Source organism: Vibrio sp. A37, assembly GCF_059777565.1.
Window position 1 is genome coordinate 461,372 of record NZ_JBLNLI010000001.1, and the last position, 230,686, is coordinate 692,057.

Annotated in this window: 191 protein-coding genes (1 of these 191 only partly in view); 93 read left to right on the forward strand and 98 right to left on the reverse strand. The window is 41.0% G+C overall.

Annotated features, from left to right (window positions below; translation table 11 throughout):
- Positions 1-101 precede the first annotated feature (101 nt).
- Together ACM2FC_RS01955 and ACM2FC_RS01960 are read right to left on the reverse strand one after the other, a co-directional pair.
- A complete protein-coding gene (locus ACM2FC_RS01955; protein ID WP_498479139.1) occupies positions 102-506 on the reverse strand; it encodes a GNAT family N-acetyltransferase in 405 nt (134 codons plus the stop codon).
- A gap of 173 nt (positions 507-679) precedes the next feature.
- Positions 680-1,066, reverse strand: coding sequence for a hypothetical protein (locus tag ACM2FC_RS01960; RefSeq protein ID WP_498479140.1), 387 nt, complete (start codon positions 1,064-1,066; stop codon positions 680-682).
- Positions 1,067-1,223: 157 nt separating this feature from the next.
- Here ACM2FC_RS01960 and ACM2FC_RS01965 point away from each other — a divergent pair, with 157 nt between their 5' ends.
- Positions 1,224-1,670, forward strand: coding sequence for a GNAT family N-acetyltransferase (locus ACM2FC_RS01965; protein WP_498479141.1), 447 nt, complete (start codon positions 1,224-1,226; stop codon positions 1,668-1,670).
- 82 nt (positions 1,671-1,752) lie between these two features.
- Here ACM2FC_RS01965 and ACM2FC_RS01970 read toward each other — a convergent pair whose 3' ends face one another.
- The 9 genes from ACM2FC_RS01970 to ACM2FC_RS02010 all read right to left on the reverse strand — a co-directional run bounded on the left by ACM2FC_RS01970 (position 1,753) and on the right by ACM2FC_RS02010 (position 9,445).
- Complete coding sequence (locus tag ACM2FC_RS01970; protein WP_498479142.1) at positions 1,753-2,265, reverse strand: MerR family transcriptional regulator; 513 nt, start codon at positions 2,263-2,265, stop codon at positions 1,753-1,755.
- Between the two features lie 79 nt (positions 2,266-2,344).
- Positions 2,345-2,731 (reverse strand): ribosome recycling factor family protein, encoded by a 387-nt coding sequence (locus tag ACM2FC_RS01975; protein WP_498479143.1) that lies wholly within the window; start codon positions 2,729-2,731, stop codon positions 2,345-2,347.
- Positions 2,732-2,827: 96 nt separating this feature from the next.
- On the reverse strand, positions 2,828-3,130 hold the full coding sequence (locus tag ACM2FC_RS01980) for a hypothetical protein (RefSeq protein ID WP_498479144.1): 303 nt from the start codon (positions 3,128-3,130) through the stop codon (positions 2,828-2,830).
- Positions 3,131-3,520: 390 nt separating this feature from the next.
- Positions 3,521-4,387, reverse strand: a complete 867-nt coding sequence (gene cyoE, locus ACM2FC_RS01985) for a heme o synthase (protein ID WP_498479145.1) — start codon at positions 4,385-4,387, stop codon at positions 3,521-3,523.
- Between the two features lie 13 nt (positions 4,388-4,400).
- Positions 4,401-4,715, reverse strand: a complete 315-nt coding sequence (gene cyoD / locus ACM2FC_RS01990) for a cytochrome o ubiquinol oxidase subunit IV (protein ID WP_498479146.1) — start codon at positions 4,713-4,715, stop codon at positions 4,401-4,403.
- Entirely contained in the window at positions 4,715-5,329 is a 615-nt protein-coding gene (gene cyoC / locus ACM2FC_RS01995; RefSeq protein ID WP_498479147.1) for a cytochrome o ubiquinol oxidase subunit III, read from the reverse strand. The genes cyoD and cyoC overlap by 1 nt, the downstream gene beginning before the upstream one ends.
- Entirely contained in the window at positions 5,319-7,343 is a 2,025-nt protein-coding gene (cyoB, locus tag ACM2FC_RS02000; protein WP_498479148.1) for a cytochrome o ubiquinol oxidase subunit I, read from the reverse strand. The genes cyoC and cyoB overlap by 11 nt, the downstream gene beginning before the upstream one ends.
- A gap of 4 nt (positions 7,344-7,347) precedes the next feature.
- The gene (gene cyoA / locus ACM2FC_RS02005; RefSeq protein WP_498479149.1) at positions 7,348-8,253 is read right to left on the reverse strand and encodes a ubiquinol oxidase subunit II; all 906 of its coding nucleotides are present in this window, start codon (positions 8,251-8,253) and stop codon (positions 7,348-7,350) included.
- 535 nt (positions 8,254-8,788) lie between these two features.
- On the reverse strand, positions 8,789-9,445 hold the full coding sequence (locus ACM2FC_RS02010; RefSeq protein WP_498479150.1) for an HAD family hydrolase: 657 nt from the start codon (positions 9,443-9,445) through the stop codon (positions 8,789-8,791).
- A 453-nt stretch (positions 9,446-9,898) separates the two neighbouring features.
- On the opposite strand from ACM2FC_RS02010, the gene ACM2FC_RS02015 reads away from it, so the two are divergent.
- Positions 9,899-10,612 (forward strand): phytochelatin synthase family protein, encoded by a 714-nt coding sequence (locus ACM2FC_RS02015; protein ID WP_498479151.1) that lies wholly within the window; start codon positions 9,899-9,901, stop codon positions 10,610-10,612.
- A gap of 227 nt (positions 10,613-10,839) precedes the next feature.
- Here ACM2FC_RS02015 and ACM2FC_RS02020 read toward each other — a convergent pair whose 3' ends face one another.
- A complete protein-coding gene (locus ACM2FC_RS02020; protein ID WP_498479152.1) occupies positions 10,840-12,252 on the reverse strand; it encodes a DASS family sodium-coupled anion symporter in 1,413 nt (470 codons plus the stop codon).
- Positions 12,253-13,061: 809 nt separating this feature from the next.
- On the opposite strand from ACM2FC_RS02020, the gene ACM2FC_RS02025 reads away from it, so the two are divergent.
- Positions 13,062-17,636: a hypothetical protein gene (locus tag ACM2FC_RS02025; RefSeq protein ID WP_498479153.1), complete on the forward strand. Its 4,575-nt coding sequence runs from the start codon at positions 13,062-13,064 to the stop codon at positions 17,634-17,636.
- A 1,069-nt stretch (positions 17,637-18,705) separates the two neighbouring features.
- Positions 18,706-23,274 (forward strand): hypothetical protein, encoded by a 4,569-nt coding sequence (locus ACM2FC_RS02030; protein ID WP_498479154.1) that lies wholly within the window; start codon positions 18,706-18,708, stop codon positions 23,272-23,274.
- Positions 23,275-23,656: 382 nt separating this feature from the next.
- On the opposite strand, the gene ACM2FC_RS02035 is transcribed toward ACM2FC_RS02030, so the two are convergent.
- From ACM2FC_RS02035 to pdxR, 4 genes are all read right to left on the reverse strand, one after another.
- A complete protein-coding gene (locus ACM2FC_RS02035) occupies positions 23,657-24,652 on the reverse strand; it encodes an exonuclease/endonuclease/phosphatase family protein (protein ID WP_498479155.1) in 996 nt (331 codons plus the stop codon).
- A 370-nt stretch (positions 24,653-25,022) separates the two neighbouring features.
- Positions 25,023-25,961, reverse strand: a complete 939-nt coding sequence (locus ACM2FC_RS02040) for a polysaccharide lyase family 7 protein (RefSeq protein WP_498479156.1) — start codon at positions 25,959-25,961, stop codon at positions 25,023-25,025.
- 211 nt (positions 25,962-26,172) lie between these two features.
- Positions 26,173-26,997 (reverse strand): nitrite transporter NirC, encoded by an 825-nt coding sequence (gene nirC / locus ACM2FC_RS02045; protein WP_498479157.1) that lies wholly within the window; start codon positions 26,995-26,997, stop codon positions 26,173-26,175.
- Positions 26,998-27,244: 247 nt separating this feature from the next.
- Positions 27,245-28,666: a MocR-like pyridoxine biosynthesis transcription factor PdxR gene (gene pdxR, locus ACM2FC_RS02050; RefSeq protein ID WP_498479158.1), complete on the reverse strand. Its 1,422-nt coding sequence runs from the start codon at positions 28,664-28,666 to the stop codon at positions 27,245-27,247.
- Positions 28,667-28,758: 92 nt separating this feature from the next.
- On the opposite strand from pdxR, the gene ACM2FC_RS02055 reads away from it, so the two are divergent.
- The 3 genes from ACM2FC_RS02055 to ACM2FC_RS02065 all read left to right on the forward strand — a co-directional run bounded on the left by ACM2FC_RS02055 (position 28,759) and on the right by ACM2FC_RS02065 (position 31,367).
- On the forward strand, positions 28,759-29,415 hold the full coding sequence (locus tag ACM2FC_RS02055) for a pyridoxamine 5'-phosphate oxidase family protein (protein ID WP_498479159.1): 657 nt from the start codon (positions 28,759-28,761) through the stop codon (positions 29,413-29,415).
- A gap of 141 nt (positions 29,416-29,556) precedes the next feature.
- Positions 29,557-30,522 carry an aldo/keto reductase gene (locus ACM2FC_RS02060; RefSeq protein WP_498479160.1) on the forward strand — a complete coding sequence of 322 codons (966 nt, stop codon included), beginning with the start codon at positions 29,557-29,559 and terminating at the stop codon, positions 30,520-30,522.
- 359 nt (positions 30,523-30,881) lie between these two features.
- Positions 30,882-31,367 carry a GNAT family N-acetyltransferase gene (locus ACM2FC_RS02065; RefSeq protein ID WP_498479161.1) on the forward strand — a complete coding sequence of 162 codons (486 nt, stop codon included), beginning with the start codon at positions 30,882-30,884 and terminating at the stop codon, positions 31,365-31,367.
- 35 nt (positions 31,368-31,402) lie between these two features.
- On the opposite strand, the gene ACM2FC_RS02070 is transcribed toward ACM2FC_RS02065, so the two are convergent.
- On the reverse strand, positions 31,403-31,999 hold the full coding sequence (locus ACM2FC_RS02070; protein ID WP_498479162.1) for a DUF2238 domain-containing protein: 597 nt from the start codon (positions 31,997-31,999) through the stop codon (positions 31,403-31,405).
- 426 nt (positions 32,000-32,425) lie between these two features.
- Here ACM2FC_RS02070 and ACM2FC_RS02075 point away from each other — a divergent pair, with 426 nt between their 5' ends.
- From ACM2FC_RS02075 to ACM2FC_RS02100, 6 genes are all read left to right on the forward strand, one after another.
- The gene (locus ACM2FC_RS02075; RefSeq protein ID WP_498479163.1) at positions 32,426-32,608 is read left to right on the forward strand and encodes a hypothetical protein; all 183 of its coding nucleotides are present in this window, start codon (positions 32,426-32,428) and stop codon (positions 32,606-32,608) included.
- Positions 32,609-32,659: 51 nt separating this feature from the next.
- Positions 32,660-33,505 carry an alpha/beta fold hydrolase gene (locus ACM2FC_RS02080; protein WP_498479164.1) on the forward strand — a complete coding sequence of 282 codons (846 nt, stop codon included), beginning with the start codon at positions 32,660-32,662 and terminating at the stop codon, positions 33,503-33,505.
- Positions 33,506-33,922: 417 nt separating this feature from the next.
- On the forward strand, positions 33,923-34,939 hold the full coding sequence (locus ACM2FC_RS02085; RefSeq protein ID WP_498479165.1) for a patatin-like phospholipase family protein: 1,017 nt from the start codon (positions 33,923-33,925) through the stop codon (positions 34,937-34,939).
- 178 nt (positions 34,940-35,117) lie between these two features.
- Positions 35,118-36,806: a hypothetical protein gene (locus ACM2FC_RS02090; protein WP_498479166.1), complete on the forward strand. Its 1,689-nt coding sequence runs from the start codon at positions 35,118-35,120 to the stop codon at positions 36,804-36,806.
- A gap of 35 nt (positions 36,807-36,841) precedes the next feature.
- Positions 36,842-40,321 carry a hypothetical protein gene (locus tag ACM2FC_RS02095; protein WP_498479167.1) on the forward strand — a complete coding sequence of 1,160 codons (3,480 nt, stop codon included), beginning with the start codon at positions 36,842-36,844 and terminating at the stop codon, positions 40,319-40,321.
- A 211-nt stretch (positions 40,322-40,532) separates the two neighbouring features.
- Positions 40,533-41,036, forward strand: coding sequence for an NlpC/P60 family protein (locus tag ACM2FC_RS02100; protein ID WP_498479168.1), 504 nt, complete (start codon positions 40,533-40,535; stop codon positions 41,034-41,036).
- 245 nt (positions 41,037-41,281) lie between these two features.
- Here ACM2FC_RS02100 and ACM2FC_RS02105 read toward each other — a convergent pair whose 3' ends face one another.
- A complete protein-coding gene (locus ACM2FC_RS02105) occupies positions 41,282-42,286 on the reverse strand; it encodes an LD-carboxypeptidase (RefSeq protein ID WP_498479169.1) in 1,005 nt (334 codons plus the stop codon).
- 220 nt (positions 42,287-42,506) lie between these two features.
- On the opposite strand from ACM2FC_RS02105, the gene ACM2FC_RS02110 reads away from it, so the two are divergent.
- From ACM2FC_RS02110 to ACM2FC_RS02120, 3 genes are read left to right on the forward strand one after another with little or no spacing between them, the layout of a single operon-like run.
- Entirely contained in the window at positions 42,507-43,250 is a 744-nt protein-coding gene (locus tag ACM2FC_RS02110; RefSeq protein WP_498479170.1) for a DeoR/GlpR family DNA-binding transcription regulator, read from the forward strand.
- Positions 43,247-44,290, forward strand: coding sequence for an oxidoreductase (locus tag ACM2FC_RS02115; RefSeq protein WP_498479171.1), 1,044 nt, complete (start codon positions 43,247-43,249; stop codon positions 44,288-44,290). The genes ACM2FC_RS02110 and ACM2FC_RS02115 overlap by 4 nt, the downstream gene beginning before the upstream one ends.
- An 8-nt stretch (positions 44,291-44,298) precedes the next feature.
- Entirely contained in the window at positions 44,299-44,754 is a 456-nt protein-coding gene (locus ACM2FC_RS02120; protein WP_498479172.1) for a heme-degrading domain-containing protein, read from the forward strand.
- A 112-nt stretch (positions 44,755-44,866) separates the two neighbouring features.
- Here the strand turns inward: ACM2FC_RS02120 and ACM2FC_RS02125 are convergent, their stop codons facing one another.
- The 4 genes from ACM2FC_RS02125 to ACM2FC_RS02140 form a co-directional block, all read right to left on the reverse strand.
- Complete coding sequence (locus tag ACM2FC_RS02125) at positions 44,867-45,613, reverse strand: acetoacetate decarboxylase (protein ID WP_498479173.1); 747 nt, start codon at positions 45,611-45,613, stop codon at positions 44,867-44,869.
- Positions 45,614-45,671: 58 nt separating this feature from the next.
- Entirely contained in the window at positions 45,672-46,742 is a 1,071-nt protein-coding gene (gene buk / locus ACM2FC_RS02130) for a butyrate kinase (protein WP_498479174.1), read from the reverse strand.
- Positions 46,743-46,753: 11 nt separating this feature from the next.
- A complete protein-coding gene (locus ACM2FC_RS02135) occupies positions 46,754-47,656 on the reverse strand; it encodes a phosphate acyltransferase (protein WP_498479175.1) in 903 nt (300 codons plus the stop codon).
- A gap of 115 nt (positions 47,657-47,771) precedes the next feature.
- Entirely contained in the window at positions 47,772-48,959 is a 1,188-nt protein-coding gene (locus tag ACM2FC_RS02140) for an acetyl-CoA C-acetyltransferase (protein ID WP_498479176.1), read from the reverse strand.
- 1,102 nt (positions 48,960-50,061) lie between these two features.
- Between ACM2FC_RS02140 and ACM2FC_RS02145 the strand changes: the two genes are divergently transcribed.
- Positions 50,062-51,963, forward strand: a complete 1,902-nt coding sequence (locus tag ACM2FC_RS02145; RefSeq protein ID WP_498479177.1) for a methyl-accepting chemotaxis protein — start codon at positions 50,062-50,064, stop codon at positions 51,961-51,963.
- A 101-nt stretch (positions 51,964-52,064) separates the two neighbouring features.
- Here ACM2FC_RS02145 and ACM2FC_RS02150 read toward each other — a convergent pair whose 3' ends face one another.
- Positions 52,065-53,387, reverse strand: a complete 1,323-nt coding sequence (locus ACM2FC_RS02150) for a type II toxin-antitoxin system HipA family toxin (protein WP_498479178.1) — start codon at positions 53,385-53,387, stop codon at positions 52,065-52,067.
- Complete coding sequence (locus tag ACM2FC_RS02155; RefSeq protein WP_498479179.1) at positions 53,381-53,749, reverse strand: helix-turn-helix domain-containing protein; 369 nt, start codon at positions 53,747-53,749, stop codon at positions 53,381-53,383. The genes ACM2FC_RS02150 and ACM2FC_RS02155 overlap by 7 nt, the downstream gene beginning before the upstream one ends.
- A gap of 471 nt (positions 53,750-54,220) precedes the next feature.
- Between ACM2FC_RS02155 and ACM2FC_RS02160 the strand changes: the two genes are divergently transcribed.
- Complete coding sequence (locus ACM2FC_RS02160; protein ID WP_498479180.1) at positions 54,221-55,789, forward strand: ATP-binding cassette domain-containing protein; 1,569 nt, start codon at positions 54,221-54,223, stop codon at positions 55,787-55,789.
- Positions 55,790-55,911: 122 nt separating this feature from the next.
- Here ACM2FC_RS02160 and ACM2FC_RS02165 read toward each other — a convergent pair whose 3' ends face one another.
- On the reverse strand, positions 55,912-57,534 hold the full coding sequence (locus ACM2FC_RS02165) for a methyl-accepting chemotaxis protein (protein WP_498479181.1): 1,623 nt from the start codon (positions 57,532-57,534) through the stop codon (positions 55,912-55,914).
- 383 nt (positions 57,535-57,917) lie between these two features.
- Between ACM2FC_RS02165 and rbsD the strand changes: the two genes are divergently transcribed.
- From rbsD to ACM2FC_RS02200, 7 genes are all read left to right on the forward strand, one after another.
- Entirely contained in the window at positions 57,918-58,337 is a 420-nt protein-coding gene (gene rbsD / locus ACM2FC_RS02170) for a D-ribose pyranase (RefSeq protein ID WP_498479182.1), read from the forward strand.
- 19 nt (positions 58,338-58,356) lie between these two features.
- A complete protein-coding gene (gene rbsA / locus ACM2FC_RS02175; RefSeq protein WP_498479183.1) occupies positions 58,357-59,862 on the forward strand; it encodes a ribose ABC transporter ATP-binding protein RbsA in 1,506 nt (501 codons plus the stop codon).
- Positions 59,859-60,842 carry a ribose ABC transporter permease gene (gene rbsC, locus ACM2FC_RS02180; RefSeq protein WP_498479184.1) on the forward strand — a complete coding sequence of 328 codons (984 nt, stop codon included), beginning with the start codon at positions 59,859-59,861 and terminating at the stop codon, positions 60,840-60,842. Before rbsA ends, rbsC begins: the two co-directional genes overlap by 4 nt.
- 58 nt (positions 60,843-60,900) lie before the next feature.
- Complete coding sequence (rbsB, locus tag ACM2FC_RS02185; protein ID WP_498479185.1) at positions 60,901-61,779, forward strand: ribose ABC transporter substrate-binding protein RbsB; 879 nt, start codon at positions 60,901-60,903, stop codon at positions 61,777-61,779.
- A 113-nt stretch (positions 61,780-61,892) separates the two neighbouring features.
- Entirely contained in the window at positions 61,893-62,810 is a 918-nt protein-coding gene (gene rbsK, locus ACM2FC_RS02190; RefSeq protein ID WP_498479186.1) for a ribokinase, read from the forward strand.
- 11 nt (positions 62,811-62,821) lie between these two features.
- Positions 62,822-63,826 carry a substrate-binding domain-containing protein gene (locus ACM2FC_RS02195; protein WP_498479187.1) on the forward strand — a complete coding sequence of 335 codons (1,005 nt, stop codon included), beginning with the start codon at positions 62,822-62,824 and terminating at the stop codon, positions 63,824-63,826.
- A gap of 358 nt (positions 63,827-64,184) precedes the next feature.
- Complete coding sequence (locus ACM2FC_RS02200; RefSeq protein WP_498479188.1) at positions 64,185-64,415, forward strand: hypothetical protein; 231 nt, start codon at positions 64,185-64,187, stop codon at positions 64,413-64,415.
- 273 nt (positions 64,416-64,688) lie between these two features.
- On the opposite strand, the gene ACM2FC_RS02205 is transcribed toward ACM2FC_RS02200, so the two are convergent.
- A complete protein-coding gene (locus tag ACM2FC_RS02205) occupies positions 64,689-66,104 on the reverse strand; it encodes an MFS transporter (RefSeq protein ID WP_498479189.1) in 1,416 nt (471 codons plus the stop codon).
- Between the two features lie 108 nt (positions 66,105-66,212).
- On the opposite strand from ACM2FC_RS02205, the gene ACM2FC_RS02210 reads away from it, so the two are divergent.
- From ACM2FC_RS02210 to ACM2FC_RS02230, 5 genes are all read left to right on the forward strand, one after another.
- Positions 66,213-67,052 (forward strand): helix-turn-helix domain-containing protein, encoded by an 840-nt coding sequence (locus ACM2FC_RS02210; protein WP_498479190.1) that lies wholly within the window; start codon positions 66,213-66,215, stop codon positions 67,050-67,052.
- 34 nt (positions 67,053-67,086) lie between these two features.
- Positions 67,087-67,548, forward strand: coding sequence for a GNAT family N-acetyltransferase (locus tag ACM2FC_RS02215; protein ID WP_498479191.1), 462 nt, complete (start codon positions 67,087-67,089; stop codon positions 67,546-67,548).
- Positions 67,549-67,738: 190 nt separating this feature from the next.
- Positions 67,739-68,743 (forward strand): hypothetical protein, encoded by a 1,005-nt coding sequence (locus tag ACM2FC_RS02220; protein ID WP_498479192.1) that lies wholly within the window; start codon positions 67,739-67,741, stop codon positions 68,741-68,743.
- A gap of 221 nt (positions 68,744-68,964) precedes the next feature.
- Positions 68,965-69,678, forward strand: coding sequence for a riboflavin synthase subunit alpha (locus ACM2FC_RS02225; protein ID WP_498479193.1), 714 nt, complete (start codon positions 68,965-68,967; stop codon positions 69,676-69,678).
- 20 nt (positions 69,679-69,698) lie between these two features.
- Positions 69,699-70,343: a helix-turn-helix transcriptional regulator gene (locus ACM2FC_RS02230; protein ID WP_498479194.1), complete on the forward strand. Its 645-nt coding sequence runs from the start codon at positions 69,699-69,701 to the stop codon at positions 70,341-70,343.
- On the opposite strand, the gene ACM2FC_RS02235 is transcribed toward ACM2FC_RS02230, so the two are convergent.
- Positions 70,340-71,341 carry a LacI family DNA-binding transcriptional regulator gene (locus ACM2FC_RS02235; RefSeq protein ID WP_498479195.1) on the reverse strand — a complete coding sequence of 334 codons (1,002 nt, stop codon included), beginning with the start codon at positions 71,339-71,341 and terminating at the stop codon, positions 70,340-70,342. The genes ACM2FC_RS02230 and ACM2FC_RS02235 overlap by 4 nt on opposite strands.
- Before the next feature lie 394 nt (positions 71,342-71,735).
- Here ACM2FC_RS02235 and ACM2FC_RS02240 point away from each other — a divergent pair, with 394 nt between their 5' ends.
- Complete coding sequence (locus ACM2FC_RS02240; RefSeq protein WP_498479196.1) at positions 71,736-74,456, forward strand: glycoside hydrolase family 3 protein; 2,721 nt, start codon at positions 71,736-71,738, stop codon at positions 74,454-74,456.
- A gap of 152 nt (positions 74,457-74,608) precedes the next feature.
- Here ACM2FC_RS02240 and ACM2FC_RS02245 read toward each other — a convergent pair whose 3' ends face one another.
- From ACM2FC_RS02245 to ACM2FC_RS02270, 6 genes are all read right to left on the reverse strand, one after another.
- Complete coding sequence (locus ACM2FC_RS02245; protein WP_498479197.1) at positions 74,609-75,793, reverse strand: multidrug effflux MFS transporter; 1,185 nt, start codon at positions 75,791-75,793, stop codon at positions 74,609-74,611.
- A gap of 226 nt (positions 75,794-76,019) precedes the next feature.
- On the reverse strand, positions 76,020-76,796 hold the full coding sequence (locus ACM2FC_RS02250; RefSeq protein WP_498479198.1) for a CmcJ/NvfI family oxidoreductase: 777 nt from the start codon (positions 76,794-76,796) through the stop codon (positions 76,020-76,022).
- A 48-nt stretch (positions 76,797-76,844) separates the two neighbouring features.
- Positions 76,845-77,672 carry an SDR family NAD(P)-dependent oxidoreductase gene (locus tag ACM2FC_RS02255; RefSeq protein ID WP_498479199.1) on the reverse strand — a complete coding sequence of 276 codons (828 nt, stop codon included), beginning with the start codon at positions 77,670-77,672 and terminating at the stop codon, positions 76,845-76,847.
- 221 nt (positions 77,673-77,893) lie between these two features.
- Positions 77,894-79,480 (reverse strand): APC family permease, encoded by a 1,587-nt coding sequence (locus ACM2FC_RS02260; RefSeq protein WP_498479200.1) that lies wholly within the window; start codon positions 79,478-79,480, stop codon positions 77,894-77,896.
- Positions 79,481-80,021: 541 nt separating this feature from the next.
- The gene (locus tag ACM2FC_RS02265) at positions 80,022-81,140 is read right to left on the reverse strand and encodes an aminotransferase (protein ID WP_498479201.1); all 1,119 of its coding nucleotides are present in this window, start codon (positions 81,138-81,140) and stop codon (positions 80,022-80,024) included.
- Positions 81,137-82,120 (reverse strand): ornithine cyclodeaminase family protein, encoded by a 984-nt coding sequence (locus tag ACM2FC_RS02270; RefSeq protein ID WP_498479202.1) that lies wholly within the window; start codon positions 82,118-82,120, stop codon positions 81,137-81,139. Before ACM2FC_RS02270 ends, ACM2FC_RS02265 begins: the two co-directional genes overlap by 4 nt.
- A 644-nt stretch (positions 82,121-82,764) precedes the next feature.
- On the opposite strand from ACM2FC_RS02270, the gene ACM2FC_RS02275 reads away from it, so the two are divergent.
- Positions 82,765-82,926 carry a hypothetical protein gene (locus ACM2FC_RS02275; protein ID WP_498479203.1) on the forward strand — a complete coding sequence of 54 codons (162 nt, stop codon included), beginning with the start codon at positions 82,765-82,767 and terminating at the stop codon, positions 82,924-82,926.
- An 89-nt stretch (positions 82,927-83,015) separates the two neighbouring features.
- Here the strand turns inward: ACM2FC_RS02275 and ACM2FC_RS02280 are convergent, their stop codons facing one another.
- On the reverse strand, positions 83,016-83,654 hold the full coding sequence (locus tag ACM2FC_RS02280) for a TetR/AcrR family transcriptional regulator (protein ID WP_498479204.1): 639 nt from the start codon (positions 83,652-83,654) through the stop codon (positions 83,016-83,018).
- Between the two features lie 245 nt (positions 83,655-83,899).
- Entirely contained in the window at positions 83,900-84,679 is a 780-nt protein-coding gene (locus ACM2FC_RS02285) for a class I SAM-dependent methyltransferase (RefSeq protein WP_498479205.1), read from the reverse strand.
- Between the two features lie 196 nt (positions 84,680-84,875).
- Here ACM2FC_RS02285 and ACM2FC_RS02290 point away from each other — a divergent pair, with 196 nt between their 5' ends.
- Positions 84,876-85,760: an NAD(P)-dependent oxidoreductase gene (locus ACM2FC_RS02290; RefSeq protein ID WP_498479206.1), complete on the forward strand. Its 885-nt coding sequence runs from the start codon at positions 84,876-84,878 to the stop codon at positions 85,758-85,760.
- Positions 85,761-85,938: 178 nt separating this feature from the next.
- Here ACM2FC_RS02290 and ACM2FC_RS02295 read toward each other — a convergent pair whose 3' ends face one another.
- The 4 genes from ACM2FC_RS02295 to ACM2FC_RS02310 all read right to left on the reverse strand — a co-directional run bounded on the left by ACM2FC_RS02295 (position 85,939) and on the right by ACM2FC_RS02310 (position 89,880).
- Positions 85,939-87,036, reverse strand: coding sequence for an ABC transporter permease (locus tag ACM2FC_RS02295; protein WP_498479207.1), 1,098 nt, complete (start codon positions 87,034-87,036; stop codon positions 85,939-85,941).
- Entirely contained in the window at positions 87,033-87,959 is a 927-nt protein-coding gene (locus ACM2FC_RS02300; protein ID WP_498479208.1) for an ABC transporter ATP-binding protein, read from the reverse strand. Before ACM2FC_RS02300 ends, ACM2FC_RS02295 begins: the two co-directional genes overlap by 4 nt.
- Positions 87,956-88,912, reverse strand: coding sequence for an HlyD family secretion protein (locus ACM2FC_RS02305; RefSeq protein WP_498479209.1), 957 nt, complete (start codon positions 88,910-88,912; stop codon positions 87,956-87,958). The genes ACM2FC_RS02300 and ACM2FC_RS02305 overlap by 4 nt, the downstream gene beginning before the upstream one ends.
- 212 nt (positions 88,913-89,124) lie before the next feature.
- Positions 89,125-89,880 carry a substrate-binding periplasmic protein gene (locus ACM2FC_RS02310; protein WP_498479210.1) on the reverse strand — a complete coding sequence of 252 codons (756 nt, stop codon included), beginning with the start codon at positions 89,878-89,880 and terminating at the stop codon, positions 89,125-89,127.
- 343 nt (positions 89,881-90,223) lie between these two features.
- Between ACM2FC_RS02310 and ACM2FC_RS02315 the strand changes: the two genes are divergently transcribed.
- Together ACM2FC_RS02315 and ACM2FC_RS02320 are read left to right on the forward strand one after the other, a co-directional pair.
- Positions 90,224-90,856 (forward strand): MSMEG_1061 family FMN-dependent PPOX-type flavoprotein, encoded by a 633-nt coding sequence (locus ACM2FC_RS02315; RefSeq protein WP_498479211.1) that lies wholly within the window; start codon positions 90,224-90,226, stop codon positions 90,854-90,856.
- 575 nt (positions 90,857-91,431) lie between these two features.
- The gene (locus ACM2FC_RS02320) at positions 91,432-92,280 is read left to right on the forward strand and encodes a hypothetical protein (RefSeq protein ID WP_498479212.1); all 849 of its coding nucleotides are present in this window, start codon (positions 91,432-91,434) and stop codon (positions 92,278-92,280) included.
- Positions 92,281-92,328: 48 nt separating this feature from the next.
- On the opposite strand, the gene ACM2FC_RS02325 is transcribed toward ACM2FC_RS02320, so the two are convergent.
- A complete protein-coding gene (locus ACM2FC_RS02325) occupies positions 92,329-92,874 on the reverse strand; it encodes a hypothetical protein (RefSeq protein ID WP_498479213.1) in 546 nt (181 codons plus the stop codon).
- Between the two features lie 487 nt (positions 92,875-93,361).
- Between ACM2FC_RS02325 and ACM2FC_RS02330 the strand changes: the two genes are divergently transcribed.
- Both ACM2FC_RS02330 and map read left to right on the forward strand, forming a co-directional pair.
- Entirely contained in the window at positions 93,362-93,586 is a 225-nt protein-coding gene (locus tag ACM2FC_RS02330; protein ID WP_498479214.1) for a ParD-like family protein, read from the forward strand.
- Positions 93,579-94,367 carry a type I methionyl aminopeptidase gene (map, locus tag ACM2FC_RS02335; RefSeq protein ID WP_498479215.1) on the forward strand — a complete coding sequence of 263 codons (789 nt, stop codon included), beginning with the start codon at positions 93,579-93,581 and terminating at the stop codon, positions 94,365-94,367. The genes ACM2FC_RS02330 and map overlap by 8 nt, the downstream gene beginning before the upstream one ends.
- Before the next feature lie 17 nt (positions 94,368-94,384).
- Here map and ACM2FC_RS02340 read toward each other — a convergent pair whose 3' ends face one another.
- The 3 genes from ACM2FC_RS02340 to ACM2FC_RS02350 form a co-directional block, all read right to left on the reverse strand.
- Positions 94,385-94,822, reverse strand: coding sequence for a DUF4156 domain-containing protein (locus tag ACM2FC_RS02340; protein ID WP_498479216.1), 438 nt, complete (start codon positions 94,820-94,822; stop codon positions 94,385-94,387).
- 112 nt (positions 94,823-94,934) lie between these two features.
- A complete protein-coding gene (locus ACM2FC_RS02345; protein ID WP_498479217.1) occupies positions 94,935-95,357 on the reverse strand; it encodes a nuclear transport factor 2 family protein in 423 nt (140 codons plus the stop codon).
- A gap of 112 nt (positions 95,358-95,469) precedes the next feature.
- On the reverse strand, positions 95,470-96,261 hold the full coding sequence (locus ACM2FC_RS02350; RefSeq protein ID WP_498479218.1) for a 5'-methylthioadenosine/adenosylhomocysteine nucleosidase: 792 nt from the start codon (positions 96,259-96,261) through the stop codon (positions 95,470-95,472).
- 241 nt (positions 96,262-96,502) lie between these two features.
- Between ACM2FC_RS02350 and ACM2FC_RS02355 the strand changes: the two genes are divergently transcribed.
- Positions 96,503-97,252, forward strand: a complete 750-nt coding sequence (locus ACM2FC_RS02355) for a methyltransferase domain-containing protein (RefSeq protein ID WP_498479219.1) — start codon at positions 96,503-96,505, stop codon at positions 97,250-97,252.
- Positions 97,253-97,336: 84 nt separating this feature from the next.
- Here ACM2FC_RS02355 and ACM2FC_RS02360 read toward each other — a convergent pair whose 3' ends face one another.
- Complete coding sequence (locus tag ACM2FC_RS02360; RefSeq protein ID WP_498479220.1) at positions 97,337-98,221, reverse strand: LysR family transcriptional regulator; 885 nt, start codon at positions 98,219-98,221, stop codon at positions 97,337-97,339.
- 1,095 nt (positions 98,222-99,316) lie between these two features.
- Between ACM2FC_RS02360 and tssA the strand changes: the two genes are divergently transcribed.
- From tssA to pstS, 18 genes are all read left to right on the forward strand, one after another.
- Positions 99,317-101,008 carry a type VI secretion system protein TssA gene (tssA, locus tag ACM2FC_RS02365; protein ID WP_498479221.1) on the forward strand — a complete coding sequence of 564 codons (1,692 nt, stop codon included), beginning with the start codon at positions 99,317-99,319 and terminating at the stop codon, positions 101,006-101,008.
- Positions 101,009-101,031: 23 nt separating this feature from the next.
- Positions 101,032-101,538 carry a type VI secretion system contractile sheath small subunit gene (gene tssB / locus ACM2FC_RS02370; RefSeq protein WP_498479222.1) on the forward strand — a complete coding sequence of 169 codons (507 nt, stop codon included), beginning with the start codon at positions 101,032-101,034 and terminating at the stop codon, positions 101,536-101,538.
- A gap of 4 nt (positions 101,539-101,542) precedes the next feature.
- Positions 101,543-103,021 (forward strand): type VI secretion system contractile sheath large subunit, encoded by a 1,479-nt coding sequence (gene tssC, locus ACM2FC_RS02375; RefSeq protein WP_498479223.1) that lies wholly within the window; start codon positions 101,543-101,545, stop codon positions 103,019-103,021.
- Between the two features lie 84 nt (positions 103,022-103,105).
- Complete coding sequence (locus tag ACM2FC_RS02380) at positions 103,106-103,591, forward strand: type VI secretion system tube protein Hcp (RefSeq protein WP_498479224.1); 486 nt, start codon at positions 103,106-103,108, stop codon at positions 103,589-103,591.
- A 62-nt stretch (positions 103,592-103,653) separates the two neighbouring features.
- A complete protein-coding gene (gene tssE, locus ACM2FC_RS02385; RefSeq protein ID WP_498479225.1) occupies positions 103,654-104,073 on the forward strand; it encodes a type VI secretion system baseplate subunit TssE in 420 nt (139 codons plus the stop codon).
- Positions 104,074-104,079: 6 nt separating this feature from the next.
- On the forward strand, positions 104,080-105,795 hold the full coding sequence (gene tssF / locus ACM2FC_RS02390) for a type VI secretion system baseplate subunit TssF (protein WP_498479226.1): 1,716 nt from the start codon (positions 104,080-104,082) through the stop codon (positions 105,793-105,795).
- Entirely contained in the window at positions 105,759-106,748 is a 990-nt protein-coding gene (gene tssG / locus ACM2FC_RS02395) for a type VI secretion system baseplate subunit TssG (protein ID WP_498479227.1), read from the forward strand. The genes tssF and tssG overlap by 37 nt, the downstream gene beginning before the upstream one ends.
- A gap of 14 nt (positions 106,749-106,762) precedes the next feature.
- Positions 106,763-108,241, forward strand: a complete 1,479-nt coding sequence (locus ACM2FC_RS02400) for a type VI secretion system Vgr family protein (RefSeq protein WP_498479228.1) — start codon at positions 106,763-106,765, stop codon at positions 108,239-108,241.
- A gap of 144 nt (positions 108,242-108,385) precedes the next feature.
- Complete coding sequence (locus ACM2FC_RS02405) at positions 108,386-112,051, forward strand: DUF2169 domain-containing protein (RefSeq protein ID WP_498479229.1); 3,666 nt, start codon at positions 108,386-108,388, stop codon at positions 112,049-112,051.
- Positions 112,038-113,150, forward strand: coding sequence for a pentapeptide repeat-containing protein (locus ACM2FC_RS02410; RefSeq protein WP_498479230.1), 1,113 nt, complete (start codon positions 112,038-112,040; stop codon positions 113,148-113,150). Before ACM2FC_RS02405 ends, ACM2FC_RS02410 begins: the two co-directional genes overlap by 14 nt.
- Positions 113,147-113,803, forward strand: a complete 657-nt coding sequence (locus ACM2FC_RS02415) for a DUF3540 domain-containing protein (protein ID WP_498479231.1) — start codon at positions 113,147-113,149, stop codon at positions 113,801-113,803. The genes ACM2FC_RS02410 and ACM2FC_RS02415 overlap by 4 nt, the downstream gene beginning before the upstream one ends.
- A gap of 36 nt (positions 113,804-113,839) precedes the next feature.
- A complete protein-coding gene (locus ACM2FC_RS02420) occupies positions 113,840-114,256 on the forward strand; it encodes a PAAR-like domain-containing protein (RefSeq protein ID WP_498479232.1) in 417 nt (138 codons plus the stop codon).
- A 13-nt stretch (positions 114,257-114,269) separates the two neighbouring features.
- Positions 114,270-114,911 carry a type VI secretion system lipoprotein TssJ gene (tssJ, locus tag ACM2FC_RS02425; RefSeq protein WP_498479233.1) on the forward strand — a complete coding sequence of 214 codons (642 nt, stop codon included), beginning with the start codon at positions 114,270-114,272 and terminating at the stop codon, positions 114,909-114,911.
- Positions 114,908-116,275, forward strand: coding sequence for a type VI secretion system baseplate subunit TssK (gene tssK / locus ACM2FC_RS02430; protein WP_498479234.1), 1,368 nt, complete (start codon positions 114,908-114,910; stop codon positions 116,273-116,275). Before tssJ ends, tssK begins: the two co-directional genes overlap by 4 nt.
- Positions 116,276-116,277: 2 nt before the next feature.
- On the forward strand, positions 116,278-117,018 hold the full coding sequence (locus ACM2FC_RS02435) for a DotU family type IV/VI secretion system protein (RefSeq protein WP_498479235.1): 741 nt from the start codon (positions 116,278-116,280) through the stop codon (positions 117,016-117,018).
- A gap of 14 nt (positions 117,019-117,032) precedes the next feature.
- Positions 117,033-120,575: a type VI secretion protein IcmF/TssM N-terminal domain-containing protein gene (locus ACM2FC_RS02440; protein WP_498479236.1), complete on the forward strand. Its 3,543-nt coding sequence runs from the start codon at positions 117,033-117,035 to the stop codon at positions 120,573-120,575.
- An 11-nt stretch (positions 120,576-120,586) separates the two neighbouring features.
- On the forward strand, positions 120,587-120,820 hold the full coding sequence (locus tag ACM2FC_RS02445; protein WP_498479237.1) for a hypothetical protein: 234 nt from the start codon (positions 120,587-120,589) through the stop codon (positions 120,818-120,820).
- Between the two features lie 266 nt (positions 120,821-121,086).
- Positions 121,087-122,148: a phosphate ABC transporter substrate-binding protein PstS gene (pstS, locus tag ACM2FC_RS02450; protein ID WP_498479238.1), complete on the forward strand. Its 1,062-nt coding sequence runs from the start codon at positions 121,087-121,089 to the stop codon at positions 122,146-122,148.
- Positions 122,149-122,206: 58 nt separating this feature from the next.
- Here pstS and fghA read toward each other — a convergent pair whose 3' ends face one another.
- From fghA to ACM2FC_RS02465, 3 genes are all read right to left on the reverse strand, one after another.
- Complete coding sequence (gene fghA / locus ACM2FC_RS02455) at positions 122,207-123,046, reverse strand: S-formylglutathione hydrolase (RefSeq protein WP_498479239.1); 840 nt, start codon at positions 123,044-123,046, stop codon at positions 122,207-122,209.
- Positions 123,047-123,096: 50 nt separating this feature from the next.
- Positions 123,097-124,245: an S-(hydroxymethyl)glutathione dehydrogenase/class III alcohol dehydrogenase gene (locus ACM2FC_RS02460; protein ID WP_498479240.1), complete on the reverse strand. Its 1,149-nt coding sequence runs from the start codon at positions 124,243-124,245 to the stop codon at positions 123,097-123,099.
- A gap of 127 nt (positions 124,246-124,372) precedes the next feature.
- On the reverse strand, positions 124,373-124,957 hold the full coding sequence (locus ACM2FC_RS02465; protein ID WP_498479506.1) for a LysE family translocator: 585 nt from the start codon (positions 124,955-124,957) through the stop codon (positions 124,373-124,375).
- A gap of 110 nt (positions 124,958-125,067) precedes the next feature.
- On the opposite strand from ACM2FC_RS02465, the gene ACM2FC_RS02470 reads away from it, so the two are divergent.
- From ACM2FC_RS02470 to ACM2FC_RS02485, 4 genes are all read left to right on the forward strand, one after another.
- Positions 125,068-125,508, forward strand: coding sequence for an Lrp/AsnC family transcriptional regulator (locus ACM2FC_RS02470; RefSeq protein WP_498479241.1), 441 nt, complete (start codon positions 125,068-125,070; stop codon positions 125,506-125,508).
- Between the two features lie 251 nt (positions 125,509-125,759).
- Positions 125,760-129,101 carry a hypothetical protein gene (locus tag ACM2FC_RS02475; protein WP_498479242.1) on the forward strand — a complete coding sequence of 1,114 codons (3,342 nt, stop codon included), beginning with the start codon at positions 125,760-125,762 and terminating at the stop codon, positions 129,099-129,101.
- Positions 129,102-129,158: 57 nt separating this feature from the next.
- Positions 129,159-130,610 (forward strand): hypothetical protein, encoded by a 1,452-nt coding sequence (locus ACM2FC_RS02480; protein ID WP_498479243.1) that lies wholly within the window; start codon positions 129,159-129,161, stop codon positions 130,608-130,610.
- Positions 130,611-130,745: 135 nt separating this feature from the next.
- Complete coding sequence (locus ACM2FC_RS02485; RefSeq protein WP_498479244.1) at positions 130,746-135,857, forward strand: hypothetical protein; 5,112 nt, start codon at positions 130,746-130,748, stop codon at positions 135,855-135,857.
- A 29-nt stretch (positions 135,858-135,886) separates the two neighbouring features.
- Here ACM2FC_RS02485 and ACM2FC_RS02490 read toward each other — a convergent pair whose 3' ends face one another.
- On the reverse strand, positions 135,887-136,813 hold the full coding sequence (locus ACM2FC_RS02490) for a hypothetical protein (RefSeq protein ID WP_498479245.1): 927 nt from the start codon (positions 136,811-136,813) through the stop codon (positions 135,887-135,889).
- 314 nt (positions 136,814-137,127) lie between these two features.
- Between ACM2FC_RS02490 and ACM2FC_RS02495 the strand changes: the two genes are divergently transcribed.
- The 3 genes from ACM2FC_RS02495 (at position 137,128) to ACM2FC_RS02505 (ending at position 140,566) form a co-directional block, all read left to right on the forward strand.
- A complete protein-coding gene (locus ACM2FC_RS02495) occupies positions 137,128-138,174 on the forward strand; it encodes a DUF3187 family protein (protein WP_498479246.1) in 1,047 nt (348 codons plus the stop codon).
- Between the two features lie 135 nt (positions 138,175-138,309).
- Complete coding sequence (locus ACM2FC_RS02500) at positions 138,310-138,849, forward strand: heme NO-binding domain-containing protein (RefSeq protein WP_498479247.1); 540 nt, start codon at positions 138,310-138,312, stop codon at positions 138,847-138,849.
- 7 nt (positions 138,850-138,856) lie between these two features.
- On the forward strand, positions 138,857-140,566 hold the full coding sequence (locus ACM2FC_RS02505; protein WP_498479248.1) for a response regulator: 1,710 nt from the start codon (positions 138,857-138,859) through the stop codon (positions 140,564-140,566).
- Positions 140,567-140,644: 78 nt separating this feature from the next.
- Here ACM2FC_RS02505 and ACM2FC_RS02510 read toward each other — a convergent pair whose 3' ends face one another.
- A complete protein-coding gene (locus ACM2FC_RS02510; protein WP_498479249.1) occupies positions 140,645-141,313 on the reverse strand; it encodes a deiodinase-like protein in 669 nt (222 codons plus the stop codon).
- A 145-nt stretch (positions 141,314-141,458) separates the two neighbouring features.
- On the opposite strand from ACM2FC_RS02510, the gene ACM2FC_RS02515 reads away from it, so the two are divergent.
- Entirely contained in the window at positions 141,459-141,923 is a 465-nt protein-coding gene (locus ACM2FC_RS02515) for a MarR family winged helix-turn-helix transcriptional regulator (protein ID WP_498479250.1), read from the forward strand.
- Between the two features lie 92 nt (positions 141,924-142,015).
- Here the strand turns inward: ACM2FC_RS02515 and ACM2FC_RS02520 are convergent, their stop codons facing one another.
- The 18 genes from ACM2FC_RS02520 to ACM2FC_RS02605 all read right to left on the reverse strand — a co-directional run bounded on the left by ACM2FC_RS02520 (position 142,016) and on the right by ACM2FC_RS02605 (position 163,724).
- Positions 142,016-142,651 (reverse strand): sugar transferase, encoded by a 636-nt coding sequence (locus tag ACM2FC_RS02520; RefSeq protein WP_498479251.1) that lies wholly within the window; start codon positions 142,649-142,651, stop codon positions 142,016-142,018.
- 11 nt (positions 142,652-142,662) lie between these two features.
- Positions 142,663-143,850, reverse strand: coding sequence for a glycosyltransferase family 2 protein (locus ACM2FC_RS02525; protein ID WP_498479252.1), 1,188 nt, complete (start codon positions 143,848-143,850; stop codon positions 142,663-142,665).
- Positions 143,844-144,950: a glycosyltransferase gene (locus tag ACM2FC_RS02530; RefSeq protein ID WP_498479253.1), complete on the reverse strand. Its 1,107-nt coding sequence runs from the start codon at positions 144,948-144,950 to the stop codon at positions 143,844-143,846. The genes ACM2FC_RS02525 and ACM2FC_RS02530 overlap by 7 nt, the downstream gene beginning before the upstream one ends.
- Before the next feature lie 217 nt (positions 144,951-145,167).
- Positions 145,168-145,956 (reverse strand): substrate-binding periplasmic protein, encoded by a 789-nt coding sequence (locus tag ACM2FC_RS02535; protein ID WP_498479254.1) that lies wholly within the window; start codon positions 145,954-145,956, stop codon positions 145,168-145,170.
- Positions 145,957-146,062: 106 nt separating this feature from the next.
- On the reverse strand, positions 146,063-147,490 hold the full coding sequence (locus tag ACM2FC_RS02540) for a GumC family protein (protein WP_498479255.1): 1,428 nt from the start codon (positions 147,488-147,490) through the stop codon (positions 146,063-146,065).
- Positions 147,487-148,596 (reverse strand): glycosyltransferase, encoded by a 1,110-nt coding sequence (locus ACM2FC_RS02545; protein WP_498479256.1) that lies wholly within the window; start codon positions 148,594-148,596, stop codon positions 147,487-147,489. The genes ACM2FC_RS02540 and ACM2FC_RS02545 overlap by 4 nt, the downstream gene beginning before the upstream one ends.
- A complete protein-coding gene (locus ACM2FC_RS02550) occupies positions 148,589-149,329 on the reverse strand; it encodes an acyltransferase (protein ID WP_498479257.1) in 741 nt (246 codons plus the stop codon). Before ACM2FC_RS02550 ends, ACM2FC_RS02545 begins: the two co-directional genes overlap by 8 nt.
- 107 nt (positions 149,330-149,436) lie before the next feature.
- Positions 149,437-150,795 carry an O-antigen ligase family protein gene (locus ACM2FC_RS02555; protein WP_498479258.1) on the reverse strand — a complete coding sequence of 453 codons (1,359 nt, stop codon included), beginning with the start codon at positions 150,793-150,795 and terminating at the stop codon, positions 149,437-149,439.
- Positions 150,796-150,804: 9 nt separating this feature from the next.
- The gene (locus ACM2FC_RS02560) at positions 150,805-152,223 is read right to left on the reverse strand and encodes a lipopolysaccharide biosynthesis protein (RefSeq protein WP_498479259.1); all 1,419 of its coding nucleotides are present in this window, start codon (positions 152,221-152,223) and stop codon (positions 150,805-150,807) included.
- 9 nt (positions 152,224-152,232) lie between these two features.
- A complete protein-coding gene (locus ACM2FC_RS02565; RefSeq protein WP_498479260.1) occupies positions 152,233-153,426 on the reverse strand; it encodes a glycosyltransferase in 1,194 nt (397 codons plus the stop codon).
- Positions 153,427-153,428: 2 nt separating this feature from the next.
- On the reverse strand, positions 153,429-154,631 hold the full coding sequence (locus ACM2FC_RS02570) for a glycosyltransferase (RefSeq protein ID WP_498479261.1): 1,203 nt from the start codon (positions 154,629-154,631) through the stop codon (positions 153,429-153,431).
- 138 nt (positions 154,632-154,769) lie between these two features.
- Positions 154,770-155,855 (reverse strand): glycosyltransferase family 4 protein, encoded by a 1,086-nt coding sequence (locus tag ACM2FC_RS02575; protein WP_498479262.1) that lies wholly within the window; start codon positions 155,853-155,855, stop codon positions 154,770-154,772.
- Positions 155,836-157,311, reverse strand: a complete 1,476-nt coding sequence (locus ACM2FC_RS02580) for a sigma-54-dependent transcriptional regulator (protein WP_498479263.1) — start codon at positions 157,309-157,311, stop codon at positions 155,836-155,838. The genes ACM2FC_RS02575 and ACM2FC_RS02580 overlap by 20 nt, the downstream gene beginning before the upstream one ends.
- A gap of 70 nt (positions 157,312-157,381) precedes the next feature.
- Positions 157,382-159,691, reverse strand: coding sequence for an ATP-binding protein (locus ACM2FC_RS02585; RefSeq protein WP_498479264.1), 2,310 nt, complete (start codon positions 159,689-159,691; stop codon positions 157,382-157,384).
- A 64-nt stretch (positions 159,692-159,755) separates the two neighbouring features.
- Positions 159,756-160,457, reverse strand: coding sequence for a P-loop NTPase family protein (locus ACM2FC_RS02590; RefSeq protein ID WP_498479507.1), 702 nt, complete (start codon positions 160,455-160,457; stop codon positions 159,756-159,758).
- Positions 160,457-162,550, reverse strand: a complete 2,094-nt coding sequence (locus ACM2FC_RS02595) for an SLBB domain-containing protein (RefSeq protein ID WP_498479265.1) — start codon at positions 162,548-162,550, stop codon at positions 160,457-160,459. The genes ACM2FC_RS02590 and ACM2FC_RS02595 overlap by 1 nt, the downstream gene beginning before the upstream one ends.
- Positions 162,537-163,373: an OmpA family protein gene (locus ACM2FC_RS02600; RefSeq protein WP_498479266.1), complete on the reverse strand. Its 837-nt coding sequence runs from the start codon at positions 163,371-163,373 to the stop codon at positions 162,537-162,539. The genes ACM2FC_RS02595 and ACM2FC_RS02600 overlap by 14 nt, the downstream gene beginning before the upstream one ends.
- 30 nt (positions 163,374-163,403) lie before the next feature.
- A complete protein-coding gene (locus tag ACM2FC_RS02605) occupies positions 163,404-163,724 on the reverse strand; it encodes an STAS domain-containing protein (RefSeq protein ID WP_498479267.1) in 321 nt (106 codons plus the stop codon).
- A 473-nt stretch (positions 163,725-164,197) separates the two neighbouring features.
- Here ACM2FC_RS02605 and ACM2FC_RS02610 point away from each other — a divergent pair, with 473 nt between their 5' ends.
- A complete protein-coding gene (locus ACM2FC_RS02610) occupies positions 164,198-165,016 on the forward strand; it encodes a substrate-binding periplasmic protein (protein ID WP_498479268.1) in 819 nt (272 codons plus the stop codon).
- Positions 165,017-165,182: 166 nt separating this feature from the next.
- Here ACM2FC_RS02610 and ACM2FC_RS02615 read toward each other — a convergent pair whose 3' ends face one another.
- Positions 165,183-165,686, reverse strand: a complete 504-nt coding sequence (locus ACM2FC_RS02615) for a hypothetical protein (protein ID WP_498479269.1) — start codon at positions 165,684-165,686, stop codon at positions 165,183-165,185.
- 3 nt (positions 165,687-165,689) lie between these two features.
- Positions 165,690-167,813 (reverse strand): LruC domain-containing protein, encoded by a 2,124-nt coding sequence (locus ACM2FC_RS02620; protein WP_498479270.1) that lies wholly within the window; start codon positions 167,811-167,813, stop codon positions 165,690-165,692.
- Positions 167,814-168,127: 314 nt separating this feature from the next.
- Between ACM2FC_RS02620 and ACM2FC_RS02625 the strand changes: the two genes are divergently transcribed.
- The 5 genes from ACM2FC_RS02625 to ACM2FC_RS02645 all read left to right on the forward strand — a co-directional run bounded on the left by ACM2FC_RS02625 (position 168,128) and on the right by ACM2FC_RS02645 (position 173,544).
- Positions 168,128-168,955: a phosphate/phosphite/phosphonate ABC transporter substrate-binding protein gene (locus ACM2FC_RS02625; RefSeq protein ID WP_498479271.1), complete on the forward strand. Its 828-nt coding sequence runs from the start codon at positions 168,128-168,130 to the stop codon at positions 168,953-168,955.
- 2 nt (positions 168,956-168,957) lie between these two features.
- Positions 168,958-170,583 carry an ATP-binding protein gene (locus ACM2FC_RS02630; RefSeq protein ID WP_498479272.1) on the forward strand — a complete coding sequence of 542 codons (1,626 nt, stop codon included), beginning with the start codon at positions 168,958-168,960 and terminating at the stop codon, positions 170,581-170,583.
- 65 nt (positions 170,584-170,648) lie between these two features.
- The gene (locus ACM2FC_RS02635; protein WP_498479273.1) at positions 170,649-171,743 is read left to right on the forward strand and encodes a diguanylate cyclase domain-containing protein; all 1,095 of its coding nucleotides are present in this window, start codon (positions 170,649-170,651) and stop codon (positions 171,741-171,743) included.
- Positions 171,744-172,036: 293 nt separating this feature from the next.
- Positions 172,037-172,414 (forward strand): DUF3302 domain-containing protein, encoded by a 378-nt coding sequence (locus ACM2FC_RS02640; protein ID WP_498479274.1) that lies wholly within the window; start codon positions 172,037-172,039, stop codon positions 172,412-172,414.
- Positions 172,414-173,544, forward strand: coding sequence for an HlyD family secretion protein (locus tag ACM2FC_RS02645; RefSeq protein ID WP_498479275.1), 1,131 nt, complete (start codon positions 172,414-172,416; stop codon positions 173,542-173,544). Before ACM2FC_RS02640 ends, ACM2FC_RS02645 begins: the two co-directional genes overlap by 1 nt.
- Before the next feature lie 94 nt (positions 173,545-173,638).
- Here ACM2FC_RS02645 and ACM2FC_RS02650 read toward each other — a convergent pair whose 3' ends face one another.
- Genes ACM2FC_RS02650 through ACM2FC_RS02660 form a run of 3 tightly spaced genes read right to left on the reverse strand, consistent with a single transcriptional unit; the run spans position 173,639 to position 176,904 of the window.
- Positions 173,639-174,052 carry a type 2 periplasmic-binding domain-containing protein gene (locus tag ACM2FC_RS02650; RefSeq protein ID WP_498479276.1) on the reverse strand — a complete coding sequence of 138 codons (414 nt, stop codon included), beginning with the start codon at positions 174,050-174,052 and terminating at the stop codon, positions 173,639-173,641.
- A gap of 10 nt (positions 174,053-174,062) precedes the next feature.
- The gene (locus tag ACM2FC_RS02655; RefSeq protein ID WP_498479277.1) at positions 174,063-175,280 is read right to left on the reverse strand and encodes a hypothetical protein; all 1,218 of its coding nucleotides are present in this window, start codon (positions 175,278-175,280) and stop codon (positions 174,063-174,065) included.
- Positions 175,281-175,302: 22 nt separating this feature from the next.
- The gene (locus ACM2FC_RS02660) at positions 175,303-176,904 is read right to left on the reverse strand and encodes a methyl-accepting chemotaxis protein (protein WP_498479278.1); all 1,602 of its coding nucleotides are present in this window, start codon (positions 176,902-176,904) and stop codon (positions 175,303-175,305) included.
- A 225-nt stretch (positions 176,905-177,129) separates the two neighbouring features.
- Between ACM2FC_RS02660 and ACM2FC_RS02665 the strand changes: the two genes are divergently transcribed.
- Positions 177,130-177,594: a hypothetical protein gene (locus ACM2FC_RS02665; protein WP_498479279.1), complete on the forward strand. Its 465-nt coding sequence runs from the start codon at positions 177,130-177,132 to the stop codon at positions 177,592-177,594.
- 48 nt (positions 177,595-177,642) lie between these two features.
- On the opposite strand, the gene ACM2FC_RS02670 is transcribed toward ACM2FC_RS02665, so the two are convergent.
- The 5 genes from ACM2FC_RS02670 to ACM2FC_RS02690 form a co-directional block, all read right to left on the reverse strand.
- A complete protein-coding gene (locus tag ACM2FC_RS02670; RefSeq protein WP_498479280.1) occupies positions 177,643-178,410 on the reverse strand; it encodes a substrate-binding periplasmic protein in 768 nt (255 codons plus the stop codon).
- A 51-nt stretch (positions 178,411-178,461) separates the two neighbouring features.
- Positions 178,462-178,674 carry a hypothetical protein gene (locus tag ACM2FC_RS02675; protein WP_498479281.1) on the reverse strand — a complete coding sequence of 71 codons (213 nt, stop codon included), beginning with the start codon at positions 178,672-178,674 and terminating at the stop codon, positions 178,462-178,464.
- A gap of 20 nt (positions 178,675-178,694) precedes the next feature.
- Positions 178,695-179,096 (reverse strand): hypothetical protein, encoded by a 402-nt coding sequence (locus ACM2FC_RS02680; protein ID WP_498479282.1) that lies wholly within the window; start codon positions 179,094-179,096, stop codon positions 178,695-178,697.
- A 309-nt stretch (positions 179,097-179,405) separates the two neighbouring features.
- Positions 179,406-180,698 carry a response regulator c-di-GMP phosphodiesterase, NosR family gene (gene nosR / locus ACM2FC_RS02685; RefSeq protein ID WP_498479283.1) on the reverse strand — a complete coding sequence of 431 codons (1,293 nt, stop codon included), beginning with the start codon at positions 180,696-180,698 and terminating at the stop codon, positions 179,406-179,408.
- A complete protein-coding gene (locus tag ACM2FC_RS02690; protein WP_498479284.1) occupies positions 180,695-181,936 on the reverse strand; it encodes a sensor histidine kinase in 1,242 nt (413 codons plus the stop codon). The genes nosR and ACM2FC_RS02690 overlap by 4 nt, the downstream gene beginning before the upstream one ends.
- 303 nt (positions 181,937-182,239) lie before the next feature.
- On the opposite strand from ACM2FC_RS02690, the gene ACM2FC_RS02695 reads away from it, so the two are divergent.
- The 3 genes from ACM2FC_RS02695 (at position 182,240) to ACM2FC_RS02705 (ending at position 184,262) form a co-directional block, all read left to right on the forward strand.
- Positions 182,240-183,007: a PilZ domain-containing protein gene (locus tag ACM2FC_RS02695; protein ID WP_498479285.1), complete on the forward strand. Its 768-nt coding sequence runs from the start codon at positions 182,240-182,242 to the stop codon at positions 183,005-183,007.
- Positions 183,008-183,183: 176 nt separating this feature from the next.
- Positions 183,184-183,486 carry a PTS fructose transporter subunit IIB gene (locus ACM2FC_RS02700; protein WP_498479286.1) on the forward strand — a complete coding sequence of 101 codons (303 nt, stop codon included), beginning with the start codon at positions 183,184-183,186 and terminating at the stop codon, positions 183,484-183,486.
- Positions 183,483-184,262, forward strand: coding sequence for a PTS sugar transporter subunit IIA (locus ACM2FC_RS02705; RefSeq protein ID WP_498479287.1), 780 nt, complete (start codon positions 183,483-183,485; stop codon positions 184,260-184,262). The genes ACM2FC_RS02700 and ACM2FC_RS02705 overlap by 4 nt, the downstream gene beginning before the upstream one ends.
- On the opposite strand, the gene ACM2FC_RS02710 is transcribed toward ACM2FC_RS02705, so the two are convergent.
- Positions 184,250-185,101, reverse strand: coding sequence for a helix-turn-helix transcriptional regulator (locus ACM2FC_RS02710; RefSeq protein ID WP_498479288.1), 852 nt, complete (start codon positions 185,099-185,101; stop codon positions 184,250-184,252). The genes ACM2FC_RS02705 and ACM2FC_RS02710 overlap by 13 nt on opposite strands.
- A gap of 317 nt (positions 185,102-185,418) precedes the next feature.
- On the opposite strand from ACM2FC_RS02710, the gene ACM2FC_RS02715 reads away from it, so the two are divergent.
- The 7 genes from ACM2FC_RS02715 to ACM2FC_RS02745 all read left to right on the forward strand — a co-directional run bounded on the left by ACM2FC_RS02715 (position 185,419) and on the right by ACM2FC_RS02745 (position 192,716).
- On the forward strand, positions 185,419-187,323 hold the full coding sequence (locus tag ACM2FC_RS02715; RefSeq protein WP_498479289.1) for a PTS fructose transporter subunit IIABC: 1,905 nt from the start codon (positions 185,419-185,421) through the stop codon (positions 187,321-187,323).
- 159 nt (positions 187,324-187,482) lie between these two features.
- Positions 187,483-188,682, forward strand: coding sequence for a mannose-6-phosphate isomerase, class I (gene manA / locus ACM2FC_RS02720; RefSeq protein WP_498479290.1), 1,200 nt, complete (start codon positions 187,483-187,485; stop codon positions 188,680-188,682).
- A gap of 57 nt (positions 188,683-188,739) precedes the next feature.
- Positions 188,740-189,645 carry an ROK family protein gene (locus tag ACM2FC_RS02725; protein ID WP_498479291.1) on the forward strand — a complete coding sequence of 302 codons (906 nt, stop codon included), beginning with the start codon at positions 188,740-188,742 and terminating at the stop codon, positions 189,643-189,645.
- Between the two features lie 194 nt (positions 189,646-189,839).
- A complete protein-coding gene (locus tag ACM2FC_RS02730) occupies positions 189,840-190,487 on the forward strand; it encodes a TetR/AcrR family transcriptional regulator (RefSeq protein WP_498479292.1) in 648 nt (215 codons plus the stop codon).
- A gap of 68 nt (positions 190,488-190,555) precedes the next feature.
- Positions 190,556-191,218, forward strand: a complete 663-nt coding sequence (locus ACM2FC_RS02735) for a TetR/AcrR family transcriptional regulator (protein WP_498479293.1) — start codon at positions 190,556-190,558, stop codon at positions 191,216-191,218.
- Between the two features lie 168 nt (positions 191,219-191,386).
- The gene (locus ACM2FC_RS02740; protein ID WP_498479508.1) at positions 191,387-192,088 is read left to right on the forward strand and encodes a sulfite exporter TauE/SafE family protein; all 702 of its coding nucleotides are present in this window, start codon (positions 191,387-191,389) and stop codon (positions 192,086-192,088) included.
- A gap of 202 nt (positions 192,089-192,290) precedes the next feature.
- The gene (locus ACM2FC_RS02745) at positions 192,291-192,716 is read left to right on the forward strand and encodes a YccF domain-containing protein (protein WP_498479294.1); all 426 of its coding nucleotides are present in this window, start codon (positions 192,291-192,293) and stop codon (positions 192,714-192,716) included.
- 47 nt (positions 192,717-192,763) lie between these two features.
- On the opposite strand, the gene ACM2FC_RS02750 is transcribed toward ACM2FC_RS02745, so the two are convergent.
- The 3 genes from ACM2FC_RS02750 to ACM2FC_RS02760 all read right to left on the reverse strand — a co-directional run bounded on the left by ACM2FC_RS02750 (position 192,764) and on the right by ACM2FC_RS02760 (position 196,311).
- The gene (locus ACM2FC_RS02750) at positions 192,764-193,633 is read right to left on the reverse strand and encodes a glycerol kinase (RefSeq protein ID WP_498479295.1); all 870 of its coding nucleotides are present in this window, start codon (positions 193,631-193,633) and stop codon (positions 192,764-192,766) included.
- Positions 193,634-193,778: 145 nt separating this feature from the next.
- Complete coding sequence (gene glgX, locus ACM2FC_RS02755) at positions 193,779-195,743, reverse strand: glycogen debranching protein GlgX (RefSeq protein WP_498479509.1); 1,965 nt, start codon at positions 195,741-195,743, stop codon at positions 193,779-193,781.
- A gap of 304 nt (positions 195,744-196,047) precedes the next feature.
- Positions 196,048-196,311 carry a DUF3012 domain-containing protein gene (locus tag ACM2FC_RS02760; protein WP_498479296.1) on the reverse strand — a complete coding sequence of 88 codons (264 nt, stop codon included), beginning with the start codon at positions 196,309-196,311 and terminating at the stop codon, positions 196,048-196,050.
- A 236-nt stretch (positions 196,312-196,547) separates the two neighbouring features.
- Here ACM2FC_RS02760 and ACM2FC_RS02765 point away from each other — a divergent pair, with 236 nt between their 5' ends.
- Together ACM2FC_RS02765 and ACM2FC_RS02770 are read left to right on the forward strand one after the other, a co-directional pair.
- The gene (locus ACM2FC_RS02765; protein WP_498479297.1) at positions 196,548-197,387 is read left to right on the forward strand and encodes a MalM family protein; all 840 of its coding nucleotides are present in this window, start codon (positions 196,548-196,550) and stop codon (positions 197,385-197,387) included.
- A gap of 423 nt (positions 197,388-197,810) precedes the next feature.
- Positions 197,811-198,287: a restriction endonuclease gene (locus ACM2FC_RS02770; protein ID WP_498479298.1), complete on the forward strand. Its 477-nt coding sequence runs from the start codon at positions 197,811-197,813 to the stop codon at positions 198,285-198,287.
- Between the two features lie 106 nt (positions 198,288-198,393).
- Here ACM2FC_RS02770 and nagB read toward each other — a convergent pair whose 3' ends face one another.
- Both nagB and ACM2FC_RS02780 read right to left on the reverse strand, forming a co-directional pair.
- Positions 198,394-199,194 (reverse strand): glucosamine-6-phosphate deaminase, encoded by an 801-nt coding sequence (gene nagB / locus ACM2FC_RS02775; protein WP_498479299.1) that lies wholly within the window; start codon positions 199,192-199,194, stop codon positions 198,394-198,396.
- Positions 199,195-199,397: 203 nt separating this feature from the next.
- The gene (locus ACM2FC_RS02780; RefSeq protein WP_498479300.1) at positions 199,398-199,745 is read right to left on the reverse strand and encodes a MaoP family protein; all 348 of its coding nucleotides are present in this window, start codon (positions 199,743-199,745) and stop codon (positions 199,398-199,400) included.
- Positions 199,746-200,425: 680 nt separating this feature from the next.
- On the opposite strand from ACM2FC_RS02780, the gene ACM2FC_RS02785 reads away from it, so the two are divergent.
- Genes ACM2FC_RS02785 through ACM2FC_RS02795 form a run of 3 tightly spaced genes read left to right on the forward strand, consistent with a single transcriptional unit; the run spans position 200,426 to position 202,658 of the window.
- Positions 200,426-201,799 carry a DNA-3-methyladenine glycosylase 2 family protein gene (locus ACM2FC_RS02785; protein ID WP_498479301.1) on the forward strand — a complete coding sequence of 458 codons (1,374 nt, stop codon included), beginning with the start codon at positions 200,426-200,428 and terminating at the stop codon, positions 201,797-201,799.
- Positions 201,796-202,272 (forward strand): methylated-DNA--[protein]-cysteine S-methyltransferase, encoded by a 477-nt coding sequence (locus tag ACM2FC_RS02790; RefSeq protein ID WP_498479302.1) that lies wholly within the window; start codon positions 201,796-201,798, stop codon positions 202,270-202,272. Before ACM2FC_RS02785 ends, ACM2FC_RS02790 begins: the two co-directional genes overlap by 4 nt.
- Positions 202,273-202,277: 5 nt before the next feature.
- Positions 202,278-202,658, forward strand: a complete 381-nt coding sequence (locus tag ACM2FC_RS02795; protein ID WP_498479303.1) for a hypothetical protein — start codon at positions 202,278-202,280, stop codon at positions 202,656-202,658.
- 24 nt (positions 202,659-202,682) lie between these two features.
- Here the strand turns inward: ACM2FC_RS02795 and nhaD are convergent, their stop codons facing one another.
- Complete coding sequence (gene nhaD / locus ACM2FC_RS02800) at positions 202,683-204,122, reverse strand: sodium:proton antiporter NhaD (protein ID WP_498479304.1); 1,440 nt, start codon at positions 204,120-204,122, stop codon at positions 202,683-202,685.
- Between the two features lie 246 nt (positions 204,123-204,368).
- On the reverse strand, positions 204,369-205,667 hold the full coding sequence (locus tag ACM2FC_RS02805; RefSeq protein ID WP_498479305.1) for a dicarboxylate/amino acid:cation symporter: 1,299 nt from the start codon (positions 205,665-205,667) through the stop codon (positions 204,369-204,371).
- Between the two features lie 517 nt (positions 205,668-206,184).
- Here ACM2FC_RS02805 and ACM2FC_RS02810 point away from each other — a divergent pair.
- A complete protein-coding gene (locus ACM2FC_RS02810; RefSeq protein ID WP_498479306.1) occupies positions 206,185-207,603 on the forward strand; it encodes a DASS family sodium-coupled anion symporter in 1,419 nt (472 codons plus the stop codon).
- A 134-nt stretch (positions 207,604-207,737) separates the two neighbouring features.
- Here the strand turns inward: ACM2FC_RS02810 and ACM2FC_RS02815 are convergent, their stop codons facing one another.
- The 3 genes from ACM2FC_RS02815 to ACM2FC_RS02825 form a co-directional block, all read right to left on the reverse strand.
- Positions 207,738-208,970: a DUF819 family protein gene (locus ACM2FC_RS02815; RefSeq protein WP_498479307.1), complete on the reverse strand. Its 1,233-nt coding sequence runs from the start codon at positions 208,968-208,970 to the stop codon at positions 207,738-207,740.
- A 474-nt stretch (positions 208,971-209,444) separates the two neighbouring features.
- The gene (locus ACM2FC_RS02820; RefSeq protein WP_498479308.1) at positions 209,445-210,251 is read right to left on the reverse strand and encodes an ABC transporter ATP-binding protein; all 807 of its coding nucleotides are present in this window, start codon (positions 210,249-210,251) and stop codon (positions 209,445-209,447) included.
- A 53-nt stretch (positions 210,252-210,304) separates the two neighbouring features.
- Positions 210,305-212,041, reverse strand: a complete 1,737-nt coding sequence (locus ACM2FC_RS02825; RefSeq protein ID WP_498479309.1) for an ABC transporter permease — start codon at positions 212,039-212,041, stop codon at positions 210,305-210,307.
- Positions 212,042-213,099: 1,058 nt separating this feature from the next.
- On the opposite strand from ACM2FC_RS02825, the gene ACM2FC_RS02830 reads away from it, so the two are divergent.
- Positions 213,100-213,879, forward strand: coding sequence for a sulfite exporter TauE/SafE family protein (locus ACM2FC_RS02830; protein WP_498479310.1), 780 nt, complete (start codon positions 213,100-213,102; stop codon positions 213,877-213,879).
- A 63-nt stretch (positions 213,880-213,942) separates the two neighbouring features.
- On the opposite strand, the gene ACM2FC_RS02835 is transcribed toward ACM2FC_RS02830, so the two are convergent.
- Positions 213,943-214,410 (reverse strand): hypothetical protein, encoded by a 468-nt coding sequence (locus ACM2FC_RS02835; protein ID WP_498479311.1) that lies wholly within the window; start codon positions 214,408-214,410, stop codon positions 213,943-213,945.
- A 374-nt stretch (positions 214,411-214,784) separates the two neighbouring features.
- Here ACM2FC_RS02835 and ACM2FC_RS02840 point away from each other — a divergent pair, with 374 nt between their 5' ends.
- Positions 214,785-215,903, forward strand: coding sequence for a threonine synthase (locus ACM2FC_RS02840; RefSeq protein ID WP_498479312.1), 1,119 nt, complete (start codon positions 214,785-214,787; stop codon positions 215,901-215,903).
- 13 nt (positions 215,904-215,916) lie between these two features.
- Here ACM2FC_RS02840 and ACM2FC_RS02845 read toward each other — a convergent pair whose 3' ends face one another.
- Positions 215,917-216,864 carry a LysR family transcriptional regulator gene (locus ACM2FC_RS02845; protein WP_498479313.1) on the reverse strand — a complete coding sequence of 316 codons (948 nt, stop codon included), beginning with the start codon at positions 216,862-216,864 and terminating at the stop codon, positions 215,917-215,919.
- A gap of 152 nt (positions 216,865-217,016) precedes the next feature.
- Between ACM2FC_RS02845 and ACM2FC_RS02850 the strand changes: the two genes are divergently transcribed.
- The 3 genes from ACM2FC_RS02850 (at position 217,017) to ACM2FC_RS02860 (ending at position 220,372) form a co-directional block, all read left to right on the forward strand.
- Entirely contained in the window at positions 217,017-218,366 is a 1,350-nt protein-coding gene (locus ACM2FC_RS02850; RefSeq protein WP_498479314.1) for an MATE family efflux transporter, read from the forward strand.
- A gap of 117 nt (positions 218,367-218,483) precedes the next feature.
- A complete protein-coding gene (locus tag ACM2FC_RS02855) occupies positions 218,484-219,359 on the forward strand; it encodes a hypothetical protein (protein WP_498479315.1) in 876 nt (291 codons plus the stop codon).
- Between the two features lie 149 nt (positions 219,360-219,508).
- Positions 219,509-220,372 (forward strand): transporter substrate-binding domain-containing protein, encoded by an 864-nt coding sequence (locus tag ACM2FC_RS02860; RefSeq protein WP_498479316.1) that lies wholly within the window; start codon positions 219,509-219,511, stop codon positions 220,370-220,372.
- A 60-nt stretch (positions 220,373-220,432) separates the two neighbouring features.
- Here the strand turns inward: ACM2FC_RS02860 and ACM2FC_RS02865 are convergent, their stop codons facing one another.
- From ACM2FC_RS02865 to ACM2FC_RS02900, 8 genes are all read right to left on the reverse strand, one after another.
- Complete coding sequence (locus tag ACM2FC_RS02865; RefSeq protein ID WP_498479317.1) at positions 220,433-223,387, reverse strand: fimbria/pilus outer membrane usher protein; 2,955 nt, start codon at positions 223,385-223,387, stop codon at positions 220,433-220,435.
- Positions 223,388-223,416: 29 nt separating this feature from the next.
- Positions 223,417-223,971, reverse strand: a complete 555-nt coding sequence (locus ACM2FC_RS02870; RefSeq protein ID WP_498479318.1) for a spore coat protein U domain-containing protein — start codon at positions 223,969-223,971, stop codon at positions 223,417-223,419.
- The gene (locus tag ACM2FC_RS02875) at positions 223,968-224,669 is read right to left on the reverse strand and encodes a fimbrial biogenesis chaperone (protein ID WP_498479319.1); all 702 of its coding nucleotides are present in this window, start codon (positions 224,667-224,669) and stop codon (positions 223,968-223,970) included. Before ACM2FC_RS02875 ends, ACM2FC_RS02870 begins: the two co-directional genes overlap by 4 nt.
- 53 nt (positions 224,670-224,722) lie before the next feature.
- Complete coding sequence (locus ACM2FC_RS02880; RefSeq protein WP_498479320.1) at positions 224,723-225,256, reverse strand: spore coat protein U domain-containing protein; 534 nt, start codon at positions 225,254-225,256, stop codon at positions 224,723-224,725.
- Positions 225,257-225,826: 570 nt separating this feature from the next.
- Positions 225,827-226,795 (reverse strand): dipeptide epimerase, encoded by a 969-nt coding sequence (locus ACM2FC_RS02885; RefSeq protein WP_498479321.1) that lies wholly within the window; start codon positions 226,793-226,795, stop codon positions 225,827-225,829.
- Between the two features lie 11 nt (positions 226,796-226,806).
- Positions 226,807-227,811: an N-acetyltransferase DgcN gene (dgcN, locus tag ACM2FC_RS02890; RefSeq protein ID WP_498479322.1), complete on the reverse strand. Its 1,005-nt coding sequence runs from the start codon at positions 227,809-227,811 to the stop codon at positions 226,807-226,809.
- A 93-nt stretch (positions 227,812-227,904) separates the two neighbouring features.
- On the reverse strand, positions 227,905-228,786 hold the full coding sequence (locus tag ACM2FC_RS02895; RefSeq protein ID WP_498479323.1) for a LysR family transcriptional regulator: 882 nt from the start codon (positions 228,784-228,786) through the stop codon (positions 227,905-227,907).
- A 185-nt stretch (positions 228,787-228,971) separates the two neighbouring features.
- A complete protein-coding gene (locus ACM2FC_RS02900) occupies positions 228,972-229,166 on the reverse strand; it encodes a hypothetical protein (protein WP_498479324.1) in 195 nt (64 codons plus the stop codon).
- Between the two features lie 308 nt (positions 229,167-229,474).
- On the opposite strand from ACM2FC_RS02900, the gene ACM2FC_RS02905 reads away from it, so the two are divergent.
- Positions 229,475-230,686, forward strand: the 5' portion of a protein-coding gene (locus ACM2FC_RS02905; RefSeq protein WP_498479325.1) for a methyl-accepting chemotaxis protein. 690 nt of this gene lie beyond the right edge of the window; 1,212 of the gene's 1,902 nt are visible here — the first part of the coding sequence; it begins with the start codon at positions 229,475-229,477; its stop codon lies off the right edge, out of view.

Consider the following 230,686-nt stretch of genomic DNA (forward strand, 5'->3'; position numbering starts at 1 on the left):
GGTTGTTATCCTTCTTCTAAACAACAAAAAAAGCCTAGCAGAAGCTAGGCTTTTTGAATGACTGCAACGATGTGATAAGTCTATGTTTAGGTTGATTTATATTATATTGATTTCGTCATAATTGCAGCGTGGTCAAGGTAGGTGAATTTGCATCGTTGATAAAAACTAAAAGCATCAATATGTTTGCCTGTCTGCAATACAATTTTAGTTATTTCGTGTTCGTTGCCGTAAGTTTCTAGCTCTGTTATCAGCATTTTTCCAATACCTAAGCCACTGTAATTTTTTAGAACAAAGAGATCGCGAATTTCATAAGTATAAGACTGCTGATCGGGATATGCGTATCCTAGTAATCCGCCAACGACTTGGTCATCTGCTGTAACAACCAGCCCAAATCCACCTTCCATAGTCGTTAGCTGTCTGATGCGAGCTAGGGCACTCGATCTACTCCAACTTTCGTTCCAAGGTGGTAATGAAAAAACTTCTGCGTAAACATCGCTTAAATCCATTAATCTGTTTGGATTGTATTGAAAGACCTTGAACTTAGTGTTCAAGCTACTTTTTTGATTGAAAGTCATCATTTCCCAATTTTTCTATATATTTTGGCGATGACTATACCAACTTGCCTCAATGGTTAAGTCAACTTACGGCTTTAAATCGATTAATTTCATTATCTCCGGTGTCATATCTGACGAAACATTTTCTCAAGGGAGATCATTTTTTCGACTAACTTAAGGATTTTTTTGCTTTTTTCGTTGGTAATATCACAAGCATTTTTTATTTCACCTAGGTACTTTAACTCGACCTTCTCGATACCATCAATGGCCATGATTTTGCACAATTCGGCATAAATGATTTTCTTTGTCTCTTGATCTTTGCCCCTCAATTCTGAGAGTGATTTTTTAATTTCCCTTCGTTCTTTTAATTTCGAGGTAATATCGAAGGAGGTATTGTATTTGTGCAGGATACCGATTTCTTTGTCACTTACCTTGCCATCAATAAGAACCATTTCAACGATCAGTTCAATGAGTAATTCCTTATCGGGTTCGCTTAACAATTCTACAAACATATCTGTCCTTGTTATCCAATTTTTTAAAGCTTAGGAACATAGTTGCTTCGCTGCAACTGGGCTGGACAGAATATTGCTCATCATTGATTTGTGTCTATCCACTGCTGGCTTTGGTGGGCTACATTGAACGGTTTGAATACCTCGTCCGGAGAAAATGATGTTGAGTGTTTATAAGGCGACAATGGATGATTTAGATAAAGTTTCGAGCTTGTTTAAGGAATATTTAGATTTTTATAAAGTTGATTATCAAAAGAAAAATCCAGATAAATACTTGATGGATAGGTTGCTAAAACAAGAGTCGGAGATTTATTGCGTAAAAACTGAACAAGGTAAGTTCGTAGGTTTTATGCAGTTGTACCCACTTTTTTGCTCTTTGGAAATGAGAAAAACATGGCTACTTTATGACTTATTCGTTACGCAGTCTGTTCGCAGAAAAGGTGTGGCTCAATTGCTATTGGATCAAGCGGAGAGACTTGCAAAAGAGACGGATGCATCCTTTATTATGTTGAGTACAGCAGTGGATAACTTAAAAGCTCAGCAACTATACGAGAAAAATGACTATAAGAAAGACAGTGAGTTTTTTACATATCTAAAGCATTTGTAAACCGCACTGTGGCATAGAATATTTTATTAATGCAATATTTATAAGCTCAGGCTCGCCTAAATTTGCTTACCTGAGCACTTAACTACATTGCTCGAATCTTTTTGATCTCTTCCTGCTCAATACCCAAGGATTCAAGAAAAGCTTGATGTTCTTCTGGCTCCATCTCTTCGAACTTTTGGTGCCATTTGATCATATCGGCCTGTGTAAAGCCCGCGGCTTGCATGATTTCTACCCAACGTTGTTTTGTTACCATAGTGTCCTCCAATTGTTCACTGTCTTGCAGCATCGCGATAATCGCTTTTTGCTGATATCTAAGTTTGGTTATCTCACTTTCTAGCTTGTTGAAATGCCGCTTCAAAAGCTTTACTTGCGAGAGCCGGTTGTCTCCAGAAAGTAGGGCAGCGATATCGTTGACTGACATACCATACGAGCGATAGGATACGATCGTTTCTAGCGTGTTTATCTCAGCTTTTCCATACCAACGATAACCATTTTCTGAGCGGTGACTAGGGCGCAGTAATCCTTCTCGTTCATAGTACAAAATGGTGGTTCTAGATAAGCCAAATTGTTTGGATAGCTGGGATATCGTCAACATTGCTCACTACCTCTTTTGTAGACAGGGTGATTATCAAGCCGACACTTATAGACGGGTCAAGAACTCATTTTCAGGTTAATTATAGAGAGTCCATTTCAAAGCGCGCGGTTCTTGCTTGAGCGAGAGTGCAGCCAGTTTGCTCAACTAGTTCTGCCAATGTAATGCTTGGGTTTTGTCTGATTAAGAACTCAAGCTTACTTTGCATAGTTTGTCTTTGGCTGAGAGTAACATCTTTGTTGCTTTTGATTTTTTTGATGAGGTAGTCGTAGCATTCTCCATCTTCCATCACCAGTTTAGTGGCAAATTCTAATATGTTTGCGCTGTCGCCAGTTAATTGCCAATTGCGTGAACGTCGAACTCTTTTTAGCTGACAATGGTAGCTTTGAGCAATGTTCTTGGCTGTTTTAGTATTTTCCCCACCGATACGATGTATTAACGAAGGTAGAGAAATAGTGATTAGTGACATTTTTGGGCGGGCTAGTTGGGCAGAAACGAAAATATAGCAAATAAAACAAAAGAGCGAAAATTCGCTCTTTTCTCAATATCGTAATTGATCGGTAAATTACGCTTCTTCTTCGGCTGGCTCTTCTTCAGCGGCTTCTTCCGATGCTTCAGCGACTGGCTCTTCAGCTGGTGGATTAAGCTTCGCTTCTAAAGCTGGCACAATATCTTGATCGACAAAAGTCTCGATAGATTTCATTAGGACTTCTTTTACAGCAGCGAGATCAACGTCACCACCTTCAACATTACCTGCTTGAACTATCGTACCTAGTTCTTCACTGATGCTTAACATTTGATCTTTCACAGTGCTTCTAAGCTTAGGTAGAATCAACCCTAATTGTATTTGAAATGCAATATCTGACATAAAACTTCCTATTTGTTTATAAATGTTAGCGTTCTAGGGATGTCAACAAATGAGGGCCTCGTTTGTTGCTATAAGCCAGTCTATCTTGCCCCCAAATTGGGGTAAAGGACGCAACCGACCATATTTGATATTAAGCATAAGTTTACAATTCGTCCAATATTGAGCTTGCGCCAGTACGGTTTATGGACTTAGTACTTTAATGCTTAAAATACAGTTAGATATACTAGACTGCTTAAACCTTACGACAAGTTGTGGTTGAGCTTTATGTGATGGAAAGCAGAGAATGTACCTTAATCACAGCAACTTACATTTCTGCTGTGGTTGAAAAAAATAAATGAGAAAAAATAAAAAACAGCGCAGCGAAAAGTGTAGGTGCTGCACTGTGTGGATTTATATGGCTAGAGTGACGAGTTCTAATCCAAGAATACCGCTGATGCCCATGACGACAAGCAGTGAGATTTTAAATACGTTTTTAGCCCAAGGAATGTAATTTTCTTCGGTAACGGGTTTGAAAGTGGCTCGCATCCAGTACAAACAGACGAGAGATGCAACGGCCAAATATTCATAGCCACCACTGCCAAAAGCAAACAGTGCCATTGCGACCAAACTAAAAGCAGTCACGTACGCTTTCATATGTTGATGTGCTTTTTTGATGCCTTGTTCTACCGGAAGAACCGGGATGCCAGCGTCTTTGTAATCTTGCATGCGGAACATAGCAATGGCGTAGGAGTGAGGCATTTGCCATAAGCAGAATAGAGCAAATAACAATACTGCTTCCAAACTTATGTAGTTGGTAACTGCAAGGTAGCCAACCAAAGGAGGAACTGCACCAGAAACACTGCCTACCAAAGTGCCGTATACCGAAGTTCTCTTGTACCACATGGTATAGAAGAACACGTAGAACACGTAGCCTAGCAATACGATCACTGTCGAAAGCGGGTTGGCTTTCTGGTAAAGCACAGCAGTGCCGATCACCAGTAGAACCAATGCATAAATAAAGGCGTGGTCAATATTGACCGCACCTTGTACCAATGCACGCTTGCGAGTTCTTTCCATCTTGTAATCGATATCTCTATCGAAGATGTTGTTCACAACACAGCCAGAGGCAACCACACATGCGACACCAAGCATGGTGAAGAGCAGGAGTGATGTGTTTGCCGACTCTGATTTTGCTGCGAGAAAAAATCCCGCAGCAACTGAGATCAAGTTACCAACAATAATGCCTGGCTTGGTGATGGAGAGATAGCTTTTCAGCATAGCGAACCTTCTACTACATCATCATATTGTCGTTGAGGTTCACCATGATCCAGATTGAACCACCAATCAGGATCAGAACCACAAGCGCGGTAAACACTAGCGATATAATACTCCAGCGTCCATCTTGTGACTTCGCTTCTAAGTGCAAGAAGTAGTAGAAATGAACGAGAACCTGAATAATTGCGCAGCCAAACATCAGTATGTACGTGATGTGAGTTGGCAGCGATTTTGTCGCTACAAAATAAAACGGAATGATGGTTAAAATCAGTGATGCGATAAAACCTTTTACGTATCCCTGAACGCTTAACTCGGTGGTTTCGTTGCTCATTACATTACTCCCAACAAGTAAACTATGGTGAAGACACATACCCAAACGATATCAAGGAAGTGCCAGAACAAACTTAGGCAGCTAAAGCGTGTTTCCATCATGTCATTCAAGCCTTTGCTGTTTAGCTGGAAGTAACATGTTGCTAGCCAGATCAAACCGAAAGTAACATGAAGACCGTGGGTGCCAACTAGGGTAAAGAACGCCGAAAGAAACGCGCTACGCTCAGGGCCATAGCCATCAAGAATCAAATGATGGAATTCGTACAGTTCCATGCCGATGAACCCAGCGCCTAGTAGGAAGGTCACGATCAACCACAGTTTCAGGCCAGCAATGTGCTTACGACGCATCGAAATCATCGCAAAACCAAAAGTAATACTACTAAACAGCAGCAACATCGTTTCTACGAATACAAAAGGTATTTCGAAGATATCTTTGCCGGTGGGACCACCGGCAGTTGCATCCATAAGTACTGCAAACGTTGCGAATAGGCTCGCAAACAATATGCAGTCGCTCATCAAGTAGATCCAGAAACCAAACAGTTTGTTCTTTTTGATCTCTTGAGCGTGATGATCATGATCGTGGTCATGAGCGTGAGTCATAGCGTTAGTTTGCATAGCTCACCTCCATATCGTCTTTGTCTTTTTTCAGAGCTTCAGCTTGTTTCAGCTGTTCTCTGCGTTCGGCTTCTATCTGTTTAATTTCTTCAACAGGTACGTAGTAATCTATGTCTTCGTTGAAGCTGTGCTTGATACACATAAAGATGATGCCAACAAAACTTAGGCCAGCTAACCACCAGATATACCAAATCATTGCGAAACCAAATACCAAAGCAAGTGCTGAGATAAAGAAGGCAGAGCTTGAGTTTTTCGGCATATGAATTGGTTCATATTCCTGCTCTTCCATTGGGTTGAACTCACCGCGTTGTTTTTGATACCAGAATGCGTCGATTTCGCCGCCTTCAGGGATCTTGGCAAAGTTATAGAACGGTGGTGGAGATGATGTCGACCATTCAAGAGTTCGAGCATCCCACGGGTCACCGGTAAGGTCGCGGCGGCTCTCGCGAGTGCGAACACTGACGATGATCTGGATTGCTTGGCAAAGAATACCTGCCAGAATAACTGCCGTACCAAATGCTGCAACAGCAAGTAGTGGGAAGTATTCAGGGTTGATGTTTTGGCTCAAGCGACGCGTCATGCCCATAAAGCCAAGTGCGTATAGTGGTAAGAAAGCCAAACAGAAACCGATCACCCAGCAGTAGAACGCACGAGCGCCCCATTTTTCACAAAGCGTAAAGCCTGTTGCTTTCGGGAACCAGTAAGTGATACCAGCAAAACATCCGAATACAACACCGCCGATAATTACGTTGTGGAAGTGAGCGATAAGGAATAACGAGTTGTGAAGAACGAAGTCTGCACCCGGTACCGCCATTAGTACGCCTGTCATACCACCGATAGTGAAGGTGATTAGGAAGCCAACTGTCCACATCATTGGAGTCGTGAAGTAGATACGACCCTTATACATGGTGAATAGCCAGTTAAAGATCTTAACCCCGGTCGGTATGGCAATGACCATGGTGGCGATGCCGAAGAAGGCGTTCACGTTTGCGCCTGCACCCATTGTGAAGAAGTGGTGTAGCCATACAACGAATGCCAAGATGGTGATAACGACTGTTGCCCAAACAAGAGATGCGTAACCAAACAGCTTTTTACGTGAGAAGGTCGCAACCACTTCCGAGAACACACCAAATACTGGAAGTATCAGGATATATACTTCTGGGTGGCCCCATGCCCAAATTAAGTTGATGTACATCATCATGTTGCCGCCCATATCGTTAGTAAAGAAATGGAAGCCTAGATAACGATCAAGCGTCAATAGGGCAATGGTTACCGCCAAAATTGGGAATGAAATAATGATCAGGATGTTTGCACATAGTGATGCCCAAGTGAATACTGGCATCTTCATCAGCGGCATACTTGGTGTGCGCATGCGTAGGATGGTCACGAAGAAGTTAACACCTGTCAGAGTGGTACCAATACCAGATAGCTGCAGTGCCCATATCCAATAATCGACCCCGACTCCAGGGCTTGCTTTGATGCCCGATAGAGGAGGGTAAGCCAACCATCCTGTTTGACCAAACTCACCAACAAACAGTGACATGTTGGTCAAGATAACACCAACAATGAACAGCCAAAAACTGAGGTTATTCAGGTATGGAAATGCCACGTCTCGTGCACCGATCTGTAAAGGAACAACGATGTTCATTAGACCGATTACAAGAGGCATTGCTACGAAGAAAATCATGATAACGCCGTGAGCGGTAAAGATTTGATCGTAGTGGTGTGGTGGCAAGTAACCCGCTTCACCAGCCGATGACAACAGCTGTTGGCTGCGCATCATGATGGCATCGGAGAAACCACGTATAAGCATGACCATAGCGACGGCTATGTACATGAAACCAATTTTCTTGTGGTCGACGGTAGTGAACCATTCTTTCCACAAATAAGTCCACTTACGCTGAATAGTTACGTAAGAGAGTAAAGCAATACCAAGAATGGCAACAACAATAAATGTTCCCACCAAAATTGGCACGTCGTATGGGATTGCGTGTAGACTCAATCTTCCAAACATCAGATTATCCTTCGGTAGTGTTCGTGCAAGCTTTATCAGATGCGCTCATATTCATTGCGCCAGGGAACTGGGTCACAATGTCAGAGAATAAGTACGGCGGTACATTTGAGAAGTACGTAATCGGCGCATTGATAGTCGGTTTCGCTAGTTCTTGATAGGCATTAAAGTCACTAAGCGTTTTAGGGCTTGCTTGTACTTTCTTCACCCAGTTATCGAAAGTTGCACGATCAGCTAGTGCATGTGCTGTAAACTTCATATCTGAGAAACCTTTGCCGCTGAAGCTTGCTGCGATACCTTTGTAGTCGCCTGCTTCGTTTGCGATTAGGTGCAATCGTGTCACCATGCCCGGCATCGCGTAGATCTGGCTACCTAAGCGAGGGATGAAGAACGAGTTCATTATGTTGTCAGATGTGATCTTAAACTCGATAGGTGTGCCTTTCGGGAAGGCTAGGTAGTTCGTAGTCGCAATGTGCTGTTTAGGGTATATAAACAACCACTGCCAGTCCAAAGAAACGACTTCGATCGTCATCGGCTTAACGTCACTAACAAGGGGCTTTGAAGGTGATAGTGCGTGAGTTGACCGCCATGTGATCGTACCCAATATCAAAATGATGATGAGTGGAACTGTCCAAACCACCACTTCAACTTTGGTTGAGTGTGACCACTCAGGAGCGTATTCAGCATCAGAATCTTTACGAGCTCTATACTTATAAGAGAACCAAATTGTCATTAAAATTACAGGTATAACGACAATTAACATAAGTAACAGAGCAGTAATGATAAGGTCTTTTTCCTGAACGCCGACCGCACCTTTTGGGTTTAGCAGCGCAGAATTACATCCGGAAAGCAAGAGAACCATACCCAGTCCCACTACTTTTAAAAGGATGCTTTTTATTTTTGAAGCTTCCATTAACTTTCTCAATTAGTTTAGATAACAAGACATACGGTCTTGATAGCCAGTTTTAGTTATTAGAATGTTTATCAATTGGGTGTGTGTATTGATGTGATGTTGATTGAATGGTCAATAAGTAAGTATTCACACGGCAAAAAGAAGAATGTTGTTACATATTAAACATTCGTCGAAACACATCGTTACAACCGCCGCATTATCCTTACATTATTTGGCAAGCTCACCACTCACAAATGAGATCTAAGATTTTAATTGTCGATAAATTGCCTTGATTTTACTCAATAAAACCATGGTTAGTTTGCAGGTATTACGGATAAAGCTAGGCAGAGAAAGGGCAGAGTGCTATGCAAGTAGAGTAGGCATGTGTGCGGTATAATGTGATGTAGATCGTTATGTTAATCGCATGTTTCAAGTGTTAAGGTTTTATATTTGGGATGTTCATCACAAAAGTAATTCAAGGTAGATATGACCGCATCAGTGATCTGCGGTCAGAAAATGTGGTTGAAATCAGATTATAGAGTCAGTGTTTGCAAAATTAATCGTGTCGATTCTTTAGCTCAGTTAGCACATCGGTTAAAGATGGTCTGATTTTATGCCCTAGCTCAATAACATCTGGGGTAGGTTCAACAAGGTCTGGGATCTGATACGCGATAGTGTTAGCCGCAACAGCAGCTCTAATGCCGTTATTTGAGTCTTCGAAAGCTAAACACTCTTGCACCGAGACGCCTAATCTATCAGCGGATAAGAAATAAATTTCTGGATGCGGCTTTCCGTGAGTGACTTCGCACCCTGTACTTAAACTGACAAAATATTTCTCTAACCCAGCCAGTTTTAGCTTGGTTTCCGCAATCTGACGCTGAGTTGAAGTTGCGACTGCGATGGGAATTTGGTGTGAACTTAGCCAGTCAAGAAGCTCAAAAACCCCCTGTTTTACTGGAATAGCTTGATGTAGCACGATGGCGTTATAGCGTTTTTCCCATTCAAGATGTACCGCGAGATAATCCTTGGGGCCATAATATTTGGTAAGGATTTCTTCACAACGCTTAGAGTTGCATCCAATAATACTCAAGTAAACGGATTCAGAAAAAGGAAGGTTGAGAGCTTGGCAGGCTTGCTCAAATACTGTTTTGCAGACTTGCTCGGTGTCAAGCAATAGACCGTCCATATCGAAGATAGCTGCTTTAAATTTCATTGCGTATTCGCTGACTATTGAACTCAAAGCGCTATTGTTACATAGAAGGTATGTACTAGTAAGCAGGCTAATCAATTTGAAATAAATGGGCAATGAGTACTCCACCCTTGGCAGAGTACATTGAAGTTTGCGCTTTGTGTTTGCATCGAATTAAAGAGGCTGGGCAGTCATAGCAGTGCCTGTCCCGATACCTTCTCTACCTCTGTTACACAAGGTCTCCTGATTTTCGGGTAAGTTTCATACACAGGCTCCAGTGCGTCAACTTTTCAACAGGGCCATATTCAGCTGTAAGTTTCTTATTTTTGTGATTTTTTCGTTAAATCATTAGTTTTTATTTAACTTGTCTAATTTTACACATATAAAACAGACTTTAATAATCTCACGAGAAAATCAACGCAAGTTCACCTAATGTGTTGAATCGTGAATTGGCTAGTTAATAATAGTGAGGAACTGATGACAAGGCGTTTTACAACTGTATGTATATTATTTTTATGGGCAATTTCTATCTCCGCATTTGCAAAGCCGCTCCCGTTGCCTGACAACTTAGTCGCAATTAACACCCTAAAAGGGGAGCAGCTTTTTGAACAGAGTGAACACAAGACTGCTTTTTGGTATTTAATGCCATATTTTGTTACCCAGAAAAATCTAACATATTGTGCTGTTGCCAGTTCTGCCATGGTGTTGAATGCACTGCAAGTCAAAGAGCCTATTTCAGCCATTTATCAGCCGTATGATTTAGTCACGCAGAATAACTTTTTTACGCCCGCAGTGATGAAGTACATAACTCCAACCAAAGTGAATATGCATGGAACCACTTTAGACCAAATGGCCAATGCACTTTCAACTTATGATGTGAATGTCACGAAAGAGTATGGTAATAAAGTCAGTGAATCTGAGTTTAGAAAAATTGCTGAGAAAAACGTTTCGAGCAAAAATAGCTTTATCTTGGTGAATTTTTGTCGTTCCTATCTAGGAGAAAAAGGGTGTGGTCACGTCTCTCCATTGGCGGCGTATAACAAGAAAAATGACAGCTTCTTGTTGATGGATGTTTCAAGATACAAATATCCACCAACTTGGATAAAAACGAAAGACTTATACAAGGCGATGTCGACAGGACTGGATAGTGAGAGCAAACTGCATCGCGGCTTTGTGATAGTGTCAAAGTGATAAAGTGACGGAAGGCATTGCCTTCTATTTCCCTTGAACCATCTTGCCTATTAATATTGCTGAGAAAGGTATCTGACCAATTATGTATTGGTCAGATACTCTTTGTATGGCAACTTAGGTAGTTTTCTGTGCATCACGACAGTTATAAATGATTTGTGTTGGGTTGGACCATATCAACGATTTGGAGTCATGATCCAATTTTGGGTAAGAATTTATGAACGTAGATATTACCAAAGATTTAATACTTTCCACCACATAACACCTACACTGAACCATATTATGATATTCACAATCACAGCAACAAGCCCTACGCTCCACCAAGATTTAACTGATACATATCCTGAGCCATATAATATAGGTGCTGGTCCAGCTGCATAATGGGTAAGTCCTCCCATTAAGCTGCTTGCTATACCAAAAGAAAATGCGGCTAATGCTGGTGGCGTTCCCATATGTATAGCTATTGCAAGAAACGGGATATAAAAAGCGGTTATATGAGCCGTAATACTAGCGAATAAATAGTGGGAAAATATGTATACCAAAACCAACAAGCCAAATGCCTCTGGCCAAGAGAGTAAATCTATTGGGCTATACTCTACAAGTCGAGCTATCCATTCAAATAAACCTTCTGAGTAAAGAAAATCAGCCATCGTTATGATCGTTGAGATCCACACAATAGTTTCCCAAGCGGCTTTTTCTTTTAACACATCTTCCCAAGTCAACACTTGTGTTAACAATAAAATCGCTAATCCAATAAATCCCGTTGTGGTTATTCCAACACCTAAATATGCATGGCCAGCTGTCCATAGCAAAATAAGGATTGCAAACGTAGTCGTCACAATCCATTCATTTTTCGATAACTTGCCCATTTCATGCAATTTCTCTATGGCGAGATCTTTAGCCTTACTCGTATCTTTAACCTCTGGTGGAGAAATTTTATATATTACCCATGGAATAATGACTAAGGACAATATACCTGGTACTGACGCGGCTAAAGCCCAATCTCCCCAACTAAGTTCCACTTGATTGTTTGATGCTAATTTAACAATGAGAGGGTTTACAGCCATCGCTGTAATAAACATTGCACTTGTTATTGAAGTCACCTGATAAGCACACTTAATTAAGTACGAACCGAGTAACTTCTCCGTTTTTTGCTCTGGAGAACTTCCGAAATTTCTCGATACTGAAGACAACAGTGGGTAGACAATTCCACCACACCTTACGGTACTAGAGGGAATAACAAAGGCAAGAATAAGGTCGGTCAACGCAAAACCATAGCTTAACCCGAGAGAGCTTCTATTAAACTTAGACATAAAGTAGTAGCCAATCCTTGTACCCAACTGAGTTTTGACAACACTTCTTGATATAAAAAATGCCGAAGCAACCAACCACACTACTGGATGAGATAATCCGCTAAATGCTTGGCTTTCGTTAAGTGTCTTAGTAGCAAGCATAACGGTCAGCGCTAAAATAGCCGATACACCGATTGGAATAGGTTGTAATATAAGCAACAATATTGTTGTAATAAATATCGAAAACAGATGCCATGTGGTTGAGTTGATTGCTTCAGGGTGAGGAATAACCCATATAACAACTCCAATGACAAGGATTAATGTAAGTTTATTGTAATTTATAGTCTTCATTAGTACACCACTTTATTAAAAGAACCTTTAGAAACGGATTTCTCTGTATTCGTTTAAGTATTCAATGAGTACACTTCTTTCTTGGCCTTTAAATTCCTGCGCTACCGCACCTTCTAGATCAATAATCAGATTTGGACATCTTCATCAGGCACCTTGAGTAAAGGAATTTGTCTTCGCTGCATGCTTTCATGACTCATCACTGTTACTATCTAAAAACAATATAAGTGGTAAGAAAGCTATAATTTTATTCAATGGTTCACAATCCGATATTTAAAAAGTAGCTTTTGAAAATTGAAAACAATGAAAATATTTATTTATTTACAATAAGTTAAAAAGATCTAAATTTGTCCGATAATCATGCCATCCTAAATTGCATTAGATGAGATAGTGCCACGACCTAATTCTTCTTTCCTTACCACGATTATGTTTATGTTACTTTTTGCTGTTTTAAGTGTTACAGCAAAGAAGAAAGTGCTGCCCTAGTAGCCCCCCACATAAGTGAACTCATGAATAAAGATTTGATTGATATATTTTTATTATTTGTTAATTGATTTTCTATTTTATTTATTAATAGGTTCTTTTTTGTAGCTAAACGATAATCGTTATAAATATTATTTGTTTGATGGTAAATAATACCTGTAACTTTTATTTACAATTTATAGGTAATGTTCCCATTGGTTTGGTTGTTGCTTTGAAGTTTTAATTTTTGATAATGAGATCTTCGTTGATTTATTGATTTTATTTTATATATATATTTTTTTTGTTTTTTTGGGACCGATCCCTTTTGGTTTTTTTAAGGATAAATGACAATGGCTTGTAATGATAGAAACGGACACTTTTTACTGAGTTTACGCAATAAGCTCTGTAAAACCATGGATAAAGCACTTAAGAGTAAATCGTTAAAGAAAAAAGAGCTGTCATGTTTTGACGCTTTAATTTCTCGTCGAACGTTTTTAGTCAAAAGTGGCCAGTTTGCCGCTTTGGGTGCGTTGGTCAATAGCGGAATGATGCCCAGTGCTTGGGGCATGCTGAATAACGACTTCGCAAGTAACCCAAGTGACTTTGGTATCACCTCAGCGGATATTCAAGGGGAAGTGACCGCCTATCGATTGGCCTATGGCACCGAGCTCTACACTAAAATAGTCTCTGATAGTAACTATGAACCTTATGTTCCCAGCTCCTCAGACAATACTTATACCCAAATTGCAGCATTTGAAGGCTTTAATTACGGACAGTTACGAGTCCAAAGTAATTTAGAGTCTACAAGCCCCACTGAAGAGACTTTTATCGATACCGATTGCAATTATGGAGGGATGGAGTTTGCCAAACTCACCTATGAGGATGACAGCAAATCCTCAACTTGGGGACTAGAAATTCTTACCCAGAACAATGAGGTCAATTCTGACGAAGATGACGATAATTATGGTGGGGCTTACTCTCGTTCTTTTATACCGTATTCCGAATTTAAATACGGGTTGTCAAAAAAAGAAGAGGGAGCAGAGCTGCATATAAAAAGCTTACATCACCCTTTGCACAACCGAATTGATGCCAGCACTGGAAAAATGTTGGGTGTGCAAGCTTTTTATGTCGGTGGGGGGCTTTCAACGAAAATTAACGAAAACTATTTGTGTATTCGTTGGATGTCTGCAACCCCAAGTTTAAAAGGGGACGACTACTCAATCTCCGACTGGACAATTATACCGCTCGCTGATGTAAGCAGTACGAGTGGTAGAATGATAAAAGTGGATACTTACACTGATATTAACGGCCAAACATTTTTGGCTTTATGCCCTGAGAAGGGAGACTTCACCTATATTATTACCATCAGTGGTTGGCATCAGCTCTCCACGTACCGTTGCTACACAGGTGTAATAAATTATAAAGATGAAAAGGCGTCTCTAACACATGTCGGTGTCGATGACAATGGTGAATATACGTTCAATATTGTAATACCTTATGATGAACCGCGATCATCTTACTTATTTACTGCGCAAGATAATGGAATGGAGGATTCAGCGTCATTCAACGAAACGAACGTCAGTTTTATTTCTAGGAGTTTCAATAAGTCCCATTTAATTGAGCCGAAGGGCATAGATCTTAACTACATTGGTAAAAATTTAAAACAGATACACAATTGCTATGAAATTGCGACCACACCCGTTTGGCTTTACGCCGATACAGAAAATGAAGTTGAAACGGAAGCCATTATCAAGATAGCAATATGCCGAACAACAGAAGACAGAACCTATGTGGCCTTATTGGCGTTTGATAAAAACGATGGGGCGTTGATTGGCCATCGCCGCGTTTATACCCCAGATATACTGAACAATATTTCATACCCACAAGAACTGACGGGTGGGTTCAGTAAATATGGCCATTTTACCTTTTTTGCTCGAGATGCTGATGGGAATCTGCAGATGTTTAGGCAAAAAGCGGAAGAAAGCCTCTCCACTCCTTACACTGCGTCCGTATTCAGTGCGTATTTTTGCTCTGCAAGCAACGAACCCTATAACTTCAATAAGTACGGCAAAGTTCCGCAGTTAGAGTGTTCCATGACTTTTAATGGTGGAAGCGCTGATGGAAGCTCTGAATATTGTGGCTTTTTTATGGGAAATAATTTCTCCAGCATTCAGTGTACACCTCGATTCAATGAATCAGCCGAATACATGGCAATGAAGAAGGATACCTACACGAAGAAATTCAAAGTCGTATCCGTTCATAACAAAATGGTTGAAAAAACGTGGGTCACTTCACCCATTACTTTAGCCATGGGATTAACAGCATCTCAAAAAGAAAAAGAGTGCTATAGCGCCAAGATCATGCCGACCAGTGGCTATGGTTCCAATGTGGCACTGACTGATGACCAATACCTAGAAATTCGTGGTTTTGCTCCCATGAGAGTGATTGTGAATGATGGTCGAGCCTATAACATCAGTCGAACCAAATCCGCTCTGATCAAGGACACGCAATGTGATGGCTCGTTCTGTATCAGTATATTGGCTGAAGAGCAAGGTTTGGCTTGTCGGATTTCGGCTCGAATCATTGATGTGAGCACCTTAGAAACTGGCAGCGATGCGGCTTTACTTCAAGACCCAAGTGGTGCGGGTATCACCTCACCTTGGTTTGACATTAATCTTGCTGAAGAATCAACCGCTCGTTTAAACGATAAGGAGTACAACAATGTTACGACGATAAAAACGGAAGCGACCAAACAAAATCTTGAGTTTACGCCAGAGGCGAAAGCTTCTGGCGCAGATTGCTACACTTCAATTCAAAACATCAATGCCGCTCTTGCCTCAGCTCTTATTAACTTAACAAGCCCAACTGAAGACGCTGACTCGGTTCAATCAGGGTTGTATTCTGCGAATGAGGGGTTGATTGATCCGTTAATGACCTTGCATATTGTTGACTCAGCGAAATTGGCGGCAATTCCATCTAGTAATAGTGCTACTAGTTTTACGTTTGATGAGAACGGTGCCCTTGTGATTTCCTCGGGCAGTGTATCTGAGCAAAAACTCACTGGTTTTTGGGACAAAGCACTAAAATGGACTTGTGATATTATTCATGTTATCAAGAATGTGGCGACTATTTTTATTCCTGGAGCAGGGCAGATAAAGTTGGCTATAGATGCAACGAAAGCGTCGTTTGAAATCACTGAAGAGTTTTTGCACTCTTTAGGGATCGATGAATTGGATGATGCGCTTGATGTCATCGATGGGGTGATAACGTCTGCAGAGCAACTCGTTGATTTAATGTCGATGGTGTACGTAAGGATCTGTCCACTTGATCAATTGCTTAGCGTCATTCTCACCATTATTGACTTACTTGTTCACCTGCCACAAGTTAAACGTTGTATCAACTCCGCGCAAACGATGATGAAAGATTTAGGCGATTACGCCTATCAGCTTTCAAGCGAGTCGGTCAATAATGTCAAAAAGCTGCAGAATTTGGTCACAACGCATTTACCGAAAAATGTGCAATTCACGGACTATCAAGGTCCTTGTGATGGGGTTGGCGCGGATATTATTCATTTCCTTGATGAAACCATGCAAAGGATCATGAACTCGATCATGAATTGCCCGTTCGTGCAAGAGTTTTTGAAAATATTCACTTGGATAGTCAAAGCGGTCGAATGGCTCGTAGATAAGACACTCGAAATAACCAGTCCGATACTGTTTGAAGACTTAGACTATGACCCAACAGCTGTTACAGAGAAAGTGTTGACGTCCTCCTATTCAATGTTGCTGTCGAGCGACGACGTGTTGGCAAAAATTATTGATACTATTTTAAACTTTGGTGCCGATATCGAGCATTTTCCTGATATTGCTTTATCTATACTGGATGATATCAAAGATAGCATTTATGAAGGAATTGATTGGACGTTCGAGTTGTTGATCGACGTCATGACCATGTTGTATGAAGCGGCGCATTCCGCTTGGAGTCAATCATTCATTAAAATCCAAATTCCCATTGTGACCGCTTACGTCAAGTTATTTGGTATCGATCTCTCCATACATACCAGTTTGTCTGACTTCAGTGGGATGGTTTTCGGTGTGTTTTACTGGTCTTTCCAACGCAAGTTGACTGGAGAAACGGATACTACAGTTCCAAGCATTCCGATGCCCGAGCAACGTGATTCGGTTGCAGTAGAGCGTCCAGTACTTACCAGTGACGGCATTGATTATGATGCATTTGCGTTAGCGATGGGGTGGTATGGCAATACCATCAGTCATATATTTAACGGCCTCTGGTACGCCGATCAACACCGGAAACTTTTGGCTGCGGGGGATTTACTTGAGAGCGTAGTAAAAAGTGAGTGGAAGTCTAATATTTCCCAGATTACCGATGTTAGTATGTGTATACTTGCGAACATTCATGCGACGATAAACTTAGCTCGATGTTTATGGTTTACCATACACAATGAATTAGAAGGAGGGCTAGACACCATAGCTCAGTTAGGGGTCGGTTTAGATTGTGCTGGCTCTTTTTTCTTTAGTCTTTTTATGATTCCCCTTAAGAAAAAGCTTAAAAATCCAGATTTTCACATCGGTAATAAGGACAAATTCTGGAGACGCTGGTGGACTGTAAATCTCACTCGACACTGCGTAGTGGAACTGCTGGGCTCAATCTTATATTTTGCTAGTGGACCAGACGATCCTGCCGAGATTTGTTTTCATCTTGCTGAAAAAGCGCAAGGGTTAACAGTACCGATTAAAGATTTGACCGATTATTTTAACGACCCTAACATGACCATGCTAACTATGGAACAAGTCGACAAACTTGAATCACAGATTATAAAAACGAGACTACCCGTGTTTTTGACCTGTGAAGCGCTTGTCGGTATCAATACTATAGCTCTGATGGCTAAGTCGGCAATGATGTAAGTTCCCCGAAAAAGAACTGCTGTCCTCAAAATTTGAGTACTTGTAAAAACTAGTCGGCCATCAAATGCCTACACCCATCATTTGGTGACCGATTAGTTAATAAAGCTAACCCCACAGTCGCTCTACTGACTCATTTCCTCAATGGTCAATTCGATAAAATTGAAACGATCAAAGTGCTTAGAAAGTACTATCAAGGAAAAATACTATTTGCTTCCGATATCAAGCAATGTTTGTTGTAATTTATAGTCTTCATAAGTACACCACTGTATTAAAAGAACCTTTAGAAACGGACTTCTTGATATTCTTTTAAGTATTCAATGAATACACTTCTTGCTTGGCCTTTACATTTCAGCGTTACCAGACCTTCCAGAACAATAATTACATTTGGGTGTCTTCATCAGGCCCCTTAAGTAAAAAATTTGTCTTCGCTGTATATTTTCAAGCCTTATCACTGCCTCTAACTAAAAATAATATAAGCCGAAGGAAAAGTCTAACTGTATTTAATCGTTCACAATTCGATATTTAAAAAGTTCCTTTCGAAAATTGAAAACAAAAGAAACATGCATTTTCATCGAGTCCTTTGAGTAAAAATATTGTCTCAGATGTATATTTTCAAGCCTTATCACTGTCTGTATCTAAAAGTAAACATAAGTCGCAAGAAATTTATAACTGTATTTAATGGTTAACAACTCTATATTTAAAAAGTAGATTTTGAAAATTGAAAAAAGAAACATGCATTTTTATTAGGCCTTTTGAGTAAAAAATTGTCTCAGATGCATATTTTAAAGCCTTATCATTACCTATGTATAAAAATAAACATAAGTCGCAATAAATCTATAATTGTATTTAATTATTAAAAATTCGATATTTAAAAAATGGATTTTGAAAATTGAAAACAAAAGAAACATGAATCTATTTTAGATTTATAGGTAATGTTCTTATTGGTTAGTTGTTTAAAAATTTAATTATTATTATGAGATCTTGGTTGGTTTATTAATTTAATTTTCTTTGTATATTCTGTTTGCCTTTTTTTGGGATCGGTCCCCTTTAATTTTAAGGATAAATGACAATGGCTTGTAATGATAGAAACGGACACTTTTTACTGAGTTTACGCAATAAGCTCTGTATAACTATGGATAAAGTACTTAAGAGTAAATCGTTAAAGAAAAAAGAGCTGTCATGTTTTGACGCTTTAATTTCTCGTCGAACATTTTTAGTCAAAAGTGGCCAGTTTGCCGCTTTGGGGGCGTTGGTCAATAGCGGAATGATGCCCAGTGCTTGGGGCATGCTCAATAACGACTTCGCAAGTAACCCAAGTGACTTCGGTATCACCTCGGCGGATATTCAAGGGGAAGTGACCGCCTATCGATTGGCCTATGGCACTGAGTTCTACACTAAAATAGTCTCTGACACTAACTATGAACCTTATGTTCCCAGCTCCTCAGACAATACTTATACCCAAATTGCAGCATTTGAAGGCTTTAATTACGGACAGTTACGAGTCCAAAGTAATTTAGAGTCTACAAACCCCACTGAAGAGACTTTTATCGATACTGATTGCAATTACGGAGGGATGGAGTTTGCCAAACTCACCTATGAGAACGACAGTAAATCCTCAAGCTTTGGTCTAGAAATTCTTACCCACAACAATGAGGTCAATTCTGACGAAGATAATGACAATTATGGCGGGAATTACTCTCGCTCTTTTATACCATATTCCAAATTCAAAGCTGGATTGACACAAGAAGATGGAGCGGAGTTGCATATAAAAAGCTTACATCACCCGCTGCATAACCGTATTGATGCCAGCACTGGAAAAATGTTGGGCGTTCAAGCATTTTTTGTTGGAGGATCTTCAAATAAACAGAACGAAAATTATTTGTGTGTTCGTTGGATGTCTGCGACCCCGAGTTTAAAAGGGGACGACTACTCTATCTCTGACTGGACGATCATACCTCTCGCTGAAGCAAACCAAATATACGGTCGAATGGTAAAAGTGGATACTTACACCGATATTAACGGCCAAACATTTCTGGTTTTATGCCCAGATGGGGTATCTTTTACCTATATTATTACCATCAGCGGTTGGCATCAGATTTCAACATACCGTTGTTATACGTCTACTGTTAATCGTAATGATTATAAACCATCGTTGACTCATGTTGGTGTTGATGATGTTGGAGAATATACGTTCAATATTGCAGGACCTTATGATGAACCGCGATCTTCTTATTTATACACTGTAAAAGCTAATGGACCAGAAGGTTCCACGACATTTAATGAAACGAGCGTCAGTTTTGTAGCTAGGTCGTTAGATAAAGCTTATTTAGTTGAGCCGAAGGGCATAGACCTTAACTACATTGGTGTACGTTTAAGACAGATATGCAATTGCTATGACATTGCAACCACACCCGCTTGGCTCTACGCTGATACAGAAAATGAAGTTGAAACGGAAGCCATCATCAAGATAGCAATATGCCGAACAATAGAAGACAAAACCTATGTGGCCTTATTGGCGTTTGATAAAAACGATGGCGCGTTGATTGGCCATCGCCGTATTTATACCCCAGATATACTGAAGAATGTTTCAAATCCACAAGAACTGACGGGTGGGTTCAGTAAATATGGCCATTTTACCTTTTTTGCTCGAGATGTTGATGGGAATCTGCAGATGTTTAGGCAAAAAGTGGAAGAAAGCCTCTCTACTCCTTACACTGCGTCCGTATTCAGTGCGTATTTTAGCTCTACAAGCAACGAACCCTATAACTTCAATAAGTACGGCAAAGTTCCGCAGTTAGAGTGTTCCATGATTTTTAGTGGTGGAAACGCTGATGGAAGCTCTGAATACTGTGGCTTTTTTATGGGAAATAATTTCTCCAATATTCAGTGTACACCTCGATTCAATGAATCAGCCGAATACCTGGCAATGAAGAAGGATATCTACACGAAGAAATTCAAAGTCGTATCCGTTCATAACAAAATGGTTGAAAAATCGTGGGTCACTTCACCCATTACTTTAGCCATGGGGTTAGAAGCATCACAGAAAGAAAAACAGTGTTATAGCGCCAAGATCACGCCGACTAATAGTTATGGTTCTAATGTGGTACTGACTGAAGACCAATACCTAGAAATTCGTGGTTTTGCTCCTATGAGAGTGATTGTGAATGATGGTCGAGCTTATAACATCAGTCGAACCAAATCTGCGCTGATCAAGGACACGCAATGTGACGGCTCGTTCTGTATCAGTATATTGGCTGAAGAGCAAGGTTTGGCTTGCCGGATTTCGGCTCGAATCATTGATGTGAGCACCTTAGAAGCTGGCAGCGATGCGGCTTTACTTCAAGACCCAAGTGGTGCAGGTATCACCTCGCCTTGGTTTGACATTAATCTTGCTGAAGAATCAACCGCTCGTTTAAATGATACAGCCTACAACAATGTTACGACGATAAAAACGGAAGCGACAAAACAAAATCTTGAGTTTACGCCAGAAGCTAAAGCTTCTGGCGCAGATTGCTACACTTCCATTCAAAACATCAATGCCGCTCTTGCCTCGGCTATTATTAACTTAACAAGCCCAACTGAAGACGCTGACTCGGTTCAATCAGGGTTGTATTCTGCGGATGAGGGGGGAATTGATCCGTTAATGACCTTGCATATTGTTGATTCAGCGAAATTGGCGGCGACTTCGTCTAGTAATAGTGCCACCAGTTTTACGTTTGATGAGAACGGTGCCCTTGTGATTGCCTCGGGCAGTGTATCTGAGCAAAAATTCACGGGTTTTTGGAACAAGGCATTAAAATGGATTTGTGATATTACTCATGTTATTTCGAATGTGCAGGATCTTTTAACTGGAGCTGCAGCGATAAAGTTGACTATAGATGCAACGAAAGCGTCGTTTGAAATCACTGAAGATTTTTTGCACTCTTTAGGGATCTATGAGTTGGATGAAGCGCTTGATGCCATCGATGGGGTGATAACTTCGGCAGAGCAAATCGTTGATTTAATGTCAATAGTGTACGTGAAAATTTGTCCACTTGATCAAGTTTTTAACGTCATTTTCACCATTGTTGACTTACTCGTTCATCTGCCACAAGTTAAACGTTGTATCAGCTCAGCGCAAACGATGATGACAGATTTAGGCGATTACGCCTATCAGCTTTCCGGCGAGGCTGTCAATGATGTCAAAAAGCTGCAGAATTTGGTCACAACACGTATGTCGAATAGCACACGATTCACGGACTACCAAGGTCCATGTGATGGTGTTGGAGAGAAAGTAGTTAATATCATGAACCAAGGCATATCATGGATTATGAATGGCATCATGAACGACCCATTTGTGCAGGATTTTTTGAAAATATTCACTTGGATAGTCAAAGCGGTCGAATCGTTTGTGGATAAGGCAATTGAAGTAAGCAGCCCGATATTGTTTGAAGACTTAGACTATGATCCAACAGCTGTCGTAGAGAAAGTGTTGACTGGTGCCTATAAAGAGTTACTTTCAGCTGATGATGTTATTGCAAATATTATTGACAGCATTTTAAATCTTGGAGATGGATTCGAACATTGGCCTGATATTGCCCTATCCATACTGGATGATATCAAAGACAGCGTTTATGAAGGAATAGAATGGACGTTTGATCTATTGATAGACGTCATAACCATGGTACATGAAGCGGCCCATTCGGCTTGGAGTCAATCATTCATTAAAATCCAAATTCCTTACGTGACAGCTTTCGTTGGGTTATTTGATATCGATCTCTCTATACATACCAGTTTGTCTGAACTCAGTGGGATGATTTTCGGTGTGTTTTACTGGGTTTTCCAACGCAAGACGACTGGAGAAACGGATACCACAGTTCCAAGCATTCCGATGCCCGAGCAACGTGATTCGGTCTCGGTAGAGCGCCCAGTACTCACCAGTGACGGCATTGATTATGATGCGTTTGGTCTAGCGATGGGATGGTATGGCAATGCCATCACTCATATATTTAATTGCCTTTGGTACGCCGATCAACACCGGAAAATAGCAGAAGCGGAACTGCTAGTCGCTTATTTAGATTCAGAGTGGGAGTCGAATATTGCCCAGATTACCGAAATTAGTATGTGTGTACTTGCCAACATTCATGCGACGATAAACCTTGCTCGATGTCTATGGTTTACCACGCACAATTTATTAGAAGGGGGGTTAGACACCGTGGCTAGATTAGGGATTACTTTAGATGTGGTGGGTTCTTTTGCTTTTAGTACCATGATGATCCCCTTGGCCATTAAGCTCAAGAATCCGGACTTTCATATCGGTAACAAGGGCAAGTTCTGGCCGCGTTGGTGGCTAATAAACCTCATTCGGCACTGCGTTGGTGAGCTTTTGAGTACTATCATATTTATTTCTAGTGAGCCAGATGATCCTATTGAGATTTTTTATCACTTAGCTGAAAGAGCGCAAGGATTGACAGTACCGATTAAAGATATCGTTGATTTCCGTAACGACCCTCAGGTTCACGTGCCTTACGGAGATGTATGTACTGTTGAACAGTATATTGCAAGAATTGAAAAATGGGGTCTAGGTACGTTCATAACCTGTGAAGTGCTTGCAAGCTTTAATACTGCAGCCATTATATTTAAGACGGCTAGGTTGTAAGATCACCTCATTACCAACACGAAACAATTGCTACAAACTAATCGGCCATCTAATGCCTGCGCCCATCATTTGGTGACCGATTAGTTAATAAAGCTAACCCCACAGTCGCTATACTGACTCATTTCTTCGATGGTCAACTCGACAAAATTGAAACGATCAAAGCGCTTAGAAAGTCCTATCAAGGAAAAATACTATTTGCTTCCGATTTCAAGCAATATACGCTTTACCAGAACATGTTTGGCTGAATTGACTCCGCCAATGCGTATTGCTCATGGGAAAAAGATCTCGAGCTAATATAGCTTTTCAAGAGATCTTATAATATTTAGACGGGATTCAGTTTACTGGTGCCCATCCGATTGAACCCGAGTTGAGTAACGTGTAGTCACAGGGTATCGAAATGAAAATTGAAGACTCTAGAAACAGCGTTGTGATCGCTGATTTGTTTGCCACTACTATCTTCGAACTGATGAACTTTTAGTTCAAGTGACTGAATACGCCTCTCAGGATCACGGATACCGATGTTGTCGAGAGCGCCAGCATCTGGGCTACCCCCTCGTTTGGCTTTATACTTGACTTGTCCAGTTTTACCTCTGTTTTCTCGGTAAGTAAATTGGTTTAAAGGTTCAAATTTGATACCTCTCTCCTCGAAGTGAGCCACTTTGCCAGTTGACAGAGGATCCCTATCTTGAATAAAAGCATCTTCGTAACGTTTTGCTCTTCTATCATTTAATTGGCTTTCTAATACTTTATCCCCAGGAAAAGCACTTAAGCGTTCGTTGAGGTCACCTAAAAAGAGCAGTGTTGGTTTCTCGGTGAGTCCTTGGCAACCTGCGTCACACAATGCTCTAACTTCTTCTGCTCGATTGCTCTGTAAGTTCGAGTCTAAGTGGGCACCAATAGCGACTAATGGTGTAGTTCCGACGCGTAGCTGGGCATATTGTCCTCCTTTGTTTCGCGTATCTTTTGTGATACCTAAAAAAGATCCATGCCGTACGCAACCTTTTCTGAGTACTTCAATTAGGCTACGTCTATTCCCAGTTGCTCTTCTCATCAGCTTGTAATCGTCACGGATTAAAACTGCAAAGTGTGTGTACCTAGGTATTAGGAACGCATTAGGTTTAGTACATACTGAAAACTGTTCCGAAACGATGGTTGAATAACCAAATCTTCTGCGCTTTGGTGATAGATATTTTAACCTTTTACGAATGCGTTCAGAGTAAAACTCATGAGACCAAGAACGTTCATGCTCTTGCAAGCTAATGAAAATAAGGTGAGGTTTGTGTGAATTGATATGTTTTGCTAGCTCTTCCGCTGGCTCTTTAGGTGGGTTTATATTCGCGGTATTCCAAGTTAATGCATAGCACTTCAAGTCTGGCATGTGGTTCTCTAGTCCTTGAAAAAAACATAATATACAATTAATCGGGTTATCAATGGGTTAGTGTTAAAGTTCGTATATAAATTCGCTTCCGCTTGGTATTTTAGGGCAGAGACTTGAAGATAGGACCTAGATAAACAATAAAAAAACGTAATATCCATCCTACTGAATTAAAAAAACAAGCGCAGGGGCAGGCTAAAGCGTGAACGTTACTGGAGCGGATCATTTCCTTTTTGGGCGGCTCCCTTAAATACCTTCTAAGTATGTAAAAAATGATCTTATGTCGGAGTTCAATTATCTGTATTTTCCACCGACAACTAGGGCACTTCGATGAGTATTTGTCAACGTGTGCGCCCTAGTCAGTTCAAGTTATTTACGAGCTGTGTTCTACGGATAGGGAGTAGATATTGACAACAAACGTCCCGTCTACATCTGTACCGGGTTGTACTTGCGCATAATCTCCGGCTTTAAAGTAGTAAACTTGGTTTTCCCAGTCAGCGCTCATGTTGTCTTTGCCAAATGTCACCGATTGGGTTTCTGAAGTCGTTCCGTAGTCGACAGTAATCGAAACGGTATCGTTGACCAAAGCGATCTTGTAGCTGAATTTGTTAGTGCCTACAGGACCAACATTGTTGAACTCTAGGCTGAAAGGATTGCCATCAGTAGGGCTTTCATTGATGATGGCCTTAAGTGGCTTGTCAGGCCCTTGCCATTCTAGTTTGACCAACGCTTTGGTTGAATCTTTGGCATGAATTTGTCCAATAACGACTTTTGGCGTCTGTGGGTAATATTCACTGACTTTTACGGTCGCAGTTAAGATATTGCTTCCAGTAGGTGTCCAGTTAGCCGTTGATGTGTCGTCGCCAGGTTGCCAGTTATACAGCTCCCTAAGCTCAGAACGTGCGTATTTCGTGTTGGTGGTTTCAGCTACGTTTGGATCGTTCAGCTGAACTCTAAAGGCCATACTGCCATCGGTAGCGGTGTAAAAATAATTGCTATCCTCAAAGCCTTCGTTGAGAGGGGTAATGCTTGGATAGTCCTTCATGTATTCAGGTAAAATTTCCGCCGAACTAGGGTCATTGTCGACATTAAAATAATAGTTGCCAGAAACAGGTAAGTTTAACTTCCACTGGTCAAGGTCAAAGTTGCTTGATGGTGGTTTACTGGGATTTAAGTAGACGCTTTGCGCTGTGTTTTTTACATTCACGGCTGCTTGGTTTGCAGGAGTAGTCGTGTTTGCGTATGCCAATGAGGTTGCCGATAGTGCCAGTACTGAAACAATTGCCGAGAGTTTTGTAGTTCGAGCCAACATTTTTTCTCCTTGGTTTACAGGGGTATAAGAGTTTTTGTTATTTTGGTGGTATTGTATTACAAATATACCAAGAAGATGTGACTTGAATCTCATGGCAGATTGCGCGTTATATCCATACTTCATAACGGAGAAGAGCCATATATCAGAAGAGGATGGCTATTGAGTGAAAGTAGTCATCCTCTTTTTAAATATACAAAATATTGATTAGTTTCTATGAGCTGGTGCGCGTTGTTAACGTTAGCTTGCTGCTTTCATCAGCATGAACTTTGGGGCGTTCTTCTTTTGGCGTCGCGTACCAATATCCAAGACCGACAAATACTGAACCCGACACAAAGTTGCCCAGAGTTACCCAAAGTAAATTGTGTGCTGCGCCTGATAGAGTAAATGCTTGAGTGGATTCCCCAAACCAAGACAGGGCGAAAATGGTCATATTCGCTATGGAGTGCTCATATCCACTGGCGATAAAAGCAAGTAAGCACCACCAAATAGCAATAAACTTGCTGGCACCTGTTTCGCGCTGACACATCCATATAGCCAGACAAACCAACCAGTTACATAGCATTCCTTTGAAAAATAACGCCATCGCTGGGGTAGTGGATTTAGCCAAGGCTGTTTGATGAAGCAGGCTGGTGGCATCTGGTAACAGTTTTCCCCCGCCAGTACTCATAAACAAAATTGCGATAATGACGGAACCTAGCAGGTTGCCAATCCAAGTAGAAGGCAGGACTCTAGCTGCATCACTCCAACTTACCTGTCCAGTTTTCGCGCCTAGAGTGAAGTAAAGTGCATGACCGGTAAACAACTCAGAGCCAGCAATGATCACTAATGTTAATGCAACCCCAAAGGTAGTTCCCATGACTAGATAGCGCATTGAAGGGTCAACAAGGTTCCCTAGAGTAAAGATCAAAATGACGCCTAATCCAACGTAAGCTCCAGCCATTGCTGAGCTAATTAAAAAACTTAACGGGTTGTTGTCTAAAAGGTTTTTAATGCGTAAAGATGTGTTGCTGCATTTTCTAATTGGATCTGCAAACATTCTCTATCTCCCTATTACTAGTCCGTCATCGGCATGTAGTAATTTTTTGAATGTGTAACATAATTACCTACTTTGGCGTTATTCTAACCATAGTTTAGATAATTTTTATTTATGCCAAGTTAAGTTTGGCAGAGATTTTGATTATGCTTTTAACATAATTTTCTGTAATTGATTTACATTAATTTTCGAATAAAAATTACAAAAATGTTGTTGGCTTGTCGTTGGAAGAATAAATAGCTGGCAACATTTACTGGCGGAACAACTTCGCAAGTGCTGCGATTTTTTCAGGGATGTCATCAAGTGCCACGTTACCAAAACCCAATATCACACCATTCCAGTTTCGACGTTTATTCGTTTGATGCTCGTAGTAGCTCATTGGGCGTATATTGATTCCAACTTGATACGCTCGATTGACCCAGAGTTGCTCATCGATACCGTGTCGCCATTTAATAGTAACGTGCATGCCCGCAGCTTGGCTGATCACCTCGACTTGATTGGAAAAGTTAACTTCTATTGCATCTAACATAGCTTGGTATTTGAGCTTGTAGAGGCGACGCATTTTTCGAATGTGTCTTATCAAATCCCCTTCCTGAATGAAATCCGCCAAAGCCGACTGAACGTGGGCGGGTGAATCACCTGTCATGGCGTCCTTGATGGTTAAGCACTTATCCACTAACGCATTGGGTACGACAAGATAGCCGAGTCTGAGACTATTGAACATGACCTTGCTAAACGAGCCAACGTAAATGATATTCTCATCTCTACCCATTTGACCTGCTAAACCCTGCAAACTGGTATAGGGGCGGTGAGCATATTGAAACTCGCTGTCGTAATCATCTTCTATGATCCACCTATTTCCACTTACAGCCCATTCAATCAAACTCAAACGTTGCTTGGTATCTAACGTCGTTCCTAATGGGTATTGATTGCTTGGCGTAATGTACAGAGCTTTGGCGCTTCTTTGCTTTACAAAGTTGATATCGAGTCCGGTAAATGGTTCAACGGGAACAGAAATAAGGTTGAGCCCGAGAAGGTCTACGATCTTGCTCATTTGTGTATACCCGGGTTGTTCCATTAAGATGGAGTCCGAATGATTGAGTGTGGCCATCAAAACAATAGAAAGAGCCTGTTGAGCACCGCTAGTAATTATAATTCGGTTTGCATTGCACTTAACACTCCGGCTGGTGGCTAAGTAATCTGATAACGCGCGGCGAAGCTCGATACTGCCTTGGATATCTTGAGAGCCCATCAACTGTAATCTTGCCGAATAGCGCTGCAATATTCGTTGCCACTTTTTCATCGGGAACTGAGTGAAGTCGGGAATACCTGAAGCAAACGGTTCATCCCGTGATTTTGTTTCTATCAACGGTGCGCTTGAATCTGGATTGTGCGAAGAAGGCAAATAGGCTTCAGGGAGTTCAACACATACATAAAATCCAGAACCTTGGCGGCTTTCAATGTATCCCTCGGCCATCAATTGCTCGTAGGCACTTGTCACTGTGTTTCGACTTAGTGCCATTTCATGAGCAAGCTTCCTTGTCGAAGGCAGTTTGCCACCTTTAGGCCAGAGTTGGTCAACAATTTTTGCTCGAATAGCCTGAAAAAGAAGTGTGTGTTTTGCTGCTTTTTGATTAGGTAACTGCAAATCACCGATGTCGATTAAACTCATAACTGGATCTTTATATTTGTCAAAAGTGGTTCTAACAAAAGTACCAATTGATTGCTAGATTGCAATTTAGACACACAAAATAAGGACTCACGATGCTATCAAGTACTAATAGAAGCAAAATAAAAAAAGCGCAGCACAAAGCGGTTGATGATATTGAAAAGCTTTACTCAATCATTGATGAAAGCTTGATAGCCCACATAGCGATTCAAGAAGAGTCAGGTCCTATTGTAATTCCTATGTTGGCTTGGAGAATCGACAATGATGTGTATATCCATGGCGCGAACAACAGCCGATTGATGCGTAAGCTGAAAAAGGGAGGGCAGACTTGTCTGACGTTTACTTTATTTGATGGTTGGGTGCTAGCACGTTCAGCGTTTCATCATAGTGCACATTATCGTTCTGCGGTGGTGTTTGGTAGTTTCGAAGAGGTCGCGAACAAAAATGATAAAGATCGTCTGCTCAATCATTTTATAGAACACATCGCACCAGGTAGAACTAATCAGGTTAGGCTAAGCAGTGACAAAGAACTGGCCGCAACGACTTTACTGACAATCCCAATTAGCGAAGCTTCAGTGAAAATTAGCAATAACGAAGTCAGTGATGATAAAGAAGATCTGGACCTGCCAGTTTGGGCAGGCTATATGCCGTACAAGACGGTTGTTGGCCCACTAGTTCCCACTACCGACTTAGCAGAAATTATAGCGACGCCAGACTATAGCAGTGCCTATGGAGAAAGATGGTTTGATTAAATTGAACTAACGATATTTCGATATTTCGATATTTCGATATTTGGTCGAATTGCAATCCGGTCATTTCATGCTTGAATGTAAGTTTAAGGATTTACTTACAGACCCTACTTTTACTAATTAGTATGAATTGTTGGAGAGCCTATGTTTTCGACCGAAAAAGATAAAATCAAGCAAATTGGCTATGGTGCAATGGTATTAGAAGGTTACTACGGACCGAGTGAAGATGCTGCTGCAGTCGATACCTTAGTTCATGCCATTAATAGCAATATGATGATTGATACTGCTGATGCCTATGGGGCTGGCCACAATGAAGAGTTGGTCAATCAGGCTATTTTGAAAGCCGACAAAAAACCTTATGTGGCGACTAAATTTGGAATTGTGTTTGAAGAGGGGATAAAAGGAAGTCAGCTCGACACAGGTTGGGGCTTTCCACTGACTATAAATGGTTCAAAGGAGTACGTGAAAAGAGCAATCGACAATAGTCTTATACGGTTAGGGGTAGAGCAAATCGATCTCCTCTATGCTCATTATCTCGATCCAAACATCCCATTAGAAGAGACTGTTTCGGTAATGTCTGAAGCCGTTTCTGATGGCAAGGTAAGACAGCTAGGGCTTTCTAATGTTACGGCAGATGACGTTCTTCGCGCGAACCAAGTGCATTCGATTGCGGCAGTTCAATATGAATATTCATTATTCCGGAGGGAAGCAGAAACGGAGATTCTACCTGCAGTAAAGAGTATTGGAGCGGCACTTGTTGCTTGGTCTCCACTTGGAGCGGGTTTTTTAACTGGCCAAGTCAAAGAGCTAGCGGAAGGTGATTTTCGTAATAACAACCCCAAAATGCAAGGGGAGAACTTTATTAGTAACTTACAGCGTTTAGAAAAAATTAAAGACATAGCTGAGGAATTGAATGTTTCACCGGCGCAGCTAGCGTTAGCGTGGTTGGTTGCACAAGGTGAAAACATTGTTCCAATCCCAGGTAGTAGGAAAACTTCACGAATTGATGAGAATCTCGAAGCGCTAGAAATTAGGCTAAGCCAAGAGACCTTAAATCAGCTGGACAGCATTGCTCCGATTGGCTCATTTAAAGGAGCGACGCTGGTTTAGATTTCTGTATTTAATATGGTTGTGCCGTGGCTATAAAAGTAAGGCGGTATAATAGGAACCGCTCTTCCATCCCTAAGGGAGTTTAGGAGAAGGTTAAGATGAGCGTAGCGAATAGGCACTCAAGCATACAAGTAATAAGGAGATTATGTTAGGGCGTGTAGATGACCACACGAAATTAACACGTCCTTGTAGAAATAAGCGACAATACAGCTACAAAAAATCACCTCAAAAGATCTTTAATTTCTAATACAGCAGCTGTTGAGCGAAAGTTGCACTTTTAGCTGAGCTTATATAGTTTGTATATAACTACATATCAAGGAGTTATGATAGCTATGTTTATAAAAAGCAGCCGTTTATTTATGAGACAAATTGATCGTGGGGATTGGGAGCTGTTTAAGCGATTAAAAACAGACCCGCAAGTGATTAAATGGTGTTGGGATGAGCCATCTGAAGCTGAGATTAAGGAGCAATTTGAATCACGTCTGCCAATTTGGCACAGATATCATCAGGGGTGGTTAAGCTTGGTTGTAGAAGAAATTGAAACAGGTCACGTAGTTGGAATTACTGGGTTTAAGTTGAGCAATGATCACGCGGAAGTTGGGTATCTTTTTCTACCGAATTTTATGGGGCGAGGATACGCATCAGAAAGCTTAAAGTCGGTTATCGATTGGGCACAGAAAGAATTAAATGTTGGATCATTTTCTGCGTTGGTGACAAAGGGCAATGTTACTTCAGAGAAAGTGCTGACAAAATGCGGCTTTAATTTGTCTAAGGTAGTGCCTGAATGTTATGAAATCGGTGGCCACAAACTGACAGATCATGTTTATACGCTCACCTGTGAATAGTTCGTTGCGTTTTAAATAGCTCCATATTTGTGGAGCTATTTGCTTAAAAGTCCACGCTGAAATACCAATAAAACTAGCCCAGTTAACGCTCCCAACGTATCCATTAACATGTCTTTTTGCGCATCCCAAATGTCTCCTTGTGAACCCAAAAATGCAATTCCTTCGTCTCCACCGGCAAGTGCGGCATACCACCATTCGATAATTTCATACGCTGCGGCTAACGACATAATTGCGAATAGAGCAAATAACAGAGACAGTTTTACGCTAGCTAGATTTCTGCGAATTAAATACTCGGCAATTGGATAGGCATACAGGCCAATGGAATAGTGAGCGACTCGGTCAAAGTTATTTCTTTCTGAGCCAATCATGTTGTTAAACCAATCAAATGGGACTTCCGCAAAGGTATACTTTGAACCTATAGTGTGCAGTGCCAACCAGATAAACATGAGCACGTAAGCAGTATTTGAGAATTGGAATCGGCGAGAAATGATTCCAATGAGTACCAATATTCCCAATGCAGGCAGTATTTCGGCTAACCATACAGCACGAGATATCGGAGCGATGGCAGAGAAAATAAAAATAAAAATGTATGTTAGCATCAACCATTTCAATACTGGTTTTTTTGTAGTCATAGAGATCATCTACTCAATCCTTTACTTATGATCCAATGTTAATTTTACCTACACTTCCATATGTACTTAGTGTAATTCGGAAATGTTCTAACAACAAAATTATAAATCACAAGTTTTATAATTTTATAAAACCGTAGACGGTAATTGAGAGTGCTATATTCAGTATGGTGATCTTTAAAATAAGCATATAGCAAAATTTTTAAACAACTTTATTTATATTGACACGGAATTGTCTGTTAATGAACAGACAAATCTTTATGTTACCGCAGTATTCAATCCTTCGATTAATTAATGCTTAATAAAATATAGATGAAAAAATAAAGGTAGACTTGAGAACAAGGTATCTACTGTTTTAGCAAGAATCAATCTAGACAATTTTATTTAAGAGTTTCGATAAGGTATTAGCGAGAATCTATGAGAAAACTTGTGTTAATAGTAATACTTGGCGTGTTTCTTGGTGGATGCACAATCTATCCAGCTCCATTTGCTATAGGCGTCTCTGATGGCCACGATGATGGATATCACCATCATAACCATCATCATAATAAGCATCACCACCATCATTCAGAGTTTTGCCCTCCAGGCCAAGCAATGAAAGGCTATTGTTAGAGTAATGATAGCGATATTTTTAAGCGTATGCTCGATAAGAGGAAAGATATAGTGTCAGAAGTGCAATCAAAATATTTTTATACCAATGATCAAGTTAAACTGCATTACCTGCAAGCAGGTAGAGGACCTCTTTTAATTCTGTTACCGGGAGGAGGGTTTAGCGCAGAACTATTTCGCTTTCAGATAAAAGAATTCAGCAAGTACTTTACAGTTGTGAGCTTGGATAAGCGTGGTCACGGGAAGTCCCAAAAGCCAGATCACGGTTATCGGGTAAGCCGCTTCGCAAAAGACTTAGAGGATTTACTGGCCCATTTAAATGCTGACTCAGCCCATTTTATCGCTCACTCACTAGGAGCTGCCATCGTTTACAATTATATCGACCTTTTTGGGGCTGAAAGAGTGTCTAAGCTAGTGGTCATTGATGAACCACCAGTTTTATTAGTTAACCCAGAATGGGATGAAAATGAAAAGATGAATTTGGGTGCTATCTATTCAGCAGAAGGAGTACATCAACTTACCAACCAATTTATCACTTCAGAGCCTGAAGAAATAGGAATGAATATCATTAATGCAATGACGACAAAATATGCCTCTGAAAGTCAGAAACAGTTTTTACTTGAGTGTATGGATATTCCAGGTTTTGCGGCAAGCCGATTATATTTAAATAACATTTGTCAGGACTTCAGAGATGTCATGGGTAAACTGAAACCTGACACATTGTTTATTACAGGTAGAGCCAGTCTACATCCATGGCAATCTCATCAATGGATGCAACAACAAGTCTCTGGTTCGAAATTGGTTGTATTCGAAGAGCAGGATGGGGGTAACCATTTTATGTTTGTAGAAAAGCCAGACACCTTTAATACTTCAGTGATACCTTTCTTACTAGATAATTAATTCATTTGTGACAGTTCAATATTTATACACCTGGGCTGTCGCTCATTTAGTTATCTATTGTCAATAGCATTAAGGTTGGAGTATTAATTAAAAATTATTCTGGATAAATAAATCATAATAGAAATATTCGATACTTATATTTCAATATGAGGTACTGTATTTTTATGCTTAATTTTCAGTTCGTTGTTCTGCAAATATTTCATAAATATAATATGCAAGTTTAATTTATCTTCTGTTTTTTGAGTTTATTTCCCATTTTGCATTTTTATGACGTTCAATTTACAAATGAAATTATTTAAGTTTGTATTGTTTTATGGAATTAACTTTTGCCTGGTTAATTATTGATCATTAATAAATAAGTCTGAGCTTATTTATTATCCATTGATTTATTTTTAATATAATCGAATAGGGCTTTATATGTCTAAACTAATACTTTCCCTCGATGGTGGGGGTATTCGTGGAGCTGCTACTACGCAATTTCTGTCTCACGTAGAGGAAGCTTTAAAAAGTGATTTCAATTTATCGATTCGAGATTGTATTGACTTATATGCTGGAACAAGTACTGGAAGTATTATTGCGCTTGCCTTGGCAACCACTGATATGCCAATAAGTGCGATTAATGAGCTTTACGGTAGCCAAAATGCTAAGGAAATATTTGCAAAAAATAATTGGCTATTTGAATTTGACGGTTTAAACGGTCCGAAGTACACCGCTCCAGGTAAGACGTCGTTGTTGAAGCAAAAGCTCGGTGGCGCGCAGATAGGTCATGTTCAGTCGGGTAAGCATGTGCTTGCGGTGACTTACGATCTGGCGAATAGAAGGCCAGAAGTGATTAAATCAAGTGATTCAACCCACTCTTCTATTCCCAGTTTTGAAATCGCTGATGCTTCTAGTGCTGCACCTACCTATTTTCCAACCAAACAAATGGAAATCAATCAAGACAGAAGATGGTTAGTGGATGGTGGAGTAACTGCAAACAACCCAACCATGTGTGCAGTCGCTGAGGCTAAAGCTATCTGGACAGAAACTCCACTGGAAGACATCAAGGTGTTGTCCATTGGAACAGGATATCGAACTCAACAAATAGACGGTGCAGCTTCACAGAAGTGGGGGATCTTAGGCTGGATGACCAAAGGACATATTATGGATCTATTGTCCGACGAGATGGTGGTGTCCTACCAAGCGAAAACCATACTAAAAAACGGCAACTATATTCGAGTGAACTCAGACATGCGAGCTCAAAATGACTTACCAAACCCACCAAGTGATGAAATGGATAATATTTCGCAGCAGAACATTTCCAAATTAAAGAAAATGGGTGATTGGTGGTTTGAAGTGTATGGGGCAAGCGTTATCGACATGTTGAGAAATCAATATAGTGGTCCTTCTCTAGATCGAATCGATACGACTACGGGTAGACCTATATCTATTTAAAGCCTTGAAGGAACATGAGGGGGTTACATAATTCCAGTAAACCTCACAAGTAGCTAGCTTTTAAGTTCAGATTTTAATTTATCAGCTAATTTAGCTTCATTAAAAAATGAAGTGACGGACAAATGCTGTCTATTGGCAGCTCGACAACATAATTATATTAAACATAAAGGTACATACCATGGCTCAAAAAGATTCAAACCTTTCAATTACACCTTTAGATTTTGTCGTAGCAGTAACGGAAGAGTCTATTAACTCAAAGATGTTCCAATACTTGGCTGAAACTGAGTTTCCTACTATGTCTTTGTGTTGGACCGCAGAAGATAATAGTGACAAATTTGATCCGATATCACTTGAAGACCTAATGAGTAAATCCAGTGAAGAAGGTGGAACAAATGGTACTAACCCTTTTTTAGTGAATAGCTGGAAGGAAGGGCAGGCAGAAAACCAAGATATCACCAATATCATCAATTCGCAGTTTGACCATGGTATTCAAATGAAAATTGGTCTTCCTTCGGAAATGAATATCCCGGGATCTCCACAACAGCCATATAAAAACACTTTGCCCTATATCGTTTTGCAAGACACCAACAATACCAACACCGCTATTTTCAATTTGTTGTTTGCAGAATTTACGGTTGTTTATACAGAGTACGGCCGAAGAGGTTTGACAGGCTTTACCAATTCTACCCAGCCATCACAATCGTCTTTCGGTCTGCAAGTCAGGGTACCACTCAGCAAGCTAGCAGTCGCAAGCAGTAACGCACCGAAAAACGTGCAAGATGCATTAAATAATTTGAGCGGTGGCGCCTTTAGTATCCAGCAATTGTTTTTCGACTTTACCAATGCGGTGCTCACTCACTTGCCGACCAACAATTGGCCGCCATATATCCAAAATCACTTTACGGCGGGTATGATTCAAAACGTCATCAAGCAAGATGAAAAGTCTCAAGGCTTATCTGTTGTGGGCTATTCCATACACAACAATATGGCAAGTGAAAGTACTCTATCAATCGGAAATATGGAGATGGTTTTTGACTATTTCACTGCAGGCGGTGAACAGACGCCAGATCCTAAGTTAAGTACATTGAACTACCTATGTACAGTACCGGGTGGAAAGCCGATACCAGCCAATTATTCAGGTATTAATTGGGACTGGCTATCTTTAGATGCGTCCAAGCAATCTGATGGTGTTGTGGCGATCAACAGAAATACTTTGGTGAAATGGATTGAAACGAGACTTCTTGCACAAGCAATGCCTTGTTGCCTTAAATCTGACGTCAGTGTTACTGGCGGGCCTACCTACAAGTTCTCTCTCACGCCCGACCAGCAGCCAGCGATTACCTATCCAAAAACAGGTGAGACAGTATTGCAGCTTTCTTATTCACACAATGCGTATGATTGGGCATTTGCACAAGGCTCTATGACTCTGAATACATCGTATTCCGCAGACGTGAAGTTTGTTGGTAACACTATCGTGATCGATCAGCATTTAACGATTTACACCAAGGTGAAACTGCTGACCAACAACGCGGAAGGGAACGTAGTCGATATCGCCCTGACTGACACATACACACTTTCTGTTGACGAGCATGGCAAATTGGCAGTCGCGCTTACTCCGAAGCGTTCAGACAACTCTAACTTCGATAGAAGCTCTTTCAGTTTCTGGAAAGGTGGCGTGAATGATATGACCACTGACGTACAAAATTGGGCTAAGAATATTGCGAGCACTCGATTTGGCGATCTGCCAATTAGTGATATCGATGCTTTTGTTTTCCCTGGTGGTCGAACGTTTACTTATAACAATGTCCAGTTCTCAGACAATCAAGATTTAGTTTCCTCACTGACTTATCTCGATCCGCAGCAGTAAGCGCTTAAAAACAACCAAAAATTAAGAGAATGATTATGAACGAAACAATTTCTTATTCATCAGAGCTAATGCGCAACTATGTAAGCGCATCCATTATGGAAGCAGATAAGAATTTTGAAGTACTGCAAGATGGTAATGGCCATTCCCTACTGTTTTCTATTGGTACGGACGGTGTATTTTGGCTGACTCAGGAGCTATCAGGTAAAACTGCGCAAGGTTGGGAAAAGCACGATGTTAGTACTGAGCAGCTTAAACTCGATTTTCCGGGAGGTGTTATCCCAAAAGTTAAGACAATGTCCGTTGCGCAAAACCAACAGACTGGAAAGATTTGTCTTGCTATGGTGGTGACATCGAACGGTTCTGACACGCTTTATATTAGTCTGGGGAACTCATCAACAGATACTTCTTGGGTTTCGGCACCTAAGTGGGAGGCATGCCCCTACGATTACCAAACTGATGCGCCATCGCCATTAGATGTATCGAAGCTTTACGTGACTGAAACGTTGGATGGCCAGTATATAGTCGTTGATATTAGCAACAACAATGCAGCGAATCCTCTGGTTGAAAGATACTATATCTTGCCGTTTAGCAACACTAAGTGGAATCTTCATGCTCTGCCGACAGATTTAAATACTTTGTCCGTTCATACGCCTTACCAGAGTTGTATTGGCAGGAAAGCAGGAGGTAGAACAGACGGAATCTATACGTTTGGGCAGATAAACGGAGACACACAGTTTTTATATGTGCCGCTATGGAACTCGTTTGGTAGCGGAACGCCTGCTCCTGATTTACTTGCTCTACCTGACAATATCCAACCAGAGTCGATGGCCGCATTTCGAAATGGTCATTCTGATAACTCGACAGATCTGCTAGTGGTAGCAAAGGGCAGTTTTTATTACTTTGATTCAAGGTTAACTTCAAACAATCAGGCTAGCCTACTCCTATCCGATGTGATGTTTAGCGGGGTGTCAAACCTGCACGCGACATTGCAGGATAATGTTTTGACTGTGTGGGGGATAAATAGTGCAAATCAGATTTTCTATACGTCTAGTTCATACGACAGTAGCTTACCTGAAGGTGCTAGCCGAACTTGGAATTGGTCAAAGCCTGTGCCGTTAAAAGAGGGGGTGGACATGGTTTCGCCCTATGTAAATTTAACAGATGGCAGCAATACCATTTTCTGCTCAGGGGCCAGTGGGTTCTCAAAGCTAGAAAAGTGTGGAAAATCGGGGAAGTGGAAAGAATACAAAATAACGCTTCCCTCTGCACCAAAAGAAAAAGCGATTGCGTTTGATTCCTATACGACTCGTGTTCAAGTGACCGATTCGAGCCAACAACCGATAGCAAACTTTTCGGTTAAAGTGAGTGCAAGCGCTAGAACCGCATTCTTTGTCAATAATCTATACACCGTCTTGGGTTGCACGCCAACGGAACTAAAAACAGACGCCCAAGGGGTGATTACATTTATTGAAACCGTAGATAATATTCATGGTACTAGCCTAACAATTGAAAACTCTTCGGCGACTAATATCGTCATCAACCCAATGGATAAGCCATTCAAAAAAATGGCTCAATTAAACACGACTGATTCTTTAAAGAGTGCACAAATTCAGTATCAAAACGGTGACTCGAAACCTTTATTAGCATCCAACACAGATTCGAGTCTAATAGAAACCGCTGCAAAAGGCATGGGACAGCTTTCTCAAGCGTACTTGTCTCAGAATAAAGGAGTCAATCTAGCTTTTACTGCGACGAACTTAAATAGTGTTTCTACCGGCAGAAAGAGTGCCTTGAATGATGTTGGTGACTTATTCCGCTGGCTGGAAACAGGTGTTTCATACACGGTGAATGTGGCTAAGCAAGAGGCAAGCAACGTTTGGAACTTTGTCGTCAATATCGCCGGTAGTGTATACAGTTTTGCTCTGAACTCTGCAGAAAGTATTGTGAGTGCTGGTCAGTGGCTGCTTAAACAAGTAGTGTCTGATGTTAAAGAGTTAATTCACTATTTGCAGTTTTTGTTTGACCTCAATGATATAAAAAGAACCAAGGATGTTTTCTACAATTTGACGTCATTGTTTATGCAGCATCAGGTTAATCAGTTGGGTCAATTTGAATCTGCGGTAGAGTCGGAGTTTCAGACACTACAAGATAAAATCCAGTCTTGGTCAGGAGAGAACTTTCCAAGTTTTGACGCTATTGCTACCAGCCCTCTCTCAGACCAATCTGAGCCACATAAATACTCAACTTCAGCCAACTCTTTTCTATCTCACCACTTGCAACACAATATGGGTGGTGCATCTTTGTCGATTGAAAAGCCGACTGACTCGATCCCTTCCGCCTTGTCAGACTTGCTGGCTTTGGTAAAAACAGAAGCACATATTGCCGAATCGTTAGGAGCAGGTATTAAAACACTAGTTGGCGATATTGGCAGCTCTACACCGGAGTCCATACTGAAGCAGCTAAGTGGCTTAGTTCTCGATAGTGGCTTGCAGAGCGCGGAAAATGTCATTACGTCAGTTCTCAAAGTAATGATGTCGTTGGAAAGTGACCTAATCAGTGTGTTAACGACGCCGCTCTATATTCCGGTGGTATCAGACATTCTCAAAGACTTTGGCGTATCGCTACCTTCAGTACTGGAGATATTTAGTTGGGTAGTCGCGGTTCCGGTTACTATGATTTACAAAGTCATACAGGGGAAGACTTTGTTTCCTGACACCAGTGATACCAAGGCTCTGATTGACGCAACCAGTTTTGAACAGGTTGTCAGTTTATACCAACCTTCCAGTCAGGCCACGGTCTCCACTCCATCCTACGTTTTTAAAAACTTAATGGGTGATCAATCTTCGTCTTCGATGGCTGCATTCAATAGTGACGGTTTCAGCGCGTCAAATCAGTCTGTGGAAGCGGCCAATGAACTTGGTGCAGGTGCTGGGGCAAGCGTAGAACCGGTTTTGGTTTTGGCCTATTGGGGAGCGGCTATCGCTACTGGTATAAACTCAGTTGTTGGTACTTTAGAAGCATTGGAAGACTCTGGAGATAACCCATTCGGTAATCCGTCTCTGCTGCTTTCGGTTATCGGAGGCGGTGCGTCAGCCATGGCAGGAGCGATACATTCGTATGATCCGCTTGATTCGAGCCTTTCGAAAGGCAGCAGTATTATCACCGCTATTAGACTGATGCTTAAGGGGTTATTTAGCAGTAAAGTTCAAGGATATATCCAAGGTGAAGGCGCCGATGAAAGGGAGGTGTCAGCAATAATTGATGCGATTCTTACCATGCCACAAGTCGTATTTACCATTGCACATTTTGTTGAACTGGCTTCAAAGGGGGTGGATAAACCTCGTAGTGTTGCGATCATTGGCGAGACGAGTAGTGTTGTCTCTTATCTCTCTAGAATCTTCTATGCTTCTTTAGTCGTTTCAAAAGATGAGGAAATAGCGGGAGGCTATGCCGCAGCATGCTTGATAGATTCAGGGTTACTAATAGCCAAAGCGGGAGTCATACAATCGATATAGGTTAGCATCCACACCTTAAAGCCTCGTTAAATTTATTTTGACGAGGCTTTTTTGCAAGATAGGAAGCATCAACACGCCCTAAATTCTGCTATTTTGAATACTGAAAGTGGCTTGAATTAATTCAGCCATTGCCAATTTACCATGAGCTTTTCCACTCGCCGTATGATGTGAACGAATATAGCTCTACTGACAACCACACACTGGAGCCATAGTGAGTACCGCATTTAAAAGAGAAATCATCCTAGTGGTATTCACAAGCCTATTATGCTCTTGTGCTACGGTTCAATCGCCTCCTGCTCATCATCACTCTACAACCCATCACGCTAAACACTATAGCCAGTCACAAGTGTTGCACAGGTTATATGCGCAATATGACGCTTGGCGAGGCGTTAAGTACAAATACGGTGGCTACTCACGTCATGGGATTGATTGTTCGGGGTTTGCAAAATTAACGTTTAAGACGCAGTTTGGTATTCATCTTGAGAGAACAACGAAAGCTCAGTCTCACCAAGGTATACCAGTTTCAAGGCATCACCTCATTGCTGGAGATCTGGTGTTCTTCAAGACGGGTTGGTCTAGTCACCACGTTGGTATTTATCTAAAAGATGATAAATTCTTAAATGCTTCGACCAGCAAAGGGGTGATTATCTCTAGCTTGAACAATGTATATTGGAGAAAGCATTACTGGAAATCTCGCCGTATTATTGATGAATGAATTTATCCATATTCGCATCTGAATCTACGTTATACCATTCTAAGTCAGCATATGAGCTAAATGAATAAGCTTCCACAAACCGCTCAAGACATCCTGTGCGCTTAAACATGGGCATCCTTGCCCATGTATGTTTGCTCCAGCGTATTTCACTTCGCAGACCAATGATTTTTCCAGATTGGTATTCGTTGCTGAAGGCCTCGTCAAAATGATGCGGACGAGGCCTTTTTAGTGGTAAGTTATGAACGCTAAGAAAAGTTATCGATGGAACAATAGTAGCTTTGTTTGCTACATGTGATTTTGGCTTCTCCACCGAGTATAAATGGCTTGTTGACGATTCCATGGCCAAAATACGGATAGTAATAAACGGGTTTATTAAATGCTCGGGCAAAGTTAAGCAAGACTTTTTTGTAGATCAACCTGTCCGCAAAGTTTGCGCCAATTGGATGAAATTGGCCAAATACGATGGCGTTAACCTCATGAATTGCAGGCATCATAAGCAGGTGATGCATCTCTCTATCTAATTGGTGATAGCTTTCTCCAGTATTTTCGATCATTAGGACCTTACCGCGAAAGTTAGGTTGGTATGGTGTTTCAATTGTTGCATCTAAAATGGCAAGATTCCCACCAATTAACGTGCCCGATACGTTCGCCTTTGTATTTAGCGCTATAACGCCTTTGTAGTGAACGCCATCGGTCATTATCTTTTTAACCGAGGGTATCTCTTGGTTTTCGTTGACGTGGTCATATAGGGTTCGGCCATTCTTCTCTTCTATCGAAAATATCGTTTTGTTGAACTCTGCTACGACACCATGAATAGACTTCCAGTGGAGTTTACTGTTGACGAAATCATGTATTGCTGTCACATCGCTAAACCCAACAATAACTTTAGGTTTTGCTTTTCTTAGTTCTTCAATATGCTGGCTTAAAATGGGTAAAATATTCACGCCTCCAGCGCCACCTCGAACGAACCAAATAATATCTACACTGTTGTCTTTCATAGCATTGAGTAAGTTTTGAGCTCTAACACTAGCGACATTTACATAGCCGAGATCGGATGGTTCTTGGTTCAAATACTTGTCAGTCACTTGGTAGCCTTTTGATTCAAGTGATTGGTTTATATATTTGATGTCACCTGGGTCATACATACTTGAGACCGAGACTAGTGCTACTTTTTTAAAGTCATCGGCGTAACTATTGAATGAAAGTATGAATGCTATTGTAAGCAGCATACATTTAAATGATTTGTTCATTCTCTTTCCTATTTTTACACTAATTCGGGTACTGAGTGAGTTCGACGCTACAGCATTCTAGCGTGATAAACAGCCCTAGTTTCGAATTTAAAAATCAGTAAGTTATATGCAATGGGTAAAAAGTTGGTGAAATAGTATTTAAAATTGCTTAAAATCACTTTTGTGTTTAAGTGGATGTAAGCTATTTGAGTGTATGACACAGGAAGAAAGATTACTCTCGATGCAGCAGTGGCTGCTTGAAGTAAAGAAAATTACCTTAGCCGATGTGTGTGAGCGATATGAGATCTCGCGTGATTCCGCACGTCGAGATTTGGTTAAACTGACTCAACTACAAGGAATTGAAAGGATTAGAGGTGGGGCGATTTCTGTACCAGTAACTAGCCACGTTACCGCCTATAAAGACAAACCTATTAGCCCTGAGAAACAAGACATTGGCCGGGTGGCTGCGAGTTTAATCGAGCCTGATGATTTCATTATTATGGATACAGGCACCACACTGTCTGCGATGGCTTGTTACATGAAAATGCCTGCGACTGTCGTCACTAACTCAATTGATATCTTGTCCCATTTAGAGGACGAGAAAGACATCCTTCTTCATTTTATTGGCGGCAAGTTTAATGCTTTTCATCGTGCGATGCTGGGCTCGACAGCGATTGCTCAGCTGGCACAGTACAACGTCAACAAGACATTCATTGGTGTTTGTGCGATTTCTGAACTTGGCATTTCTACCGCCAGTGAAGAAGAGGCTGCAATTAAGAAGGCGATGATCACTCAAGCGGAAAAGGTCATTCTAGTATGTGAAAGCAGCAAGTTTGGCCAACAACACTTTTTCAAAGTGTGTGAATTGGAAGAAGTCGACGTAATAGTAACGAATCAAGCGCCGCCCCAAGACATCACTCACATTATAAAATCCTACGATATCGATCTTATCGTAACGGACCAATTAACGAGAACTAAAGTATGACAACTGCAATTAAAACCGCGATTATAGGTTATGGATTTTCAGCCAAGACCTTCCACATTCCATTTATTACCTCTTTGCCGGCATTTGAGCTTACAGCAATCAGCACGAGCAAGTTAGATGAAGTAAAAAATGACTGGCCACAAACACAGTGCTTTGCCGACTCTAATGATCTGCTGGTGGATTCAGATGCGGAATTGGTGATTATTACTGCACCCAACGATGTGCACTTTGATTTGGCTAAAAAGGCGTTAGAAAACAACAAACATGTCATTCTTGAAAAGCCTTTTGTTACAGAGGTAGCACAAGGTGAGCAACTGATTGAATTAGCAAAAAATAAAAATTTGCTGCTGAGCGTCTATCATAACCGCCGATGGGATGGTGATTTCCTAACGATTAAAAAGATGATTGAAGACGGACAATTTGGTGACGTGAAACACTATGAATCCCACTTCGACAGGTTCCGTCCAGCTGTACGTCAGCGCTGGCGTGAACAAGCTGCCGTTGGGGGAGGGATTCTATTCGATTTAGGCTCTCACCTGATTGATCAAGCAGTGACACTATTCGGTGTGCCCGAAGCGGTCACCGCTCAATGTGAAGTGATGCGTGAAGGCTCGAACAATGTTGATTATTTCCATGTTGTTTTGCATTACCCCAATCATTTAGCCATTTTACATGGCGACCTGTTTAGTGCGGGCCCCAATAAGCGTTTTACTGTCAAAGGTTCCAAAGGCAGCTTTGAGAAATGCGGACTTGATCCTCAAGAAGAGCGTTTGATTGCCGGGGTACAGCCTGATAACTCAACTTGGTCCGAAGAAGCCGCCGAACAATTTGGCATTTTTTATACTCTAGAAGAATCAAAAACAGTGCCTACAGAGCTGGGTGGTTATCAAAATTACTTCTCTCAAATGGCCCAAGCCATTCGAGAAGGTCAACAACCGCCCGTGAACGCTCAAGATGCGCTTTGGAGTATTCGTCTGATTGAGATGGCAATGGAAAGTAGCCGCTTGGGTCAAACCGTCAAAGTGAACAAAACAGCGTAGTAATGGCCATGAATGAAAAATTAACAGAGTTACTTGAACAAGAGAAGCAGCTCGTTTTCTCTGAGTTTAATCATGAAACCGCGTGGCAGATAGGCTGCGCGCTTAAGAAAGCCGCAGAGAGTCAATCGGCTGCTGTGGCAATAGAAGTGTATGCTTTTGAGCAAGTGTTGTTTAGCCACGCGATGCTAGGGACTTCAATCGACAATCAGGACTGGGTAAAACGAAAGCGCCAATCGGTGATGCGCTTTGGCCATAGTTCCTACTATTCAGGGCAATACAATGCATCAAAAAATCGAGATTTTGAAAGTATGCCTCATATCGACGCACGTGAGTACTGTGCTCATGGCGGTGCATTTCCGATTCGACTTAAATCTGGTGGGTTGATAGGGGTGGTGACGGTTTCTGGATTGCCGCAAGAAGATGATCACAATATGGTTGTCTCTGCTTTGCGAGAACTCATTTAACCGACGTCGATAATAAAAGGGTTGTAGTTTAGGGCAGAATGAAGAGACGACTTTGTTCCTATAGGGGGGAAGAGTTGTACTTCAAGCTATTTTCCCTAAACTACAAATTTGCTTATCGTTCGTTCTTTAGGTAGTCGATTGCAACTTCACCGTAAGGTAGGGTGAGATCAGCAATAAAGTGGCTAGCTGAAACAACTCGCTTAACTGGCAATTCATTAACTGGCGCCATTGCGTGAGCATGAAGCTCAAGTGCAGCAGGACCGGTGAACGCCCATTTCACATTGATATCTGTCATTTGGTAACGCACAAGCTGACAGATAGCGGGTGTGCCATCTACGTCAGGGATAGATTTCACTAGGAAGTTTTGTCCGCCTAGTGCTTCTTGAACAGCCATTTTATCTAGCTCTTCAAATTTGAAACCCATCGTACCTGTTGCAACACGAGTTTTGCCGTAATCTAAAGTACCTAGCAGTGTGTCGCCGTCGATTTCTAAACTAGGCGCGCCTAGCTTTTTAGGGAAGCCCCAAATCTCACGACCACCTGCAATCGGTGGGTGGCAATCAAGGAACATAGAGTGTACGTAAGAGCCAGGTTGACCTTCGAAAGTCACAGGGATAACTTGGCCAGACTCATGAAAAGAACCAAAACCGCTAGAGTCAGGCATACGCATGAATTCGTATTTTACGAGCGGTTCTGGCGCTTCTAAGCCTGGTGGTAAGATGCGCTCTAGTGCTTCAGGATCGGTTTCGTAAGTGATGATGAAGTATTCGCGGTCAACGAAACGGTTTGGAGCGACGGTATAAGCTGGATTACCTTGCTGAACTGGCATTCCAAATGGAAGAGACGTTTTTTCTGTCATGATTATTTCCAAAGATAAAACAAACGCTGAACCTTGAGAGTTCAGCGTTTTTGGCTAATTAGTAGTCTAAGATTTCACGCTCGCCGTGAAGCGCATCTTTTACGCCCTGAGCAAGTGCTTGCATCTCATCTTCACCTGGATAAACCACTAATTTGGCGTCGATAAAGTCAGTGTGTTGGCCAATCCAATCAACCATTGGCCCGCAATAAGCGATGCTGCCAGTTAGGATGATTGCATCCGCACTACCTGCTAGTGCTGCTGCACATGCGCCAATTTCTTTCGAAACTTGGTAAGCCATAGCTTTAAGAACTTGTGTCGCTTTCTCATCACCCTCTTTATGACGGTTTTCTACTTCCATCATGTCTTTTGTGCCAAGGTAGCTGTAGACACCGCCTTCACCGATAAGCTTTTTGTAGACTTCTTTATACGTATATTTACCAGAGAAGCACATATCGATAAGCGCTAGAGGTGGGATACCTCCTGCGCGCTCTGGGCTCATTGGTCCATCGCCACCTAGTGCAGAGTTAACATCAACGATGCGACCCGCTTTGTGAGCGCCAACACTTACGCCACTACCTAAGTGAGCAACAATAAGGTTAATCTTGTCGTAAGACTTTTTGTGCTCTTTTGCGTAACGGCGTGCCACTGCTTTTTGGTTTAATGCATGGAAGCTACGTACACGTGAGATGTCTGACATACCCGATAAACGTGCGATGTCGTCATACTCATCGACCATTACAGGATCGACAGTGTATGCTTCTTTGCTCGCATTGACTTCTTTCGCTAGCTCGTGTGCTAGGATACCGCCCAAGTTAGAGGCATGCTGACCATTTAGGCCGATTGTTGCGTCGTGTAGATACTCTTCATTGATACGGTAAACACCGCTCTGTAGGTTGCGTACCATACCGCCACGACCAACAAATTGGTCGATTTCGTGTAGCGTAATACCATTCTCTTTGAGCGTTTCTAAAATCAAATTCTTACGGTATTCTTTTTGCTCTGCAATCGTTTCAAAAGGTTCTAATTCAGCCATTGAATGGCCGATAGATTTACCAAGAATTAAAAACTCATCATCATAGACAGCAATCTTAGTCGACATGCCGCCAGGGTTAATAGCTAGAATTTTCATAGGGCTACCTGTTATTCAGCACACTGAGCAATCGCGCAAGCCATTGCGTAGTATTTAGTTTCAACAGAGTCAGAGCGAGATGGGAAATCAACCGGTGCGATAGTACCGATGATAAAGCTAGCTGCTTTCGCTCCACCTAGGAATGTGCTTGTTTTGTAGAAAGTGTTCGCAGCGTTGATGTCTGGAAGTAGGATAAGGTCAACGTCACCGCCCACTTCGGTATCCAAACCTTTATGCTCAACAGATTCTTTGCTGAATGCTAGGTCGATAGATAGAGGGCCATCAACAGTACAACCTTTGATACCGCCACGACGGTTCATTTGAGTCAAGATTGCTGCGTCAATGGTTGAAGGCATTGCTGTTTTCACGCCTTCAGTAGCCGCGATAACAGCAACTTTCGGGTTTTCAACACCAACATTGTGAAATACGTTGACGCACTGTTGAATCATTTGCGCTTTTTCGTTTACGTCTGGTGCGATGTTGATACCAGAGTCAGTGAATGCAAATACTTTGTGGTAAGTTGGGATATGAACAAAGCCCGCTTGAGAAACCAATTTCGTTTTCTTAAGGCCAGTTTCACGGTGAAGGATTGGACGAAGATATTCAGGTGTACCTAGTGCGCCGCGAGTAAGAACGTCAGCTTTACCTTCTTTTACAAGTGCCACTGCTTTTTGACATGCTTTGCTCTTGTTCTTTTCATCGATGACTTCAAATCCGTGAACATCAAAACCTACTTCTTCAGAGATTTGGAAGATCTTATCTTTGTCACCAACTAGGATTGGCTCTGCAATCTTTTGCTCAGTGATAAGCTTAAGGGCTTTTAGAGTAGTACGATCTTCCGCAGCAGCAACAGCAATTTTCTTAACGGTTTTGCTTTTCGCGATTTCTACGAAGGTTTCAAGTGATTTCAACATAATAGTTACCTCAATTGGGACGCTTTTCGCCCCATTGCAAAAATTGTTTGAGTGATATTCAAACGACATCAAATGTGAGTTTCAGAAAGAATCTGTAGGTGGTTTGGGGCTCTGGTTAAAGCATTTCGACAGTGGCAGCGATTCCCATACCACCTCCGATACACAATGTTGCCAATCCCTTGCTTAGTTCCTGACGCTTAAGCTCGTTAACCAAAGTGACGAAAATGCGCGCGCCAGATGCGCCAATTGGGTGTCCGAATGCAATAGAGCCGCCGTTAACGTTGACTTTGTTGGTATCCCATTGCATTTCTTTGTTGACTGAAATAGCTTGAGCTGCGAACGCTTCGTTAGATTCGATAAGGTCCAGCTCGTCCAGGTTCCAGTTAGATTTGTCTAGAACTTTTCGTGAAGCTTCAATTGGGCCGGTCCCCATGATGGTTGGATCAACGCCAACAGTTGCGAAGTTGACCAAACGAGCCATTGCTTGAAGACCTAGTTCTTTTACTTTTTCTTCAGAAGCTAAAATGACCATTGCAGCGCCATCGTTTACACCAGAAGCGTTACCCGCAGTTACACTGCCAGCTTTATCAAACGCTGGGCGCAGCTTAGCTAAGCCTTCTACCGTTGTTTGGGGGCGTGGAAACTCGTCTTGAGCGAACATTAGAGGTTCTTGACGCTTACGAGGTACAGCTACAGGAATAATCTCGTCGGCTAGACGGTTTGTTTCCAAGGCTTTTGCTGCTTTCATTTGTGACTGATAAGCAAATTCGTCTTGTTCTTCGCGAGAGATATCGTATTTTTTAGCGATGTTTTCGGCAGTTGTGCCCATATGGTAGTTATTGAATGCATCCCATAGACCGTCTTTGATCATGGTGTCTTCTGCCGTCCAGTTACCCATTTTTACGCCATTGCGTGAGTTAGGAAGAATATGAGGCGCTTGGCTCATATTTTCTTGGCCGCCAGCAATCACAAGATCTGCGTCGCCGTTTTTGATGGCTTGGTAAGCAAGCTGAAGTGCTTTGAGGCCAGAGCCGCAGACTTTGTTGATAGTTAAAGCAGAAGAATGCTCAGGAATACCTGCGGCAATGGCTGTTTGACGTGCAGGGTTTTGTCCACAACCTGCGGTAAGTACTTGGCCAACGATCACTTCGTCGACGTGGCTAGGATCGATTTGCTGCTGTTCCAGAAGGGATTTGATAACAGTAGCGCCTAGCTCAGTTGCAGGAATACCAGAAAGAGTACCACCGAAAGAGCCTAATGCAGTTCTTGAAGCTCCTAATACGAAAACGTTTTTATTTTCCACAATATAATACCTCTTAGCGAAGAAAAGATTCCTAGGCTTCTCCTTTTATTTAGAACTGCCTTGTACAAAAAGGAGGGAGTCAAGCCCAGGAATATAATTCTTAAGCCAAATAACAAATTGTTTTAGTAGTATGTAAATATGCACCAATCATTTAGATATAAAATGTTAAAGTTTTACTTTACTCGTAATAAAATACTCGTTCGGAACTTTAACTTATAATGAATACCTTAATTCATTGGATTGCAGTTAATTGATGTTCTATTTTCTACCCTAATCTATGATGGGGTCTCTATATCCTATCCCTAGGGCCTTGCATGCCTGCTCTCTACTCATATTGAGGTGAAGCATATATATGACAATAGCCACTTCCCAATTTTCATTATCCATATACCGAACATAGCCTATTAGTTACTTTTATACTTAAAAGCATAAATATGTTTAAATATCGAACTGACCAAATAACCTATTGATTTTTATTGAAACTAACACTAAGTGCATCAAGTTGAATGCTTTACCTCTGGATTATCCATTAAACATATTAGTTCAATGTTTATTTTGTTTTAATTATTACAATATGACTAAATATTACCTCCAGTCATTCTATTATCATATGCTTAGTGACGTAAACAATGATCTTTTTTAAATTGCTCGGTGGAGAGTGTTTTGTACAAATTAAATAAATATAATATTTAAATATGGTAGATTTAATTGTTCAAATATTATCTTAATGACATAAGGGAAATATACTTAATTATGAGAGTTATAATCTTTTAATTGTTAGATTTAAACAATAAAAACAATTACATCTTGCTACGTTGAGTATAAGTATAGAATTATTTTTAAAAACATATATGTAGTTCATTTTAACACTAGGGATCTATAAGAAATCATATACAATTCATATGAGATAAGTGGGTATAAAACTAAGTGCTTTTGCTTGGCCAAGTAAAAGTAATGTTCACACATCTAGTAAAGGTTTTTTGACTACAGTTCAATTATTTTCTCCTGTGAATATCCTCGATTAACGGCTGTCCAGTGACTTCTGCCGCTATATGCTACTTTTATTTGAGTAGAGTTAAGGATTATTTTTGAGGAATTCAGGATGAAAAACCTATCGATGCAAGCTCGTATTATGTTAGCGGTACTCGTTGCTGTCATTGTTTCGACGAGCATAGTGAGTTACACGGCTTACTTGAATGGCAAAAACATCATGATCGATAGAGTGGATAATAGTGAAATGCCCACTTTGGTAAAAAGTATTCGCAACTCGGTTAATGCTGAAATACAAGAGATGAAAATCGTAGCAAGGACAATTGCTGAAAACCCGGTTTTTATTGAATGGTCGAAAAACGGTGCTGATCCAGCGACTGAAAAGCTAATTATCGAGCATTTAGGCAATATCGTAAAAGCGAACGGGTTTAGTAACGCTTCGTTTGTAGATCGAGAAACCGCGAAGTATTGGAACCAAGATGGCTTTCTGAGAGTCTTGACTCCAGAAAGAGACAGTTGGTTTTTTAGGTTTAAAGCGAGTGGAGATAGTGAACTATCGAGTGTGTACAGAAGTAAAACGACAAAAGATGTCGATATATTCGTCAACTATCAACAAGTCAATGGCCGTGGATTGTCTGGTGTTTCCAAGTCGTTTGATGCGATGGTCAATTATCTCAATAGCTTTAAACTTGAGCAATCTGGATTCGTATTTCTTGTTGATGGCAAAGGCAATGTCAAAGTCCATCACGATGAATCCCTGAATGATAAATCAAGTCTTAGTGATTTATTTCCAAACCTTAATATTAGTTCTCTACTGAATAAGCAAGATTATGCATCGACGACGTCTGGTGATCTGGTGATATCGACAAGTTATATCGACAGCCTAGGCTGGTATGTTGTCGCTGAAGTGCCAAAACATGAGCTATTAAGTGGCGTTGAGCGCAGTGCCTATCTGTTGGTCATTATTCTTATTGTCACGACGATCTTCTTTGCTATTGTCAGCTACTTCTTGGCCGGTAAGTTGGTTAAGCCAATCAGTAATATGGCAGAGACGTTCACTGAGTTTGGTAAAGGTGGTGGCGATCTGACCAGTCGAGTTTCGGAGCAGCAGGCTCCTGAGATAGCCGCTTTGGCATCTGGGTTCAACTCTTTTGTATCCAATATTCAAGGTATCGTTAAAGATGTAATTAAAACTTCTATATCAGTAAAAGAGTCTTCAGAAACCGTAAACGAAGAGGCAGAAGCGTCCAAGCTTGCTTCTGATAAACAGCGGGATGAGGCGCATCAAGTGTCAGTGGCGATCACTGAAATGGGCACCACTATTGAAGAAATTGCAAGCAATGCCAATGTGGCGGCTCAAACCACGAACGATGCAGTAACTCGGGCCACAGGAGCCAAAGAGGTAGTCAACAGCTCTACTTTAGCGATCAACAACATGGCTAGCGAGATGGAAACGGTGGCTGCAAATATAGAAACTCTTGCTGAGAATACCAACAACATTAGCGGTGTGCTTGACGTGATTCGAGGTATCTCAGAACAAACTAACTTATTAGCATTGAACGCTGCGATAGAGGCCGCTCGAGCCGGTGAACATGGACGTGGATTTGCAGTCGTGGCAGATGAAGTGAGAGGGTTGGCTCAACGCACAAGTGAATCAACGGAAGAAATCAATAATATGATCAATGAGTTGCAAGAAGGGGCATCCACTGCGGTAAACTCGGTGCAAAATAGCAAAGAACAAGCAATGGTGGGCGTGGAAACGGCGCAAAAGACCAACGAGGCGCTAGAAGAAATTGTTGGCAATATACTCCACATCTCTGATCTCAATACCCAAATAGCGACAGCGACAGAGGAGCAGTCGGTGGTGATCAAAGAGATCAATGTTCATGTCGTGTCAATCAGCGATAGCTCCGAGCAGAGTACCAACGCGATTGGTAGCATAAAATCTTCAAGCGATAATGTGAGAGAGTCTTCTGTATATCTGAACAATCTAGTATCCCAGTTTAAGGTGTAACTTAAATTGGGGCAGGAGAGCGCCACAATAAGTGGATCTTTTAGCACGCCTCACTCAAATGGGTGAGGCCACCACAATAAGATAATCGATACAAGTTAGTTTTAGAGGTGCATACGTAGATTGTTTTCAACTTCATTGATAAGAGATTTAGGTACATCTTGCTCTGTGGCTAACTTTCTCCATTGAGAAACATGCTCGATAGTTTCATCAATAGTGGCGTCAATCATCTGTTTAGTGAACCTTGGACTGAGTTTGCGAAAAGCGTAGAAATCTTCTCGTGTGAAGTTGTCGCGTTTTCCATTTAACGTCATCCAATGCTGTGCTACCCAGCGACTGTCTGGTCTATATGAGTAGGCGATATCATAGGCGGGTGCCAGAGCCCACTTACCTTCATCATTCATCACAAAACCAAAGTTCTTCGAGTGATCGTCATGATTGCGCGCGACAACATTAAACAACATTCTCTTGAATAGCTGCTCAGCTTCGGTTGCTTTGAGCTTTAGGCTTCTTGCGACGCCAAAAAGTTCTTCGTAAGAGTATTCGCCACCTCTTTTGTAACTGATATGTGCCATCGCGTTTAGGGTTTGAGTATGAATTCGCTGATTGCCATTTCTATCAAAACGCTTGGTTAAGAAGTGGCGACGATTGCCTTCATTAAGCAATTGCGTTGGCATCATATCGATGCCACAAAGCTCATGCGCCATCAGATAGTAGCAATATTCCATTGCTCCGTAACCAAGGGGATCACCAAAGGTTTCTTTATTCTCGTTGTGTTCACTTACGCCATCAAACTTCATTAGGTAGTGGGAGAAGCCGTCGGGAGCTTCGACTTGGCCAGAGCGAACTTGTGTGAAGTCCTCGTTGAACGCTAGAACTGCTTTTGGTCTGGCACCACCTGCACTCATACCGACAGACATAAGAGCAAGCATTGCTTCTTGATCTGCGTTTCCTTGGGGATCTAACGCAACATCGAACCCTTCTCTCTGGCTCAAAATATCCTGTGCAACAGAAACCAATGAGCTGATCGTAATTTCTTTGGATTTCTCAAAATCAGCGCCATGGCTTGGTGGAGAGTAAGTGAGTGCTCCCATTCCTCGTTTACCTGTGTACTGCAATCGCTCTAATGGAGTGATGCTACTCGGTGAACGACCTTTACGAGCGACCCAGGCATTCAAAACGCTGTTACCAAAATCATCTGGCAATGAGTCGGCAAGCAAACCAGATAATCCCTTGAAGGTAGCAAAGTCTATGTTTGGAAAGGTATAAATTTTCTTTGCCAAAGGCATCATGAGTGGTGATAGTTCTAATCCAGAATCGACAAACTTGTTATCGTACTCAAAAGCGCTTTGCTGAGTTTCAGTATCGTAGCTGGCTGCGCCAACCATTGTTTCATTGTAGTGAACTTCAATGAATTGTTTCACCATCCTAAATCTTCCTCGTTTGGAGTATGTTTATCTTTATCTTTATCTTTATCTTTATCTTCTTTCTTTCTTGGGCTTGATGCTCTCACCCGCTCCTTACCTTTGAGCTTGGCCAATTGAATAGGGGATATGGGAGTAGGGGGAAGGAAGGTATCAAGTTGATCGGTTATGTCCAGTGCAATAAGCACTGACATTATTGTCTCCAGAGTGGCCTTACCATTTTCTGCTCTAGCTACCTTTTGCCTTGTCAGTCCTGTTGCTTCAGCGATCTCTTCTTGAGATTTGTTGTTGTTCAGCCGATATTGGCGCAGGCGATCCCCGATGAGTTCAGCTAGCGCAGAGGCGGTCATTAGAGAATATGTCATGCTTACCACTCAATGTTTTATTTTTATAACATTATAGTTATTATTGGTGTCTAATGTGGTTATTTTAAAACATTATAAGATATAGTTTTGAGAGGTGGTCATAGAAATGTTAGATGTTTAATGTCCTATTATTGTAACTTTATGAGGTTTATATTTGTATAGTGTTATATTTTTAACTCATTATCTAATAGTTGCTGCCAAGCCATGTTGCTTGACTAAAAGGCACGAACTGCTTTAGCATTCCATCATCATTTCTCAATGAGGTTACGCCAACATGAACAACTAAACCTGTCATCCATTTTTCATTTTATTTTTGGATCTACAGGGTTAGTAGGCGTAGCTCACTTTCCGATATTTATTTTGCAGCCACTTTTTTTTTCATTGCAATGATGAAAACCAGTGCCTGCATGAATTTTATCCCTTTATTATCTCAGGCTACGACTGTTGTCCCTGTCATACAGGAGACAAATTATGTCAATTTTACAAGCAGATAACATCAGCTATCAATTTGATGATGGCGAGACATTATTTCAGCAATTGTCGTTTTCCATGACTCAACGCCGAGTGGGGTTGGTTGGGCGAAATGGTGTGGGTAAATCAGTGCTCGCATCAATTCTCAGCGGGGAGAAAACGCCTTCTGCCGGAGTTGTAAAATTGCCCACATCATTCGCAGTATATCGTCAACAACCTTCGCATTTACTTTCGGATACAACTTCTATCGCTCAGTTTTTGGGCAAACAGGAAGTACTGACAGCTCTAAAAGAGATCGCATCCGGTGATTGTTCAGATCATTGGTTCGATATAGTGGGTGAGCAATGGGATTATCCCAATAAACTAGCTGAGCAGCTGACGCAAATGAGGCTACCAGCTCAGATTGATTTTCCTTGCGCACTTCTTAGTGGTGGTCAACTGGCTCGGTTACAGCTGTGGCAACTATTTGAAAGTGACGTCGAGCTGCTCATTCTTGATGAGCCATCTAATCACCTTGATGTGATAGCAAAGCAATGGCTGATTGACTCCATGCGTACATTTGAGGGGGCGATATTACTCATTAGTCATGACCGGGAATTGCTTCGTCAGATGGAAGAGACTTGGGAGCTCTCTACACTCGGTTTGCAAGTGTTTGGTGGCAACTATGATGTTTATGCCGAACAGAAAAGAGCAGAGTTACAAGCCGTAGATCGAAAGTTGTCCAGTGTTAGCAAGCAGAAAAAGCAGTTGGAGAAACAAATACAGCTCAATCGTGAAAAAGCCGAAAAAAGAGCCGCTCAGGGTAATAAGCTCCGAAAAAGTGGTAGCCAGCCAAAGGTGTTACTCGATAAAAAGAAGGACAAAGCCACCGCGAATGCCTCTAGTCGTAACAAAAACGAACAACTTCGGCATGCTCACCTGCAAGAGAAAGTACAGCAACTAACAAAGAGAAAGGAGCAATTAGAAGGGCAAAAGCTGCACTTTACAGATGGCCCAAACCGTTCGAGAAACGTCGTTTCAATGAGACGCGCGGTTCTACCTTTTGGTCGTGCGGACCCGATAACATTGGAAATCTCTGCCAACGATAAGATTCACCTTATCGGTAATAACGGATGCGGGAAATCGACGTTATTGAAAACGCTGTTAAATGAACTGGCTCTTAAAAGTGGACAACTGCAAGTGAATATACCAAGGTATTATCTCGACCAGCACTTTGATGTGATTGACCCAGAGCTTTCTTTGCTGGGAAACTTAATAGAACATTGCGAGGGAGTGAATGAAAGTGACGCCAGAACCTTGCTGGCAGGGATTGGTTTTCGTCGCGACAATGTCTTTCGTCTCGGTCATATGCTTAGTGGAGGAGAGAAGATGAAGTTAGCAATGCTGATTGTTAGCCATCAACCAAACCAACCACTGCTGCTACTTGATGAGCCCGACAATCACTTAGATATCGATTCAAAGGCCATGCTTGCGCAGGCTCTATGTAACTATCGAGGAGGTTATATTCTCGTAAGTCATGATCAAGACTTCACCAGAGAAGCTGGGGTTAAAAGGCAAGTGGCTTTGTAAATTGTTCATATAAAAACACAATTTATTGGGGCAGTGAAACACGAAGCTGCCCCAACAATAGTTTCAGAAATCGTTCTGAATGAGATCCCTCTGTATCACGTAGAATTCAGACGCTATTTCCCTCAGTGTTCAAACTGTTTGACTTGAGTTTGAAAGTCATTGGAAATATTTTTTAGCTTGTTGCTTATAGAAACTGCTCTTTGAACCATGCCTTCACAACTCACGATAGTGTCAGATATGCCTCCCATTTGATTGGCGATGAGACTAGCTGTTTGAGACTGCTCGTTAGAAGCCGTTGATATCTCAGAGTTAAGATTATTAATCTTAGATATTGCTTCAGATACTTCTTGCAAAGATGCTCCTGATTTTTCGACCTTAAGCACTACTTCATCTGTTTTGGATTGGCTTATCTCCATCGCTTTAACGCTGCTTAATGCGCCTTCTTTTATTTTCTCAAGAATTTCTTCAATTTCTGTCGTGCTATCCTGGGTTTTTTGAGCAAGACTTCTCACCTCATCAGCAACCACTGCAAATCCTCTCCCTTGCTCTCCCGCTCTTGCGGCTTCAATAGCTGCGTTTAACGCTAGTAGGTTTGTTTGATCTGCAATACCCCTAATCACGTCTAAGACTTTACCGACGTTGCTACTGTCTTCTGCAAGAATACGTATTATTTCCGCTGCCTTTGAAATTTCTTCTACTTGGATTTCGATAGCATTCTTTGCATGGTGCATGGATTGTGAGGATTGCTCAAGGGTACTGTCGGATTGAACAACCGAATCAAAGGATATCGATGCAGTTCTAGATACTTCCTCTGCAGAATGAGCCATCTCGGTGGTAGAAGTTGCCACTTCTTCAGTAATATCACTCTGCTTTTTTGTCATCTCATTGATGGAGTTCGAAATATCTTCTAAGTCAGTGGATTCGCAGTTCAGTTCTTGGCTTATTTGCTTTAGAGCGGCTACAGTACTAACCATAAACTCTTTTAACTTCATAGCATTGTTTTCTAACTCTCCAAATTCGTCATTTTTCTGGGTTTTAAAGTTGACGTTTAAATGACCATTGGAAAGTTGATATATTCTTTTATTTAAGCTCTTTAGAGGATTTATAAAAGAGGCTGTTAGGTAGATATAACTAACAATTAAAGAGAGCAGAGAACAGAAAATGATTAATATATAACTAACTTTAATCGCAGACTGAGCGTCACTGACTATTTGTTTTGCTTTAGTGCTTCCTTTCTCTTCTATAGCTTCAGAAATTTGATCAAGTAGCTTTGAAGGAGCTCTATCCATTCCTTTGACTGCTTTATCACCTACAGAAGAATCAAATCCAGATGCGACAAATTTCTGTTTGCCTTCCGAATATGAATCCATCATTTTCTTATGGGCAGTTAAAAACTCGTTTGCAAATGATTTAAGTTCCACATCACCGATCGTCTTGTGAAGTGTTTCAACCAATTGTGATGTTAATGCTCCTTGTTCCTGAAATTGCTTCCAATATTTTTTCAGCTGATCTGGGTTAGCGCCTCGAAGCAAAACATTTTTCCACTCTTGTACTTGCCGCTTAAAAGCGATATTTGCTTTTAGAGCAATTTGAGTTTGTTGAACCTCTCTCGCTTCCAACTCGGCAAAAGAAGTCGAAGTAGCTTGGAGTTTTATTGAAATGAAAATAGCGACACCAACAAGTAGAATAAGTGCACTACCGATGATTAGAAGCACCTTTGTTCGAATACTAGTATTTGAATTCATTTAAGTAGAACCAAAAAGTTAGAGTAATTAACTTATTTTTAGCAGCTTCTGAACAAATCACTTTAAGCCTATGCATTTTCACGACAACCATCACTAATTATTAACAGCCTTTGCAAGGCTCAACATTCCATAGGTCTATACAAAGCCATCTCTATCGTTCGTATTATAAGTGATATTCATCAACTTTATTTTAGGGTAATAACTCAAATAAAAGATCAATATCACACATTGACAGCTGGTTAAATACAAACCAATTGTTTGGCGTTAGGATGTTCATCGAAACGTTTCGATGAGTTTTCTTATTGTGAAAATCGCAATAGATTGAATGGGTTTTTTTACACGTCAAAGCGCGTGTGGTGTAGCAGGGTGTTGGTAGATTAGAAATGAAAAAGTCCTCTCTTATTAACTCAGAGCTGTCTTATTTGGTGGCGACGCTTGGGCATACGGATGAAATCACCATTTGTGATGCAGGCCTTCCTATTTCTGATGAGCGTCAACGCATTGATCTGGCTTTAAAGCGGGGTGTGCCGGGGTTTATTGAAACTGTTCAAGCGATCTTGAGCGAGTCGCAAATTGAAGCAGTGGTATTGGCAAGTGAGTTTGCCGAGATAAGCCCTGGTACACATGAGCAGTTGATCGCGGAACTCAAAAGTGAAGAGCAGCGCAGTGGGGCAAAAATTGACGTCCAATATGTTAGCCACGAAGCATTTAAAACTCGTACACACAAAAGCCGAGCGTTAGTGAGAACTGGAGAATGTACACCTTATGCTAACGTTATCTTCATAGCTGGCGTAGCATTTTAATCGCGGTTGAGGACGAAACATGACGGAAGCTATTTTACAACTGGACTCAATCGAAAAAGCTTTTCCCGGTGTAAAGGCGTTGGATAAGGCTAGCCTCAATGTCTATTCAGGCCGCGTCATGGCGCTACTTGGCGAAAATGGCGCAGGCAAATCCACTTTGATGAAAGTTCTTACTGGAATTTATTTTTCAGATGCAGGCAGCATTCACTACAAAGGTTTGCCTGTTTCATTTAAAGGACCTCGTGAATCTCAACATGCAGGCATCAGTATTATCCACCAAGAGTTGAATCTTATTCCTGAGTTAACTATTGCTGAGAATATTTTCTTAGGCCGCGAAATTACCGGTGCATTTGGCCGCGTCTTGTGGAGCGAAATGTATCGTCAAGCTGACAAATTGTTGGCGCGCTTGAATGTTAAGCACAGTTCAAAAACCCTATTGGGTGAATTGAGCTTAGGTGAGCAGCAGATGGTGGAAATTGCCAAAGCACTTTCGTTTGAATCGAAAGTTATCATCATGGATGAGCCTACCGATGCGCTCACTGATACAGAAACGGAATCGCTTTTTAAAGTGATCAATGAGCTTCGAGATCAAGGCTGTGGCATTGTTTATATCTCTCACCGTTTGAAAGAGATATTTGAAATTTGCGATGACATTACCATTTTGCGTGACGGCAAATTTATCAATCAATGCCAAGTGAGCGAAACCGATGAGGACCACTTAATCGAAATGATGGTCGGCCGTAAACTCGAAGAGCAATACCCTCGAATTGAAGCCAAACACGGCAAGGTTTGCCTACAGGTTTCCGGATTAACAGGCTCGGGTATTCATGATGTCAGCTTCCACCTAAACAAGGGCGAAATACTGGGAATATCTGGTTTGATGGGCGCTGGTCGTACGGAGTTAATGAAGGTGATCTACGGAGCCCTTCCTAGTGAAAGTGGATCCATTGAACTGAATGGCAAAACAATTAAACCTACCAGCCCGCAACAGGGATTAGCTAGCGGTATTGCGTATATTTCTGAAGATCGCAAAGGAGATGGCTTAGTACTTGGGCTGTCGGTGAAAGAGAACATGTCTCTCTGCGCGCTAGACAAATTATCGAGTGGCATGCAGATCCAGCACAGTAAAGAAGTGCTCGCTGTTGATGATTTCGTCATGTTATTCAACATCAAGACGCCAAACCGTAATCAGATTATCGGTAACTTATCTGGTGGTAACCAGCAAAAAGTCGCCATTGCGAAAGGGTTAATGACCCGGCCGAATGTATTGATTCTTGATGAGCCGACCCGTGGTGTCGATGTTGGTGCGAAGAAAGAGATTTATCAGCTAATCAATAAATTTAAAGCAGAAGGGATGAGCATTATTTTAGTCTCTTCAGAGATGCCTGAAGTACTGGGCATGAGTGATCGCATCTTAGTCATGCATGAAGGTCGGATAACGGGTGAGTTTGATGCAAGTGAAGCGAACCAAGAGAAGTTGTTGGCGTGCGCCGTCGGAAAGAAAGTGAATGAGGAAGCAGCATGAGTAGTAAAGCGATGAGCAAGTCTGCAGAACTAGGTGAAAAGAAACTGTTTAGCAAGGAGTGGCTAATTGAGCAAAAGTCTCTGATCGCCTTGCTACTTTTGATTGTTGTGGTTTCGTTCTTGAATCCAAATTTCTTCACCGTCGACAATATCTTGAACATTCTGCGCCAGACGTCCGTTAATGCCATCATTGCTGTTGGTATGACATTAGTCATTTTAACTGCAGGGATAGATCTAAGTGTCGGTTCGGTGCTTGCGCTTTGTGGCGCGTTTGCCGCTAGCCTGATTGCATTGGAAGTGCCGGTTCTCATTGCTGTGCCTACAGCGTTGCTTGCTGGTGCTGCATTGGGAGCGATCAGTGGTGTGATTATCGCTAAAGGCAAAGTGCAGGCGTTCATTGCCACTCTGGTTACAATGACACTTCTTCGTGGTGTCACTATGGTCTTTACTGAAGGACGACCAATTTCTACAGGATTCACTGATACCGCAGACTCGTTTGCTTGGTTTGGTACAGGCTATGCGCTTGGCATCCCTGTGCCCGTATGGCTGATGGTTATTGTTTTTGCTGCAGCTTGGTATTTACTCAACCACACTCGCTTTGGCCGGTACGTTTATGCGCTAGGCGGTAATGAATCAGCAACTCGCCTTTCTGGAATTAACGTTGACCGCGTGAAGATAGGCGTTTATGCCATATGCGGTTTATTGGCTGCGTTAGCAGGCATTATTGTCACTTCTCGACTGTCGTCAGCACAGCCAACAGCTGGTACAGGTTATGAGCTAGATGCGATCGCTGCAGTTGTTTTAGGCGGTACTAGCTTAATGGGCGGAAAAGGCCGAATCATGGGGACCTTGATTGGTGCTCTGATCATTGGCTTTTTGAACAATGCGCTTAATTTGCTAGACGTCTCCTCTTACTACCAAATGATTGCAAAAGCAGTGGTCATTCTATTGGCCGTCTTGGTAGACAACAAAAATAAATAGCAGCTCGAAAACGGCTTGAGAGCTTACTTTTAGGCCACCCTACACAAAGGACAACATAATGAAAAAATTGATTACTTTTATTTTTTCGGTACTACTGACTTCGTTCTATTCAGTGGCGGCACACGCTCAAGATACGATAGCGATAGTACTTTCCACTTTAAACAACCCATTTTTTGTCTCGATGAAAGATGGCGCTGAAGCGAAAGCAAAGGAATTAGGTTACAAGCTTATTGTTTTAGATTCACAAAACGACCCAAGTAAAGAGCTTTCGAATGTAGAAGATCTGACGGTACGTGGTGTAAAAGCCATTTTGATTAACCCGACAGACTCTGATGCGGTAGCAAACGCAATTCGCATGGCAAATCGAGCTAACATCCCTGTGATCACTCTTGACCGTGGTGCAAGTCGTGGAGATGTCGTGAGTCATATTGCTTCGGATAACGTGGCAGGCGGTGAAATGGCGGGTCAATTTATCGTTAGCAAAGTAGGCGACAACGCAAAAGTTATCCAGCTAGAAGGTATTGCTGGCACTTCTGCTGCTCGTGAACGCGGTGAAGGTTTTATGAAAGCAGTCAAAGCAAGTCATATGGACTTACTCGCTAGCCAACCAGCAGATTTTGACCGAACAAAAGGTCTAAACGTCATGGAAAACCTACTGGCAGCACACCCAAATGTTCAAGCTGTGTTTGCACAAAATGATGAGATGGCGTTAGGCGCTCTTCGCGCTGTTCAAGCTTCAGGCAAAAAAGTCCTGATTGTTGGTTTTGATGGCACAAAAGATGGCATTGCCGCAGTAGAGCGTGGCAAACTGGCGGCGACCATAGCACAGCAACCTGCGTTGATTGGCGAACTTGGCGTCGAGACGGCAAGCAAAGTACTAAAGGGCGAGAAAGTTGAGAAAAACATTCCGGTACCTTTGAAAATTATTACTAAATAATTCGCTTTTTATAAACTTCTGCTCTTTCCACAGCGCTTGTGCGAAAGAGCAGAAAACCACGTTTACATTGTAAATCCAAGTGAATCTTTTCCGCTTCAGCTCAAGGAAGTTGTATGAATAAATTAGTCGTGTTGGGTAGCGTGAATGCTGACCATGTTCTCCAAGTCCCTTCATTTCCGCGTCCGGGTGAAACACTGCACGGTGCAAATTATCAGGTGATACCTGGCGGAAAAGGAGCCAATCAGGCCGTTGCAGCCGCGCGCTTGAGAGCGGATGTGGGTTTTATTGCCAGTATTGGTGACGACCCGTTTGGCATGGATATTCAAAAACGTTTTAAGAGCGAAGGCATCAACATTGCCGGCATAAAGATGCAAGCCAATAGTCCGACTGGTATCGCGATGATTCAGGTCGCTGAAAACGGTGAAAATAGTATCTGCATCTCTGCTGAAGCCAATGGCAAATTAACTGCCCAATCCATTGAAACTGACTTTGATAGCATTCGCCAAGCTGACTATCTGTTAATGCAGTTAGAAACGCCAATAGATGGAATTGAAAAAGCGGCTGAAGTTGCCAAAGCAAGCGGGACTAAAGTTGTTCTTAACCCTGCTCCAGCGCAAGCGCTTTCGGATAGTTTGCTGTCTAGTATTGATATCATTTCTCCGAATGAAACAGAAGCTGAAGTGTTGACTGGTATCGCTGTCGTTGATGATTCGTCAGCGCAACTTGCTGCAAATGTGTTACATGAAAAAGGCATTCCATTGGTGTTAATCACCTTGGGCGCCAAAGGTGTGTGGTTAAGTCAAGAAGGTATTGGCCAATTGATTTCTGGTTTCCAAGTAGACGCGAAGGACACCACGGCCGCGGGAGACACCTTCAATGGTGCTTTAGTTACTGGCCTATTAGAAAATATGTCTTTAGAATCAGCAATTAAGTTGGCTCACGCTGCAGCTGCTATTTCTGTTACTCGCTTTGGCGCACAGACTTCGATTCCAACTCGCGTGGAAGTTGAAGACTTCCAACAAGATCAATAAAAGGATCCAATATGGCAACGATGAAGGACATTGCTAAGCTCGCAGGTGTGTCTACATCGACGGTTAGCCATGTGATCAATAAAACTCGCTATGTAAGTGAAGAGATCTCTGAGCGAGTCAATAACGCCGCTAAAGAGCTCAATTACTATGCTCCCTCGGCATTGGCTCGAAGCTTGAAAATCAACCGAACTAGAACGATAGGTATGCTGGTTACCACTTCAACCAACCCATTTTTTGGAGAAGTGGTGAAAGGTGTCGAGCGCAGTTGCTACCAACAAAACTACAATCTCATTCTTTGTAACACCGAAGGCGATAACCAGCGCATGAAAGCGTCCATCGATACCTTGCTGCAAAAGCGCGTCGATGGATTGCTCTTGATGTGTTCTACCTTAGAAGGTGAACAAATCGCTGGGCTAGAACGCTATCCAGATATTCCAATTGTGGTGATGGACTGGGGGCCAATGTCATTTGCATGCGACAAGATCCAAGATAATTCGTATCGCGGCGGTTATATGGCCGCAAATTACTTAATTGAAAATGGACATAAAAATATTGGCTGTATTACCGGGCCACTGTTAAAGCATCCTGCTGAACATCGATTTAATGGTTTTAAAACGGCTTTAGCAGAAAATAATATAGAGTTAAATGACAACTGGATTGTTGAGGGCGATTTTGAATGCAAAGGTGGCTATGAAGCATTTAAAACACTGCATGCAAGCGGACCACTGCCCAGTGCTATTTTTGTCTGTAACGATATGATGGCGATGGGGGCGATAAACGCCGCCAACGAAGCTGGGATTCGAATCCCAGATGATCTGTCGATCATCGGGTACGACGACATTCACATCGCGCAATACATGACGCCAGCGTTGACAACGATCCATCAGCCTAAATATCGATTAGGACAGGCGGCGGTTAGTACTCTATTACAAAGGTTAGAAAAAGAGATTGTGGAACCAACAATTGTGCAGCTAGAGCCGACTTTAGTACCTCGAAAAAGTGTTCTCGCCAAGTAGCTCTTTGAACCCTCATGATAGAGTAAATATACTCGTTCCAGTTCCTATCATAGATATTAATTTCTTCTCTGATTTTTTATAAAAACTTATTATCAATTTTTTTAATTATGGTTAATTATTAATTTGCATTTTACTTGAAAGAAATAATATATTGTTTTTGAAGGTGATTGATATTCCCTCACTTTATTCATTAATAATGCAACAACGATAATAACCACTTATTATTTGGCTATGATATATGGTTTTCATTGTATTGAATTTATTTCAATGTTCATTATGCTTGCTCTAATTATATATTTTAATTATTGATTTGTATTTCTAGGGTGATTTTTAGTGATAACATAAAGGAAAAATTAAGATGGAAGCGAAGAAAAAAATTACTTGGTTCGTTATATGTTATTTTGCGGCAATCCTGATTTTTGCGTTCCTAGCGAGGTACGAATACTCTACGGAGAAACCAAACTCTATACCTAGCAAGATGTCTGCCGCAGAACCGTATGATGTTTTAAACTACTCAGAGTGCATGTCAAATGTCGCTTACATTCCTGAGTATTACTGCAAAGGTGGTAAAACACAACACAATACATAAGTACTCAACAGTGCTTGGGGTTTCTTAAAATATTATGCTCCATTAATATCTTGTTGGTACTAACGTATTGGTGAAAGATTAGCCGTAGATTCACTACGAAACCTACGGCTTGAAAAAGTCACGCTATGCCAAGTTTATACCAATTCCATCAATTATTTAATCATTCTTGCTGGCTAAAATCTCCAAGCACAGCGTTAGAATTTTCATAATTAGAATAACTAGTTATAAAAATCCTGCCTCGTTCTGAACGATTCTTTCTGCGCAAATTTCTGATCACTTAATTAATGGCATTGGTATTACAATTACGCTTCTCGCCTTGTGTCTCCTAAGAATAACAGCTCCTACAGCTAACAATATAAAGCTGAGAGCAGCTAAGGGAAAAATCAAGGAAACGACGTCTCCATAATTGGCAGTAGTGTTCAAAGCTGTGCCTGCGATAGCAGCACTGATGGGGAAACTACTTTGTTGGACGGTATTCAGTACAGAGCTCGCTTCACTTGCTTGTGTTTGTTTAACATTTGATAAAGCGATTCTAAATGCACTTGAGACTAAACAAGAATTGCCGAAACCAGCTAAGCCAGTGGCGAGAACTAAATCCCATGCATCTATTTGATTTCCATACAAATAGATGACGAATATCGTAGCGAAAAATGCCACTAGTACAAAGCAGATCCCAATTAGGTAGTAATGATGGTTGCGAATCTTATTACTAATACGTTTGCTCAAAATACTGCCGAAAAAATACATCAGCCCCAGAGAAATAAACGTGTTCCCCGATTGAAGAGGGGTAAGACCTAATTTACTTTGCAAGGTTAGAGAAGTGACGAAAACGTATCCAGGGAATGTCATTGCTACTCCTACCAAACATATGACTCCAATTAAAAAATTGGGCGTCTTAAACAGTGACGGAGGAAATACAGGCTGCAGAGATTGTGCTTCTTTGCGCTTTTCAAGATTCCATAGTTTCCAACCTAAGGGAGCGACAGCGAGCATTAACCACCATAATAGCGGCCAACGACTTCCCAGTGTGATTGGAATTAACAGCATCGATAGAAAAAGCGTAAAGAGGGTGATGCCATCAATGTCCATATGAGGTACGGAATCTGTATAAGACTCTGGTATTGCTTTAAGGCCAAACAGCAAAACAAACATACAAACAGGAATGTTGACAAAGAACGTCAGTCGCCAACCAAGATCAAAAACGTTTGCAGACACTAACCAACCGCCCAAAGACTGACCCAAGACAAATGATAACCCACCGATTGATGTGTAAATACCTACCGCTTTACTGTGTCTTTCTCCAGATAAAGAGGAGTGTATAATAGCGAGGATTTGTGGAATCAATAATGCGCCAAACACCCCCTGAAGCAGGCGACCGATGAGCATAGGTGTTAGGCTTTGAGACAATCCACATATGATAGATGCAATACCAAATCCGACGACACCAGTTATAAATAGCCGCTTTCTCCCGTATCGGTCTCCGAGTCGGCTTCCTGTGGCAATCATCGCAGCATAAGAAAGGCCATAGATGCCTACAATGAGTACCAATCCAATATCATTTGTGTGAAGAGACTGGCCAATGCTTTTTAAAGCGACATTAACAATTGAGAAGTCAATTTGAGGAAGTAATTGACCTGCAACAAGCAGTACCAAAGCAAACGTACTGAGTGAATTATTAGTAGATTTCATAATAGGTCCTTGAGATCTATACCAATTCGAAATGAATCGTTATTATGAAACCTGCGTGATCTGTATCAAGAAACGTCTTAGACACGTATAAAGAGTATCAGGATAAATATGGCGAATAATAATTATCAATTGATTGGCGATTTTCTTCGCCGAAAACGAGAAAGCTTGGCTCCGGAAGAGATGGGGTTGCCTACCCCTATTCGTAGCCGAACACCAGGGCTTCGTCGTGAAGATGTTGCGGATCTCGCGGGAATGAGCACAGTCTGGTATAGCAAGATAGAGAGAGGTAAAGCAAACGGGATCTCTGATCTCAGTTTAACCGCGTTGAGTGACGCATTGCGTTTGAACCCATCTGAGAAGCAGTACATCAAAACCTTAGCCACTCAACAACACCATATTCCATCAGAGCCATGTTTTGAGATATCTCCGGAATCTAGAAGGATGTTGAATCAACTCGATCCATTTCCAGCAATTGTTATCAATGACTACTTTGATATTCTGGCATGTAATCAGTCTTATATACGTATGTGTGGTGTCGATCTTAATTCGTTATCAGAAGATGAACGCAACTACGTCTATCTCACTATCACGCATCCTAACTGGCAAAAGTTTTTGCAGATAACCGATTCGAATACTTTGGATGTAAATCTACAACGTATGGCTGCAGTGCTTCGAGCGATGTCAGCGTCAAGAGCAGATGATCATATTTTGCGGCAAAGAGTTGAACGATTTCAGTCTATCTCGGAAGCGTTCAGCGATTTTTGGAATGAAAAATCGGTGCGATATTGCGATGAAGCGGAGTTTGAGTTTTTGCATGCTGAACTGGGCTTAATTAATTTCAAAAAGCAGATTTGGTGGAATTTCTCTGCGAATACATGCGGCCGTTTAGTTGTCTACCACGCGCAAACGGATACAGATTATCAAAACTTGGCGAGCATTTGGAATTAACATAACGCAAAGCTAAGCAGTACTGGAGTGATTAATGGAAATTAGAATAGATACCTTAGAAGATGGAAAAGTTGTCGCTTTATTAGAAGAGCACCTGAGCGATATGAGGGCTACAAGCCCTCCAGAAAGTGCCCATGCGCTAGATCTAGAGTCGCTAAAAGCAGATAGTATCACCTTTTTCAGTAGTTGGGTGCGAGATGAGCTTTTGGGTTGCGTCGCGCTGAAAAGGCTTGATACTAGCCATGTCGAGCTAAAGTCAATGCGAACATCCAGCTCTGCAAGAAATAAAGGTGTGGCGACAGCTATACTTAACCATGCCATTAATTACGCAAGAAAAAATGGATTTGAAAGAATTAGTTTAGAAACAGGCTCTCCTGATTATTTCAAACCAGCAAGAACCTTGTATGAAAAGTTTGGCTTTCGCTATTGTGAACCGTTTTCTGATTATATGCTTGACCCCTATAGTAAGTTTATGACGCTCAATTTACTCAAGTGAAAAGAATAATCAAATAAGTAAAGTTTCTTAATGATAATAAAATTCACTTCTATTTTTAACATTGCTTTTCATTGCAAGGTCATGAAAATATTACAGTTTACCATTCTAAATATATATATTTAACATCATAAAAAATAAGTGTATAAATAGCGGCTCAATAATAATGAACTAAATTAATGGACCGTTGATTATGATGAAAACATTCTCATATCGAACTTTATTGGTATTTTCAGCAATTATTTTATTTTTTCTCCCTTTTTTAACTAATGCTAAAACTATCAATAACGAAGTAAATAAGGGCACGCCAAATGTGTTATATGTTCTCGACAATACCAGTTATGACGGAATTAGTGACGGTAGTGTGCAAGTGTGTGATATCAACAAATCTGATGGAACGCTCGCGAATTGTAGAGTAACCAAATACGATTTTTCGGAGCCTTGGGACATCGCCGTAGATAGAAATACCATGAACGCGTTTATCGCTAATATTTCTACAAGAAATAATGGTGAAATGACGGACTGCAGAATAAATGCGAATACTGGCGATCTGGAAGATTGCTATGGCATAGCGCACTTTCCTCTATCGGAATCAGTAGCCTTAAGCCCTTCCGGAAAGTCAATTTACGTAGCGACTGAGGCAAGTGGTGTCGATTCTAAAGCCGATAATTTATATACATGCCAAGTGAATAAACATCCTGATTTTGACATTTATGGATCAGATCAAATAAAAAACTGTACTCATCGAGAGGCCACTTTCATGCCCATTCATAAAGTGGTTACCAACCCTTTTGGTACAAAGCTTTATGTTTCGGGACGACATGTATCAAAAGGGGCGATTACACCTTTTGGAACAGTCGCACCATTAAGTGCAGAATCGAGCCAAGACGATAAAGGGATAATATATGACACAGCCTTTTCAAACTATGGTCACTTTGTGTATCTTGCTACGGATTTAGGTATAGAAACATGTAAAGTGAATACCGATGGTTCCTTCTCAAATTGCAAATTCAGTAACGTAATGGATTGGCGCACTTGGGGAATCGCAGTTAATGCGGCAGGGACGAGAATGTATGTTGATCTACCTAGTGGAGCTGGTGTTGATGTATGTACCTTAAATACGGCCGATCATATGCCAAGTTCTTGCAAACCAGCAGGAGGGAGTTTCGTTGACCCAAGTCGACTAGCGTTACTTTAATTAAGGTTGAAGCTCTACATTATTAATTTGATGTAGAGCTTTGTTTATTTTAACGGAAACTTAGTTGGTGACGAAGGCGTTACTATTTCCCAGCTTTTAACAGTGAAATGTTTCTCGAGTTTTCTATAGTTCTCTATTAAATGGGAAGTCTTAGATTTCTAACATTCTGAATTAATGGAGTAATGTTAGTCTCATGGTTCTTGAAAATGTAGGAGTTTAAGATGTTTACAGGAATCATCCAGTCTGTCGCCAAACTTGTTGATGTGAAAGACTGTCGAGGTATTAGAACATTTAAAATTCAATTTGAAGAAGGTTTTTGCAACAAACTTGAAATAGGAGCTAGCATTGCCGTTGATGGTGTTTGCTTAACAGTCACAGAAATCTTATCTCCAACTTTTGTCAAATTTGATGTGATGATACAAAGCTTGTTGATCACTACTTTAAGCCAGTTTGAACAAGGCAATTGGCTCAATGTTGAGAGAGCAGCGAAAGATGGAGCTGAGATTGGTGGGCACCCACTGTCAGGCCATGTAGATTTTAAAACCAAACTAACGGACATACGTCAAATAGAGGACAATTACTGTATTCGATTTGCTTTGCCAGACAATTGGAAACGTTATGTTTTTTCCAAAGGCTATATTGCAATTAATGGCGCGAGTTTGACGGTTGCCGAGGTGGACAAGGAAAACCAATGGTTTGAAGTTTGGTTAATCCCTGAGACTAGAAGGGTGACAACATTTGAACATAAGCAAAATGGCGACGAAGTAAATATAGAAATTGAAAGAGGAACGCAAGTTGTTGTTGATACGGTAAGAGATACTATCAATGAGAGCTTAGGCCCATTGTTACCGCTTTTTGAAAAATTTCTCATTGAAAATGGAGCCAGTGTCGATACCATTGCACATCAAACGACGAAACAGTTGCGGAACTCTTAACCTCAAGCGATAGGACGATAATGATGGCCGAAAAAGAAAAGCTACAAAATGCCAAATTACTTTTGCAAAGATATGCAAGTGTAGCTGATGGGATAGCGTTGCTTTTTTCTGATTACGTGGAGGTCATCATTCATGATTTGGTTTCACAGCAAGTCGCTTATATTGCAAATAATTTGTCTAAACGTCAGGTTGGTGACCCTTCAGCTCTAGATGAAGTGAGTTTTGAACAAACAGAGAACGTCATCGGTCCTTACGAAAAAATTAATTGGGACGGAAAACGGATCTGTTCAACCAGCGTAGTGATTCGCAATGAGGAAATGGAACCTATTGGTATGTTGTGTATCAATATGAATACTGGCCCAGTAGAAGAGGCTAGAGCACTGTTAGAAACCCTTATGCCAGTCAAGAAACTTATCCCACAACCTGAGAAGTTGTTTCACGACGACTGGCAAGAAAAAATCAATAGCTTTATTCATACTTGGTTAGCCAATAACCGTCTAACATTATCGACTCTGTCGCGAACAGATAAGAAAAATCTGGTTAATGCCTTATTTAATGAAGGTGCCTTTAACGCGAAAAGCTCTGCCGATTATGTTGCGAATGTACTCAATATGGGCAGAGCGACGGTCTTTAACTATTTGCGCGAGATACGCAATCGGAGCTAGCTGCACCTTATCTTTACAGAATCTCTAGAGATTAATTCTGGTATGACTTTCTTACCAGATATGCACTTTTTATGCAGAATATTATCTATGATTTTTTTGGCTGCGAGTATCCCTATTTCTTGGGTAGGAAAATTGATAGTTGTTAGCTTTGGCGTTAAATGTTCCGAAAAAGCACTATTGTCAAAGCCTACGACAGAGATATCGTCTCCAATAGTCAGCTTTCTTTCTCTAATGACATCGTATACACCAAGTGCGATTTGGTCGCTGTGACAAAAAATAGCGGTTAAATCTGTATTTCGGTCTAACAATCTTTTAGGGGCGGCTTGGTTCTCGTGCATATCAAAACGCCCTTCCACGATGAGGTTTGGATTATACTCGATGCCATACTCGGCGAGTGCTTTCCTATATCCTTGTAATCGTTCTCTGCTATCTGTTTGGTTTAATGGGCCTGTAATGCAGCCTATTGTTGTATGCCCAGATTCAATAAGGTGCTTTGTTGCAAGATAGCCGCCAAGTTCATCATCTACGTATATACAATGGTTAGCAACTTCTGGAATGTAGCGATTTAACAGTATCGTTGCTGGATGACTTTTTGTGATCGCTATGAGCTGATCGTCTTGAAGGTGGGTAGCATAGATAATTAATCCTTCGACCTGTTTCGATGTCAGAAAGTTAACTGCATCCCGCTCATATTGTCTCGATTTTTCTCCACTCGTCGCAATCAAGTAGAGGTCATGTTGGCGAATGGTTTCTTCTGCTGAACTGACTAAACAAGAGTAAAAGGGCCCCGAGAGGCTACCCACAATCATTCCAACGCTTCTAGAGCGGTTGGAAGCTAGAGTTTGTGCTGAAATATTTGGCTTATAACCCAACCTTTCTACCACTTCTAACACTTTCTTTTTTGTGTCTTCAGATACTCTTGGGTGGTTATTCAGAACTCTAGAAACCGTGGACTTTGATACTTTTGCAATTTTGCATACGTCTTTAATTGTAGACAATCGTTACTTCCTGATGCGTTGGGATTAGTAATGAGATTAGCTGCTTAGCCTTAGTTTATAAGGAATAGTAGCGGACAGCAAACGTGTTGCTAATCTGCATTTCCGATATTTTTAATTTGCGGGAGCGGTTTCATAAAGTGTGATGTGGCTCGCTGCTTGAAAAATTGAAAGTAATTAATATTCAGTGCGGATATCGTAACCAATTCAATGAAATATCAAAATTCTCACGTAAATTTATCGATTTTCGATGATTAGACTGATGCTTATATATGATTTTTGTGGGAGCGGTTTCTCTTGTGGATTCAGTTCTGATGTAAACAATTCACTCAAGTAGAACTAGCTCGATTCAATATCTAAATAGGGAAGTTTTGAAGTACATGACTAGGAAGAAAATATGAACCTTAAGAAAACAGCAGTTTCAAGCTTAACGATATTGGCTGCAGCTTGCGTCAGCTATTCATTACATGCCAAGTCGAATCAGCACGGGGAGCATTCATCTAGTGTTCCTTATTTCGATGACTGGCCTCAAATAAACAGTGAAGTGAAGAAAGACCCAGTGATTGAAAGTCGAATTATAGATATTTTGTCCCAAATGACACTTGAAGAAAAAATCGGTCAGATGGTTCAGCCTAATTTGACTGAAGTGACACCTGAAGAAGCTAAAGAGTATAAGCTAGGTTCAATATTAAATGGCGGTGGTGCGTGGCCAAATGACAACAAATATGCAACGGCTGAAGACTGGGTAGCTGAAGCAGATGAGTTTTATCTGGCTTTGGAAGAAGCGTATCAAGGCCGGGGGTTTAGAGTTCCTTTTATGTGGGCAACCGATGCGGTACATGGTCATAACAACGTGTATCGTGCAACGGTGTTTCCTCACAATATTGGTTTAGGAGCAGCACATAATCCTGATCTCATTGAAAAAATCGGCGAAGCGACAGCTAAAGAAATTGTTGCTACAGGTCTAGACTGGACTTTTGCTCCAACCGTTGCTGCTCCTAGAGACTACCGTTGGGGGCGTGTCTATGAAGGTTATTCTGAGGACCCAGAAGTCATCTATCAATATGCAGGTAGAATGGTAGAGGGTTTGCAAGGTGGTGCAAAAGGTCTAAAAGGTGAGTCAAACGTCATATCTAATGTAAAACATTGGGTTGGCGATGGTGGAACACTAGACGGGGAAGACCGAGGAGAGAATCATTATAGTGAAGAATATTTGCGAAATATTCACGCGACTGGGTACTTTTCTGGCCTAAACGCTGGTGCGCAAGTCGTTATGTCTTCCTTTAACTCTTGGCACAATGAAGCGAATTACGATCATACAGGAAGTGGTGATTACAATTATAAAATTCATGGTAGTAAATACCTCATTACTGACGTACTTAAAAATAAAATGGGATTTGATGGCCTAGTTGTGACGGATTGGAATGGTCAATCTGAAATTAATGGTTGTTCTGCGAGTAATTGCCCGGCAGCAGTAAATGCAGGAAATGATGTTTTCATGGTCACCGCAAACAGTGATTGGAAAGCTTTTTATAACAACGTGATCGCGCAGGTTCAGGATGGAACAATACCGGAAGCTCGAATTGATGATGCGGTAACTCGAATATTACGCGTGAAAATGCGTGCTAACTTATGGAGTAAACCACAACCCTCAAAAAGGGAGTTTGCTGGACGAGATGACATTTTGGGCTCAGAAAAGCACCGAGCTTTGGCTCGTGAAGCTGTGAGTGAGTCGTTGGTGTTGCTAAAAAATAATGACAGTATTTTACCGCTAAACAAAAAGCAGAGTTATTTAATAGCAGGCTCGGCTGCAAATGATATTCAAAAGCAGACTGGTGGCTGGAGCTTAACTTGGCAAGGTAGTGAAAATGCCATTGCTGATTTTCCGGGTGCGTCGACCATGTTGACGGCACTAACACAGCAAATTGGTGCTGAAAATGTTTACACCGAAGCCTCTCTCGCTCCTGAAGGAGCCATCGCTATTGTTGTCATCGGGGAAGACCCTTATGCAGAAATGATGGGGGATATTAAAAGCACGCAAACATTAGAGTTTTCATCAATCAAGTCAACTTACTCGGCTGACTTAGACAAGATCAAAGAATTAAAAAAGGCTGGTTTTCAGGTTGTGACAGTTTTTTATTCTGGACGGCCTTTGTACGTCAATGAAGAGATAAATAATTCAGATGCTTTTGTTGCGGCGTGGTTACCAGGCACTGAAGCTGGCGGTATCACAGACGTTTTATTTAATGTGAATGGCAAGGACTTTACAGGTAGACTTTCCTATTCTTGGCCGATGAAAAAGTGTGCGACCACAATCAATCGCCACGCTCCCAATATTGCGGATTATCAAACCCCAGAATTTGAACAGGACATTGACGGTGAAAATCAGCCCTTATTTCCATATGGTTATGGTTTATCTTATGGTAAGAGCAGTCGGCTGAATGTAGACACTGATTTAAATGAGATACCACTTGATCCTAGAGATTATGGGTGTGGTCAAACGGAGTCAGATAATGGTATTGCAACAGATAACCTAGAAATATATGGTCGACTGTCTACTGGAGAGTTCAGTGCCTACATCAGTGGTGCTGACAACGGTTGGAGCGGTCAATCTGTGTCTAACGGTAGTGTCACATCAATAGGCTCGATAACCACCACGCCAATTAACTACAAGCACCAACAAGATGCTATCAATGTTGTCTTTTCTGGTGAATCAGCAGCACAAGTTTACATGCAAACCATCGATGGCCTAGGAAAAGATCATTCAAGCTATACCAATGCCGAGTCAACACTACAGTTTGATATTGATATGAAAAGTGCAGCGCCAAATTCATTCATACTTTCAACGCACTGCGAATGGCCATGCAAAGGTGAAGTGAACATTAGTGGCCTGTTGCCAGCAGCATCTTCAGAAAATGACACGAACTGGACAACTATCAAGGTGCCATTAAAGTGCTTTGAACAACAGGGTATGAATTTTTCCAATGTTAATACTGCTTTCTTACTTTATAGCGAGCAAGCGGTAGAGTTCAATCTTGGTGAAATCCGTTACGTTCCAGCGAGTGTGGATAGTGCTGAAGATGCAATAAGTTGTGAAGCCCTGCAGTCCAATGAGTGACTAGGTAATCATTATGTAACGGCTTACAGTATGTGAGTTTTTGATTTACAAATAGAGAGGCGACTAGTGCCTCTCTACTTTTTCAAGGACGATCACTACAAAATGGTAAGTGCTAGTTTAACTTCCGCGCTTTGTTGAGCGCTTTTCGATGTCTAAGATTTCTGAACACGAAAACATAAACCCAAAGCAATAGTACCGCAAATTAGCAGCATAGCCGCTAATGGTAGAATACTAGTGTAGTGGATATGGCTGACAATCATACTCACAAGTGCTGCCATAAAAAACTGAATAAATGAAATTAACGATGAAGCTTGACCTGCTTCTTTTTCAATATATCTCATTGCAATTGCGATACTGGAAGGTATTGCGATTCCGGCACCCAAGGTTGCTATAAATAACGATATAATTGTTCCCCATAGGCTTGACCAAAACCAATAAGATAAAAACAGAGAGAGGCTGCCAAGTACAATCAATTGGGCTCCAATGAGACAAAGACGAAGTGGAGAATACTTCACACCCCATTTTGCAGCAAAAAAACTTCCTGACATGAACCCAAATGCGTTGATGGCAAAATAGTAACCAAAGTCTCTTGTTCCAATTCCAAATAGGTTCTGATAGACATCAGGAGAACTCGCAATAAATGAGAACAAGGCAGAAAACGCAAAACCACCAATCAAAATTGGGGTCATAAATTTCGTATTACCAAGTAGATCCTTATAGGACTCGCCAAGCTGCTTCAGGTTTAGTTTCACTTTTCTAGGTGTGGTTTCTGGCAAAATAATCGCACATACCGTTAATATAGAACCTATTATTGCTAATACGATAAATATCGCCTTCCAATTCAGCATGGTCGCTAAATATCCGCCAATGGGTGGCGCGATTATGGGGGCGATTCCCATTAAAGCAGAGATAACACCTAAATAACGAAGCCTTTCTTCCTCAGGAAATAAGTCTTTTATCATGGCATATGTGATGACAGCACCCGCTCCAGCAGACAGAGCCTGAACAGCTCTAAACACCAAAAATGATTCGATTTTAATCGCGAACGCACACAACAACGAGAACACAGAAAACACAGCCATTCCAATAACCAGAATGGGTTTGCGTCCATAGCGGTCAGATAAAGGTCCAAACACAATCTGGGCGAAGGCATAACCGAACAAAAACAATGTCAAACTGAGTTGCAACAACGAAAAGCTGGTATGCATCGTGGTTTGTATTTCACTGAATGATGGCAGATACATATCCGTGGAGAATGGAGGCAACATGGCAATCAAAACAAAGAAGGCTAATAGGGGTAACCTTAAGGAGCTTGAGTGATTTCTGGCTATATGCATATACATAATTCCAACGTTTAAGTATTAGATTTGTAGTTCGAATACTTGTGGTTAGTTTGCTCTATAAGCGAGTCGTTATAACACGTGGAAAAAGGAATACCAATAGCCTACTAAGATTTAAATTGATGAGATAGTAAGCTTTTTACAACGAAGTTTGGATTTGTTTAAAGAATGATTGAATTAGGTTACCCGTGTCGTTATCGAGTGAACGATTGTTTTTTCAAAATCAGTAGCGCACTAAGGTCCTTGTCTCAATACTTCGTCGTATTGTCGGAATCGGATTTGATGACCTGATATCGACAGCGCTGTGGCCAATGGCATCGAGACCTTGGTTATCGTAGATATTGAAGATAGCGATTGATTTTGGGGTCATGTTAGACATGTAAGTCCAGCGGTGAGACTCATTGTAAACGAGGCCCAAAATCTGCCCAGTTCTATCGGGGTAGATAAGATCCAGTGTGACCCAATCATTTTCGTTTACCGTTTGAGGCTGCAAGAAACCTAGTGGAGCACTGGTGATAACATCTTGAATTGGACGCCATAAATTCACGAATCCGAAGTGCTCTTGCTGCCATTCTTTTGCTCTGTTTTGTCCAACTAAGCTAATTAGTCGCTTTTGCGCACCACGTTTACTGTAGTCTGTGTGCACATTGCGGGCGGGTTGGCGTTCAGAGCATGGCTTATCAATGCGAACAGTATTATCAAACACAATAACCTCTTTCGCAGATAACCTTTCAAGGAGCAGCTTGGTGACTTCTTGGTTATATTCAATTTCCCAGCCTAGAGTGCTATCAAAATTATCGACGCAAGAAAGGTGCTCAACAAACTCTAAACTGTCTTTGAAAAATGAAGGCATACCAATATCACGCACGTCATAAACGGTGACTTCGGTAGGTATGAGTTCAGGAGAGATCAGCTTACCTTTCTCTCCATCCACATCAATTTGATAAGCTTGTTGGACATTGCTTTGAACATGGTAGTTTACTGTTGCCTGTATTTGCATAATCGATACCTATTTTGTAGCAATTATAAATGTTTAGGCCAAAACTTATCAGACGATAGCAGACTGATGTGTGTTTAGTTGCTGCAGTAATGCATCCATTGAATGAACTAGCTCCTCATTAACGCTCGCTTCTAAACCTTCTGGGTGGGGCTCAGTGAATTGGCCTATGTCATTATCAAAATACTGACCTGAAGCTTGGGAAAACTCTTGATTTAAGCCTAAACGAATCAAAATATTGGCACCTATATTAAGACTCTTTCCTTCCACACCAAACCCTTCTTTCACCATTTTACTGGCAAGAAGAGAACCTGGGTTTACGGCGATAAAAGCCGGGCCGTCATTTCCAAGTGTGCGGGCTAGATGTTTTGTCCACATTGTAATAGCGAGTTTACTTTGTGCATAAGGGTTAAATGGTTCTTCTATATGACGTCGACCAAGTAGAGCATCAATATCGACAGGGGCTTGAGCCGCTGAAGAGAGGTTAATCACTCGGCTAGTTGCATCCATAATCGGTAGCAACTCTTTTGTTAATAAATAGGGTGAAATAGTATTAACAACGAAGCGTACATCCAGATTGTCTTCGGTTATTGGGGAGTCGGATTTATAAACGCCGGCATTGTTTATCAGCACATCAATATGTGAATGGTGGCGACGGATATTCTCTGCCAACGTAATGACTTCTTCTATCACTGAAATATCTGCACAATAACTCTCGCACGTACCAGCTTGTAAGTGTTTCAGTTCTTGCTCGACTATTCCCAGTTTTTCGAGGTTTCGGCCGTGTATTAATACGTGATGACCTTCAGCAACCAACTTAGTCGCGGTTAATTTTCCAATGCCATCTGTTGCACCAGTGATTAGAATTGTCTTGGACATGTTGCTTCCTTTTCTAATACTTTTCTATTAGTATCATATATTATTTTCTCAGCATTTATAATGAAGATTTATGTTCAATCACTTTATATATGCCATTGATAATGACTGAATGGTGCGAACGATAGCTCTGAGCGACTAACACCTTAAGGTTGTTTAGGTGTCGAACAGCAACGCGCAGCTTGAGAAAGTATGGGCTTTGCTATCCCAAGCTGCTTTTATTCTTAGTTGGACAAGCTATGTTCGGTAAATGTGCTGACATATTTTTTCGTGTTAGCGTCAGGGAGGCGGTAGTGCAGCGCGAGCATCATAATGAGTGCGCAGAATATACCGATAACGATCAAATCTACGCCGAATGGCAGCAAGTGTTTCCCATCGCCAAAGTCACCAATATAAGAAAGCAGTGTTAATCCAATAAAATAAGGCCACATCCAAGTAGATTCTCTCCAGTCTATTTTGAAAGATCGTCCTCGCTCAGTGAAGCAGTGATAACCAAAAAACAGCACTAATCCAATCGCTAAGGCTAAGCTAATTTTGGATACGGTTTCCCAGCCACTCCAATAAGACATTAGTGTTGCAATATAAAATGCAAGCCACGACCAAACTGGAGTGAAAGGAAGCTTAAATGGGCGTTTGATATCTGGCATCTGTCGACGTAATGCTAGTAGTGCAATAGGTGCAATGGCATACGTTAGAGACATCAGTGAAGACAAAAAACCGACCATTTTGTCCCATCCTGGTAATGGAGCGAACATCAGCATTCCCACGACAAAGTTCACCATAATGGCAGTAATAGGGTTGCCATGAGTAGTGATACGCTGAAGTGAAAGAGGTAAATAACCGTTCTTGCTCATGCCGAAAAGTGAGCGGCTCGAGCTGCTGCAATACATTAAACCTGAAGCTAGTGGCCCTGCTAATGCGCCAATGTATAGTAAAGGCAACAGCTTAGTCAGGTGGTCTTGCTGCAAGGTAGCTGCCAGCGGGCTCATTGCTCCACTTAAATTTAAGTTGTGCCATCCATTTGCAAGGTTGTGGCCAGTCATAGATGTTAAAAACGCTGTTTGAAGAAGAAGAAATACGATTAAGCAAATAACGATGGAACCAATAATAGCAATAGGCAATGCTTTGGCTGGATTTTTCGCTTCTCCTGCTAATTCAGCGGCTTGCTTAAATCCTGTGAAAGCGAAAACAATACCGCCAGAAGTGATGGCAGCAAAAACGCCATGCATTCCAAATGGTGCAAATCCGCCCGCCTCTTTGTGAACAATATGAGAAGGCTGGTGGAAATAAGCCAAAATGACCAAAGACAAAATAATTGGAATGATGAGCTTTAGGTAAGTTAGAACGTTGTTTGCTCGAATAAGCCAATGAAGCGAGTAAGTATTAACAGCGCTCACTACCAACATTAGACCAGTTGCGACAATATAACCTTGAGAGGTTAATCCTCCTTGAGCGTAGGTTAAATTAGGAAAATAAAATGCGACGTATTGGACAACCGCTTGAACTTCGGTAGGAGTTAGTGCCATGTAGGAGAGCCAAATAACCCAAGAAAAAACGAAACTGACTAGTGTCCCGTGACTGAGTAAAGGTATTCGAGTACTCGATCCGGTGACAGGGAATGCCGTGCATAGTTCAGCAAATACAAAGGCAATGACGATGGAGGTTGCTCCACCGATTATCCAAGCTAGTAGTGCAGCTGGACCTGCTAACTGCGAGGTAAAATATGCGCTAAATAGCCAGCCGGAGCCGAGGATTGCACTAACGGAAGAAAATAGTAAAGCAATCGGGGAGATACTACGTTTTATTCTCACACTAAAACCTACTGAGTTGATGACGCTTAATTTTTTAAAGCGCTAGGAACGGTTTGTACCGAGACAACGGTTCCTACATATGATTGAGTTTGCTAATTGAGCGGAATAGCGTTTGTACGCCACTCCTAACAGCACGTTTTCGGATGAAAGTAATGGGAGTTTCTAGGGAGACGATTTATTGGTATTTTTCATATGGTCTCTTCAAAACTAGCCTTAAGTATCAGCGAAAGCGCGACATGATACACCTACTGGTTTATCGTATCTAGCTTGGTATAAGCCCGAAAAGTCTGTGCTAGTGCAGGACAATATTCTATTTTTTCTCTAAATGTTGGTATACTTTAGTATAATATTGATTGTAGTTGGATATATATCACAATTGTCGGTTTGGGCGTAGAGATAGTAACTGCAAATTTCCTGCGTTAATCTTGTGTGAAAATCGGCTTGGATAGGTGAGTATTAGCGCGTTATTAGAGAGAGTCCCATGCCTCATATTTCTTACAAAAGACATGGAATACTCACAGCTACTTTAGGGGGAGTTTCATTAGAGGCGTGTCAGGTACTGAGAAATTTTTTCTAACCCAGTTGATAGGACTTCGCTGTTATTTGCATACCCAATTCTGACATAACCTTCCATATCTAGGGCACTCCCTGGAGTCAGCATAACTCCGGTTTCATCGAGTAGCTTGATGCAGAACTCTTTTGAAGGTACGTCAAAATCGTACTTCAGTAGTGCAGTGGTCCCTGATGTGGGTTTTATGTAAGATAGCTTTGGTTCTTGGGCTATCCACTCATCAAGGATGGCTCGGTTGGTTTCGCAAATTGCTCGACTACGCTCAAGTATCGCTTCTTTATTTTCCAACGCGATACAGGCAAAATGATCATCCAGCATTCCTACGCTAATGGTATTGTAATCTCGGTGAATACAAACGGAATGAATGACTTCCTCTGGTCCAGCAATCCAGCCCAATCTTAATCCCGCGAGTGAGAAGGTTTTAGACATACTGCTAGTCGCAATACCCTTTTCGTAAATATCGGCTATTGAAGCTGTAAATCCATCTCCGTGTGAATCTGTACCTCGATACACTTCGTCGCTTAGAATGTACGCATCATATGAACGAGCTAATTCTACAAGTTGTTGTAAAAAAGTCTCATCCATCAATGCCCCAGTCGGATTGTTAGGGTTATTGATGGCAATAAGCTTAGTATTTTCGTTAAGCAATAATTTGAGTTGATTCAAGTCGGGAAGAAACTGATTCTCCTCTTTTAAAGGCAAAATCTGAACATCGGCACCATAGCTTTCTGGGATAGAGTAGTGTTGTTGATAAGTCGGTAATACGGAAATAACGCGATCCCCTGGAGAAACCAGAGTAGAGTAGATCAAAGCATTTGCTCCAATGGCGCCGTGAGTAACGAGAATATTCTCCCGATTTTGGTTTTTGTAGAGCTGAGTGATGTTGTCCCTTAGTCGATCTGAACCTTCAATTGCACCGTAGGTGAGCTTCATCGGTAAGAGCTCATCTAAAATAGAGTCTCGTTTACCAGACAAATCTAACAACTGCTCTACAGTCAGTGATTCTACACAGGTTTCGGCTAGGTTGTAACGACATGTATTCTCATAGTCGTTCATCCAAATTTCTACGCCAAATTCTCTGATTTTCATAATGATTCCTTTGCAAGTTGCCATATACCGTATGCCATGGCGACGTCTTCTAATCCAAGTCCAATTGAGCGGAAAAAGATAGGTTTATCATAAGCTGGAAGCGGGCAATTTTCAGCGACAAGTTGAGATAAATCTCCCTTAATTTCCTTATTATCCCAACCGAAAGATTTATTGGCGAGTAACATTTCGCCAGCACTATTGGGCGTTGTGAATTGATAATCACAGTAAACATCAGCAATCTTTAAAAATTCTGGGCTTACCTCATGAGCATTAATAGCATTGGTGCTTATTGAAGTGACAAGTGCAGAAGGCTTGATATCTTGCGTGTCAATAACGGGTGTTGCTGAGGAAGTACACAACATCACGACATCAGCATTGTCGACACATTGTTGAGCCGAATCGACGATTTCAATTCGTTGGTCAAGTGAATGAAGCTGTGAGATAAGTTCGAAATTGTTCTTGATGTTAAGAGAATAGATACGAATAGTTTGCCACTGACGTAACCTCAAAGTGTGTGCTAGGTGAGCTATGGCGACTTGACCGCTACCAATCAAAGCTAGGTGGCGGCTATCTTGTTTCGCTAGATAGTCAATGGCAACTGCTGTTGTTCCAGCGGTACGTTCTACAGTTAATTGGCTCGAATCACACAGTAGTAGTGGAAGCCCAGTTGACATTGACATTAAGTTGCTCCATGCAGTGATGATTGATTTATCGCTGTCAACGATATATGGAGAGAGCTTAGATCCAAATACGCCTTCATTTGCTAGTACGCCTAGGTAAGTAATGAAGTCCCCTTTATTTTCTGGAAAAAGAGTGAGAGATTGCGGGGGTTGAATCGCTGTGTTTTGGCTCAAGCTAAGAAATAGAGACTTCATCAATTGAAAGGTATCGAGTTTTGGTAATAACGCTGATACTTCTTCCCTGACCAGAACAATCGGTTTGTCCGTTTCTTGGGGAATGACCTGATTTTGTCCGTTCATAGTTTACCTCTCAAGTGATGAATAGAATATACAACTTAGTATAATTAGTACTTTATTGTATATTTTATGTCAAGTACCGAATTGTTTTCAAATTAGCTTGGTTTGCAAAACAAGTATTCTACTCTTATAGTATCTAGGCTGAGTTTGTCACTTAATTAAAATATGATGAATTCATAGTATATATATCTTGTATATTAGTATAACCTAAACTTTAATAATCACTGATATTTGCTCAAATCTTGGATATATTAGTAAATTAAAATTGAACAGTGTTTTCGTTATTCGATATGTATGCTAGCCTCAAAAATAATGTAAACTCTCCTTCGTAAACAAACGTTTGTGTATATTTATTATAGTTTCTTTTTATTTGGTCTTATAACGGAATATATTTCTAAGTTGGAGCTAATTTAAAAAATAATAACCAGATTTACTTTTTGGAGAGCGCCATGAACTGTAGCAACCTAGGAGCCTATATATCCAATAGCCTTTGGAAAATGACTATTTCCAATTACATGTTTCAACGTGATACGAGCCATCGAGAGGCATGCCAAACATTAGGCAATTACTTTAAAGATAGACAGTTAAGCCGTGATACATGTAAAAGCAAGGCTTTCCACTAAGGTCAATGAATAGGGAGGACACTTATGAATGATAACAGTTGGGAAGTCGCAATTGCTTTGTATATGCATCATCTAAATATGACTCGAGAAGAAGCGTGCAAGACGTTGGGTATCAAAACTTCTGAAAAGCAGGATAGTCATCCTACTGACGCGAGCCTTGCACAACTCGAGAGTCAGACTCATTAATCAAATATTTATTATCTAGGCTTAAGCTCATACAAATAGCTTAAGCCTAGATGTTTTGTGTCTCAGTTTATAACTGAGCGGAGATGGTTCTATTCAATAAATCCATGTCGCATAACACTTAAATTATGTTGAATAAGATCAGAAAAATATTGCTCTTTAGAATGACTGTCTTTTATCGAGTCAAAAAATTTAGGGTTAAATAAAAATTGACTTAATATCAAGCTAATCCAAGATATGGTGCAAAATTCTGGCTTGATGTCTTGTCTAATGACTTTATTTTTAACAAGTCTTGATAAAAACTCATCGTCAACCTTATTTGTAAACCACTTTATCGTATTATTGAGATATTCTTTATTTCTATCATTTTCAGGTGTATTGATAACCTGGTATATTAATCTTGGTAGCTGGTGGTTTTTCTTTAGTTCTTCAAATAACGTTACAAAAAAGTCAAATAAGGATGAAGAGTCTGCTTGTCTCAACATGTTTTCAAACGGGATATAAAGTGGGGAGAATATAGACTCAATTACCGACTCATATAACCCATCTTTGTTTCCAAAGTAGTATCGAATGAGTGAGCTGCTTACTCCAGCTTTACTTGCAATTAATCGGGTGGTTATATTTTTGTAAGGCATAGATAGGAACAGATCTATAGAACAAGAGATGAGTTTTTCTCTTACATCACTGCTTGAGCCACTTGGCCTGCCTGGTTTTTTAGTTATAGTTTCCATTTAGCGAACTGGACTGTTTAATAGTTATTTTTCTAAGATTATAAAGTATCAAGAAGAATAAATATGGGCATTGAATACCCATATTTTATGACTTGCTTAACAGTCAATAGTATTATTTATATTTACTATTTAAATTATAAATTAGATTTACTATACCCAGGTAATATAGTAAGTCGATTGTTCTTGTTATTTATTAAAAATAATCTAAATATTATTTATAGAGTTGATGAAATCATTATGATTCATTATTGATTGGTAGGGGGTTTTGCTACTACAGCCCACACTCTATGTGGCACGTGGATAATGCTCTCGGGGTTGTGTTTCTTTAGTGATGTTTTAAGGTCACTATCAAATTGCTTGACGGCAGACTCATTGAGGAAGGCAGACACTCCAGCACTGGCTCGAATACGACCACGCCAGTCAATATGGCTGTATTTGACATCCAAGTCAAAGCTAAATGTTTCGATATGAATAAAGCCTGCCTCGGCGAGATCCGATAGCCAACGAGGATAGAGGCCACTCCCTCCAGACATATTCCAGACTGGGTTGTGCTTAAGTATTAACGACTCTGTCAGTTCAACGACATTATTTGGCAATGGTAACCAATCGAAATGACAGATTACAATTGTCCCTCCTGGTCGTAAAATTCGTAAACATTCCTTTGCCGTTGCTGCTGCATCGAACCAATGCCAACATTGACCCGCAGTTATCACATCTTGAGAATGACTCTCGAACTCTAGTGACGCAGAATCACTGATTTGATACTGAATTGAGACTGCCATTTTTTCATCGAGTCGTTTTGCTTGTTCGATGAGTTCAGGTGCAATATCGACCCCTGTAACAAGAGCGCCTTGCTGCGCAAATTGTCTGGCTAAAGTTCCAGTACCTGTTCCTAAATCAACAATATGTTGACCCGGTAACCCGATACCAAATGGTTTCAAACGAGTAAGTAGTTCGGCTGGGAATCCTTCACGATGAGTAGCATAGTCTTTCGCTGTTTTACCAAAATCGATTGTATGTGACAAACCATCCTCCATTTAAACGTATTTCATGTATCCTTTACCTTGATTCTCTCAAGCTCTAGTAATTTCAATGGGTAACACAAGCCTATACTGCCAATAAGTTGCGTAAAGCGTCAACAGTATTCAAGCTTGACCTGACTTGCTATGCTTAGCCTTCTAATAAAATTGAAGTTTGAGAGTAACGGTTGGGAGTAGAGGAATGACAATCACAAAAGTGGCATTTATTGGCTTAGGGGTTATGGGTTACCCAATGGCGGGCTATTTACAAAAAGCCGGCTATCAGACCACGGTTTACAACCGCACTACAGAGAAATCTCAACGTTGGATTGAAGAGTACCAAGGTGCGTATCAAGCAACCCCCAAAATGGCAGCAGAAGATTGTGATGTCGTATTTGTTTGCGTTGGTAATGATGATGATGTGCGAAGCGTAGTGTATGGTGAAGATGGTATTCTCGCTGGTTTAAAAACAGGTGCGGTATTGGTCGATCACACAACGACTTCAGCGGAGCTAGCTATTGAGCTTTCAAACGCATGTGCTAAACAACAGAATACCTTCATTGACGCCCCTGTCTCAGGAGGACAAGCTGGGGCTGAAAATGGAGTTTTAACTGTGATGTGCGGGGGGGAGAGTTCCGTATTTGAGCAGGTGGCACCGGTTATTGAAGCCTACTCGAAGCAAATATCTTTACTGGGTGAAAATGGTCAAGGCCAACGCTGCAAAATGGTCAATCAAATTTGCATCACTGGTGTATTGCAAGGGCTCAGTGAGGCATTACTTCTGGCTGAAAAATCCAACCTAGATATTTCTAAAGTTGTAGATACGTTAAAGCATGGTGCTGCAGGTTCTTGGCAAATGGAAAACCGGGCAGTAACAATGGCAGAGGACAAATTTGATTTTGGATTCGCCATTGATTGGATGCGAAAAGATTTGGGCTTTTGCTTAGATGAAGCGGAAAGGTTGGGTTTGGATCTGCAATTAGTAAAGCAGGTCGACAAACAATACGCCCAGCTTCAACAAGAAGGCTTAGGGCGCATGGATACTTCGGTATTGTTTATAGCAGTTGAGAAAGTTAGTAAAAAATAAATAGTTCGGTGGTATCGAATAACTTAAAGTAATAGAAGTTTTTCATCGCCGGATCCCTAGCTTGATTTGTTGTTTTATTTCCTAAAAGTTAGAGCAGAAAATCTAAATTTTCCATGTTGAAAATGTAAAAAATAATGCCAGCGCTGCTGCTGGCATTTTAAGCAAATGGAAGTGTGGGTTAGTCCAAAGATTTCTTAAATCGAAGTGATGCAAAAGCAAGACCCAAAATCATAAATCCAACCATCCATAGCGTGTCTTTCCACAGCCCAATTAAGTCCGCGCCACGTAATACAATTCCTCTTATCATGCGCATAAAGTGCGTAGCTGGTAGGGCTTCTGCTATCCATTGTGCTGCAACGGGCATACCTTCATAGGGAAACATAAACCCAGAAAGAAGTATTGAGGGCAACAAGATAAAGAACGTCATTTGCATGGCTTGCAACTGAGTATTTGCGGCAGTAGAAATCACTAATCCGAGGGTTAAACTAGCGCCGATAAATAACAAGGTTGCCAAGAAAATCTGTGATAATGCACCATTGATCGGCACGTCAAAAATAAGGTGTCCGAGCGCTAAAATGATTGTTGCTTGAATAAGCCCGACTCCAATATATGGAATTATTTTCGCTACCATGAGCTCAAATGAGCTAACCGGTGTCGTAATTAACAGTTCAAGGTTTCCATGTTCTCTTTCTCTAACAATGGCGGTACTTGTAAACAAGATCATTGTCATTGTTAATATAATCCCCAGTAACCCGGGCACCGTATTAACGGCGGATCGACTGCTAGGGTTGTAGAACAAGGTCATTTCAAATGTATTTGTTTGTGAGGGGCGTATTTCAATGGCTGTATCCCCCACTGGCATATTCTGTAGGGCCATGATAGCACTACTTAGTATTGTGTCACTGCCGTCTATTATCCACTGACCCAACACTCGCCCTTGAACGGCTCTTTGGGTGAGATCTCTTGGTAATATCAAAGCTGCTCTAACGACGCCGTCTTGAATTGCTTGTTCTGCTTCTTTAGGAGTGGCGTAGTATTTCACGAAATTGACGACCTGTGTCGCGCGAACTGATTCCACTAATATTCTGCCAGCTGCGCTTTGGCTTTGGTCTACGACGGCTACAGGAATATTTCTGACGTTAGTATTAATGGCATAGCCAAATAATAACAATTGAATAAGAGGAATCATTACAACCATCGCAAAAGTGATGTTATCTCTAGACAACTGCCTCAGCTCTTTGGTTACCACGGCTTTAATTCGGTTAATTGAATTCATTGTCTTCCCGTCCCTGTTACAGATACGAAAACATCTTCTAAGCTTGGCCGAGCAAGATTCATTTCTGCTTGCTGAAGCCCAGTGAAATTGGCTTTAAGCCAAGCGATAGGATTAAGTACCTCGCGACTAATCAAAACTCTTAAACGAATACCTAGCTGAGCAGCAGAACGCACTTCAGGCATTTTAAGTAATGCTTCTTTCAGTGCTCGGAGGCCATCTGCGCTGATTTCCACGATATTGACCCCCATTTCGTCCATTAAGGATAACGGTTCTCCATCTGCTCGAATAAGACCAGCTTCCATAATTGCTAGCCGATGGCAACGTTCCGCTTCGTCCATATAGTGAGTGGTGACTAGTATCGTGGTGCCTTGATCGGAGAGATCAAAAAGTTGCTCCCAAAACTCACGCCGATTTTCCGGATCAACCGCAGATGTGGGTTCATCAAGAAACAGTAATTCAGGGTTGTGCATGGTTGCGGCGGCAAGGGAGAGGCGCTGTTTTTGACCTCCACTCATGCCAGAGACCCTTTGCTTGCGGCGTTGATCTAATCCATAAGTTTGAAGTTGCTCATTAACACGATTAGTTAAGGGCTTTCTGCCCATTCCGAAAATTTGCCCGATAAACTGTAAGTTTTCTTCAACTGTTAAATCTTCATAAAGAGAAAATTTTTGTGTCATATAACCAATTTTTAGGCGTAGTAATTCAGACTGACGAGGAATTTCCAACCCTAAAACGTCGACAGAGCCTTCTGTTGGCGTGAGAAGGCCAGTGAGCACTCGAATAGTTGTAGACTTACCACAACCATTTGGACCGAGAAATCCGTAAATACTCCCTTTAGGGACGTTGAGAGTGATTCCTTCAATCGCAGTAAACTCGCCAAAACGCTTTACAACGTTTTGGGCTTGAATGGCGTATTCGGTCATTGGTCATCCTTAACTAAATCAACTTGAGCGGGGATACCTGAAGGAAGGTTTGCTGCGGAATCTCCTAAGTCTACTTTTGCCATGTACATTAGACGAGATCGATCTTGCTCAGTCAGCGCATAGTAAGGAGTAAATGACGGGTCGGTAGCAACCCAACGAACCGTGCCTTGAAAAGTTTTCTTAACGCCATCCACATGAACGGTAACTTTTTTGCCTGGGACAAATTGAGTGCGGTAGGTTTCAGGGACATAGACTTGCGCGTATGGAATACGGTTGGCCTGAACCACAGCAACAATTCCATCAGTGGGAACTCGCTCTCCTAAGTTGTAGGGAAGGTTATCTAAGATGCCATTACGAGTAGATACCACAGTGAGTTCATCAAGCTTTTGTTTCTCCAGCGATACCTCAGCAATGGCAGCGTCAAGCTCAGCTTTCGCTTGAGCCACATCTTCTGGCCTCGATCCCGCAGTAAATTTTTCAAATTCCTCGTAGGCAGAGCGATAATTCGCTCTTGCGGAGTCTCTATTTGCGAGTGCTGAGTCCAGATCAGACTGGCTTATCAACTTTTTCTTTCTTAACTCATAAGTACGTTTATAACTCTTTTCTGCTTCTGTAAGCTGCGCATCGGCAAGAGATACATTGGCTTGGGCTGAAGCAATATCTTGTGGTCGCTCACCGTTTGTTAACTTCAAGAGGTAAGCTCGAGCTTGTGCTTCTTGTGCAATCGATTGTGCGAGCACAGCTTGTTGGTTTTTAGTATCAAGTTGGACGAGGACTTCGCCAATTTTTACTGCACTGCCTTCTTGCACGGGGAGCGCCCGAATTATTTCATTCGATGTTGCAGTAAAAGTAATACGATCTCGCTCTAATGTTCCAAGAGCTTGTGGTTTACTCCCAGGGGAACAAGCTGTGAGTTGGAATAGGGCAGTAAAAAGAATAAGGAATTTTTTCACAATTGCTCCTAGGCTTTATAGTGGCCAACGGTATTACGCCGTTCATGAAGTTAACGACAGGTTAATTCCATTTTAAAAACAGTTTATCGATATTTGAATTAGGTTAATTCTTCAAATTTTGTATTTTGCGGAATTAAATTGAAGTGATTGGGTGAAAATGTGATCTGTGGCTTATGTTGTTTTTATCCAAGCTCAAAAAGCTTTTGAGTATATTATTCGACGATATACTCACCTCGACTTGAAGCTTCACGATATTTCTTGAGTCGGCCGTCAGAATTTATTTTTTTGAAGCCTTGGTTGAATGCTTCAATGAGCTCTTTAGCGCGTGGGGATTTTCTTGAAATTATTAAATAGTATTGTTTAAAGGCGATGGGTTTGGGATGAGGAAAAATTTTATGTGCTAAGTTTATTTTGTGAAGGATTTCCATACCAGCGTCTGTATCTTCAATGACAAGATCGAGTCTATCTAGCATTAGTTTCTGATAATTTTTTTCTGGAATAAAAATTCGTTCAATTTTTAAGACACCTCGTTTTTCCCACTCATCGACACCATAAGAATAGGGTTGTAGGCCGCCGATTCGATATTCTGACAAATCAGAAATTTCTGTCCACTGAAAGGATTTATCGGTACGAAAGAATAATGAGTTGGTGAGTGCGATGACTGGATCTGAGTAGTGAAACAGCTTCTCACGCTCTGCAGTCTTAAGCCATATAAATGTGCCATCGGTATTGCCATCAACCGTCTCTTTTACCGAGCGCTTCCAAGGCATATACTTTAGCTCTACCTTATAACCTTGTTCCTCAAATGCTTCGACAATAATTTGTGTGATAAAGCCACCGTGTTTAAGGCGTTGTGATTGATACGGTGCCCACTCACCAGTTGCCAATACAACGGGCTCTTTTGCATAGGAAGTCATTGAGACCAAGAGAGACAAAAGGCAAGCGTATATGCTTACGCGAACTGACATAAAAACAACCTTTATACGTATTCACTGTTTCGATTTTCCTTTCTCAAACCTAGTAGGAAATGACAAACATCTCAATATTTCATTAGAGAGCAGTTGTTATTTTCGTTCGGCTTTATCAGTACAGGTATAAAATCCACACAGAATATGTTCTTATGTAAACAACAACTTCGATGAATATATTATTAATATAAATCATGATATTTAGTAAATTTTATATTATTAGGTGACTATTGAGATGGGTTTTATTATATTTGATCCCACTCGTTGCAAAGGATATTAACTTTCTTCATAGCCTATTATATCTATGTTCTTTTCATATATTTAACTTAATGGTATGTCAAAAATGGATAAATTTTCTGATTTCGAAGGTGTAGTACAATCATTTGATCAAGTTCGTCAACAACTTGGGGAAGTTGCACCTGCTGTAAAAAATAAAGTGTTGAGTCAGTTAGACGACGTGTGTCAGTCATTTATAAAACAGTCCCCATTTATCGTTGTCGGAACTTCAGGACAGGAAGGACAATCACTCTCTCCGAAAGGAGACCCAGCAGGGTTTGTAAAAATTATTAATTCACAATATATCGCTATTCCGGATCGCCCTGGGAACCGACGCGCAGATACATTTCAAAATCTTCTAGAAAATCCCAAAATTGGCATTATTTTTATAATACCAGGCAAGACTGAAACGTTGAGAGTGAGCGGAGAAGCTCGAATCGTTACAGATAAAACATTGACTAAAAGTATGGAAGTAAAAGGTCACGTTCCTGATTTTGCAATTGTTGTACATATTGAAAGCGCATTTATCCATTGCCCTAAATGTATGCAACGCTCCAAACTATGGAGATCAGACTCTTGGCAAGATAGTTCTCATCTGGATTCTATTGGAGAGGCAATGATCAAACACGCTGGTTTGGACATATCACCAGAGGTATTAGACGAGATTGCAGAGAAAGAAGGCTTAAAAAAGCTTTATTAACTGGATATGCTCAAACTAATCTAGAAGGTTTGAATATAAGCATTTATTTTGGGTTTTTAGTCATTTTGTATGAATTTTAATTCAAATATTCTTTGGGGGCTTGTACAAGTCTTTCATTGCCCCTATCAATGTTGACTAGAAACATTTTCTATATTTTGCTCTCAAAGTACAACTTTGTAGAAAAGTAGAATTTTAGATAAAGGCATACTTATTGTTTTTTTTTATATACTTAAATCTTTAGTAACATACTTCCCATATGAAATAATAGAATATCTATTCACTCTATTTTATTTAAAAGTAAATTGAAATAGTTAAGTACAACACCTTATTGGTAGTCACTACGTATTTCGTGTTCTATTCATTTTACCTACTATATCGCCCCACTGGTTCGAATCCTATATCTTAATCAACAGGTTTCCGCTAGTATGCTTCATATACAGTGTTATTTTTAAAGTTTTTTGTACGGTAAATTGCAGCGAGCTTAAGCTAAAAAGTAGAATGGACTTCTAGATTTTAGGGCCTATTTATAGGAGAGGTGTTGGTTGTATTTTAGTTAATATAAGTGGTAGGTAAGTATGACACATCTTGAAAGGTTTAATATCGCAATAAACTCTAATGATTTAGCGCAGCGTGAAATCGATGTATTAGAGAAAAATAAAGGAATGCTATCTAAATGTTCTTTGGCAATGCAAGATATCTTGGATGCAATTATACCTGATCTCAATATCGTAAACTTTTCATTTTCTAGAATCGATCGCCACTCTCAACTGACTTGTGTCTCTTTACGACCAGATATGATATTTGGATTATATAAATTAGGTATCTTATTTGAAGAGCCTACAATGAACTTGTCCTCAATTCGCCCTATTTATGATCGGTTTTCGGAGTTATCCGAGTCGATGCGTAATGCTTATATAAAAGAGTTTGGCCTAAGCGAACATATTCGATGTATTGTTTTAGAGTTTGATGTTGGTCACGCGAAGGATTCTTTCTATTTTTTGTTTGAAGATAAATACAACAGCCCAATTAGCTCGTACTTTAACTTATTTCATAACCTATCTCTCTATTTTTATAAAACTTTTAATCAGGCTGACTTAGAAGTATTATTTAATTTAAAATCTATTAAGCAAATTAATTTTGATGAACGTCAATGCGAATTCTTTTCCCCATTCGAAATTTTGCAGGATCGTTTCTGTCTCACAAGAACACAACTTAACTATTTGAAATTAATAGCATTAGAGATGGATTCTAAAACAATATCGACGATAACAAATCGCTCGGTAAGAACTGTTGAGGCTGCTATTTTAGAGTTAAGACGCAAGTTTTCCGTTAAGTCTAAGTATCATCTTGAGTGCTATCTCAAGCTGCATTATATCCGTCAAGTAAATCAATATTTATATGATCGAACTGGTGTGGTTGTTTAATCTTCATTACCGAAAAAATGAGGGTGACTATACACCCTCATTTATTTTTTATTGAGGTATATACATGATACTTATAGGCTCAGAACGAACAGTATTTTTTACTTGCTCATAATCTGTACGACCATTTTCCATATATATAAGTGACCATGCGCTAACCATTGAACCATCACCAAACGTACAGATATCAGATGCTCCCAAATTATTAGTAAACCCGCCAGATACCACACTATAAGTAATAGTTGAGCCACCTAAATTCATACATACATTCATTGAAGGATTTGTATAATTTCCTTCCCAAAGGCTAGATGATTCCTCAATTGGCCCTAAGTTTTTAATATATGTTGCTGCAATATTTGGTTTTTCTGAGGCATAAGCATCCAAACCGACTGCAATAAATCCGTTATCTTTTGTAAATGTACAAAATTGTTTTTCAAAACCATCGATGTCATTTCCATATTTAGCAACCATGGTCTCAACTGTACCGCCATTATTAATGCAATAAGATGCTTCTGATGAATTATCTGACGCAGCGGCCATAGTTGCACCTGAGAAAATGATAGCAGATACAACACCAATTTTATTAAATAGTTTCATTTTATCTTCCTTAAATAAATATATTAGTTCCGATCTCTTTAACGTGATTGCGTTATTAAGCTAACATGCACAAAACAATTTACAATACAAAATTTTAACAATTAATAAATTTTTTATTTACATAAGTATAAGTAGAAGGCTTTATTGATCGTTCTGTTATTTAACTTTGATGTATATTGCGGTAAATATCATGTTTTGTTGATATTTATAATTCATTTATGAAACATAAGAGTTCATAAATATAGATGAGAAAATATTGTGGTTTTAGTAAAAACTATCTTTATTTTCGTAAAAATAACCATGATTATTTTAAATTCGTATGGATAGGCGGTAATTTATTTATACTTATTAATCAAAATGAAGAAAATTGACTAATGATAAGATGCAACAAGATAAGATAAAGAAATTTGTTTTTTACTAGCTCCTTGTTGAAACCTCAGTTTTAAAGTTATATATTCCGTATACGTTTTGTATATGTTGTGTATCTATGGGTATTGTTAAAATTTCGGAAGAGTTACATGAAGAAATCCGTAAGGCGAGTTCTGTGATGTCTCGTTCAATCAATTCGCAGGCAGAATTTTGGATCAAAATAGGAATGCTGTCTGAATTACACCCTCAGTTAAGCTTTAATGAAATAGTCGCGCATCTGATGCAGTCTGCAGAGGTGTCTACAGATAATGTATCTGATCTGGTTGGAGTGATACGTGAATAAACGAGTGGCTATAAAATCCGAGTCGGAAATTGCATTCATGCGTGAATCTGGGCAGTTACTCGCGCGTGTTTTTGAGATGCTAGATGATTATGTTAAGCCAAATGTGTCGACAATGCAGATTAATGAGAAAGTCGAAGACTTCATAGTTAATCAGTTGAATGCCCGACCAGCAAGTAAAGGGCAGTATGGTTATCAATACGTTCTTAACTCGTCAATAAATGAAGTTGTCTGTCATGGAGTACCTAAGTCGAACCAAGCACTTGGTCGAAAGGACATCGTTAACCTCGACATTACTTTGGAGAAAAATGGTTTTATAGCCGACTCTAGCAAAATGTACGTTATGCCCGATGCTAGCCCAATCGCTAAAAAATTAGTGGAAGTCACTTATCAGGCGATGTGGAAGGGGATCAGGCAAGTAAAACCCGGAGCTAAACTAGGTGATATCGGTCATGCTATTCAGTCGTTTGCGGAAAAATACGGCTATAGCATTGTTCGAGAATACTGTGGTCACGGAATTGGCAGGGAAATGCATGAAGAACCCCAAGTATTGCATTTCGGGTTACCTAATCAAGGGGTTAAGCTAGAGCCGGGAATGACTTTTACTATTGAGCCTATGATTAACCAAGGAACGGCTAAAACCAAAACGAAAAAGGATGGTTGGACCGTGGTGACGCGTGATAAAAAATTATCGGCGCAGTCGGAGCATACTGTATTGGTCACGGAAACCGGATATGAAGTTCTGACGCTTCGTGAAGAGGAGAAACTAAAAGGGCTTTCATAGAATAGCCCTTTTACCTGCTACTTGTTTATATAGATAATCGTGTTGCCTGATTTGCTAGGACTCGCTGGGGAAGTTGTGGCGACTTGCGTATTTGAATTTGTCGGTTGTACTTCGCTACAACGATAGGCATTTCCTGTGATTGACGAGCTTGTTAATCCATCCATTGGAGCTTTAAAATTATTGCTCGTGATAATTTGGACATAGTTCGCTCCAACTTGAGCCGCTTCATTACGCATATCATTCATACTGCCCTGGGTAAGGTTAACGTCGGAAGTTAAACCACCAGTAAACCAATTCCCCTGATGACCATTAACTTGTCGAATAAACTGACAGTTTTGAGCTGCTGGAGAATTAGACACAACAACGCTAGAAGCTTGTGGGTTAAGTGAAATTGCAGAGCAGCCCGTGAGAATCAAAGGAATAGCAATTACAGAAAGTAAATCTTTTAACTTCATAGGTATTTATCAAGAGGGTAATTTTGCAAAAAACATAGCAGATGGGCCACATACGCTCCAGTTATAAGCTTATGCACTTGTTGCATATGGCTAGCACAATGCAAACCAATATCTAGTCGGGTTGTATTTGCTCAGCACTCTCTGATTCGTCTATCACTTGTTCTAGTAGTAGTGTGTCTAGGTAAGCGGTAATTGATATAATTTTAGACTGACGGGTTTTGACTATCCAGCAATATTGATTGTGGTATGGCTTACCAGAAAGAGTCGTCATTTTTCCTTCTAGCTCTAGGATTAATGTTTCACCAAGACTGTAACTTTCAATGACGGATATGGTTGCCTCTTTTTGTATATGGAGGCTTAGTCGATTAAGAGCGTTTTTAAAATACTCTTCTTGGGAAGTGTAGGTTGCAGAGAGTTTTCCCGTCCCTTTTACATGCCATAGGAACTCGTTTTTGACATAGTGACTACAGAGTTTCTCTATTTCCCACTGTTCGATTAATTGGATTATTTCTTGATGGAATGTGCTTTGAGTCATGTATCGACACCTCTAAAAAGGCTTCAATAATACAAATTCCATCGATTATTTAATCAATGGCGTTGGCATCATTTGAAGCCAATGATCTATATTGAATGACTACATACGCTTATTAAACGATAGGAAAGTCAATACCTTTTACAAGCTCTGCAACTAGTGATGCATTGTTACTGGCTACTTGTTCGAAAAAGGTTTGAAAGTTAATTTCTGCTTGCTGGTCGGCTGCATCAGATATTGCACGAATGATCATGCATGGTACCTCGTTGTTTGCTGCAACTTGAGCGACAGCTCCACCTTCCATTTCTACTAGGTCACCGCCTAATTCTCTTAATTGCACTTTCTTTTCGCTGTTGGCAATGAATACATCACCAGTAGCATCTGTGCCAGTAAGGAAAAGTTTTGGATAGTAGCTTTGATTATTTACTTCTACAGCGGCAAAAGATTCGCTGAAGATAGAGGCGTGCTGTTTAATCTTATCGAGTGCTTCACTTGCCCAAAACTGACTAAGGTCGAAATTAGGATCTGCATCTTCTGAGCCTAAACCAATTTCTGGTAAGTGCCCTACTGCACGCATCGTAAATTGTTCACCAGCGTATCCAAAATCATGCTGGAATGTTTTAGAGGCAATGATTACGTCACCAACTTTATAGTCAGGGTTTAAGCCGCCCGCTACGCCGGTGAAGATCAATGCATCTACATTAAATTTAGAAATAAGCATTTGAGCAGTAGCCGAAGCGTTCACTTTTCCCATTCCAGATAATGTAGCAATTACGCAGTGCTCTCCTATATATCCCTTAACTAAGGTTGGAGATAATTGAGTGCTGTTTTCTAACTTAGCAAGCAAGTTAATTTGTTCTTGAGGCAGTGCTGACATAATACCGAATGTAAATGGGAAGCTTTTCATATGGAATAACCTAAGTTTGGTAGCAATTTTATCTATTTTATCCTGTTGGTATTATTTGTACATGATTATATTTTGAGTATGCCGTACTTTAATTGTGAATTTATATTATAGTCTTGTTCAATATTTTAAAAAACTCAATTTTCATTTTTCATACAAACTTAATAGTAATTAGCACTTATATGATTACTTTTTATTATGTTACAATTTGAAAAATATTGGTGATAAATAAAGAGATTAGGTTATGAATTTATTTCAAGATGCTGAATTTTATAATAAAAATTCATCTGTTCAAGCATCTGAAGCCATGAGTTTGATCGTATCACTTGGGGTAGACTTTAAAAATGAACCTCTGTTAGATGTTGGTTGTGGCGATGGGAAAATTACTGATTGTATAAGGCGACTTGGCGCAAAAACAACGGGGATTGATACCTCTGAGGCTATGATTGAGTATGCAAGAGCATGTTTTCCAGAGGTGGAATTTTTACATATTGACGCAGAAAATATAGATAAAATTAATAAAAAATACTCTATTATTACCAGCTTCAACTGTTTGCACTGGATTAAAAATATTGAATGTGTTTTGTCTCGTATAAAGAATAAATTAGATGAAAAAGGCATATTTTTGGGAGTGATATACCCGAGGTGTGAAGAGTTGTGGAAAGCTGCCGAGTTGCTTGAGAACACAGCTAAATATAGAGATAAAAGAAAAGACTTTACTAATCCATACCAATTTCACACTCTAACGAGCTTTAGAGTCCTGTTGGGCAAAGCTGGTTTCTCCGATATCAACATATGGCAAAAGCCACGTACTCGTCAGTTCTCAAATTCTGAAAGCTTTAAAGATTATATTAAGGGTTGGTTACCGCACAGCAAACATTATGGGGGTTTTTTTATTGATGATTGGTTCGATAACTATTCCACGCTAACCGATCAAAATAAAGAAGGCCGAATTAACATGTCGTATGATGCAATATATTTTTGTGTTCAATAAATGAGAGCCCTTTTATGGGGAAACCAAGCAACTGGATTAGTGTAAGGTTGCTTGGAGACTCAGTTAATATGCTCTAGTAGCTACTCAATTATTTTTCGGTAAATGATTACTAAGATATTCTAGCAAAGCTCGAAGCTTTGGGGTTGCACCGCGCCTACTAGGATATAAAGCATACAGGGATACACTTTCGAACTTCCACTTAGGTAAAATGTGGATAAGCTTCCCTTGTTTGACAAATTCATCTGCCATGTATTCGGGGAGCTCTGTTATACCTACGCCTTGCATCGCCATTCTTTTCAACACGGAAAAATCATCGCATTGGACGTGTGGGGTGAAGTGAATTTGTTGCTTTAAATCACCCGAAACAAAATTCCATATCGGTCTGCGCTCTTTGTCATTCATGAGCATCAAAGGACACTGAATTAAGTCAGTTGGCACATTAATTTCTTTTTTCGCAAATTCAGGCGAAGCATACAACCTCAAATTTAATGTGGTTAACTTTTTGGATATTAATCCTGAATCGGTTAATTTTCCGACTCTGAACACGATATCGAATCCCTCCTCAATAACGTCCACTCGTCTATTGGTAAGGCTCATTTCCAATTTGATGTCCGGATATTGGCGACAGAAACCAGAGAGTAAACCTGATAGGAGAGATTGCCCAACGGTAACGGATGTACAAACTTTAAGTGTACCTACCGGCTTTTCAAGCAGCGACTCAACAGTGTGGTTTGCTACTTCAAGTTCGTCCTTAATCCTTCGGCAAGAGTCGTAAAACTGCCGGCCTATTTCCGTCAACCTTTGTGAACGAGTGGATCTTTCGAGTAGTCTTACTCCAACTTCTTGCTCTAATCTGGTTATCTTCCGGCTGATATTGGACTTTGGAGTACCAAGAGAGTCAGCTGCGGCGGTAAAGCTGCCTTTTTCAACGACTTTGGCAAAGACAAGCATATCGTTCACGTCAATCATACTAGCTACCATTTATTGTTACTAATTATTGAACAATATCATATATGAGCAATGATTTATCAATATATGACAAATAATTAATCCTGTTTTGTTGCTATGTGGGGAGCCGCCTCCTCAAATCGAGAAGAAGTCAGAGGGCTTAAATATTTTCATGTTTAAGTTAGCCAGTCGGTGTTTGATGGTGGTGCTTAGCGTTGCACTTTTTAGAGTAGAGGCGATTGAATTTAGGATAATCGTTATTAATTCTTATATAAAATTATAGCTTTCTAGGTCTTATCTTATTTGTAACACTATTTTTACTCATAATAATTGTGAATCTTAGCTGTGTGCTAATTATCTTTTAAACATATATCCTTTTACCACGTGTGATATTTAATCCTAATGCTTTCGATTCAAAATATCAGTAACACTTTATAGAATACAATTTGTTTCAATTTAAAGTGAATACACTTTTTGTATGATACTAAGTTGCTAATAAATAGTGATTAATCACTATGAATCACTCATTAAACTAGTAAGTTTTCCCTAATAGTTAATGATTTCATAGCCAGTCCTTCTTATTGGAGCGGTAGTTATTCGACTTTTGGCTAATTTTAATAGTTCTAATAGTATGATGTAATCACCTATAATTAATCGAATGTAGAATAAACAATTGCATTTAATATTTCTGTAATATTTAATAAAGACAATAGCTTTTAGGTTATATCGGAGCATATAGACGTAGTGCTCAGACAGAAAATAAATTCCAGTTTAATTACCGGCTCTCAACTTGAGCTCAGAAGATAGATCTGCAATGACCAGATCGCCTAAGCATAATCAAAAGATTGTAGAAAATTAATTTCTATCTATTTGATTGTATAAATGATATCACTATTAATAGGCTATTACATAGCTTTCATATAAGTATCACCAAACTGAAATATTACATTGATAGCATTTTGCACCGCTACTTGATTGAATTTACATAAATAATCAAGTTCATATAAAGCATAATAAATTGTTATCAATGGAAAATGACTCGGTTCGACTTATAAATAATAAGTTCATTAACTGACAGTACTCAAAGTCATAAAATATTAAGTTAAGGATGAAGTCTTGAACGACATAATTTCGATGCTAGGAGTCGACCCAATTCCAGGGGAGTCGCCTGCAGGCGTTAATCTATCAGATATTGCAGAATCTGAGTCTACATTGCTTGAGGTTGCAAAACTTAATGCAATGGACTTAGGGCCTGACGCTGTTGATTGGCAAGTCGTAGACCAGGAAGTTCGTAACTTACTAGCAAACTATGGTAAGCATTTTCAATTTGCCGCTTATTTAGCTGTAGCTCGTTGCCAGTTGGACGATGTTAAAGGTATCGCACAAGGAGCAAGTTTACTCAAAGAGTTGACGGTAAACTTTTGGCAAAATGCATTTCCGCCAAAAAAACGGGTTCGCGGACGTATCAATGCCATTCAGTGGTGGCTGGATTGGACTAATCGCTGGGCAGAAAAGTTCGTAGAATCCGGAATACAAGTACAAGCTGAAGATATTCAAACTGCAACTGAGGCGATTCAAAACTTGGAGTGCGCATTAGTCGAAGAGTACGACGATGCCCCTGTCATGAGAGGCTTGCTTAACCAATTGAACAGAATTCCATTGGTTGCGCAAGAAGATAGCCCAGCGGTAGCGTGTTTGGCAACGAATGAGCAAGAATTCCAAACAGAGCAGAAAAGCTTGCCAGCTGATCCGGAAGCTGAAGGCGCAATTGAGATCAGCGTGGAAAAACAGATTACAGAGAAACTAGATGAAGGTGCGACCAACAGTCACGTTGCGACTGCGATAGAATCTACAGTGAAAGATACAGGTTTGATTCGAGCAGAGACTCATTCACCCAGTTTTAATGTGCCTTTAATTAGCGATGAAAATCAACATGATAAAGCCTCTAGAGAGTTGCTATCTGCTGGGTTAAGCCAGCTAGCCATAGGTGCTGAAAAACTGTATGAAGAAGATTCCACAGCGGGGCTTAGCTATCGATTATCGCGCATTGCTGCTTGGTCGAATTTATCTGAACTTCCTCCTAATGACGGAGCCATAACCAAGATCAGTCCGCCATCTCGCCAAACTATGATGGTGCTGAAGTCAGCCAAGGAGACAAGTGATCCACTTATTTGGTTGAGGGCATGCGAATTAAAAGTTGCTAATAATCCATATTGGCTAGACCTTAGCTACGATTCTTGCCAGATACTAGCGAGCTTAGGGCCAGACTATGAAGGGGCTGTGAGAGAAATAGAGCAGGCATGCTCTATGCTGATGATGCGTTTACCAGAAATCGAGTTGCTAAAGTTTAGCGATGGGACTCCGTTTGCAAACATGGCGACTCAAGACTGGCTCAAGAGTTTAACGATTACTAGCTCTGATCAAGAGCCTGATTATATAGGTGAGCTCGAATTCAAAGCGAACAAACTATTCACAGAAAATAAATTGGAACAGGCCATTCGTTTTCTGAACGAGTCTTCACTTGGTGAGAGTCACCAGAACCAATTTCGTCTCAGTATAAAAATGGCTCAGCTGCTTCAGCAAGGCGGATATGAGCGGCTTGCAATCACTCAGCTTAAGCCTCGCATAAAGCAGATTGAAGAATATCGATTGGACATGTGGTTCCCACAATTGGTCGTTAATACCCACAAAGTGATGTACGAATGCTATTTAGCGACGAACCAAGTTGATGAAGCAGAACAAGTTTTAAATCAAATGTATACGGTCGATCCAGAGATCGCTATCAGATACTTTAAGGCAGCCCAATAGGCTGTTTCTACGGAGAAAATGCAATGGCAAAAGAAAGCTCAGTTGCCCCGAAAGAGCGGGTAAATATCGTCTATAAACCAGCAACAGGTGATGCCAAAGAGGAAGTGGAGTTACCTTTGAAAATGTTGGTCGTGGGTGACTTTACCCTAGCCGAAGACGAGCGCATGGTTGAAGATCGAGTTCCTGTTAACGTTGACAAGGATAACTTTAACGATGTGTTAAAAGCTCAGGGACTGAACCTAGAATTTGCTGTTCCTAAAACACTTGCTGGGGCAGAAGAGGATGAGCAGTTACCCGTCAGCCTTAAAGTCGAAAGCATGAAAGACTTTGAACCAGACCAAATTATTCGCCAAATACCTGAAATAGCTAAGTTAATGGAACTTAGAGATGCATTAAAAGCGCTTAAGAGTCCTTTGAGCAACGTCCCAGAGTTTCGCAAGAAAGTGCAGAGTTTGATTCAAGATGAGTCATCTAGAGCTGCTCTTTTAAAAGAGCTAGGTATTGAAGCAGAAGAGCAAACGGCGGAGTAATATTATGGCTGAACAACAAGTAGCAGAAAAAACAGAAGAAGTTGTAGACAATGCCACTTTGCTGGATCAGATTGTTGCAGCTTCAAAAATGAATCCAGACCAGCATGCGTATTCTGTCGCTACAACTGGCTTACAGGCATTAATCAAAGATTTAGTTAAGCCTGAGCGTCAAGGCGCGGTGATCTCTGGAGATCTAGTCGATGCGCTTATTGGTGATTTGGACCAACAAATATCAGCGCAAGTTGATGAGGTCCTTCACAATGAAAACTTCAAGAAAGTCGAAAGTGCGTGGCGCGGTTTGAAGTTTTTGGTGGATAGAACCGATTTTCGCGAAAATACGCGCATCGAAATGACCAACATTAGCAAGCAAGATCTTCAAGATGATTTTGAAGATAGCCCAGAGGTTGTGCGTTCTGGCCTATACAAACTGGCTTATGTAAACGAATACGGTCAATTTGGTGGTCAGCCATACGGTGCCATTATCTCAAACTATGACTTTGGTCCAGGCCCACAGGATATCAAACTTCTACAAGATGTTGCGAGTGTATCTGCGATGTGTCATGCGCCATTTATTGCCGCTGCAGGTTCACAGTTCTTTGGTGTAGATGATTGGCAAGATGTACCTAAGTTAAAAGATTTACAAAGCGTATTTGAGAGCCCTTTTTATGCGAAGTGGCAGAGCTTTCGTGAGAGTGAAGACGCACGTTACGTTGGCCTGACTTTGCCTCGATTTTTACTACGTTTGCCCTACGGTCAAGACACCGTGCCATGTAAGTCTTTCAATTACACTGAGACAGTCAGTGAAAGCCATGAACACTTCTGCTGGGGCAATACTGCATTTGCTTTCGCCAGCCGCTTAGCAGACAGTTTTGCGAAATACCGTTGGTGCGCGAATATCATCGGCCCGCAAGGTGGCGGCGCAGTGGAAGACTTACCCCTTTACCAATTTGAATCCATGGGCGAAATCAAAACCAAGATTCCAACGGAAATATTGTTGTCTGAACGTCGAGAGTTTGAGCTGGCTGAAGAAGGCTTTATCGGTATGACAATGCGTAAAGGCAGTGACAATGCGGCATTTTTCTCTGCTAACTCTTGTTTAAAACCGAAAACGTTCGGCAGCTCTGAGGAAGGAAAACAGGCCGAGTTGAACTACAAGCTTTCAACTCAGCTGCCATACATGATGATAATGGATCGCTTAGCACACTACATAAAAGTGCTACAGAGAGAAAACATCGGTACGTGGAAAGATCGGCAAGAGCTTGAGCGTGAGCTAAATACTTGGGTGGGACAATATGTCACCGAAATGGAAAACCCAGAAGCAAGTGTAAGAAGCCGTCGTCCTCTTAAAGGCGTCGAAATTAATGTTGAAGATGTAGCAGGGGATCCTGGTTGGTACCAAGTATCCATTAACGCCCGACCTCACTTTAAGTATATGGGAGCATCGTTCACGTTATCCCTAAAAGGTAAGTTAGATAAAGAGTAATTGTCTTGGCTGCTCAACTGACCTATGAGCAGCTGTTTTTACCACTAGGTCATTTTAACTAAATCAAATGTAGGGAATATCAAAATGGCACACAATAGTTATATTCAGTTTAAAACCGTCGATGGCACAGAAATAAAAGGTGAGAATACAGAGGTCGATGCTTCTCTAAAAGATTGGGTACGATGCTTTGCAACAAAGTCTAACCTAATGGTTCCAACTGATAGCCAATCTGGTAAGCCAAACGGCAAAAGGTTCTACGATGCGACTCACGCTCTTATAGAAGCAGGCCCTCATACTCCAGGTCTATTCCAATGTGCGACTTCTGGTGAGCAGCTAGACATCCTGCACCATTTTGTTCGTATCGAAGATGGCAAAGAAGTTGTATTTTTCACAGTTGAATACACCAATGCAACAATTTGTGGTGAAGAGCTAATTCTTGAAGATACAACCAAGCGTGAAAACGCTGAAACACCGTTATGTGTCAACCTTGCTTGGACTTTCGAGAATATTACCAAAACATGGAAAAAAGGTAATCTCGAGCACAAAGATACGCTTGCTGCACAGAGCTAATATCACTAGGGGGCTCTATACCTTGGGCCCCTTTAACACCAACGTTTATTAGGAGCTTAACTATGTACGCGAGTCGGCTGTTAGAACGTGTTCGTCATTGTTCCAAACCTCAACCTATAAAATCAGAAACTGATAAAGAGCAGCTTAGCATGTGTATCAGTAACTATTTAGTCAAGTTATTGAACACTCAGCAAGGGAGTGCACAGGCATGTATAGACTTCGGAATGCCTGATCTCAATAGCTACCGATATGGCGGAGCGGTTGGAGACGTCAAAACGCTGGAACAAATCATTATTGACACTATTAAGCGTTACGAGCCAAGAGTCTCAGATGTAAAAGTAATATTTGAACCGAATCAAAGTGATCCTCTTGGAATGGTATTTCACATTGATACACACGTCGACGTGGAGCGAGAGCAAATCGCTCTTGCATTTGAAACTGTATTAGGTGCTGATGGGCGTATTCGCGTCGATGAGATATAACCGCGAATGATCAATCAACACTACCGAGAACAGCTAGGTTACTTAAGAAATCTAGCCAAAGAGTTTACGCAAAAACACCCTGCATTAGCGCCAATGCTAGCGGGGCAGAATGCCGATCCCGATGTAGAGCGGCTGCTAGAAGGTACTGCTTTTTTATCTGGAATTGTTAAAGAAAGGTTGGACGATGATTTTCCTGAGTTGATTCATGGACTGACTCAGCTGCTATTCCCACATTACCTGCGTCCATTGCCTTCTTCGACTATCATGCAGTTCACACCAAAGGCAAGTCTTTCAGAGATCGTTAAAGTTAAAAAAGGCACGACGATCAACTCCAATCCAGTTGACGGTCACAGTTGTACATTCAGCACTTGTGCAGACTTGGACCTGCATCCTTTAACCATTGATGGAATCGAATGGTTGCACGGGAGTGCGGGACAAGCTTGCCTTCGAATCAGCTTTACCTTAAATGGTTTGCCATTAAAGGATTGGCGACCAGATTCGCTGCGCTTCTATTTGGCGGGATCGTATGCAGAGGCATCTAATCGCTACGCATTTCTTTGCCAGCATATCACTGACGTAAGAGTCAATTACCCAACTGGCTCATCTTATATTGGTAGCAAGAAATTTCAGCCGCTTATTGATAAAGATGAGCAGCCTTTACTCGATTATCCCACCAATTCTTTTCCTGCATTTAGAGTGTTGCAGGAATACTATATGTTGCCGCAAAAGTTTCTGTTTTTTGATTTGGTTGATTTTGCACGCTGGGGAGATGAAGGCGAAAATCAGCAATTTAGTATCGACTTACTTGTTCAAACTCAACAAGAACTGCCAGCGTTTAACAAGGACCATGTTGAGCTGCACTGTATTCCAGCGGTTAATTTATTCGATGGAGAAGCAGATTCAGTGATTCTCGATCACCAAAAAACCGAGTACAAGCTTCGAGCCTCTCGTGCTCAGGATCAAATATATTCACTGGATAGAGTGGTGGGGTATCAGCAAGGCACTGTGACGGCGAGGGAATATCGCCCATTTGAGATGTTTAATCCTAATTCGGAACATATTCCAGTCTACTCTCTCCGCCGAAAGCTGAATAAGATATCAAAGGGTTCATCTCTATATTTATCTGTAGCCTATCCCAAAGAGAGTTCATCACTCAAGCAAGAAACACTGAGTGTGACAGTGCGTTGTACAAATGGGCATTTTGCTGAACAAATTCAGTATGGTGATATATGTAAAGCAACGGAGACGTCACCTGAGAAAGCGACGTTTAAAAACATTCTCACTCCGACGAAACCCGTTGAGCCACCGCTTGGTGACAACACACTATGGCGCCTTATCTCACATTTGTATTTAAACCAACTGACATTAAGCGATCCAGAACACTTAATGGCGTTGCTCAAGTTGTACATATTTACCGATAGTCGCGACCGTTCAAAAGTACAGGCTAATACCAAACGTGCGGATTCTATTGCAGCGTTACATAGCCAGCGTCGCAGGCGTCTTTTTCAAGGCTCTTTGATTTCTGGAGTCGACATTAACGTTGCATTAAACCCTGATGGATTTCCAGGAAAAGGGGATATGTTTGTGTTTAGCGCAGTGTTGAAACACTTATTGTCATCTTTTTCAGCAATTAATTGTTTTACCCAATTAACTTTTGAAAACATGAATACCAAGGAAAGCTATCAATGGCCTCCACAAGTCGGTCAACGTCAGTTGATGTAGTTGAACATTTACACAATAAGCCTGCACATTTTTCTCATGTTCAAGCAGTCCGTTTACTGCGTTGGCAAGAAGCACAAAATGGTGGGAATGTTGACGACTTTGTAAAACAACGTATTCGCACTAGGCCAGAGTTATCTCTGGCTTTTCAGCCAGCTGAATTGGTTGAGTTGAAAGGTGAGAGTGATCATTTTCAGCTCACTGCGACGTTTATGGGGTTATATGGCGCAGCTTCTCCGTTGCCGACATTTTATACCGAAGAGCTATTTGAAGAAGCTCGGTATGATAGCAGTGAATCACGTGATTTTTTAGATATTGTCAATCAGGTTTTTTTCGATCAGTACTTCGAAGCTTGGAGTAAATATCGCCTACTTCCTCAAATAGTCGAAGAGAAAAAATCGCAAGTCTTGGAGCGTTTGCTTTGTTTGGCTGGAGTAAGCTTCTCCCCATTGGACGATCAGAATGCCCAAGAGCTCATTCGATATGCCGGTATTCTGAGCCAGGTACCGCGCTCAGCCATGGGATTGGGTAATATGATTGCGGATGCCGTAGGTGCGAAAGTGGACGTAGAAGAGTTGGTGCCCAAATGGGAGACTATTCCTGAAGATCAACTTATTTCGCTGGGAGAGTGCAACCACGCCTTGGGCGATGATGCTTATATTGGAACAAAAATTTTGGATTACAGTGGAAGCTGTATTCTGCACGTTAGTACAGATGAAAGAGAGGTGTTTCATGGGTTGCTACCCGGTGGATACCTATTTAATAAGATGAAGCGGTTACTTAGCCATTATTTAGTTGAGCCTATCGATATCGAGATGAAAATTTGGCCGGAATCCAGCATTACTATGCCAAGTGTACTTGGAAACCTAGAGGGTACATTGCTCGGGTTCGATGCTTGTTTAGGCCAGCAAACCGGTGCGGTATGTGTGCCGCTATTCACTAGTGAAGAATTCTAAAGAGAGCCCAGATCATGCCACAGCTATCTAAATTTGTTATTTCTGGAATAGAGAATAAGTTTTCTATAACCAACTTCTATGGTGTAGAAGAGCTTTCAAACGAATATAAATTTGAGCTTGAAGTGAGCACTTCTAAGCAAGTTGAAAAACTCGATAGCTTGCTATGGCAATCATGTGAGTTCACTATTTGCTCAGAGCGTGAGCGTACGATTGGCGGGATGGTTTCTGAGGTATCAGCACTCAAATTTGTCAATGGTGAGTACTATTACAGTGTGACTATTCGTCCTACTTTTTGGGGGCTGATTGAAGAAATCAATTGTGCTGTTTTCCTCCATATTACAATTGTTGATGTGATTAAGCAGGTGCTTTCTAAGCCTAGAACAGGACTTCAAATCCCTTTCGAAATGAAAATAAGCGAAGAGTACGAAGAAAGAGAAATTGTCGTTCAATATAATCAATCTACTTTGCACTTTCTCAAGTGCCTGATGGAGTTATATGGACTGTACTATTACTTCGAGTATCAGGATGGGGCTGAAAAGCTTATTATCACTGATAACAAAATGGTTCATCAGAAACTGCCTGCAGAAACCCTACGCTATTACCCTCCAACGGGCCTCGAATATACAGATAAAGTTAATACGGTTAGCGAATTTAATGTTCAATGTAAAACGCTACCAAAGAATATCCTACTTAAAAACTATAACTATCAAAAACCCGATGTTGAAGTAGAAGGTGTCTCTTCCGTTGATAGTGAAGGTGTCGGGCAACAGTACTACTATGGTGGTGCCTTTAGTTCTAGGAAAGAAGGCAATTTTCGCTCTAAGTTAAAATCAGATCAGCTAAAAGCAGAATCCCACCTCTGCTACGGAAAAGCGAGCGATCCGCAAATTGCACCGGGTAGTACATTCTCACTCACTGGGTATTTTCTTGAAGCTGCAGATGAAGATTATCTGTTTGTTAAAGTGATGCATCGCGGCAAGGCCGGGAGCGCAGAAAACGATATTTTTTATGAGAACGAGTTCGAATGCTTGCCTTCTAAGTATCAATATCGCTGCCAAGAGCGTACTCCGAAGGTAACCATACACGGTGTGATTAACGCGACAATTGATGCCGCTGGTGCAGAAGACTTGGACAGTCAAGGGCGTTATAAAGTTAAATTTCACTTCGATTTAAGTAATCCAGATGCAGGAAAAGCGTCTCATAGAGTTCGCTTGCTCACTCCTTACAGCGACTCTGCTGGGGGTATGCACTTTCCTCTCAGACATGGTACAGAAGTGAAATTGGCCTTTGAACACGGCGATCCGAGTCGTCCAGTTATTGTTGGTGCAGTAACCAATCCGAACAATCAGAGTGTTGTTAGCGATCAGAACAGTACCTCTTATGTTATGCAATCACCGGGTGGCTCACAAATTTCGATGTCGGATGGTTCTAGCGGCGATACGATTCTATTTTCGTCCAAAGATAATAGTAGTTTTATTCGAATAACTAAATGACAAGAGTTTGAAGGGATTTATTCGCTAAATTTATTAATTTAACAGTATGTTAGAGCGAATGCCATAAGTAATAAATCCTTCATAAACCTGTCGTACAGTACGTGAATCTGTTACGAGGGAAGCCTCGTTAAGTCTGGAGAAATAATGCGCGTTATCAAGTCTCTTAATCAAGGGATATTAACTCACTCGTTTGTTTTGGCTGGTAAGCCAAGGGAAGCTATCACTGCGATTTACGGCTTTGATCTCTGCGATCCTAGTAAGCGTCTAAGTGAGCAACAGCTGTGGCAAAGGTGTATCGATTTGCTCGGAGATGTGCCGCTAGATATGGGAATGCCTAAGGTTAAAGGTGAATGGCTGGTGTGTGGTTCTGCTTACGCCGGTGAGAAAGCGCGATCTGCCGTCCGAGTAGCGGCTCAAGTCGGCCAGCAACATAAAGCATTGGATGTGTTAGGGCAGCGATATTGGACTCAGTCCAAATATGGCTTGAGTCTTACCCATCCGTTAAGTTTTGAGCAGATGCCAATCACTTGGAATTATGCAGTGCGTGGTGAAGGGTTGCAATTGAACCCTCACGGTATCTCTCCACCTAAAAAGGTGGATGATGCTCAGAATTTGTTGCACGCAGGGATCTATTATCCGGGTGAGTCTCAATCAGAGTGGAGCTCAAAGCCCCGACCTGCTGGATACATGCCAGTCGACATCATGCAACCGAAACGGCAAAAGCTTTTAGGGACTTATGACGAGGAGTGGCAGCGTACCGCGTGGCCAAACTTTCCAAGAGACTTCAACCCACAGTTTTATAATATTGCACCTGAAGATCAGCAGTTTGAGGGGTATTTCCAAGGTGGTGAACCTTATGCTCTCGTTAACTTGCACCCTGAGTTAGAAACCATCCAAGGAAACATCCCTTATTTCCAACCAAGAGCGTTTCTAAGGCGTACCGTTGACGAGCATTTGGTCGTGAATGAAGTTCCACTGGATTGCGATACATTCTGGATGTTTCCGGATACCAATACTGGCATATTGCTATTCCATGGTAGTGCAGCGGTTGATGATGAGGAAGGTCTAGATATTAAAGAAGTGCTACTTTCTGAGGAGCCATATGGTAGCACGTCTCGGCCAATAGAATACTACGTCGAGTTGTTTGACAGAGCGCAGACAACAGAATATATGGCGGAGCAAATTGGTATAGATATGTCTCCGTTGGAAGACGCTAAAGCGGATATTGCCAAGGCGGAAAAGCTGATGGAAGATGCGCCCAAGTATATGAAGTTTCGATTAGATCAAGTCAAAGGTAATGCTCCGACTCCGCAAACCAGTATGGCGAAGACTAATGAAACAATGATGGCACAGCTCGATGACAGAATTGCGTCGCTAGCTGAGATGGAGCTGCATTTAGAAAAAAATCCGGTAAACCCAGAGGTAAAAGCCAGTGTTGTAAAAGGTCAGCAAGAGTTGGCTGGGGTAAAGGAAAAATTGGCAGAAAATGCTAAAAACCTTTCCGACATGAAAACCAAGGTCGCTGAAGTCTCTGGTAAGCTTCCGGTTTTGCCGGAAGGTGCTGAAGATAAAAAGAAAGAGCTGAAAGGTGATCTGGAGTCGCTAGGTAACCAATTTGAACTTCAGCACACATGGAAAGACCAAGCCTCATCATTGGTCTATTTAGCAAATCAAAACTTGATGATGAAAAAATTTGAAGATCAGAAGCAAGAATTGGAAGCGTTAGGCTTTCGAGAGCTCTATTTTCAAATGTATTTACTTGGATGGATACCTGAAGAAACACCGCTAATCGCTGAACACTGGCAGCTTGAATCACCATTGGATAGAGAAGTTTATGGTCCAGGTTGGGTGTTTATGCAACATCAAGAGGGTGAGATAAAGGCCATCACTATTCGTCCGGGTGACTTATATACGCCAGATAATGACTATTTGATTCCTGGCTCTCAAGAGATGGGATGGTTCTCAGGTTTTGAGGCGCCAGCAAAAATTATCGTTACTGACTTGGTTTCATCATGGATATTGGCCCAAGCTCTTGCAGACTACATCGACATTGTATTCATGCGTGACGAAGGTGATCAGCTAGATCCTGACGTAGAAATGTCGGTAGAAGAGTCTGACTATGTTTACGTAGCTTGCTCATCGAACGCAGACCTAACGGAGTGGAAAAAACGCTTCACTCACATCAAGCCACTTTACTATCCGAGAGATATAGAGATAGTTCGCTTTCATCAAGAGGAAATTGACCCCTTAACTTGGTTAAATGAGCAGTTTTCTTCTGAATTATACGCACACCTTTGTGATTTTCAGAAACAACACCGTAAAGCGCGCGATGAAGCTGTTGCTCCAAAGCAAGTTTATGGCCAAATGAAGGCCCATGCCGATCAAAAAGCCGTTGAAGCTTTTGGGTTCAATCCTTTGGAGCATGAAGACCCTGTCGGTTTTAAAATGGATCAAGCACTTGATGAACTCGCAGGCCGAATGAAATCGAGGCCTGACTCGGAAAGATATGATAAGTATCTTAGTGACGTAAAGAAGCAGTTTGCCGAATCCAAGGAAAAATACAAAGCCGGGCCAGACCCGTTTTCTGACGATGTGGCCGATCTTAAAAAACGATTCTCGGACATCAAGCAGCAGTTAGATAGCGCATCAGAGAAGCAAAACGTCCCAATCGATAAAATGATCGACAAGAAAGAGTTTGCACAGTTTGAAGAAAAAATGATGTCCATGATGACCGAAATGGAACCTTTAAAAGAAAAAGCCAAAGAGCTTCAAGGTCAATTAGAACAGGATGAAGATAGGGATTATCAAGAGTTATCGCGACAAGACGTTATATATCGTTATGCAGCAGGGCTTTCATTTGAAAAGAAAAACTTATCAGATCTTGACTTGTCTGGTATTGATCTTTCCGGTGCCAACTTTCAAGAAGCGGTCTTAATCAAAACCAATTTTAGTCGCTGCAACTTATCTGGTTGTGAGTTTAAGGACGCAATAGCAGACGAAGCCGATTTCACACATGCGAATGTTACTCAGGCTCAGTTTCATCATGCGATTTTAACTAAAACCAGCTTCGTTAAGGCGAATGGCCGATTTGCAGACTTTACTCACGCGACGATGGTTGAAAGCAACCTGGCGCAAGCTCAATTATCTTCGACAGTTTGGGCGAGCGCAATGGCGAATCAAAGCTGTTTTGTTCAAGTGGATTTAAGCCATGCAGATCTTGGTAACGGTGTATTCATAGAAGCAGATTTTACGGGAGCCGACATGAAGCGTAGCTTGACTGATCAAGCTGTGTTTAATGACGCAATATTGCGAGATGCAGATTTACGATTATGTAAAGGTAAGAAAGCAATATTTTGGGGAATTAAAGGTGAAAACTCGCAATGGGATCGCGCACAATTAAATGGTGTAAGGTTTGGTCCGGCAAATCTAACCAAAGCGAAGGGGCGTTATGCTGACTTTTCAAATTGCTTGGTGAAAGAGGCGGTTTTTGATAACGCGGACTTAAGAGGTAGCAATTTCTATCGTGGGTTTATCGATGGTGTTCATGCAAATCATGCTCTTCTTGACGGTGCAAACCTTAGCGGTGCGCAGCTAACGCGTGGCAACTTTCAATCTTCCTCTTTGAAAGCGGTGAATGGTATGCAATCAACGTTATTCCGTAGTCAATTCCAACACGCTGATTTATATCTGAGTAATTTCTATAGCGCCGATGTTAGAAAAATTGAGTTAGGGAATACCAACCTGAAGAACGTCAATGTCGATGCCACGATATTAAAGCATAAGCTGGAGCTCTTCGATGAACAGAAATGAGTTTAAACGTTTGTTAAGGGAATACGCATTCATTGAAGACAGGGATTTGTCAGGTTGCAATATGAGCTGCCTAGATTTGACAGAAGTTCGTTTTCTTCGCTGCAATTTATCGGAAGTTAACTTATCAGATACCAACTTGACTCATGGGATGTTTGAAAGTTGCATATTGACTGGCGCTAATTTTGACAATGCAAATTTGACACATGTGATGCTCATTAAGTGTGATTTGACTAACGCTAATTTGTCTCACTCCTTGATGGAAAATGGCATGGTTTCCGAGTGTTCTTTGGTTAATGCGGAGCTTGCTCAAGCCAAGTGGGAAAGCTCGATTATCCAAGATAGCAATTGCGAGAGAGCTAGGTTCCAGGGAGCCAATATACAAGGCTCAATCGTCAAAGATTGCGACTTAACATATTGCGATTTTTCCGATTTATTTATAGAAAAGATTGCCTTTGATGGTGTGTGTTTCGACCAAGCAAACTTTAGTCGAGCTGTGCTGACTAAAAGCTATATATCAGAGTGTGACCTTTCGAAATGTTTGCTCGAAGGTACGACATTCAGCTCAATGCAAGCAAATGAATGTAACTTTGATGGGCAAAACCTAAGTTCTTGCGTGCTAGAGATGAGCTACTTTATGAAGTCTAGTTTTGTTGGAGCGAACCTGTCTGGCGTAAATGGCACTAACACTGCATTTACTAACGCAGACTTAAGAAGCACAAATTTTACTCACGCCAATCTAAACAACTCAAACTTTGATGGTGCGAAGTTAGTCGATGCGGATATGTCGAACGCAACGCTCATTCAGTCTCAATTGACGAACTTAGATGCACAGAGAGCGTGTTTTAATCATTGCAGTTGTAAGCAAGCGAATTTCTCTCATTCTGATTTATCTTATGCCGAACTCACTCAAGCAAACTTTAGTTTGTGTGACTTCCACAAAATCAAGCATGAGCAGGCCAATTGGAAAGGAAGCATTAAGTTGGGGGCTCGCTGGGATGATGAAATGCGCTCAAAAGCGGAAGATTGGCAAGTGCCAGTGACTATTCAAAAAGAAATCGAACAGGCGCTAGCCGAATCAGATATAAGGACCTCATTATGATGGCAACAAAATTTGTGGCAACGTCATTAGACAATAAACAAGCCTGGCAGATGCAATCCGGGGTGGTATTAAATGAGTTAACCAGTGGTTTTCAAGTTAAAAGTGAATCTGGATTGGTAGGAGCTCAGGTCGCGGCAAGCTGCTTGCTAAAACCCAACATAGGCGATCGGGTTTTATGGAGCGGAAATGAAACGGAAGCCTTTATTTTGTCAGTTTTAGAACGTTCTAGTATTGAGGCTTATCAGCTAAAAGTTCCTGGTGATTTAGAAGTAAAAACTCAGGGAACAATGACTCTAAGTGCTGAAACCAATTTAACCTTAAGCAGCATTAAACAAACAGAAATGACATCAGAAAAAATTAACGTAGATGTCAAAGAGGCGAATGTGAATGCTCAACTGTCTCATTTTTCAGGGCTAAGAAGCTTTTTCCATATTGAAAAATTGAGTTGGGTGGGTAAACAAATAGAGCAAGTTGCAGATCGTGTATTTCAACGATTTAACATGCAGTCCAAAAAAGTCACGGGACATGAAGAGAAGCAAACTAAATCTAGCCGTCACTTAATAGAAAAAGACTATGTGGTTCAATCACAGAACACGCTTCATCATGCTGAAAAAAATCTGCACCTTGATGGTGAAAAAATTCACTTGGGTTAGTAGCCCTCCAATGCAGAATGGTAAGGAGAACAATTGATGCCAGGTTTTGCTATCAATGCAGGAGGCAGCGTAACTGTTGCTACTCCTGATGTAACGGCGGTGCCTTCGCCCACAGGCCCAGTGCCAATGGTGGGTGCAAATATGGCATCTAGCGCTACCAGTATTCCAACGACAACGGTGATTAACGTCCTCGTATGTGGAACTCCCGTTACAAACCAGATGACGATGACAGCGACAAGTATGTCTACAAGCCCTCCGGTGGCAATGGGAGTGGCATCGGGAGGCCCAAATGATATGGGAAGCAAAAACACTCAAGGAAGTACCAAAACAATGATGGGGAACGCCCCAGTTGTGAGTATGTGTAATATGACGGCTCAAAATGGTATTTCACCGAACTCTGTTGGAATGCATCAGGCATCCACATCAAACCAAAAAGTTTTAATTCAAAGTTAATTAGGAGCGGGACATGCATGTTCGTTTTCGCAATATAGCTGCGTGGTTAGGAGGGGCTTTAGCACTGCTGCTTGTCGGTTGTTCTTCTGAGCCTCAACCGGCCGGAAGTATTTCCCAAGTACCAGTTAAAGATCCAAGTCAGATTCATTGGGATTGGCAAGCCGATGCAGTAAAGCTGAACCTTAAAGCCGATCCTCATTTGAACTATTACAATGGGCAGTCCCATGCTCTGATGCTTTGCTTTTATCAGCTGAAAGATAAGTCCAGTTTTGAAGAGCTGAAAAAAACGACTGCGGGTATTAATCGGCTACTTCAATGTAATGGGTTTGACCAGAATGTCGTTTATAGTCAACGTTTGTTTGTTCAGCCCAATGAATCCAATACACTTGATTTTCCAAGATATCAAGGGGTTAAGGCTGTAGGTTTAGTGGCGGGTTACGCGAACCCAATGACTGATAAAGTGGCCAAAATTTTTGATATCCCAATTGATAAGCAAACAAAAGGCATGATCTGGAAAACAACTTGGTACAAGCCAGGAAAGCTTTCGATGCAACTTATTTTAGGAAGACAACTCATTGAAACTGGCTTTGAAGGGAAAGGGGATTCTACAAAGGCCAAGAAAGCGACAGAGCCTAAAGAGGAAACAAAAGCATGAATCAGCCCCTTTACTGGCATCAAGGCTTGTTGTTGCAGCCTCAGCACTTTCAATTAGAAAGCCAGTTTCACCAATGGCAGCATAGCCAAACCCGCGCTTTAACGCAAAATTACCCTTGGGGCGTGGTGTCGTTGGACATTCGTGAAAATGCTTTAACCGATAAACAGTTTGTTGTCCAAAAATGTGAGGTGCTATTCCCAGATGGCAGTTTGTGCAAACTCAATGAAAACGCAGTGATTGCGAGCCGCCAATTTGAAGAGGATTGGGTGGAAACAGGCAAATCTTTCCCAGTTTATTTAGGTTTGAAACACTGGCAAGTGAGTGGAAATAATGTCACTGAAGTCCATGACTCTGCTGAAATGGGCGATGTGAGCAGTCGTTATGCGGCTTTGTCCAACCCTCAAGAGGTGGCTGATCTTTATGGCGATGGCGCCACTGGGCAAGTGAAGCCTTTACAATATGTAATGAAAATATTTTGGGAAAATGAGCTTGATGTGGCTGGTGACTACCATTTAATTCCAATTGCGAGATTAGAAAGAGATGGTCAACGCGTTTTTCTCAGCGAACGCTTTTTACCGCCTGTGACTAATTTACATAAATGGCCGAGTATGCGCAGTTTATTTCGTGATGTGCTTGACCAACTGGTCTCTAGAGCGAAGCAACTTGAGCGGTTTAAGAAACCGACATCAGCGAGGCGAATGGCCTCTGGAGACGGTGATGTAACATTAACTCTAGCTATGCGTTCACTCAATCGCTGCGCCTGCCAAATTCAGTGCTTGGTTGAATCGCCGGTTTTGTCACCTTGGGAAGCATGGAAAGGGCTTAGCGAAATATTAGCTGAACTCAGCAGTTTTGTTACCGATTTTAGTGTGTCTGGTGAACCAGGTGTTGAGCGTTGGCCATCGTACGATCATTTAGAATTGCATGACATGTTTGACTGCTGCCAGCAACAGCTCACCCAAATGCTGCACAGTATTGTTGTCGGTCCAGAGTACGCTTTGCGTTTTGAATCTCAGCATGGTGCTTGGCACACCCAATTACCAGAGCGTGCGCTGCAGGGCGAGTATCGATATTGGTTGTGGATCTCTGGTTTTAGCTCTAGTCAATATGTTGAGCTCGCAAGTCGAATCAAGGTAAGTGCTAGCACTCAATTACCAAATTTAATGGCTCGTGCGGTCTCGGGCATACCGCTTATCGTTCAGCATGAAACTCCGCCGGGCCTTCCTCGCGCAGAAGATGGCATTTATTGCGAGTTGGATTGTCGTTCACCTTTGTGGAAGCAAGTCGTCGATAGCCAAAGTATCGGTGTGAGTGGACTCGCTCCCGAACAGTCAAACATGCAATTATTTATCACTCGAGGATAATTATGACCTTATTAGAATGTTTCCAGCCTTTAATGGCGGCTGTTAGGCAGCTTATTGAAGCTGACCCATCAACACTCAATGACGATCATTCAGCAAGTATTACGTTAAATAGTACGCATGCTCCTCAACCATTTTCAAACACGACACAAGAGCCCTCTGTTGAACCGAGTTGGAAGCATACTATTGAGACGCTTCGACTGGATGCGGAGTCTGCGGCTTTACAGCTAGGTTTAGCCAAGCAAGTTATTGACGAAGCCAGGTTTGCCGTATTTGTGTGGGTAGATGAAGCGATTTTGAGCTCACCACTCGGGACACAAGGGCACTGGCATCCTTGGCAATGGCACTTCTTTCAGACACATATAGGTGGAGAAGAATTTTTTGATCGCCTCCAGCATCACAGTAGCAGTGCAAAAAGCGAGCATCAAATACAGCTTTTATCTATTTACGCATTCTGTTTGGGAATGGGGTTCTGTGGAAAATATGCGCACTTTCATAACAGTGAACTACAAAAAATTCGTTTGAAGCTGAGTGAAAAACTGTTAGCTGACAAGCCACTATTACCAACCAATAGTGAAATATTGAAGCCTACCGCGATACAAAAAATGATGAAGAGAAGCCCAGCATGGAGGCTAATTGATCCATTTCGCCTCGGTTTAATTGTTGTGGCATTTGGCCTCACTACAGGTGTGTACTTTCTCTATCAAACGTTACTTAACGCCCAGTTAATGGGTTGGATTGGCTAAAGGTAAAATTAAATATGTCAGGTTCTAAACGTAAATGGCTTTGGAGCAGCTTGAAGCTTATTTTGCTATTAGTTCTTATCGCTGGGGTTAGTGCCGCGGTATTTTTTTGGGTTGATTTAGAGCAGTGGCCTTGGTGGGCTGGCGCGGTTATTTTATCCGGTATTGCTGCTATTGTTTGCGCTATCTATTTGTTAAGGCGTTATATTCTTAGGTATCGCGAGAGAAAGTTTGTTGAGCATGTAGTAAAGCATGACAAAGAAGCAATTGAAACCAGCCAATGGGCTTTGCGTCAGCGATGTAATGAACTAGAACAGCGTTGGGCTAAAGCGCTAGAGCAATTAAAGTCATCTCGGCTTAAGCGTCAGGGACATCCATTGTATGTTCTTCCTTGGTATCTCGTAGTCGGTGAGGAAGGCTCTGGCAAGTCTACAATTCTTGAAAACTGTGGTCTTAGCAGTGTTCTTGCCCCATTAAGAGAGCCATCAGGGCACACAACAGCTCATTGTGATTGGTGGTTTTTTGAACAGGGTATATTTCTTGACACAGCAGGTAAATATTTCGGTGACGACGATAACGGTCATGAAACCGAATGGAAACACTTGCTCACTCTTCTCGCTAAAGCTCGTAGACGAGAGCCAATTAACGGTCTCTTGGTCAGCTTAAGCGTTTCGGATCTGTTGTCGTTGGATACCAGCCAATTACAGAAAAAAGGGCGTCAATTTCGCTTGAAACTCGATACATTAATGAAAGTTATGGGAGCACAGATCCCAGTTTATTTAATGTTGACTAAATGCGATCAAATCTATGGTTTTGAAGAGTATGCCAATGAGTTAGAGGGTTCGAAACGAGAGGAGTTATTTGGTTGTATTAACTCAGAGCGGGATATACCACCAGAGCAGGTTATTTCAAGAGCTCTAGCCCATATTAGCGATCAACTGCTCACTCATCAGCTTGAGCAGTTGCAAGGTTTAACTCCTCTTCCAGCACACACTTTATTGCTTGCACGTGAAATAGAAAACTTACACCAAGCGTTGACTGAGTTTGCAGAGAGTGCTTTCGGTGTCACACCGTATCATGAGCCAATATATTTTAGGGGGTTAAGCTTAAGCTCGGCTCTTTCTAAAGCGTCTCCGTTGCCTACGGTCATTCCTTCATTAGCGACAAATGAAGAGAGTAATTCCAGAGGTAATGTAGGCTATGACATGACGCCAACGGCAATTTTTTCCAACAACCAGCCAGTCGTTGTACAAGCGCATCATGCAAATATTACTGGTGATTCAGGTGAAACTAAACACCACCTGAAAGGGTTGTTCTTAAACGAACTATTTTCTCGTTGGCTGCCAAATGATAGGCATGTTTATCAATTCAGTAATCCATTTATGCAGTGGAGGAAATGGACGGGTAATTTATCAATTACTGTTTTGCTATTGCTGATGTTTTTTGCTGTCGGTGGTATGAGTTTAGATTACGTACAAACTCATGAAAGCTATGCTTCACTAACCAAACAAATGCAGAATGTGAAGAATCTTACGGATTCTCCCAAAAGTGGTTTAACGTTTGACCAAATCGAACAACAAAGATCCACTCTACAAGCTCTTCAAATTGCTATTCATAAGGCGCGACGCAGTCATCAACTGTTGTCTAAATTGGGCTTGGACTTGTGGATTAACAAAGGGCTAAATTTAGCTAAACAAGAGTATGTCGCTTCTTATAGTCGCTATTTACTTGACAATATAAACCCTTCTTTGTACCAAGAAATTACCAGTACAAATCAAAGTGCGACTGAGCAAGTAGGGAATGGCATAGATTATTTAGCATGGAGAATCAGCCAGATTCAAGCTAAGCTGGGTATGAATTCTCAAGCGACCTTACCGCTGCAAGGGCATGCTCAAATCAGCAACTATCATTTTGATCCTCTTGGATTTGTTAGTCAGATTGATTCTCAGCAAATGTTTATCGACTTTGTTCGCTGGAATGATAATTCTGATCAGCTGGAGAATTTGCTCAAGCAGACCCAGCACCACTTGCAAATAGCCTTGATGCGTCATCCACTTTCTCGTTGGTTAAACTCATGGATAGAAAACTCTAGTCAAGTTCAATCAGTGAGTGCTTCTAGTTTCTGGCAAGCAGGGTTAGCAAATGGCACTGACATTTCTGTTCCAGGGTCATATACAAGTGAAGGGAAAAAGTTTGTCGATGAGTTCTTAGCTCAACTACAAGATAGTGGAAATGCGCCGGTTAGCTCTCAAATAAATCGCTATAAACATGAATACATTCGTCAGTTTGTCGCTCATTGGGTGCAGTTTTACCAACAATTTCCAGCAACAGCCCAAGGCTTAAACATTAGCGATAGAGTACAAATCGCGAACCAAATACCGTATCAAAGCAACCCGTTCAGTCAAGTTCAACAGGCCACTTTATCGGAGCTGAGAGGACTTGGGAACTTAGTGAATTCTAGTACGTGGCAAAGTTTATATTTATCTCAAGCTATTGAGAATAAGTATTGGAACAGCAAGCAAAATACCAGCTTGCTTGGCAAGGGCAGTCAAATGCTTGGGAACAATACCGCTAGGTTGGCCAGTGATGATCCAGCGTTTAAACAGAAATTGGAAAAAGGCGCGAGCTTGTATGCAAACTACCAAGACGCACTAAGTCAAATACTGGACCACATTAGTAACGAAGCAACAGCGTTCCAAAGTATCAGTGCTTTGTTTGTCAATCCAAGTGCGGGCTCCCCTGAGCTGAAAGCCTCGAATGCTGCGAACCGATTGGAACAGCTATTGCAGTCCAACGGAGCTTACGCCAATGGTGGCACAATATACTCGGATAGTTTCCAATTTATGTTACGCACTGGCGTACTTCTAGCAGCTAATCAGTTGCAATCAGATTGGGAAGCTCAAGTGTATGGTCCTTTGCAGTATATGTCTGCGCAAGACAAAAGAAGAAAGTTATTTTCTCCAAATGGACTGCTAAACACATTTATTCATGGTCCTGGCAAAGGGTTCATAAAAATGGGTGCGCAAGGGTGGGCTCCTGCGTCTTTCATGGGGACAAGTTTGCCGTTTTCACGAGGGTTCTTCACCTTTATTGACCAAAGCGAATACTTGAAGCAAGACTTGAAAGATGACTACAAGGTGATAGTGGAAGCTATGCCTATGGGAGTTAATCCTGATGCAACCAATCATCCGTATGAATCAGAACTGGTGCTGTCTTGTTCTGACAAACAACAGCAATTGATGAACTATAACTATGCGCAAACGAAGCTGTTTGATTGGAAGCCAGCAAGTTGCGGCCAAACCAAACTGACCATTCGCTTCAACGGATTTGAATTGAGTAAGACTTATCCAGGGCAAAACGGATTCCAAAACTTTTTAACTCAATTTAGAAATGGAGCGGTAACATTCGTGCCTGAGGATTTTCCAACAAGTAAACAGATACTGGAACAAAGTCACGTAACTTGGATGAAGATCCAATATCGTTTTCAAGGCAATTTACCTATTGTTGCTTTAAAAACTCAAGACAAGTTTAAAGTGCCATTAAAGATTGTTTCCATGTAAGGGTATAGAGAATGTCTTATATCAACCAAAGTAATTCTAATCAACGAGAAGCGTGGCAAGGCAAGAGACTACCCATGTTGATGTTCGGTATATGGTTAGCCGCGTGTATTTTAGTCGTGGGTGTGTCACTTAGCCTAGCAGGAGAATCCGTACATTTGAGGCAGTTTGTTACTGTACAACTAGAAAAGGCTCATATTATTGATCCTCCTAACCATCATTCGGAAATATCATACAGTAGAAATTGAAATAGTTATCCAATAAATAACTCTTAATTTTCAGTAGCTGGTACCATTGTAATTTGGCGCCAGCTTTTTATTATTAGTCACTTTAAATAATTTCACTTATATGACTGTTGTTGATGTGGTTAGGGCTCCGTTATTTGTTTTTGTATTAGCATTGACTGGTGGTTAAAAGTAATTAGAATCGCTAACAACTAATTTAAATGGATTTGTTTTGGTGTTAACGATACGGAATATATTAATTATAAATAAAACCTAATTTAATATTGGCTATGAAAAAACTATTATCAAATAAAATAGTAAAAATACTTTTTATTATTTTTGCACTATCTATATCTAACTCTGTTTTTGCGTCGACAGTAAAGGTCTCGGGATCAGGTTCTTCAATCGCAGAGCCTGCAATGTTGGTGTGGACTAAAAGCTATCATACGCAAACAGGGAACCAAGTCTCTTACATCGCGACTGGTTCTGGAGTTGGCGTCGACAACTTAGAAAAAGGCAATAGTAATTTTGCGCTTACGGACATGCCATACAGTCAAACGATTCTCGGCGAGCATCATTGGGTTCAGTTCCCTATGATGGTTTCCATGGTCGATATTGTTTATAACCTACCGGGCGAGAGTAAAGCACTTATTTTGAGTGGTCCAGTTATAGCGAACATGTATTTGGGGAAAATTGTTTGGTGGGATGATGCTGCAATTAAGAAACTGAATCCAGAAATCAACTTACCACATAAAAAAATTGTATTGATGTATCGTAATACTGGGTCAGGTACTACTTATGCCTTTTCTCACTACCTGAGTGAAGTTTCGGACAAGTGGACAAGCATACATGATGGCACTCTAAAGCTCGTTGACCTGCCAGCAAACTCTATTGGTGAGCGCCTAAGCTCAATGCTTGCTATGAGTGTCAAACATGTACCGTATTCAATCGGTTATGTATCCGATCGTTATGCACAAAATCAGCATTTGGAAAAAGCTGAATTGATTAATCACGATGGTATGGCGGTATCACCGACTATGTTAAGCGCTTACGCGGCGTTGGTAAATATCTCAGAAAATACACAAGGTATGTTAACAAAAGTGGTGAACTTACCCGGAACGGAGAGCTGGCCAATTGTTGCAACCACTTTTATGTTGGTTCCTGAACACGCTAAAAATCAGCGTTCGATTTCTTCGATATTGCGATTCTGCTCTTGGGTACTAACGTCTGGTAATAAAGAGGCGCTTAAGTTGGGTTATATACCAGTACCTCACAGTTTTAGAACGCAAATCAGAGAGCTATGGCGCGTTGATTTTCCAAAGGTGAAACTCGATTATAGTCATTTTTTCTAGCGATTTCGTTATTGAGCCAGCATTACTTCTTCAGCATTGCTGGCTTTTCGGTTACGACTTAAGCAAATAGATATTTGGCATGGAACTGTATATGTTCGTCGATGTAACTAGAAATAAAATAATAGCTGTGGTCGTAACCATATTGAATGCGAACTTCTACCGGTGAATGATGTTGGTGGGCAGCTTCAATTAGAGCATCAGGTTTTAGCTGCTCAGTTAAGAAAGCATCTAAATCACCTTGGTCAACTAAAATGGGCAGTGAAGAGCGAGATTGCTTTAGCAACTCCACAGAATCGTATTCAAACCATGCACTTTGATCACCTCCTAAGTAGGCGTTAAACGCTTTTTGTCCCCAAGGTACCTTTATTGGGTGACAAATAGGGCTGAAAGCTGAAATGGAACGGTAGTTGTCAGGGTTTTTCAACCCAACAGTTATCGCTCCGTGCCCTCCCATACTGTGCCCGGCGATTGATTTGATATCTGATATTGCAAAGTTTGTCTCGACCAAATCTGGCAGCTCTTTGACGATATAGTCGTACATTCGAAAATGTGTCGCCCAAGGTTCTTGAGTGGCGTTAAGATAAAAGCCTGCTCCTTGGCCTAAATCGTAGTCCTCGGAATCTGCAACTGACTCTCCTCTGGGGCTGGTATCCGGAGCAATGATTGCGATGCCAAGCTCAGAAGCTTTGCGAAAGGCCCCTGCTTTTTGCATAAAATTTTCATCACTACAGGTAAGTCCCGAAAGCCAATAAATGGCAGGGACAGGATTCGTTTGAGTCGCGTTGTGCGGTATGAATATCGCAAAACGCATTTCGCAGTTTAGAACACTGGATTCGTGAGTGTACTGGATATGCCAGCCGCCAAACACTTTGTTTCGATTTACTTCATTGACGGTCATAGAACTTCCTTACCGTTAAAGTGGGTAGCGTATTGGCTACCCAAGTTATGTTACTTGTCCATATGCACAACAGAACGAATGCTTTTACCTTCGTGCATCAAGTCAAAGGCAGTGTTCACTTCCGCTAGACTCATGGTGTGCGTGATGAATTCTTGTAGGCCAAACTCACCTGCAAGGTATTGCTCAACGATACCTGGAAGTTCACTGCGGCCTTTAACCCCCCCAAACGCTGTGCCACGCCAAACTCGACCCGTCACGAGTTGGAATGGGCGAGTGGAAATTTCTTGACCCGCACCAGCAACACCAATGATAACGGATTCTCCCCAGCCTTTGTGGCAGCATTCCAGAGCTTGTCTCATTACGTTGACATTGCCGATGCACTCAAACGAATAATCTACGCCTCCATCGGTTAAAGCGACAATGTATTCTTGAATAGGTTGATCGATTGTTTTTGGGTTGATGACGTCAGTTGCCCCCAGCTGTTTTGCCAAGTCGAATTTGCTGTCGTTAATATCAATACCAATAATTCGGCTTGCCCCGGCCATTCTTGCACCGATAATTGCAGACAAGCCAATACCCCCTAAACCAAAAATAGCAACAGTATCGCCTTTTTCTACCTTGGCAGTATTGAGTACCGCACCCATGCCAGTTGTGACTCCACAGCCAAGTAGACAAACTTCTTCCAAAGGTGCCTCTTTACTCACTTTTGCTAAAGAGATTTCTGGCAAGACGGTGTATTCAGAAAAAGTCGAGCAGCCCATATAGTGATAAATGGTTTCACCATTGATGGAGAAGCGAGAGGTGCCATCGGGCATCAAACCCTTGCCCTGAGTCTCTCTTACTGCTTGACATAAATTTGTTTTGCCTGATTTACAAAACTTACACTCGCCACATTCTGCTGTATATAGAGGGATCACGTGATCGCCGACTTCCACGCTGGTCACTCCTTCGCCAACCATTTCAACGATGCCACCACCTTCATGGCCTAAAATCGAGGGAAAGATGCCTTCAGGATCTTCGCCAGATAGCGTGAAAGCATCGGTGTGACATACACCAGATGCGACTATGCGGATTAATACTTCACCTTTTTTCGGTAGTTGAACGTCGACCTCTTCCATTTTAAGAGGTTCTCCTGCTGCCCAAGCGACAGCAGCTTTAGATTTGATGGATGTTTGACCGGGTTTCAGATCGAGTGCCATTTTTTGTTTCCTTGTTTATTTAAGCTGACATTGCTACTTATGGCATTAAGTATATAGTTGATTTTTATACAAGGAAGTAAAAAAATGACAAGGTAGATAATAAAAACAGGCTCTAGAATTTTTTAGGTCACATCATTGGTAGGGTTGACGCGACGAGCAGTCCTGCCATTACCCAGTTAAAGTTTCTCACCCGAGCGGGGCTATTTAACCATCGTTGTAAATTCTTCCCTGCCACCGTCCAAAAACCTACATTTGGCAAATTCACTACGCAGAAAACACAAGCGATAATCATTAAACCAAACACAGAAGCACTGTAGTTATAAACGCTAACAGCGGTGAGAGCCATTGCCCAACCTTTTGGGTTTACCCACTGAAAGCTTGCCGCGCCTAAAAAACTAAGGGGTTTGTAATCGCCCTTATTCTGGCTAGGTTTGCTGGTTGCTATTTTGTAGGCGAGATACAATAAGTAGACTAGGCTAATAACTTTTAATATTTGGTGTATGACGGGGTAGGCATGGAAAATACCTGTCAAACCTGTACCGACCAAAATGACCATGAAAGCAAACCCAAAAACGACACCAAGCATGTGAGGAATCGTCCGGATAAAACCGACATTCGCTCCTGAGGTCATTAACATGATGTTGTTTGGCCCGGGTGAGAAAGTGGTGACGAATGCAAACAGCGCGATAGCGCCTAATTGACCTAAATCCATAATCGTATTCCTGTGTTTGTTCATGTTGTATTTCCATGGTAATTGGAACTTAGAGCAATTTTGTGCTTTTATTGCAGTTAAAGTGGTAAATTGAGCAATAAAATTAATATATGGATAAGTTTGACGAAAGAATATTGCATGAACTTAAATCTGACGGAAGAATCTCCAATGTAGAGCTTTCTAACGCGGTGGGTTTGTCGCCCTCGGCAACTTTACGCCGAGTCCAAGATCTAGAAAAGAAAAAGGTGATTAAAGGTTATCGAGCGGTGTTGGACAAAGGTCAACTTGGAATCGGTTTTGCCGCGTATGTTTCCATTGGCTTAAATAGCCACACTAAAAAAGCGCAACTTGATTTTGAAGAGCATGTGCGTTTTGAAAAAGAGGTGGTGGAGTGCCACAACATTACTGGTGCGAACGAATACCTTCTCCGAGTGGAGACGGAAAATTTATCCGCGTATAAACGTTTTCACTCCGATGTATTAGGTGAATGCAAATGGGTGAAATCTATATCCACTATGGTGGTGATGGATTCACCGAAAGATGAGAGGTAAGTGAAGTTTATCGGAGTTAACACAAATACATTTTAGAGCAGGTGTTTTAATTTAAATTGTATAAATTCATTTCTGCAATAAAGCTATAATTTAGTTTCTAGAAAACAAAATTGATAATATTCACTCAAACTACAATATTCACTTCGCCTAAAGCACTAGTGAATCTATCCATAATTACATAAATTTCAACACGTTGATAATTTAAAGCTGAAAAATATAATCGGTTCAAAAATTACATAGCGTCAGTATATATGGATATCTTGCGAAGTGCTGCCTCATGGATTGGTTATATTTTTCTTGCCATTGTTCTTTCTTCTTGCGGAGGAGGGGAAGGAGACTCTTCTCCTCAATCTCGCTCAATTGGAACCATTAGTGGTAACGTTTATGACGCGCCAATTTCAGGCTCAACCGTTTATATTTGGGAATTCCAAGATGGGAAATTAGGGCGGCTATTGGCAACAACCACAACGGATGCTTTTGGTAACTATTCTGCTGACATTGAATCTGCCTCTATGCCACTGTTTGTTAGCGCGCAGGGTGGCGCATACAAAGATCCGGTATCGCAACAAATCGTCACCGATAACAATGGAAAAACCATCCAGTTGGATAGCGTTGTCAACTATTCCGAGGGAGTCAGCCAAAGTTTAATGGTGACACCGCTAACCAACATCGCAACAGGCTTAGCGGAATATAAAATAGCCAAAGAAGGAGCCAGTGCGGCGTCTGCGGTGACTCAGGCATTAGCGACTGTAGATGACATGTATGGTTTTGATGTGAATGCCACGACACCTATTGATATTACCAGCGGTGGGCAAAGTGGTCAGGCAACGGATGGTCACAAGTATGGGGCTTTACTTACGGCGTATTCTTCAGTTGCTGATGATCTGAAGACTGACAGTCCAGATAGTGAGAAAGTGTATACATCAATAAATCTAGCAGACATTCAATATCGTGATATTGCTGCTACGGGGCAACTAGACGGATATGAAATCAGTTCGAAAGGGATACCAGATCAACTGTTTTTTGGTACAACGAAGGTTGATAGTGAGCTGTATACGAACACAATGTCAAAACATATATTGATTGTTGCTAATGATCCTAACCTAAATGTCTCTGGCACTCCCCCTGGTGATTATGAAGAACTTAGTACTAAGATTAACCAGCAAGGCACTCCCGGACATGAAGGTGGTGGAGCGGTACCACCAAGAGAAGAGAAGCCAATCAATTCTGACCCTCCTGAAATTACTCGAATAGACACAGATATTCTAGCTGGTGAAGCGGATGAAATTGAATTGAAAATTAAAGATGACGTCGGCGTGCAGTCAATTGCGGCGTATCTTGTATATGGAAAAACTGGCGGTCAGAAAAGTGAGTTAGTGGAATGTCCAGTCAACAGTATGGGAGAGGGGTACTGCCAACTTAACCTAGATAGTTTTCAAAAAGGCACGCGAGATACTTCTGCTAGCGTATATGTAAATACAGTAAAGTTAAGCGAACACGATGAAGGCATTTTACGGGCTTGGCTAGTATTCTCAAGCGTAGATGTTATTGGCAATAAACTTGAGCCGAACCCTAACAAAGGTATAGAGTTTTTCTGGGACAATGATGCCCCTGTGATTGAGTTTACCTCTAAGTTAACTATCTCTAGCAACGAGCCGAACTACACTTTGACCGGAATTGTAAAAGACAATTCTCCGGGTATTGATGTCGTGTCGATTAAGTTTGGAAGTGAAGCGGCGCGGAAAACTGAGTGTAAAAATTTACGTATCGTCAACTCCGTTTATCAATGTGAATTTGAAGGAAAAACAAGAGATAAAGCAGAATTCTCGAACGAAGTGTCCTATTTCTACGTTACTGCTGAAGATGCTTATGGTAATAAAAAGTCTGAAGAACATACAGTTACTATAGACAACACTAACCCGATTCAAGAGTTTTCCTATTCACCATCACCTGTGCATTTTGTAGATGATGATGGGATTACTTCTGCAGGTATATTTGACGACAATACATACCCACAAGATGCAGTTGAAAATAACGCTGGTTATTTGAAGATAAATTATACTTTCGCCAAAGAAAACATACGTAATATCTATAGTGACTCTCTAGATTTCGAAAACTTTTCCCCTTCTATTCTTCAAGAAAACGAAATCCCTTACATCAAAGTGGTGGTTAGTGATCCCGATGGTGAAAGTTTATCGGGGTCATCCGCTGATCGAGTCAACTTGCAGGTAACCTATTCTATCGATTCGGGTAGTGGTTATTTAAGTAAGCCCCCGCTCAATAGTATTAGTAGTGGCGATTTTAAAGTGGGTAATACCATTCCTCATGAGACCATCATATCTGAAGAGAAAGTCGATCGGGTGGTTTACTATGTCCCTCTAACTAGGGATATACTTGGTAGCAGTTTTGCAAATGTTACGAAAGATGCTGCCCAGAAACTCACTTTCAAAACTATCGATGAGTCAGGTAATGAAAGCGAGACAAAAGAAATCTATTTTCGTACCACTTTTGATTTACCGACTATTACCGTTGTTAGCCCTTTTATAGGCGTTTCGGCTCAGCTGGAAGGGTTAACCGAGAACAACAAGTTCACGAGTTTAGCCAGCTGCAGCACTGTCCAACAAGAAGAGCCTGATCAGAAAGCACGTGATGTGGCTTCTTGCCCTTTACTTGTTAAAGATACAAGTTATAACTTTATGAGGATTCGGTTATCAACTTCCGCTAACAGCAATGCCTACTACTATCAGTGGAAAGACAGTGAAGACTCAAAAACCAACGTAGACCTAAGCTCTGGCTCAGTAAACTTTGGGGCATATTTTGAACTAACAGGTTCGCAGTCCATTTATATCACTGAGCTTTCCAGTTATCAGACTGGGCTATTTGATTATTATTGGAATCAAACGTCAAATAAAAGTCCAAGTGTTGCGAAGCAGATTCTCGATGAAGTAAACAAAACATTAGCAGGAGAAACTGGAGATGTTTTCGTAAGCGGCTCATTTTTTGGCTTTAACCCAGTTGAAACTGAGTATGCAACCAATGAGATGCTGCGTCGTGACAATTCGATAAAGCTTGATTCAAAAGTCTATCAACATCGCTTGTTTGCTGAAGCGTTGTCAGATTTAGCTTCTGCAGAAACTTATGAAAACAATAACTCGCTCGACTTCGCCAAAGCGTTCTATGTGGATTTATCAACGGATGGAACACCAAATGGTAACGGTGGAAAGGTGGGTGAACAATTTGGCATTATCGATTACCAAATCAGTGAAGATACTTATCGACAGGATCTGGCTGGCTATTATTATCAATTGCTAAAAGGATCGTACAAAATATCAGAGCCAGTCGCGCTCTTCTATGCGGATAAAATTGCTCAAGCAAACCCTGAATATGATGGGAAAGCGCTATTTGTTGAAGAAGGTCAAAGCATTGATACCCAGCCGCCAGAGCTAAAGCGAGAAATCATTTCTGGAACCTATTATCAGAAAGGATACTCAACGATGTGGGTGAAAGGCTCTTTCACTTCTCGTTTTTCTCTTACCGATCCATCTGGCATTATTGACGGTGTCAATGGCCCCACGTTTTTGCCGAGTTACTAAACCAAGCATTCTCCTGAAAATGCGCTGGCATCTAACGTTGTCATATCAGAAGAAAGCGTGAACACTACATATGAGAAAAATTACCAGTTTAGCTTAAACACGACTGACCCAAGCGTTGCGGGTATTGCAGAGTTTGTCATTGATGTGAATGCGAGAGATCAAAAAGGTAACGCTCTCCAAAATGAAAAACTTGTCTACTATGTCGATAACGATTACCCAGCTGTTGAATTTATTCCGCCAAATGGGGTTACGTTACCGGGGTCTAATTATTTAAATGGCAATGTAGAAAGTGTCTTGACCTTCAATGTGTTGGATGATGTGGGGGATGACGTCAGCAAAAGGAGGCTGATCTTTGTAAATAACAATAACAACAATCAGCGTTTTTCTTTTAACCCAGATGATTTTACAACCAATGACAGCTACCAATTCTCAGTCATTCTCTGCAAAGATGATTGTGATGGTATTTATCCCGCAGACGAAGATATTAGTGGTGATGGCGAATGGACAGTTTATGCTGAGGCGGAAGACTTTCTTGGTAACAGCGTAAAAACTACCACTAGCGGTGCGCCTCGCTTTAGTGTCAATATTGATTCACAGGTGCCAGTGTTTAATCTTCCAGGAACCGCCACTTGGCTAGGTGGCAATGCAGAGTGGTCACCGAACAGTATTATTGATTGGGGAGAACTGAGTGACCCAGGAAGCTTAGAAGTTAAATTAAAAAGAGCAGGTAATACGACAGAGACATTGCCGGCATGTGGAGAAGGTATTGATAGGACTTGCTTAAAAGGTGACTTCCCTAATTTAACTATCCAACTTTATCAAGATGACTATAAATACGGTGATGAAAACCAGTTTGTTCTCACCGCAGAAGATAGTGCTTATCCACCCAACCGAGACACGGCCAACTTCAAGTTCAAAATCGACAACAAGGGTCCAGAGCTGTCCCTATCGACACCTGAAGTAACAGACGACAGTACAGGAGAGAGCTATGTTGTCGGAGAGAAGTTTACTATTCATCTTGCATCTTTGAAGGATGACAGCGGGGTAGATAATATTCAGGTGCTGCAACAAGGTAACGAAGAACCTATCAAGATAGTGTCCATTAAATCTGGTCCAGAAACCGATAAAAGTTTAGATATTGCTCTATCTGGGTTTGATGTAAAAAAAATAGATACATCTAATTCCAACCAAATTTCACTTGAGGTAATGGCTTCTGATGTCAACGGTTTTGAATCAGATATTGTGCCATTGTCTCCAATTTTACTTGACCGTGATGGGCCGATTATCGAGTTAGCGGGATATAACAGTAATGATTTCTATGCCAGCAACTATCAATTTGTTGTCGATACATACGATTTAAACAACGATGGCAAAAATTCAGAAGAAGCAGTGAATACGGACAAGACGCGTTACTGGATTTACACAGGTGAGACACCTCCAGATACTTCCTATGGTGGTAGCCAACTGGATGAAGGTAAAGTTGTTTTTTTTTGGTTTGAAGCAAGATAGCAAAGTATTGGTTAAGGCGGTTGATGTTCGAGGAAATGACAACAGCGAAGAGTTCCTAGTGCAAGTCAACTTAAGTGCTCCGAGCGCGAGTATAGCATTCAGTATTCAGATGGCAGTGAGTTAGAAAACGACAAAGTGACTAAGTCAGACACGGGCTTGAAAATAACTCTTGCAGCGTCAGATATAAGTGGTGTTGATGAACCCCAAGCAACTTACTATTACTCGGAACAGCAGGACTACAGCAAAACGACAAAATTTACGCTCGCTTCTGGAACTGAACAAGATGGTGTTTGGGAGGCGAGCATACCGGCAAAGGACTTTGCTGAAGAGGGTCAATTCATAATAGATCTCCACGCGGGGAACGAGACTAAGTATATCCAACAGTCAGATAAACTGAAGTGGCAGGATCAAGCGAGATTATCCATTCAGAGGCAAAAAGTGGAGCTGCAAGTGCCGAACAATTTTGCTACTACTGTTGCCAACGGCTCCCTGACGGTGAACTTTACGCTAGCGAATGACTCTATTTCTGTTGCATCTTTAGAGTGTTGGGTACGTAACAGTTATCGAGGTGAAGATTCGCCAGCAGATACCAGCTCCCCATATGTGAAAAGCGCTAGCCCATCGAGTTGCACCTTAAACGTAACAGATAACTTTGATGAGCCAGTGCTTATTACCAAAGCTATTGGCTCAAATGGTTCTGAATCCGTGCAAACATTTGGTTTTGCAATGATTGATGTTGATCCTCCAACAGTAGAGACTGGCGAGAGTTATCAACTGCAATCTGGACAGATTACGAAGGGCGCTAGTAAAGAAAAAGAGCTCAAGTTTTCTATACCTTTTAGTGACAACCTTGCAGGTGTTGATGTAAGTGAGCCGTCAAAAAGACCGTATTTAGAAAAGGTTAACGGCAAGCAGCAGTTTTTCCCGAGTGTTTGTACGACTTCCAATCAAATCACTGAATGCACATATAGCGGTGTATACACTGATTTTATCAAACCTAGCGAAACGGAGCATAAATTTACGATTAAAAACCTGTCTGATTTAGCCGGGAACAATACAGTGGAAACTATCGAGCTTGTTACGCCATTTGGTAATATAGATATGTCTATTTTTGGCCCATTAGCGAGAGACAACTATATTGATGAGAACCGACTCACGTTAGGTCTGCGTTACAAACTGTATGACAACTCTGAACTTTATAGCATTGAAACGAATGTCGGGGGTCTCCCTCACACATTCACCGATATTTCAAACGCGAAACCTTGTGAAGACGACCCAAGTTACCGTTGTATTGAGTTGGCCTCGGAAGTTCCAACAGTAAGCGATGGAACAACTATCGACATTAGCGCTACGGTTGAGGATGGCTGGGGCGTATCAGCGAGCGATAGCATCTCAGTAAAGGTCGATAATAGCGCTCCAGAAATAGGTGCAATTAAAACTGTGGAAACATCAAATGATGATGATACTAAAGTGCGCTTTTGGGTTGATATATCGGATTTCAGTAGTGGCCTTCAGTCTGTCAGTTACGTCATAACTCCTGATAACCGAACCAGTATCCAAGAAAGCCTCGAAATTGGCTCAAATGAGATTAAGTATCTTGATCTTGCACGCTCTTTATTTGAGGGCACTTCAAGCGTGAAAGTGTCGATAACAGCCATCGATAAAGTTGGCCACGACAACACGAGCACGGAAACCATTGATATTTCTGCCCCGCAAATAACACTAAACTCTCTGAGAAAAGTTGAAACTGTCGGCAACTCTATTGTTATTAAGGAGTCCCCACAAGATTATTTAATAGAAACCGAGAGTTCAGGGTTTGTAGGGCCAGCTAGTTATACTATCGAGCTTTTAGGTGATAGTGGCGATATCACCGAATCAGGCAATTTCGAATTTGGCTCAGCAGAAGGTAGTTGGAGTTTTGAGAGCTCACAGCAAGGGCAATACAGGCTAAAAATCTCTTCAATTGATACCATTGGCAGAGAATCGGTAGGGTATTTTTATGATGATAAGCAATACCTTGGACGCAATGTTTATGTGGATTTTGAAAAGCCAGACATTCGTCTCGTTAACTATAAAACCATTTCTAAGGTTGGCAATGGCTACTACGATGTTGAGTTGTATGCCAGCATTTCAGATGCCAATTTAAATCCCAATAAGGTGGCTGCGCAGTTTGTCTCAAAAGACACGCAAAATACTTACCTGCCCACCAATGTCAGCCAAATTGATGATGAGTATACCTTCCACTTTACAGTACCTGAGGGAGAATATGCCGCAACGATTACCGCTGTGGACATGGTAGAAAATGAAACCAGATATGAACTCTATGTCGACAATCAAGGGCCACAGCTCACTTTGGACTCACCGGAAATCACCGATAGCAGTACGGGAGAGAGCTACGTGATGGGTAGCCAATTCACTATCCAAATTGCTTCGTTAAAGGACAACAGTGGAGTAGAGAGTGTGGAGGTGCTGCAACAAGGGGCCAGTACACCGATTAAGGTGGTGTCTGTTCACTCCGGACCAGCCATTGATGAGCCTTTGCGTATAACGTTATCTGATTCAGATGTTGAAAAAATAGATATCTCCAATTCCACAAAAGTCACGCTTCAGTTAAAGGCTATCGACGTCAATGGATTTGAGTCACGCACCGTATCTTTGTCGCCATTTGTCCTTGATCTTGATGGTCCGATTATTGAGCTTTCGGGTTATGACAGCAGTGATTATTACGCGAGTAACTATCAATTTGATGTTGAAACGTACGATTTAGACAGTGATGGCAAAATATCAGAAGAGGGCGTCAATACTAGTCAGACTCGCTACTGGATATACACAGGCGATACACCGCCAGATAGTTCCTATGGTGGCAGTTCACTGAATCAAGGCAGTGTCATTCTTTCCAATATGCAGCAAGATTCGTTATTACTGGTTAAAGCAGTCGATGTGCGTGGAAACTCAAGTACCAAAGAGTTTCTTGTACAAGTTAACCGAGATGGTCCAATAGCTGAGTTTAGCATTCAGTATGCTGATGGCAGTGAAATAGCCAATAGCCAAGTGATTAAATCGGATTTGGGTTTAAAGCTGACGCTTACCGCTTCGGATATCAGTGGAGTGAGTGATCCTCAAGTCACTTACTATTATTCAGGGGAACAAGGAGCGAGTAAAACATCAAAGTTCACATTGGATTCTGGAAGTGAGCAAGATGGAGTTTGGGTTGCGACTATTCAGGCAAAAGACTTCGATAAAGATGGTCAGCTCGTTTTAGAGTTCAGTGCAGGGAATGGCACCCAATACATTAATCTGTCCGACAAGTTGGACTGGCAAGACAAAACTACGTTAGATATTCAGCGTCAACCGATTGAATTGCAGGTATCGAGTGACTTTGCCAGCACCATCGCGAATACTTCCCTTACTGTGAATTTCACTGTAGCCAGTGAAGAACTGTCCGTCACTTCTTTAGAATGCTGGGTACGAAATGATTATCAAGGAAGTGGTATTCCGCAAGATGATGGTCCTTACGTAAACAGCACCAGTTTATCAAGTTGTACTCTCTCTTTTTTGGACAACTTTGACGACCCTGTACTTATCACCAAAGCGGTTGGTTCGAATACCTTAGAGTCGGTACAAACATTCCGTTTTTCTATGGTGGATATTGATCCACCAACACTAGATACAGACGAGCGTTACTTATTGCAACTTTCCAATTTAGGGGAAGGTAACTCTGGGGAGAAACAGCTCACACTTGATCTGCTCTACAGTGACAATCTATCTGGAGTAGATATTTCAGATAAATCGAAACTGCCCTATTTAGATAAAAAAAATGGTAATCAGCAGTTCTATCCAGATAGTTGTTTTACAGAGAATGACACCACTAGATGTAGTTATAAGGGAATATACAGTGATCTTCTTAAAGCGACAGACACCGAACATACCTTCACGATAAAAAATCTGTCCGATTTAGCGGGCAACAGTACCTCTCAATCTATTGAACTGATTAAGCCTTCTGGCAACATAGATGTGGCTATTTACAGCTCCTCGGCGTCAAGTAACGGTTATATTGACGAAAATCCAGTCACCTTAGGCTTACGTTATAAACTGTATAATAACTCGGAGGTTTCTAGCATTGAGGTGAATGTGGGTGGCATACCGCAGATCTTAACGGAGGGGCTGCATGGTCAACCCTGTGAAGACGATGCGAGTTACCGCTGTATTGAGGTCATCTCTCCTGTTCCAAATATTGAAGATGGGGCTGCGATTAATGACAGTGTTCAGGTTATTGATGTCTGGGGGACGTCTGCTAGTGATAGTATTTCGCTATATGTTGACAACCGCGCTCCTGAAATTGGTGACTTGATTGGTGTAGAGACCAATAGTGAGTCACATGTCCGCTTTAGCTTTGATATTTCAGATGCTAGTAGTGGTCTGTCTAGTGTGAAATACGCGGTGACACTTGATGATCAGATGACCCTAGAGGAGATTGTCAAAGAGAACGCAAGTGACCTGACGAGTTTTGAGGTTGAACGCTCTCAACTGGAAGGGATATCAAGCGTTAAAGTGGAGATCACCGCAATCGACAAGGTTGGCCACCAAGTGATGAGTACGCGCACCATCGATATTTCAGCGCCACAGGTGACACTGAATTTGTTTCAAAATATAGAAACTGTGGGTGACGCGTTAGTCATCAAGGCGCCTTCTCAAGATTACTCCATAGACACTGCGAGTTCAGGCGTCGTTGGGGCGGACAGCTACACCATTGAGTTATCAGGTGGCAGTAGCGATATCACTGAATCAGGAAGTTTTGAACTTGGCTCAGCGCAAGGCAGTTGGAACTTCCAGAGCTCGCAACAAGGGCAATATACGCTGAAAATCTCTTCGATTGATGCTATTGGTAGGGAATCGACGGAATATTTCTACGATGATATGAAATACCTCAGTCGCATGGTTTATGTGGATTTTGAAAAGCCAGACATTCGTCTTGTCAGTTACAAAACCATTGCTGAGGCTGGCAATGTTGGCTATGACGTTGAGTTATACGCCAGTATTTCAGATGCTAACCTAAATCCAAATAAGGTGATTGCACGGTTTGTCTCGAAAGATACGCAAAACAATTACATGCCCACCAACATCAGTCAAAATGACGATGAGTATACCTTCCACTTTATCGTTCCAGAGGGAGAATATGTTGCAACGATCACCGCTGCGGACTTGGCAGAAAATGAAACCAAATATGAACTCGATGTCGACTCGTGATGACGGACTTGATCCCTTTTGGGCGAAGTTCAAGTAACCTTTATAGAGCTATTTTCTTCTATGAAGAGCACGTCAATTATGTCATTTGATTCTGTCGTAAAACAACGAAAGCTACTTGGTATAGTGGCCACTTCCTCAAGACTAGGAGGGCGACTTTGAATGGCGATCACTTTTTTCTCTGGCTCGTTATAAAGATAGTTTTTTAAAGATTTGCAAAAGTAATTATTGCAAGTGTCAGAGCGTAACTCTCTAGGAAGTGCACAGCCAGTGGGTGTTTGATTAATACAAGATTCGGTTACAGAGTCTTTAGCTATATGAAAAATATATTGCTCTAATACTTCTTTCTTTGTAATCAGTGTAAAACGACTTCTTATTCGATTTATAGTTTCTACGGTCAGGTATGCTCTATCGCCACCACCGATACAGCACCCCCCTTTACACACAGCACAAACATTCTCGGAGACATTCTGTAACCATACTCTTCCTTTGAATAAGTCTTCGGATTCGCATAACTTTTCAGATTCGTATGAGTTTTTTATTATATCTAAAATGTTTTTAGAAAAAGCTTCGTCAATGATATTTTTTAAGTGTGCAATGTAGCTAGAGCGTGTTTTTTCTTCAACAGGGGATATTTCTTTAATACCACTAGGGATGTTTATGAGGCTAGTATTTGCCCTCGTTGCTCCTTCGATCTTATCAAGAGATTGTTCGAAGACAGTCTCGCACTTTTCCTTAAACAGTTGCTCTTTTTCTTTCTTCATTAAACGCTCTTGTTCCTTTATTTTCACTTTCTCAGCCTCAACCAGAGCCTGAGCTTTACGCCGATCACGTTCAAGCTTTCCATAAGTAGTTTGATAAATAAAAGGAGCCATTTTGGCCTTCTGTTTGGTCAAAAGTTGACACTGAGCATCATTGCAATGTGTAGCTAAGCATATTTCGCAAGTATGTTCTGACATTTATGATCCCTATAGTACTTATCTATTCAAAAACTAGTGTTGCTAGAGTGTATGGAACTTTAGCGTTTTGCTGCTTTGAACGCTTTATTTGACACTTCTTCAGTGTTCTCCTTCATCTGAAATGTACAGTGTCATATTAATATTAGTAGTGCGAGTCGATAAGGCTTAGCTGCAGTACTCAATTCACACTGTAAAAAGTTTCATGCATGGCGTATCTCACAGTTGTTATTAAAGTTTTATGAAAGTCTGAGTATTGCTCTAGAATTTAAATAAATATATGAGGTCTTAACATTCTGGAATCAAATAGGTTTTAGATGGAACAACAATCAAGGAATAGATACTTTCTGAGCTGGGGACTCAGCTCGCTTTATATCTTTGCTCCAAGCTTTTCTTTTGCTGGTGCTCTCTCAATTTGCGAAGAGGATAGTGTACAAGCGGAGTGTAAGTCTTCACGTCAGTCTTCTCCTTTTAGAACTTATCCGGCCTCACCATTTCAGGCTCTTACCTTAACAACCCAGCTACGCTCGGCAGAGCTGGTTGATGAAGCAGAAGTGTTTTTTATTGGTAGTGCAGCAAGTGTTTGGGCTCAAGGTCGAGATATCCAATTGGACTACTATCAAAATCAGGTAGTATCTGGCATAGCTTGGCGCGTCAGTGATTCTTGGAGTGCGGAACTAAAATATCAACTAGCTTGGTCCGCCAACAATCATCTTGATACATTAACCATTGACTTTCATGACTTTGTCGATATTCCGCAAAATGGTCGTCAGGATGAAGATAAGCATCAAAACAATATCGATAGCAACACGTATAACATTCACATCAACGACTTTGACGACAAAATCATGGTTAGTGCGATACATGGCTACTTACAATGGCAGGCATTTCGTACTTCACGTCAAGCTCTGTCAATCGGGGCGACGCTGTATTACAACAAAGTTAATAACTCACCGTTCGCAGCTTCGACTTTTGATCAAGGGTTCCAAGTCAACTATTCGATCTTTTATGGAGCAAGTTCTTTTTTTGCAACACTAGGTGGAACACTGCACTCCTCGGATGAACATATATTTGGGACGATGCCAGTAAAAAGATTTACTGGTGCATGGGCTGCAGGTTATGGTTATCGTTTTTTACAGAATCACGAGTTGATGCTGGAATATCATGGCTTTGAGGGAATGCTAGAACATGACGAGGAGTTTACTAAAGCGTCGCAAGAGGTAGTTTTGGGATATCGCTACTACTTAAAGGATTTTGCCCAGTTTGAAGCGTCTGCAACTGAGAACATTTATAACATGAGTAATTCCACCGATATTGTTTTTAGCCTTGGCGTAAGGTTTTTCTTGGACTCTTTGTCCAGTTAACGGTTAGTTAGACTCCGACAATTCTTTTTTGAAATGTAATTGCGTGAAAATGCACTAATCCAATTGTAAAGTTAGTCAACTATATTGATACTTTACCCAAGAGTTTCTACGGTTTAATAGGTTTGGAGTAACCTTATGAAAGGAATCATTTTTACTGAGTTTCTAGAATTAGTTGAGCGTGAATTTGGCATCGAAGTGCTGGATGAAATGCTTGAAATATCGAGTGATGCTGGTGTGTATACGTCAGTAGGGAGCTATAGCCACAAAGATCTAGTCAACCTAATTGTGTCACTCAGCAAGCTAACAAAAACGTCAGCAGAAGATCTACAGCAAGTATTTGGAAGAGCTGTGTTTATGAACTTGTATAACAGCTTGCCTGACAATGCACCAATATCAGATTGCCACACTACATTTCAGTTTTTACGCCAAGTAGAAAACTATATCCATATTGAAGTGAAAAAACTTTACCCGGATGCAAACCCACCCAAATTCAACTTTTTATCTGAGACAGAATCCAACTTAGAGTTTGATTACCATAGTGCTCGATGTATGTCTCATGTATGCCTCGGCTTAGTTCAAGGGTGTGCTGACAAATTAAATCAAACGTTAGATATTAAAATGTCGAATCAGTCATCTGACGGAAGCCATGTTCGATTTTATTTATCGGTAGTGTAGGTGTCGTATGACAAATAAGTCACCAATTGAGCGACAACTGGCTAGAGAAAAGGCTGGACGAAAAGAGGCTGAGAAGCTCCTAGAAGATAAATCAAGGGAACTTTATGAGTCGAATCAACACTTGGAGATGGCGTTAAGGCACCTTAAAAATCAAACACTCAGTGACTTAAAGAAATTTGAATTTGAAGAGCTGATCGACAGAACTTTGATCCAATTTGGTCGGTCTTTTCTATCTAACCAAGTTGATGAAACACAAATTCGCACTTTTTTAACCACTTTGTCAGGTGCAGAGGTTATCTCAGCAACGTATTTAAGAATCGACCCAGAAGTATTGCAAGGTTTGAGGGTCTGTGAATATGGAGACCGTCAGCTGTTAAATAAACTCACTGTGCAGCTAGAAGGGCATAAGGACGTTGTTTTCTGGTGTGACGAGATACTACATATACCTATTATCATTGATGCAGAGCTTGTCGGAGAGCTTCTTTTTGATATTTCTTTGGAAGGAGAGATAAGCAAAAACTTTATCGTGAATCAAATGGAGTTGGTAGCAGAGTTATTTTGCAGTGCAATTAGTAGACAGAAAATGATCAGTGCGACTATCGAAGCGCGCCATAGAGCCGAAAACTCAGAAAAGTCGATTAAAGAGTTTGTTGCGATGATCAATCACGAATTAAGAACGCCTTTAAATGGTTTGCTTGGTAGTGCTGAATTGCTATCTGAAACATCGTTGAGCCAACAACAAGAAAATTACTTATCCAACTTGAAATCTTCCGGAGCTCTACTTAGATCAATCATTAATGATCTACTCGATTTTAGTAAAATGAGTGCTGATATGATGGAGTTGATCCCTAGTAAGTTTAGTTGGGTACAGCTTGAATCTACGCTCAAGGGAATCTTTTCAATAAAAGCTGCAGAACAGCAAATTAAATTCAATATAGAAATGGAAAATACTATTCCTGAATATTTCATTGGTGATTTCGAGCGAGTCAGTCAGGTGTTAGTTAACATAGTCGGAAACGCGATAAAGTTTACTGATAAAGGCAGTGTAAACTTAAGTTTTGCTTGGGAGCAAGGAAGCCTTTGCTGTGAGGTAAAGGATACTGGTATTGGAATCTCTGCTGCTGCGCAAAAGAATCTTTTTAATCCATTTGTTCAAGCGGACATATCGAGCAATCGCCATCATGAAGGAACCGGATTAGGTTTAGCGATATGTAAGCATCTTGTTGAACTCATGAAAGGGGAGATTTCTTTCGAGAGTGAGCAAGACGTTGGGACAACCTTTTATATATCATTGCCTTTAAAAGTTTCAGAAGGTGAAATAGAAGTTGATACCGATCGAGCGGAGATTCTAAAGAGTATTGATAAATTGTCTATTTTGGTTGTCGATGATATTCGGATGAATCAGATCATTATCAATCAAATGCTGCAAAAATTAGACATAAAGCCTGATATATCTACAAACGGTTTAGAGGCTCTTGAAGCAGTAAAAAACAACCGTTATGACCTGATATTTATGGACTGTCGAATGCCGGAAATGGATGGTTTCGAAGCAACTGAACACCTTCGACAAGAAGGATATGATTTACCCATTATTGCACTCACAGCCGCAACGACACTTTCAGAACGTGAACGCTGCGTTGAGTGTGGTATGAATGATATTTTAACCAAACCCTATACGGGAGAAGACTTGCAAAACATGATAAGAAAGTGGAGTTAGGTAAAATCATGCTCACAAAATCTTTAGTACTAGACTTGACATTGATGTGAGCCGTAATCAATGTCAACCAGCTTTCTTTTAATCGGTTTTTTTAGAGTGGAGTCGTGTTCCAAATGTTTTTTCAAAAAACTCTGCGACTTCTTGTGGATCGTATCCAAAAGGCCCGGTTCCTTGGGAGCGAAATACAAGAATACCTTTTAAGTCGACCACACAAATACGAATAGGAATGGCCGCATAGGCTATATTGAGTAAGTTTTGCTCACCATCAATATAGACAATCGCATCCTCAGCCATTAGTTCTTTTTTAGCTCGTCTTGCTATAGCTGCTCGTTCAGAGTTATTGGTAGGCTTGGGATAAGATATACCAGATTTCTCGTTCATATCTAGGGCCCATTCATTATTTGCGTGCGCTTCCCTAACGTACACAGTTACACATGCTACTTTGTCTTGATAGATCCTGCATAGGTTTTGCAGCTGTTGCTGGCGTTCTCTCCAAACTGGGCAAGTAAAACTGCCAATATTGAGGACTACCATTTTCCCTTCTTGATGAAACTTTTCAAAGACGTCACTCAGCTGAGTTTGTTCGTTTTCTAAAGTCCATATAGGTAGCTTGCTTGGAGCGGGTTTATTCAACTTTATTGAGTTTGAGAGAGCGTAAAGTCCAACCTCAATTGTTTTTCCTTTCAAGTGGTGAATAAAAGATTTATTTGCCATATGTTTCTTAGCTTCGTCTTTATCAATTTTCATTTTGAATCCTTATTAGTTAGTAGACAAATTGTCTATCTGACGTGAACTACTATCTAAATTTGTTTATAGTAACAATACATTTTGTTGACAGGGTCAACATAATACAAAGTTGTTGACTCTGTCAACAAGATTGATGAGGAAGTGTATGTATAAAGTCGATACTCTCGATATGATTGTAGATTTTGGACAGGCTTTGAAGCAGAGCATTGCCACTCAAGTACATGAGCAGTTAGCTGGTGCTCACTTAAATCTAAAGTCTGAAATTATTCCCCCTATGTATGTCCGGCTACTCAAATTTATTCATGCCAAGCAACCATGCACTGCAAATGAAATTAGTGTTGGGCTACAAAGAGATAAGGGGCAAGTCACGCGCTTGCTAAAGGGTATGATCGAAAATGGCTTGCTAGAACGAGTAGCAAATCCATCAGATAAGCGAGGTCATCTGTTTTCTTTGTTACCGCATGGTGAAGTAGTGCGTGAAAAAGTTAAAGCAATAGATGATGTTATATATGAAAAAATGTTTGGTGATTTATCTGCTGATGAAATAGCTTTGTTTGAGAGGCTGCTATGCAAGATGACCAGCAACCTTGGATTAGAGCGACGTTCATAGAAGGCTCTCTGAGTTGGGCTCCAACCAAGTTTGCCTAGTTTAGAGTGTCGGCCCATGAGTTGTATTGAGAATCATGGGCTGACACTAGATTTTTAGCGACCTCTGCCATCTACCATCACCATTAAAGTTTGTGAGATAATTTTCATATCGGTCCAAAACCAACTACTTAGTGAGTTAAGAGACAAAGCGTAGCTATGGTCGAAAGCCACTTTTCTTCTCACGTCGTCAATACATGTATCATAGCCTTGATTGACTTGTGCTAAGCCGGTAATGCCGGGTAAAACGCCATAAGTTCTGTCAGCAAAATAAGGAATTGCTGTTTCGAGTTTATTGTAAAATCCTGGTCTCTCAGGCCTTGGTCCGATAAGAGACATGTCACCAGCGATAACATTAAATAGTTGAGGTATTTCGTCTAGTCGTGTTTTTCGTAAAAAACGACCAACAGACGTGATTCTTGGGTCATCTTCGGTTGCCCAAACAGCTCCTGTTCTGGCTTCTGCATCTTGGTACATCGTTCTAAATTTGATGATTTCGAACAGGACCATTTTGCTTGGTGTTGATTTTCCCACTCGCAGTTGTTTATAAAACACGGGACCAGCCGAAGTTATTTTTATTGCGATGGCAATGAATGGCATAACAGGAAGCAATAATAAGATTGCAATCGTCGCTCCAATTAGGTCTAGTAAGCGTTTTGCTATCCATGTAGGTTGAATTGATAAGTTTTTCATAATGATGTTCCTTATTGATTGATTCTTGTCCAACGTCCTGATTCCATTCCCAGTAGATATCTGATACCTCCAACAAAGTTCGCATAGTGTCCGGTAATCAAGTACGCGAGGATCTTGCAAGGTTTTAGTTCACCAATTGATGGAATAAAAATGTGTGTAAGCGCGATGAGGTAGCAAGTTACCTGTAGTAGCAGTGCGACTAAAAAAATAGGGTGGGAGGCGAGTGCGACAGAACATATCAAACACGTTAGCATCAAATATGGGGTAATGAGCCTCAATCCCTTTCCAGACAGAAAAGCGAACGCTACACCTTTATATTTTGGATTAAATAGTCCAGCAAGTTTAATAACCTGTTGCATGTTTCCAGCAGATATTCTGATTCGGCGTTTAAAGTCATTTGATTGATCAGTTGATTCTAATTCTAAGGCGATCATTCTTTCTTCATGTTTGACACAAAAGCCTTTTTTTACAATTTGCATTGGTAAAACGAAGTCATCGTTGATGGTATTTGTTTTTAAAGGCTCGAATAAATGTGTGCGGAATAAATAAAATGCTCCATGTGCCCCTAAGGTAGATCCTAAGGTTGCTTCACGTTGCTTAATCTTGGATTGGTATTTCCAGTAATTTAATTCTCCTTGGTTCGCCGACTCTAAAATCTGATAACTAGAATTGACCGCTCCTGTATCGCTATTTTTGAAGTGTTCAGCAGCAATCAGCAGAGCATCGATAGAAACTAAAGCTGATACGTCACTGAAGCTTGTTATGTCGGATTTGATGCTTTTCATATGATGGTTAATTAACGCCACTTTTCCTCTGTTCTTGCGATGGACATGAACTTCAAAAAATGTGTCACTACAAGATGCTTCTTGTATCGTAGCTTGCGCTATTTCGGCTGTTTTATCAGTGCAACCGTCGCAAGCAATAATCACTTTTAGTTGGCTTGTCGGGTAGTCAAGGCTGGCCAAGTTTCGAATTTTGTCAGCGATCCACCTTTCCTCGTTATAAGCAGGTACGAGAATGGTGATAGACGGTCTCAAGCTATCTTGGCAATGACGTCGATAACCTCTGTTACTTATAGCTACTGGGTTCTCTGGATTCCTTTTTGAGTACCAAGAAAGAAACAGCGGGTATATCGCATGGTGATAAACAATTAAAAAGCTGCAAACAACAAAAATGCTGATCAAAGTAATATCTAGCATGATGAAGCCTCCGACATAATTGATTGATAAGCTTCCACCATGTGCCTAACGTCATGCTGTCCCAACACAAACTCTCTTGGCATATAAGCTAGTGGTGATTGGAGTGTTTCGAATACAACTTCTGCTAGCTGTGCAGAGTCATTGACTTCAAAGTGTCTGCCCGTTTTAGGACATAAGGTTTCTCGTGATGCACCCACGTCAGAGACAATGGTTCTAATGTTACAAGCTTGAGCCTCAAGTGAAGAAAGCGGGAACCCTTCCATTCGAGAAGGTAAGATGAATAAATCTAGAGCTTGATAGAACGTTGCCATGTCTTCTACTAAGCCAAGAAAAATCACTCTGTCCTCAACAGATAATTTTTTGCTCAACGCCTTCAATGCATCCATTTCACTTCCTTTGCCTGCGACAACCAAAGTCATGTTTGAGGGCAGCCTAGCCAACGCTTTGATCATTACGTCGTGGCCTTTTACTTTCTCTAATCGTCCAGCGCATCCAATTAACGTCGAAGCCAATGGTAGGCCAAACCTATTTCTCGCGCTTTGTTGGCATCCAGGCCTAAACTTTTCGCAATCGATACCGTTTTTGATAGTGACGGTGTTGTGGTAATCAAACTGTGACTTGAGCGCCTTGCTCACATAATCAGCGTCACCAACTAATATTGGTTTTACTGCCGTTAATGCGAGCTTTTGAATTTTCACGTGCTTTTTATTGCTTAGGTGCCAAATGTCGTGTTCAGTGTGAATTCGACAAGGAACGCCACTAATGATTGCGGCTGCGCCAGCGTAGAGAAGTGGACCGATATGATGTGTGTGAACAGTGTCCGGCTGTAATGCGGAAAATATTTTAGCCAATGTCATGATGATATCAGGTTGAATACCTGCTTTTTTCTGCAAAAACATAATGTTTTCGCTATAAGCTTGGAGTTTTGGCCAGTTAGAAATAGCCTGCTGTTTTTCGCCTTCTAGGCTCAGAACTATCACATGTGCGTTGGATGGAGCAAAGCGAATGAGATCGAGTGCTAACGACTCTATGCCACCCGGTGCCAAATGCTGAACGACATGAATAATTCTAAACTTTTTCACTATTTCGTTTTGCTTCATGAAAACCTCGTAATCAAGTAAAAGGTATAAGTTTTACTTGTTATTTCATGAAGTGTGCCAATTTTTAAAATGATTGATTATCAGTTAGTTACTGAGAGTTTCTTGAGATGGGATAACTAAATATGATTTTGAGAATCTAAATGAAATACAAAATGGAAAATATTTTCTTGATCGTATTTTTGTGCAATTTAATTGATGTATACTAGAGAGTTAGAGGTTATTCGTACCCCTTTAAAAACCTATCAAGTTGACCTGTTTGTCGTAATTTCGCGAAACCATTGTTTAATAGTTGCCTCAGCTGTTCAGCGTGTTGATATTTTTTAGATATCAGCATGAAATTTTCATTACTAGGGGCTCCTGGAATTGTTTTAGTAACCAGAACACCTTGAGACAGGTAGTCGACACCGTGCTCGATTTTGAAACCAATCATTATTTCATAGTGAGTCACGAATAATTTGCACCTTTCCGCGACAGTTTTCATGACCAATTGGTTAAAAGATTTGGCTGAGCGATCGACGTGTTCACTGCTGATCCCCATGCCATCATAATTAAAGCCATAGACACCACAAATATTGTAATTCTCAAGATCTTTAGGGCTTGTCACTTTCAAGCCGTGTGGAAAGAGTTTTTTTGAGTAAACATAAACTGGGGTAAGAGAGTAGTATGGCGAAGTGAATATAAAGTCTTTTTCGCGTTCGTCGCTGAAAGTGGCGCTGACAGCGACATCATAAATACCGACTTTAGTGCCTTCAACACATCGCTTCCACGAAGGCATAGAAATGGTGTAATCAATATTCTGTGGCTTCAAGATAGCATTGAGTACATCGACATCGTACCCGACAACTTGACCACCCTTTTTGAAGGTATATGGAGGCCAGCCACCACCATCTCCGCAAAATTTAATAGGTTCATGAATCGCAGCGAGAGTAGTTGGTATATTGGAAATTAGTAGTGAAACTAGAATCGTTATTTTTATTGCTAACAACTGCTTGTTGAAGGCTTCCATACCAAAATCACAAAAAGTCTAAGATATATTCAGTATATTCTATTCCTGCAGTTGTGCCGCGATCTATCAAGCTTTATTCAGTTATCATTAAAATGGTAAAAGAGATCTACTGAGTTATTTTTGGTACGACAGTGATAACAGGGACCTCGGTAATTTTAACAAGTTCATCCGGCCGGCGAATTGAAGTATCAAACAGCTCAAACAGTGTCGCAAGCCCGCAACCAAAGGCAACTCCTGCAAATAATCCAGCAATAACAAAGATGACAATGGGTAAATTAGATGGCGCGCTTGGAGTATATGGTAAATCGATAATTTTGACGCGCTTATTTTGTTCAAAGACCCCTAAAGAGCCGGTCAACTGAGCCATTTCATATCGTTCAATCAATTCATCGTAAAGCCTTCTCTTTATTTTAGCGTCGCGCTCTAGGCGCAGTAACTGTTTGGCATTGTCACCAAAATTGTTCGCTTTTGCTTCGAGTTCATCAATCATCTTTGTTAAGCTTTTTGTTTCTTCTTTCAGAGCCTCAAATCGGCTTCTGACCAGTTGCAAGCTGTGCAATTGTGTAACGAGTAGAGGCTGAGTTTCTGAAAAGTCTGAAATAGACGTACTACTAGCGATGTCCCATAATTTATCACTGGTTAGGTTTGGCCTTTCAACTTTTAGCAATAATGCGCGCTCACTTTCAAGGCGGTTTAGTTCCCGTTGTTTAGCTTGTACTGCACTATGGTTTTCTGTGTATTTGGCTTGGAGTAGTGTCAGCTCACTGCGGATATTAATGATTTGCTCTTCAATTTTTCCGACTACCGGGTTTGTCTTCGACATCTGTTCATCAAGGCTGCCTAAGCTTTTTTCAACGCCAGCTAACTCCGCTTCTTTTTCTGCCAAGTTTTGCTTCAAAGATGCTAGTCTTGCTAAACTTTGAGTTTGCATCTCTGGTGTCACGTCGGCATTTTGGTTTTTGTAATCAGCAAGCTTTGATTCGGCAATATCCAGTTCATTTCTTCTTTTTTCAATGTGATAGGTTAAAAACTCACTGGAGTCTTTGATAGAAGAGCGCTCTGGAGCTAGAAGCTGTTCAATAAAGTGATCGCTCACCGACTGCAACAGCTCCTTCATACCTTCTGCTTTGTCTGATCTTAGCTCTATTTTTAGAAAATCTTTGCCCGCTTGAGAAACGGTAATACTAGAAGAGATTTTTTGAATAACGCGTTCAACTTCTAGAGGTGTCATGTCCTCTGTGATGAGCTTTCTCTCCAGCGCGACAGACTTTAAAACGTGTCTACTGTTCAATAGCGTTCGCAGTGCGTTGAGTCTATCTTTCAACATTGTCGACACAGCTATATCTTCCAAGAATGGATTCATTTTGGCTGTTTCTTGTATCAACATACTGGTATGCGCTTGGTAAGTTGTTGGCGCGAGTTTGCCAATAACAAAACCGATAATTGGTAGTACCAATATTGGCAAAACAATCATGTAGCGACGTCTCCAAGCCGAACATAGAATAATGATCAGTCGATATTTAAGTTCACTCATAGTTCCTCCAACAGCTTGCTCACATAGCTAGCTCGTGAGTCCCAGCTTTGTTTGAGAACTAATTCCTCAAAACCGTTCGTCTGGCCAGCTGCTCGAGATAAGGCTTCTGAAAACTCTTCAGAATTGTTGACAACATTAATGTAACTTGCATAAGCCTCTAGGGCTGGAAAAGGTGTAGCAATAATTGGTTTTCCTACCGCCAAATACTCCATGAGTTTGAGTGGGTTACAGGCTTTAATTTGTTCATTGAGCTTAAATGGAATCAAGCTTACATCCCAGTGTTGGCTATATGTTGGCAGCTCTCGATGTGGTTTAGGCCCTAAGTAGTGAATGTTGTTTAGTTTTGGTAGTGGATAGCCATTTAGCTCGTTTGGTCCGATGAAGACAAACTCCCAATCTGCTCGGCTGTGACAGATTTGTTCAATGAGATCATAATCCAGCCATTTTGAGAGGCTGCCGTAAAACCCAGCTATAGGTTTTCCCGATGATGGCATATCTACTGCCTTCGCCGATTTCTTAGAGAATAAATCTAGGTCGACGCCATGTGGTACGTACTTCGTTTTACTTTCCGGAAACTTGGAACACAGGCTTTCACTGGCCGCTAAAATAAGATCGGCTTTGTTAGTTAGTCGTTGTTCGTGTGCCGCAACAACATGGTGATCCACACCAGCCAGGGAAGAAAAGTCATCACCGCAATAATAGACAACAGAGTGCTCACCTAGGTGTCCTGCTAAGTCAGCCGCTGTGGGAAGAGAAGTCCAGAATATCGGGTTGTGAATTTTTCGCGTAGCTAAAATGGGCCTTAGCTGCTTCAACATGGCCGTTCTAGCTAGGTTTCTTGCCACTTTCGATTCTGGTGCAGGTATCGTTTTCAAGTTGATCACCTCAATATTCGGCTCTACTTGCTTCGACTGATAACCGCGTTTGCTGTTACCAAGAATCTTGTTAAATGCTCGAGAGATGTCATTGGCGTTAAACCTTGGCTTTCGCAAACCGATAGAATTTACCCATATCACACGACGTGTTTTGGACAAACGGCTGACGAGGTGTTGAGTGCTCGATGGCAAGCCACCAAAGTCTTCACCAAATACGATTAGATCACGCATAATGACTCTCCTTGTCACCTTCAGATTGTATTGAACGAATCACCTTGGCAGGATTACCCGCTGCAATGACAAAAGGGGGAAGATCTTCGATAACGACGCTGCCTGCAGCCACGATAGTGCCTTCGCCGATAGTCACACCATGCTTGATAGAAACGTTGGTACAAAGCCAAACGTCTTTACGCAATATAATGTTACCAACTTGCCAATCGTCATCTGCTTCACCAGATGCTCTTCTCTTTGCGTCGATAGGGTGGCCAGAGTAGCCGAATAGAAAGGCACGACCTGCAATACGCACGTTGTCTTCGATAATGACCTTTTGACCAACGGCTATTGTGGTTTGCCAACCGATGTCGACATTTGAACCTATCGTTAATTTCGGTGACTGAGAACAAGTTCGTCCGCTAAATGTGGTTTGTCCTGATATGCGACAATCGTCTCCCAGCGCTATTTTTAGCGGCCCAGAAACGAAAGGTATGCCTCCGTACAAATACAAACGCTTCCCATATTGAGAAAGTCGACCTTTGAACGCTGGGGTGTAAAAGAATACCCTCGAAGTCGTCGTGATAAAGTTGGAGCAGGCTTTGTAGACGAAATACAAAATGTTATTAACAAATTTTGGCGTAGGTAACTCGAGGCTACGGGCTTTTTTCAATATGAGAAAAACGTGTCTCATATAACTATTGGGATGGTTTTTTAGCCAAAATTTAAAATCGTTGAGGTGTCCTGCCAGCATCTTTGTTCATCCTATTTTGATATTTATGCATATCATTTCAATGATTGTGCCAGCTTAAATATTTTATATATTTCAATTGTTTAGTGTGGTTTAGGGGGGTGGGTGTATTATTGATTCTCATTTTGACAATGAATTTGCTCAAGCTTCGCTACTGCGACAGTGAGGGCCGCAAGGATGTAAATTGGCCAATTAAACCCCTGAGTAAGAAAAGTCCCTGATACGATAATGCCCATTAGCCCTGCATACACTGAGTTTGCCGAAGCAATAAGGTAAGGAGAGTAGTTTTTGCTTGTGTCAGATAGCGCTCTCAATGTCGTTCTCGAAGTGCGAATCAGTGAGCCAATAAAGCTAACAAAAATAATCAGACCTAGAATGCCTGTCTCAGCCAGGACACCAAACCAGGTGCTATGCACGGCGTGATTGAGTCCATCCCAATGGGGACTGTAGAAATAATAATTCGCATAGAAGTTATTAAGTCCCACACCAGTGAATGGATTGTCGATAGCCATTCCTATGGCGGCTTCCCAGGCATAAAGTCGTCCCATGGCTGATGCATCGATACCTTCTTCCGCTGCGCCGCCAGAAGCCCTATCGGATATACCTGCTGCTGCAAACAAAATAGCTGCGGCAATGAGACCGATGCAAATTAAAAGTGTTTTAGAACGAATCATTTTGATAGCAAAAATGCCAAATACAGCGAGTGAACCCAAAAGGCCCCCTCGGCTTTGTGTCGCGATTACAGCGGCCATGAGTGTGAGTGAAACAATAAAACTCAGCCATCGAACGGGCTTTCGTATTCCTTTCGTCGACGCCAAGCCGATAGAAAACGCGAGAGGGAACATTAGTACTAGAGATAAGTCGTTGGGATCGCCTAACATAGAACCGAGATCGCGGCCTATGGTTACCCTTGTGCCTTCAACAAGCCCTATACCATTGACTGAATTAAATAGTGCGACACAAGCGATGAGAAGTCCGGATAAGACTATTAGTAGGGACATGTGGCCAAGCTTTTTGTCGGAGTCTACTAGCCATGTGATAGCTAAAGTCATCACAATGATTTTCCAGTAGATTTCCTTAAAGCTTTTTATTGCCATGCCTATATTGGAAGCAAAGATAATTCCCAGAATCACTAATACCCAAAACACAGCCAGCCAAGTTAAGGAATGATGCCAGTAGATAGTGAGTTTTCTGCTAATTACGCTATGCCAAAGCAACGCAGATAGTGCACCCATTGAGAGAAGCAAAGGAATTTTCAAAGAATAAAGAGCAGGTATGGCTTCGTGAATTCTAAAAAATGAAAACAGCACAAAAAGTGTTACCAACCAGAAGGTTTGGCTCAGCACAAACATCAACCCTAAAGGTAGGCAAGCTAGAACGACAACCACAGCGGGATGTGGTGCAAAGTACCAAACCGTACCAATTAGAAATAGGGCAATGAAAATAAATAAGTTCTGTGCTTTGGTCATAATCTATTCCTAGGTTAACCTTGGGCGGCGATTACCAAAAAACTGCTCCAATAATTCTCGATTGAAGCGCAAACCAATGATGGATAAACCAAACACTAAAGCTAAAACTAGCAGCACCAAGCTAGTTGTGGAGCTAAATAACAAGGTTGAAGTAAGTATTAAAGCGGTCAAGAAAAGGCATACTGCTATTCGAGTGTAGTGATATGGTAATGGGCAAATTTTTTGGCTCAAATAGGTAACCAATATCAAACGTATAGTTTGTGCAGATATTATTGAAGCTATCACTCCCCAGACGCCAACTTGGATTAGCAACCAACTAAGAGCTAAACCTATACCAGTGCTGGTGATATTGATTGCGAGTAACCAATGAGTCTTTTTTCTATATAGAAGGCCAATGTTGTTAAGATCGGATACTTCTTTCAACATACCCATTAAAATCGTACCAACCACAAGTGAACAAGCGCCGATATAGACTTCAGGAAGCGTGACTTGAATTACTATTTGGGCTCCGACGCCAACGAGTACTGCCAAACCACAAATAAACATAATGCCGAACTCGGTAATTGAAGCCGCTTTTCTCGTACCCTCTTGATCGATAGTTTCAAATCTTTTAGGCATCCACCACATGCCAAATGGTTGCACCAAAATACACATAGCGAGAGCAAACTTGGCGGCGATAGCATACAGGCCTAATGTTTCAAGGGAGCTGTTGTAAGCAATTAACCAACGCTCTGCACCATTGAGGCCAAACGCGACAACGGCCGAAAGCATTAAAGGTAGTGAATAAATAAAGTATTGTTTTAGTTCATCTATCCCAGGAAGGATAAACTGTAATCGATTAATAGCATGTAAAGCACAAAACTGAATAAAAGTGCTGAATACGCCAACAGCAAATACAAGCGTTACCTCTGGGCTATTTGTTAACACAGCAAGAATCAAAACAACTTGGAGAAGGGTGCAAAACAAGCTGACTTTAAAGAAGGTCATCGCTTTATCCTGCATTCTCAGCCATGCAGTACTGATGGCTAGGGCGCTCTCAAAAAGCAAAACAAGCACGACTAGTATCAGTTGATATTCCGTAAACATGTCTACTTGTTGCTTGAGCTTTTGAATGATCAATATCAGCGATAGACCGACAATGGCAGAGATAATTAGACATGAATAATATATCGTTGCGGTTTTTCTCAGTTTTTTTGTATTACTTTTTATCGAGCCGACAAATCGGTACAAACTTTCGTGCATGGAAAGACCGACAACCAAACACAAAAATGCTGTTGTTGTTGCAAGTAGTTCAAGTTCTCCTAATTGAGACGGCGACAAGTAATTCGCCATAACAGGAAGCATCAGCAGAGAAATTCCTTTCATAAGGAAGAGGCTGATTGCATAGATACTCATACTTTTCAATGGGGTAAGGTCCAGTTTACTCATGTCATCTCCTTATGAGCGCTCTGTGCTGATAGCACCAACCCCAGACATATGTAGCTTGTCCGCAGGAGTTTCGAGACACTGTGCTATAGGAAGATACACGTTTTCTGCTTTGTATTTTTGAGCAACTTTTGTTGCGTTTTGACTGAGGTTTTCCATTAAACGTCGGTCGTTCAAAAGAAGATAAATTGCTGCAGATAGAGAGACATTGTCACCAGTTTTGTATTTAACGCATTGCTCAAAATCTGTGAGATGACGTGACCAATATGAATTGTCGTCAGGAATGATGACACACATTCCCGCCGCTAGTGCCTCTAAAATAGACAACCCGAAAGGTTCGTTTTCACTGGTAGATACGAAAATGTTGCTTTTGCTTCTAATCTTATCTAGACAATCAGGGTCTTCAAACCATCTGAAATGACTGATATTTTGAGGGGCGTGAGACACTGGAAGAGAAATATCTTTTGGTCTAATAAAACATACGTTTGTTGTGATAGGGTGCGTCGAATGAATGAGCTTTGTTGCTTCAATCATGCTATCTAAACCTTTCCACTTGAGTAACGATGCACACCAAAATAGAGTCGGTAATACCATCTGACAGTGTGTTGGCCAGTTTTTCTCATGAATGCCGTTTACAAATTCGACAAAATTGCTGCTTGATGAGACCCAAGAGCTGAGGTTACTTACGTCGATGTTGCCGAGTTTTGACTTGTAGTAACTATCTAGAGCGGCGAGCATTGACGGTAGAGCTGACTGTAAATAGAAAACAGTATGTGCTTGGGTCAAGCAATATCCAATTGATCGAGAGTTTCCAACAGGTCCATGAATCAGCTGAACAATTTCTATCGACAGAAGTTTACCAAGTAAATAAATGGGCATATCGATGCCAGGACCTGAAGCTCCAATTAGCTTCTCGACTTTTTTTACTCTGCAGACAATCCATAGAAGTGTAATCAAATAAACAAGCTGGCTTAGCCAATATGCGCTTCCATGTTGAGCTTTCGACAATAGTTTGATGGTCGGGAGCTTTATGACGTTTATATTATGCACACTCGACTGGTGCCAAGATTGGGGATCTGCAGTCACTATCGTAAATTGAGTTTTTTGTGGTTGGCAGACTAACATCGCCTCTAAGGTCGCTATTTTTGACCCTCCTTTGAAGCAAATCGGGTCAAAAAGCAAGCTATGAACAGGGGTGCTTTTCATGTTTAACTCCCAGTCGCTAATCGATTTGCGAAGTAAGTTTTTATTGGACTTAGCCCTTTTAACCAAGATCTTTTGACAGGTGCAGGACTTGTCAGTAGTGAGGTATAGATTCTTTCAATCTTGCTGGTATTAATCGATATTTGATAATTATCGACAATATGTTGATGTGCATTTTGAGAAATCCTAGTCGCTAGGCTTTTATCTGAGATTACTTTGTCCATTGCAAGATAAATGGGGCGTACACCAGAATTTTTATACATAATGGCTGTTTCTTCGTGAGATAAAATTTCTGTAATTCCACCCTCTAAAGGAGCAACAATGGGTAATTTTGCTAATGCTGCTTCGATGAAAACTAAGCCGAATGCTTCGCGTCTTGCTCCACTAACATAAGCATCACACCCTTGTAGCCATGAGAACACGTTATCTTTTTCACCTACAAAGTGTACGTTACGGGAAATCTTTAAGTAGTCTGCCATCTGTTCAAGCTGATGCTTTAGTGCTCCATCCCCAATGACAACCAAGTGGGTGTTCGGTTTATCAGTGAGAACGTGTTTTAAAGCGGAAAACATTCTATCCAATCCTTTTCGATGGATGAGTGACCCGACAGTTGCAAATACGAATTGATCTTCGTCTAACCCCAACTGTTTTTTCACATCTAGAGGCTGCTGGCTTGACAGGCGGTTGGTGTTAATACCGTTATGTACGACAGACAAATTGTTATTGGGGTAACCATCTTGAAGCAGTTGCTGGCTGATAGCATGACTGACCGTGATGATATGCGGTGAATGATGTAAACCAAGAGTTAATCTATCACGAGCTGGATAATCTGAGTGAAGCTGGGTAACAAGGGGAACTCCTTCTTTCCTTGCTGCAGGAATCATCCATTGACAAGGAGCAGCGCTGTTGACGTGCACAAGGTCTATGTTGTGTTTATCGATAAATGTACGTGCTTGGCGAATTAACGCTCTCCAGCCAGAAACATTCCATCTTGGGGCTGTCCATCCTAATAAAACAGGAAAATCGCCCAGTTCACAGTGAAAACCCAATGTGCCCAGCTCAAAATGCAAGCTCTGATTATTGGTCCAAATCGTCGGATTAAACCTTGTTTTGTCTATGCTAGTAACTAAGTCTAAAAGGCATCGCTCACTGCCACGAATCCAATTTCCACCATAGTGAACTATGAGAACATTTTGGGCTTTTTTCATCTGCTCAATCTCCATTTGTGCGTGTACGAAACAGAGATTGCAATCTAGATGCCAATAACCATCTTGGTATAAATTATTGATATTTATTGTTTTGTTTTTCTTGGTGGGATTTTATAAGACTGATTCTCAAATTGAGAATCAGTTTTGAACATCAAATTTTGGCGCATTCTTACTTTGAGAATTTGTGCCATATAACTCAAGCAACTGTTGTATGGCAGTATGTCTAGAATAAGAGCGTTCGATGGTATTTAAAGCATTTTTTTTCAGCTCTGTTTTTTTGTCTATTGGAAGTTTTAAGCACTCCCACAACAACTTAATGAGCTGCTCATTGTTGTCGGCTAAAAATCCATTTAACCTATTTTTGATTAGTAAGTTCAAATCACCAACGTCTAGTGCGACCACTACAACTCCTCGAGCCATAGCTTCAAGAGCGGTCATGGGCAACCCTTCGAAACGTGAACAAATGATTAAAATGCCAATATCCCCCCAAACTTTATCCATGTCTTTTTGGTGTCCGTGAAAATATATATTGCTGGCGGAGTGCTCCATTAATTGCTTTAGTTGATTCTCCATTGGACCGGTGCCATAAATATGAAAATTCTCAATTGGAAAAGATCTCGCTAGTTCGATAAAGCGGTCAGGCGCTTTTTCCTCACTGAGCCTACCAACAAAGGCGATCTGCTTTCCAGAGCTTAAAGTGGTGTTGTCGAACGAAACAAAGTTTCTCATGTGAGTGGAATGAAAAGGCAATTTTTCTTGAATTTTGTGGCTCACAGCTAAGCTGACGTTAGACATAAACATCGTATACCGGTCAATAGCGTCGTAAAGTTTCACTTTGCCTCTTGGTGTTTCTCCGGCATGGTAAGTCGAAATTTGTCTGAGGGGTTGTAGACAAAGGCGCGACTTGGTTATCTTACAGATTATACTTGCTTTGTAGCCATGCGCGTGCAGGACTGCGGGTTTGTACTTTTTTGTCGCTTGTATCAATGCCGACAAGGTGTTTTTGCCTTTAAACATATCGGTGAGTATCGCAAATGGAATTTGCGCGTCCTCTAATTTCTCTAGTAAGAGCTGCTTTTCAGCATAACGCTTCAATAAAATTACTCTGACAGGTTTATTGTCGTAAATAAGCCCCTTAGCCAATTCCAATGTATGGGTTTCAATGCCACCGAACCTTAAACTATCGATGACGAGCCATATCTCGCTAGGCTGAATTTTTTTCATCTTCTGTTTCCCAAGCTTGTTTTTTGCGATATACCGTTGAGGGGCTCAACTCGAGTAATACCGCGGCATTGAGCACATTGCCATCGCAATGGTCGATGGCATTTTGTATGGTTTCTCTCTCGATTTGCCACATTGGTCGAATAGCGGTTGGAGCACCGTTGTTGGTACTGATTTGACTGGAAATTGCCTCTATAGGTAATTCAGGTTTTGATTCGACGATATCTTGTTGAGCTGCATATTGTTCAACTGTTTGCTGAGGTTGAGGCTTTGATGCGACGCTTTTCTTACCACTAGTGAGTTGAGCCGGAAGGTGCTCCATTGACATCTTTGTAGCATCGTTTAACACCACAATATTGCGGATTATGTTCTGCAATTGTCTAACGTTGCCTGGCCAGTGGTATTTTTTAAGTACGCTTTCAGCATCACGGCTAATTCCTGTAAACTTCTTGCGATCTTCTTTGGCGTATTGTTTTAGGAAATGCAGTGCGAGAGTCGCTATGTCATTTCCTCTTTCATGCAAGGGCGGCATATCAATGGGGATAACGTGTACTCGATAATAAAGGTCTTCTCTAAAGCGACCTTCTTCTACTTCAACTAAGGGATCTCGATTGGTTGCACAAATGATTCGGGCATCGACTTTAAGCTCTTTGCTGCCACCTAGAGGAGTAAAGGTTCCGGTCTGCAAGAAGCGTAACAGCTTTTTCTGCATTTCCAGTTCCATTTCACAAAGCTCGTCAAGGAAAAGCGTACCGCCATGCGCTAGAGATGCTGCACCTTTTCTATCGGTTGTTGCTCCGGTAAATGCTCCTTTAACATGACCAAATATTTCGCTTTCCATAAGGTCTTTTGGAATCGCGCCACAGTTGATGGCAATAAAAGGTTTGTCTTTGCGTTGGCTTTCTTTGTGAATCGCTTCAGCACAGACTTCTTTACCTGTACCACTTTCTCCAACAATAAATACGCTTGCATTGGTCGGAGCTACGGAGTCAATGATTTTGTAGACCGATTGCATTGGCAGGCTGGAACCAATGAAACCATGAAATCTTGGTCGATCCAACTTGCTTTCGATATCTTCTACGAGGCTTTCCAGTTTCGCTTGTTTTAGATGCAAAGCAATGGATGTTTTTAATCTATCTGCCTTAATTGGTTTCTCTAGAAAATCTTTTGCGCCTTTTTGAAGTAGGTTGACCGCGACGTCGACAGAACCGTGAGCAGTCGCGATAATGACAGACGTTGGAATGTCTTGCTCAGTAATCCAGTCGAGGATGTCCTCACCAGACATATCCGGCAGTTTGAGATCTAAAATAACCAGCTGGGGAACATTACGTTCAATGAAATTGATTGCTTCTTTGCCTGTTTCTACGTGAAACAGGTCATACGGCTCATCTTTTACGTACTGTTTATACAAGATAGATAGCGATGTTGAATCTTCAACAAGTAATACTTTTGCAGCCATAGAATAACATCCTTGTAATTGTCATAATTTTTTATGAGCCAATATACATATCAGCCGATAGTAAGTCAGATTACTCTGTAGATCGAGTATATGCGTCAAATCCTAGTGCTTTTCTTTCAAGTAAAGCTCGAATAGAGTTTTCTGCCAGCTCAATGAGATCCGGAACAAGTTCGAAAGCGTGTTGTTCTTTGTTTTCTAAACAATAAGTTTCTATTTTTCTTGCTAAATTGGACAGTTGTCGATTGCCAAGTGCTAACGCTGTACTGCCTAATGTGTGTGATTCAAACTCTAAAGTTTCGGCATCTTTTGACTCAGCTGCTTCACGCACTTTGATAAGTCTGCTTTTTGATTCTTTGACATACTGATCGATGAGTTCTGGCATGACTTCAACGCATGTGTCCTCAATTGTCTGTTTTAGTATCGTTTCATCGACTAGATCATTGCTGTAACTAACTTGATTCATATTTGAGCTCGCAGTGTTAGAAGTGGATCCTTGAATTTGTGCTTCTGTTTTTTGCGGGAAAGAGCCTCTAATTTCAGAATGGCTTTTACCAATGCAAAGACTAATTTTGCTGATTACATGATTGAGCCTAACTGGCTTAGGCAAGTAATCAGTCATTCCAGAAGCGAGAAATTTTTCCCTATCCCCAGTTAAAGCGTGAGCGGTCAGAGCAACAATAGGTATGTTGGTTTTATTTTTTTGATCTGAATTGCGAATCGCTTCACATGCCTGCATACCGTCCATCCCCGGCATAGATATATCCATAAATATCAAGTCGTAGTCTTTATCTAAAGCCTTCTGAACAGCTTGCGTGCCATTTTCTGCAATATCAATTTCAATGCCGATGTTCCGAAGCATATTCTGAATAACCAGTTGATTTGCTTTGTTATCTTCCGCCACTAGTATTTTAGATTGGCTCAAATCTTTTCCGATTGCCAAATGCTTATTTTCACTTGTGTGATCTGCGTTATCGGCTACTTCAAGATTGATGGTAAAGGTAAATGTGCTGCCGTTATCATTTTTGCTGACTAACTTGATATCGCCATCCATGAGTTCGCATAGGCGTTTGCAGATCGCCAGACCTAATCCAGAGCCTTCTTGAGTGCGAGAATAAGTTTGGTTGACCATCGTAAACTCATCGAAAATATAAGAAAGCTCGTCTTCTTTAATACCGATTCCAGTATCAATAACACTGCAAGTAATTTGAGTACGATGATTGTTGATGTTTTTACTGTCTACGACGACGGTAATGCTGCCTTGTTGAGTAAACTTGATGGAATTGCCGATTAAATTATGCAGTATTTGCTTCACTCGATTGATGTCGCCTTTCATAAGTGGCGGAACATCTTTTGAGATTTTGCAATGCAATACCAAATTCTTTTGTTTGGCTGCGGGTAAGAAGCTATCAACGACACTGTTAAAACACTTATGAATTTCAAAAGGCTGGTGTTCGAGCAACAAGGTATTGGACTCCATTCGGGTGAAATCTAAAATGTCATTGATGATGGATAGAAGAAAGTTTCCTGACTCTGTTGCGGTATCTATTAATTTGGTTTGTGCTTGGTTAAGCTTGGATTCTTTTAGCAATGATAAAATGCCCAATACCCCGTTCATTGGCGTGCGAATCTCATGTGACATAGAGGCTAAGAAGCGTCCTTTGGACTCACAGGCATCTTCTGCTTCAGACCTTGCGTTTTCCAACGCGTCATAACTTAGTTTCAATTTGCTCGACATTTCATTAAACGCAGTTGCTAAACTACCAAATTCATCATTTGATATTTTATGGATTTGATAACCAGGGCCTTGGTTGGTGAGTGTTTTGGTGGCTTTAGTCAGTCGAACTAAGTTTTTTGATAGATAAGTACCTAATATGAAAGAAAATATCGCCACAAGTAGAACTTCTACAGATGCAATCGCAATAATAAACGTCTTGGCATTGTCCAGCATCGTGGTAATCGCTGAGGTTTCGAACCCCATATCGATATAACCGTAGTTGCTACCACCGCTTTCTATTGAGATTCGAGTATCAAATACGTTGTCTGTTATTGAACTTAGGCTATTGTCTACTTTCATTGGTCTAGACAACAGCGCATTGTCACCACTTTGCGCAAGGACTTGACCATTCTCAACTACTTTTACGTATCTGACGCTTTCGATATTCATGAAGTCTTTAACGAGAGCATCAAGCGTCGCGATATCTTGTGAAAGAACGGCATTTTTTATCGCATGAGAAAACATAGTTGCTGTCGATGTAGCGTTTTGTATCAGTAGCTTTTCATTGGATTTAGAAAGAAAAGACATAGAACTAAATACAAGAAACATTAAAAGAGAGATCTCGATAACTGCGATACCCAATATTGTTTTGGTTCTGAACGTCATTACGTTTACCCTAACTATCGTTGTTAAAATCGCTCTCAACCTGATTTGAGGTTGAGCTGAATTATTACGCTGATTGCGATAGAAAACTGCTGGCTAAAATCTGTTGTTCGAGCTTTTTCTTGAAGCTTTTAGGGAGGAACGATATACGTTTCAGTTGTCGTATGAGCTCCTGACCAAGAGTGGGCTGATCTTGTAAATTGAGGATAGATCCAATCAATGAAACGCGACCAGATTGCAACAAAGTAAGCGCAGTTTGTAGCTGGTTATTTGTCGTTACCCCTCCCTTAACAACCAGCAAGGTTTTGTCGCATGAGCTGGCAACGGTTTGAGCAGGGATATTTCGGCTATTGATTTGCAGTAATGGAGAGGTGTCCACAATTACACGATCGTAGTCTTCATTCCACCGCTGAATGACTTTAGATAGATGATTGGGATCTCTATACGCTATGGTCTTTGATTGCGTTGTAGGGGCCGTAACGCCGGTAAACACTAAGCCAGTTGCAGTATGAGATACCCAGTTGCCTTCTATTTTTGCGTGGCTTTGGGGCTCATTCAACGGTAGTTCTTCTAAAGAAGGATTGTAGATATTTAAATCGACTAGCAAAGTTTTGTGCCCTGCGAGTAAGTACCTTTCAGTTAAAGCAGTCGCGATAGATGTCACCCCGTCGCCCGATTGACAAGACGTGATGCATAGGGAGCCGCAACCGGCTAGCTCAGCCGCTAAGTAAATTTGCTCAATTTCAGTATGGGTCGCTGGAATAGTCATCATAGTGCTCCTATTAAAACGATGGTCGTGGTTAATCGAAGTATGTCTTCTAAGCTATCTCGAGCTTTTTCGATAAAGCTATCTTGACGGTCCGGGATGAAGATCATGTCGCCAGCCCTCAGAACAGGCAGTAAGTGAATGTTGGCTGTTTTGCTAAACTTTATTAGGTCAAACGTTCTTGCCTGACCTTGGCAACAAGACATATTCACTACCGAAATTTTTTCTAAATAAGCGTTGTCATTAGGGCCGCCTGCTTGTGCAAGCAAATCTAGGATTGTCATATTGTCGTTGAACACATATCGGCCTGGTTTGTTGACAGCACCTAGAACACGTACTGTTGATTCTTTTGATCTATCCAGCCAGTTTTTCGACTTCTCTGGGATATAAATAGTGTCGCCAGTTTTAACCTTTGGCAGTAGACTTTCGTCACCTGTTTCAAAGTACAGCGACAGGTTCAGCTTCTGAATTTGCGCGTATGACTTGTCTCGATGTGTGATGCGGATATTGTGAATATCTGCATCTTTTGTTGGGCCATCGGCAGCAGCCAAAATATCTAGAAAGTGCATATTATTGTTAAATCGATATCTACCCGGCGCGTTTACCTGTCCAAACACGTAAATCGATGAATCTGAGCTTTGTCTTACCCACTGAGACTTGTTATCAGAAGGATCTTGCGGAAGGTCATGCAAACGGACGATAGTGCCAGCTTGAATTTGTGGCAATTTATCTGATGGAGCACCTTCACGAATAAATTCATCTAAGTTAAAGACGGTTGTCTTTCCTCTGCGATCGGCAATCTCTATTTTTGTTGTATCAGCACGTAGTGTTGGACCTCCTACATGAGACAGTAAATCCATAAAGTCCATCTCTTGAGACCATTCAATGCGTCCCGGTCTTACTACTTCTCCAATCACGTTAACGGCTCTGTCCGGTGAGATTTTTAGCCATGATTTCTCATTCATATCCGTTTTCTCTGGTACGAATATCGCGTCACCAGGTTGGATATTGGGTGGAGCGCTACCATCTAGACCTTCGGTGTATGCAGTTAAGTCAAACTTAACAACCCTACCATTGGCTTTAATGACACGTATTTGTCGAGATTCTGCAAAACGGGTTGGACCACCCGCATTGGCAAGGATATCCATAAACGTAGCACCTTGTTTGCCTTCGTAGGCTCCTGGGCTTGCTACTTCGCCCATGATGTAGACGGTATTGGCTCCAGATTTAATTTCTTCTTCTTGCTTAGGAACGAATATAGTTGTCCCCGGAGCAAGTTCAGGTAGTAGCTTTTCATCACCAGAATCTAGATATTTTTTCAGATTGAAAAGTGTAGGGACGTTGTTGCTGATGATTCTGATTTGTTCCACGCCAGCATATCGGGTCACGCCACCTGAGCGCATTAATATGTCTACTAAGTCAGTGTTCGACTTGAAGGAGAACGATCCGGGCGCATTGACCTCACCGAATACTTTAATCGCTTTACGGCTGTCACCACTGTCGCCAGCGTTTGCCATTTTAGCGGCGTCAAATTGTTGCTCTATATTGCTTACTAAAGGAGAAGCCGCGACGAAAATTGTATCGAGTGACTGGAGCTGAGGCAGTAGAGATTCATCACCAGTATCTAAAAATGCTTTGTAATTAAAGGTTTGTTTAGAACCCGCTCGTTTGAGCTGCATTTTGTCTAGTTGCGCCCCAGCTCTTAAACCGCCAGCGGCATGCAATACCATCTGAATACCGGCACTTTTGTTTAACGTGTATTCACCCGGTGAAACCACATAACCTTGAACAGAGACCAAAATTTGTTGCTGCGCAATCACGACGGTAAGGTTTGATAAATCGCGAAAAACTTTACTTAGAGCCGTAGACACTACGTTTTTGAGTTGCGATTCTTTGTACCCGGCGACATACACTTGTCCTACTTCAGGCAATTCGATTCGACCTCTTTTGTCAACTTGGAAGCCTCGGTTGAGCGTCTGTTCTCCGGGTAAGTTAACTTGGATTAAATCACCGACATTGACACGTTGTTCTTCAGCGCTACAAACATTAACAGTAAACACTAACAAGAATACTAAAAGACAATTAACGTAAGTCATAGAAGCCTCCAGAAGTATGTGGCTGTTGTTGTTTGACAGGCGAAATAATTTCGACACTGACTCGGCGGTTTGTCAGATAAGTGGCTGGTGTTTCACCTTCGAATAACGGTAGGCTTTCGCCCAATGAATGAGTTTCAATTCGGTTTGGCTCAAGACCAAAGATGATTAAGTAACGCTTAACTTGCTTTGCTCTCGCCATGGCGAGTTTTTGGTTTTGTTCTTCACTGCCATTTTTATCCGCATGACCTGTGACAGATAACTTCAATTTAGAGTGCTTTCTCAGTAAAGATGCGGATTTAGATAGATTCCCCATAAACTTCGGGTTTATCTCCGCAGAATTAACTGAAAATTGGTTATCGGTATTGAGTAAATTAAACAGAGTTTCAACTACAGCAATTTGCATTTCTGCTTCCATCTCATTTTGAGGGGGAACGCAACGTGTTTGACTGGTTACATAATCGAGTTGTAGTTCTAATTGGTTAAGACGTTTCCTTTGAATGATGAGATCATTTGCAGCATCTAGCAGTAAACCTCCATCCAATTCACGAGCTATTCGGTTTTGCTTTTCGAGCGCTTGAACAACCGCTGCTGGAAAACACCACTTTGCTCCCTCTCGAATTAAAACATCGAGGTGAAGTTTGGTGAGTTGCCAATCGAATCTAAGGCCATGTTCTGGTCCTAGTGGCTCGTCTGGCATCACTGGGCTAAAGCTTTCATTAGTGTACTGTTCAGCAAGGCCTCCGGTTCCTTCTGGTGGGTAGCTAGAGCATCCCACTAGAAAGGCCGAAGCAATGATTGTTGTGAATTGAAATAGTTTACGCATGCCAACGTCCCTTTAAAGTCAGTTTTTGTTTTATTGGGTGTGAGAATTAATCGGTATTGCTTGGCCAATTCGAAGCAAGTTAATGATTTCTAAAGGTTGGCCTTTCACATTTTCGATGCGCATGTTGCGCTTGCGTTCGATAAGGCGTTTGTAGAGGTAGACGACAGCGCCGACACCAGAAGAATCGAGAAACTTCACATTGCGAAAGTCCAGTTCGACGTCGGAAAATCTATCTAGAGAAATCACTTCATCAATATGTGGTTGCGCATGGCGGCAACCTTCAGCATCTAGGCTGCCATCGATAGTTAAAGTGAGAAGAGTATCGTTTACTTTGATTGTACGTAGTTCCATTTTGATATTTCCTTTTTGGCAAATGTGCAATGTTAAAACTGCTCTGAATAATCAAAAAAGAGCATGAAGTGTGCCAAAATTAAATATCATAATATTCAAAAGCTTAAGTTTATTTTGGGAATGATTGTCAATTTGAGAAAAGCTTTGTCTGTCATTTTGAAAATGAGTATTTCAATATGAGAATGTGGGTTAGAAGGCTGTTTTTAATCAGTATTTAGAGATTTGCTCTTGTTTCGTCTTGCATGATTAATATAGACAAGCGTTATCGTAATAAACACCCCACTTTTTGACATTGATTGCTCACGCTAATTAATTGATGGTCAAGAACGAGAAACTACCTATAGAAAAGAATTGAGTTGAGGGAAATTCAACAACTATACTTAATCTTCAATATGAGAATACGAGGTTGGGTCAGGAAATACTTTTGTATTCTAGAATGGCTTGACCGCCTTTCTATTGGGTTAATTGTGTTAATGAATGGAATCGGTATTAATGTGGCGTTTTGTATAAAAGTTATACCATTAATATTTCTCATTATTTATTCAAATGTTCTTTTTGCAGAAACTAGAATCGTTGAGATATATTCGGATGAGAGTTACCCTCCTTTTAGTTATACTGAGAATGGTAAGGCTGTGGGTATCTACCCGGATATTGTTAGAAGAGCAGGTGAGCTTATGCTTGACTACAATATCGTTATCTCTCCGGTCCCTTGGAAAAGAGGGTTGTCACTATTGGAGACTGGTAAGGGGTTTGCACTTCTTCCACCATACTACCTGCCTGAATTCAGGCCCTATATCTCTCCATATTCTGTCCCAATAATCGATGAAGATGTCATCATTTTTTGCAGGAAAGATGTGTTTGAAAAACTGCCCAAGAATTTGGTTTGGCCTGACAGTTTTTTTGGTTTATCTATTGGCATAAACTTAGGCTATCAAATGGGAGGAAAAAAGTTTTGGGATGCAAGAGATAAAGGAAAAATAATAATATCTGAAGCTAAAACCACTAAGGCAAACATTCTAAAGCTTTATAAAAAGAGAAATTCTTGCTATCTACATATAGAATTTTCTGTTAGGTGGGTTATGAAAAACTTATCCCATGTAGGAGATATTCAAAGCACTGACTGGCTGGTTCCTGTGATGTTTGTAAGCTCAGAGTCTACATACATTGGTTATACATCCAAATCCGATAAATTTCCTTTCAAGAGCGACTTTGTTGAAAAGCTAAATCAAAAGTTGTTGGAAATGAAAGATAACGGTGAGTTTGATGTCATAGTAGATAATTACTTGAACTAGGAACTATCACATTATTGACTAAATTGTACGAATTTAATTTGATGAAATAGCCAAATTTCCTTGGTATTACCTAGAGTAAGTTCTCCGCAATATTTTGGTTTAATAAAAGAAAACGTGGCCACACTAAAGGCGTTGTAACCACGTTGGGGGGAGTTTATGCAAGTTCCTACCAAACCCAAGAGTTTTCACTGCTTGATAGTTCGTTCTGCAATGGGTCGCTTCCGTCGTAAAACTGAACTTCTGCCAGCAATGTGCTAACACCACTGGAGACGGAAAACTCAAGTGTTGCTTGTCCATTGCTAAGCGATGAAGCTGCGACTCTACTATTGAATTGCGGGGTATAACTGCCATCAGACTCTTGTGTGTATTCACTGTATATCGAGATATACGCGCTGTTGGTCGAGTAGCCACTAATATCTACCACGTACGTTAAACTGGAATTTTGGTTGTAGGCAAAGTCATCTGGTACGGTTAGCTCTGACATTGTTCGGGTAGTTTCTTCAACAGGCGTTGCGGTGACTACTGTAGTTACTGTTGGATCTGGGCTTTCTGTCGATCCGGTTGTACTCGGTGTATTGGTATCGACATCACCTGTGTCACCTTCGCCTTCTCCACCGCCACATGCTGTGAGCTGCAGGGTAATGATAAGAATGAATAGTATCCTTTTCATGGTTTACTCCTCGGGTATAAATATATTTTTCGCGATAGCATTCTGCTCTAGGTACCAATCCTGTTTTGATTGGCCTCCAGACTCTGCGTAATCTGCAAAATATGGATAGGCTTGGACCAGATCGACACGCTCTAAAGGCCATTGCCATTCATGTGGAACAATCAGCGCCCATGGCAAATTTCCTGATGTTTTAAAGTACTTACGCTGAGTAGGATCACTAGCGTCAACGCCCAAACCATATAGGTTCTCATCATCAAACTTTTCAGTTGGTGCGTGGTCTGCTAAGTGAATTTCTAACGATCTTCCCGGATGCAGAGGAAGTCCATCTCCATGATATCTGCCGGGTGTAGCGAAGATAAACGGATCGTAAGGCATAGAAATTAGGTTTGATGTGTTGGCATCTTCTGTCGTTGCTATGTCTAGCTCAAACGAGAATTTAATCTCCTCCTGACACCATTGAACTGAGCGATAAAAGTTACATTGGTCCGTTTTATTGGTCGAGAGGTCTTCTGAAACAACAAATATGGCACTGGTAGAATCTTGCTCTAAGCCGTTGGATTCTAGCTTTTCACCGTTGTGATATTGATAGGTTAGCGCGGTATCAATATCTGATTGAGTTAGTCCTGATAATTGTATCGCGAAGCCACTTGGGTAACTTGCTCCATAGGCAGCTAAATAACCCTCAATCACCATTCGTGCAACTCGACCGTCTTTGACTGTCTCGGTCACGCGGTATCTGATTACCACATCATTCATGTCGTAATCAGCGGTGTAGGGCCAATTATCTTCGTAAGCGATGGTAGCGTAGCTCGATGAGCTAGGGTAGTAGCGAACAGCGGTCCCATCTTTGGTTATTAGTAGAGGGTGATCTTCTACCTCACCTGAGGTCGCGCCTCCATAATGTTTTAATCCACTTTGTTCACTAAATCTAAACCTACTCCAAGTTGATCCAGCAGTTGCATTTTGTGGCACTTCGATAAAGAGCGAGTTACGGCCCTCTGAGAGAGTGACATCGGTAAATACTTGTTCGCCTTCATCGGTGAAATCACCATCTTGGTTCCAGTCAATCCATGCAGATAAGTAGCCTTCTCTTGAAGCCGTGACTGATACAATGGCGTTTAAACCTGCTTCGACGGCAGTCACAAATCCAACCCCGTCTTCATCTTGCAGTCCTGCTTTATTGTCATCCAAAGGAGCAAGCAAACCGTCGCCTTCACCGTCCGGAGCGATAGAGCCTAGCCAGTAATCTGTACCGATTGTGTGTCTTGGCCCGTTGGAGTCCAAGGTTGTTTGATAAGAGTCGGGAGCGTCACCAAAATCAATCGTCGAGTCTTCATCTATGATTGGCGCATTGGCACAACGAGCGCCGTCGTTTTGGTTCGAATAAGGGCCATTGGCAAACAACTCCGCTGTGACCAAGCCATTTGATATGTTGTTTTCATCTGAGAGATCGATTCGGAAAACATGACCATCGGAGTTTCTAGATATGTAGTAGTAGCCATTTACATCAAAATAGCCTGCGCCAAAGGTGCCTGTTTCTCCTATATCGCCGATATAACTTTCTGAACCGGTATCAACGTCAAACTGGTACAAGTGTCCTGTTGAGTTATCAACGCCATAAAGCATCCCATCTTGGGGATGAAACGCGAAATCCGTAAGCCGAACAGAAGCGTTGTTCGATATTTTCTCTACTTCCAATATTGCATTTGGATCAGAATCTAATGGAGAAAGGTCGACCTTAAATAGACCTTTGCCTTGGCGATACAGGTAGTACGTATGGTTGTAGACGTCACCAACGAAGAATGTGTGATCGGTAGGCAGGCCGTTGGTGTTAAGAACCTGCGCTTTAAAATCTTGACCTAAGCGAACGAGTTGCTTGTTGGTTGTGTCATAGCCATAAATGTACCTATCCTCGAAGTCGAAACCGACACCGTTTATGTTGGCGGTAAGACCTGTATCAGACTGAATTAAAGAAGTGCCTCCAGTGACCAAGTTGACACCATAAACTTGCACAGGTGTGGCCTGAAACAAGTAGGCTTTACTTGGACAAGAATCAAACGGAGTAGACATCGCTTGTGTGCTAAATATAAGCGATGAAAACAGCGTTAAAATTGCTTTCCTTGTCATTTTAAGCTCCTGAAATGAAGTGTTAAAACCTATATAACAAGGAATGTGCCAGTTTTAACTTGTTGATATTTAATGATTTAATTTTTAGTCTTGAAAAGTTTTCATTGTGAGAATCAAATTTAAAATGGGTAGGTTGGGTAGGTTGGGTAGGTTGGGTAGGTTGGGTAGGTTGGGTAGGTTGATTTGTCATGGTGTCACTTATAATCGCGAAAAGGTTCAACGTCTTTGTAACTTCATATAATGCTTGGTGGAAAATAGAAAAATAACAGAACTTGTCTAAGCTTAATTTGGGCTAGGAAAACAAGGTGTTATTAATGAAAAGACTGATAATTATATGTGTAAGCTTGTTCATTTCAGTCTCCGCTTATTCTGAACAAATTACTTTTGGGATCGTCCCTCAACAGTCAGCGATTACGCTTGCCAATAACTGGGGGCCAATTCTTAAATATTTATCTGAGCAGACCGGACAGGAAGTCGTCTTTAGAACTGCCAAAAACATACCTGAATTTGAGCGAAGAGTGGCTGCAGGAGAGTACGACGTCGCTTACATGAACCCTTATCACTATACGGTTTTCCACCAAAAACCTGGATATAACGCGATAGCAAAACAAAAAGATAAGAAAATTCGTGGGATAATCGTGGTGCGCAAAGATTCAACGATTCAAGAATTGTCTGAGCTTTCTGGTGAGAAACTGGCTTTCCCTTCTCCAGCTGCTTTTGCTGCTAGTGTGATTCCAAGGGCGGTGCTCGAGCAAAAACGTGTTCCGTTTGATCCGAAATATGTTTCTTCTCATGACTCGGTGTATTTAAATGTCAGTAAGGGTTTCTTTAAGGCCGGAGGAGGCATTGAGCGCACCTTGAACAACACGCCTGAAGAGGTTCGAGAACAGCTGAAAGTGCTCTGGCGCACGCCAGCCTATACACCACATGCATTTGCCACTCACCCAAATATGCCACAAGAGCAACAAAAACGTATCGCAGAAGCGTTACTTTCGCTTAACAGCACTGAAGAGGGAAAAGCATTGCTCAAAAGGATTAACTTCAAAGGAATAGAAGCGGCGTCAAATAGTGAATGGGATGATGTTCGCTCTTTAGACATCAAACTACTTAACCATCTACTTGCTACCAATAGTGCGCAGTAGCGATGTCTTTAAGGCTTAAAACGATACTCGGTGTAGCACTAATTGAAGCGGTGCTACTGGCTATTTTGCTTTCTCTAACTTTGAATTATCTACAAACCACCAACTATGAGGGGATGGATCAACGCGCCACGTCAACCGCGCGATTGTTTTCGTCGACGGTTAAAAATGCCGTTCTTTCTTACGATCTTGCAACGGTTGAGTCGTTTACTCATGAATTATTGAAAAATAAAGATATTGTGTATGTGGCAGTATTTGGTGAAGGTGAACAGTTACTATCTTTTGCGGGAAAAGTACCTAAGGAGTATTCGCAAAACATATTAGAGTCCGGCTCAAAAGATGTGGCAGATAGTACGTTTGATGTGAGCTCGCCTATTGATGAATCAGGTCTAAATTATGGTTCTGTTTGGATTGGTTTTGATATGGAGAGGCTGAATCAACAGATTAACTCAGCTAAAAAATGGAGTATGTTGATAGTTTTGGGCGAGATGGTGTTGGTTGCGCTCTTCTCTTATGTACTAGGAGCATACTTAACACGAAGGCTTTCTGAGTTAAAGCGAGCGGCTAATACCATTGCTAGTGGTGATCGCGACATAAAGCTCAATGTAAAAGGCAGTGATGAGCTTGCTACAGTATCGGTGGCATTTAAAAACATGGTCGAGCAGTTACGCTATTCTGAATCTTTGGCAAAGGATTACCAAAAGCAATTAGAGGATGCGAATCAGTCGTTGGAAGCAAAGGTTGAACAACGTACAAAAGACTTGATTTTGTCCAATCAAAAACTCACCGCAACAAATCAAGAGTTAGAAGAGACGCAGGATAAGCTGATTGAATCGGAAAAAATGGCTTCTATCGGCACCATGGCTGCAGGTGTTGCTCATGAAATCAATAATCCTATGGGATCAGTGAGCAGTAACTTGCAGATGAGCCTGTCATACCTTTCTCAATATATTCAATGGAATGAAAAGGTAGTGCCGAAGTTAGCCAACTTGCCGGAAGAGGAAAAAAATGAGCTGCTTGCTTGGTATGAAAGTAACCATATCGAACACGTAGCAAGCGACTTCTTGGATAGCCTGCGTGATGCAAATAAAGGAGTAGAACGAGTAAAGAATATAGTGACGGCACTTCAGCAGTACTCAAGCCACAATTACCTAGAAAGCGATGATTTTAGCGATATTGATATTTATACCAGCCTTCAAACGGCATTAAGCCAATTTGATATACCTGAAAATATTAAGGTTGAAATTCATCCTAGCGTTGAAAACCTTAGTTATATCTCAGGGATAGCGAAAGAGATTGAGCGACTGTTTAATGAGCTGATAAAAAATGCGCTTCAGGCTTGCACCCTTAATACCAATGAAAGCGCTAAACAAATTTCTATCGTCGCGAAAGAGAAAGAGGGAAGACTAGCGATGCAACTTATTGATAATGGAGTAGGGATCGCCCCACAAATGATAAAACGTGTCTTCGATCCTTTTTACACCACATTACCTGTTGGAGATGGATTAGGAATGGGACTTACTTATTGTTACGACATAATGCAACATCACGGCGGTAGAATTACCGTTGCTAATCGTGAAGAGGGCGGTGTGGTGGTGTCATTGGTGTTTGAAAATACGACTGGAAGATAACCTAATATATTGAGTTTAATACCAACAGTTTGAACTAGGTACAGGATCGACTGAAGCGCAGCTATATGGAACATAAAGATAAAATCGAACATTATAAAACCCGCTCCCTAAAAAGTGTGTTCTACTGGTTACTCGCACTTATTATTTTGGTTGCACCAATCTCTTTGTCGAGATGGTTAGTGACCGGGTATTCGCCTATTTATATTGTGCATATATTGATAATTGTCATTGCGTGGGGTTTGTTTTTTTATCGACAATCTTGCCCCATCATCCTACTGGAAACCTTCCTAGTTAGTTGTTGTTTTATAGTAGGTATCAGCTCTACATTGACCTTTGGCTTATCTTATGGTGTTTCAGGGAATGCAGCGAGTATGTTCATGTTGCTGTTGTTAGTTCTTAGTATTAGCCGATCTAAGCAGTTGGTTTTGTTCGTGGGTGGGTTATATGTCCTTTTACTCGGCTTTATCGCGTATCTATTTTCCACCGCTCAAATAACACCACAAATTGATATTTCTAAATTGCCCAATAGCCCATTTACTTGGATTTCTAGTTTATTAATTATGTCGATGACCGGATATGGCGCAGTACGTGCGTTACAAAATGTCTATCTACTCAAAGCAAGTCTTTTGGAAGAGCTCGCTGAACAGAAACAAAAAATAGAGCAGCTGGCAAACTATGATGATTTGACTGGGTTAGCGACAAAGCGACTAGCAGAAGATAGGTTAGAAATGGCGATTAATTTAGCCAAACGCAATAAAACGCTTACTTATCTACTATTTTTAGATCTTGACGGGTTTAAAGCAGTAAACGACACGTATGGACACGATGCTGGAGATCTGGTTTTAAAGACTGTAGCAGAAAGAGTGAGCGGTATTATTCGAAGTACTGACAGTTGCTGTCGTATCGGTGGTGATGAGTTTATTGTCATTATTGGTGATGTGGCTTCGGTTGAGCCCGTGGAGAGAATATGTAAAGAGATAATAGCCAATGTTAGCCAGCCTATTTCAAATAATGCAGGCACATTCTCAGTCGGCGTTAGCATTGGCGGCGCAAGTTATCCGAATGACGCGATCGATTCCTCTTCACTACAAAAAAACGCTGATGAAGCCATGTATAAAGTTAAGAAATCAGGGAAGAATAACTATTTGATATTGTCTTAAGCATTAAAAGAGTCATCACTGAATTATAGGTATTCAGTTAGCCATTTAAACTTTCAACGAACGTGTAGTTTGTATTTACTTGGTTATTGCTCTTTCTTGAGTTACCTATGAAAAAATAAGGTAAGAGCCTGAAACTCAAACCAGTTATTTGAAGCAAAGCTAACTCCAGTCAAATTACTTAAGTCCAACTCACATCTATTACAAAAATTCGAGCATTTGATTGTAAATTCGTTAATTTAAAAGATATCGCTTTGTAGAATGGAATCGATAATTCTTTAGAACAAGGAATCGTTATGTTTTTGGATTACTTTGCACTTGTCTTACTTGTGTTTGTTGCTTTGGTTATTTTTTACGGAATTATTGTCATCCATGATATTCCTTATGAAATTGCTAAGGAGCGTAATCATCCTCATCAGGACGCTATCCATGTTTCTGGTTGGGTAAGTTTGTTCACGCTGCATACGATATGGCCATTTCTGTGGATTTGGGCAACCTTGTGGAGAAAAGACAGAGGATGGGGTTTTAGTAAGTTGGAGCAAGGTCAACAAGATATCCATCATCGAGTCGAACAACTTAGTGAGAATATAGAGCAGCTTCAACAGCAAGTAGCACGTTTAGAATCGGAAAATGCTCAACTGCAGCAGGTATCAAAAAATCAGGAGGAAGAATAATGGATTTACTTCTGATCTTAACTTATACCGCTTTGTGTATAGCGATTTTTAAAATATTTAAAATTCCACTAAACAAGTGGAGTGTTCCTACTGCTGTTCTTGGTGGTGTTGTTATTGTCGGTGCTTTGATATTGTTGATGAATTACAATCATCCATTCTCTTCGATTGGCAACCAAGTCTATACCACGACACCTATTGTATCCGGAGTAAAAGGCAAAGTAATCGATGTTCCGATACAGGCTAACCAGCCCTTATTGGAGGGCGATGTTTTGTTTCGAATCGATCCTATTCCTTATGAAGCAGAAGTCGCAAAGATTAAAGCAAAGGTGAAACAAGCGAATCAAAATGCGCTTGGTTTGGAATCTAGTGTCGCCGAGGCTGAGGCTCAAAAAATTAAGGCGCTCGCTGATAGAGATAAAGCAAAACGAGAATATGAGCGTTATCAACGTGGTTTTGATAAGGGAGCGTTCACCGAGCAGCAACTGGATACTCGACTACAAAACTATAAAGCGGCAGAAGCAGTATTTGCAGCCGCTCAGAAAAAGCAAGAACAAGCTCAAATAGCCTTAGATTCGGAAATAGGTGGCCAGAATACCGCTGTCGCGGAGCTCTTGGCAGAGCTGAGAAAAGCCGAATTTAATTTATCTCAAACGACGGTCAGAGCTCCCACAGATGGTTATGTGACTCAGCTTGCATTAAGGCCTGGAGTGATGGCGGTACCCTTACCATTGTCACCAGTCATGACCTTTGTTCATAGTGAGGATAGGGTGTATGCGGCGGCCTTTCGACAAAACTCATTGCTCCGTTTGCAACCTGGATTCAAAGCGGAGTTTATTTTTAGAGCGTTGCCCGGGCATGTATTCTCGGGAGAGGTGGTCGATGTGTTACCCGCAATTGGTGAAAGCCAAATACAAGCTGGCGGAGCTCTTTTAGGTACTGAAAGGTTGCGTACAAATGGAAGAGTGTTCGTAAAATTAAAAGTGAATGATGATCTTTCAAAATATAACTTGCCGCAAGGAACGGCCGTCGAAGTTGCCGTTTATTCGGACAGTTTTACGCACGTCGCGGTGATGAGAAAGGTACTGATTCGGATGAAGAGTTGGCAAAATTATTTATATTTAGATCATTAAAACATGCTCTAATATATTCACCTAGATATGGCAAAATAACTGGCTGTTCGAACCGCTGACTCGAACAGCCTGCTATCACTATAATTATGTTGGTTTATTGGAGTTTATATAGGATTTTTACCGATCCTGAAACGTCCTTTGCATTGACATAACCTATGGTGCTTGAGCTATTTTCAACGCTGGTTATCATTGCTGCACTGTTTGAAACACTTTCTGGCATTTTTGCCTCCCCAGTGAACATCATTTTGGTCCAGTATGATTTGAGTTGATTCTCTCGTTTCTTCAATACTTTTTTATTGAACTCTTCTCTAGTTGGATTGCTTTTTTCCAAATAAAGGACTTGGACATGATCTACACCTGATACCTTATTTAGCTTGCCCAAAAATAAGTTTTTCACCTGAGATTTAGAAAGTTCCGGCATATTGCTCGAACCAATAACGACGATCTCAGCATTAACGGTATTTGCGATACTCAACAAAAAAGCAAACCCTAAAAAATGCCATTTCATAATTTGCCTCCTAGAAAGTTATGTCCAATCGTAAGCTATATACGAGTAAATCGTCGGTTGTAGGTTGTCCAGAGAGGGACTCTGCAGCTTTGCCAGTTAAGCCACCATTAGTATCTCCAAAGTTATTTACTAATGTTACATCGCCTTTCAACGCCATATTCTCGTATAGGTCCCATCTAACACCGATTGAATAAGTGTTGTAAAACTGGTTTAAGAAAGCTTGAGAAATGGAGCTAGATTCGCGAAGATCATCGTCAGTTGTGCGCAAAAAACCTGCTGTTACGTAAGGCAGGAAGTCCCCGTAGTAGTAGCCTAGAGTAATATAGCCGGAATTGAAGTCGGGGTAGTCGCCCCCAATGTATTGCCTAATTAGCTCACCAATGACCAAATACTCACCATCATCATAAGAGAAGCCAGAACCGATAAACCAAGCATTTTCATCATCGATGGTCGCAGCAATGTTTGCGGGAGCAGGTATACCCGGAATTAGAACGGTGTTACCACCTTCGCTGTTTGTCAGAGTCGCACCATTTCCTTTTGCTCCGACGACCCTGAACATCATATCATCGTAATTCAAGGTAACATTCATCCCGTACGCTACTGGGAAGTCAATGTCTCCAAAGCCAGTATTGTCGTCATTGGCGACCGTATACCCATAAAAAGGCTGAACACGGATACTTGCTACATCTAGGTCAAACGTATATGTAGCATCAATACCGGTGTAAGACGTTAGCCCTGAAATTGCGTACACGTTTCTAGGGGGGCGAACCCATGGGTAGGCATAGCCTACGTCGACATAATCAGAATAAATATATAGAGGTAGTCCAAGCCGTCCTGCTCGAACAGTTATACCTGATTCAAAGCGATGTTTGAGGAAAGCCCAGCTGATATCCAGAGACCAATCGTTGGAGTCTTTGGCTACTCCTTGTACGCCGAGGCTTGTTCTTTCATTAAAATTGTAATCGGCTTGTAAGCCAACTAGTGATTGTTGACTCCAATCTATGTGCGTATTGGTAGGCATACCATTGTAGCCATAGAGCTGGCTCTGGTATGCGGCACCCAGACTTAAATACCCTCCAAATGAAAATTTGTCGTTATCACTATCTTGTATTCGATTGTTCACTACTTGCTGCTCTAGAAGCTCTACACGTTCTTCTATAGTTTGCTCAGCAAACGTAAACGGCGCACCAACAATCGTGGCTAGTGCGACCAACCTTTTCCACTGCATATTACCCCTCCTGGAAAACGGCTTAAACTTTGAATAGATTTACAACCACTTGTAGCTGTTCGGAAACCAACTTGACTTGGTTAGTTATATGGTCCATTTCATTGGTATGATTGGTGACATCAGTCGACACCTTTTCGATGTCGTTGATGTTATTCTGGATACTTCTAGAGGCAGCAGTTTGCTCCGTAGTAGAGCTTGCGATCTGCTGATTAATTTCAGATATTTGATTCGCTTTCAATGTTATTTCACCTAGAGAGTCATTTGCCTTTTTTGATTGATTGACACTTTCTTGGGCTTTCTGAGAGCCTCTCGCGATTGCTTCTACTGCTGATTTGGAATACGCTTTTAGCTGTGATAGCACTTCCTGAATCTCTTGCGTGGAGGATTGAGTTCGCGAGGCGAGAGTCCTCACTTCGTCTGCGACGACTGCAAACCCACGTCCGTGTTCTCCTGCGCGTGCAGCTTCGATAGCTGCGTTTAATGCAAGTAAGTTGGTTTGTTCAGCAATACTTTCTATCGTTTCTAAAATCGTGCTTACGCTGCTAGAGTGGCTATCAAGACTTTTTATTGTTTCAGAAGTATTTTCCACTTCATCAGCGAGTTGGTTTACTACCTCAAGTGTTGATTGAACGGTCTTTTGTCCAAATACAGCGGATTCATTAGTTTCACTAGCGATTAGAGAAGCTTGATTGGCGTACTCCGCAATTTGGTACACGCTATGGCTCATTGCTTCGATCGATTCGGAAGATTGATAAACTGACCTTTCTTGATTAGCAATCGACTGCTGTGTACTAGCGCTTGTTTTTGTGAGAGATTCAATAACTTCAACTAAGCCACTTGTACTGGTGCGAACAGAAGTAATGCTGGTTTGAAGCTTTTCGACAAATAAGTTGAACCAATGCACTAGTTCTTCTATCTCTTGGCTTCCGGAATAATTGATTCTTTCAGTTAAGTCGCCTTCTCCTTCAGCTATTTCTCTCAGTGAAGAGCTGACCCGAACGATAGACTGAACAGATGAGCGAATACTCCATACGCTGACGAGCAGGACACCCAAAATGATGACTCCAGATAGGAGTAGGCCGTATTCCCTAGCTTGCTCTGAGCTAGATAATGAACTTTCTATTATGTGGTTGAAATCGTTGTTTCCATTCCTTTTGAGTGTGCTAACATCTTCTCTCAAACGAGTTCTCAGCATATTTAGATTTGTCGCTAAACTCCCTATCTGCTCTGGTTCAATTGTTTCATTGATAATACCTTCAGATAACGTTTTTCCCTGTGTCATATATTGCTTGGCAATATTCTGAATCGCGATAATGGTATCTTTCTGCTCGGGTAAAATGCGCTCAATTCTATTCAGCTCATTTCGCAATATTTGATATGAATTTTCAGCGGACTTTATGGCTTCCTCTTCCCCCAAGGTAACAGCGGATTCGAAACTTTGTTCAATTTGTTTGATTGTTCCATCAGCAATGGTGGCGGCTTCTAGAGCAGGAAAATAGATGTTCTTGATTTCCTTTACCCTCTTTTCGTTGTCGGTCAATATTAGGTTGATGCTCAGCATAAAAACTAAGAAGCCAGCAACTGCGGTGAGTGTAGGGATAGCAACTTTATGACTGAACTTCATGAGTACACCTAAAAATGAGTTGGAAACCGACCATAGTCCTTATGGAGTTATTGGATGCCTTACTTGTAACAAGTGCGACTAGGTCGTTAAATTCCTGTGGTTAAATTTTAATCACAATTATACATATAATTTACGGTAAAAAAAACCCCAATAAATGCTTTTTTGCGTATCACTTACGAATTCGATATGATTCACTAAAGCAACTCAGTTAATAGGAGAGATAAAGTGGCAAGAATCTCTAGAGAGCAAAAAGAAAAGAATTTTATTCGGTATAATCAGGCTGTTTTGGATATTTTTATTAATAACGGTCTTGAGGGAATTACTTACGAGTCTTTGTCTAAAGAAACCAATACAAAAATAAGTACATTACAAGGTTACTATCCGACGACATTAGACTTATATAAAGCACTGAGTGGTCAGGTGATGCCCTCAATAATAAAAAGTTTGGATCTATCGTCTGAAGAGAAATTTATACATTCATGGACAGATGCTTTAGAAAACAATAAAGGATTTAAGTGCGCCATTGTTTTGATGATGTCTTCTATTGTTAAGAATGGAGATAGAAAGAGTTTTTCTCAAGCGTTAGTAAAATTAAGCCAAGCGATTGATGAAAAAATCCCAACGAAAGGAGAAGAGTTAATTGAGGTGGTGATTGGAAAGTCGATTTTAACTCTGTTAAATGAAGAGTAGAACAATTATATTATGAGTATTGGGTAGTCTGAATTTAGATGGTATGAATCAGTCATAGATATTCATTGATGGCACCTCAGCCTCACTAAACTCTAAGACACCGTTGTAGACTATCCAGTCATTTGAATCGTATATGTTAGCCCACTTTTTTACAATTTGGCTAAAAGTGCCATCACTTTTCATTGTTATTAATGTGTTATTCCATTTTTCTATAACTTCGTCCGGAGTTTTTCTAGAGAAGCCAATATAAACGTCAGAAGAGAATAACTTTAGTACAGGCTTAAATTTATTGATACCAAGCTCCTTTTCTTTTAAAAGAACCGGAAAATCTAAATCTGATTGTGCTATCAAAGTGCCTCTCTTTTTTGAGAACATCAAAATCGCTTGGCTCCAGCTGATCAAGTTAACTAAATTTTGGAAATCGTTATTTGTCAAATATTGGGACTTAGAATCCCCTTGGACCACCAGAATAGAAGATACATTTTTTGCTTCTTCTAAAGAGAGTTCGCTAGAGGCAAATGTTGATCTCGAATATAGATACATTTTTTTTCGAGCGATAGGGCCGACCCATTTAAATTGGTTCTTTCTTTCCGGAGTCTTACTTATTGAAAATAGAACAGTGTTTTCTCTATTTAAAAGGATTTTATATGCTCTGGCCCAAGGGACGTAACGTATTTCAGCTTGAATATTATTTCGCTTAACGATTTCTCGTACGATATCCGTTGTTATCCCATCAATAATATTGCCTCTTACCCTGTTTAAAGGAGGCTCATTTATTGTGTAGATTTGAATATCTGCTGCATTAGAAGAAGTCAAAGCTACACACCATATAAAAAGGAATGTTAGAAAACACTTCATATTTAGTATTCAATGGGAGATCGAGATATCAATATGATAATTTCTTACAACTCGGCATATATAAAAAACACGAGCAGGACTTACATTTTCAAATGATAACCCCATTTTAGCTAGGTAGTTGGTGACAATAACCAGCTGTTCCACAGAGAGTGCTTCTAGCATTTTCCTTGAAGGTGTTAGCGCGTGTTGTTTTTTGTTAATTCGATTCCGTTCGGTTTGCATTATTTATTTCCTTAAAAGATCTATATGGGTTGGTCATCTGTACAATTTAGTGACCAAAATACAAAAGCCGCGTCGCTGCTTTTATATTGTTGAGAGTTAGAAATATCACTTATTATCGATGCATAACGGTGGGAAATGTCTTCCTTAGGAACGCCTAGTGCAAGGTTTAACAAATACACTTGAACTTGATGTTTAATTATTTTTGTCTGAGCGATATTTGATTTATAGGCAGCATATGAACATCTTGATGCACCGAGAGAAGCAATATTTAGTTCAGTTCTAGTGTAATGGGTGCGTAGCATGCTGACGATGTTATTTATTGATAAATCTTTTGAAGACTCAACAGTAGAGATAGAAGCAAATGAGCTGCTACTAGCGAACCCTATAATGGCGAGCATAATAAGTGTTATTCCTTTAAACATTACGTCTTCCATATCTTATTTAATGCATGTATATTACCGTATAAATTACGTAATAAAAAGTGTTGTTTATCTATGAGCAGAAAAAAACTGCTTAATATATACATAAGATGATGATTTAAAAATAAAGTTTAGGATAAAAAAGTTTTGGTGAAATATTTGTTGCTCAAATACAATTTTAATATTGATGGCTATACTTGAAGAGATGATTTGGTTATCAATTAAGGTGTTACAGATAGGATATCTGTACTACTTGCACAGACAACGAAAGGAATCATCGCAAGGGGATGCCTAGTTGCTATCCCCTTTTTATTAAACGAAAAGGATTATTGGTTGATCACCATCTTTTTCTATTTGTTTAAGTTTTTCTAGCATTTGTTGGCTGATTTCCTGTCCAGCTGTAACCATTACTTTTCCATTCGGTAGATGAAGGTCCTGTTTTAGTACATCTCCTGCTTTTAGTTGATCTAGGCCAATACAGGAGTCTGCATTGAGTTCTGTTGCTTCGTTCTCAACGACGTAGTTAAACGCTTTGACTATATCAGGATCATACAGTTTACCTGTATGATCTTTAATGAAGTTTCTTGCACTAGCAGGCGTCATGCCCAATCTTGAATTGTTGCTGGAGATGAAAAATTCGTAGTTTTTGGCTACACGGAGTATTTTCGAACCGATTGGTATATCGTCGCCCGATAGGTGATCTGGTAACCCTGTACCATCGTGATTTTCATTTTGATGGAGTATGATTTCAACAATGGGTTCAAACTGAGCTATTTGGCCAATGATTTCTGCGCCAAGTTTTGGGTTGTCATCAGGGATTTTGATGCCATCGATAGAGGTGGTAACAGCGGTATTACTTTGGTCAATCATACCGATTTGATGGACTAAAGCAGCTAAGTAAATATACGAAATTTCCATGTCAGAGAGTTCAAGTTTCTTCGCAACCACTTTTGAGATTTCCGCGATTCTTTCTGTGTGCAGACTAGAGTTTCCGGTTGAGTGTTGAATGACAGCTTGGAGAGTTAAAAGAATGTCTTTAAAGGCTTGGGTTCTATGTTTAAAAAGTTTTTGTAATCGAGTATTTGTTTGCTGGAGCTGTTTTGTTCGCAGTGTCACTTTGTCTTCTAAACTTTCGTTGAGCGAAGCTAGCTGCTGATTTTTTGTTTCTAACTCAGCAATTAACATTTGTCTTTCCTGCTTTAGGCGGAATATCTCAGACGCCTTAGAAAGTGTTTGCCGTAGCGCCTCATTATCCCAGGGCTTTGCTATATAGGTATGAATACCGCCTTCATTCACCGCAGAGATTGTAGACTCTATATCACTATAACCAGTAAGTAGAAAACGAATGGAGTCGGGAGATATAGATTTTGCCTTGGATAAAAACTCAGCACCGTCCATTTCTGGCATTCTCATATCCGATATGATCAGTGAAACATCGTTTTCTTGCAAATGCATTAACGCTTCGGAACCTTTGGTAAATGAACTTACTTCATAGTCATAACGTAATACCCTAGTTAGGGAATTAAGTATGTCTTGTTCATCATCTAGTAAGAGAACTTTCAGTTTCGGGGTTTGGTTCCCATTTGTGATCACTTCTTGGCTCATCCGGTCTCCCTCTTACTAATATCTTTTGCATCATTAATGGGCAAAAGAACGATAAACTTTGTACCTTTCCCCGGCTCACTTTCCACCAAAATGTCGCCATTATGCGATTGGATAATATCTCTGGATATCGATAGTCCTAACCCTGTCCCTTGGCCTACGACCTTAGTGGTAAAAAATGGCTCGTAGATGCTCGCAATTTTTTCCGGTTCAATTCCTTTACCATCGTCTGCAATAATGACTTGAACAGTTTCCGTGTCGAATTGTTTGACCGTTATTTCAATCGTGCCTTTTTTTTCAATCGCTTGACTGGCGTTAATCAACAAATTCATAAAAACTTGATTTATCTTCACAGGCTGGCATAGGACTTTAGGTGTATTCGGAGAGTAGTGTTTAACTATTGTGGTTGTGTATTTGATTTCGTTGTGAATGATTTTTAGAGTGTTGTCGATTCCAGCTGCGATGTCTGATAGGACGCGTTTAGAGTCGTCTGCGTGAGTAAACTCTTTAAGATTTTTAACTATTGCAGTAATTCGCTCAGTACCATCAAGCGACTCTTTGATCATTTCGTTTATGTCAGACAGAAGTAAGGGAAGCTGGGAATTTGATACCTCTTGTTCAATCTGCTCGTTAAGTTCATTGCTACCCATGTCAGAGATGAGCTTTCGTATACTTTTATAGCTGTTCTCTATTTGCTCAAAGTATTCAGATAAAGTTTGCATGTTGGAGGAAACAAAACCAACTGGGTTGTTGATTTCATGTGCTATCCCAGCGGAAAGTTGTCCTACTGACGCTAATTTTTCGCTTTGAATCAACTGCTTATAAGCTTTATTTCGTTCAGCCTGCAATTGATCGATATAGGATTGGTTGGTATTAATTGGGATAAAAGTCAGTCTGTAGAGTTTAGTATCACTCTTGCATGATGTGGTTAACTCCAGCTTTAGGTCAATCGCATTACATATGTAAGAATTAAATAGTTTGAAAATAGGATTTAAAATTGGCTTATATTCTTTCCATTTAAAGTATTTCGAGGTGCGTGCTATTTTCTTAGAACTCGAGTTTGGACTAAACAATACGTCGAGAGAAGGAAATAGTTCGTTGATAGATTTGTTTAGCAACGACTCCTGTTTACCTCCAAAAGTATCAGAGAAAGCTTTGTTGTATTCCACGATCAGAAATTCGTTTGTCATGGTACAAGTCGGATGGTCTACAGACTCTACAGATAATACGATGCCGTTCATCAGTTCTCCATGATCGATATGATTAGCTTAACTCTTTTTGTAGAGAGTGAATTGCAACTTCCTGATACAACCTCTCTCAAATTAATATTATCTATCTAAAAAGAGTAGTCGGTTTTATCCATAGGAACAGTTGTTTATACTTTTTCTTCATTCTAGTAGTTTGCAAAATCGGCCCAATAATCAATATGAATGTAGTGACATAGGTGATTGGTGGCACAAATTTACATCTTTATTTCTTGTCTGAATGACGTTTATACAATATATATTAAGGATAACTATAAATACTAAAAAGGGATGGCTAGTATGACTCAGTTAGTTAACCAAGAAGCTGTGTTGAAAACTCAACATGTTGAAAATGAAGCAACAAATTCATCTCCGAGTGAAAGAGAAGTCGTTAAAGAGAGCCACGTATTAAATGGTGAAGATGCGTTCGCTCAGGTGAGTGCGATGAGTGACATCGCATACAACATTACCACTCCAACAGGTAAAAGGCTCCGCTGTCGCTCTAAATATATTGGAATGCATTCAAACAACCTACTTTTCATTGAAAGTCCAGTTGTGACTCCCCAGGAGTTTGCAGTTTTCTTCCAACGAGGTTTCCCCCTTAAAGCGTGTGCTATTTCCCAAAAAGGGGAAGGGGCGAGAATTTACTTCAAAAGTAAAATAGAGTATGTCGTTCAGGCTGGAATGAACAGTATCGTGATTGTGTCATTACCTAGTGCTACTCAGATTGATTACAACTTACGCTCAGAAGCGCGTTTAGAGATTTCTCTAGAAGGCATTTTGGAGCCACAAGAGCGAAAGTTTTTATGTGAAATTCGAGATATTTCCGCTCAAGGTTGCCAAGTTGTCGTCAATCGAAATGCCCGTGAGTATAAAGTGGGCAACCCCATTGAATTGCAAATTCTTGCGGGGAATAGTCCTACAGTCCAAGGTGTAATAAAAAATAAGAAACGCTCCAACCAATATTGGAAATATGGAGTGTTGTTTGATGAATCATGCCAACAGGCTTCGATTGAATTAGTTGAAAAGTTGAGCTTTGACCAAGCGAACCAAAAATACCTTCTGTGATCCTCAACAGGGCGTGGCAATTTCAATGGATTAGTACGCCCTAATTGCTTCCAAAAATAAGGTGCTGTATGACGTAGCACTGCTTCTTGATACATAACATCGTAGCCAACTCGCATTTTTAGGTTGTTTGGGTATAGAATGCAGCCACGAGAAACTTATGTGTACCCACAATTATTATGAAAATAATCGCCGTAACAGCTTGTCCTACAGGGATAGCTCATACTTATATGGCAGCAGACTCGCTAAAAAAAGAAGCGCAAAAGCGCCATATACAATTAAAAGTAGAAACCCAAGGAGCAATGGGAATCGAAAATCAACTTACCGCCAGTGATATTACGCACAGTGACGTGGTTCTGATTGCATCAGATGTGGAAGTTGAACTAGCGGATAGATTTTCTCGCTGTAAAGTGCTGCACGCTTCAATTGAAGACGTGCTAACTAACGTAGGCTCTGTATTAGAGCGCTGCATCGCTGCATGATCGCTAGCCGCATAACATTCTATCTTGCCAGCCAAGGGCTCCCAGGCTGGCAGCTTAACGAGTTAAAAAATCTAGCTGGATTGTTTCGCTCGGTGATTGTGTTGGTAAACATTACTCAGTCTAAGCAGGCAAACATTGAACACAGTTTAAAAATGATGAGCGTTAAAAACTGTTGTGGTGATATGTGTCAGTTGGTTATTGAGGGGTTAGATGCTGAGCTGGCTTGCATGGTATTTAGTGAATATTTTTCTGAAAAGCACTATCTCATTGCTACTACGCATAGCCAAAAGAGGATGCCCACAGAAGAAATGCGAAGCTTGTCAGTAAATAGTTTAAGCATCCCTGTAAATTGGTCTTTCATTCATAGTAGCGCTAGTTGTAAAGAGGAAGCTTTAGCGCAAGCGACATTGTGCGCATGCTCTGCTAACGCTGACCATTTACTTGAAGCTTTGTTAAAACGAGAAGAGGTTTCTTCAACTCAAATCAGTGAAGTCATGGCTTTACCTCACGTTATGTCGGAGCATCTCGAAGAGGTTGCAATAATTTCACATTTTACAGATCAAACTATTGAATGGGCAGAAAATAAATCAAACCCAATACTTATTTTGATGTTATTGATACCCGCTAAAAAGGGCAGGGAAACACTGCAGGCCTGCATTCGCTTAACCCGTTGGTTACTTCTTGAAGAAAACCAGCAACTATTAATCTCTAATCGTGATGAATTTTTAGCAAAAGAGATTATTTCCCACATTATGGCGAATTATCAGCCTGAGTGAGTACTCGCTCTATATTCTGTCGGTGTTAGGCCCGTCTTGGATTTAAAGACCCGAAAGAAGTAGTTCACATCTTGAAAACCACATCGTGTTGCCACTTCTGCCAATCTAAAATCATATTTCTTCAACATAAATTTTGCTCGATCAATCCTTACCCAAGAAATGTAATCAGCCAAAGTCATATGTCCTTGTTTACGGAACATTCTGGACAAGTGGTTTGGTGATATGTTGAATCGACTAGCAATATTGCTTCGGCTAATAGCGCGATGAAAGTTTTCTTGAATATAAATACAAATACCTTGATAAAGATCTTCGCCACGATTGTTTGTAGCATTACTTGGCTGGTCCAATATACTGCTGCAATAGTTAAGCAATGCCAATAGAAGATACTCGTCCATCGGTTGCTTGTGTATCTCGTGAGCTAGGGCATTTATAGCGTCTAAAATATGATCGATTGCGTGACCTGTGCGAGTAGGAACACTGTGTTTTCGGACGTCAGTAAACCCCTCTAGTCCCTTCTTTTTACTTACTAAGCTGAAACCAAGTTGCCGGCGACCAAATAGTAAACTGAGCACTGAACAAGACTCATCCCACTGAGGTTTATTCCAGCAGTTTGGGGGCACGTACAACGCATCTCCTTCATGGATGGTAACTGTACTAATACCATGCCCTTGATCCTCAATTTCATTGACATAAGTACCTTTTAGCACAAGCTCCAATCGAGGGAAATTCACTTGGTAGCTAAATGGTGGAGGCGTGCAGCTGTCTCCACCGAACCAGATGCGATTAAAGCTGTTTCTTTTTTTGAGTAAACCCTCAATAAGGTGCTTAAACGTATTCACTTTACTTACCTATGCCAATGATTTTATTGATACTTAAGTCCAATTCTAAAATTTTTCTGTACGGTAAAAAATTTTGTGATTTTTGTTATCTAATAGATGATAAATTTAAGTTCATGAAAATAAAGAATAAAAACAAAGTTAGAATACGATAAATATTCCTGATAGAAGTAAGACGAAGATCACACTTAATAAACGATGTTACAAAAATCCAGTAAATGCATTATTCCTACACTATTGTTGCTCATAATCTTCCGCCAGAATGTGTTCATCAAATAAATAGAAAAATTTTTATATATTTTCCAATATAGGTGGGACAAATGATCACTCAACTGATAAATGAGAATTTGATTAATTTGAATCTCAAAGCGACTAACAAAGATGAAGTCTTTAAAGAGCTTATTGAAATTCTTTATCTTCAAGGTCGTATAAATAATAAAGAACAGTTTCTAACCGATGTATTAGCACGTGAAGACCTAGGTAACACTGGCTTTGAAGATGGAGTCGCTCTACCACACGCTAAAAGTACCGCTGTTGTTGAACCAGCAGTTGTGATTGGGGTTAGCAAGCAAGGCATCGAATATGGCGCAGAAGACGGTCAGCCTTCTAAACTGTTCTTTATGATCGCTTCACCAGATGGTGGGGCAAATCATCATGTTGAGGTTCTCGCAGAGCTTTCCTCCAAGCTAATTGAAGATGGATTTATCGACAAATTCTTAAGTGCGACAGGCGAGCAACAGGCGCTTGAATTATTACTAGAAAAAAATCAATCTGAATCTCCAACAACTGAGGCAAACAAGGGCTTTTTAATCGGCGTGACTGGTTGCCCGGCTGGGGTTGCGCACACATACTTGGCGGCGGAGTCTTTGGAAAAAGGTGCTGCTGAGCTGGGGTACAAAATTAAAGTCGAAACGAATGGCTCAATTGGCGTAAAAAATAGTCCAACAGTAGACGAAATCGCTGAAGCTGACGCCATTGTTGTTGCATGCGACAAGCAAGTCGATATGGCTCGATTCGCTGGTAAAAAACTGATTGAGACTGGAGTAAAAGCACCGATAAAAGATGCAAAAGGCGTTATCCAACAAGCGTTGGAAGCTAGCCCATACAAACCTAAGGAACGAAGTAGCGCGTCAAGTCCGGCAGAAAAAGGTTCTGGCGCACGTTCTGAGTTGTATCGTTATTTGATGAATGGTGTATCTCACATGATCCCATTTGTCGTCACGGGTGGTCTTCTAATCGCGTTATCTCTTGCAATTGGCGGTCAGCCAACGCCTTCTGGGATGCAAATTCCACATGGTAGTATGTGGAATCAGGTCTTAAATGTTGGTGTAGTAGCTTTCCAATTAATGATCCCAATTTTGGCAGGGTACATTGCGTATGCCATAGGTGATAGACCAGCTCTCGCACCAGGTTTGATAGGTGGGTGGATTGCGAATAATGGCTCTTTCTATGGAGCGCATGCCGGTACCGGGTTCATCGGCGCTATTATTGCAGGCTTACTTGTGGGCTACTTTGTGAAATGGGTGGCCAGTATCAACTATCACAAGTTTATTCAGCCTTTGGTGCCAATTATGATTGCTCCAATCACAGGTACCCTGTTTATCTCAAGTTTATTTATCTTTGTTATCGGTGCTCCTATTGCTAGCTTGATGCATGGATTGACGGAAATTCTTACTGCTATGAGTACAGGTAACGTTGTGTTGCTGGGTATTGTTCTTGGTGGTATGGCAGGCTTTGATATGGGTGGTCCATTCAATAAAGTTGCCTTCTTATTCTCTGTTGGAATGATTGCGAGTGGTCAGACTCAATTTATGGGCGCAATGGCTTGTGCTATTCCCGTCGCACCACTAGGTATGGCGATAGCAACAGTGATTGGCCGCAAACTAAATATTTTTGAAGAGGCTGAAATCGAAGCGGGTAAAGCTGCTGGCGCGATGGGCTTGGTTGGCATCTCAGAGGGTGCAATTCCATTTGCTGCGTCAGATCCGATTTCTGTGATCCCAGCCAATATGATCGGTTCAATGGTGGCAGCAGTTATGGCATTCTCTTTCGGTATTACAGATAGCGTTGCCCATGGTGGGCCAGTGGTTGCGCTACTTGGTGCGATGAACAAACCTGAGCTAGCACTATTTAGCATGTTAGTCGGTGCGATAGTGACAGCTGTAGTTTGTGTAACATTAAAGAAATTTCGTAAACAAAAAGTAGAGTTAGCCGTCGCTCAGTAATTGATGAAGTTTTTTTGGCTCTTGCTCTGCTGGAGCCAATTTTCAACAACAAGCTAGGTAACTAGCATATGCTCCTGGTTTAGTCTCTCCCGCAAGGCATAACCAATTGTTGTACTCCCGACTGACATGTTCGGGAGATTTTTTATTAAGGTGAATACAATGTCGAATCATTCAACCCCATGCTTTTTCCCTATGTACAATGTCATTCAAAACTATGCTTGGGGCAGTAAAACATCGATACAAGAACTGTTTGGCATAGATAACAGTCAGCAGGAACCACAAGCTGAAATTTGGATGGGGGAACACCCAAACGGTTGTTCGGACGTGCTACTTAATGACAATAAGATCTCGTTATCGCAGCTTATCGAAAATGATAAAGCTGCGTTTTTGTCTCAGGAGACAGCTGAGCAATTTGGTCAATTACCATACCTATTTAAAGTTCTTGCGGCCGCGAGCGCTTTGTCTATTCAAGTGCACCCAAGCAAAGAGTTAGCTGAACAAGGCTTTGCAAAAGAAGAACAGCAAGGTATTCCACTAAAAGCAGCAAACCGAAACTACAAAGATCCAAATCATAAGCCAGAGCTTGTATTCGCTCTTACAGATTACCAAGCGATGAACGGGTTTCGTCATTTCGACAGCATTATTTCTTTGTTTAAGCAGGCTAACATCCCAGCATTAGCTCCGCTAGTTGACGAATTTGCATTGAATGTTACTTCGGAAGGTCTACAGAGTTTCTTTAGCAAACTTCTCTCTTTAGATGGTTCTGTAAAAGAGCAAGCGGTTGATGAGCTTATGGTTTTCGCGAATGAAAATAGTGACTCGTCACTCTACGCTCTAATACTTAAGCTGGAGCAGCAATACCCGGGCGACATTGGTTTATTTGCGCCTCTCATGTTGAATGTGATCACCCTGAAGCCTGGTGAAGCGATGTATCTCGACGCGCTGACACCACATGCCTACATCGAAGGCACTGGCCTAGAAATCATGGCAAACTCAGACAATGTACTTCGTGCAGGGCTCACTCCTAAGCACATGGATGTTGAAGAACTCGTGCATTGCACTTTGTTCCAAGAAAAACCTGTAGAAACGCTTTTGTTACAGCCAAAAGAAGAAAAGGGTATTCAAAGTTATCCTATTCCTGTAGCGGATTTTAACTTCTCAGTTTATAGGGCATCGAACGATCGTCAAATTGATGTGAGCAGCGCGGAAATACTGTTACCTATCGATGAAGATATGGTGGTTAGCCATGCATCTGGAGAATCAATCACTATCGAAAAGGGCCAGTCGGTATTTATTCCAGCCTACGCGAAATCTTACACGCTTAAATGCGCTGGTCGGGTAGCACGGGCTTATAACTAGAGCATGCGCTCGCTATAAGCGCAAATTCATTAAAATTTGTATGACAAGGGGATAGATGTGTTAATTGGTTTTGATATTGGTGGTACTAAAATAGAAGTCTGTGTGATGGATGATGCAGGCAAAGAACTAAAAAAGCGACGTGAACCCACTCAAAGAAACTATCAAGGCTTTATTGAGCAAATAGCGGCAATGGTTGCCGAGTGTGATCGAGAATTTGGTCATATCGACAAAATTGGTATGGGCTTACCAGGTGCGATCAGTCCAGTAACCGGATTGGTTAAAAATGCCAACAGTACATTTCTCAATGGCAATGACTTAAAGCATGATTTGGAAACTCAGCTAAATCGTCCAGTCAGCATTGCGAATGACGCTAATTGCTTTGCGTTATCTGAAGCGGTTGATGGAGCGGGTAAAGATGGTCAGCTGGTGTTTGGCGTGATTATCGGTACGGGCTGCGGGGGTGGGTTTGTCTTTGACAAACAAGTCATTGTTGGGTCAAATGCGATTTGCGGAGAGTGGGGCCATAATCCTTTGCCAAGCTACAGTAGCGAGATTGACGGTCCAGAACGAGAGTGTTATTGCGGAAGAAAAAACTGCATTGAGACGTTTATCTCAGGGACGGGATTTGGAGTGACAGGTGAGCAGATATTTGGCGAACCAATTGCCACTAAGGATATTATCGAACAATATCGCGGAGGTGATGAGCGAGCGACGAAAGCGTATCAGTTGTTAGTTGACCAAATGGCTCGTTGTCTTGCTTCTATTGTCAATATCCTAGACCCAGACGCGATAGTACTTGGTGGTGGGTTATCTAACGTCGACGAGCTGTATGAGGATTTACCACTCGCAATGGAACGTTATATATTTTCTGATTCTGTTCGTTTGAATGTTCAAAAAGCAGAATACGGTGACAGCAGTGGTATCCGAGGCGCTGCGTGGCTGTGCTCTGATGCGGTTAATTAGCCTAGCGACTTGATTGTATTTATTGGATTTCTATTCTAGGTTGACTGTTCAGTGGGTGCTAAGCATCCACTTTTTTTATCTCTATGCTAGAAAAACAGATATGTAATCTTGATTTCAGAGCTGGGCCCTGCATATTTGTTTTGTTTAGGTATAATAATTATCAAGTAAGTATTTTATTGATATCTGAATATACTATGAGAAAAGTTGGCCGCCCAAACATCGACAGCAACCTAAGTGAAAAGTTGCTGCTTTGCGCGCGAGAATTGTTTGCAAACATGCCTTACGAAAAGGTGTCAATCCGTATGATCGCGAATAAAGCTGAAGTCAATAGCTCGATGATCAGTTATTACTATGGCAGCAAAGAAGGGCTGTTTGAAGCCATGTTCTTGCACACGACGCAGCCAATCTATAAAAAGATTCAGGAGTTGGGTAATAACCCAACGGGAGATTCTTTAGTGGACCTCATCAATAAAATTGCCGATGAGTTTTTTAAAGCGCCGATGATACCTAGGCTGATGACCCAGGCAATGAACATGCCGCCTTCAGATTCGAAGCGAAAACTTGCAGAGCGATTGATGCAAGAATTTTCTAAACCACTCCATGAAATAATATTTAGTAAACTCATCGAAAACGACGTGATTAGGGAAGATATGGATCCTTATCTTTGCCGGCTATCTTGGCTCAGTCTAGTTATGTTTCCTTTTTTAATACCTTCAAGTGCGTACGAATTAGCAAAAGGGCTTGATCAGTCCGAAGAGTTTTTCAAAAAGCTAATGGAGCATAATATAAAGCTAATGACACATGGTTTTATAAAAACACCACCATCTAACAGCGATAACTAAGCTTAACTTAATGTTAACCATATGTGACCTAATATCCGGATACTTTTTCAGTCAAAACGTATCCACCTATGAAAACGAAAGCCAAGAAATTAGGTCGGCCAGTAAATAGTGACGTCAATATTCGACTTCTACTTATCCAGCAGGCTCGTCATTTGTTTTTTAGTATGCCTTACGAGAAAGTGTCGATTCGCTTAATTACACGAAAAGTAGGAGTCAGTAGTGCTCTGATCCGTTACTATTTTGGTGACAAGGAAAGGTTGTTTGAATCAGTTATTTATAGTGTGGCGAAGCCAATTTTTGAGCAGGTGCGTAGAGTAAACAATAATTGCAGCAGCTATGATGATTTTATAAAAATAGCGACCTCGTTATTCCAACAAATTAAAAACACACCTCAGCTTCCACTCTTTTTATCTAATATGATGAGATTGCCGACAATTGACTCAAAGCGAATTATCGTAGAGCAGGCATTTATTAACCTTAGTATCGAACTTTACGATGATGTTCTTTCAAAGCTATCTTGCTCCGGAGTATTGAGAAAAGACATGGACATAAAGCTCTGCCGTTACTCATGGGTGAGTCTTATGTTTTACCCTTTTATCATGGCTCAAGAACAATACGGACTACAAGGAATTGCAACGGAAGATCACTTTTTGGATAAGATATTTCAGCATAACCTGCAGCTAATGACTCATGGTTTTATTAATAGTAAATCTATTGCCTTAACTGATTGATTCCAGACTTTAACGCCGCAAAGTGATACCCTTATCGAGTCTCTTGCTTGCGATTCTTTGAGGGTGCTTCTCCTCAACCGAATCCCTGACAGCTATTTTAACTTTTCTTGTGCGAACATAATTGAGGAACGGAGGTGGAATGTGTCCGAGTGGTTTAGTACTCCTGGGATGATTGCTATGTTACTGATTTTTGTCGGGGCTTTTGTTCAAACGGCCATTGGGTTTGGTTTAGCCATTGTTGCAGCACCGCTCCTTTATATAGTTTCGACAAATTATGTTCCTGCGCCGATTGTTATGGTTGCACTTTTTGTTTCACTTCTTAATCTATTTAAATATCGCTCGAAAGTCTCTGTTGGTGGACTAAAGATGGCTTTGTTTGGTCGCGTACCTGGTTCGATAGCTGGTGGTGTTTTATTGGTTATGGTATCTGCAAAAATGCTATCGTTGTGGCTGGGTTTACTTGTTCTACTTTCTGTTTTAGTGAGTTTATTACCATTTCGTATTGAGCCAACGGGTTCCCGCATGTGCATTGCAGGTTTCTTTTCTGGTTTCTTTGGCACGAGCTCTGGAATAGGAGGACCACCAATGGCATTGTTACTTCAACACCAAGAAGCGAACCAATTACGCGGCAACCTCTCCGCATTTTTCGTATTCAGCTCAATAATGTCTCTAGTCGTACAGATTCCATTTGGTTTTCTTACTCTCCATCATGTTTGGATAACCTTGCCTTTAATTCCTGCAGCTTGGTTAGGTTATTTTGTTGCGCTCAAAACGACACAATCGTTACCCAAAGAACAGATCCGCTATGGGGCATTGGTATTATGTCTCGTTAGTGGGCTTACAGCAGTATGGCAAGGCCTTACAATGTAGCAAGATTGCTGTTAGGAAATATTTAGATATAAAATGAACTTTGATTTGAATTATTTGTTGTATGAATTCGTGTTATTGTGAATCATGACAGGAATTTTACCAATGGAACGTTTTTGTCCAGCATTATATGTAGGTGCAATCTGAATCCTGTAAACCAGTCGTTCAGGCAATTAACATCAAAGAGAATTTTTAGGTAAGACATATGCGAACAATCGGCAATATAATTTGGTTTTTGTTGGGTGGCGTATTCATGGGCCTTTTATGGTGGATGTTTGGTCTATTGGCTTTTATCAGTATTGTTGGGATCCCTTGGGGGAAGGCGTGTTTCGTGCTAGGACGTTTCTCGTTCTTTCCATTCGGCTATGAAGCTGTTTCAAGAAATGAGATCTTTAGAGAGCATGATATCGGTACAGGGCCTTTGGGGTTTATCGGTAATGTGATTTGGTTTTTCGTCGCTGGTATTTGGCTTTCTTTAGGCCACCTAATATCTGCTGTCGCGTGCTTTGTCACGATAATTGGTATTCCGTTTGCGATTCAGCACTTGAAGTTAGCAGTGATTTCTTTGGCACCAATTGGTAAAACAGTCGTGTCCAAGCAAGAGCTATCTTGGGCAAAATATTCGAGGTAGCAAAACAAATAAAGGTGCTCTCAAGAATGTGGAGCTCTTGAGAGACTCTAATAAGACTTGATACCGAACTTTTTTAGTGCATTAGGTAGCTTGTCATCAAGATGCTCAATATCTTTGTAATACACTTCAACGAGGTTTAAGCCGTTCTTGGTGTAATTCATTTTTATATTAGTGATTTCTTGTTCGTTCATTTCACCGGTATCAGTCGCGAAATACTGCACATAAACTTTACCGACTGGTAAATAAAAATCACTAATAACATCGTCCTCGATAGGAAGTGGTCTATTGTAGGAATGGGCAATGCCATTCATATATAGCCAGTTGTCGATTAGGAGCTCGCCAGTTGAATTTACATAGTGTCCATCTAATGTCCTATGCTTGGCCTCAAATTTTTGACGAAAACTACTTATAGAATGGTCTGTAGAGTGAGAAGTGGCATCTTTTCCAAGAAACTCATCGATGGTTTGTCTCAACCTTTTATTTCTCACAATGGAAGGGTGCCAAACTGCGAACAATTGTTTTGATGTAGGATCTGTTTTTTGACTCCCTCCAGCGGTCAAGCCTAATGTTGTTACTTTCCAGCCTTGTTCAGTATTATTGATCCACCCTAACTCATTGAGTAATTGATTTATTTTTTTTGCATTTAGTTGAAAGCGCTGGCCAATTTGCGTAGCGGATAAAGTCTCTGAATTTGAATGATTATCATCAATAACTAGATTGTTTGGCCAAACAATGAACTGTCCATACTGTTTATGCTGAACGTAGTCGCCACCAAACTTTTTCCCCAATGATGTCAAAATCCAGCTATCGCCATTTCGGTTGATATAGCCTGCTCGTTTTAAATCCGAGAAAAGTTGCTTGGGCTCTAAGCCCCGTAGTTTTGCTAGCGCTGAGGTGGAGAGTTTGTCTCTGTCCATATTCAACCTATGAAACCCGTAACCATTGGTTAATCTTAACGGAAATTGGATGTTGCCCCGCAGAGCAACATCACAAGATAGCTGTGCACATACTCAAGTAACTTAAGATAGGCTATTTGGCTGCACAGGTTACTTGGGGAGACTATCAGTCGGGATCGTAGTAAAAAATTGCCATAGAAGTGGAGGCTAGCAAGACGTTTTTTTTGTCGGTAACGACGTTCAAATCGTTGCAAGCTGTGTTGCAAATCATGGTCCACTGTTGTTCATTGTCGTCGGGTAACGTAAAGCGGGTGGGAGTGTTGGTTTGGTTGATGCAATAAAACAATTCCTCTCCAGTACCATCCTGACCAATACACAAGTGCAAGGCGAGCGAATTGAGTCTGTTCCAATCATCATAATCCATTACTTCTCCGCTACAGCGTTTCCAAAATATCCGATTATGATTTCGTCTTTCTCCACAGAAAGCTGAAATAATGGGTGCCATATATTTTTGTCTTGCTGCTACCATGCCAGACAACCAATGTTGGAATTGGCATTTTGTGGTGGTTTCACTCCAATCAACCCAGCTTATACCGTTGTCTTGGCAATAGGCATTATTATTACCTTGTTGAGTGTGGGATAGGACATCAGCCATCAAAATGTGAGGAATACCAAAAGAAAAGAGCAGGCTAGCCAGCATATTGCGCTTTTGCTTTTCGCGGATAGCGATGATTCGAGGGCTATTGGTTTCACCTTCGGTCCCATAATTCTCAGACCGGTTGTCACCGTGACCATCTCGGTTTTCTTCACCATTTGCTTCGTTATGTTTGTGCTTATAAGAGACTAAATCTTGCAACGTAAAACCGTCATGGTAAGTGATGTAATTGACGGTAAGGTTATACGGCCAGTGAGCGGCACTGTAGAGATCTCTTGAGCCCATAAGCCGCGTGGCAAAGTCTTTTAAAAAGCCATTGTCACCCCGCCAGAAGCTACGCGTAATATCCCTTAACCGATCGTTACATTCATTCCAACCTAGCGGAAAGTTTCCCACTTGGTAGCCATTAGGGCCGATATCCCATGGCTCAGCGATCAGCTTTACTTCGCGTAAAATAGGATCTTGAGCGACCGCTTTGAAGAAAGTGGACTCACGATTAAAGTCATCACCATTTCGACCTAAAGTTGCTGCTAAATCGAATCTAAATCCATCAACATGATACTCTGTTACCCAGTATCGTAGCGTGTCCATAATGAGGTTCAGGCTTGGTTGATAAGTTAAATCTACGGTGTTGCCGCAGCCGGTATAGTTTACATGATGTTCGTCATGCAATAGGTAGTATTTTTCATCTAACCCTTTCAGGTTAAAGGTTGGGCCGTCGGTCCCACCTTCTGCGGTATGGTTATAGACCACGTCTAAAATCACTTCGATACCGTTTTTGTGCAGTTCACGTATCGCAGTCTTTAGCTCTATGGTGGCATCCTCGATAGCGTAGCGAGGGTCTGGCACCATAAATAACATTGGGTTGTAGCCCCAATAGTTCACCTTATCCATTTCCAGTAAATGGGGTTCGTGCATACATGCAGCGATGGGAAGTAGCTGCAAAGCGGTGATATTTTGCTGTTTATAAAATTCCAGCATTGCAGGGCTCACCAAGCCCAAATATTTACCCCTTTTTTCAGCTTCGACCAACGGATTTAACTGAGTTATACCTTTTACATGAGTTTCAAATAACACCAGTTTTTGACGAGGAGTATTGGGCTTTTTAGTTTCTTGCCAATCGAAATTACTGTTAATAACGACCGATTTTGCTAACTGAAAACTTTGTAGTGAAGTAAAGGGAGGGTGATAAGTAAGAGTATGATCAAGGGCTTTGGCGTATGGGTCTGAAATTAAGTGAGGAACGCCGTCTACTTCAATAACGTATCCGTATCTTTGCCCAGGCTGAATATCGGGAATAAATGTATGCTGAATGCCTTTATCGACCCCTTCAAGCAAATGAAGGCTATAGTGGTGACCTGCTCCCTCAAACAAGGCGAGTTTGACGTTGCTGTTTGGAGCATACACTGAAAAGTTACAGCCGTTAGTATCTAGCGTCGCACCAAGGGGGTATGGGCGAGAGCGTATTTTTGTCATATTCATAAGTGCAGTGCTTGCTGTGTTTGTGAAGTTTTAGTAAAAAACTTTCTTAATTAACGTTTATAAGGCAGATAGAATATATTTTTACTGAAATTTTATTTCACTTATCCATCTGATATATAAAAAAATGTGACCAATATCACCTTGTGTAGTGGTAAAAATCAACTGAAAGAAATAAGTGCTTCATCCAATGACACCCATCACTATCCAGAGCAGGCTGGTAAAGCCTGCTCACATGAATACGAATTGATTTGAAGGTATGGACCTGCCTGTTTGCTAATTAGATTCCGAACAAGCGTATTTAAAGTACACAATACTTTGCGTACTCTATCGCTTCATTGCCGGTCCAGTCTCCTTTAGGCTTTTCATTCATATCCTTGCACCACGTCTTACTTCCAATTTCGTTCTGGAAAACACAGTACTTGGCAAAATTAACTGCATTGTCTGTAGTCCATTCAGATTTTGGTTTTTCTTTCAATTGATTACACCATTTTACTGATCCTACTTCATCAGTACATGCACTTAACGTGATGGTGACGAGGATTAAAAGTAGAAGTTTTTTCATTTTTACTATCCGTTATTGCTTTAGTTCAGCACTATAGCGTCTTCTACTACCGAAAATCTAGCGGGCTAGAGTCGTTACGCTTGGCATAGCCCCTAATCTCAAAAATCTATCACGTGTTAATCTTGATTAATTCGATTAAATAGACACGTTGACTTTGGCTCGTTATTATCTGCTGAATTCTTTCTTTTGGGCTAGTTTGGATTCCGTTCCGTCTGGCTATGTAAGGTAACAAAAGTATGAAAATACGCTTTATTGCTGTGATTTGTAGTGTGATTTTGTCAGGTTGTGTAACGACTACGGTTGAAGAAAGTATTCCCGTCAGTCAGAGAACTTCTCACTCAGTTTTCGAGCTGCAACGTACCACGTTAAGTGTTCCAAGTACGGCGACTATTGAAATTAACCAACACACCCAATATCTAAAGTCACGTTTTGTCGATAGCCCAGTGGCTGCTTTCAATATACCAGCAGATAGTGGAAATCTGGATATCAAAATTTCGAGTACGGTCAACAAAAGCGTGTTCTATCCTTCTGCGGTGATTATGAGTGCTCAAGGAACAGTCCTAAAGTCTTTTGATAGCGCCGATTTTAAGTATCAGTTGCCGAAATTTGGTTTGAATGGCCACTTGGTGGCAGACAAAACTTTTCAACCACCTATGGGTGCTGCTCAGGTGTACCTTATCGTATACACGCAAAAATCTTCACTTGGTGGCAAAACGCAAATTATTAATCCCAAATATTTAGAGGCTAAGTCGAAAGGAGCTGAACTTCCTGCCCAGCAGTACCTTCAAGTGCTTCACTCAGATGAAGGTGTGATTACAGTCAATGTAGAAAATGCAAACGCAAGTGTCAGTCACTACAACAGAACCTCTACTACAAGCTCTAATCTGCAGTCACCAAAACCAGCTCCAGTGCTATCCAAAACTGAATATTATAAGACTGCGATAGAGGCGGCTGTTGATACTAATAATGTTCCTAGGGCAATTGATTTAGTCAAAGAAGCTAAGTCAAAGAATATTCCAGGTATGGAGCAAGTGTTTGTAAACGCGATGCAGAAAAAAAGTGCTTCAAACAATTAGGCTACGTTGGAGAGCTCATTCTGTTGACAACCAACGATCAACAAGCCATAGCCTTGTCTAAACTAGAGCTTAGCCACCGAAGCTAAGCTCAACTTTTCTTAAATAGATTCGTTCGTTATTTAAGCTCACAGAGGGCTAAACTTAGAATTTTATTGACGCCCGTTCGAATATCTTTAATATTAATTTCATATAGTTACATGTGTAATTAACTTGTTACTTCATGTTTCCTATTGTTTAAATTTAATAACACTAAGATATGGGAGAGTCCAAATAATTAATTTTAATCATATCGCTTGGCTAGGATTACTGTTTCACGAGTTAGCTAGAAAAGGACTCATTTATGCTAAGTCGCTACTCTCTACAATTGGAGGCTTATTATCAGTCGTTAACCCTTGGTGGTTTGTTGCAGCATTGGCGCTCTGCTTGTTTAGTTTTTATGTGTCGTTTCTGCGCAAGAGCAGTATTCAATCTTTGCCAGAATCACACCAAAAATATATTCACCAAGCGAAAAGGGCCTTTAAAAAAGTAAAACGTTTTGCGCCTAGGCGAGCAATGTCTTATCTACGCAGAATGAGCCCGTATGCTTTCGAAGAGCTAGTGTTGCTAGCATTTGAAGAGCAAGGTTACAAAGTGCGTCGAAACCAGTCATATAGCCATGACGGAGGTATTGATGGGCAAGTTAGAATTAGAAATAGCTGGTATCTTATTCAGTCGAAGAGGTATTCAAACTATATCAATGCTAATCATGTCAAAGCTTTCGATGATCTATGTAAGCAAAATAAAACAAAAGGGTATTTTATACACACGGGTAAGACTGGCTCATTGTCTAAAAGCTACACCAATCATACCGTTATTATAAGTGGTGATAGGTTGCTCAAGCTTATTGGGGTTATGAAATAATTCGGCAAAAATGCTGCCTTTGTTTCGGTTTGAAGTCGTTTCAATAAAAAAAGGGTTAGCTTTTCAGCTAACCCCAAAATATCGAAACAATCTTTAGAGATCCCTATTAGTAGCCTTTTATGTTTTCCGCTTCTAGCTCAGTAAAATACTTCACTGTTTTAACTTTCAACTCTTGCGTTGCTGGCTCATCACACACAATCACAGATTTAGGATGTAGCTGAAGCGCTGAAACGGTCCAAAGGTGATTAACTGAGCCCTCGACGGCCGCTTCTAGTGCAAGTGCCTTGTTGTGGCCAGTCACGAGGATCATTACCTCTTTTGCATCTAATAGGGTACCGACACCAATTGTTAGCGCGTATTTCGGTACTTGATTAATATCGTTATCAAAAAAGCGAGAATTGGCGATGCGAGTATCTTCGGTCAGAGTCTTAATTCTGGTTCGAGAAGATAGCGAAGAAGCGGGTTCATTAAATGCGATATGACCATCATTGCCTACTCCGCCCATGAAAAGGTGAATCTGCCCATAGGATTTGATTTTGTCTTCGTAACGTTGGCATTCAATTTCGTTGTTATCTGCATTGCCGTCAAGAAGGTTGATATTTTTATCTTGAATATCAATGTGATTGAAGAAGTTGGTGTACATAAAAGTACGGTATGACTCAGGATGATCAGCTGGAATACCGATATACTCATCCATATTAAACGTCACTACGTGTTTAAAGCTAACTTCACCAGCTTTATGCATTTCAATTAGCGCTTTGTACGTAGCTAATGGTGTTCCACCAGTTGGAAGTCCTAGCACAAAAGGTCGGTCTTCAGATGGTTTAAAGTCGTTAATACGTTTCATTATGTGTGCAGCGGACCACTTACCTACTTGAGATGCGGTTCGTAGTGGGATCAGTCTCATTGTATGCCCCTATCCAAATCAGTTTGGCTCAAAAGATAATTTGCATTATAAATTAAGTTTGCAGTGTTAGCCATTTTTTTTGATCAGAATGTAATATTTAGTTGTAAATAGCTCGTGATATGAAAAAAAGCCACCAGTTATCTGGTGGCTTTTTTAATGATGGAAATTTAGGTGCTAAGAGTTCTCAAAAAGCCTGAAACACCCTATACGCTATGAGATAGAGAGTCGGAGGCGACTTTCTTTCGATCCATTTGTGATCCGCTCAAGGAGTGAAATTGCTTCCGATTTCTAGATAATTGAGCGTATTTAATCCATACCCGCTCTAGTTTTGATTTTGCCTTGTTAGGATGGGATAACACCTTGAGGAAGTGCTTTTCCACTGAATTTATTGGGTCGAGCTCTCCGTTTTCTAGAGCCGACATAGTGTCACCATATAGTGTTAATAGTTCTTCTTCTGCAAGAGTGAAATCTCCAGATTTAGCAAAACCCCTAGGAAATTTTACGTTATCGTAAAAACGCTTTTTCCCAAAGCGGAATTCAACTTCTGACATAGCCACCTCAGTTATTGAAAGTTGTAGATTAAGTTGGAAAATATGTTATCGACTTTTTTATTAAAGTTTGTCGATATATACGACCACTATTATGCGGATTTGTCTTGCAACTTTATGACAAATTGAACTAGCGAAATGAAAGTTGTGACAAATATTGAGTTGTCGATTGAACAAACGAGGCGGTTACATTCAAATCGTGTAACGCTGTCCATAAATTGGGTGTGGAAGTGCAAGGGTTAGTGATAAACGTGAAGTAAATAGCCACCCCTAGCAGTAGGAGTGGCGATAAACACAAAAAATCTACAAGTTCATCAAGCTCTCGATTGATTCTTCCAATGTGAGGTGCTGATAGGTTTTAATATTGTTTCCGTCGTCTACATCGAGAATAACATTACTAATATTATCCGTTTCGTGAGATTCAATAATCCCAAGTGATTGTTCGACGGTTTTGCATTTTAAAATTTTATTATTATTAAGTGTAATAGTGCATGCGTGTAGGACCATAGCCAATATCCTTTAATATTATTTTTTGATTGTTAATAAATTTTGTGACGTTGTCCTAGAAAATTTAGTAAAAACTTAGGGGGTTTGGCAAGGATTATTTTTACTTCCGAAAATGGCTAGTAGCTTTTTGGGGACAGGATACAATATAAATATCGGTGAAAATTAGAGGGTTAGTGATGGGTTTGTCAAATTATTCAACCTTAACTAAATCGCAGTGCCAAAAAGCAAGAATGTCGCGTGACTCACGATTTGATGGTGTTTTTTTTGTTGCGGTTAAAACCACGGGCATTTTTTGTCGCCCGATTTGCCCAGCAAACTTACCTAAAGAGGAAAATGTTGAATATTTCGATACGCAAGCTCAAGCGATGAGTGCTGGCTACAGGCCATGCATGCGTTGTCGTCCAGATAGTTCACCAAGTTCTTGGGCGTGGAGAGGGGTAGAAACGACTTTCGTCAGAGCGTTGAAAATGATTGAGGCTGGGGAGCTACAGCGTAACAGTGTTGAAAGTATGGCTGTACGGCTGGGTATTAGCGATCGATATTTAAGGCAGCTTTTTAAGAAATATTTAGCAATGTCTCCGAAACAATACAGTTTGTATTTGCAGCTCATGTTTGCAAAAAATCTCTTAAGCTCCAGCTCTATGTCTGTAACCGATATAGCATTTGCAAGTGGGTTTAACAGCCTTAGACGATTCAACGATGCCTTTATAAAGCAAATCAAGCTCACACCATCAGAAATACGAGCATCAAACTCTATACATCAATCTCACGACTTTGTTGACCTAACGATTCACGGGTCAATAAATTGGCAATTTTTATTAAATTTTTATCGCAAGCGGGCGATAAGAAATTTAGAGCATGTAGATGAACGTTGTTATAAGCGAAATTTTAAAATTGATGACTGTACGGGGTATTTTCAGGCATATCCTGATAAAAACAAATTGAGAGTAGAGTTTGAGATGTCTGATATATCACGCTTGAGATCTTTAATTTCTAAGCTACGCCGAATATTTGATTTAGATACAGATATTGTTCAGGTTGAAAATCACTTAAGCGCTTTGTCTGGTGACTTAGTGAAATATTCGGGGATTCGTATACCTGGCGTATGGAACAATTGGGAAGCGGGTATTCGAGCTATTCTAGGTCAGCAGGTGTCAGTCGATAATGCTATTAATCAGCTGAATGTTTTGGTGGAAAATATAAATGGTGACATTTGTGGAAAATATGGCTTCCCTTCAGAGGAAGATATTTTGAGAGCTGACCTAAGTGTTTTGAAAATGCCAAATAGTCGTAAGGAAACATTAAAACGATTTGCTGAATATTATCGCGAAAATCCTCAAGGTGAAATCGAGGATTGGCAACAAATTAAAGGAATTGGACCGTGGACTGTTAATTACGCCAAGTTAAGAGGTGAGTCTCAGCCGAATTGTTTTATGGATAGCGACTTAGTCGTTAAGAAGGCGTTACAACAGTTTCCAGAACTAAATTCTGACTCAGTGTCACCTTGGGGAAGTTACGCGACTTTTCATTGTTGGAGCCATCAGTCATGAATAATTATACCGATTTTGATAGCCCATTAGGAAAGATAACGCTGCAATTTAACGACGACGGGATTTTGGGGCTTTGGTTTGAAACTCAGACAACTCAGCCTGAGCAACTTGGTACTCGAAGTGATAGTTCGATATTAGCGCTCGAAACAAAAAAACAGCTAGATGAGTATTTTGCAGGAAAACGAGAGAAGTTTGATTTGCCTTTAGTTGCCAAAGGTACCGAGTTTCAAAACTCAGTTTGGCAAGCCCTGATAAATATTCCATACGGAAAGACAATATCATATCAGGAACTCGCAAATCAGATTGGCAATCCGAAAGCTGTTCGAGCTGTAGGCTTGGCAAACGGAAAGAACCCTATTTCGATCATTGTGCCGTGCCATAGAGTAATTGGAAAAAGTGGGAAATTAACCGGATATGCCGGTGGAGTTAGCAGAAAAGAGCGGTTGTTAAAGTTAGAAGGTGCGATGGAGTAATTTATATGGATATAGGGATGTTTTCGAAAGGTGCTACAGTAAGCTTGCTTTCCTTGTTGCTACAAGGGTGTTTACAAGATCAACTCGAACGTTTGGTTGATAGCGACACCTATAGCTTCAGCGGTATTTATCAAAGTGATGAGGAAGAGGCAAGCGTTCTAAGTTTTGAAGATGGAGTCATGAAATACATCACCCCTTACACTCAGGTGACCAAAAATTACAAGGTAGTAGAAGGGAAGGTTCACATTACTCTGCGCAACTCTTCGGTTGAAAAACGTGATGATCTAGTGATGAGTATTCACGGTACTGGAGAGTTCTTAACCTGTATCTCGTGCCCAAAATACAAGATGGCCAACCGCTGGCGTAGGGCAACACCTCAATCATAGCTAGATTGAGGTGCTAGAGTTTTGTCAGTTGAACAGGTTCGCATTCAGCAACAAATGAGCGCCGATGCTCGCAGCATACCCAATCATAATAACAGGCGCCCATTTTAAGTGGCCAAAGAAGGTGTACTTGCCATGAGCTGCCCCCATTAAAGCGACTCCAGCAGCTGAGCCAATTGAGAGTAAACTACCGCCAACCCCGGCGGCCAATGTCACAAGAAGCCAGTTGCCCATCGACATCGTTGGGTCCATGGTCAAAACTGCAAACATGACTGGAATGTTATCGACTATCGCAGATAGAATACCAACCATGATATTTGCCCAAATCGGATCCCATTGGGTATACATGACGTCAGATACCATAGCAAGGTAACCGAGTAAGTTTAGCCCCCCAACGCACATTACCACGCCATAGAAGAATAATAATGTGTCCCACTCGGCGTGCGAGACTCGGCGGAAGACATCAAAAGGAACGACTGAACCTAAGCGTTTTAGCGCCGCGTCATCACCTTCTGCAATTGCTTTATGGGCTTTCTTCGACAATGAACGTTTGAGTGTAGCGCGCAAGAAATAGCCAAAAAATTGAAGATAGGCTAATCCCATCATCATGCCAATAACGGGAGGGAAATGTAACACCGCGTGGAAAGCAACAGCAGTTGCGATTGTTAGAATAAATAAGCCGACGATTCTTTTTGCACCGCGCTTAAGCTCTACATGTTGGTGAGTCGTTTGTGGCTTAGAGCTTGGCAGGAAAAAGGACATAATAACGGCCGGTATTATGTAATTGACGACCGATGGTAGGAAAAGAGGCATAAACTCTGAAAATGAAACGTGCCCAGCTTGCCAGACCATTAGTGTGGTTATGTCACCAAAGGGGCTAAAAGCGCCACCGGCATTTGCAGCGACGACGATATTGATACAGGCGATGTTAATAAAGCGAGTATTGCCGCCACCGACTTTTAGCACCACTGCGCACATCAGTAGAGCAGTCGTTAAGTTGTCGGCGATCGGTGAGATGAAAAAGGCAAGAATTCCTGTAAGCCAGAAAAGAGATTTAAAGTCGAACCCTTTACCAACCATCCAAGCCTGAAGGGCATCGAACAGTCGCCGCTCTTCCATCGCGCTAATGTAGGTCATAGCAACGAGCAAGAAGAGTAGTAGCTCCGCATACTCCAACAAATTGTGTTCTAAGGCTAATTTGGCTAGATCGATGTGGCCTTGCTGTTGATATACGTAACCGATCATCGCCCAAATGATACCGGCTGCCAACAATACGGGTTTCGATTTACGTAGCTGTAAAAACTCTTCGAGCATAACGACTACGTAAGCTATAGCAAAAATAATGATGGCTACGATACCAATGGTAGAGCCTGTCATTGAAGGCATGTCAGATGTGCTTGTCGTGGCATAAGTAGGGGTTGCAGACAGCGCTATTACGCCAATAATTGCCCACCAACGTCGATCCATAACATTTTACTCCCTAAGATTTAGATGGCAGAAAGTGTAACGTTTATTTATCAATAGCGGCGTGAGATGTATCGAATCTGTTAAATTTAATAATCTAGTAACATTCTGATTTTATACATTATATGAGCTTAAGTGTATAGTTTGTATTAAGTATGGGATAGCAGCTAACCCGATATAGCTGTCTTACAGAAATGAAAAAACCTCGAGGTTAGGTGGCCCCGAGGTTTATAGTTTTATAAAAAGCGATTAAACGTGTGAAAGATGAACTTCTTCTTCTTTTTCACCTGCTTTTGGATCGTTAAATCTAGTTTGGTCGAACGCACCTTCCGACTTGCCGACAATAATAGTCACAACACTATCACCAGTAATGTTCACTGCGGTACGAATCATATCCAGTAGGCGGTCAACACCCATGATTAGTGCGATTCCCTCAAGTGGCAAGCCTACTTGGTTTAGAACCATGGCAAGCATAATTAGACCCACTCCAGGAACACCTGCGGTGCCTATAGAGGCAAGAGTTGCTGTCAAAATAACTGTCAGGTAATCAGTCATTGTTAGATCAACGTTGAATGCCTGAGCAATAAAGACGGTTGCTACACCTTGCATGATAGCGGTGCCATCCATATTAATGGTTGCACCTAATGGAACAGTAAATGAAGCGACTTTGTTGTCGACGCCCATTCGGTTTTTTGCAGTTTCCATAGTCACTGGAATCGTTGCGTTTGAGGAAGCGGTTGAGAACGCGAACATTACAGCATCTTCCATTTTCTTGAAAAAAGTAAATGGATTTAATCCAGTAAAACCTTTAAGTAGCAGTCCGTAAGTCACAAATCCATGAAGTAGTAGTGTTCCTGCTAGGACAGCAAAGTAAGCCGCCAAATTCAGAATGGCTTCCAAACCAAGTCCTGTAAACAGCTTAGCCATTAGGAAGAATACGCCGTATGGAGCAATATGCATCAGCAGTGCAACGAGCTTCATGATGACTTCGTTTAGATCCGCAAATACCGCAGCAATGCGTTCACCAGGTTTGCCAGCAGCGCTGATTGCGATACCAAACAAGATAGCAAACACAATGATTTGTAAAGTATTGCCTTGAGCCATCGCGTTAATTGGGTTAGTTGGGAACATATTAACGATGACTTGGCCTAAAGACGGAGCTTCAGCATGAGCAAAAGAGGTGGCTGCTGCTAAATCAGCACCTGTACCTGGTTGGAATAGCGTCCCCATAGTCAACGCCAATGTGATAGCAATGGCTGTCGTTGCTATGTAAAGCCCCAGAGTTTTGCCGCCCATTCGGCCCAACGTTGAGAGATCTTTTAACGAACTAGTTCCGCAAACAAGAGAAACGAATACAAGAGGAACTACTAACATTTTTAAGCTGGCGATGAAAATTTTTCCACCAACTTCAAATAACCCGTGAACAATATAGTTATCAACAAATCCGTTGTCAGCAAATATGGTTCGAATGACGAACCCAGTCAATATACCGGCGATCATACCTAAAATTACGCGCCCGGTTAGAGACATTGGTTTTTTGGTATTCATTATGAACACTCCTTTTTCTTATCTACTTCAGAGCCATTCTGAAGCAGTCGAAAAGGTTAACAGGGGATTGCAAAAAAATTAAAGAAAATTAAACAAACTAATGTAATGTTGTGAGCGTTATCACCACAGATTGTGATTTAAAGCCGAAAGCACTGCCTTTTTGTTTGTTTTATGAACAAAATGTGTTGTGTTTCATAATATTTTTATATGAATAGTAAAGAAAACCGTTTGAGTTGATTCACGCCTGTAATTGTTTGCCAATTAACATAAATACTACATTATCTCTGATCTCATAGTGCGTCAAAACTATCTAAAATCACGGAATTAATACTGAAGTGTCGAATATTTGATTGAGATTAATGATATGTTCATTTTTCTCAATGAATATTCAATATTTTTACACAATATACATTTATTGGTGGATAAATTTGATACAAATTTTAATAAGAATATTAAATACATTAATTCTAATAATGAGGGGTTAATGTATAGCTAGAAAATTATAGGATTATATTTTATGGACAAAATAGAAAATAAAATAGTATATATGATATTGCCTATTGTTGTGGCTATCCTCGTTGCTTTGCTTCCAACACCAGAGGGGCTCACCCCCAATGCTCAGTATTTCTTTGCGATCTTTTTAGCTGTGATTATCGGCCTGATTTTAGAGCCAGTACCTGCTGCATTAATTGGATTTACCGGAGTATCTTTATGTGCCTTTTTAGGGTTAGTCGGTGACACTGCAACAGCAAATAGAAACTGGGCTCTGAGTGGCTTTTCCAATGGCGTTATTTGGCTAATCTTCGCGGCGTTCATGTTTGCTTTAGGCTACAAGAAAAGTGGGTTGGGAAAACGAATATCTTTATTGCTTGTAAAGGTGCTTGGAAAAACTTCTCTAGGGTTAGGTTATGCAGTGGCTTTTGCGGATGGGGTGTTATCACCATTTATGCCGTCTAACACGGCGAGAAGCGCAGGTACTATTTTTCCTATAGCGATAAATATCCCGCAAATGTTCAATTCAACGCCAGAAAATGAACCAAGAAAGTTGGGAGCATATATTTCTTGGGTGGCAATAGCGACTACTTGCGTGACCAGCTCCATGTTTTTGACTGCCCTAGCGCCAAACCTGTTGGCTATCTCATTAGTTGAAAAAAGTACGGGTCTTGTTATCAGTTGGGGACAATGGTTTACGACATTAGCGGTGATAACCATTCCTTTGTTTCTTCTCATACCCTATTTAGCCTACATTATTTACCCACCGACTCAGAAAAAATCACCAGAGGCACCGGCTTGGGCTGCGAAAGAGCTAGAAAAAATGGGTAAGATATCCAGAAATGAAATTTTCATGCTATGTCTCGCTGGACTTGCGTTAGTGTTGTGGATATTCGGTAAGCAAATTGGCGTTAATAGCACCGTAGCTGCGGTTTCGGTGCTGTGTCTTCTAGTACTGACAAAGGTTATTACATGGGATGACGTCATTTCAAATAAAGGCGCTTTCAACGTTTTAATATGGTTTGCAACGTTAGTTGCGATGGCTAGCGGCTTGAAGACGGTGGGTTTTTTAGGTTGGGCGGCCGATTCAATTTCTCGTGGCTTGGTAGGTATGCAGCCATTGGTGATTGCAATTTCAATCCTAGTATTATTCTTTCTCTTCCACTATTTCTTTGCGAGCGTCACTGCCCATACTGTCGCTCTATTACCGTTATTTTTAGGTGTCGCTGCAAATCTTCTACCTACTGAAATGATCCAACACCTCGCGATTTTGTTAGTAGGTTCGCTTGGTCTTATGGGAATCATCACTCCATATGCGACTGGCCCATCTCCCATTTGGTACGGTGCGGGCTACATTTCACAGGCGATATGGTGGAGGCTCGGAGCTATATTTGGCGCAATCAATTTGTTGGCACTAGTGTTGCTGGGAGTAGTAATTCTCTAAAAGTGGATTATCTAGTTATTAGGGAGCCTCAACGTCATCTTTATGCTCCAACTGCATTTAAGAGATATAGCTCGCGAGTATGCGAGCTATAAAGTACCCAGTTAAAGCTTCAATTACAGACAGGCTTTTCGGAGCTAATTAATAAAACCTGCAGATACTTGCATCAATAGGCCACTTATATATGCGCCATAGGTTCCGAGAGCGTAGCCAAGAACAGCAAGTAGAATGCCTACTGGTGCCAGGGCTGGGTGGAAAGCGGCAGCAACGACTGGTGCAGAGGCTGCTCCGCCTACGTTAGCTTGACTACCAACGGCCATGAAAAACAGTGGGGCGCGAATAAGTTTGGCAACCACAATCATCAAAACCGCATGGATGGTTAGCCAAGTGATACCGATAAAGAAGTAGCCTAGGTTATCGAATATCGCGGTGATATCCATCTGCATACCGATGGTGGCAACAAGTACATAGATGAATGAAGAGCCAATTTTAGATGCGCCTGCATGCTCCAACTTCTTCGCTGATTTGAAGCAAGAAGCGATAAGTGCGAAAGTGGTGACTAATACGATCAGCCAAAAGAAGCCAGAGGTTAAGCTGTACTTTGATAGCTCAGGTGCTGTGCGTGAAATCCACGGTGCAATCATGTCACTAAAGAAGTGAGCTAAACCAGTTAAACCAAAGCCAATCGCGATGATTTTTATGGTATCTGTTGTTGATAGAGGGCGAGCGTTTTCTTTCTCGTATTTCGATACCGTGACTTTCAGCTCTTCTATAGCGGAAGTGTCAGCTTTGAGCCAATTATCCACTTTCTTTTGCCTACCTGCCATGATAAGTAAAATCGCCATCCAGATATTGGCACAAATAACATCGACGGTGATCATGGCTGAAAACAGCTCGTTATTTACGTTAAACACTTCCTTCATTGCAGCTTGGTTTGCACCGCCACCAATCCATGACCCTGCCACGGTTGTTAACCCACGCCAAACGTCACCTTCAACCAAGTTTGGATTAAATTGATCGATCAGCAAAATAGCGATGGGGCCGCCAATAATAATGCCGATGGTACCAGTAAAGAACATGATGAGTGCTTTAGGACCAAGTCCAATGATCTTTTTCAAGTCAGCAGAAATGATCAGTAGAACTAACGCTGCTGGCAACAAGTAGCGACTCGCGACGAAATAGAGTTTTGAGTCACCTGGGTTGATTATTCCAAAACTGTTGAGAAGTGAGGGTAGAAAGTAGCAGAGCAACAAGCCGGGGATAAAGGTGTAAAACTTTTTCCAAAAAGGGTTAGCGCTATTTTCGGTAATAAATACGCCGCCCAGAATAACGGCCAAAATGCCCATGATTACGGCATCATTTGAGATCATATTGTTGAACCTTTTCCTAAGAATATCACCACGCTTTTTATCGTCAGTGTGGCGCTATAATCCATTTAATGGCGAGACTATACAGAACTCTTATTCCGACAACAAACATTGCTAATTGAAAAGGAAATGTTAATTGACATCAGCAAGTGTATGAAGTTTATTCGAACAAGTAGCACGGCAAGTTCAACTTATTGCATTTTTTAAGATGATGATAAGGAATGGAATAATTCACCTGTTAGGTTTTTTTTGCTGAAATTCATTGTATAACGCTTTGATAATAATAGCTTAAATGGTGAAGTGATGACGAAGTTGTAAGAAAGCTTTGTGTTACCTAAATGTTTCTTTTTGGTCGGCCTGTTAAGTACTTTTTAGAGTGCTAAATTGTTACTGGCATCACGCCAAACTGGTTCTTATGGGTAACGGTGATAAAAAATACCACGCTATATGAGCGTGGTATTTTTAGCGTAAATTGGCTTAGTCGTTATGCATAAGCTGGTCAATAATATCGGCTTTCAACGCTTTAAATTCTTGGCTATCCATATTTCTTGGGCGAGCTTGATCAATGCGGATATTAGACTTGATGCGGCCTGGGTTGCTGTCCATTACAATAACTCGATCAGCCATGGCGATAGCCTCTTCCACATTGTGCGTCACGAATATCATGCTCTTAGTTTTAAGCTGGTTCGAATCCCAGAGTGTGATAATGTCATCTTTCAAACGCGTCGCGGTGAATACATCTAACGATGAAAACGGCTCATCCATGAGTAGAATTTCTGGTTCTACGACGAGTGCACGGGCGATACCAACACGTTGCTTCATACCTCCAGAAAGCGCGCTTGGGAAAGATTCTTCTTCACCCTCAAGTCCAATCATTTTGATGGCTTTATATGCTTTTTTGTATCGTAGTGCTGGTGGCATACCTTGCGCTTCTAAACCGAAAGCAACGTTATCTTTCACCGTTAGCCAAGGTAGCAGAGCAAAGCTTTGAAATACCATGGATACGTCTGCGATTGGTCCGTTCATTGGCATGCCGCAATATTGTACGTGACCCAGTGAAGGTTCAATCAAGCCAGCTATGATTCTCAATAAAGTGGATTTACCTGTACCTGAGCGACCTAAAATTGCGATAACTTCATTTTCGTGGAGCCCAAGGTTGATGTTGCTTAGCACCGTTTTTTGCTCTTTTCCTTGCTCAAAAGTATGAGTGATCTCATGTAAGTCCATCATGACAACGTTTTCGTTAGTTTTGATGTTTTTTACTTGGTTGCTGAATTTAGTCATGGTGTTATCTCCAAAATCTGTATTAAATTTTTAGTTCGTTGTTATTGGCGTTATTAAGAAATTTTGTATCTGCGTTCTGCCATCTTGTAGAGAGGGTTCCAGATGACTACGATACAAATTCCAACGAGTACCGACATGGCTACGCACCCAAGAGCTGCTTGTGGTAGCGCGTTGTCGATGGTGGCTTTGGAGATGTAATAACCAAGTCCAGATGTGTGTACAGTTGTGGTTCCCCATTGAAGCAGTTCTGCTGCAATGGCTGAGTTCCAAGCGCCGCCAGCAGCACTGATAATACCTGTCAAAATGTATGGGAATATTGCTGGTAGCATAAAGCGCATCCACCAAGTGCGTCCTTTCAACTTAAATAGGACCGCAAGTTCTCTCATTTCTTGTGGTAGTGTCGATACGCCAGCAATAACGTTAAATAGAACATACCAAGTGGTACCCAACATGATGAGTGGGATTGTCCATAGATTTAACGACATATGGGTGAAAACCAAAGCCATCGTCACGAATGGGAAGAAAATGTTTGGCGGCAGAGCAGAACCGATCTGAATGATTGGCTGGGCAATGCGCGTTGCTCGTGGGCTTAACCCAATCCATACACCAACAGGAACGCCAATCACTAAGCTCAGTAGTATAGCTGCAACAACACGTAGTGTGGTTTCTAGCATCAGTGGTGCCATACCTAAGATTTCATTTTTTGGTACATAGTTCCATAGATCGTAAATCCAATCGGCGCAAAAGTAGATGACAACGGCATAGTAAGCAATGACGCTAAGTTGCTTGAACCACTTTGGTAGATAGGGTCCTTTACGCATGCGTGGGAGGTAGCGTTTGCTGCCATTGATTCCAATTTCAGCTAACACTTTAATAGGTTGCATTAACTTAGGAAGCATTACTGTGTTGCAAAGCAGATTGTAGAACCAAGAAGTATTGTGCTGAGACGTGGTGAGCGACTCATATTTAAATTTTTCAGACCAGCGCACAAGTGGACGGAAGAAGAGTTGGTCGAATAGTAGAATGTTTAAGATTATTGCAATTACTGCCCAAACAATCATTTTCGCATCAGCGGTGTCCAAGCCAATTTGAATGAAGGTACCCACTCCATGAAGAGGCATATTTTTATCACCAAGAGGGATAATTTCTGAAGCGACAATGGCGAACCAAGCAGCTGCTTGTGAGACCATAGTGTTCCAAAGTAGTCCTGGAATTGTGTAAGGGAACTCTACGCGCCAGAATTTTTGCCATGCATTAAGCTGGAATAATTGTGCGGCTTCGTCCACTTCTTTTGGTACGATTCTCAACGTTTGATACACAACAAGCGCCATGTTCCAAGCTTGACCAGTAAACACGCCGAAAATAGCCGCCGCCTCTAGCCCCATTACGCTATTTGGGAACATGTTGATAAAAATGATGGTGGAAAACGTAATGAAACCGAGTAGTGGCACGGATTCCATAATGTTGATAAATGGTAAGATAATACGCTCAAGGTGCTTATTTTTTGCAGCAGCAACACCAGCTACTAGAGCAAAAATAAAGGAGAAGAACATACCAATCACTAAGCGCATGGTTGTGCGCAGCATGTCGTATGGCAGTTCAGATAAATAGTCTTTTGTTTCTGGCTGAAACTGATGCAAAGAGCGGTGCATATCATGCCAGCCATGTCGATATAGTACGATAAAGGCAATAAAGATAATAAAGGCTATAACATCCTTACTATTAAAAGAGAAAAGAAACGGGCTAGAAGGCTTATTATTTGGTAAAGTTTTTTGTAATGTTAAGGACATAATGAGTCCTCCATTTATTTAAAATGGATAAAGCTTAATAAATTCAAAATTTGCACGAGCATATTCCCTGGAAATAATATCCAGTGTGTAAGAATTTAATAGATGTACAATGGCCCACTTAAACTAAAGTGTGAATTATCTAAAATAGATAACAATATTACTCAATAGCTGTGGTGCTGACTACAGTAAAACTGAAGATATAAAGATTGCGACTATATACGTGAGAACACGTCAAAGATTTAGTGAGATATCGATACAGTTGAGATACCAGCAGATCAGCGGCTAGGAAAAGCTGATGGGTGGTGGTTGTAATGGAAAGTAGCGATGCATAGCGCTGTCCCCGTATGATCTTAAGACTCTCTTAAGATATGTAAAACGTTAGTTTAAAAGGAAAAATAGCTTCCAGTAAGTTTATTTGTTTCTTCGGATACAGTATTAGTTTCTACAAGGAGGTTGTAGAGGAGTATAGAGTTTGTGCATCTTGTCTCCTTAAACTTTCGCTGGGTTCATGGCAGCGAGTTGATTGTTCGCTGTTTGGATGCGGCACATAATAATCCACAGAAAATAAATGTAAACCTTTTTTATTATTTTTTATTTAAATATCGTAGTGAACTCTAGCCTACGTTTTATTAAGGTTTTATTTCATTAAATAAATGCCAATCGATTAATTGTATTGGGTAGTTTTTAATTGTAGTTTACTAACTTAGTTCAATGTTAATTTATTCTTATTGTGAATGAATTATTTCTATGTTTCGGTGCCAAATAAGACTTTACTAGCAGGCTTAAATTTGGAATAATCACCTCCCGATGATAGCTACATTGTAGCCAATCAAGCTCTCTAATTTTAAACCCATCTATCAACGGAGGCTATATGACATTCAAAGCATTAATGCCCCCGAGTTGTCTCTAAAATTCTAGATTTTATTCACTCTACAATTTTAACTTTTCATTTCTTAATTATTTGTTATACGCGAATTGTATTCGTCAATATCATATTTTAAGAATTGCGTTCTATTTGAGTAATCTTCTGCCGAGATTTTCTCAAAGGGAGACAATTTATGCTTTTTCTCGATTTAAGCCTAATGGCGCTTCTAGCTGGTTTGTTGGTGGGTTTGATTGGTGGTAGTGCAAGCTTAGTACTCATCCCAGTTCTTCTTGCTTTCTTTAGTCAAAAGTTTGGTAACACTGATGTAGCATCGCACTTTGCGACAACAACGTCTTTATCTATCTCGTTGATAAGTAAGGGTTTCAGCCTTTGGTTACATCATAAAAAAGGACGCCTAAATTGGGCGTTATATAAACAAATAGTACCGATTCTTGCTCTTGGTTTACTTATTGGAGCGTGCTTCTCGTTCTGGATTCCTGAAAAATATGTCACTTTAATGCTCGCGGCGATGATGGCGCAGGTTGGCTATAGCATGTTGCCAGAGCGCACGGATCTTTTGGATAAATACAAAGCATTATCAAAACGTATGAGCGTAAAGATTGGTGTTGTATCAGGTATGTTAGGTGTAAGTGGTAACGAACTGACGGTTTCTTCTTTAGTCAAGCGTGGTGTAGATATTAAATCTGCGTGTGCGATGGGATCGCTCGTTAGCAGTTCGGTTTCCTTCGTTCTTGTATTGGTGGGAATGTTGAGTACTACTCAAGTGACAACAACAAATGCTGAGTATCAAATTGGTTATTTGTATCTGCCTGCTCTCCTTATCATGGCACCAGTAGCAACGTTAAGCTCAAAAGTTGCTGCGAAGTGGGTGGTTCGGTTGAGCAAAGAACAGCTGCAAATGTTGTTTTCGATTATGATGTTCATCTGTGCAGTGCGCACTTACAGTTTTTGAGCCTTCAAACCAATTTCAGTAATTATCTGGTCAGTTAATTACTGGCATTGGCATTACCAAAGCTCAACTGAACTTCTTGGCGACTGTTTTGCTTTTTTCTGGAGCGAGAGTAAAACTTTTCGATGCTTGGCTGTGAATAAATAGAAGTAGTGGCGCTATGACGATGGCGGTAGTCACGACATCCGCCCACTGATAGTGATTTTGGTATAGCATTAACTCAATATATCCAAACATTGATACTCCCGCGATCCACTTCGATAAGCGCCCATGTACTATAAAGAAGCAGACAAATACCAATGCAAGTGCGGTTTGGAAGCTATATTCCACATCAAATGTTGGCCAGATTTGCCAGCTTTGGTCCAGCAACATGATGAGATAAATGAAACCTATAGAGAGGGTGGTAGTGAAAACTTGTAAAGAGGAGTGCTTTAGGTTGTGTGCAAAAAAGCTTCTAAATATGTAGGCGACACACATAATACTAATTACGAATATATAAGCCTCGGCAAGTTTGTCCCATTGTTCATAGCTCATATCTCTTCTCCACTCTTATTCGCGACGACGACTTTCTATCGCAGCTGTGCTGTTGGCTTTTGAAGTTTTTGTTTCTAATACAACAATATTCATTGCTTAGATTTTCTAGCCTGACGTTTGTATCCAAAATGGAGTCTAGTAGAGCTAGCACTTTCTTGTCTTTGTCAAAATACGGTTAAGTGATGATTTGTCTCAAATATAAGAAAATTCCGATTTATATCACATATTATCTGAGGAAAAAAAATTTCAGTATGTTGCGAAAACCGTAATCATTCCAAATAGGAATCTATTTGATACGTAGGATTCGTTTGTTGTTGATAATCATCCCTTATAAATTGACTAGACATCTGATGCATGAGCTAAAAGGGGACGGAATGAAATATATTTGTATGAAGTGTGGTAGTGAGCAAGAAGCAAGTCCTGTAGTCATTCAATGCCAGTGCGGTGCTGCGTTATGGGTTAAACCAAATTTCGAGCTGACTAAACAAGATCTTATCGGTAGTGATTTTACAATGTGGCGATATTGTAAAGCTTATCCGCTAGAGAAAAAAGATATCGAAGTTACCTTCAACGAAACGATTACACCGCTGGCAACAGCCGAAGTGGCAGGTATGAATATTTTTGCCAAGCTGGACTCGCTAATGCCTTCTGGATCGTTTAAAGATCGTGGTGCAGCAATGGTGGTCAACTATCTAAAAAAAGTAGGCATTAATAATATCGCAGAAGACTCTAGCGGTAATGGTGGCTCGGCATACGCTGCTTACGCAGCAAAAGCCAATATGAATTGCAATATATTTGTACCGGAAGGCACATCGTTAGGAAAAACATTACAGACTCGAATTTATGGAGCGCAGTGTATTGAAATTGCTGGAGAGCGGGAAGATGTTGCTCTGGCGGCTAAACAAAGTGTCGAAAATCGAAATAGTTCATACGTTGGCCATAATTGGCACCCATTATTTATTGAAGGGGTAAAATCTATCGCGTATGAAATATGGGAGCAGAGTGGCTACCAAGCACCAGACAATTTTATAGCCCCTGCAGGGAATGGAAGTCTGCTGGCTGGTGCATACTTAGGTTTTTCGGAGTTACTTAAAGCAGGGGAAATAGAAACCGTACCTAGACTTTTTGGTATTCAGACTGAAGGTATCCAACCTTTCGTCCAACATTTTAATCATCAGCCAATAGAAATTGGCAACGACGAAACAGTAGCGGAAGGCATAAAAATTAAATGCTCCTCTCGGCTTGAAGAAATCACGAGCTTTGTCCGCAGTTCAAACGGTCGGTTTGTCAGTGTCAATGAAGATCAGATTATGCGTGCGATTGATACAATGGGTAAGCAAGGCTTTTTGATCGAACCAACATCAGCTACGGCGTTTGCAGGCATTGAACACCTGATACTCACAGGAGTCATTACACCAGATCAGAAAACCGTAGGAGTGGTGACTGGCAATGGACTGAAAGCGTCTAGCAAGTTACAGCAACTTATGTTCTAAAGGCCAATTGAGGTTAGTTAACCACACCCGTCCAATGGTGTTTTTTTGAAAGTTCTTGCAGTTGATTTATTTCCAATTTTGCCTGCTCTTGGACCCATAGGACGATTTCATCAATAAGTGGAGAGTTGTTTCTCTTAAAGCAAAAATATTGCCAAGCACTGTATTGTATTTTCACTTTATCTGGGCATTTTAAAAAACCGCGCTGTAGCTCTGGCAAGACGAGTAATAGATCAGTGACGGTTGCCCCTTGTCCAGCAAGGCAAGCACTTAACGCAACATCGAGAGAATAAAACGATATGTCTCGGGATTTATGTGAATAGGTGGCACCTTGGTTAGCTAACCACAATTTCCAGTCATAGTGATCAAGGGTTGAGTGGACTCTTGGCATCGACAAAATAGACTCTAAATCTACCCCTTGCTCTGCCGAGCTTGCAGCGCAGACGGGGGCCATATATTCCTCTCGCAAAAATATCATATTCGGTTGATTGCGAAAGTCATCAGGCTGTTTTGTGCAAAATATGAGTAAATCGTAATCGCTTGCATTGACACATGCTTCCCCATCAAGTGATGGGACGATAATTATTTCGTAATCTGGGTATCGTTCGTGTAACTCGTGAAGCTTTGGAATAAGAGTCCGTGTGGTGAAGCTTAAGCTTGCTTTAATAACTAGCCTTTGTTTGTTTTGTAGTTGCCAAGAGGAAATAAGAGACTCAATAGACTGAAAACTTTTCCTAAGTACAAATGACAGTTCTTCTCCACGAGGTGTGAGCTCTATTGCCCTATGCTTTCGAATAATAAGGTCGGCGTTGAGCTCTTCTTCAAGCTGCTTTATCAGTCGGCTCACCGCACTTTGCGTCACATTCAGCTCGTCGGCTGCCAAGGTAAAACTAAGCAATCTAGAAACTGCCTCAAATGCTTTTAGTGCATGGTGAGAATGTGGAATATTCGGATATGGCGTCATAGTCACTTCGCATGAGTTTAATGAATGCAAGGATGACATAAAAGTCAATTGAATGATAGCGCATAAATTATTACTGTTTCGCTTTAAATTAGCCATTAGGCATGTTTTTAAGAATAGATAGGCATATTTTTGAATAAATATATGGAGGAGCAATGAAGAAAATCGTTTATTTAGCATTCCCACTCATTGTCTCACAACTCATTTCTGTCGCATTAGTATTAACTGATGTGTGGATGATGTCGCGCATTAGTATGGAAGCGCTCGCTGCGGGCGGATTAGGTGCGTCTGTATATACCTTTATTTTTGTGGTTGCCAGCAGTATCGTTGGCTGTGTTGCCAACTTAGTGGCGATTGCATTTGGACAACGCGCTGCGAGGCCAGAATATGCCAATAAACAGATACGCTTAGCGATCAAAGGTGCGGTATTGCTTTCAGTTGTGCTCACAGTCGCGATCAGCTTAGTTTTCGCTTTTATCCCTCATTTATTAATTTTGGCTGACCAGCCAGAGCAAGTTGTAAAAGGCGCGATGAGTTATGCTGATGCAATGAAGTGGGCGTTGTTGCCGTCTTTTTTGCTATTGGTGTTAAGGGGGCTGACGAGTGCTTTTGGCCGAGTGCGATCAATTATGGTTATGTCCCTTATTACTGTTGTCATAAATGTACCGATCAGCTATTGCTTTGCTTTCGTATTAAATATGGGTCTAGCAGGTTTAGGTTATGGTTCGTCGGCGGCAGCTTTAATTGTTATGCTAGGTTACGGAGTCTGGGTATTTGGACGTGATGAGTTTAGTAAATTTGCACCTTGGAGGCACGTCAATGAGTACTCTATTAGGTTGATGAAACCACTTTTGTCTTTAGGTGTTCCAATTGCTTTGGCTTCTAGCCTAGAAAATGGACTCATTTATGGTGGAACTCTACTCGCAGGAACGCTTGGTGTTATGGCGCTCGCCTTACATCAGATTTTGCTGCAATGTTTAAGCTTTGCGTGGAATATTAACTTTGGATTTTCTCAAGCGTCGGCAATTTTAGTGGGTCAGGATTTTGGAGCGAATAAGCCGGAAGGCATAAAGCAGACATCTATTAAGAGCTTTTTACTAGTGACGGTAATAAGCGGGGTGCTATCCGTTGTTTTCATTTTCTGGCCGAACTTTATTTTAAGTATGTTTGGCGTTGATACGTCAAACATCGAGCTTGTTCAAATGTTTGCTTCAGTGATCTGGGTGGTGGCATTGTGCTTTGTTGTCGATGGTTGGCAGCTTCTAGCAATTAACTTACTGCGTGGAATGAAAATAGTGAATCGACCTACAGTGTCTACTGCAGTAGGGTATTGGTTATTCGGCTTACCTTCAGCTTGGTATCTGATGTCGCACATAGGGTTAGCAGGAATATGGGCGGGAATAGGCGTAGGTTTGGCTGTTACTGGCCTACTACTTTTACTCCAACTGCATAGTGCTATTCGAGTACAGTCGAGCTCTCAAGAGTTTGCCCACCAACAGTCCTGACTACTTTACATTTAGGTCACTAAACAAAAGGCGCGAACGAGGTAGCGCCTTTTATTTGCGTGAACAAATTTGCCGAACTAGTTTTAAAGTGTTTATTAGAATTAGTTTTAGGTCGATATGCAGTTCCAGAAATTAGTCGCTTCAATTAGCTTAACCCTAACGTGCTTCTTTGCGGCACAAGCCAATGCTCTGGAGACCATATTTGTCACGCACCCCTATCAGGGAGAAGCTCGATTCAACTACCATGTCACGCTCATTAACGAAGCGTTAAAGAAGGTATCCGATGAAGATACTTACTACGTATTAAAAGGGATTAAAACTGATGCTAACGAGTCTTTGCTCGTTCGGTTATTGGAGTTGGGTAGGATAGATTTGATGTTTCGACCCGTGTCGAAAACCATGGAAAATAACTTTTTGCCTATTCGTATTCCTCTCGACAAAGGATTGCTTGGCTGGCGATTGCTGCTAATTAACAAAGTAAAACAAGACAAGTTTAGCAAGGTTCAATCTGTCGAAGACTTACAAAAAATAAAGTTGATTCAAGGGCAAGGTTGGAATGATGTTCTGGTTTATGAATTCAACGGTGTGCCAGTTTTTCAGGAAAACCTATTTCCAAAGATGTTTCAAATCGTCTCTAAGAAAAACGATATCGATGCTTTTCCGCGTGGAATTCAAGAAGTGTTTGAAGAGTATGAAGAATGGAGCAAAATTTATCCTCAATTATCTATTGAGCAGTCCATCGTATTGCACTACGACTTTATTCGTTATGTGTGGTTTAAGCCTACTGAAAAAGGAAAAGTATTAAAGGAAAAAATAGAGCAAGGCCTAGAGATAATGATAGAAGAAGGGAGTTTTGATGAAATATTTGAGCAGCACTTCGGAGACATTATCAACAAAGCGAACCTAGACAACAGGACTAAAATTGAGCTCGAAAACCCGTTCATACCCGATACCATTCCTTACCATCGCAAAGAACTTTGGCTAACGCCTTAAGTTTTATTTTCTAAGTCGCGCGGTTTTCTCTTAACGTAATAATTTCCGTGTTTGAGCGTATGCACTAATGTCAGTTGATAACTTTGACATCAATGAGTTATTGACTACCTTTTTAAAGGTAATAGTGCAAACAAAAAAGGAATTAGACAATGGGAAACCTGATACGGACAGCGCTTTATTCTTTGCTAATCATGTTTTCTGCAGGGAGCATTGCTGCGGTTGACATCATTCATCCGATTCCCCGTGATGGGTCAGATCTAGACAAATACGCGATCGAGCTAATTGGCTTTTTGGCAAAAAAATCAGGTCAAGAAGTTAACATAAAACCTTACGATCGCGTCGTAGATTCTCAATCTCGAAAAGTTCAGTTGATCAAAGAAGGTAAGATGACTGTAGATTGGTTGGGGGCAGATAAAAAGGTGGAAAGCCAGCTTGTGCCTATTCGCTATCCAATTTTCCGAGGATTGCTTGGACATAGAATATTTATTACCAACAAAAACGTAGAAGCAAAACTTGGCAGCGTTCAGACAAAAGCAGAACTTGAGAAATTCAGTATGATTCAAGGTGAAGGCTGGGCTGATGTGGGCGTACTTAAAGCTGGTGGGTTTAGAGTTAAAGAAGTGCCGAACTTTGAGAATATTTTTAAGATTGTCGATGCGGGTCGTGCTGATTTATTCCCTAGAGCAGTAATTGAACCTTATAGTGAATTAGCCGAGAGAAAACAGTATAAAAATCTGTTGGTTGATGACAAACTGATGCTTGTTTATCGCTTCCCAATGTTCTTGTTCGTCTCTCCAACGGCAGACAATAAAGCAGTGGTAGACTTACTTAATGCCGGTTTTGAAAAAGCGTATCAAGATGGTTCATTTATGGAGTTTTTTGAAAAGGCTCCATTGGTTGTTAAAACCTTTGAACAAGCGAAGCTGAAGCAGCGAAAAGTGTTCAATATTCCAAACCCGAATTTATCTGATGCGACACGCAACATTCCAGACCAATATTGGCTGAAGCTGTAAGTAAATCGTTTGAAATTTAACGGGTGGCTTAGGCCACCTGTTTGTTTTTCAGCTAGCATGCTAGCTGAAGTAACGGTTGTAGGTAGAGCTAATCCAGCTTTCCAATTTCTTACCTTGCCTAGCTATTTTTTTCTCGGTGTAGATAACTTTTTTATCGATCTCAGTTGTAATGTTGCTTGACTTCGATTTTGTACCTTTGCTAAGTGAAAACGAAGAGAATGTCAGCCAGTTTTTATTAGTAATTTTTTCGCCTTTAAACAGATCTTTGTATTCGTAGTAAAGTACCGTTACAAATTCCCCGCTAATATAGAAACTCGGCCTTGTTTTTTCTTTCGCTTGTTGGGCTTTAGCGTGAGGTTCAACAACAGATACTTTTGGTAATTCTACTGGCTTTTCTGGCATTGGATTTTTATTTATCACCGTTGTCTTTACTTTTGGCTTTGTGGCAACGATATGTTTTGACGCAAAAACTATGGGCTGCTTCTTTTTCACTATAGCGTGACGCTTGGTTGACACCAAGGCTTTCGTTACTGTTGGCTTTACTGCCACTTTTTTTATTGTCTTTCTCTCTTTTTTCGAGGCAGCCATAAGTAACGGTGTATGAACAATGGCGGTTGTCCTCACGATGGTTTTTTTAGTAGGTTTGAAGTTGATGCTAAACGTACCATTTTTTAATGCGCCATTCAGAACATGACCTTTGAACTGGTGGCCATCACTAGAGAAATAGACTAATCCATCGCTACCGACCACGAGGGTTTGATCTTTACCATCGATAAGCACATCAACGTTGGTGCCGATTGCCAAAGGTTTGCCTTGTTCATTGATTAATCGAACTAATATCTGGTGTATATGCCTGATGTCAAACTTCACCAATACGCCAGATCGGTAATACGGCATGATTTTAACGTCCTGATTCATTTCTTTTAGATTGAGAGGAAGATCAGGAGAGATGTTGATGTCGCTGACAGTGTAAGAAGTGAGGTCAGTAATGACGTATAAGCCTTGGTTGTTTGACTCTCCTAAGTTCAGCCCATCTTGATTCACGCCAACGTTTTGCACATTGGATGTATCAACTAAAGCAAACCCGTCATATAGCGTAGGGGTGAGCAATATATGATGATCCATCCATAGCACGCCACCGTCAGCAGTCGCGGTTATTTGGTTCTCCGGCCCAGATTGATAGAAGCTTGCGCTGTAGTCTCCAGTAGAAGTACCTCCTAAATAAACTGAACCATTCAGTTGTCTGTCGGACTCTGAGTTGGTTGATTCAGTTGTACCTGATAGACTAGTTGCGATGTTTCTACCATTGCTAAGCTGATGGTTGGTTAAGTAGGACAATACTTGGCTTTGTGAGTCTTGAGTATCTTGATATGAGCTTGCAACTGACTGGTTTTGGTCGAATTGATAGCTTAAGCTAAGTCCAACATTCCACTGGTGCACATCACTAAAGTCTGCTTGGTAGCTGCCATTTAAATCCAATCCTTTCGCTAAAGTTACAGATAGTGAGGCAGTATAGATGTGTGAAGAGCTTTCGGTTGGATCTGAAGGGGCTTGATACATAGCTTCAGCCGAGACGCCACCCCATGAACCAATAGTATACGATGCGCCAAAACTAGTTTGATACCCGTTCACTGGTGAAGAATCATCGCTAGCTGATGTCAGTTGGGTAAAGTTGTTGGAGCTAATTTGATAATTACTATTGAGGGACAAATTTCCCTCTTGGAACGAATATCCTAAACCTGCCAATTCACCTGTTTTAGAGTGCTTTAAGCTTGCTGCAGTATCTAATGATAGTATTCCGTATGAACCCGTTTCGATAAATTGCGTAGAACCAAGAGTCTGCTGACTTTTTAATACGCTACTATGGAGTTGTGTTGTCCATATTGGGTTGATTCCATAGTTATAGTTAATTGCACTGGCAGCCTGACCATAATCAAAACTTTTTACTCCATAGTTTTGCCTAATCCAACCAACTTGGAAAGAGTAGCTGGATAATCCTGGCTTAAGTATGTTGGCGCTTGCAAAGTAAGGCACTTGATATGTAGTGACTTTGCCGTTTTTATCGGTGGATTGTACGGTTATGGTGCCAGAACCATCAGAAACTGGAATATTATAAAATTGGTAGCTACCAGGGTTTACTTGATAGTTGCCTACTGGCACGCCATTTACTTGAAGTTGGACATCTTGGGGGAGGCCAGTACTCTGGTTAATTTGAGGTAAAGAGCGAATGTTCATATTTGGTCTTAGGCTATAGTTTTTGTAGAAACTAAACCCTCCAAAATTGACACTTCCTCCCCAATGAGCTGCAGAGGTAGTGCTATCACCGAGCTCCATTGTGTTTAGACTGTACCAATCATCTTTGCGCCATGTTGTATCTAGCCTTAACCATTGAGGTGTTTCGCTAAAATAGCTTTCGCTGTTTAGGTAACTGGGTTCGTATTCTCCAGACTGTCTAAAAAAACCATAACTATGTGTGAATATACCTAATTCACCCATCGCTGAGTTGTAGTGGCCTTGCGACTGATTCAGCGCTGTACTGGATAAGTTGTAGTTTAAGAACAACCCGTTTGCAGAATCCGGTTTTACTGAATTATCCGCACTTTCGCTGAGCAAGTTCGTTTTTTGTTTTTTAAAACGCCACGTAGGTAAATGTACATCAAGAGATTGTTGAGTTTGATTCCAGTTTAAGGTTTTGGATTTTTTAGGAATAACCACAAAATTTTGCGTTTTAACCGATTTTTGCTTTAGACCTTGAAAGTTAAGTACCCCATGCTGCAAAAATATTTCTTTAGGCAACCAAAAGTCATTATCCTTAACACATGCAGCCCATACTTGACCGTACTGACCATTTAGCTGAACCATTGGTAGAATTGGTTCTGCCTTGTTGAGTAAGCAGATCGATGGAATCGATGTTGTTGCGGCCATAAGCTTGAAGCTCACAGGTGCAAGTAAAGAAATGTGAAACAGCGAGTAAAGAATTCGCGTTTTGCTTTTATTTCTAACGACAAAGGTCATTCGGAGCGTCTGTATTATTTGGAATATGGCTATCTGTTTAAGTATTGCAATTGGTAATAAATTCTTATGTTGTTTACTGCAGTGTTTATTGAGGCATTTTTGCCAACTTTAAGCACGCCAAAAACAGGTATCCATGAACTTGAACCATGGTGGTTGACTACTCTAAATTGCCCAACAATTGGTTGGTGTTTAAAGTCGCTATTTGTGATTGGTTGGGTAAGGCTTTGATCTCTATATAGGGCGTATGATTCTCCTTTCGCTAGCTTTACCCATGTGTTGTTTCCTCCTTGAGGAGAGCGAAATGCTATTTGATATTGCACAGTACCATTTGGTAGGTAGGCAGAGCCGCAATTTATTCTGACGGCACCTGCACGTTTACTTATGGAATTATGATTGACACGTCCAAAGTTTAATCCTTTCGATTGTATATGGCAGGACGTGGCTAGAGGCCTAGGAACAGATGTTTCACCCGCATATGTAACTTGTGAAACCATAAGGAACAAGATCAACGTGATAAGTTTAGAAGTTTTGATTACGTTTACGTTGCTTGATCTAACTTTACAACGTTGATCTGCCACCTTCATACTTTCACTTTACTTTCTTTTGTTTGTGAAAGATCAGACAGCTTCTGTTTTACAGTAATAATTTTGAGCGATTTTGGTAAAGGAAAGCTTATTGATTCATTTGGCAAAATATAGCGAACCGCTTTTGCTTGGTGTGTTTTTCCTTTGGAGTCTATAAACGTTAGGTTTTTGAAGCTTAATACGTTTTCGCCAGTATTTTTAAACGTTAAACTATTTTTGTCTTTTTGATAGTCCCAGTGCCATGAAGATATAGCTTTATTTTTTGGTAGCACAAATATTGGCATGGAAATGTTATACAAAATTTCAAGCCCACTAGCTTTTTCTTCAAAGCTTTTTGCAGGCAACTCTTTCAAATCCAAGCGATAAACAACAACGCTTTTAGATGCAACATTGTTAAATAAGCCGATACGGACGTCTTGGTGGTGATGTGCAGGTATAGTAAATATTGTAGGGGACGGAAATAAATCTTCAGTAGGAGTTAGAGTTTTCTTTCCATCTTTTAAATGCCATAAATTGACGGATGCTTGTATGGTAACAGGCTTATTTGATTCGTTATATAAATGTATTACTTGCAGTTTGCTTGAGGTCTGATAGGTGACCGAAGTTGGCGCTACTTCAAGCGCACTACAGGTAAACGTTAATGTTGTCAAAATGATTGAAGACAGAAGTAAAAATATCTTCGCTAAATTATTTCTCATACCCACTGACCTTACCTATAGTGACGCTAATATTAATTTAGAAAGTTGCTAACTTAGAATGCAACTTGGAGTGTGACTGTTTGCTTGTATGTGTGACCCGCTAGGCCGTAGAAGCTTTGTTTTGGCACTTGACCGTAGATCTTAGCCTTACCTTGGCCTTCAGTGTTTAGAACAATCGCTTCACCGTGAGCACTTGGACCATCGTAGTAAGGAGTAAATTCAGTTGTTCTATTACTATCAGTGTAAAGTCCGTAATTGATATGTTTAGTTGCATCGTCCGTAGCTGTCATGATGTAGCCTTCGCCGTGAGGAGTCTGAATAAATAGTGTCGGCTTAGCATTGTCCACTGTATAGCAATTCTTAACGTGAACAACGATATTTTTGTTGTTTACATGGTTAGCTTGTAGTGCACCAAAATCTAACGTACCAGGTGTAACAATTTCACATGAAGCATTGATCGTCGCTTGAACATTCATTTCTGCAGTAGCAGGGTTTGAGTCTGTCAGGGACGTTGCCGCAAAACTAGAAGCAGAAGCAACAGCAAACGTAGACGCTACTGCTAGAGCAATCTTAGTAGATTTTTTCATTATTTAACTCTCTATAAGTTTGATGAATTCACAAATATCACCTTCCTGGCTTAATTAATCACGAAAACAATAGAATGTTATTCCATAACCAATATTTGCGGCGAGGAAGTCTAACACGCGGCATTCTTGCCACAACTAACAAGTCTGTTAAATTTGCTCAAAATTTATCATAAAAAATATAAAATTTGTTAATAAATCAAATGTGAAAAAACTGAACAATTAAACTGAGATATAATGTTGAGAATATTTACACATTTTATTAACAATTAAAGTAAAATTCATCTGATAACCTATTAATTTGATGAGAATTTATTATTTTTTAGGCAAAATGCAGGATTAGTATTTAATATTGAAATGTTAGATGGGAATTTATTCACGCCAATATTCTATTATTAGTATTGAATACGGTTTTTATTTAACAGGTTTGTTAATAATTTCAATGGCAGCGTATCTGAGAGGCTTAGCGCTGCGATTTAGGTATCAAATAGTACGTATAGCACAGCGCTGAGTTATGAGTTTTATATATTATATAAGATACAATATTATTAACTTTATTATTTATAGAGAAAGTTAATCGACAATAATGTGACCGCCTTTATATTTGAGGTCGTTACAATATTTAGCCCCGATAAGGACTGGGCCATCTAAATCGACAACTGATGCATTGGTTGCGATAGGAAATGCCGCTTTCATTGCAGTGGCGGTGCCGACCATGCATCCGATCATAATATCAAACCCTTTTGAGCGTGCTGTTTGCTCAAGCTTAAGTGCTTCCGTTAACCCGCCTGTTTTGTCGAGCTTAATATTGATCATTTCGTAGCTACCAATTAGTGAAGGAATATCTTTTTCAGTGTGGCAGCTTTCGTCAGCACAAAGTGGAATTGGATGTGAAATGTGTCTGAGCAATTCTTCTTTACCACAGGGTACGGGTTGTTCAATCATCTTGATGTTAAGTGGAGTGAGCTGGTGGAATAGATGCTCCAACTCAAGGTCAGCCCAAGCTTCATTAGCATCGACAATAATTTTACAATTTGGCGCAACTTTTCGAATGGCAGAAAGGCGCTCAAGCACAATTTCTGAATCTAACTTTACCTTAAGAAGCGTCGCTCCGGACATGACATAATCTTTCGCTTGCTTGGCCATCTTTTCAGGAGTATCTATCGATACGGTCATCGCTGTTTCGATTTGTTGTGCGATATCGAAGTAAGGGCTAGGGAATTCAGTACCAGCAATTTGAGCCTCTAAACTCCACAGTGCGCAGTCCAGTGCGTTTCGAGCCGCACCTGCTGTCTGTTTCTGTAGATCTAGCTTGGCTTTATCTGGGGTCAACCGTTGCCAACCTTGGCTAAATGTTGCTATTTGCTCGAGTACCGACTCAATTGACTCTCCATATCGAGAGGTGGGAGAGCATTCACCCACAGCTTCGTAATTTTCATATTTGACAGTTACTTGGATAATGTCACAGTGGGTTCGTACCCCTCGAGAAATAATGAATGGTCGATCAAGTGGGATATGTAAGTGTTTGCTGACTACTTGCATTGATGTTTTCCTTAAATCTCTGCAATTTTTTCTACAATGGATGCAACGCTGAAGCGAACAGGATCCGTTACTGGGATTTGATATTTTTCGCTCCAATCCGCACACAGCGTTTTAGCATCGTCTAAAGCAATGGCTGATGTATTTAAGCATATGCCAACGATGTTTACGTTGGGATTAGTCACACGAGCAGCTTGCAGGTTGGCAGATATCGTTTCTTCAATGCTAGGTAAGTTGGCGTGAGGAAGGTTTCGTATATGAGGTCGTCCAACTTCATGACACAGCACTAGTGCATCGGGCTGAGCGCCATGTAACAGTCCTAGACTCACTCCGGCAAACGAAGGGTTAAACAGTGAGCCTTGTCCTTCGATAATATCCCACTCGTGATCATCAAATTCTGGACTGAGCGCCTCTACGGCTCCAGAGATAAAGTCCGATACCACTGCGTCGACTGAAATACCGCTTCCACTGATTAATATTCCTGTTTGTCCAGTTGCCTTAAATTGAGCATCGATATTGTTTTCATTTAGCGCTTTCTCTATTGCTAAAGCACTAAACATCTTGCCAACAGCGCAGTCGGTGCCAACAGTAAGAAGGCGTTTACCTGTGCGTTTTTTGCCATGACCTACTTTTAATGAATCATCAAAATGGCGAACATCAAAAAGCTGAATCCCTTTCTCTTCTTTTAAGCGTACAAGTTCTGGTATTTCAGATAGTCGTTGGTGCATACCGGAAGCAATGTCAAACCCCAGTTGCGCAGCTTGAATCAGAGTACTTTTCCAATTGCTAGGTATGACACCTCCAGAATTCGCCGTTCCAATAACAAGGGTTTGAGCGCCTTCAGATTTTGCTTGCTTTAGTGAGTAGTCTGGTAGCCCTAATGAAACAGTGTGCTCGTCGAGCCTTAGTTGACCAGTACAAGACTCGGGTCTCCATTTTAAAATTCCTCTCGCCGTTTTCGCTGAAAGTGGGTCAGTAACATCACCTAGGAAAAGTAGATATGGTTGAGCTATTTTCATTTTTTGTGTCCGTTTTTATGATTATTTAGGACACTTTACTCACTCATTGAGTCAGTGTGAAATACTTTACTATCGTCTTCGTATAACAAAAGGTTATAGCTTTTTTAGCTTATTAATAAACGCCTTAGAGACAATTGATAAAGGGTAATGTTCAGCATGAAGTAGCGAAACTGTGATGTTGATGGCTGGGGTAAAATGCAAAAGGGCAACGTCGCTAGACAGCTGATATTGACTAGCGGTCCAAGGGTCAACAATCGCTATTCCAGCCTGATGTACAGCTAAATCTGCCGCAATATTGTGGCTTCGGGAGTTCGCGATATATTGATAGTTTGGTCTGAACGCTTCGACTAGGTTGTGAAGTCGTACGCCAAGTGGATCTCTTTCATCAAGACCAATTAAAGGAATACCAAGGTTTAATAATTCGTCAAAGGATATTTGACTTGTTTGGGTGATATTTTTTGCGTGTGTTGATGGAACAATAGCAACAAGCTCCTTTTCATATAGGGGAACTTGGATAATCGAATGAGGTATTTCGCCGCCAAAGCAAACCGCGAGGTCAACTTCGTTTTTCAACAGGCTGTCGCACATTTGGTTTTGGTGGCCAGTGAGGATCTCTACTGAATAGCCCCCCGTTTTTATTAATGAAGCGACAATTGGGGTGAGAATAGTTGAAGCTAAAATAGGTGGCGCGCCAACTCGAATATGCTGTTCCCCCTTTTTGAGCTTGTTTGTCATCGAACGGAAGTTACCTAATTGTTGGTACACCCGCTCAGCCTCAGGAAGCAAGGTTCTCGCTTCTCTAGTGGCAACGAGCCGTCCTTTAACTCGTTCGAACAATGGAAAACCTAATTGCTGCTCAGTATGAGCTAAAATACGAGTAATGTTGGGTTGAGAGACATTAAGGTTTTTAGCAGCACCCGATACTGTGCCAGTCTGCATTATGGAGTAAAAGACTTCTAGCTGTCGCAAATTCACTCTAAATCCTGCACTTATAATATGTGGGGAGATAGCTAGGTACTGTATTTGATATTACGTGGGCAAACAACCTGAAGAGGGCAGCTTTGATAGGCTTGAGAAATAAAGCTTGCCGTTATGTTGAGACCAAAACAGAGAAAGGCAGCCTCTTTCCCTGTTTTCTATTTGTTGGGTTGTTGGAGAATCTACTTTTTAGACTTAATCACCGCGAACGCGATAGCTCCAGCAAGCGCAATAATACCTAACGTCATAGAGCTGATATGTAAATGTGGGTGCACATCAAACGCAATACTTGCGATCAACGGTGATGCTACGAAAATCAGAGAAATGATCACCAACAATATCGTCATAGGTGTTTGTTCATGATTTTTATGTTGCATATCGGCAGTCCTATTTAGAGGTTTCACCTTAAGCATAGGCCACGACATAGAAAATGCTTACAAATGGTTGAAAAAATGAACTTTAGAACTATTTGCTACTGTTAGTGAGATATGTAGCCCATACGTAAGTTCTAATTTTTCAAAAAAACTCAAATTGCAGTTAGCAGAATCACTTAAAGAAGTGCTTTTACTCAAAAATTCAATATTGATTGCAAGCTCGACAGGCGAAGTTGCTGAGGACGGTCTATTCTGATGGATATGTCAATTGTTCCAACATGTCGTTGATGTTTTCTATCAAGGAAGAAAGGATGCGCTTAAATCTGACCCAAAAAATAACTTTAGCATTTGTTGGTGCACTGGTTGTGACAACCATTTTGCTAACCACGATAACTTACTTTCGGGTATCAGGGCAGAGCCAACAAACATTGGCTGCTAGTGTTTCAAGTTATAACCAATTAGGCTCTCATGCTATTTCACTATGGTTGCAAGGCCAAAAAAGGGGAATTGAAGCATTAACCGATGTATTGGAGAAAACAACTAATAGGCAGCAGATACTAAGTCACTTAATTCAAGCCAATGAAGCCTCAAATTTCGATCTCACTTACGTAGGGATGGAGAGTGGAGAGATGTATCGTAATACGGGCATAAAAAATGATTTGCTCAACTACGACCCTCGTGTGCGTTCTTGGTATAAATTGGCTAAAGCTTCAAAAGATGTTGTTGTGACCAAACCATTTATTGGGGCAACATCAGGAAAGTTAACAATTACGATTGCAAAGGGTTTGTATCGTGGTGGAAAGTTTGTTGGTGCCGTTGGCGCGAGTGTTAATTTAGATACATTGGCGAAAGATGTATCGAGTTTACCTGCCCCAGGGCATGGGTTCACTTTCTTGATTTCTAACGATGGTTTGATTCTTGCCCATTCAAATCCCAATTTACGTAATAAACCTTATTCTGATCTCGGAGCCAATATTCCTCTTGAATCTATGCTGAATAAGTCGAGTAAATTTGGCGCGTTGGCGACGGTAGACCTTGGTGGTGAAAGCTATCTTTTCTCAACATCTGTAATAGAAGGGAGTAATTGGCTGCTTGTTATGGCCGGGAAGAAAAGCGTCATGCTAGGCCCCATCAAGAAAACGACATTATTTTTGCTATTGGCAGCTTTCATCATGATTTGTATTGTAGCCTTGACCTCAAAGCCGCTAGTTCAATATTTGCTGTCTAATTTGACTAAGGTATCTGACGCGCTCAAAGAGATTGCCAGTGGCGGAGGTGATTTAACACAAAGAATTAAGGTCAAATCTGATGATGAGGTTGGGCGCTTAGCAGATAATTTTAATCTGTTTGTGGAAAAGCTTCAGACGCTGCTGTCTCACGTACATAGTGTTACTGATAGAGTCGACAACCAAGCGACGGATACGTCACGCTCGGCAACCAAACTATCTGAAAGTGCTAACCATCAGCAAAATGAAGTGACTATGGTTGCAGCAGCTGTGACTGAAATGGCAACCGCGACGCAA

Excerpts from the sequence above, each read along its gene's own strand:
- ACM2FC_RS02805 (WP_498479305.1), bottom strand. The coding sequence starts at position 205,667 with ATGAATACCAAAAAACCAATGTCTCTAACCGGGCGCGTAATTTTAGGT.
- ACM2FC_RS02690 (WP_498479284.1), bottom strand. The coding sequence starts at position 181,936 with ATGAACGGCATCGTATTATCTGTAGAGTCTGTAGACCATCCGACTTGT.
- ACM2FC_RS01980 (WP_498479144.1), bottom strand. The coding sequence starts at position 3,130 with ATGTCAGATATTGCATTTCAAATACAATTAGGGTTGATTCTACCTAAG.
- ACM2FC_RS02850 (WP_498479314.1), top strand. The coding sequence starts at position 217,017 with ATGAAGAAAATCGTTTATTTAGCATTCCCACTCATTGTCTCACAACTC.
- ACM2FC_RS02610 (WP_498479268.1), top strand. The coding sequence starts at position 164,198 with ATGAATGGAATCGGTATTAATGTGGCGTTTTGTATAAAAGTTATACCA.
- ACM2FC_RS02055 (WP_498479159.1), top strand. The coding sequence starts at position 28,759 with ATGCTATCAAGTACTAATAGAAGCAAAATAAAAAAAGCGCAGCACAAA.
- ACM2FC_RS02550 (WP_498479257.1), bottom strand. The coding sequence starts at position 149,329 with ATGCTGGCAGGACACCTCAACGATTTTAAATTTTGGCTAAAAAACCAT.
- ACM2FC_RS02035 (WP_498479155.1), bottom strand. The coding sequence starts at position 24,652 with ATGCCAGACTTGAAGTGCTATGCATTAACTTGGAATACCGCGAATATA.
- ACM2FC_RS02875 (WP_498479319.1), bottom strand. The coding sequence starts at position 224,669 with ATGAGAAATAATTTAGCGAAGATATTTTTACTTCTGTCTTCAATCATT.
- ACM2FC_RS02445 (WP_498479237.1), top strand. The coding sequence starts at position 120,587 with ATGTCTTATATCAACCAAAGTAATTCTAATCAACGAGAAGCGTGGCAA.
- ACM2FC_RS02505 (WP_498479248.1), top strand. The coding sequence starts at position 138,857 with ATGACAAATAAGTCACCAATTGAGCGACAACTGGCTAGAGAAAAGGCT.
- ACM2FC_RS02730 (WP_498479292.1), top strand. The coding sequence starts at position 189,840 with ATGAGAAAAGTTGGCCGCCCAAACATCGACAGCAACCTAAGTGAAAAG.
- ACM2FC_RS02230 (WP_498479194.1), top strand. The coding sequence starts at position 69,699 with ATGATGGCCGAAAAAGAAAAGCTACAAAATGCCAAATTACTTTTGCAA.
- ACM2FC_RS02115 (WP_498479171.1), top strand. The coding sequence starts at position 43,247 with ATGACAACTGCAATTAAAACCGCGATTATAGGTTATGGATTTTCAGCC.
- ACM2FC_RS02125 (WP_498479173.1), bottom strand. The coding sequence starts at position 45,613 with ATGACAGAAAAAACGTCTCTTCCATTTGGAATGCCAGTTCAGCAAGGT.
- ACM2FC_RS02475 (WP_498479242.1), top strand. The coding sequence starts at position 125,760 with ATGGATATCTTGCGAAGTGCTGCCTCATGGATTGGTTATATTTTTCTT.
- ACM2FC_RS02155 (WP_498479179.1), bottom strand. The coding sequence starts at position 53,749 with ATGACATATTCTCTAATGACCGCCTCTGCGCTAGCTGAACTCATCGGG.
- ACM2FC_RS02070 (WP_498479162.1), bottom strand. The coding sequence starts at position 31,999 with ATGACTACAAAAAAACCAGTATTGAAATGGTTGATGCTAACATACATT.
- ACM2FC_RS02470 (WP_498479241.1), top strand. The coding sequence starts at position 125,068 with ATGGATAAGTTTGACGAAAGAATATTGCATGAACTTAAATCTGACGGA.
- ACM2FC_RS02555 (WP_498479258.1), bottom strand. The coding sequence starts at position 150,795 with ATGACCAAAGCACAGAACTTATTTATTTTCATTGCCCTATTTCTAATT.
- ACM2FC_RS02250 (WP_498479198.1), bottom strand. The coding sequence starts at position 76,796 with ATGCAAATACAGGCAACAGTAAACTACCATGTTCAAAGCAATGTCCAA.
- ACM2FC_RS02765 (WP_498479297.1), top strand. The coding sequence starts at position 196,548 with ATGAAAATACGCTTTATTGCTGTGATTTGTAGTGTGATTTTGTCAGGT.
- ACM2FC_RS02835 (WP_498479311.1), bottom strand. The coding sequence starts at position 214,410 with ATGAGCTATGAACAATGGGACAAACTTGCCGAGGCTTATATATTCGTA.
- ACM2FC_RS02780 (WP_498479300.1), bottom strand. The coding sequence starts at position 199,745 with ATGTCAGAAGTTGAATTCCGCTTTGGGAAAAAGCGTTTTTACGATAAC.
- ACM2FC_RS02880 (WP_498479320.1), bottom strand. The coding sequence starts at position 225,256 with ATGAAAAAATCTACTAAGATTGCTCTAGCAGTAGCGTCTACGTTTGCT.
- ACM2FC_RS02435 (WP_498479235.1), top strand. The coding sequence starts at position 116,278 with ATGACCTTATTAGAATGTTTCCAGCCTTTAATGGCGGCTGTTAGGCAG.
- ACM2FC_RS02615 (WP_498479269.1), bottom strand. The coding sequence starts at position 165,686 with ATGAAAAGGATACTATTCATTCTTATCATTACCCTGCAGCTCACAGCA.
- ACM2FC_RS02750 (WP_498479295.1), bottom strand. The coding sequence starts at position 193,633 with ATGGACAGAGACAAACTCTCCACCTCAGCGCTAGCAAAACTACGGGGC.
- ACM2FC_RS02200 (WP_498479188.1), top strand. The coding sequence starts at position 64,185 with ATGGAAGCGAAGAAAAAAATTACTTGGTTCGTTATATGTTATTTTGCG.
- ACM2FC_RS02310 (WP_498479210.1), bottom strand. The coding sequence starts at position 89,880 with ATGTCAGTTCGCGTAAGCATATACGCTTGCCTTTTGTCTCTCTTGGTC.
- tssE (WP_498479225.1), top strand. The coding sequence starts at position 103,654 with ATGTACGCGAGTCGGCTGTTAGAACGTGTTCGTCATTGTTCCAAACCT.
- nosR (WP_498479283.1), bottom strand. The coding sequence starts at position 180,698 with ATGAGCCAAGAAGTGATCACAAATGGGAACCAAACCCCGAAACTGAAA.
- ACM2FC_RS02855 (WP_498479315.1), top strand. The coding sequence starts at position 218,484 with ATGCAGTTCCAGAAATTAGTCGCTTCAATTAGCTTAACCCTAACGTGC.
- ACM2FC_RS02400 (WP_498479228.1), top strand. The coding sequence starts at position 106,763 with ATGCCACAGCTATCTAAATTTGTTATTTCTGGAATAGAGAATAAGTTT.
- ACM2FC_RS02630 (WP_498479272.1), top strand. The coding sequence starts at position 168,958 with ATGTCTTTAAGGCTTAAAACGATACTCGGTGTAGCACTAATTGAAGCG.
- ACM2FC_RS02660 (WP_498479278.1), bottom strand. The coding sequence starts at position 176,904 with ATGAAGTTCAGTCATAAAGTTGCTATCCCTACACTCACCGCAGTTGCT.
- ACM2FC_RS02870 (WP_498479318.1), bottom strand. The coding sequence starts at position 223,971 with ATGAAGGTGGCAGATCAACGTTGTAAAGTTAGATCAAGCAACGTAAAC.
- ACM2FC_RS02815 (WP_498479307.1), bottom strand. The coding sequence starts at position 208,970 with ATGATCTCAAATGATGCCGTAATCATGGGCATTTTGGCCGTTATTCTG.
- rbsD (WP_498479182.1), top strand. The coding sequence starts at position 57,918 with ATGAAAAAGTCCTCTCTTATTAACTCAGAGCTGTCTTATTTGGTGGCG.
- ACM2FC_RS02515 (WP_498479250.1), top strand. The coding sequence starts at position 141,459 with ATGTATAAAGTCGATACTCTCGATATGATTGTAGATTTTGGACAGGCT.
- ACM2FC_RS02825 (WP_498479309.1), bottom strand. The coding sequence starts at position 212,041 with ATGTCCTTAACATTACAAAAAACTTTACCAAATAATAAGCCTTCTAGC.
- cyoE (WP_498479145.1), bottom strand. The coding sequence starts at position 4,387 with ATGCTGAAAAGCTATCTCTCCATCACCAAGCCAGGCATTATTGTTGGT.
- ACM2FC_RS02270 (WP_498479202.1), bottom strand. The coding sequence starts at position 82,120 with ATGAACGGACAAAATCAGGTCATTCCCCAAGAAACGGACAAACCGATT.
- ACM2FC_RS02205 (WP_498479189.1), bottom strand. The coding sequence starts at position 66,104 with ATGAAATCTACTAATAATTCACTCAGTACGTTTGCTTTGGTACTGCTT.
- ACM2FC_RS02580 (WP_498479263.1), bottom strand. The coding sequence starts at position 157,311 with ATGGCTGCAAAAGTATTACTTGTTGAAGATTCAACATCGCTATCTATC.
- tssF (WP_498479226.1), top strand. The coding sequence starts at position 104,080 with ATGATCAATCAACACTACCGAGAACAGCTAGGTTACTTAAGAAATCTA.
- fghA (WP_498479239.1), bottom strand. The coding sequence starts at position 123,046 with ATGACCGTCAATGAAGTAAATCGAAACAAAGTGTTTGGCGGCTGGCAT.
- ACM2FC_RS02560 (WP_498479259.1), bottom strand. The coding sequence starts at position 152,223 with ATGAGTAAACTGGACCTTACCCCATTGAAAAGTATGAGTATCTATGCA.
- ACM2FC_RS01955 (WP_498479139.1), bottom strand. The coding sequence starts at position 506 with ATGGATTTAAGCGATGTTTACGCAGAAGTTTTTTCATTACCACCTTGG.
- pdxR (WP_498479158.1), bottom strand. The coding sequence starts at position 28,666 with ATGAGTTTAATCGACATCGGTGATTTGCAGTTACCTAATCAAAAAGCA.
- ACM2FC_RS02810 (WP_498479306.1), top strand. The coding sequence starts at position 206,185 with ATGGACAAAATAGAAAATAAAATAGTATATATGATATTGCCTATTGTT.
- tssC (WP_498479223.1), top strand. The coding sequence starts at position 101,543 with ATGGCTGAACAACAAGTAGCAGAAAAAACAGAAGAAGTTGTAGACAAT.
- ACM2FC_RS02695 (WP_498479285.1), top strand. The coding sequence starts at position 182,240 with ATGACTCAGTTAGTTAACCAAGAAGCTGTGTTGAAAACTCAACATGTT.
- tssB (WP_498479222.1), top strand. The coding sequence starts at position 101,032 with ATGGCAAAAGAAAGCTCAGTTGCCCCGAAAGAGCGGGTAAATATCGTC.
- ACM2FC_RS02320 (WP_498479212.1), top strand. The coding sequence starts at position 91,432 with ATGACACATCTTGAAAGGTTTAATATCGCAATAAACTCTAATGATTTA.
- ACM2FC_RS02570 (WP_498479261.1), bottom strand. The coding sequence starts at position 154,631 with ATGAAAAAAGCCCAAAATGTTCTCATAGTTCACTATGGTGGAAATTGG.
- ACM2FC_RS02820 (WP_498479308.1), bottom strand. The coding sequence starts at position 210,251 with ATGACTAAATTCAGCAACCAAGTAAAAAACATCAAAACTAACGAAAAC.
- ACM2FC_RS02575 (WP_498479262.1), bottom strand. The coding sequence starts at position 155,855 with ATGAAAAAAATTCAGCCTAGCGAGATATGGCTCGTCATCGATAGTTTA.
- ACM2FC_RS02465 (WP_498479506.1), bottom strand. The coding sequence starts at position 124,957 with ATGGATTTAGGTCAATTAGGCGCTATCGCGCTGTTTGCATTCGTCACC.
- ACM2FC_RS02600 (WP_498479266.1), bottom strand. The coding sequence starts at position 163,373 with ATGCGTAAACTATTTCAATTCACAACAATCATTGCTTCGGCCTTTCTA.
- ACM2FC_RS02160 (WP_498479180.1), top strand. The coding sequence starts at position 54,221 with ATGTCAATTTTACAAGCAGATAACATCAGCTATCAATTTGATGATGGC.
- ACM2FC_RS02865 (WP_498479317.1), bottom strand. The coding sequence starts at position 223,387 with ATGACCTTTGTCGTTAGAAATAAAAGCAAAACGCGAATTCTTTACTCG.
- ACM2FC_RS02585 (WP_498479264.1), bottom strand. The coding sequence starts at position 159,691 with ATGACGTTCAGAACCAAAACAATATTGGGTATCGCAGTTATCGAGATC.
- nirC (WP_498479157.1), bottom strand. The coding sequence starts at position 26,997 with ATGTTTGCAGATCCAATTAGAAAATGCAGCAACACATCTTTACGCATT.
- ACM2FC_RS02095 (WP_498479167.1), top strand. The coding sequence starts at position 36,842 with ATGAACGAAACAATTTCTTATTCATCAGAGCTAATGCGCAACTATGTA.
- ACM2FC_RS02860 (WP_498479316.1), top strand. The coding sequence starts at position 219,509 with ATGGGAAACCTGATACGGACAGCGCTTTATTCTTTGCTAATCATGTTT.
- ACM2FC_RS02885 (WP_498479321.1), bottom strand. The coding sequence starts at position 226,795 with ATGCAAGTAGTCAGCAAACACTTACATATCCCACTTGATCGACCATTC.
- ACM2FC_RS01965 (WP_498479141.1), top strand. The coding sequence starts at position 1,224 with ATGTTGAGTGTTTATAAGGCGACAATGGATGATTTAGATAAAGTTTCG.
- ACM2FC_RS02595 (WP_498479265.1), bottom strand. The coding sequence starts at position 162,550 with ATGACTTACGTTAATTGTCTTTTAGTATTCTTGTTAGTGTTTACTGTT.
- ACM2FC_RS02840 (WP_498479312.1), top strand. The coding sequence starts at position 214,785 with ATGAAATATATTTGTATGAAGTGTGGTAGTGAGCAAGAAGCAAGTCCT.
- ACM2FC_RS02225 (WP_498479193.1), top strand. The coding sequence starts at position 68,965 with ATGTTTACAGGAATCATCCAGTCTGTCGCCAAACTTGTTGATGTGAAA.
- cyoD (WP_498479146.1), bottom strand. The coding sequence starts at position 4,715 with ATGAGCAACGAAACCACCGAGTTAAGCGTTCAGGGATACGTAAAAGGT.
- ACM2FC_RS02110 (WP_498479170.1), top strand. The coding sequence starts at position 42,507 with ATGCAGCAGTGGCTGCTTGAAGTAAAGAAAATTACCTTAGCCGATGTG.
- ACM2FC_RS02675 (WP_498479281.1), bottom strand. The coding sequence starts at position 178,674 with ATGCAAACCGAACGGAATCGAATTAACAAAAAACAACACGCGCTAACA.
- cyoC (WP_498479147.1), bottom strand. The coding sequence starts at position 5,329 with ATGCAAACTAACGCTATGACTCACGCTCATGACCACGATCATGATCAT.
- dgcN (WP_498479322.1), bottom strand. The coding sequence starts at position 227,811 with ATGAAAATAGCTCAACCATATCTACTTTTCCTAGGTGATGTTACTGAC.
- ACM2FC_RS02795 (WP_498479303.1), top strand. The coding sequence starts at position 202,278 with ATGGATATAGGGATGTTTTCGAAAGGTGCTACAGTAAGCTTGCTTTCC.
- ACM2FC_RS02605 (WP_498479267.1), bottom strand. The coding sequence starts at position 163,724 with ATGGAACTACGTACAATCAAAGTAAACGATACTCTTCTCACTTTAACT.
- ACM2FC_RS02520 (WP_498479251.1), bottom strand. The coding sequence starts at position 142,651 with ATGAAAAACTTATCAATTCAACCTACATGGATAGCAAAACGCTTACTA.
- ACM2FC_RS02900 (WP_498479324.1), bottom strand. The coding sequence starts at position 229,166 with ATGCAACATAAAAATCATGAACAAACACCTATGACGATATTGTTGGTG.
- buk (WP_498479174.1), bottom strand. The coding sequence starts at position 46,742 with ATGAAAATTCTAGCTATTAACCCTGGCGGCATGTCGACTAAGATTGCT.
- ACM2FC_RS02215 (WP_498479191.1), top strand. The coding sequence starts at position 67,087 with ATGGAAATTAGAATAGATACCTTAGAAGATGGAAAAGTTGTCGCTTTA.
- ACM2FC_RS02625 (WP_498479271.1), top strand. The coding sequence starts at position 168,128 with ATGAAAAGACTGATAATTATATGTGTAAGCTTGTTCATTTCAGTCTCC.
- ACM2FC_RS02105 (WP_498479169.1), bottom strand. The coding sequence starts at position 42,286 with ATGAACAAATCATTTAAATGTATGCTGCTTACAATAGCATTCATACTT.
- ACM2FC_RS02790 (WP_498479302.1), top strand. The coding sequence starts at position 201,796 with ATGAATAATTATACCGATTTTGATAGCCCATTAGGAAAGATAACGCTG.
- ACM2FC_RS02700 (WP_498479286.1), top strand. The coding sequence starts at position 183,184 with ATGAAAATAATCGCCGTAACAGCTTGTCCTACAGGGATAGCTCATACT.
- rbsK (WP_498479186.1), top strand. The coding sequence starts at position 61,893 with ATGAATAAATTAGTCGTGTTGGGTAGCGTGAATGCTGACCATGTTCTC.
- ACM2FC_RS02210 (WP_498479190.1), top strand. The coding sequence starts at position 66,213 with ATGGCGAATAATAATTATCAATTGATTGGCGATTTTCTTCGCCGAAAA.
- ACM2FC_RS02345 (WP_498479217.1), bottom strand. The coding sequence starts at position 95,357 with ATGACTCAAAGCACATTCCATCAAGAAATAATCCAATTAATCGAACAG.
- ACM2FC_RS02265 (WP_498479201.1), bottom strand. The coding sequence starts at position 81,140 with ATGAAAATCAGAGAATTTGGCGTAGAAATTTGGATGAACGACTATGAG.
- ACM2FC_RS02415 (WP_498479231.1), top strand. The coding sequence starts at position 113,147 with ATGATGGCAACAAAATTTGTGGCAACGTCATTAGACAATAAACAAGCC.
- ACM2FC_RS02145 (WP_498479177.1), top strand. The coding sequence starts at position 50,062 with ATGAAAAACCTATCGATGCAAGCTCGTATTATGTTAGCGGTACTCGTT.
- ACM2FC_RS02085 (WP_498479165.1), top strand. The coding sequence starts at position 33,923 with ATGTCTAAACTAATACTTTCCCTCGATGGTGGGGGTATTCGTGGAGCT.
- ACM2FC_RS01970 (WP_498479142.1), bottom strand. The coding sequence starts at position 2,265 with ATGTTGACGATATCCCAGCTATCCAAACAATTTGGCTTATCTAGAACC.
- cyoB (WP_498479148.1), bottom strand. The coding sequence starts at position 7,343 with ATGTTTGGAAGATTGAGTCTACACGCAATCCCATACGACGTGCCAATT.
- ACM2FC_RS02325 (WP_498479213.1), bottom strand. The coding sequence starts at position 92,874 with ATGAAACTATTTAATAAAATTGGTGTTGTATCTGCTATCATTTTCTCA.
- ACM2FC_RS02490 (WP_498479245.1), bottom strand. The coding sequence starts at position 136,813 with ATGTCAGAACATACTTGCGAAATATGCTTAGCTACACATTGCAATGAT.
- ACM2FC_RS02060 (WP_498479160.1), top strand. The coding sequence starts at position 29,557 with ATGTTTTCGACCGAAAAAGATAAAATCAAGCAAATTGGCTATGGTGCA.
- ACM2FC_RS02120 (WP_498479172.1), top strand. The coding sequence starts at position 44,299 with ATGAATGAAAAATTAACAGAGTTACTTGAACAAGAGAAGCAGCTCGTT.
- ACM2FC_RS02240 (WP_498479196.1), top strand. The coding sequence starts at position 71,736 with ATGAACCTTAAGAAAACAGCAGTTTCAAGCTTAACGATATTGGCTGCA.
- glgX (WP_498479509.1), bottom strand. The coding sequence starts at position 195,743 with ATGACAAAAATACGCTCTCGCCCATACCCCCTTGGTGCGACGCTAGAT.
- ACM2FC_RS02360 (WP_498479220.1), bottom strand. The coding sequence starts at position 98,221 with ATGATTGACGTGAACGATATGCTTGTCTTTGCCAAAGTCGTTGAAAAA.
- ACM2FC_RS02380 (WP_498479224.1), top strand. The coding sequence starts at position 103,106 with ATGGCACACAATAGTTATATTCAGTTTAAAACCGTCGATGGCACAGAA.
- ACM2FC_RS02620 (WP_498479270.1), bottom strand. The coding sequence starts at position 167,813 with ATGACAAGGAAAGCAATTTTAACGCTGTTTTCATCGCTTATATTTAGC.
- tssJ (WP_498479233.1), top strand. The coding sequence starts at position 114,270 with ATGCATGTTCGTTTTCGCAATATAGCTGCGTGGTTAGGAGGGGCTTTA.
- ACM2FC_RS02645 (WP_498479275.1), top strand. The coding sequence starts at position 172,414 with ATGGATTTACTTCTGATCTTAACTTATACCGCTTTGTGTATAGCGATT.
- ACM2FC_RS02290 (WP_498479206.1), top strand. The coding sequence starts at position 84,876 with ATGACAATCACAAAAGTGGCATTTATTGGCTTAGGGGTTATGGGTTAC.
- ACM2FC_RS01975 (WP_498479143.1), bottom strand. The coding sequence starts at position 2,731 with ATGTCACTAATCACTATTTCTCTACCTTCGTTAATACATCGTATCGGT.
- ACM2FC_RS02510 (WP_498479249.1), bottom strand. The coding sequence starts at position 141,313 with ATGAAAATTGATAAAGACGAAGCTAAGAAACATATGGCAAATAAATCT.
- ACM2FC_RS02195 (WP_498479187.1), top strand. The coding sequence starts at position 62,822 with ATGGCAACGATGAAGGACATTGCTAAGCTCGCAGGTGTGTCTACATCG.
- ACM2FC_RS02745 (WP_498479294.1), top strand. The coding sequence starts at position 192,291 with ATGCGAACAATCGGCAATATAATTTGGTTTTTGTTGGGTGGCGTATTC.
- ACM2FC_RS02015 (WP_498479151.1), top strand. The coding sequence starts at position 9,899 with ATGACAAGGCGTTTTACAACTGTATGTATATTATTTTTATGGGCAATT.
- ACM2FC_RS02545 (WP_498479256.1), bottom strand. The coding sequence starts at position 148,596 with ATGCGTGATCTAATCGTATTTGGTGAAGACTTTGGTGGCTTGCCATCG.
- ACM2FC_RS02740 (WP_498479508.1), top strand. The coding sequence starts at position 191,387 with ATGATTGCTATGTTACTGATTTTTGTCGGGGCTTTTGTTCAAACGGCC.
- cyoA (WP_498479149.1), bottom strand. The coding sequence starts at position 8,253 with ATGGAAGCTTCAAAAATAAAAAGCATCCTTTTAAAAGTAGTGGGACTG.
- manA (WP_498479290.1), top strand. The coding sequence starts at position 187,483 with ATGTCGAATCATTCAACCCCATGCTTTTTCCCTATGTACAATGTCATT.
- ACM2FC_RS02245 (WP_498479197.1), bottom strand. The coding sequence starts at position 75,793 with ATGCATATAGCCAGAAATCACTCAAGCTCCTTAAGGTTACCCCTATTA.
- ACM2FC_RS02650 (WP_498479276.1), bottom strand. The coding sequence starts at position 174,052 with ATGAAATGGCATTTTTTAGGGTTTGCTTTTTTGTTGAGTATCGCAAAT.
- ACM2FC_RS02760 (WP_498479296.1), bottom strand. The coding sequence starts at position 196,311 with ATGAAAAAACTTCTACTTTTAATCCTCGTCACCATCACGTTAAGTGCA.
- ACM2FC_RS02350 (WP_498479218.1), bottom strand. The coding sequence starts at position 96,261 with ATGAAAAGCTTCCCATTTACATTCGGTATTATGTCAGCACTGCCTCAA.
- ACM2FC_RS02565 (WP_498479260.1), bottom strand. The coding sequence starts at position 153,426 with ATGAAAAGCACCCCTGTTCATAGCTTGCTTTTTGACCCGATTTGCTTC.
- ACM2FC_RS02355 (WP_498479219.1), top strand. The coding sequence starts at position 96,503 with ATGAATTTATTTCAAGATGCTGAATTTTATAATAAAAATTCATCTGTT.
- ACM2FC_RS02640 (WP_498479274.1), top strand. The coding sequence starts at position 172,037 with ATGTTTTTGGATTACTTTGCACTTGTCTTACTTGTGTTTGTTGCTTTG.
- pstS (WP_498479238.1), top strand. The coding sequence starts at position 121,087 with ATGAAAAAACTATTATCAAATAAAATAGTAAAAATACTTTTTATTATT.
- rbsC (WP_498479184.1), top strand. The coding sequence starts at position 59,859 with ATGAGTAGTAAAGCGATGAGCAAGTCTGCAGAACTAGGTGAAAAGAAA.
- ACM2FC_RS02705 (WP_498479287.1), top strand. The coding sequence starts at position 183,483 with ATGATCGCTAGCCGCATAACATTCTATCTTGCCAGCCAAGGGCTCCCA.
- ACM2FC_RS02090 (WP_498479166.1), top strand. The coding sequence starts at position 35,118 with ATGGCTCAAAAAGATTCAAACCTTTCAATTACACCTTTAGATTTTGTC.
- ACM2FC_RS02500 (WP_498479247.1), top strand. The coding sequence starts at position 138,310 with ATGAAAGGAATCATTTTTACTGAGTTTCTAGAATTAGTTGAGCGTGAA.
- ACM2FC_RS02300 (WP_498479208.1), bottom strand. The coding sequence starts at position 87,959 with ATGACCGAATACGCCATTCAAGCCCAAAACGTTGTAAAGCGTTTTGGC.
- ACM2FC_RS02150 (WP_498479178.1), bottom strand. The coding sequence starts at position 53,387 with ATGGTGAAACAATTCATTGAAGTTCACTACAATGAAACAATGGTTGGC.
- ACM2FC_RS02830 (WP_498479310.1), top strand. The coding sequence starts at position 213,100 with ATGCTTTTTCTCGATTTAAGCCTAATGGCGCTTCTAGCTGGTTTGTTG.
- ACM2FC_RS02420 (WP_498479232.1), top strand. The coding sequence starts at position 113,840 with ATGCCAGGTTTTGCTATCAATGCAGGAGGCAGCGTAACTGTTGCTACT.
- nagB (WP_498479299.1), bottom strand. The coding sequence starts at position 199,194 with ATGAGACTGATCCCACTACGAACCGCATCTCAAGTAGGTAAGTGGTCC.
- ACM2FC_RS02635 (WP_498479273.1), top strand. The coding sequence starts at position 170,649 with ATGGAACATAAAGATAAAATCGAACATTATAAAACCCGCTCCCTAAAA.
- ACM2FC_RS02530 (WP_498479253.1), bottom strand. The coding sequence starts at position 144,950 with ATGAAGCAAAACGAAATAGTGAAAAAGTTTAGAATTATTCATGTCGTT.
- ACM2FC_RS02280 (WP_498479204.1), bottom strand. The coding sequence starts at position 83,654 with ATGGAAACTATAACTAAAAAACCAGGCAGGCCAAGTGGCTCAAGCAGT.
- ACM2FC_RS02495 (WP_498479246.1), top strand. The coding sequence starts at position 137,128 with ATGGAACAACAATCAAGGAATAGATACTTTCTGAGCTGGGGACTCAGC.
- ACM2FC_RS02010 (WP_498479150.1), bottom strand. The coding sequence starts at position 9,445 with ATGAAATTTAAAGCAGCTATCTTCGATATGGACGGTCTATTGCTTGAC.
- ACM2FC_RS02680 (WP_498479282.1), bottom strand. The coding sequence starts at position 179,096 with ATGTTTAAAGGAATAACACTTATTATGCTCGCCATTATAGGGTTCGCT.
- ACM2FC_RS02785 (WP_498479301.1), top strand. The coding sequence starts at position 200,426 with ATGGGTTTGTCAAATTATTCAACCTTAACTAAATCGCAGTGCCAAAAA.
- tssG (WP_498479227.1), top strand. The coding sequence starts at position 105,759 with ATGGCCTCCACAAGTCGGTCAACGTCAGTTGATGTAGTTGAACATTTA.
- rbsB (WP_498479185.1), top strand. The coding sequence starts at position 60,901 with ATGAAAAAATTGATTACTTTTATTTTTTCGGTACTACTGACTTCGTTC.
- ACM2FC_RS02440 (WP_498479236.1), top strand. The coding sequence starts at position 117,033 with ATGTCAGGTTCTAAACGTAAATGGCTTTGGAGCAGCTTGAAGCTTATT.
- tssK (WP_498479234.1), top strand. The coding sequence starts at position 114,908 with ATGAATCAGCCCCTTTACTGGCATCAAGGCTTGTTGTTGCAGCCTCAG.
- ACM2FC_RS02295 (WP_498479207.1), bottom strand. The coding sequence starts at position 87,036 with ATGAATTCAATTAACCGAATTAAAGCCGTGGTAACCAAAGAGCTGAGG.
- ACM2FC_RS02535 (WP_498479254.1), bottom strand. The coding sequence starts at position 145,956 with ATGGAAGCCTTCAACAAGCAGTTGTTAGCAATAAAAATAACGATTCTA.
- ACM2FC_RS02040 (WP_498479156.1), bottom strand. The coding sequence starts at position 25,961 with ATGTTGGCTCGAACTACAAAACTCTCGGCAATTGTTTCAGTACTGGCA.
- ACM2FC_RS01960 (WP_498479140.1), bottom strand. The coding sequence starts at position 1,066 with ATGTTTGTAGAATTGTTAAGCGAACCCGATAAGGAATTACTCATTGAA.
- rbsA (WP_498479183.1), top strand. The coding sequence starts at position 58,357 with ATGACGGAAGCTATTTTACAACTGGACTCAATCGAAAAAGCTTTTCCC.
- ACM2FC_RS02715 (WP_498479289.1), top strand. The coding sequence starts at position 185,419 with ATGATCACTCAACTGATAAATGAGAATTTGATTAATTTGAATCTCAAA.
- ACM2FC_RS02315 (WP_498479211.1), top strand. The coding sequence starts at position 90,224 with ATGGATAAATTTTCTGATTTCGAAGGTGTAGTACAATCATTTGATCAA.
- ACM2FC_RS02845 (WP_498479313.1), bottom strand. The coding sequence starts at position 216,864 with ATGACGCCATATCCGAATATTCCACATTCTCACCATGCACTAAAAGCA.
- ACM2FC_RS02330 (WP_498479214.1), top strand. The coding sequence starts at position 93,362 with ATGGGTATTGTTAAAATTTCGGAAGAGTTACATGAAGAAATCCGTAAG.
- ACM2FC_RS02460 (WP_498479240.1), bottom strand. The coding sequence starts at position 124,245 with ATGGCACTCGATCTGAAACCCGGTCAAACATCCATCAAATCTAAAGCT.
- ACM2FC_RS02275 (WP_498479203.1), top strand. The coding sequence starts at position 82,765 with ATGAATGATAACAGTTGGGAAGTCGCAATTGCTTTGTATATGCATCAT.
- ACM2FC_RS02020 (WP_498479152.1), bottom strand. The coding sequence starts at position 12,252 with ATGAAGACTATAAATTACAATAAACTTACATTAATCCTTGTCATTGGA.
- ACM2FC_RS02410 (WP_498479230.1), top strand. The coding sequence starts at position 112,038 with ATGAACAGAAATGAGTTTAAACGTTTGTTAAGGGAATACGCATTCATT.
- ACM2FC_RS02025 (WP_498479153.1), top strand. The coding sequence starts at position 13,062 with ATGGCTTGTAATGATAGAAACGGACACTTTTTACTGAGTTTACGCAAT.
- ACM2FC_RS02735 (WP_498479293.1), top strand. The coding sequence starts at position 190,556 with ATGAAAACGAAAGCCAAGAAATTAGGTCGGCCAGTAAATAGTGACGTC.
- ACM2FC_RS02655 (WP_498479277.1), bottom strand. The coding sequence starts at position 175,280 with ATGCAGTGGAAAAGGTTGGTCGCACTAGCCACGATTGTTGGTGCGCCG.
- ACM2FC_RS02540 (WP_498479255.1), bottom strand. The coding sequence starts at position 147,490 with ATGAGTGAACTTAAATATCGACTGATCATTATTCTATGTTCGGCTTGG.
- ACM2FC_RS02165 (WP_498479181.1), bottom strand. The coding sequence starts at position 57,534 with ATGAATTCAAATACTAGTATTCGAACAAAGGTGCTTCTAATCATCGGT.
- ACM2FC_RS02590 (WP_498479507.1), bottom strand. The coding sequence starts at position 160,457 with ATGACTATTCCAGCGACCCATACTGAAATTGAGCAAATTTACTTAGCG.
- ACM2FC_RS02065 (WP_498479161.1), top strand. The coding sequence starts at position 30,882 with ATGAGACAAATTGATCGTGGGGATTGGGAGCTGTTTAAGCGATTAAAA.
- ACM2FC_RS02030 (WP_498479154.1), top strand. The coding sequence starts at position 18,706 with ATGGCTTGTAATGATAGAAACGGACACTTTTTACTGAGTTTACGCAAT.
- ACM2FC_RS02340 (WP_498479216.1), bottom strand. The coding sequence starts at position 94,822 with ATGAAGTTAAAAGATTTACTTTCTGTAATTGCTATTCCTTTGATTCTC.
- ACM2FC_RS02255 (WP_498479199.1), bottom strand. The coding sequence starts at position 77,672 with ATGTCCAAGACAATTCTAATCACTGGTGCAACAGATGGCATTGGAAAA.
- ACM2FC_RS02135 (WP_498479175.1), bottom strand. The coding sequence starts at position 47,656 with ATGTTGAAATCACTTGAAACCTTCGTAGAAATCGCGAAAAGCAAAACC.
- ACM2FC_RS02525 (WP_498479252.1), bottom strand. The coding sequence starts at position 143,850 with ATGCTAGATATTACTTTGATCAGCATTTTTGTTGTTTGCAGCTTTTTA.
- ACM2FC_RS02220 (WP_498479192.1), top strand. The coding sequence starts at position 67,739 with ATGATGAAAACATTCTCATATCGAACTTTATTGGTATTTTCAGCAATT.
- ACM2FC_RS02405 (WP_498479229.1), top strand. The coding sequence starts at position 108,386 with ATGCGCGTTATCAAGTCTCTTAATCAAGGGATATTAACTCACTCGTTT.
- nhaD (WP_498479304.1), bottom strand. The coding sequence starts at position 204,122 with ATGGATCGACGTTGGTGGGCAATTATTGGCGTAATAGCGCTGTCTGCA.